Raw genomic sequence first — 227,578 nt, 5'->3', positions numbered from 1 at the left:
CGGCGATGGCCGAGAAGTGCCGGTAGAGGCCCTCCTGCGGGGGCTTGTTGTAGTACGGCGTGACGGCGAGCAGGCCGTGTGCGCCGTCGCGCTCGGCGGCGCGGGCCAGCTCGAGCGTGTGGTGGGTGTCGTTGGTTCCGATGCCGGCGACGACGTGGGCGCGGTCTCCGACCGCCTCCAGTACGGCCCGTACGAGCTGCGATTTCTCCGCGTCGGTGGTGGTGGGGGACTCGCCAGTGGTGCCGTTGACCACCAGGCCGTCGTTGCCGGCGTCCACGAGGTGGCTGGCGAGTCGCTGGGCACCGTCGAGGTCGAGTGCGCCGTCCGCCGTGAAGGGCGTGACCATGGCGGTGAGGACCCGCCCGAAGGGGGTCTGCGGAGTGGAGATCGGAGCCATGGGTAACACGCTACTCGCTGCTCAGCGCCGGGGGCCCCCTCGGGGGACGCGATAAGAGGAGCCCGGCACTGCCTGCTCGGGGGTTCAAGCAGTGCCGGGTCCGTTTGATCAGCCTAGATGAACTTCGTGAAACGTCGCAATACGGACACTTCGCACGTGAATTTCGTACTTGTGTGCGTTACCGCGTGACGTACGAGGTCACGCGCGTGCCCCCGGCCGACCTCCGAACCCATCTCCAGGTCGTCCCGCAGGATGAGATTAGGCCGCTTTGATGAAAAAACGGCACCAAATCCTCGTTCCACTCGTCTCTACCGGTGACACACACGTTCAGCACCAGCCCGAGGAGAGTGACCCTGATGTTCCTCCCCCATGCTTCGCAGGGAGGCACCCCCCGAGAGGCCGTACCGTTCGCGTTCGTCGCGGAGTCCGACCGCTTCCGCAGTAACGTCACTCCCCCGCCCCGCGAGCGTCCCACCGCGTCCCAGATCCTCGGCCGTGCGCTGCTGGGACTCACCGTCGTCGCCGGCCTCGTCGGCTCCCTCGTGCTCGGCATGCCCTCCCTGGAGCCAGGGGACGCGAGTGGTCACCGGCATCAGTCCGAGGCATCCGACGGACGCTGAGGTAGCCTCACCGGGCACAGTCACCGAACGTGCTTGTGAGTGAGGACCTGCCGTGCCCCTGCCCTTCCTGACGGCCGACCGCGACTTCGACGCAGACGACGACATCTCCGACGTCGCCCTGCCGTTCGCCGACCACGACCAGTGGCGTCGTCCGTACCGGCCCGGCCCGTGGCGGGTGGGGATCGCCGCGCTCGCCCTGCTGCTGGCTTCGTTCGTGCTGCTCGCGGCGGTCGTCATCGCCGCCGCCGGCGCGTCCGGCGGAGCCCTGTTCACCTTCGGTCTCGCGCTGCTGATCATCGGCACCGCGCTGCGCGTGCTGCGCATGGGCGTCTGGGTGAGCCGGGCCGGGCTGCGGCAGGTGCGGTTCTTCGTGACGAGGACCGTCCCGTGGCCGCAGACGAGCGCCGTGCGCACCGTCCAGCAGCCGGTGCGCTGGCTGGGACTCCCCCGTACGGTCCAGGGCCAGGCCCTCGTCCTCGTACGGCAGAACGGTGAGCAGGCTCCGCTGCTCACCGATCACAACGCCGACTTCCTCTCCCGCGTCGAGGCCTTCGACCGCGCAGCGGACACGATCGAGGCCTGGAACGCGGAGTACGCCGGAGCGCGCTGAGGCGTGTCTTTCGGGTCGCGCCGGGACGCCGGCAGGATCCGGAAGACACGCCACAGGCCCATCCGTCGGACCGGGGCCGGACAGGCCCCGCTCGTCAGCCCGCCGAATGCAGGGCGATCGCGCGCTGCATCGCCTTGCGTGCGCGCGGGGTGTCGCGGGCGTCGTGGTAGGCCACCGCGAGCCGGAACCAGCAGCGCCAGTCGTCCGGCGAGTCCTCCGTCTCGGCCTTGCGCCGGGCGAAGACCTCGTCGGCCGAGTCGCGGTCGATACGGCCGCCCTGCGTGCGCTTCAGGTCGTCGACGGGCAGCCCGCCCTCGGCCTCCAGCTCCGCGGCCAGGCGGTTCGCCAGACGCGCGAAGCGGGTGTTCTTCCACAGGAACCAGCCGCCGACCAGCGGCAGCAGGAACGCCACCGCGCCCATGCCCATCGCCGCCGGCTCGCCGGTCAGCAGGAGCAGCACGCCTTCCATCCCCACCACCCCGAAGACGAGCACGAGGACGGTGGCGAGGAAGACGTACGTGATCTTTCCACCCATGACCGTCAGCCCAGGTCCAGGAAGTGTTCCAGGCCGAAGGTGAGGCCCGGGGTGGTCACGACGCGGCGGGCGCCGAGCAGGATGCCCGGCATGAAGCTGGAGTGGTGCAGGGAGTCGTGGCGCACGGTGAGGGTCTCGCCCTCGCCGCCGAGCAGCACCTCCTGGTGGGCGAGCAGGCCCGCCAGACGCACCGCGTGGACCCGGACCCCGTCGATGTCGGCGCCGCGCGCCCCGTCCACCCCGGTCGTCGTGGCGTCCGGCTGGGCGCCGAGGCCGGCCTCGGCCCGGGCCTTGGCGATCAGCTGGGCCGTACGGGTGGCGGTGCCGGAAGGGGCGTCCACCTTGTGCGGATGGTGCAGCTCGACGACCTCGACCGACTCGAAGTACGGGGCCGCGATCTGCGCGAACTTCATGGTGAGGACCGCGCCGATGGAGAAGTTCGGGGCGATCAGGACGCCGGTCTCCGGGGACTGCGCGAGCCAGCCGTTCAGCTGCGCGAGGCGCTCCTCGGTCCAGCCGGTGGTCCCGACGACCGCGTGGATGCCGTGGCGCACGCAGAAGTCGAGGTTGCCCATGACCGAGGCGGGGGTGGTCAGCTCGACGGCGACCTGGGCGTCCGCTTCGACGAGCGTCTCCAGCTTGTCGCCGCGACCGAGGGTCGCGACCAGTTCCATGTCCTCGGCGGCCTCGACGGCCTTGACCGCCTCGGAGCCGATCCGGCCCTGGGCTCCGAGGACCGCCACGCGCAGCTTGCTCATTGCACTTCCTTACTCGTACTCGAGGGACTCGGGGATCACGACACGGCTTCGTGGAGGCGAGCCGCCTGCTTTTCCTTCAGCGGGCCTATCACCGAGAGCGAGGGCCGCTGCGCCAGGACGTCGCGTGCCACGTCCCGCACGTCGTCGGGCGTGACGGCGGCGATCCTGGCCAGCATGTCGTCGACCGACATCTGGGCACCCCAGCACAGCTCGCTCTTGCCGATGCGGTTCATCAGCGCGCCGGTGTCCTCCAGGCCGAGGACGGTCGAGCCGGAGAGCTGACCGATGGCGCGGGCGATCTCGTCGTCGGTGAGTCCGTCGGCGGCGACCTTGTCGAGCTCGTCCCGGCAGATCCCCAGCACGTCGTGGACCTGGCTGGGCCGGCAGCCCGCGTACACGCCGAAGAGACCGCAGTCGGCGAAGCCCGAGGTGTACGAGTACACGCTGTAGGCCAGGCCGCGCTTCTCCCGGACCTCCTGGAAGAGGCGGGAGGACATGCCACCGCCGAGGGCGGTGTTCAGCACGCCGAGCGCCCAGCGGCGCTCGTCGGTGCGGGCCAGGCCCGGCATGCCGAGGACGACGTGGGCCTGCTCGGTCCTGCGGCCGAGCAGCTCGACCCGGCCCGCCGTGCGGATGGTGCGCCTGCCGTCGCGCGGGGCGACCGGGCGGGCGTCCGTACGGGTGAGGGCGCCGGCCTTCTCGAAGGCGCGGCGGACCTGCCGTACCACCGTGGCGTGGTCGACGTTGCCGGCGGCGGCGACGACCAGGTGGGTGGGGTCGTAGTGCTTCTTGTAGAAGCGGGCGACCTGGTCACGGGTGAGCGCGTTGATCGTGTCGACGGTGCCGAGGACCGGGCGGCCCAGCGGGGTGTCGCCGAACATGGTCTGCGCGAACAGGTCGTGCACGACGTCGCCGGGGTCGTCCTCGGTCATCGCGATCTCCTCGAGGATGACGCCGCGCTCGGCGTCCACGTCGGAGTCGAGGATGAGCGAGCCCGTGAGCATGTCGCAGACGACGTCGATCGCCAGCGGCAGGTCGGTGTCGAGGACCCGGGCGTAGTAGCAGGTGTACTCCTTCGCCGTGAAGGCGTTCATCTCGCCGCCGACCGCGTCGATCGCGGCGGAGATGTCGAGGGCGGACCGCTTGTGGGTGCCCTTGAAGAGGAGGTGCTCCAGGTAGTGGGTGGCGCCGTTGAGCGCCGGGGTCTCGTCACGGGAGCCGACGTGCGCCCAGATGCCGAAGGTGGCTGAGCGCACCGAGGGCAGGGTCTCGGTGACGATGCGGAGGCCGCCGGGGAGGGTGGTGCGGCGGACGGTGCCGATGCCGTCCCTGCCCGGAAGAAGCGTTTGGGTACGGGCGACGGCCCGCCCCTCGGAAGAGGGGCGGGCCGTCGTCGCGGAACTGCGGGACGTCACTGGTCGGTGTCGTCCTTCGCCTCGTCCTCGCCCTCGATCACGGGGATGAGGGAGAGCTTGCCGCGCTGGTCGATCTCGGCGATCTCGACCTGGACCTTGGAGCCGATCGCGAGCACGTCCTCGACGTTCTCCACGCGCTTGCCACCGGCGAGCTTGCGGATCTGCGAGATGTGCAGCAGGCCGTCCTTGCCCGGGAGCAGGGAGACGAAGGCACCGAAGGTGGTCGTCTTGACGACCGTACCCAGGTAGCGCTCGCCGACCTCCGGCATGGTCGGGTTGGCGATGCCGTTGATCGTGGCGCGGGCGGCCTCGGCGGCCGGGCCGTCGGCGGCACCGATGTAGATGGTGCCGTCGTCCTCGATCGTGATCTCGGCGCCGGTGTCCTCCTGGATCTGGTTGATCATCTTGCCCTTGGGGCCGATGACCTCGCCGATCTTGTCCACGGGGATCTTCACGGTGATGATCCGCGGGGCGTTGGGGGACATCTCGTCCGGGGTGTCGATCGCTTCCATCATCACGTCGAGGATGTGGAGGCGGGCGTCACGGGCCTGCTTGAGGGCCGCGGCCAGGACGGAGGCTGGGATGCCGTCCAGCTTGGTGTCGAGCTGGAGGGCGGTGACGAACTCCTTCGTACCGGCGACCTTGAAGTCCATGTCGCCGAAGGCGTCCTCCGCACCGAGGATGTCGGTGAGGGCGACGTAGTGCGTCTCGCCGTTGATCTCCTGGGAGATCAGGCCCATGGCGATACCGGCGACGGGGGCCTTGAGGGGCACACCGGCGTTCAGCAGCGACATGGTGGAGGCGCAGACCGAGCCCATGGACGTCGAGCCGTTGGAGCCGAGGGCCTCGGACACCTGACGGATCGCGTACGGGAACTCCTCGCGGGTCGGCAGGACCGGCACGATCGCGCGCTCGGCGAGCGCGCCGTGGCCGATCTCGCGGCGCTTCGGCGAACCGACGCGGCCGGTCTCACCGACGGAGTACGGCGGGAAGTTGTAGTTGTGCATGTAGCGCTTGCGGGTCACCGGGGAGAGGGTGTCCAGCTGCTGCTCCATGCGGAGCATGTTGAGGGTGGTGATGCCCAGGATCTGGGTCTCGCCACGCTCGAAGAGGGCGGAGCCGTGCACGCGCGGGATGGCCTCGACCTCGGCGGCGAGCGTACGGATGTCCGTGACGCCGCGGCCGTCGATGCGGACCTTGTCCTTGATGACGCGCTCGCGGACCAGGGCCTTGGTCAGGCTGCGGTAGGCGGCGGAGATCTCCTTCTCGCGGCCCTCGAAGGCCGGGAGGAGCTTCTCGGCGGCCAGCTCCTTGACGCGGTCCAGCTCGGCCTCGCGGTCCTGCTTGCCCGCGATGGTCAGCGCCTGGGAGAGCTCGCCCTTGACGGCGGCCGCGAGGGCCTCGTACACGTCGTCCTGGTAGTCCAGGAAGACCGGGAACTCGCCCTCGGGCTTGGCGGCCTTGGCGGCCAGGTCGGCCTGGGCCTTGCAGAGGACCTTGATGAACGGCTTCGCGGCGTCGAGGCCCGCGGCGACGATCTCCTCGGTCGGCGCCTCGGCACCGTCCTTGACGAGGGCGATGGTCTTCTCGGTGGCCTCGGCCTCGACCATCATGATCGCGACGTCGCCGTCCTCCAGGACGCGGCCCGCGACGACCATGTCGAAGACGGCGTCCTCGAGCTCGGTGTGCGTCGGGAACGCGACCCACTGGCCCTTGATCAGGGCGACGCGGACGCCGCCGATCGGGCCGGAGAAGGGCAGGCCGGCCAGCTGGGTGGACGCGGACGCGGCGTTGATCGCGACGACGTCGTACAGGTGGTCGGGGTTGAGCGCCATGATCGTGGCGACGACCTGGATCTCGTTGCGCAGGCCCTTCTTGAAGGACGGGCGCAGCGGGCGGTCGATCAGGCGGCAGGTGAGGATCGCGTCCTCGGAGGGCCGGCCCTCACGGCGGAAGAAGGAGCCGGGGATCTTGCCGGCCGCGTACATCCGCTCCTCGACGTCGACCGTCAGGGGGAAGAAGTCCAGCTGGTCCTTGGGCTTCTTCGAGGCGGTGGTCGCCGAGAGGACCATGGTGTCGTCGTCGAGGTAGGCGACGGCGGAGCCGGCGGCCTGCTTGGCGAGGCGGCCGGTCTCGAAGCGGATGGTGCGGGTGCCGAAGGAGCCGTTGTCGATGACGGCCTCGGCGTAGTGGGTCTCGTTCTCCACTAGCGGTTTCTCCTACGTTTCGTCTTTGCGCCCAGGGGCCCGTGTGGCCCGGGGCGGTGCGGGAGAAGCGGTGTCGTGGCGGGCCGGTCTTCGATCGAAGCTCCCGGGAACGATGAGGGTCCGGGGGCCACTACCGAGGACCGGCGGCGTGCCGGCTGCTTCTCGCGCGCTGATGTGGCGTTGTGTGACCAGACTAAGTGCCGGTGGGCACATCGCGCACGTACAGCAAAGGGAGCGGCCCCCTGAAAGTGGGAACCGCTCCCTTCACAGCGTCTTACTTGGCGCCGCCGGCCGCACCGCGGCGGATGCCGAGGCGGTCGACCAGCGTACGGAAGCGCTGGATGTCCTTCTTGGCCAGGTACTGCAGCAGACGGCGGCGCTGACCGACCAGGATGAGCAGACCACGACGGGAGTGGTGGTCGTGCTTGTGGGTCTTGAGGTGCTCGGTCAGGTCCGAGATGCGGCGGGACAGCATCGCGACCTGGACCTCGGGGGAGCCGGTGTCGCCCTCCTTGGTGCCGAAGTCGGCCATGATCTGCTTCTTGACGGCGGCGTCGAGAGCCACGCGGATCTCCTCTTGGTTCGTGCGCCCACGAGTGCCCCTGGTCTTGGTCTCAGGGGAAACTTCCATGACTCGCGAGCGAAGGTCCGATGAGCGCTGCTTCCCGACGTTCACGGGATGCCCGTGGTTTTCCGGAAGCGCGTACACAAACGGCCGTCACACAGCGTACCAGGTGACCTCAGGGACTCCGACGTCACCCTCGGGCCGCCCGGGGCTCAGCCGGTGAGCGAGCGGGCCCGCATGAACACGTCGAGGACGGCGAGGCACAGCGGGACCAGGGAGAGCAGCACGAAGCCCTCGGTGAGGTCGAGCAGCCGGCCCCAGAAGGGCGAGAGGCCCTTCCTCGGGATGATCAGGCCGATCGCGGTGACCAGGGCGGCGCCGGCGGCGACGGCCGCGGTCAGCCAGATCGTACGGATGTCGAGGCCGCCGCGGTCCCCGTACATCAGGAGGTCCTTGACCAGGTCGACCGGCGGGTTCAGGGAGAGGCCGAGGACCAGCAGGGCGATGGCGGCGAGACCGGCCACCAGGACGGAGGCGACCTGCGAGGTGTAGCGGAAGAGCCGGGCGCGCAGCAGCATCGCGAGGCCCGCGGCGAGGGCGAGCAGCTGGCCCCAGGTGTTCCCGGCGAATCCGAGGACCGCGCTGGAGCCGACGACGACCGCGGCGCAGCCGGCCACCAGGCCGAGGAGCATCTCGTGGCCGCGGCGGGCCTGGAGCGCGATGCGCTCGCCGTCGACGGGCTGCGCCTCCTGGGCCGGCTGGTGCGGGTCGGCGAGGAACTCGTCGTCGGCGGCGCTGCGCGGGGAGGCGTAGCCGATGGGCAGCCGGGCGAAGCGGGCGGAGAGCCCGGGCAGGAACGCGACCAGGCCGATGGCGACGGGCACGCACACGGCGGCGGTCTGGGTGGCCGAGGCCTCGGTGAGGATCGCGACGAAGGTGGCGAGGGTGCCGACGGTGGCCAGGAAGGTCGCGGCCACGAACGGTGCGTCGCCGCTCGGGGTGAGGGCGACCAGCGTGACGGAGGCGACCAGGACGGTGACGCAGCCAAGCAGGAACTGGAGCCTGCCCGGTCCCTGGCCGGCGTCGGGCGCGAGGATGCCGGAGCCGGCGATCAGCAGCAGCGGCAGCGCGCCCAGACCGAGCGCGACGGCGGTGGCGCGGTCGCCGTAGACCCGGGCACGGACGCCCGCGAACGCGGTCAGCAGCACGCCGGCCCCGCCGGCGATGACGCCGGGCAGGCTGTGCATGTCGTGGCGGACCGGGTCGGCGAACCACAGCACGAAGCCCATGAGCACGAGCAGCAGGACGCCGCCGACGAGTCCGGCGCCGCGCAGCAGTTCGTCGCTCCACAGGTGCCGGTCACGGGTGACGGCGGAGGCGACGGCGTCGGAGACGTCGTCGTAGACGGCGGGCGGCAGGGACTGCGCGAAGGGGCGCAGCGAGAGCACCTCGCCGTCGAGGACCTGCTGGGCGGCGAGGGTGCGGGCGCCGTCGAGGACGGTGCCGTCCCGGCGGACCAGGTGGTAGCCGGTGGGGGCGCCGGCCGGCTGGGTCTGCCCGGTGAGCCGGAGGATCTCCGGGTAGACGTCGGCGACGGCGATGTCCTCGGGGAGTGCGACGTCGATGCGGCTGTCCGGCGCCACGACGGTGACGCGGCAGAAGCCGGTCGCTGCGGTCGTACTCACGTGTCTGGACCCCCTGATTCGCGGTTGCGCACGGTGCGGCGACACCCTACCGGGGACCGGCTCGGGTGGCTGCAAGTAGGATCCTGCACTCACGGGGGAGTCCGCATGGAACACAGCCGACGGGGGCGCCGGTGCGGAAGTTCCTCCACGAGCCCGCCCGTAACGAGGGATTGATGCGCCGGTGAGCCAGATCGTCGTCAAACGCCCGCCGAGGTCCCTTCCTCCGGAAGTACCCGGTGAGGAACTGGTCCTGGAGTCTCCGCCGGAACTGCCGCGGGGACAGCAGGAGTCGGCGCTGATGCAGCTCCTGCCGATGCTCGGCATGGGCTCGTCCGTCGTGTTCTTCTTCATGACGCCGTCCCCGATCATGCGGATCATGGGCACGCTGATGCTGGCGTCGACGGTCGGCATGGCGATCGCCCAGTTCGTCAGATTCCGCAAGGGGTCGCAGGGGCAAATGGCCGATGTCCGGCGTGACTACCTCAAATACCTCGCGCAGACCCGGCGTACGGTCCGGCGCACCGCGCGCAAGCAGCGGGACGCTCAGCTGTATCTGCACCCTGCGCCCGAGCAGTTGTGGTCGGTGGTCGCGGAGGGCTCGCGGCTCTGGGAGCGCCGGGTCGGCGACCACGACTTCGCGCAGGCCCGAGTCGGGCTCGGCGCCCAGCAGTTGGCGACGCCGCTCGTGGCGCCCGACACGGCGCCGGTGGACGAGCTGGAGCCACTGTGCGCGGGCGCCATGCAGCAGTTCCTCGCGGTGCACGGCACCCTGGACGGGCTGCCGATGGCGGTCTCGCTGCGGGCCTTCTACCACGTGACGGTCTCCGGCGACCCGGAGGCGGCACAGTCCGCGGCACGCGGCCTGGTGGCGCAGCTGGTGACCCTGCACTCCCCCGACGACCTGATGCTGGCCGTGGTGGCGGCGCGGGGCGCGCAGGAGCGCTGGGACTGGACGAAGTGGCTGCCGCACACCCAGGTGCCGGGCACGGTCGACGGGGCGGGCACGAAGCGCCTGTTCGGCGACGACCTGGGCGAGCTGGAGCAGCTGATCCGCTCGAAGCTGGACGGCCGGCCCCGGTTCAGCCGGGACAACCAGCCGGTCCTGGACCAGCCGCACGTCGTGGTGGTCCTGGACGGCGGGATGGTGCCGCCGGACTCGCTGTTCGCGGCGGCCGAGGGCCTGCAGGGCGTGACCATCGTCGAGGTGGTCTCCGGTGAGCTCGACGAGCCGCGCGGCGGTCTCTCCGTGGTCGTACGGCCGGGGCGGCTGCGCCTGGAGTCGGGCGGCGGGTTCGCGTACGAGGGCGTGCCGGACGTCATGTCGCTGCCGGCCGCGGAGGCGCTGGCCCGGCAGCTGGCACCGCTGCGGATGGGCGGCGGGGACGACGACGAGCCGCTGCTCGCCAACCTGGACTTCACCGACCTGCTGAACCTGGGTGACGCGGCCTCGGTGGACGTGGCGCGCACCTGGCGGCCGCGCTCGGTCGCGGAACGCCTCCGGGTCCCGATCGGCGTCGGCGAGGACGGCCAGCCGGTCATGCTCGACCTCAAGGAGGCCGCGCAGGAGGGCATGGGCCCGCACGGCCTGTGCGTGGGCGCGACCGGTTCCGGAAAGTCGGAGCTGCTGCGCACGCTGGTGCTCGGCCTCGCGGTGACGCACTCCTCGGAGACGCTGAACTTCGTCCTCGCGGACTTCAAGGGCGGCGCGACCTTCGCGGGCATGTCGCAGATGCCGCACGTGGCGGCCGTCATCACCAACCTCTCCGACGACCTGACACTGGTCGACCGCATGGGCGACGCGATCCGCGGCGAGCTCCAGCGGCGCCAGGAGCTGCTGCGTTCGGCGGGCAACTACGCCAACATCCACGACTACGAGAAGGCGCGGGCGGCCGGTGCGCCGCTGGAGCCGCTGGCCTCGCTGGTCCTGGTCATCGACGAGTTCAGCGAGCTGCTCACCGCCAAGCCCGACTTCATCGACATGTTCATCCAGATCGGCCGCATCGGCCGTTCGCTGGGCGTGCACCTGCTCCTGGCCTCGCAGCGCCTGGAGGAGGGCAAGCTGCGCGGCCTGGACACGTACCTGTCGTACCGGATCGGTCTGCGGACCTTCTCGGCGGCCGAGTCGCGCACCGCGATCGGTGTGCCGGACGCCTACCACCTGCCGTCGGTGCCGGGTTCGGGCTACCTGAAGTTCGGCACGGACGAGATGACCCGTTTCAAGGCGGCGTACGTCTCCGGCACGTACCGTACGGGCGGCCCGCGGCTGGAGGCGGGGAGCATGCCGATCGAGCGGCGGCCCGCGCTGTTCACGGCGTCGCCCGTGCCCGTGGTGTACGCGGCGCCGGACCCGGCGTATCTGACGGCGCAGCGGAACGAGGACGACGACGCGCTCGCGGACACCGTCCTCGACGTGATCGTGCGGCGCCTGGAGGGCCAGGGCGTGCCGGCGCATCAGGTGTGGCTGCCGCCGCTGGACCAGGCGCCCTCGCTCGACCAGCTGCTGCCCGGGCTCGCGCAGACCGCGGACCGGGGTCTCACGGCGACCGAGTACACCCGCCCGGGCGGGCTCACGGTGCCGCTGGGTCTCATCGACAAGCCGTTCGAGCAGCGGCGTGAGGTGCTGTACCGGGACTTCTCCGGCGCGGCGGGCCACATGATGGTGGTCGGCGGTCCGCAGTCCGGCAAGTCGACCCTGATGCGGACGCTGATCTCGTCGTTCGCGCTCACCCACACCCCGGCCGAGGTGCAGTTCTACTGCCTGGACTTCGGTGGCGGCGGCATGTCGTCGCTGGCCGAGCTGCCGCACGTCGGCGGGGTGGCCTCGCGTCTGGACCCGGAGCGGGTGCGGCGCACGGTGGCCGAGGTGCTCGGTGTGCTCAACCGGCGGGAGGAGTTCTTCCGCGCCCACAACATCGACTCGATGGCGACCTACCGGCGCAAGCGGGCGGCGGGCGAGCTGCCGAACGAGCCGTGGGGCGACGTGTTCCTGGTCATCGACGGCTGGGGCGGTTTCCGCAACGAGTACGAGGGCATGGAGGCGCCGGTCGCCGACCTCGCGGCGCGCGGTCTCGGCTACGGCATCCACGTCGTGATCACCGCGGCCCGCTACATGGAGGTCCGGGCGGCGCTCAAGGACCAGATGCTGGGCCGGCTCGAGCTGCGGCTCGGTGACGTCATGGACTCCGAGTTCGACCGCAAGGTGGCGGCGAACGTGCCCACCGGTGTGCCCGGCCGCGGCCAGGTGCCGGAGAAGCTGCACTTCATGGGCGCGCTGCCGCGGATCGACGGGTCGAGCTCGTCGGACGACCTCGCGGCGGGCACGACGGCGTTCGTGGAGGCCGTGCGGAACGCCTGGCAGGGCCGTCCGGGGGCGCCCGCGGTGCGACTGCTGCCGCACAAGCTGCCGGCGGAACAGCTGCCGAAGGGCTTCGAGTTCCCGCAGCACGGCATCGCGATCGGCATCGACGAGACGCGCCTGGAGCCGGTGTTCGTCAACTTCGAGACCGACCCGTTCTTCCTGATCTTCGGCGAGAGCGAGTCCGGCAAGACGAACCTGCTGCGGCTCATCGCCAAGCAGATCGGCGAGCGCTACTCCCCCGACGAGGCGAAGCTGGTCGTCGGCGACTACCGGCGGGCGCTGCTCGGCAGCCTGCCCGAGGAGCACCTGCTGGAGTACGCGCCGATGGCGAGCTCCATGCAGATGCACATGGAGGCGCTGTCGGGAGTCTTCGCGCGGCGCCAGCCGCCGCAGGACGTGACGCCGCAGCAGCTGCGGGACCGCAGCTGGTGGTCGGGGCCGCAGGTCTTCATCATCGTCGACGACTACGACCTGGTGGCGACGAGCGCCGGCAACCCGCTCGCGCCGCTCGCGGAGTACCTGCCCTTCGCCCGTGACACGGGCGTGCGGTTCATCATCGCGCGCAACAGCGCGGGCGCCTCGCGCTCCATGTACGAGTCGTTCATGCAGCGCATCAAGGAACTGGGCGCGCAGGGCGTGGTGCTCTCCGGCGACCCCTCGGAGGGCGACCTGCTCGGCAACGCCCGTCCCCGGCCGATGCCGGCGGGCCGCGGCCTGTTCGTGTCGCGGCGGGGACAGGCTTCGCTGGTGCAGACGGGGCGGATGCCGGAAAGGTGAGGCCTGTGCCACCCAGGGCCGGCTGCGGATTCGTGCTCCGAAGCCGGCCCTGGGCGTTGTCGTTGGACGTGAGCACTTCAGAAATGCAAACATCGCCGTAACCCAGCCCGAGGCCAGCCAGGGGGAAACCATGTCGTTCGACGACGAGTGGGCACAGCAGAAGAGTTCTGTCATGGAACGTCAGGTGACGAGCATGCAGCTCAACCAGCTGCCTGCGGACCAGGGCGGGGGCGGCGGCCAGCCCGACCTGGCGACCTCGCCCGCCAAGAAGAAGGCAGCCGCGAACACCATCGAGACCCAGATCCAGCCGGACCTGAAGTCGGCCGCTGACGCGGCGGACGAGGGCACCAACGGCGCGGTGACGGAGCTGAAGGGCTGGGACACCTCAGCCGGCCTGAAGAAGGCCCACGAGCACTGGGACAGCCAGGTGAAGCGGCTGAACGCACGCCTCGAGTCGGAGAAGAGCGCGCTGCGGAACACCGGCACGCTGTTCCAGAACAACGACCTGACGACGGGGTACAGCTTCGCCCCGACGCAGTCCAAGGTCTCGGGAATCTAGGGGGAATCGCGATGCCGACGTACCAGGAGATCATGCAGACCGACCTGGGCAAGCTGAGCACCGCCGCCGACGGCTGGAAGAGCATGGCGGAGAAGCTCAAGAAGGTCGAGGACCTCTACGAGAAGGAGGTCGAGAGCGTCGCCACCAAGAACCCCCTCTGGACCGGCCAGGCCCAGCAGTTCAGCGCGCAGAACTTCGGGATCACCCGCAACGAGCTCGACGCGGCCCAGAAGGAAGCACTGGCCATGGAGTCACTGCTGCGGGACGCGCACGGCACCTTCACCGAGCTCAAGGGCCGGGTGAAGACCGCGGTCGACGAGGCGACAGCGGCCGGCATGAAGGTCAACGAGTCCGGCAACGCGAGCTACGACTTCAGCAAGGTCAGCCAGCAGGAGGCGTACACGATTCGCCACGACCCGGACCTGCGGGAAGTGGAGATGTCGTACACGCGCAAGATCAACGACGCGGTGAAGGCGGTCACGGAGTACGACGCGGACGTCAAGGTCGCCCTGCTCAACGCCTCCGGCGCCGACGGCACGGCGATGTTCGGCTTCAACTCCAAGCCGGTCGGCGACGTCGAGGCGGTCGAGGCGCTGGCGCTCTCGGACAAGGTCCGAGACGGCAAGGCCTCGAAGGAGGAGCTGGCGCACTACCGCGACATCCTGGCGAAGAACTCGGGCGACAAGCACTTCAGCGAGGCGTACCTGCACGCCCTCGGGCCGAAGGACGCACTGAAGATCGCCGACACGATGAACCTGGCGGCGAACGAGCGGGGCATACCCGCCGACCAGAAGAAGCTCTACGAGTCGATCCAGACGGGCCTGGCGGACACGATCGCCTCCGGCACGAAGGACCCGAACGGCTACGCGTACCGGCCGTTCGTGGACGGGCTGAAGGAACTGGGCGACGACAACCTCACGGGCAACCTGAGGCCGTCGCACGGGTACCAGCACCTGGTCACGCTGATGTCGCAGGGGAACGCCGATTACGGCAAGGAGTTCCTCAACGAGATCGGCACCGACATGATCCGGGTCGAGAAGGACAAGGAGAACATCTGGGCGCACGCCTTCGACGGTCAGCGTCCCAACCTGATGCACGACCCCCTGGACGGCCTGCTCAAGATCATGAGCAAGGACCCGTCCGACGCGGAGTACTTCCTCGACCCCAAGGCGCCGGGCAACGAGAACGAGCACCTGAAGTACCTGCTCACGGACCGGAAATGGGTCGATCCCTGGATGTCGTCGGCTTACGGGCCCCCGATGGACATGGACAACCCGAACAAGGCCTCGGGCCTGGGGGCCGCGATCCAGGCGGCGGCGACGGGGCACGCCCCCGGCGAGAAGCTCGGCGAGGTCGGAGCGCACACCGAGGGCCAGGCGCGGGTCATGCACCACTCCGTCCAGTACCTCGACTCCGCGCTGGACGAGGGCAAGTTCCCGGAGGACCTGACGAACCTCCAGAAGCCGATGGCGCATGCCCTCGCGGACTACGTCAACGACACCCATGTGATCCTCAACGGCGAGGACTCCGAGTACGGCCTCAGCAAGGGCAAGGAGACCAGCTTCGGAACCGGCGACAACGCACACATGGCCGTGTCGCAGGGAAGCCTCGTACGCGTCATGCGAGGAGTGGCCGAGGACGGGGACTCCTTCGCCCTCATCTACGAGGCGGAGCGCGCGTACTCCGCCAAGCAGCTCGCCGAAGCTCCCGACTTCTCGGGTGACGCGACCCACGGTCAGAGTGCCGACTGGGACCACCGGGCGAAGCACGTCGGAGGTGCGCTGGGCGCCCTCAACGGGATCGGCGCCGATGTCTACATCGACAAGAGGGACGACAAGATCGAGTGGGCTGAGAGGACCGCGGAGTACTCGGCGAACGGCGTCAACAGCGTCGTCGGCGAGATTCCGTTCGCGGGCTCGGCCGCCGGTGCCATCGTCGACACCGCCAAGTACGAGTGGGTCGAGGACATCAAGAAGGCGGCCGAGGAGCAGGCCAAGAAGGATTCGAGCGACAACTACTCGGCCGGCAAGGACGGCACGACCGACCTCCTGAACGCCTGGGGGAAGAAGGAAGGAATCTACGACAATGGCCCGCACAAATCGGCAAGGGACGCTGCGGCAGGCGGCTACGAGGACGGACGCAGCGCCGCGGCGGCGCACTTGGGGAACTAGTCGCCCTTCCTCCGTGCGCCTGGCGGTGGCGGTGGCGGTGGGGGTCATGCTGGCCGCGACCGCGTGTTCCTCCGGGGACTCCGGCTCCCAGGTCGAGGGCATGTGCGGTCAGCCCGCCGACTCCGCGGCCGGCAAGTCGCTGCGCGAGGTGCTCGGGACGGACGACTTCCGTACCGATGTCCTCAAGTCGGACGACAGCTTCGTGAAGGAGTTCACGAAGGACCTGAAGGAGTGGACGGGCCACGCCGGGAACTCGACGTCGCCCTCCTTCCTTTGCAGGTACAAGCCCGAGGACGGCAAGGGACACGCACTGCTCGGCTTCGCGTGGTCTCCCGCGGGGACGCCGTCGGAGCAGCGGGCCCAGGGCGAGACGTTCTACGACGTGAACGCGGCCACGGGGTCGGTCTCCGACGGCGGCGCGTCGCTGTACGTGAAGTGCGATCTGGGTGGTGAGCTGAGCGGTCAGGCAGGCAGGGCCGTGCTCCGCGCCGACGTCAACCTCCCGGTCAAGGGCGAGAAGCCGGACGAGGCGGCGAAGACACAACAGCTGTCCTTCCTCTACCTGATGACCCGCGAGGTGACGGAAGGCCTCGGCTGCCGGAACAAGCCGTTGGCGAAGGACCCCGTCGTGAAGCCCCGCACTGAAAGCGCCCCCTGATGATCCGCGTGAAGCACACCGTCCTGGGCACCGCGAGCGCCGTCCTCCTCACCACGCTGGTGGGCTGCGGGAGCTCCGGCACGGAGCCCGGAGCCCTGAGTGTGGACAGGCTGGTCTCGCTCTCGGACGAGTTCGCGAAGGACGGCGCAGGCACGTGCCCCCTGCCGTACGACGTCGCCGAGGCGGCAGAGGAGGCCGGGCTCGGCGAGGGCATCGAGCCGGGCGCGGCGGGTGCGGAGGCGAGCGAGCCCCACGCGACCGCCGAGGGCGGCAAGACGACGGATCCGCAGTCGGCATGGGCAGGCAAGGCCGGTGCGTGGATCACGTGCTCGTACCACGTGGGCGGGGAGGATCTCGACGTCCACACCGTCGGTACGGAGGCGGGTAACGCCGTCAACGTCCTGCTGCCCACCACGCAGAAGGCCGCCGGCATGAGCGTCGACGAGACGAAGGCCTACTGGGAGAAGACCGACAAGGCCAAGCCCGGAGTGCCGGTGCCGAGCAAGGGCGGGAACGTCGTCACCGTCCGGCTCGACTCCGGCGGCAAGGGCGACGTCGCCCTGCTGCTGACGGTCGGCGAGGACGACAAGAGCAAGCTCGAGCCGGAGCAGGTCCTGGAGCTCGCCAGGACGTTCGCCTCGCAGGCCGAGTGAACCGGCGGTGCGGATTCCGGGGTCCGGCTGACAGCCGGACCCCGCCGCACCCATGATTGACCTGCAACGACGCGTTCCACCGCCGTATGAAGGAGCAGAGCCGGATGGGCACTCAGCAGGAGAAGGACGAGCTGTACGCGCTCGACATCAGCGGCGTCGAGTGGCAGGGCGCTCCCGGGACGAGCCCCGACGAGGAGCGCGTGGAGATCGCCCACCTGCCGGGCGGAGCGATCGCGATGCGTTCCTCGCTCGACCACGACACCGTGCTGCGGTACACGAAGGCCGAGTGGGACGCCTTCGTCCTCGGGGCGAAGGACGGGGAGTTCGACCTGCGGTAGCGCTGGGACGTGAGAAGGGGCCCGCACCTCTGGGAGGTGCGGGCCCCTTCTCGTGGACCGGTGGACCCGGTGGGCCGAGCGGACCGGGCGGACCGGGTGGGCCGGTGGACCGGGGGCGGGGTGGACCCGTGGACCGGGTGGTCCGGGTGGTCCGGGTGGTCCGGGTGGTCCGGGTGGTCCGGGTCGGTCAGTACGCCTCGGTGAAGAGACGCGAGGCCTTGACGTCGGTGGAGCGGTAGCTGTCCTTGCCCTGCTCGACGATCTTGGCGGTCTGCTCGAGGCGGTTCTTCATGTCCTCGGCGCGCTTCTTGTACTTGCCCTGCAGGATCTCGTACTCACGGTGAGCGTCACCGTCCCACGTGTCGGTGACGACCCGCAGCGCGGCGTCCATCTCCGCGATGTCCTTGATGATGTTCTGCGAGACCGTACGGATACGGTTCGCCATCTCCTGGACGGACTCGTACCGAACCTTGGTCCCGGCGTTGTCGACAGACATGCTGATCCCCCTTTACGTCAGATGTTGTTGAGCGAGGAGTTGTTGACGGCGGCGAACGTGGCCCGCACCTCGTCGTCGTTCGCGTTGCTGAGGTTCTTCGTCTCGCCGACGGCGTTGAGAAGAACGTTCAGCAGGCGACGGATGGTGTCGTGGTCCTCGTTGAGGAGCGTCTGAGCCTGCTTGAAGCCCACCGCACCGACACCGGTCCAGCCGGCGCTGCAGGTCTCCAGGATGTTGGCGAGCTCACGCGCCTGCTTGGAGACCGCGTCGCCGGTCTCCACGATCTTGTTCTTCGCCTTGACGATCGGATCGTCTGCGAGTCCGAACCCGCCAGCGGGAGTGCTCATGTGATGCTCCTCTTGTTGTCGATGCAGTGGTTCATGCGTCTGTCGACGCTCTCCTGCGTACTCCCGCCGCTACGACGAGGCCGATGACGGCGACGACGGCGACGGCACTCGCGGCGATGGCCCAGAGCGGAAGACCGCCCTCGTCGGACGCTGCGGCCTGGTCCTTGTCCTTGGCCTGGCCGCTGCCGCTTGCCCCCGTGTTCTCAGGAGAGGGGGAGGTCTGGGGTGTTGTCGGTGACGTGCTCGTGCTCGCCTGCTGCGCAGCGAGCAGCGGGTTGACGTTGGGGTCGCCCGGGTTGCCCTTGCCTTCCAGGAGGACCTGGGCGGGACGCACGGTTCCGTAGCCGATGTACTTGGAGGGGACGGGGCCGTCGTGGCCGGCCGTCTCCATCATGACCCGGAGGACCTGGTTCCCGGTCCAGTCGGGATGGGCGGACCAGATGAGGGCGGCGGTGCCGGAGGCGATGGCGGTGGCCTGGCTGGTGCCGTCCCCGGCGCAATACTTGGTCTTGTCCCGCAGACAGCGCCCCGGAATCTCGACTCCAGGAGCCGCGAGATCGACGAAGGCGCCGTAGTCGGAGAACTTGGCGACCTTGCCGTTCACGTCCACTGCGCCGACAGCGACGACACCAGGAACGGCCGCAGGGTAGGAGTTGCGCCGCTCGCTCCCGTCATTGCCTGTGGCAGCGAAGACCAACGCGCCTTTCTGCACGGCGTAGTCGATGGTGCTCTGCCACTCACGGGCTTCCGTCTCGTCCGCCACACCACCGTACGAGATGTTGATCACCCGAGCGCCGTTGTCCACTGCGTAGCGGATGCCTTGGTGGAAGGTCTTCCATCCGGAGCCGACAGCGGCACCCGTTTTGACCGGGAGGATCACTGCGTCAGGAGCGATACCTCTCACCCCACCGCCAGCCCCGGTCCCCGCGATCGCAAGGGCCATGTTCGTGCCGTGGCGGTTGGTGTCCTTGTCGTCCACACGGCCCGGGCCCCCCGTGTCGAAGTTACGTCCGGGCAGCACCTTTCCGCGCAGTTCCGGCAGCGTCGAATCGACACCAGTGTCGAGCACCGCGACGGTGACGCCCTTCCCCGTGGCCACCTTCCACATCTGGTCGGCCTTCATCGCGTCCAGGTACCACTGGCGCGACCGAATGTCGTCCGCCGACGCTGCCGGCGCCGTGAAGGTCCACGTGGCGACGACGGTCGACATGGCGCCGAGCAGGGCTGCTGCGCGGCGCCCGGCGACCCGGGTGAGGGGGGACATCAGGAAACTGCTCCTAGTCGATGACGGGCGGGACGATCTGGCGCTGGCCCGAGGTCCACGTCTCCTCGTCCTCGGACAGGTAGTCGGGGCGGTTGCGCGGCTGGCGACGCTCCTCCCCCTCCGGCTGTGTCGAAGCGGGCGGACGCACCAGGCCGGTACCACCGGGCGTGAAGGCCGAGCGTCCACTCACACCGGACGTCGTGGGCGCACCGATGGTTCCGCCGGGCTGGGTCGCCAGACGGCGGCCGGAGCCGCCCTGGCTGCCCGTGGGGCCACCGTGCATGCCGCCGCTCGGGCCGTGCATGCCCGCGGCACCACGTCCGTACTGCGACGCGTTCCGCTCCTCGCCGATGACGGTGCTCATGGGCATGCGGCCCATCTGCTGGCCCGTGACGGAACGACCGGGCACCTGCTTGCCACCCGTGATGCCCACGGGGCCCAGAGTGCTCGGGCCCGGCAGTCCGGTGCGCGTCGCGGGACTCGGCAGGCCCGTGACGGACTGACGCGGCTGCTGGAGACCGTTCTGCTGACCCAGCGGCGGCGCCATGGGCGGCAGCGAGACGGGCGGCAGCGGCTGGTTGGTCGCCGGCGGAAGCGTGGTGGTGAGCGGAGGCTGCGTGGGCGGCCGGTTCGTGGTCTCCGGGGGCGGCGTCAGCTTCACGGAGTCGAGGTTGGTGTCGACCTCGCTGTCCGGACGTGTCGGCGTGGTCGGCGTGACCGACGGCGGGGTCACCGGGTCGTGGGGCTGCCGCTCGGTGCCGCTCGGCGGCGACACTTCAGCCCGCTGAATCGTCGTGTGACTGGTCTGAGCGGTGCCCGTACCGGAACCGGTGCCGGAGTACGTCCCGGAACCAGTACCGCTGCCCGAGCCGTACTCTCGTTCAGTTTGGGTGAGATCGCCGTCGATCGGCTTGAACTCCGGCTGCCGCTCCGATGCGAGACGCGCACTCGTCGTGTCGTAGTACGACGAGAGGCGCTCCATCTGCTGGATGGCTTCCTGGAGCTTCGGGCCGGTCTCCGACTCGATGCGGGCCTTCTCCTTCTCCGGGTCCGCGAAGCACATGCCCGCCGGCTTCGGCACGGCTGACTTCGCCTCGCTCAGCGCGTTTCCCGCACGCTTCATCTCCTCGGACACGACCTTCGTGAAGTCACCGAGAACAAGCGTCTCGCGGACCATGCCGGCACCCCACTGGCGGAAGGCTTCCGCACCCTCGCCCTCCCACTGAACGCGGGAGATGTAGTGCCGCAGATCCGTGGCGATGTCGAGAATCTTCGGCACCGCCGCCGCGAGCGCCGTCCCCGCGCCGGAGACCTCCTCGGGCTTGGCCGACGCGATCATCGCGTACAGAGCGTCCAGGGACTTCCCCTCGAACTCTCCAGACATCGTGTTGCCCTCCCCCTTTTAGCTGAACCCGCCGGAATCGGTGGTGTTGGTCGTCGGCTTGGCCGCCTGCTTCGGCGCGGCCGGGTCCTCGACGCCCCCACCGGTGTGCTTGTCGTAGTCGTCCTTCGTGGTCTTCTGAATCGCCCGGAAGCGGTCCAGTTCCTCCTGGTCGACACCGTCATAACCCTTGTGAGCGATCTGCGCGCGAATCCCCATCGCCTCGATCGTCTCGCCGAAGATCTTCGTCAGCTCCTCGAGCCGCGTGCGCACCTTCTCGTACGCCCCGTGCAGCTCGCTCGCCGCGCTGAAGCCCGTGCCGTACGACGCGGCCGTGACCTTCTGCTCGCCGATCTTCGTGTGCTCGGCCGGCGAGCCCTTCAGCTCGTCGACCAGCTTCTGCATACGCGACTGGAAGGTCAGGAGCGTCACATCGCCGACTTCGAGCCCCTGCTTACCGCCGTCCCCGTTCGGCCCTGCCACTTCAGTTCCCCCTCGTCACATGCACGAACTCGCCCACTCTAACTACTCGGTACGACAGTTCCAACTGCAAAGCTACCTAGGTATTCCTACTCATCTGACGCTTCAGCGGGCGGTCGCGCGCCGTCGCCGTCCGTCCCTGATCACCACAGCCGTCCCCGCGACCACCGCGACCAGCACCCCCGCGATGCCCAGCGCGTACGTGGCGAGGCGTTCGGAGCGCTCCTGCGGGGTCTCCGACATGGCCATGTGGGCCGGTTCGGGGGCCGGGGGCCTTGGTGGGCCCGGGTCCGGGGTGGGGCCCGTCAGGGGTGGTTCGGGGCCGTCCGCCAGGGCTCGGACCGGGTCGACGACGCCCCAACCCACGTGGTCGTCGCGACCGTTGACCGAGCGGACGGCGGTCTGCTCGATCCTCGTCACGATCTGTGCGGCGGTCCACTTCGGGTACTTGGCGCGCAGCAGCGTCGCCACGCCCGCGACGTACGGGGCGGAGAAGCTGGTTCCGTTGTCGACGCACTGGCCGCCGCCCGGCACCGTGGACACCATGTCGACGCCGGGTGCGGCGACGCCGACGAAGGTGCCGGACTGGGAGAAGGCGGCGCGTTCGTTGTTGCGGTCGGACGAGGCGACGGCGAGGACGCCCGGGAAGGCGGCCGGGTAGGTGTTCTTCAGCTTGCCGTCGATGCCGTCGTTGCCGGCGGAGGCCACGACCACGACGTTCGCGGCGAGCGCCCGGGCCACCGCCTTGCCCAGCGACGACTCGGGGCCGAGCGGCTGGGTGGTGTCCTGGGAGATGTTGATGACCTTGGCGCCCTTGGCCACGGCGTGGTCGATGGCCTGGGCCATCGTGTCGGACTTGCCGCTGTTCTTCTCGTCGTTCTGCCGGATCGGGATGATGGTCGCCTCGGGTGCGAGGCCGACGAAACCGGTTCCCTTGCGGGGGCGGGCGGCGATGATGCCCGCGACCTTGGTGCCGTGGCCGACCTCGTCGACGGTGCCGTCGGTCTTGCCGCGCTGGTCGTTGCCCGCGACCGGGTTCTGCTTGTCGGGCTTCAGGTAGTCCTTGCCGGCCTTCGCGTCGACGGCGGGCTTCAGCTGCGGGTTGACGTCGTCGACCCCGGTGTCGATGACGGCGACGCGGACGCCCTTGCCCTTGGTGTCCTGCCACAGTTCGTCGAGCAGCACCCGCTGGAGCGACCAGGGGATGCCCTCGATCTGCTTCTTCATCGGGAAGGTGCACTCGCCGCTGCCGTCCAGCCCGACCGGTTCGGTGGCGGCCGCGCCGGCCGGCGGGGCCGCCATCAGCACGGCCGTCAGGGTCGTGCTCGCCAGCAGGGCCCCTGCGCGGGTACGAGACGTCGTCACCGGTGCGTCCCTCCTCACGAACCCTGCGGCTGGCGCGCGCTGTTGGTGTCCAGGCGCGGGCCCTTCGACAGGAACTCGGACCACTCCATCGGGACGGGCACGGGGGTGACCTTCTCGTAGCCGAGCCGCTTCTGCGCGTCGGACGGCTCCGGCCGCCCGTCCGTGGTCCGCTGCTGGTTCCCGGTGCCGATCTCGGAACGGCCGGAGTCGCTGTCGCCGTTGGCCTGGACGGCGTAGCGCAGTCCGGTGTCGGTCACGAGGAAGAGCGAGCCGGCGGGCGAGGACTGCTTGCCCTGGATCTGGGTGTAGAGCAGTCCGGTGCCGGGCGTGACGTACGTGCTGGTGCCGCCGGCCGTGATGTCGGCGGGGTACGCGGGGCCGGCCCAGGTGGAGAGGGTGGTCCGCCCCTTGGCGTCGACCTTCTCCAGGACGGAGCAGACGGTGTCGCGCGAGCCGTCGCCACCGACGGAGTTGACCTGCTCGGACTGGTGCTCTGGCCAGCGCAGTTCGGCGCCGAACACCTGGCTGTCGGGAGTGAGCGAGGCCTGGTCCACGGGAGTGGCCTTGCCGGTCATGTCCAGGATGTCGGCCTTCGGCGACTGGATGAGGAGCCAGGCGGTGAACGCAGAGACCGGCTGCACCTTGCCTTCCAGTACGACGTAGTGCTGGGGGCCGGAGCCGGTCTGGGTGAGGAGCACCATGCCGACCTTGTCCTGGGCGGGCGTGAGGCCGCCGCGGACGTGGGCGTCGGCGCCGACCGCGCCGGGGATCTCCGGGTAGTCGACGGGGGTGCCGGTCTTCAGGGTGGCCAGCCAGTCGTCGGTGACCTGCTGCGGCGCGCGGTTGACGCCGAACAGCGCGGTGACGAGGCCCTGGGACTTCTCGTTGACGCGGTACTTGGTGCCGGTGTGGTCGATCAGGTACTGGGCGCTGTCCTTCTGGCCCTTCACGTACAGGACCTGACCGGCCTTCAGCTTGTTGCCGTTGTCGGTGCGGCCGAGGTCACGCTTGGCGAAGAGGAAGGTGGCCTTCTGCACGCTGCCGCCGTTGCCGCCGCCGGGCTGTTCGCACACGGCCCAGCGCTTGGCGGTGCCCGCGTCCGCTTCGCCGGGGAGGCGGTCGGGGGCGTACGGGATGCCGAGGATCGGGCCGCGCGGGGGCTTGCCCTCGTCCAGCGTCTTGTCGTCGACCTGGATGACCTGGAAGTCGTCCGGGTTGAGCAGCAGCCGGGCGGAAGCGAGGTTGAGCACGGGGTGGAGCAGGGTCTTCTTGTCCTTGCCCTTGCCGGTGGTGAGGACCACGTAGCGGGTGGTCGACTGCTTGCCGACGATCACCTTCTTGCCGGGCTCGTCCCAGCCCTTGGGCGCGGTCGGCTTGAACATGCCCCAGGCGCCGAAGCCGGCGATGACGAGGGCGCCGACGATGACCCCGGGAAGGACCGCGCGCAGCGCCTTGGGCGCTCCCTCCTCCGTGCCCGAGGGTGTGGGTTGGAGGAATGCCGCGACCGTGCGCTTCTTCGCAAAGGTGTACGCGTTGAGCTCGTCCCGCCGTGATGCCATGAGTCCCCATTTTCGTCAGGCGCAGTCTTCGCGCGGGTGTCCGGGGAGCATGGCGCCCGGGCCCCGGCTGTCGGACCGGCCCCCTACTATGCCTGCTGTCCGTCGGTGCGTGTGGGGCGGGTAGGGTGATCCGGCCGCCAAAGGCCTGGCGGGCCAGGGTGATCGGGACGAATTGAGGGGGATTCTCCATCATGGCTTCCGCGACGCGGACGCGGTCCGCTGCGGCCGGGTCTACTGCCGCGCCCCCCACCACTCCCGCTCCGGGTCCCGATTCGCCGGTTTCGTCGTCGGTGTCACCGAGGCTTCAGGCGCGCCCGGGACACTTCGGTGCGTTCCGATTGCAACAGCTCGTACTGGTCGAGGTGGCGGCCGCGGTGCTCGTCGTGGCCGCGGTCGTCGACAAGCTGATGCTGGTGCCCGCCGGTGTGGTCGCGGCGCTGCTGGTGCTGCTCGCCGTGGTGCGGCGGCACCGGCGGTCGCTGCCCGAGTGGCTCTCCACCTTCTTCGCGCTGCGCGCGAGGACCCGCAGGGCCGCCTCCTTCACCGTGCCCGAGGGCACCGAGCCGGGCCTCGCCCCGGTCGTGGAGTGCGATCCGGCGCTGCGGACGTACGCGTACAGCGACCGCGACCGGCGCCCGATCGGGATGATCGGCGACGGGACCTTCCTCACCGCCGTCGTACGGGTCGAGTCCGAGACCTCGGCGCTGCGCCCCGACCGCGGGGCGCACCCGCTGCCGGTGGGGCTCGTCCGGGACGTGCTCTCGGTGGACGGCATCCGGCTCGAGTCCGCGCAGGTCGTCCAGCACACCCAGCCGGCGCCCGCGCCGCATCTGCCGGCGCAGTCGATGGCGGCGCGCAACTACGGGCCGCTGCAGGCCCAGACGGGTTCGCCCGCGGTCCGCATCACCTGGATCGCGCTCAAGCTCGACCCGGAGCTGTGCCCCGAGGCGGTCGAGGCGCGCGGCGGCGGCATGCAGGGCGCGCAGAAGTGCCTGGTGCGGGCGGCGGACCAGCTGGCGAGCCGGCTCGCCGGCGCGGGATTCAAGGCCACGGTGCTCACCGAGCAGGAACTGACCTCGGCGATCGCCACGTCCACGTGCGCCAGCCCGATGGCGATAGCGCAGGCGGGCCGCGGCCAGGCGCAGGGCCGGCGCACCCAGGAGACGGCGCGCACCTGGCGGGTCGACGACCGGCGTCACACGACGTACTGGGTGGGGCGCTGGCCGCAGCTGGGCAGCGGGGGCGGCGCGGGGGCGTCGATGCCGCAGCTGGTGGCACTGCTGACCTCGCTGCCGGCGCTCGCGACGACCTTCAGCCTGACGCTGAGCGGCGGTGACCGTCAGGAGGTGACGGTCACCGGACATGTACGGATCACCGGGCGCAGCGACGAGGAGCTGGTGGCGGCCCGGCACGAACTGGAGCGCGTGGCGCGTGGCGTGAAGACGGGTCTGGTGCGGCTCGACCGCGAACAGGTGCCCGGCATGCTGGCGACGCTGCCGCTGGGGGGTGCGCGCTGATGACGACTCCGACGGGTCCGGTGAACCCGGCGAACAGGCAGATGAACCAGGCCGGCCAGATGCACCCGGCGAGCCGTATGGCCCCGCAGAATCCTGCACAGCAGGGGGCGGCCGGGGCTCCCCCGGCCGCGGGCGGTCAGGCGGCCGGCGGGCCGGTGCCGGGCGGCGTGTCCGGCGGGGTCGTCGGCGGCGCGGTTCCCGGTGGCGGGAGGGCGGGGGCACGGCGGGCCCGTACGGGCGGCGGCCGTACCGCGGGGCGCACGGGCGGCCGCGGCGCCAAGCCCCGGTTCGGCTTCGGGCTCATCGGCCCGCGCCGCGACCGCCACGCGGCACCCATGGACCAACTCGGCGCGCTGGCACTGCCGATGGGCGACGACGGCGTGGTCATCGGCGTGGACGCCGAGAGCCGGCCCGCGGTGCTCGGCATCAACCGGCCGGCCCCGTACGACATCACGCTCATCGGCGGACTGTGGACCGCGCAGGTGCTCGCGCTGCGCGCGGCGGCGACCGGCGCCCGTATCGCCGTCGAGACCGGCCGCGCGCAGGCCTGGACGGCGCTCGCCCAGGCGGCGGGCGGCGGGCAGCCCTGCATCACGCTGCACGACGTGGGCCGGGTGCCGCCGCAGGGCGCGTCCGCGGGCAGCCCGGTGGTCGTCGTCCGCGACTGCGGCATGCGGCCGCCGCGCGGCCGGGTCGTGTCCGGCCCCTGGCAGTCGGTCGTCACGCTGCTCCCCTATCTGAGCCCGGTGGCCCCGCGGCTCCTGGAGAAGTCCTCGCTCGTCGGGGTGCAGCGGGTGTCCCCCGACGAGGCCGCGCAGATCGGACGCATCATGGGCCTGCAGCGCGCCGAGTGGGAGGCGCTGTCGACGCTGGCCGACGGGGTGACGCTCTGGTGCACGCCGGGCGACCGGCAGTTCGTGATGACGCAGGCCACGGACGCCGAGACCGGATTGTTGGGCGCCGCCCGCCGGATGGACTGAGCCGGACCGGCAGCACGACATCTTCACCGAACCTGTCCACTTTTGTGCAGGTTTGGAAAACCGGGGGTTTCACTCTCCGGTACCCGTGGGTCACTTGGGGGACCCGGCCGGTCCGTACGGCGGGCGGCGGCGGGCCGTCGGCCCTGCCCGAGGGGCACGGTTGGCGTTTAGGGTGGGATGTGCCCGCCCACGACGGCACAAGGGTGCGCGACCACACCAGGAGGCAAAGTGAACCGCGATCGGGACGAGATCAACGGGGGTTGGAACCCGCCCGTCGACGATCAGTCCGACGCAGATCCCGCCGAGATGACGGGTGAGTTCACCATCGACTACACCCCGCCGGCCTGGTACACGCAGAACGCGTCGGCCGGTACGGGTGCCGGGGCGCCCACCCCTCCGCCGCCGACCGGCGCGCCCGTCGCGGTCCCCGGGGTCCCGGCGGGCGGCGGCTTCGAGCCGAACTGGGGCGCCACGCCGCCTCCGGCCGCTCCCGTCCCGCCTGCTCCCGTCCCGCCTGCTCCGGTTCCGTCCGCTCCGGTCCCGTCCGCTCCGGTCCCGTCCGCTCCGGTCCCGTCCGCTCCGGTTTCTCCGGCCGCGGTCGCTCCGGCTGCCCCTGCCCCGGTCGCGCCGGCTCCCGCCGCGCCCGCTCCGGTCGCTCCCGCCGCCCCAGTTCCACCGTCCGCGGCCGCTGCCGACGCGTCCGCATCCATCCCCTCGCCGTTCGGCGGCGGGGACCTGGAGAGCGGCGCGACTATGCGCTTCTCCCCCGCCGCGCTGAAGCGCGAGATGGCGGAGCTGGCCGAGCAGCAGACCGGCGGGGACGACCCCCGGGCGGCGGCCGCGACGCCCGCGGCCGGGACCGCGCCTGAGCCCGCGCCGCCGGGCACGGCCGGTGACCCGGCCGTTTCCTCCGTCACCGCGTCCGACGAGACGGCGGCGGAGGTGACCGATGAATCGGCCCTCGCGCAGCCCGCGTCCGGCGCGACCGAGGCACCCTCCGCGACCGCTGCGTCCGCCGCGTACGAGGACGACGCGGACGCCGCCGGCGGAACGGTCTCTTCCGACGGCGGGTCCGAGGCCGCCGAGGCGTCCGCGTCGGGCACGGACGGCACGCCGGCGGCCGTCGAGCACCCCGCCCCAGCCGACGCCGCCGACGCCACCGATGTCCCCGACGCCACCGGCTCGGGCCCGGCGGACGGCAGCGCGGACGCCGGCACGGAAGCCACCGCCGCCGAAGCGGCGCCCGAAGCCGACGTCGCCGCACCGACCGCCGCGGCGCCCGCCGTCGAGCCGCAGGACGCCGTACCGGCCGCACCGCTGCCGCCCGTGGCGCCGCCCGTCGCCCCGCCCCTGCCGGCCCAGGGCGCCGGACTGCCGCCGCTGCCGCCGTCGTTCCAGCCCGCGACGCCCGCGGCCGCGCCGCAGTGGCCCGCGCAGGAGGCCCAGGGCGAGCAGCCGGTGGCCCCGGCCGCGCCGCTGCCCGCCGCCGCGCCCTGGCCCGCTCCTCCGGTTCCGGGTGCCCCCGGTCCCGTACCGCCGCAGGGTGGTTACGGCTTCCCGCACCCGGGACAGCCCGCGCAGCCCCAGCCGCCCGCCCCGCAGCCCCAGGGCGGCTACGGCTTCCCCCACCCCGGACAGCCCCAGCCCGGCCAGCCGCCGGTCCCGCCGCAGCCCCAGGCCGGGTACGGCTTCCCGCAGCAGGAACAGCCCGGCCCGCCCGCCCAGCCCCAGCCCCAGCCCCAGCCCCAGGGCGGCTACGGCTTCCCCCACCCCGGACAGCCCCAGCCCGGCCAGCCCCAGCCCGGCCAGCCGCCGGTCCCGCCGCAGCCCCAGGGCGGCTACGGCTTCCCCCACCCTGGGCAGCCCGGCCAGCCCGCGCACCTCGCCCAGCCCCAGCCGTCCGCGCCCGCCGGGCCCGGGCCCGCCGTGGACCCGCGGACCGGGGCCGCCTGGCCCTCCGCCGTGACGCACGACCAGCGGGAGCGGTCCGTGCCGGGCGCACCGCTCGGGTACACGGCGGCCGTCGAGCTGTCCTCGGACCGGCTGCTGCGCAACAACAAGCAGAAGGCCAAGTCCTCCCGCAATCCCGGTGCCTCGGCCCGCTTCAAGCTGGGCGGCAAGAAGGAGGAGGCGGAGCGGCAGCGGAAGCTGGAGCTGATCCGTACGCCGGTCCTCTCCTGCTACCGGATCGCGGTCATCTCGCTCAAGGGCGGCGTCGGCAAGACCACGACCACCACCGCGCTGGGCGCGACCCTGGCGACCGAGCGGCAGGACAAGATCCTGGCGATCGACGCCAACCCGGACGCCGGCACGCTCGGCCGCCGGGTGCGGCGCGAGACCGGCGCGACCATCCGCGACCTGGTGCAGGCGATCCCGTACCTCAACTCGTACATGGACATCCGCCGCTTCACCTCGCAGGCGCCGTCGGGTCTGGAGATCCTCGCCAACGACGTGGACCCGGCCGTCTCGACGACCTTCAACGACGAGGACTACCGGCGGGCGATCGACGTCCTGGGCAAGCAGTACCCGATCATCCTGACCGACTCCGGAACCGGTCTGCTCTACAGCGCGATGCGCGGGGTGCTCGACCTGGCCGATCAGCTGATCATCATCTCCACGCCGTCCGTGGACGGCGCCTCCAGCGCCTCCACGACGCTCGACTGGCTGTCGGCGCACGGGTACGCGGAGCTGGTGCAGCGCTCGATCACCGTGATCTCCGGGGTCCGCGAGACCGGCAAGATGATCAAGGTCGAGGACATCGTCCAGCACTTCCAGACCCGCTGCCGCGGCGTGGTCGTGGTGCCCTTCGACGAGCACCTGGCGGCGGGCGCCGAGGTCGACCTCGACATGATGCGGCCGAAGACCCGCGAGGCGTACTTCCACCTGTCGGCGATGGTGGCCGAGGACTTCGTCCGCGCGCAGCAGGCGCAGGGTCTGTGGACCGGTGACGGGCAGGGCGGCATGCCGCCGCACTTGGCCCCGCCGATGCCCGGTGGGCCCGGCCAGCCCGGTGCGCCCGGCCAGCCCGTGCCGGGGCAGCCGATGCCCGGTCAGCCGTACCCGCCGCAGCAGCCCGCACCGGGTCAGCCGTACGGCGGTCCGCCCGCGCCCGGTCAGCCTTACCCGCAGCAGCCCTACCCGCAGCAGCCGGCGCCGGGGCAGCCGGGTCAGCCGTACGGAGCACAGCCCGCACCCGGACAGATGTACGGGGCGCAGCCCGGTCAGCCCCCGATGCCGCAGGGGTGGCAGCAGCCTCCGGCGCAGCCGCTTCCGCCGCACGCCGATCCGCAGGCGCAGGGCCAGGGCCAGGTTCCGCCGCCCAACTGGCAGCAGCAGCCGCAGCAGCAGCCTCCGCAGGCGCCGCCAGCCCCTCAGCAGTAGGGCGTCACAGGAGTAGACCAATGAGGCCCCGTACCGGTGTTCCGGTACGGGGCCTTTCCGCATTCCCGCAGCCCACACGGTGTTTGAGACATCGTTGACGACGGCAGACCACCGCTGATACACCTTCGCTTCATCCATCGTCAGCCCAAGATCCACGGCACTTCCCACGACGCACGCATCCCGACGCGAGGTCACGTCCCATGGTCATGGTCACGAAGGTTCCACCCCGTCCGGCACCCGCCCGCAGAGCCCTGCGCCTGCTTCTCGCCACCGGTGTCACCGTCGCCTCGCTCCTGGCCGTCCCGGGCACCGCCCAGGCGGAGGACGAGAAGTCCGGCGGTACCACGCTCACCGTCGCCGTCTCGCAGAGCGTCGACTCGCTCTCGCCGTTCCTGGCGCAGAAGCTCGTCTCGACCAGCATCCACCGGCTGGCGTACGAGTACCTGACGAACTACGACGTGAAGGACGCCCGCCCGATCCCGGGCCTGGCGACCGAGTGGAAGTCCTCGCCGGACAAGCTCACCTGGACCTACACGATCCGCAAGGACTCGCTCTGGTCCGACGGGCGGCAGGCCACCGCGGAGGACGCGGCCTGGACCTTCAACAAGATGATGACCGACCCGAACGCGGCCACCGCCAACGGCAGCTTCACCGCCAACTTCAAGAAGGTCACCGCACCCGACCCGCAGACCCTGGTCATAGAGCTGAAGCAGCCGCAGGCGACGATGACGGCGCTCGACGTGCCGATCGTGCCCAGGCACGTGTGGGAGAAGGTCACCGACTTCTCCAAGTTCAACAACGACCAGCAGTTCCCGATCGTCGGCAACGGGCCGTTCGTCATCACGGACTTCAAGGTCGACCAGTACATCAAGCTCAAGCCGAACAAGAAGTTCTGGCGCGGTGCGCCGAAGTTCGACGAGCTGGTCTTCAAGTACTACAAGGACGGTGACGCGGCCGTCGCCGCGCTCCAGAAGGGCGAGGTGTCCTTCGTACCGAACCTGACGCCCGCCCAGGCCGCCGCGCTGAAGACGCAGAAGAACATCAAGGTCAACGACGCTCCCGGGCGGCGCTTCTACGCCCTCGCCACCAACCCGGGGGCCCGCGCCAAGGACGGCAGGACCTTCGGCAACGGGAACAAGGCGCTGCTCGATCCCGAGGTGCGCAAGGCGCTGTTCCTCGCCGTGGACCGCTCGACCCTCGTCGACAAGGTCTTCCAGAACCACGCCGTGGAGGGCGAGGGCTACATCCCGCCGCGCTTCGGCTCGTACTTCTGGAAGCCGGCCGCCGACCAGAAGCGCGCGTACGACCCGGCCAGGGCCGAGCAGATCCTGGACGCCGCGGGGTACCGGAAGAACGCCGAGGGCAGGCGGCTGGGCAAGGACGGCAGGCCGCTCGACCTGCGCATCCTGTGTCACGCCACCGACCCGAACGACAAGGCCTCCGCCAAGTACCTCCAGGAGTGGTGGGGCAAGCTCGGCATCGGGCTCAAGGTCGAGTGCCTGGACAGCGTGTCCGACCCGTGGGTGAAGGGCGACTACGACCTCGCCTTCGACGGCTGGTCGGTCAACCCGGACCCGGACTACGTGCTGTCCATCCACACCTGCGGCACCCTGCCCGCGACGCCCAAGGACACCGGCGCCACCGACAACTTCATCTGCGACCGGCAGTTCGACTCGCTGTACGCCCGGCAGGCCGTCGAGTACGACGCCGCCAAGCGGGCCGGCCTGGTCAAGCAGATGCAGTCGCGGCTCTACGACACCGGGTACATGAACGTCATCGCGTACCCGAACGCCCTGGAGGCCTACCGCACCGACCAGATCGCCTCCATCACCACCATGCCCGAGGCCGCCGGCAACCTGTGGGGCCAGGACGGTTACTGGAGCTGGTGGTCTGCCGTACCCGCCGCCGGGTCCTCCGGCGAGCAGTCGGGTGGCTCCTCGACCGGCGTGGTCGTCGGGATCGGCGCGGCCGTCGTGGTCGTCGTAGGCATCGGGGTCTTCTTCGGACTGCGCCGCCGCTCCACCGCCGACGACCGCGAGTAGCCCGTGACCAGCGCAAGCACTCCCGCCCCGGTGGCGCAGACCGGCACCGGAACCGACTCCGGCACGGTCCGCGCCACCGAGGGCGGCGCACGATCCGGCACCGCCGCCGCGTACCTCCGGCACGCGGCGGGGAAGGTCGCCGGTGCCGCGGTGTCCCTCCTCGCCGTCCTGGTCACCAGCTTCTTCCTGTTCCGGATCATCCCGGGCGACCCGGTGAAGACGATGACCCACGGCATGCCCACCACGGCCGAGCAACTGGCGACGCTCCGCAAGCAGTTCGGCCTCGACCTGCCGATGTGGCAGCAGTTCACCGACTACTGCGCCAAGGCGCTCACCGGGGACCTCGGCACCTCGTACCAGTTCCGCGCCCCGGTCGGCGAGCTCATCGCACAGAAGCTGCCGGCGACGCTGCTGCTCACCGGCACGGCCGTGGTGCTCTACTCGGCGCTCGGCCTGTGGCTCGGCACCCGCTCCGCGTGGCGGCACGGCAGCCTCGGCGACAGGCTGAACACCGGTGTGGCGCTGACCCTGTGGTCGGTGCCCTCGTTCTGGCTGGGCCTGCTGCTGATCATCGTGTTCTCGGTGGGCATCGGGCCGGTCCCGGGGCTCTTCCCGACCGGCGGCATGGAGTCCGGCACCGGCGAGACCGGCTTCGGTCACGTGCTCGACGTGGCCCACCACATGGTGCTGCCGGTGCTCACCCTGGTCGCGGTGGGATACGCCCAGACGCTGCTCGTCATGCGGTCCTCGCTGCTCGACGAGATGGGCGGCGACTATCTGACCACCGCCCGGGCGAAGGGGCTGCGCGACGACGTCGTACGGCGGCGCCACGCCGTGCCGAACGCCCTGCTGCCGACGGTGACGATGATCTTCATCAACCTCGGCCATGTCGCCGCGGGTTCGATCCTGGTGGAGACCGTGTTCTCCTGGCCCGGGCTCGGCGGCCTGTTCTACCAGGCGCTCAGCGTGCCCGATCTGCCGCTGGTGCAGGGCCTGTTCGTGGTCTTCGCGGGCGCGATGATCGTGATGAACCTGATCGCCGACCTGCTCTATCCGCTGCTCGACCCCCGGGTGGGCCGATGACCTCACAGACGACCGCCGCCTCGCTGGCCCGGCAGCGCAGGCGCGCCTCGCTCGCCCGCTTCTGGCAGCGGTACCGCACCCACCGGGCCGGGCTCTGGGGCCTTGCCGGACTCGCCCTGATCGGTCTCGTCGCGCTCACGGCGCCGCTGACCGTCGGCGCCGACGTGCAGTCGGTGACGAACGCGCCCGGCACCGCCCTCGAGCCACCGAGCGCCGAGTTCCCGCTGGGCACCGACCAGTTCGGGCGCTCGCTGCTCGGCCTGCTGATCTGGGGCGCGCGGATCTCGCTCCTCGTAGGGCTGCTGGCGGCGACGCTGTCGGTCGCCATCGGCACGCTCGTCGGGATCGTCGCGGGCCACTACGGCGGCTGGTTCTCCACCGTCGTCATGCGGATCACGGACTGGTTCCTGGTCATGCCGGCGCTCGTCCTCGCCATCGTGCTCGCGACCGTCATGTCCCGGTCCGTGTGGACGGTGATCCTGGCGATCGGAATCACCAGCTGGCCGACGACGGCCCGGCTGGTACGGGCCCAGACGATCGCGGTCGAGTCCCGCCCGTACATCGAGCGGGCCACCGCCCTCGGCGGCGGGCACGGGCACGTCATGACCCGGCACGTGCTGCCGAACGTGATGCCGCTGGTGCTCGCGCAGACCACGCTCGGCATCTCGACGGCCATCCTCACCGAGGCGACCCTGGCCTTCCTGGGTCTCGGCGACCCCACCGTGGTGTCGTGGGGCGGGATGCTCCAGGACGCGCGCGAGGCGGGCGCGGTGTCGTCCGGGCACTGGTGGTACCTGGCGCCGCCGGGCATCGCCATCGCGCTCGTCGCGCTCGCGTTCACGCTGTGCGGACGGGCCATCGAGTCCGTACTCAACCCGAAGCTGGGAGTGGGTCGTTGAGCACGCAGACACAGCCGCTGCTCGAGGTGCGGAACCTGAGCGTGACGTACGGGTCGGGGGCGGCCGCCGTCCCCGCCGTACGGGGCGTGGACCTCACCCTGCCCGCCGGGCAGAAGCTCGGCGTCGCCGGCGAGTCCGGGTGCGGCAAGTCGACGATGGCGCTGGCGCTGCTACGGCTGCTGCCCGCGTCGGCCCGGATGAGCGGGGAGATCCTCCTCGACGGCGAGGACGTCCTCGCCATGAAGTGGGGGCGGCTGCGGGCCGTGCGCTGGGCGGGGGCGTCGATCGTCTTCCAGGGCGCGATGCACTCGCTGAACGCGGTGCGGCGGATCGGCGACCAGATCGCCGAGCCGCTGCTCGTGCACGGGCGGGCCGCTCCGGCGGCCGCACGCCGCCGGGTCGGGGAGCTCCTGGAACACGTGGGCCTGCCGGCCGCCCGCGCGGCCGCGTATCCGCACGAACTGTCCGGCGGGCAGCGGCAGCGCGTGATGATCGCCATGGCACTCGCCTGCGATCCGCGGCTGATCGTCGCCGACGAGCCGACGACGGCGCTCGACGTGATGATCCAGGCGCAGATCCTGCGGCTGATCGAGCGGCTCGTCGCCGAGCAGGACATCGGACTGCTCATGATCAGCCACGATCTGGCGGTGCTCGCCGACACCTGCGACCGGCTCGCCGTGATGTACGCGGGCCGGGTGGTCGAGGAGGGCCCGGCGAAGGCGGTGTACGAGGCGGCGGCGCACCCCTACGGCAAGGCGCTGTCCTCGGCGTTCCCGCGGATCGGCGACGCGGCGTCCCGGCGGGCGCCGCGCGGTCTGCCGGGCGACCCACCGGACCCGGCGGACCTGCCGGGCGGCTGCACCTTCCATCCGCGCTGCCCGGTGGCGGTGGACGGGTGCGCCGAGCAGGACCAGGAACTGCGGGACGCGGGCGCGGGGCGCCGGGCGGCCTGCGTACACGTGGGGAGCACGTCATGAGCCAGGATCCGGCGGTGCCACTGCTGTCGGCACGGGGGCTGCGGGTGGTCTTCCCGGGGCGGCGGGGCGCGCCCGCCGCCCGGGCGGTGGACGGCGTGGACCTGGACGTCGGCGCGGGCGAGATCGTGGCCCTGGTGGGCGAGTCCGGCTGCGGCAAGACCACGCTGGCGCGCTCGCTGCTCGGCCTGGTCCGCCCGGCCGAGGGCGCCGTGCGGTTCGCCGGCGCGCCGCTGTCGTACACGGGCAAGGCGCTCAAGGCGTACCGGAAGCGGGCCCAGCTGGTGCTGCAGGATCCGAGCGGCTCGCTGAACCCGAGGCACACGGTGTACGACGCGGTGGCCGAGGGGCTGCGCATCCACCGGTACGCCGGGGACGAACGGGCGGCGGTCGCCGAGGCGCTGTCCCGGGCCGGGCTGCGGCCGCCGGAGCGGTTCTTCCTGCGCTATCCGCACGAACTGTCCGGCGGGCAGCGGCAGCGGGTGGTCATCGCGGGCGCGCTGGTCCTGGAGCCGGAGCTGATCGTCGCCGACGAACCGGTGGCGTCGCTGGACGCCTCGGTACGCGGCGAGATCCTGGCACTGCTGCTGCGGCTCCGCGACGAACTGGGACTGTCCGCGCTGGTGGTGACGCACGACCTGGGGCTCGCGTGGAACATCGCGGACCGGGTGGCGGTCATGTACCTGGGGCGGATCGTGGAGACCGGACCGGTGGAGACCGTACTGACGGCCCCTCAGCACCCGTACACGAGAGCCCTGTTGTCGGTGCTGCCGGAGTCCGGTGGCGAGCCGGTGGTGCTGACCGGCGAGCCCCCGGACCCGGCGCGCATCCCGTCGGGCTGCCGCTTCCACGTCCGCTGCCAGGCCCTGGCGTCGGGCGCGGCGGCGGACGTGGCCGACCACTGCCGCACGAGGGACCTGCCGGTCCTCGCCGGCGACACGGCCGCGGCCGCGGCCTGCCACCTCGTGACGGGCAGGGTCGCGGCCCGCGACTGAGGGGTGGGGTGCGGGTGGAGGTGGGGTGCGGGTGGAGGTGGGGACGAGGGCGGCGGTTGGGGCGGGGGTGGGTCAGGCGAAGCTCCGGTTTCCGCGGCTTGCCTGCCCACGGGCCACCGCAGGCCGCCCTACTCCGCCGGCTTCGCCGCGGGCTTCGCGGACCCTGCATGCTCCGCCGGCTTCCCGGCGGGCTCCGCGGGTCCGGCCTGCTCCACCGGCTTCCCGGCGGGCTTCACGGACCCTGCGTGCTCCGCCGGCTTCCCGGCGGGCTTCTCGGGCGCAGCCGCCTCGGCCGGCTTGGCCGGCTTCGCCGCCGTGGCCGGGGCGGACGGGTTCTGCGGCTTGCCCGAGGGCTTCTGGGTGACCGAGCCCTTCGGGAGGACCTCGCACGAGCTGATGGAGGTCCGCGTCGAGACCGACTTCACCGTGCAGGTGTCCTTGCCGACTCCCGCGTCCACCGTGCCCCAGTGCTCGCCGACGATCAGGAGGGCGCCGTCGTGGCCCTGGATCGTGTCGTCGCCGGGGCCGGCCTGGATCAGGCCGCCGGACTCCGGGCCCAGCGCGGCGGCCTCGATCTTGTCGTTCTCGCTGCCGCCGAGGACGCGGCCGGAGAAGTCGATGATCCCGGTCCTGATGGTGTCCTTGCCGTCGTTGCCGGTGACGATGCCGCCGCCGCGGTTGAACTGGCCGGGCGCGCCGAAGACGGAGCCGGTGGTGATCGTGTCGTCGCCGTCGTCGCCGTGGACGACGGCGCCGCGCTCCGCGCCCTCGCCGTGGACGGTGGCGACCTTGATGATGTCGTTGCCGCGGTTGCCCCGGACCATGCTGAAGGTGGTCTGCGGCACCAGGTGCTTGGCGCGGATGACGTCGTTGCCCTCGCCGCCCAGGATGGCGGAGTCGATGACCAGGCCGCGTACCTCGATCATGTCGTTGCCGGCGCCGCCCGAGACGGTGACGCCGTCGAGATCGCTGTCGCAGAAGATGTGGTCGTCTCCCGCCGTGCCGTTGACCTGGTTCCCCGGCGGCGCGGCCACGTCGTTGACCCAGCACTGGTGCATGGGTACCCGGGCGGAGGCGTGGGCGGGCACGCCGGTGAGCGAGGCGGCGGCGACGAGGACGGCCAGGGCCGCGGGACCGCGCAGGGATCTGCGGGACGACGGTGGCGTGACGGACATGCGGAGCTCCTCTGCGGTGCTACAGGGGGGTGGATGAGACCGGATCGGATCGGGCGAGGCCGGACCGGGCCGGGTCAGGTGGGTGAAGTGAGGTGAGGTGGGAGTCAGGCGGCGGCGGTACGGGCCGGTGCGGGACGCCGGGACGAATAGCCGACGATCCGGCGGGCGTTGAGGTCGGGCTCGTGCGCGGGCTGGCCGTTGGTCCACCGTCCGAGGCACATCTCGGCGGTGATGCCGGGGCCGAAGCCGGCGAGGATGCCGCGCGCGCCCTCCTTCAGACCGCCCTCCTCGAAGAGCCTGCGCACCGCGTCGAGGACGACGGCGCTGGCGATGTTGCCGTACTGGGTGAGCGTCGACCGGCTGAACCGGAACTCCTCCGGCGGCACTTCGAGGAAGTGGCTGAGGTCGTCGAGGATGCGGGGGCCGCCCGCGTGGATGATGTAGAAGTCCAGGTCGCCGGCGTCCCAGCCGTGTTCGCCCGCGAGTTCGCGCAGGGCGGGTGCGAGCGGCTCCATGGTGCCGGGCACCCGCTTGTCGAGGAGGAAGTGGAAGCCGGTGGCGCGCACGCTGTAGGCGATCCAGTCCTCGGTGTCGGGTACGAGGTAGGAGTTGTTGCGCTCCAGGGCGATGCCGGTGCCGCCGCGGCCGCGGACCACGGCGGAGGCGACCGCGTCGCCGAACAGGCCGTTGGACAGCAGCGATCCGACGCCGAGGTCGGTGGGCTGGTAGCACAGCGAGCAGAACTCGCAGGCGACGATGAGGACGTTGGCGTCCGGGTAGGCGGTGCAGAAGTCGTGCGCCCGGTTCACCGCGGCTCCGCCGGCGGCGCAGCCGAGCTGCGCGATCGGCAGCTGACGGGTGTGGCTGGGGAAGCCCATGCTGTTGATCAGCCAGGCGGTGAGCGAGGGCATCATGAAGCCCGTGCACGACACGTAGACGATCATGTCGATGTCGGTGGGCCGCAGCCCGGCGTTGTGCAGCGCCTCCTTGACCACCGCGGGTACGCGGGCCTTCGCCTCGGCCTCGTACAGTGCGTTGCGCTCCTCGAATCCGGGATGCTTCAGGGTCTCCTCGATCGGCTGCACGATGTGCCGACGGGTCACCCCGGTGTTCCCGATCAGCCTGAGGGCGAGGGCCAGTTGGGGGTGGTCGGCATGGCGTGCGCGGGCGAGGTCGAGGGTCTCCTCCATCGTGATCACGTACTCGGGTACGGCCACCGCGGGCTTGCACAGAGTCACCACGACACGCGCTCCTTCGTCTCGTTCGCCGTGAACTGGGCCCACACTCACCCCGTCGTCCTGACCTCGCAACCGCGCGAGCGACGGCCCGACCGCGGAGCGTCACCGCACGTGAGGAGGGCGCGTGCTCCGTCCGGGGGGCTGTCGGCGCTCGGCGTGTCGTGGCCACGGGCGGCCGGGAACACGGTTCTCATGACCTCCGAACCGACGGCCGCGCCGCGGCCTGCCGTCCGCAACTGGGCGGTCGAGGATCTCCCCGCCCTCGACTTCGACCCGCTGCTGCTCGAACTGCTCCACGAGGAGCCCGTCGCCCGGATCCGGCTGCCGTTCGGCGCGGACCACGAGGCGTGGCTGGTCACCCGGTACGACGACGTGCGTACGGTGACCTCCGATCCGCGCTTCAGCCGGACGGCTCTCCTCGACCGGCAGGTGACCGGGATGACCGGCCACATGGTGTCCTCCAAGGCGGCCCTGAACTACGCCGATCCGCCGTACCACACCCAGCTGCGCAAGGCGGTGACGAAAGCTTTCACCGGGCAGTCCACCAAACGGCTGCGCCCGCTCGCCCAGGCGACCACCGACCGGCTCCTCGACGCCATGGAGAGGTCCGGCCGCCCGGCCGACCTGATGAAGCACCTGCACGGGCCGCTGCCGATGGCGGTCGTCTGCGACCTCCTCGGCATCCCCGACGAGGACCGCGCGGAGCTGGCCTCCTGGCCCGATCTCATCCTGTCGTCGGGCCCCGGCCCGGAGAGCAGCCGGGCGGCGAAGGCCCAGATCCACGGCTACATCAGCCGCCTCCTGGAGCGGCGGCTCGCCGAGCCCTCCGACGACCTGGGCGGGGTGCTCGCCGAGTCCCTGGCCGACGGCCGCGTCGACCGCGACGAGGCCGTGTCGCTCGCGATGGCCATCCTGATCAGCGGCGCGCACGCGGTCCGGAACAACAGCGCCAACATGGTCTACCTGCTGCTCACCCGGCCGGACCTGACGGACCGGCTGCGCACCGAGCCCGAGCTGCTCCCGCAGGCCGTGGACGAGCTGCTGCGCTGGATCCCGCACCGCAACGGCGTGGGGCTGCCGCGGATCGCGCTGGAGGACGTCGAGGTCGGCGGGGCGGTGATCCGGGCCGGTGAGGCGGTGTACGCGTCGTATCTGGCCGCCAACCGGGACCCGGCGGTGTTCACGGACCCGCACACCGTCGACTTCGACCGTACGGGCGTCGGACACGTGTCCTTCGGGCACGGACCGCACCACTGCATGGGCGCGATGCTGACCCGGATGGAGTCCGAGGTGATCCTCTCGACCTTGCTCGCCCGCTACCCGGAGCTGCGCCTCGCGGTACGGCCCGAGGAGGTTCCGTTCCAGTCCAGGGGACTGATCCGGGGCCCGAAGGAGCTCCTCGTCACCTGGTGAGGGCCGGGACGGGCGCGGCGTTCGCTCGCGCCCGTCGGACCCGGATCCGGGCCGGTGCGCCGCCCGGCACCGCTCAGGCGTGGCCGTGCTCGCGGTCGTACGTGGCCGTGAGCTCGCGGCACTGCTTGACGTCCTCGGCCATCGCCACGAGCAGGTCGTCGAGCGTGTCGAACCTGAGCATGCCGCGCACGTAGGCGAGGAAGTCGACGGTCACGTGGAGGCCGTACAGGTCCAGGCCCTCGCGGTCGATCGCGTACGCCTCCACCGTCCGCTCCGTGCCGTCGAACTGCGGGTTGGTGCCCACCGAGATCGCGGCGGGCATCCGCTCGCCCGCGGCCGTCAGCCAGCCCGCGTACACGCCGTCGGCGGGGATCGCGGTGTGCGGCAGGGTCTCGACGTTGGCCGTCGGGAAACCCAGCTCGCGGCCGCGCTGGGCGCCGCGCACGACGACGCCCTCGACGCGGTGCGGCCGGCCCAGGATCTCGGCGGCGCCCGCCATGTCGCCCTCGGCGACGAGCCGGCGGGTGAGCGTGGAGGAGAAGGGCTCGCCACCGCCGGCGGCGCCGCGCACCCGGAGGTCGATGACCTCGACCTCGTAGTCGTAGGTGGCGCCCAGCTCGGCCAGGAACGCGACGTTCCCGGCGGCCTTGTGGCCGAAGCGGAAGTTGGGTCCCTCGATCACGCACCTGGCGTGCAGCTTGTCGACCAGGACCTTCACGATGAAGTCGGCCGGGGACAGCTGCGAGAACTCCGCCGTGAAGGGGAGGATCAGGACGGCGTCCACGCCGAGTTCCGCCATCAGCTCCGCGCGGCGGTGGTGCGGGGCGAGCAGCGGCGGGTGGCTGCCGGGGCGGACGACCTCGGAGGGGTGCGGGTCGAAGGTGACGACGACCGAGGGGACGCCCAGCTCGCGGGCGCGCTCCACGGCGCGGCCGATGATCAGCTGGTGCCCGCGGTGCACCCCGTCGTAGGAGCCGATGGTGACGACGCTGCGTCCCCAGTCCTGGGGGATGTCCTCCAAGCCACGCCAGCGCTGCACTGTGACCGCTCCTCGTCCGCCTGTACCCATGTCCGCGTGTACGCCTGTTGGCGCAGGTCTAAGACTGCCATGAGCATGCGGCTGCGTCGGCATCGGCATGGTGTGCGCCTCGTCTCGGAGTTCGCGGCGGAGGAAGCGGGAGGCTCCGGTTCCGGGTGCGGCGAGCACGGGACCGAGGGCGGCGCGCTGGGCGGGCAGGGCGAGCAGGCGGACGACGAGGGGGTGGAGGACGCAGCGGACCTCGGGCCCCTTCTCCAGACGCGCGTCGACGAACGCGGCGACGAGGGGCGCGCCCTCGGGGCGCTGCTCGGCGTACTCGGCGACGAGGGCGGCGGCGCGGCGGGCGAGGCGGGGTGGGTCGACGTCGGCGAGGACGGTGAGCACGGGCGCGGCCTCGGCGCCGTGGAGCCGGGTGCGGAGCGCGTCGAGGACGGCGTCGGGGTGGGTGGGCAGTGCGGCGGCCAGGGCGTCGGCCGGTACGCCCGGTTCGGCGAGCGCCCGCGGCAGGAAGCGGTCGCGGGTGCCGGGGTCCCGCAGCAGTATCCCGAGGGCGATGCCGTGCAGCGGCTGGTCGGCGGGGCGGGCGAGCAGCGCGAGCGCCGCGTAGCGCAGGGTGCTGCGGTCGGCCGGGTCGGTGACGTGCGGGGCGACGAGCCGTCCGTACGCCGCTGCCGCCGCGCGCCGCTCCGGGCGCCCGTCGTCGTGTGCCCAGCGGTCCACGGCCCGGCACAGCGCCGCGGGCTCGTCCTCGGCGAGCGCCGCGAGCAGGCCTTCGGCGAGCGGGTGCGCGGTGGCGACCAGGGCCTCGCACAGGTCGTCCACGGCGAGTGCGCGATGGGTGTGCAGGAGCGCCTGCGCGGCCCTGCCGACGGTGGCCCCGGGCGCCCCGGCGAGGATCCGCTCGTCCCCGAACCACCGGCACAGCAGCGGCTGCACGCCGCGCGGGTCCGCCACGAGTCGCGCGGCGGCCAGGTCCAGGAACCGCCCCTCGGGCGCGGGTTCCGCCGCGACCAGCCGCCGCAGCAACTCGAGCCGCTCGCCCTCCGGCACGCGCACCCCGGCCCAGAACTCCGCCCCGAAGCCGGGCAACGCCCCGCGTTCCGCGACCCGGTCGGCCAGCCTGCGCAGCACTCCCGTGTAGGGCCGCAGGTCCTCGAGCCCGCCGAACACGCCGGCGAGCAGCCGCGAGGCCCACCAGACCCCCTCGCCGGCCTCGGCGGCGACCTCGGCGGCCGTCTCCGCCGGTCCCGTCGCCCCGCCCGCCAGGGCCGCCAGCGCGTCCACCAGCGCGAACAGGCGCGGGACCAGGGCGTCCGGGCCGTGGGCGTGGTGGAGGTGGTGGAGGGACTGGAGCACGGGGCCGATGCGGTGGCGGGGGACGGGGAGGGTGCTCGGGTGGTGGATCAGGGTGTCCAGGGCACCGTCGATGTCGAGGTGGGTGCCCTGGAGCCAGTCGGCGAGCTCCTCGTGGGCGAACCGGTAGCCGCCGCCCGCCGGGACCAGCAGCGTCTCGGTGAGGACCGCGGAGGCCCAGCCGGTGCGCCAGGGGAACAGCTCCTCGAAGGACTCCCGGTCCAGTTCGCCCTGGCCGGGGCCGAGGCAGCGGCGGGCGGCCTCGTGGACCTGGCCGCTGACCCGGGCGGCGAGCCGGCGGACCGCGGTGCCCCGCAGGACGGGGCGGCCTGCCGCGGCGATCCGGACGGCGACGCGCAGGCACATCAGGTCCAGGTGGGCCTGGAAGATCTCGTAGCGGCCGGGCCGGCCGGTCAGTTCGCCCCGGGCCGCCGTCCGGAGCTCGCCCAGCAGCCGGAGCGCCAGGGGATGCAGGGCGTCGGCCTCGGCGACGGCGTCGTCCGGGACTCCGTGACGGCGCCGGGCCTGCGCCGCCTCCGCCTCGGTGAGGTCGCCCAGGAGCGTGACGGCGGGCTCCGTCGCGTACAGGCCGGCCGCCTGCTCCCAGTGTTCGGGGCGGCACGCCACGACCATCCGCGCGCCGTGGGCGGTCAGCCACTCCTCGGTGGCGGCGGTCCAGGGCGCGAGGCGGTGGGCGAGGAGCGGCGGCATCTCCTCCGGGGCGTCGAGGAGGATCAGGAGCGGGCCGTGCGCGGCTGCCTGCTCGGGGGTGACGGCGGCGGGGTCGCCGGGCGTGCCGGACGCGGCGGCGACCCGGCCGGCCCGGCGCAGGGCCCGGCCGACGGCGGCGGCGACGCAGCGGTCGTCGGCGCGCAGGTCGGCGCCGCGCAGCCAGACGGTGGGCGCGGGCGCCGGGCCGCCGGCGCGCGCGGCGGCGATGCCGGCCAGGGCGGTGGTGCGGCCGGTGCCGGGCGTGCCGACGACGGCGCGGACGGGTGCGGCGCCGTCGTCGAGGACGCGCGGCTCGGGCAGGTCGTCGAGCGTGCCGGTGGTGGTGGCGGTGAGTTCCAGGACCCCGGCCGGGTTGAGGTCGCGGCCGTAGCAGGGCACGGTGGCGGCGTTGCGGCGGAGCAGTGCGGCGAGCGGTCCGAGCGGAGGGATCGGCAGGGCGTGGCCCGCGGCGCGCCGGTCGCCGTGGGCGGCGGTGCCGAGGACGGCGAGGACGGCTCCGGTGGCGGGGTCGAGGACGGGCCCGCCGGCGGCCGTCCCGCCGTCGTGGAGGGCTTCGGCGCCCTCGGTGCCGATGGCGAGTTCGAGGGCGGTTCCCGCGGTGGTGCCGAGGACGCGGGCCTCGCGCCAGCCGTGCGCGGAGATCCGCACGTACGTGCCGGGCTCGATGTCCTGCCGGTGGGCGAGGGGCAGCGGGCGGGCGGCGAGTCCGCCGGTACGGACGAGGGCGAGCCCGCTCTCGGGCAGCGGGGTGATGTCGGCGGCCGTGGCGCGGCGGGCCGGGCCGCCGGGGACGCTCACCAGCAGGCCGTCGTGTCCGGCGACGACCTCGTGGCCGGTGAGCAGGGTGCCCTGGTGGTCGGCGAGGAATCCCGTGCCGAGAGGACGGCCGCGCGGGTCCTCGATCCGCACCAGTGTCGCCAGGTCCCCGCTCCCCATGGTCCGACGGTAGGTCGGCGGTGATCAGCGGGAGAAGCGCGTGAGCCGAACGCGCCCCCTCGCACTCCCCCGTTCGCTTCGAGCGCTTCTCCGTAGGGGTGAAGTCGCGGACATGACGGTGGGGCGGGCACGCGCACGTGCCCGCCCCACCGTGAGTGAGCGGCTCAGCCGAAGACGGCCAGGCTCTTCGCCTTGCCCCGCTGGTCCTCGACCAGCGCGAGCAGCCGCCCGTCCGGTCCGAAGACCGCGACCGGGCCCGCCGGGTACGCCGGCATCTCGAGCCGGACGCCGTTCAGCAGCAGCCGGGCCCGTCGCTCGTCGACGTCCCAGCGCGGGAACGCCGCCGCGGCGGCCTCGGCGACCGGCATGACCGTCAGGTTCTCCTGGAGCTGGTCCAGGGTCCGCGCGCCGTCCAGCTTGTACGGTCCGACCCGGGTGCGGCGCAGCGCGGTCAGATGGCCGCCCACGCCGAGACCGGCGCCGAGGTCACGGGCGAGCGCCCGGATGTAGGTGCCGGAGGAGCAGACCACGGAGACGACCAGGTCCACGACCGGCGTGCCGTCCTCCGCGGTGTCCTCGCGCACGTCGTACACGCGGAAGGAGGAGACGGTGACCGGACGGGCCGGGATCTCGAACTCCTCGCCGCCGCGCACCCGCGCGTAGGACCGCTTGCCGTCGATCTTGATCGCGGAGACCTTCGACGGCACCTGCATGATGTCGCCGGTGAGCTCGGCCACGCCCGCGTCGATCTGCTCGCGGGTGACCTTCGACGCGTCGACCGACGCCGTGATCTCGCCCTCGGCGTCGTCGGTGATCGTGGTCTGCCCCAGGCGGATGGTGCCCAGGTACTCCTTCTCGGTCAGCGCGAGGTGACCGAGCAGCTTGGTGGCCCGCTCCACGCCGAGGACGAGGACGCCCGTGGCCATGGGGTCGAGCGTGCCGGCGTGGCCGACCCGGCGGGTCTTGGCGATCCCGCGCATCTTGGCCACGACGTCGTGCGAAGTGAAGCCCGACGGCTTGTCGACGATGACAAGCCCGTCGGGCGTCTTCTGGTACTGCTGGCTCATTCGGCGGCTTCGTCCGTTTCGTCGGAGCCCGGCTTCTTGTAGGGGTCGGCCTCACCGGCGAAGGCGGCGCCCGAGGACGCCTCGCGTACCTTGGCGTCCGAGGCGCGCGCCCGGTCGAGCAGGTCCTCGATGTTCCGGGCGGTCTCCGGGAGGGCGTCCGCCACGAACGTGAGCGTCGGGGTGAACTTGGTGCCCGCGGCCCGGCCGACGGCCGAGCGCAGGATGCCCTTGGCGCTCTCCAGGCCGGCGGCGGCGCTGGCCCGCTCCTCCTCGTCGCCGTAGACCGTGTAGAAGACCGTGGCCTCCCGCAGGTCGCCGGTGACGCGGGTGTCCGTGATGGTCACGTGCGTGCCCAGGCGCGGGTCCTTGATGCCGCGCTGCAGCTTCTCGGCGACCACCTCCCGGATGAGGTCCGCCAGTTTCTTCGCCCGCGCGTTGTCGGCCACTGGTCCTTCTCCTTCTTTGCCTTGCTCATTCAGTCTTCATCAGTGTGGAGCCTGCGTCGCACGGACAGCAGTTCCACTTCGGGCCGGGCCGCGACCAGCCGCTCGCAGCGGTCGAGCACGTCCGACACGAACCCCGCGTCCCCGGACACCAGAGCGACCCCGATACGGGCCCTGCGGTGGAGGTCCTGGTCGCCCACCTCGGCCGCGCTCACGGAGAACTTGCGCTGGAGCTCGGCGACGATGGGCCGGACGACGGAGCGTTTCTCCTTCAACGAATGAACGTCGCCGAGGAGCAGATCGAAGGACAGAGTCCCCACGTACATGCGGTGCCGGATGTCCCGCCGGTTCGGGTTCGACGGCCTGCCGGGCCCACGCCCGGCAGGAACATCAAAACCGTACACGCAACGGCCGGGGCCGATCGACGGAAATACTTCCCGCCGACCGGCCCCGGACGCGATCCCGTGCGTTACGCGCGCGGCTTCTCGCGCATCTCGTACGTCGCGATGACGTCGTCGATCTTGATGTCGTTGAAGTTTCCGAGGTTGATACCACCCTCGAAGCCCTCGCGGATCTCGGTGACGTCGTCCTTGAAGCGACGCAGACCCTCGATGTTGAGGTTCTCCGCCACGACCTTGCCGTCGCGGATGAGGCGCGCCTTGGTGTTGCGCTTGACCTCGCCGGAGCGGATGAGGACACCGGCGATGTTGCCCAGCTTGGACGAGCGGAAGACCTCGCGGATCTCCGCCGTACCGAGCTCGACCTCTTCGTACTCGGGCTTGAGGAGGCCCTTGAGCGCCGCCTCGATCTCCTCGATCGCCTGGTAGATGACCGAGTAGTACCGGACGTCGACGCCCTCGCGCTCCGCCATCTGCGCGGCACGGCCGGCCGCACGGACGTTGTAGCCGATGACGATGGCGTCGGAGCCCATGGCCAGGTCGATGTCCGACTCGGTGACCGCACCCACACCGCGGTGCAGGATGCGGATGTCGACCTCTTCGCCGACGTCGAGCTGGAGCAGCGAGGACTCCAGGGCCTCGACCGCACCGGACGCGTCGCCCTTGATGATGAGGTTGAGTTCCTGGACCTGACCGGCCTTGAGCACCTTGTCGAGGTCCTCGAGGGACACCCGGCGGACGCGCTTGGCGAAGGCGGCGTTGCGCTCACGCGCGGCGCGCTTCTCGGCGATCTGGCGGGCGGTGCGGTCCTCGTCGACGACGAGGAAGTTGTCGCCGGCACCCGGGACGTTGGTGAGACCCAGGACCAGGACCGGAGTCGACGGGGTCGCCTCCTCGACGTTGTTGCCCTTGTCGTCGAGCATCGCGCGGACACGGCCGTACGCGTCGCCGACGACCATCGTGTCGCCGATGCGCAGCGTGCCTCGCTGGACGAGGACGGTCGAGACCGCACCACGGCCGCGGTCGAGGTGGGACTCGATCGCGATGCCCTGCGCGTCCTGGTCCGGGTTGGCCCGGAGGTCCAGGGCGGCGTCGGCGGTCAGGACGACGGCCTCGAGCAGCTTGTCGATGTTCAGGCCCTGCTTGGCGGAGATGTCGACGAACATCGTGTCGCCGCCGTACTCCTCGGCCACGAGGCCGAACTCGGTCAGCTGACCGCGCACCTTGACCGGGTCCGCACCCTCGACGTCGATCTTGTTGACCGCGACCACGATCGGCACGTCGGCCGCCTTGGCGTGGTTCAGCGCCTCGATCGTCTGGGGCATCACACCGTCGTTGGCCGCCACCACGAGGATCGCGATGTCGGTCGACTTCGCACCACGGGCACGCATGGCGGTGAACGCCTCGTGACCCGGGGTGTCGATGAAGGTGATCTTGCGGTCCTCGTCGTTGACCTGGGTCGCGACCTGGTAGGCACCGATGTGCTGGGTGATGCCACCGGCCTCGCCCGCGACCACGTTGGTCTTGCGGATCGCGTCGAGGAGCCGGGTCTTACCGTGGTCGACGTGACCCATGACGGTCACGACCGGCGGACGGGAGACCAGGGCCTCTTCGCCGCCCTCGTTCTCGCCGAACTCGAGGTCGAAGGACTCCAGCAGCTCACGGTCCTCCTCCTCGGGGGAGACGATCTGAACCGTGTAGTTCATCTCGTCGCCGAGGAGCTGCAGCGTCTCGTCGGAGACGGACTGCGTGGCCGTGACCATCTCGCCGAGGTTCATCATGACCGCGACGAGCGACGCCGGGTTGGCGCCGATCTTCTCCGCGAAGTCGGTGAGGGACGCACCGCGCGACAGGCGAATGGTCTCGCCGCCACCGCGAGGCAGCATCACACCGCCCACGGACGGGGCCTGCATGGCCTCGTACTCCTGGCGCCTCTGACGCTTCGACTTGCGGCCACGACGCGCGGGACCACCGGGACGACCGAAGGCGCCCTGCGTGCCACCACGGCCACCCGGGCCGCCGGGACGGCCGCCGAAGCCGCCGGGACGACCGCCGAAGCCGCCGCCGCCACCACCGGGACCACCGGGACGACCGCCGCCGCCACCCGGACCGCCGGGACGACCGGCGAAGCCGCCGCCGCCACCGCCGGGACCGGCCGGACGACCGGCGAAGCCGGGACGACCACCGCCGCCGCCGGGACCGCCCGGACGACCGCCGGGGCCACCCGGGCCACGGCCGCCGGGGCCCGGACGCGGGCCGGCAGCGGGACGCTGCGGCATCATGCCCGGGTTCGGACGGTTACCGCCGGGCGCGCCGCCGGGGCGCGGAGCCTGCGGACGGGGCATGCCACCGGGGGTCGGACGCGGAGCGCCGCCCTGGGGGCGCGGAGCGCCGGGAACGCCGCCGGGACCCTGCGGGCGCGGAGCGCCGCCGGGACCGCCCTGGCCGCCGGGACGCGGAGCGCCACCCTGCGGACGGGGCGCCTGGGGGCGCGCCATGCCGGTGGAGCCACCGGAGGTGAAGGGGTTGTTGCCCGGACGCGGGCCGGCCGGGCGACCGCCCGGACGCGGGGCCTGCTGACCCGGACGGGGAGCCTGCTGACCCGGACGCGGCGCCTGCTGGCCCGGACGGGCAGAGGTCGGACGCGGGCCGGGGGCCGCGCCACCGGGACGCGGACCGGCGGCCGGGGCCGACGGAGGCGCGGTGAACTCCGGCGCGGCCGGAGCCGGGGCGGCGGGAGCCGGCTTGGGCGCGGGCTTCGGACCCGGACGGGGGCCCGACGCGGCCGGAGCCGGAGAGGGGGTGCTGCTCGCGGGCGCGGCCGGAGTGACCGGGGCCGCAGGCGCGGCGGGGGCCGGCTTGGGGGCCGGGGCGCCGGGCTTGGGGGCAGCGGGACGGGCCGCAGCGGCCGGAGAGGGCGCCGCGGGCTTGGGGGAGGGCGCCGCCTTGCGGGGCGCGCCAGGCTTCGCAGCGGTCTTGCCGGCGCCACCGCCGGGACCCTGCAACGCATCAGTCAACTTGCGCACGACCGGCGCCTCGATCGTCGAGGACGCCGAACGGACGAATTCACCGAGTTCTTGGAGCTTGGCCATGACGACCTTGCTCTCCACGCCGAACTCCTTGGCGAGTTCGTATACCCGGACCTTAGCCACTTCGCTCCTTTTAGGTCCGGTTACCGCCGGACCGTCGCTACTTCATGGGCGTACTCATCGCGTACTCATCGAGTGCTCATCGCAATCTCGACCTACTTCCAACTCGCGAGGTACCTGACCGCACGGGGTGTTCCGTGCCGTACATCTTTTGTGCCGTACATCTCTACGATGCGGTCTGCTCGACATCCGCGCGCAGCGCCGTGGTGTCGAGCGGCCCCTGGACCCGAAAGGCCCGCGGGAAAGCCCGACGGCGCACCGCCAGGTCGAGACAGACCAAGGCGGGGTGCAGGTACGCACCCCGGCCGGGCAGCGTACCGCGATGATCGGGAACGCACTCGTCCTTATTCATCACGATCCGCAGCAGATCGCTCTTGGCCGCTCGCTCCCGGCATCCCACACAGGTTCGCTCAGGGCACACGCGGGCATGCGTCCGGCCAGACACGTTAAGTCTACCTCCCCGTACCGACCTCACCCGTTCGGGGCAAAAATCGAACAGTCGTTGGCCAAAAAGGATCAGTGCCGGTACGGGACCAGGCGCCCCCGCTAGCGGGCGGCGCCCTCACCCTGCTGCTCGGTGTCCGGACGGATGTCGATCCGCCAGCCGGTGAGCCGCGCGGCCAGGCGGGCGTTCTGGCCCTCCTTGCCGATGGCCAGCGACAGCTGGTAATCGGGCACCGTCACCCGGGCGGAACGGGCCGCCAGGTCCACGATCTCGACCTTGGACACCCGCGCGGGAGAGAGCGCGTTGGCCACCAGCTCGGCCGGGTCGTCCGACCAGTCGACGATGTCGATCTTCTCGCCGAGCAGCTCCGCCATCACGTTGCGCACCCGGCCGCCCATGGGGCCGATGCAGGCGCCCTTGGCGTTCAGACCCGAACGGGTGGAACGGACGGCGATCTTGGTGCGGTGGCCGGCCTCACGGGCGATGGCGGCGATCTCGACGGAACCGTCGGCGATCTCCGGCACCTCCAGGGCGAACAGCTTCTTCACCAGATTGGGGTGGGTGCGCGAAAGGGTGACGGACGGACCGCGCACACCCTTCGCCACCCGGACGACGTACGTGCGCAGCCGGAGACCGTGCGTGTAGTCCTCGCCCGGCACCTGCTCCTGCTTCGGGAGGATGGCCTCGAGACGGTCGTCCAGCCGGACGAGGACGTTCTGCGGGTCCTTGCCCTGCTGCACCTGGCCGGCCACGATGTCGCCCTCGCGGCGCGCGTACTCGCCGAAGGTGACGTCGTTCTCGGCGTCGCGCAGCCGCTGCTGGATGACCTGGCGGGCGGTGCTCGCCGCGATCCGGCCGAAGTCCGACGGCGTGTCGTCGAAGTCCTTGGGCTCCTGGCCCTCCTCCAGCTCGGAGGGGTCTTCCTTCGCCCACACCGTCACGTGACCGGTCTGCCGGTTCAGCTCCACGCGCGCGTGGCGGCGGGCGTCGGGGGTGCGGTGGTAGGCGATGAGGAGGGCCGACTCGATCGCCTCGACCAGCATCTCGAAGGAGATTTCCTTCTCCTGTGCCAAGCCCTTCAGGAGCTTCACGTCGATGTCCACGGCTACGCCTCCTCTTCCTTCTTGTCCTTGCGGTTGAACTCGATCTCGACACGCGCCTTGGCGATCTCGGAGAACTCGATCCGGCGGGCGGTCGCCTTGCGGCCCTTCACGCCCGGAACCTCGGTGTCCAGACCGTCCTCGTCCACCGCGAGGACACGGGTGACGACCTCGCCGCCGCCGGCCTCGGGGGTCAGCTGGAGCTTGACCAGACGGCCGGTGGCACGCAGGTAGTGACGGTGCTGGGTGAGCGGACGGTCGGCGCCCGGGGAGCTGACTTCGAGGACGTACTCGCCCTCGCCCATCGCGTCCGTCTCGTCGAGCTTCTCGGAGATGACGCGGCTCAGCTCGGCGCAGAGGTCCAGCTCGACGCCCTGGTCCGAGTCGACGACGACCCTCAGCAGTCCGCGACGGCCGGCCCGGGACACCTCGATCTCCTCGAGGTCGAGGTCCTTCGCGTGAACGAGCGGCTCCAGAAGACCGCGCAGCCGTTCGTTCTGGGTGGTGCTCATCCGGGTGACTCCTCGGCCGCGTGTGCTGTTGTGGGTTCGTCGCGTGTCAGATCAAAGGGTATCCGGTCCCGGAGGGTGTTGCCGTCCACCGGGCCGGGGGTCGCGGGTACGCTCGCCTGCGGCGATCTTGAGGATCTTCGAACACGCGAGGGAGGAGGAGGCGTGACGACGGTGGGCAGACGCGCGCTCCTGACGGCGGGCGCGGCCGGTGCGGCAGGGGCGGCGGTGACGCTCTCGGGCTGCACGTCCGACGGGGAACGGGGCGGCCCGAGGAAGCCGAGCGCCGCCGAGCGGGCGGCGGCCGCCGAGGCCGCGCTGCGCGCCCGGTCGGCGAGCACCAGTCGCGCCCTGCTGCTGCGGTACGACGCGGTCATCGAGGGCCACCCGGCCCTCGCGGCCCGGCTGGCGCCGCTGCGGGCGTCGGTGGCGGCCCAGGTGAAGGCGCTGGGCGAAGGCGGCACGGCGCCCGCCCCCGGCCCGACCGCGTCCGCCTCGCCCTCCACCCCGTCGTCCGCTCCCCCGCCCTCCCGGTCCCCCGCCCCCGTCCGGGTGCCCGCGGATCCCGCCGCGGCGCTCCGGGACCTCGCCACCGCCGTACGGGCCACCGCCGACACCCACACGGCCGCGCTGCTGACCGCGCCCCCCGAGTACGCCCGGCTGCTCGCCTCCGTCGCCGCCTCCGGCGCGGCGCACGCCTACCTGCTGACCGAAGGGGGCCGCGGATGAGCGCGCTCGACGCGGCCCAGGCCGCACTCGCCGCCGAGCACGCCGCCGTGTACGGCTACGGGGTCGTCGGCGCCCGCGTCGACGGGTCCCGGCGCGCCGACGCCACCGCCGCCTACGAGGCCCACCGCGCCCGCCGGGACGCGCTGCGCCGCACCGTGCGGGACCTGGGCGGCGACCCCGTGGCCGCGGCCGGCGGCTACGAGCTGCCGTTCGCCGTACCGGACCCGGCCGCCGCCGTACGGCTCGCGGCCGTCCTGGAGGACCGGGTCGCCGGCGTCTACTCCGACCTCGTCCGCGCCACCGACGGCCCGCTGCGCCGCGACGCGGCGGCGGCACTGCGCGAGGCGGCGGTGCGCGCGGTGCGCTGGCGCGGCAGCGACGTAACCTTTCCTGGGCTCGCGGAGCGGGCCTAGGGCCTGTCCGGGGGGTGTGCCCCTGGGGCTTGCCCCTGAGCCGGGCCTCGGGCCGTCGAAGGAACGAAGGAATCAACGCACGCATGGGTTTCGAACCGCCGCAGCGACTGGTGCGGGCTCTCGGCGAGACGTACGGGGAAGCTGCCGCGGCCGAATGGCTCGGGGAGCTCCCGGAGCTCGCCCGGGACACGCTGGACGACGCCGGGCTCGTCGCCGAACGGGTGATGGCACCCGGCGGGCGCAGCAGCCTCGTCGTCCTCGTGCCCGAGGCGGTCGTGAAGATCGCGCCCGGCTTCGCCCGCCCGGACCTGGAGCGGGACGCGCTCGCGCACTGGAACGGCTGGGGCGCGGCGCGGCTGCTCGGCGAGACCGGGAACGGCGGTCTCGTCCTGGAGCGGCTGCACCCCGAGGTGTCCCTGCGCTCCCTGCCGGAGGCGAAGGCCCTCCTGGAGGCCGCCGGGACGGTACGGAAGCTGTGGGTGGAGCCGCCCGCCGGGCACGGCTTCGAGTCGGTCGCCGGGCGCACCGGCCGGCAGGCGGAGGCCATGGGGCCGTACCGGACCGACACCGAGGCCGGCGAGCTCGTCGCCGCCGCGCTCGCCGCGCGCGAGGAGCTCGTGGCCGGGGCCTCCGAGACGCTGCTGCTCCACGGCCAGTTCCGGCAGGGCAAGGTCCTGGCCGGCGACCGTGCGCCGTGGCTCGCGGTCGGCCCCGAGCCGCTGGTCGGCGAGCGCGCCTACGACCTGGCCAGACTGGTCCGGGACCGGGTGGAGGACCTGGTGGCCGCGTCGGCCGGGGCTTCGGCGGCACGCCGCCGGGTGAACAAGCTCGCCGACGCCCTGGAGATCGACCGGGAGCGGCTGCGCGGCTGGACCCTGTTCCGCGCCGTCGAGTCCGCGATCCGGTCGCTCACGGCGGGCCGGCCGGCGGACGCGGAGCTGCTGCTCGAGTTCGCGGGCTGGTTGTAGGGGAATACCCTTGCTGTAACCCTTCCCCGAGGGGGCCGTGATGATCCAGGAGCTGTTGATGGCCGCCGTCGGAGCGGCCGTGGTGGTCGCCGCGTACGCCGGTGCGGCGGCCCGGGTGGTCAAGCAGTACGAGCGCGGGGTCGTGTTCCGCTTCGGCAGGCTGCGCGGTGAGGTGCGCCAGCCCGGATTCAACATGATCGTTCCGTTCGTGGACCGCCTGCACAAGGTGAACATGCAGATCGTCACGATGCCCGTGCCCGCCCAGGAGGGCATCACCCGGGACAACGTGACGGTGCGGGTGGACGCGGTCGTCTACTTCAAGGTCGTGGACGCGGCGGAGGCCCTGGTGCGGGTGGAGGACTACAAGTTCGCCGTCTCGCAGATGGCGCAGACCTCGCTGCGGTCGATCATCGGCAAGAGCGACCTGGACGACCTGCTGTCCAACCGGGAGAAGCTCAACCAGGGCCTGGAACTGATGCTGGACTCGCCGGCGATCGGCTGGGGCGTCCAGATCGACCGGGTCGAGATCAAGGACGTCTCGCTGCCGGAGACCATGAAGCGGTCGATGGCCCGGCAGGCGGAGGCGGACCGGGAGCGGCGGGCGCGGCTGATCAACGCCGACGCGGAGCTGCAGGCGTCGAAGAAGCTGGCGGAGGCGGCCCACCAGATGGCGGAGGCGCCGTCCGCGCTGCAGCTGCGGCTGCTCCAGACGGTCATGGCCGTCGCCGCCGAGAAGAACTCGACGCTGGTGCTGCCGATCCCGGTGGAGCTGCTCCGCTTCCTCGAACGCGGCGCCGCCTCCCCGGCCGGCGAACACCACCACGCCCCCCTGCCGCCTCCGGTGCCTCCGACGCCGGCGCCGCCGTCGGAGGCGTACCTGGCGGGGCGGGCGGACGCGGTGGACGCGATCGAGGACCTGACGGGCGCGTCGGTGGACCCGGCACCGAGGGAGGAGACCTCCTGAGGGGCCGGGACGGCCGCGGGAACGCCGAAGGGGCGCGACCTCACGGGTCGCGCCCCTTCGGGTCGGGTCAGGCCGAGAGGCGGGCGATGGCCTCGTCCACCGGGAGCTCCTCGCGCTCGCCCGTGCGGCGGTCCTTCAGTTCCACCACGCCCTCCGCCGCGCGGCGGCCGGCGACCAGGATCTTCGGGACGCCGATGAGCTCCGCGTCGGTGAACTTGACGCCCGGGGAGACGCCGGCGCGGTCGTCGACCAGGACGCGCAGGCCCGCGGCGGCGAGCTTGTCGGAGACCTCGAGGGCCAGCTCGGTCTGGAGGGCCTTGCCGGCGGCGACGACGTGGACGTCGGCCGGGGCGACCTCGGCGGGCCAGCACAGGCCCTTGTCGTCGGCGGTCTGCTCGGCGAGGGCCGCCACCGCGCGCGAGACGCCGATGCCGTAGGAGCCCATGGTCACGCGGACCGGCTTGCCGTTCTGGCCGAGGACGTCGAGCTTGAGGGCGTCGGCGTACTTGCGGCCCAGCTGGAAGATGTGGCCGATCTCGATGGCGCGGTCCAGCTTCAGGCCGGTGCCGCACTTCGGGCAGGGGTCGCCGTCCTGGACGACCACGACGTCCACGTACGCGTCGACCTCGAAGTCACGGCCCGCGACGACGTTCTTCGCGTGCGTGCCCTCCTTGTTGGCGCCGGTGATCCAGGCGGTGCCGGGCGCCACCCGCGGGTCGGCGAGGTACTGCACCTTGTCCAGGCCCTGCGGGCCGACGTAGCCGCGGACCAGGTCGGGACGGGCGGCGAAGTCCGTCTCCGTGACCAGCTCGACGGTGGCCGGGGCGAAGTGCGCCTCGACCTTGTCCATGTCGACCTCGCGGTCGCCGGGCACGCCGACGGCGACGACCTCGCCGTCCACCTTCACGAGGAGGTTCTTGAGGGTGGCGGAGGCCGGCACGCCGAGGGAGGCGGCGAGGGTCTCGATGGTGGGCGTGTCGGGGGTGGGGATCTCCTCGGCCGCGGGGACGGCGGAGCCGTCGACCGGCTTCACCTCCTGGTAGACGGCCTCGGTGTTCGCCGCGAAGTCGCAGTTCGGGCAGTCGGCGAAGGTGTCCTCGCCGGCCTCGGCCGGGGCGAGGAACTCCTCGGACTTGGAGCCGCCCATGGCGCCGGCGGTGGCCGCGCAGATGCGGTAGTCGAGGCCGAGGCGCTCGAAGACGCGCTGGTAGGCCTGGCGGTGCAGGGCGTAGGACTTCGCCAGGCCCTCGTCCTCCAGGTCGAAGGAGTAGGAGTCCTTCATCAGGAACTCGCGGCCGCGCAGGATGCCGGCCCGCGGGCGGGCCTCGTCGCGGAACTTCGTCTGGATCTGGTACAGGGTGACCGGCAGGTCCTTGTAGGACGAGCACTGGTCCTTCACCAGGAGGGTGAAGATCTCCTCGTGCGTCGGGCCGAGGAGGTAGTCGCCGCCCTTGCGGTCCTGGAGGCGGAACAGCTCGGCGCCGTACTCGTCCCAGCGGCCGGTGGCCTCGTAGGGCTCGCGGGGCAGCAGCGCCGGGAGGGACACCTCCTGGGCGCCGATGGCGTCCATCTCCTCGCGCACGATGCGCTCGACGTTGGAGAGGACCTTCTTGCCGAGGGGCAGCCAGCTCCAGATGCCCGCGGCCGTGCGGCGGACGTAGCCGGCGCGGACGAGGAGCTTGTGGCTGAGGACCTCGGCGTCCGCCGGGTCGTCGCGCAGCGTCTTCGCCATCAACTGGGACATGCGCTGGACCGGTGCGTTGGCCATGGTTCTCGTACTCCTGCCGGGTAATGCCGGGTGATCGGTGATGGCTAGGAGGTTAGCCGGGTCGCCCCTGGTCGGTGAAATCAGTTCCCGCGCCTGAGCGGCAGCGGGGCTCCCATCACCGCGTACGGGCGGGGCGCGCTGGGGAAGAGCACCCGCCGGGCGAGGTCGGTGTAGCCGAGGGAGCGGTACAGGCCGCGGGCGGGGCTCTCGGTGTCGATGGCGGAGAGGATGGAGCGGGGCAGCTCGGACCGGTCGGTGATGGTGGTGATCAGGTCGCGGCCCACTCCCCTGCCCTGGAAGGCGGGGTGGACGTGCAGCTCGGTGATGACGAAGGAGTCGTCGAGCCACTCGACGTTGCCCTCGGCGCGCAGGTACGGCTCCACCACCGTGGACCACCAGTGGGAGCGGTCGTTGGGCATGCCGTAGACGAAGCCGACGAGCCGTCCGTCGGGTGTGGTGGCACCGTACGCGCACGCGCCGGGGTTCAGGAGGTGGCGCAGCACGATGTGGCGGCGTACGGCCACCTCGGCCGCGTCGAGGCCGAAGGCGACGGCCTGGACGGCGAGGGCCTCGTCGACCCGTGCGGCGAGATTGACCGGCGCGACCACGACCTCGGTGTCATCCATGCGCCGCACCCTACAAGCCGGTCAGAACAGCACGCTCATGAAGGCGCCGACCTCTTCGAAGCCGACGCGGCGGTACGCGGCGCGGGCGGGGGCGTTGTAGTCGTTGACGTAGAGGCTGACCACGGGTGCGACGTCGGCGAGCGCGTAGCGCAGGACGGCGGCCATGCCGGTCTCGGAGAGGCCCTTGCCGCGGTGCTCGGGGGCGACCCAGACGCCCTGGATCTGGCAGGCCTGGCGGGTGGCGGCGCCGATCTCGGCCTTGAAGAGGACCTTGCCGTCCTCGATGCGGGCGAAGGCGCGGCCGGAGCCGACGAGTTCGGCGACCCGGGCCTGGTAGAGCAGCCCGCCGTCGCCGGAGAGCGGGGAGATGCCGACCTCCTCGGTGAACATGGCCACGCACGCGGGCATGATCACGTCCATCTCGTCCTTGCGGACCCGGCGGACCAGCGGGTCGGCCTCGACGGTGGCGGAGGGCTGGTCGGCGGTCATCAGCGGCTGGTGGGCGCGGACGTCGCGGGCGGGGCCCCAGCTGGGTTCGAGGAGCCGCCACAGGTGGGCGGTGGGTTCGGCGGGGCCGACGATGGAGGAGCAGCGGCGACCGGCCCGGCGGGCCCGGTCGGCGAAGGCGCGGACGGCCTCCGGGGTGGCGCAGATGGGCACGAGGTTGGCGCCGGAGTAGCACAGGGAGGTGAGGTGTCCGTCGCTGTACCAGCCCCACATCTCGCCGCCGAGGCGCCAGGGGTCGAGTCCGGCGAGCTGGACGCGGGCGGTGACGAAGGCGTTCTCGACGGGAGCGCTGTCCAGGACGGCGAGCGCTGCGCCGAGGTCGGCGGGTTCGAGGACCCGCGTCGATGATTGCGTCAACACGTGGGGCCTCACCGTACGGTTCTACTGGTCTTGGCACCATACCCTCGTTCTCGCTGATGAGGGGGTACGAACTTCTCGCCGTTCCGGAGGTACGGAAAAGCCCCTCCCGAGGGAGGGGCTTTCCGGGGACCGGTGCGGGTCAGCCGGCGACCGAGACGGTCGGCTCGCCGCTGGTGACGCCGTCCTTCTCCATCTGCTCGGCGATCTTCATGGCCTCGTCGATGAGCGTCTCGACGATCTTGGACTCGGGGACGGTCTTGATGACCTCGCCCTTGACGAAGATCTGGCCCTTGCCGTTGCCGGAGGCGACGCCGAGGTCGGCCTCGCGGGCCTCGCCGGGGCCGTTGACGACGCAGCCCATGACGGCGACGCGGAGCGGGACCTCCATGCCCTCCAGGCCGGCGGTCACCTCCTCGGCGAGCTTGTAGACGTCGACCTGGGCGCGGCCGCAGGACGGGCAGGAGACGATCTCCAGGCGGCGCTGGCGCAGGTTGAGCGACTCCAGGATCTGGATGCCGACCTTGATCTCCTCCGCCGGCGGGGCCGACAGGGACACGCGGATGGTGTCGCCGATGCCCTCGGAGAGCAGGGCGCCGAAGGCGACGGCGGACTTGATGGTGCCCTGGAAGGCGGGGCCGGCCTCGGTGACGCCCAGGTGCAGCGGGTAGTCGCACTGGGCGGCGAGCTGGCGGTAGGCGTTGACCATCACGACCGGGTCGTTGTGCTTGACCGAGATCTTGATGTCCTGGAAGCCGTGCTCCTCGAAGAGGGACGCCTCCCACAGGGCGGACTCGACGAGCGCCTCGGGCGTGGCCTTGCCGTACTTGGCGAGGAGGCGGGCGTCCAGCGAACCGGCGTTGACGCCGATGCGGATCGGGGTGCCGGCCGCGGAGGCCGCCTTGGCGATCTCCTTGACCTTGTCGTCGAACTGCTTGATGTTGCCCGGGTTGACGCGGACCGCGGCGCAGCCCGCGTCGATGGCGGCGAAGACGTACTTCGGCTGGAAGTGGATGTCGGCGATGACCGGGATCTGCGACTTCTTCGCGATGGTCGCGAGGGCGTCGGCGTCGTCCTGGGTCGGACAGGCGACGCGCACGATCTGGCAGCCGGACGCGGTGAGCTCGGCGATCTGCTGCAGCGTGGCGCCGATGTCGGAGGTGCGGGTGGTGGTCATCGACTGCACCGACACGGGGGCGTCGCCGCCGACGGCCACCGATCCGACCTGGATCTGGCGGCTCTTGCGCCGCTCAGCGAGCTTGGTCGGAACGGACGGGATACCGAGAGAGATCGCGGTCATCAGCTGTACAACCCCAAGGTGTGGTTCATCGGGCTCAGGTCTTCGAGATTACCGCCCCGGGGGCGGGCGGCCGGACACCGCAGGGGTGTCCGGCCGGGTGCGCACTAGGTCAGCTTCACCGGGTTGACGATGTCGGCGACCAGGACGAGCAGGGTGAAGCAGACGAACACGCCCGCCACCACGTACGCGGCCGGCATGAGCTTGGCCACGTCGAACGGGCCCGGGTCGGGCCGCCTGAAGATCCGCGCGGTGTGCCGGCGGACCGACTCCCACAGGGCGCCGGCGATGTGGCCGCCGTCGAGCGGGAGCAGCGGGAGCATGTTGAACAGGAACAGCGACACGTTGAACATGACCAGCAGGTTCATGAACCAGACGAGGATGGTCTGCGGCGGCGCGTCCAGGGTCATCAGCTCGCCGCTGAGGCGGGCGGCGCCGACCACGCCGACGGGCGAGTCCTTCGCGCGCTCGCCGTCGCCGAAGGCGGCGTCCCACAGGGCGGGGATCTTGCCCGGCAGGGCGATGACGGACTCGACACCGGCCTGGAGCTGGTCGGACATGCGGTCGACGGACTCGCCGAAGGTCAGCGGCAGGACCTCGGTCTTGGAGGCGAAGCCCAGGTAGCCGGCGGGCACGGTCTGCAGCGGCTGGACGACCCGGCCGTCGGCGTCCTTCTTGTAGACCTCGTTCTTGATGAGGGTCGGGTGCAGGTCCATGCGCCGGCCGTCGCGCTCGACGGTGACGGTGGCGGGGCCGATGGTGTCGCGGATGTGGTCGGAGAGCGTGTTCCAGTCCGAGACCGGGGTGCCGTTGAAGGCGACGATCCTGTCGCCCTGCTTCAGGCCCGCGGCGTAGGCGGGCGAGACCGGGTCGCCGGCCTGGCACTGCTCGCGCTTGGTGTCCTGGGCGATGACGCACTTCTGGACGCCGGCGACCTTGGTGGTCTGGGTCTCGAAGCCGATGGCCATGGCGCTGCCGAAGAACAGCACGACGGCGAGCACCAGGTTCATGAAGGGCCCGGCGAACATGACGATGACGCGCTTCCACGGCTTGCGCGTGTAGAAGAGCCGGGACTCGTCGCCGGGCTGCAGCTCCTCGAAGGAGGCCTCGCGGGCGTCCTCGATCATGGAGCGCCACGGGGAGGTGGAGCGGGCCTCGATCCGGCCGTCCTTGCCGGGCGGGAACATGCCGATCATGCGGATGTAGCCGCCGGCCGGGATGGCCTTGATGCCGTACTCCGTCTCGCCCTTCTTCCGCGACCAGATGGTGGGGCCGAAGCCGACCATGTACTGCGGCACGCGGATGCCGAACAGCTTGGCCGTGGAGAGGTGCCCCAGCTCGTGCCACGCGATGGAGACGAGGAGTCCCAGCGCGAACAGCACGATGCCGAGAACGGTCAGGAGTGTGGTCATGCGCGCGCCTCCGCGATTGCCTTCGCCGCGAGTTCCCGGGCCCGGGCCCGGGCCCAGGTCTCCGCTTCCAGGACGTCCGACACCGTGAGCGAGGTTCCCCTGCCCGGGTCCCCGTGCTCGGTGACGACCGCTGTGACCGTATCCATGATTCCGTTGAACGGCAGCCTTCCGGCGAGGAAGGCGTCCACGCACTCCTCGTTGGCGGCGTTGAAGACGGCGGGCGCGGTGCCGCCGAGCTCGCCGACGTGGCGGGCCAGGTTCACCGAGGGGAAGGCCTCGTTGTCGAGCGGGAAGAACTCCCAGGTGGAGGCCGTGGACCAGTCGAAGGCGGGGGCCGCGTCGGGGACCCGCTCGGGCCAGCCGATGCCGATGGCGATCGGGCCGCGCATGTCGGGCGGGGTGGCCTGGGCGAGCGTGGAGCCGTCCGTGAACTCGACCATGGAGTGGACGTAGGACTGGGGGTGGACGACGACCTCGATGCGGTCGAACGGGATGTCGTAGAGCAGGTGCGCCTCGATGACCTCCAGGCCCTTGTTGACCAGGGTGGCGCTGTTCACCGTGATGACCGGGCCCATCGCCCAGGTCGGGTGGGCGAGGGCGTCCTCGCGGGTGACGCCTTCCAGCTCCTGGCGGGTCCGGCCGCGGAAGGGGCCGCCGGAGGCGGTGACCACCAGCTTGCGGACGTCGGCGCGGGTGCCGGCGGCGAGCGCCTGGAAGAGGGCGGCGTGCTCGGAGTCGACCGGGATGATCTGGCCCGGCTTCGCCAGCGCCTTCACGAGCGGGCCGCCGACGATCAGCGACTCCTTGTTGGCGAGCGCGAGCGTCCGGCCGGCCTCCAGGGCGGCCAGGGTGGGCGCGAGGCCGATGGAGCCGGTGATGCCGTTGAGGACGGTGTGGCAGGGCGAGGCGGCGAGCTGGGTGGCGGCGTCGGGGCCGGCCAGGATCTCGGGCAGCGGCTCGGAGCCGTAGAGCGCCGTCAGGGCGGTACGGAGCTCCTCGGCGGCCTCCTCGCGGGCGACGGCGACCGTGCCGACCCGCAGCCGGTGCGCCTGCTCGGCGAGCAGCCCGATCCGGCCGCCGGAGGCGGCGAGGGCGGTGACCCGGAACCGGTCGGGGTTGCGCAGGACCAGGTCGATGGCCTGGGTGCCGATGGACCCGGTGGAGCCGAGGACGACGATGTCCCGGCGGCCTTCGGACACGTCGAAGGCGATGTGCGGGTCGGCGAGAGGAGAGGGGCGGTCGCTCATGCCCCCCATTCTTGCCGCAAAGACCGTGCGCTCCTCACAGCCCCCGTGCGAAGGCTGCGAAAACGGTGTGGAAGTCCGGGAAGGTCTTCCGGACGCAGCCGGGGTCGTCGAAGGTGACGCCGGGCGTGCGCAGTGCGGTGACCGCGAAGGACATCACGATCCGGTGGTCGCCGTGGGTGGCGATCTCGACGGGTCCGGCCGGGGTTCCGGGCCGGATCTCGATCCAGTCGGGGCCGGTGGCGACGTCGATCCCGAGTCGGCGCAGGTTCTCGGCGCAGGCGTCGAGCCGGTCGCACTCCTTGACCCGGGTGTTGGCGACGTCCTCGATGCGTACGGGCCCGTCGGCGAAGGGCGCGAGCGCGGCGAGGGTGGGCATGGTGTCGGAGATGTCGCGCATGTTGACCGTGAGGCCGTGGAGGCTGCCGGTGGAGCGGACGGTCGTTCCGCCGTCACCGGTCTCGACCTCGGCGCCCATGCGGCGCAGCACGTCGACGAAGCCGAGGTCGCCCTGGAGGGCGCCGGTGCCGAGGCCGGGCACGGTGACGGCGCCGCCCGGGACGAGCGCGGCGGCGGCGAAGAAGTAGCTGGAGGTGGAGGCGTCGGGCTCGATCGCGTAGGTGGTCGCCCGGTAGCCGGTCGGGGCGACGGTGTACGTACGGCCTTCCGGACCGTCTTCGCGGGCGATCCGGGCGCCGAAGGCCCGCATCATCGCGAGGGTGATCTCGACGTACGGCTCCGAGACCAGGTCGGTGACGGTGATCGCGAGGCCCTCGGCGGTGAGCGGCCCGAGCATGAGCAGCGCGGTGAGGTACTGCGAGGACTGGCCGGCGTCGAGGCGGATCGCGCCGCCCTTGATGCCGTGGCCGTGGACCGTGAGCGGGTGGTGGCCCTCGCGCTCGCCGTGCGCCAGGTCGACGCCGAGTTCGCGCAGGGCGGTGGTGAGCGGCCCGAGCGGGCGGCGGCGCATCTGGGCGGAGGCGTCGAAACGGAAGGTGCCGTGCCCGGCGGCGGCGAGTGCGGGCAGGAAGCGCGCGGTGGTGGCCCCGTCCCGGCAGTACACGTCGGCCTCGCCGACCCCGGGCCCGGCGGGCCGCCCCTCGATGTGCCACGCGCCGGGCTCCTGCCGTACGGCGTAACCGAGGGCCTTCAGCCCTTCGGCGAAGCCCTCGGTGTCGTCGGACCGCAGCGGCCGGAGCAGCGTGGTGGTGCCTTCGGCGGCGGCGGCGAGGAAGAGCGCGCGGGCGGTGACGGACTTGGAGCCGGGGATGTCGATGACGGTCACGCCGCCATCCTGCCGCGCGGCGCACGGCGCCGGGGCACGCGTCCGGAGGGTGGACGGGATGGAGGGCCAGGCGCCCCGGCCCGGCCTGGCGGGTGCGGGGCCGCCCTTCGCCCGGCACCCGGTGCCGGCACCCTTCGTCCAGGTCCGGCGTCAGGCGCCGTCGCCGGTACGGTGAGGTGCCGGTACCGGTCAGGTGCAGGTGCCGGTCAGGTGCAGGTCAGGCGCCGGTGCCCGTCAGGTGCAGGTGCCCGTCAGGTGATCTTCCGGTGGACGTTCTCCTTCGTCGACGCCCCGGGGGTGGTGTCCGCGATCCAGGGGCCGTCGTCGCTCGGGTCGAGGATGCCCTCCTCCAGCCAGGTGTACCTGCCCGCCAGGACGCCGTCGACGACCTTGCGGTCCAGGTCGTCGGTGTTGGACCAGAGACGGCCGAAGAGCTCCGCGACACGGAGCCGGGCCTGGCGGCAGAAGGCGTCCGCGAGCTGGTGGGCCTCGCGGCCGTGGGCGCCGGTGGTGCGCAGCAGTTCGGCCCGTACGCAGACCGCGCTCATGGCGAAGAGTTCGGCGCCGATGTCGACGATCCGGCCGAGGAAGGCCTGCTTGAGCTCCATCCTCCCCTGCCAGCGCGACATGGCGTAGAAGGTGGAACGGGCGAGCTTGCGGGAGGTGCGCTCGACGTACCTCAGGTGGGTGGCGAGGTCGCCGAACTCCGCGTACGCGCCCGGGAGCTGCCCCTGGCCGGTGACGAGCTGCGGCAGCCAGCGGGCGTAGAAGCCGCCGGCCCGGGCACCCGCCTTCGCCTTGTCGGCGAGCGGCTTGTCGGGGTCGATGATGTCGCCGGCGACGGCGAGGTGGGCGTCGACGGCCTCACGGGCGATCAGCAGGTGCATGATCTCCGTGGAGCCCTCGAAGATCCGGTTGATGCGGAGGTCGCGAAGGACCTGTTCGGCGGGGACGGCCCGTTCGCCGCGCGCGGCGAGGGAGTCGGCGGTCTCGTAGCCGCGGCCGCCGCGGATCTGGACGAGTTCGTCGGCGATCTTCCAGGCCATCTCGGAGCCGTACAGCTTGGCGAGGGCGGCCTCGATGCGGATGTCGTTGCGGTCCTCGTCGGCCATCTGGGAGGCGAGGTCGACGACGGCCTCCAGGGCGAAGGCGGTGGCGGCGATGAAGGAGATCTTGGTGCCGACGGCCTCGTGCCGGGCGACGGGCTTGCCCCACTGCTCGCGTTCGGCGGCCCACTCGCGGGCGATCTTCAGACACCACTTGCCGGCGCCCGCGCAGGCGGCGGGCAGCGAGAGCCGGCCGGTGTTGAGGGTGGTCAGCGCGATCTTGAGGCCGGAGCCCTCGGGGCCGATGCGGTTCGCGGCCGGCACCCGCACCTGGTGGAAGCGGGTGACGCCGTTCTCCAGGCCGCGCAGGCCCATGAAGGCGTTGCGGTGCTCGACGGTGATGCCGGGCGAGTCGCCCTCGACGACGAAGGCGGTGATGCCGCCCCTGTGGCCCTCGGAGGCGGGGACGCGGGCCATGACGACGAGGAGGTCGGCCACGACGCCGTTCGTGGTCCACAGCTTCACGCCGTCCAGGACGTACGTGTCGTCGCCGTCGGGCACGGCCGTGGTGGCGAGCCGGGCCGGGTCGGAGCCGACGTCGGGTTCGGTGAGCAGGAAGGCGGAGATGTCGCTGCGGGCGAGCCGGGGCAGGAAGGCGTCCTTCTGCTCCTGGGTGCCGAAGATCTTCAGCGGCTGCGGTACGCCGATGGACTGATGGGCGGACAGCAGCGCGCCGAGCGCGGGGCTGGCCGAGCCCACCAGCGCGAGGGCCCGGTTGTAGTACAGCTGGGTGAGGCCGAGACCGCCGTACTTCGGGTCGATCTTCATGCCGAGCGCGCCGAGTTCCCTGAGGCCGCGGACGGTCTCGTCGGGGATGCGGGCCTCGCGCTCGATGCGGGCGCCGTCGACCTCGGTCTCGCAGAACGCCCGCAGCTTGGCGAGGAAGGCCTCGCCGCGCCGTACGTCCTCGTCGGCGGGCATCGGATGCGGATGGATGAGGTCCAGGCGGAAGCGGCCGAGGAAGAGTTCCTTGGCGAAGCTCGGCTTGTGCCAGTCCTGCTGGCGGGCCGCCTCGGCGACCTGCCTGGCCTCGCGTTCGGTGACCTTGGGCGGCCGCTGGGTGGGTGCGGACATGAGGAGCTCACCTCGCCGCTCGTCGGGAGCCTGGTTGGCTTGGCGTTACGTGGTGCTACTCGTCCGTCGTACCCGATATCGACGGCTTCGGAAAGACGAAGGGCGGTCCGAGCCCCCGCACAGTGGGCTCGGACCGCCGGTCTCTTCGTCCGTACGGGTGTACGGGCTAGAGCGCCAGGCCCGTCAGGACCAGGACGCGCTCGTAGGTGTAGTCGTCCATCGCGTACCTGACGCCCTCGCGGCCGACGCCGGAGCGCTTGGCGCCGCCGTACGGCATCTGGTCGGCGCGGTACGAGGGGACGTCGCCGACGATCACGCCGCCGACCTCGAGGGCGCGGTGGGCGCGGAAGGCGGCCTGGAGGTCGTGGGTGAAGACACCGGCCTGGAGGCCGAAGTCGGAGTCGTTGACCGCGGCGAACGCCTCGGCCTCGCCGTCGGCCTTGGCGACGGTCAGGACCGGGCCGAAGACCTCGGCGCGGGCCAGGGTGACGTCGGCCGGGAGCTCGGTGAGGACGGTCGGGGCGTAGGTGGCGCCCTCGCGCTTGCCGCCGGCGAGCAGCTTGGCACCGGCCGCGACGGCCTCGTCCACCCAGGCCTCGACGCGCTTGGCGGCGTTCTCGTCGACGAGCGGGCCGACGTCGGTGGCGTCGTCCGCCAGGTCGCCGGTGACCTGGGCCTCGACCGCGGCGACGATCTTCGGCAGCAGGCGGTCGTAGACGGAGGCGTCGGCGATCACGCGCTGCACGGAGATGCAGGACTGGCCGCCCTGGTAGTTGGAGAAGGTCGCGATGCGGCTCGCGGCCCAGTCCAGGTCGGCCTCGGAGGACCAGTCCGGGAGGACGACGGCGGCGGCGTTGCCGCCGAGCTCCAGGGTGCAGTGCTTGTGCGGCACGGACTCCTGGATGGCGTAGCCGACCTTGTCGGAGCCGGTGAAGGAGATGACCGGGAGGCGCTCGTCCTGGACCAGGGCGGGCATGCGGTCGTTCGGCACGGTCAGGATCGACCAGGAGCCGGCCGGCAGGTCCGTCTCGGCCAGCAGCTCGCCCAGGATGAGGGAGGAGATCGGGGTGGCCGGGGCCGGCTTGAGGATGATGGGGGCGCCGACGGCGATGGCCGGGGCGACCTTGTGGGCGCTGAGGTTCAGCGGGAAGTTGAACGGCGCGATGCCGAGCACGACGCCCTTGGGGATGCGGCGGGTCAGCGCGAGCCGGCCGGCGCCGCCGGCCTCGGTGTCGAGGCGCTGGGCCTCGCCGGCGTTCCAGCGACGGGCCTCCTCGGCGGCGAACCGGAAGACGGAGACGGCACGGCCGACCTCGCCGCGGGCCCACTTGATGGGCTTGCCGTTCTCCGCGGAGATGACCTGGGCGATCTCCTCGGTGCGCTCGGCGAGACGCTTCGACACGTGGTCGAGGGCGGCGGCGCGGACGTGCGCGGGGGTCGCGGCGAACTCGTCGACGACGGCGTGCGCGGCGGCGACGGCCTCCTCGACCTGGGCCTCGGTGGGCACGCTGACCTTGCCGACCAGACGTCCGTCGAAGGAGTTCGTGACGTCGAAGGTGGCCTCGCCGGTGGCCTCGCGGCCGGCGAGCCAGAAGGCGTGGGTGGTCGTCATTGCGTACCGGCCCTTTCCGTATCGGTGCATCGCTGGAGGGTGCGAGGGGGGTGCTCTCGCGCTCTTGTGACACGTTAGGGCGAAGCGGGCGGACGGGCGCTTGTCCGGTGTGGAGTGGTGGGTGGGGGCGACTGTCCGCTTTGGCGGAAGCGGACAGGGGGCGCGCCCGCCGTCACCAGGTGCGGTACGCGGAGAAGGGGCGCCGGGCGTCTTCGCCCCAGCGGGCGGCGATGTACAGGTCCTCGTAGCGGAAGAGGCCGGTGAGCTCGTCGTTGCCGTCGTCCGTGTCGTGGTCGAAGGTGCGCTCGTCGACCGTCTCGCCCGAGGCCGAGTCGTAGACGTACAGCTCGTCCAGGCCCTTCCTGGAGTGGGTGAAGACCGCCACGCGGCCGTTTCCGGCGTACATCCCGGTGATCTCCCGCCAGCCCCAGGTCTCCGTGCTCCACACCTCCTTCCCGGTCGCCAGGTCGAAGGCGGAGACGCTGCTGGACCCGGCGAAGAGCTTCCCGTCGGCGACGGCCGGCGGACGGCCGCCGAAGGCGTCGATCTGTCCCTGACGGCGGCCGTCGGGACCGAAGGCGAGGTAGGCGTGCAGGCCGTGCCCCACCGGCTCCTGGACCTGCAGCACGATCGGTTCGGCGGACAGGAAGGACATGAAGGCGTTCGCGGCGACGGGACGCCGGGCGCCCAGCGGAACGGTCCACCGCGCCTTTCCGTCGGCCGGGTCGAAGGCGGCCAGCTTCGCCTCGGTCGCGCACTGGAGGGCGGCGAGCACCTGCTCCGACGCGACGGCGACACGGCGCGGGAGGCAGCCCTTCGGCACGGCGGCCTTCCAGCGCGGGGCGCCGGTCCGCAGGTCGAAGGCTCGCAGTGCCCGGTCACCGGGGAGCACGCGCGGCGCGCCCGCCGCCGGTTCCCGGCCGGGTTCCCCGCCCCAGCGCTCGTCCTCGTCGCGGAGCACGGCGAGGCCTGCCCCGGTGGCGACGACGTCGGACTCGTCCTTCGGGTCACCGGTGTCCGGCCGGCGGTCGGTGCGCCACAGCTCGCGGCCGTCCTTCAGGTCGATCGCGGCGACGGTGGCGCAGCCCTTGTCACCCTCCATGAGGCCGATCAGCGCCACGGAGTCGGCCACGGCGCTACTGGTGGCGCAGATCTCGGCCCGGCCGGGCACGGCGTACTCCCAGCGGCGCTTACCCGTACCGGCGTCGAAGGCGGTGACGGCGTCGAAGCGGCTGCGGACGACGGTGTCCCCGACGAGCCAGGCCGCGTTGCCGTACTCGGCGGCGGTCTTGTCTTCCGGGGTCTCCCAGACGCGCTCCATCGCGTCCCCCGGCAGGTTGCCGGTGTCGGAGGCGACGCACGAGGCGATGCCTCCGACGAGGGCGAGCGGGACACCGAGCAGGACCAGCACGGCGAGCGCCCACCGCCACGGCCCCGGTCGTGTGCTGTCGGTTGCGCGATCTGCCATCCGGATCCCCACCCCTGGCTCGAATCGAAGGAAGTTCGAAGCCCCGTCAGCGTAGGGGACGTGTGATCACCCGCGCCGCTCGGTCGACACGATCAGACAGACGCCGGCGACGACGATCGCGCCGCCGAGCATGATCGACCAGGTCAGGGCCTCGTTCAGGATCAGCGCGCCGAGGGCCACGGCGACGACGGGGTTGACGTACGCGTAGGTGGACACGAGCGAGATCGGCGCGGTCTGGATGAGCCAGGCGTACGCGGTGAAGGCGACGAGCGAGCCGAAGACGATCAGGTACGCGAGGGCGGCCCAGGAGCGGCCGGAGACCGCCGACAGGTCGAGACCGTGCTGCTCGCCGCGGAGGAGCCCGACGCCGAGGCCCGCTAGGCCGCCCGCGAGCATCTCGTACGCGCTGGCGGTGAAGGGGCTCGCGGGCATCGGGATCCGCCCCGCGGAGAACGAGCCGAGTGCCCACAGGAGCGCGCCGACGACGACCAGCACGACTCCGCCGATCGCGATCTCGCCGCTGAGCCCGGGAAGGGTGAGCACGCCGAGCCCCGTCAGGCCGAGCAGCACACCGGCGATCCCGCCGACGCTCGGCCGGTCGCCGAAGGCGGCCTTGAGCAGCACGACCCAGGCGGGCACGACGGCGACGAGCAGCGCGGCGAGACCGGACGGGATCGAGGTCTCGGCCAGCACGACGAGGCCGTTGCCCCCGACGAGCAGCAGCAGACCGACCACGGCCGCCGAGGCCAGCTGACGCGGACTCACCTTCAGCGCGGCCGGCCCCTGCCGCCACGCGATGACGGCCAGGAGGATCAGTCCGGCCGTCACGAACCGGGCGCCTGCCGACAGGAACGGCGGCATGGTCTCGACGACGACCCTGATGCCGAGGTACGTGGACCCCCAGACGACGTACACGATCGCGAGCGCCACCCAGACGGCGACGGGGATCCGGCGGACGGCGAGGGAGGCGGACGGCGGAGGCGAGGAGGGCGGGAGCGGGGACTGCTGGGCCTCGGATGCGGCCGGTTCGCCGGCAGGACGTGTCATGCACAGGAGATTACGGAGCGACGGCGTCCAGGACCAGGAATCCTGCCCGTGATCGGGCAGGATCGCGGCGGAACGGTGATTCGGCGAGCCCCGGCCCTCCGACGCTCCGGGCCCCGTCCGGGGGGGACTCGGACCGTCCGGCCTCCGCGTCCACCGGCGCCGTCGGTCACGGCGGGCGGTCACGCCGCGGGCACCCCGCCGCGTTCAGCCGGCCGGCTTCGCCGGTGTGCCCGGGGTCGGTTCGCCCGTGGTCTTCAGGGCCAGCCACAGCTCCATCCGCACGTCCGGGTCGTCGAGCGAGCGGCCCAGGATCTCCTCCACCCGGCGCATCCGGTAGCGGAGCGTGTGGCGGTGGACGCCCAGGTCGGCGGCGGCCGCGTCCCACTGCCCGTGGCGGGACAGCCAGGCGCGCAGTGAGGCGACCAGGTCGCCGCGGCCGGTCGCGTCGTGTTCGTACAGGGCCCGCAGCAGGCCGTCGGCGAAGGCGCGGACCGCGTCGTCGGCGAGGAGGGGCAGGACGGAGCCGGCCGCCAGTTCCTCGTGCTCGACCAGGGCGCGGCCGCGCCGCCGGGCCACCGAGAGCGCCTGTTCGGCCTGCTTGTAGGCGGCGGCCGCGGCGATCGGGCCGGTCGGGGCCGAGAGCCCGACGACGAGGCCGGCCTCCTCCGCCTCCCGCGTCGCGTACGCCTCGCACGCGGTGACCACCGCTCCCCCGTCGCCGGCCAGGACCACGAGCCGTTCCCCGCCCTCCGGGCCTTCCGGCACGGTCAGGACCGACTCGCCCGCACGGGCGGCCGCGGCCTCCAGCGTCTCGGCGAGCACCGCGAGCGGCGGCTCGCCCTCCTTCGGTTCGGCCGACGCGACCGGTTCGGCGATGAGCAGCCGGAACGGCGCGTCGAGCAGCCCGCCGTACAGGTCGCCCGCCACCCCCCGCGCGTGGTCCGGCTGACCGGCGAGCAGCATCCGCAGCACCGCCGCGCCGAGCCGCTGTTCGGCGGCCTGGAGCGAGCGGGACCGTTCCGTGGTGAGGGTGAGCAGGGCGATCGCCGAGTGCACGGCATAGCGCTCGGCCGTGCCCAGGGGTGCTCCCGTGCCGACCGCGAGCGCTCCGCGCACGCGTCGCCCGGTGCCGAGGGACTGCAGCTCGACCCGGTCGTCCGTGCCCCCGACGACGGCGCTCGCTGGCGCGGGCCGCTCCCGGAGCCGTTCCACGTCGGCCGTGAGCCGGGCGGCCCGGCGCGTCGCCCACTCGGGCGCGACTGCGAGGACGGTGCCGGAGGTGTCGTACAGCGCGGCCCAGCCGTCGACGTGCGCGGCGAGCCGGGCGACGACGGCGTCGGGGCCCTCGGCGAGCGCGGCCCTGGTCAGCTCGCGCTGCGCCTCGAAACCGGCGGTCACGGCCCGGTACTGGTCGGCGGCGATGGCCGCGGACACGGCCTTGCTGATGGCGAGGAACGGTGTCCGCCGCGGCACTTCGAGCAGCGGCAGGTGCTCCTCGCCGGCCGCTTCGAGCAGCGCGGCCGGGATGTCCTCGTAGTTGACGCCGACGGCGAAGCCGAGCCCGACGACACCGGCGCCGAGCAGCCGTCGCACATAGCGCCGCATCGCCTCGGGGTCCTCGGCGTCGAGCGTGAGGCCGGTGGTGAGCAGCAGTTCGCCGCCCTCCATGTAGGGGACGGGATCGGTGAGCTCGCTGACGTGGGCCCAGCGCACGGGGGTGTCGAGGCGGTCCTCACCGGCACGGACGGTGAGCTTGAGCGCCGAGTGCTGGACGAGCGAGGCGAGGGTGGGCGGCATTGGGGACCGTCGGACCTTTGAGGTTCTGGTGCTGGGGAGGGGAGCTGCGCGCGGGGGCGGGGTCGCGTGGGGCGGGGAGGCGGGCGGCCCGTGGGGGCGGGCGTGCCCCTGATTCTGCCAGCCCGCACCGGGCCCCGCCCTCGCCCGTACGCCGTCGATTCCTGCGGCCCGGCCCTCGCCCGTGCGCCATCGTTCCCTCCGGCCGGGCCCTCGCCCGTGCACCGCCGTTCCCTGCGGCCGGGCCCTCCCCCGTGCGCCATCGTTCCCTGCGGCCCCGCCCTCGCCCGTACACCGCGTCTCCCTGCGGCCCGCCCATCGCCCCTACGCCGTCCTTTCCCCCGGCGTCGGCCCCGCCCGCCCCGCTCAGCCGCGCAGGTCGACCAGGAGCGGCGGGGTGTGCTCGCCGCCGACGTGGGTGAGGGACAGGACGGCGTGGCCGGGCGGCACGGCGTGGGCGAGGTCGGAGGCGGACCAGCGCTCGCGCTCGACCTCGCGCACCGTCACCGCCTCCGTCGTCACGGCCTTGCCGGTCATCAGCTTGCGGAGGGCGTGGAAGGCCCGGGTCATCGGCTGGTCGGCGAAGACGGTGTGGTGGGCGACCTCGGTGGTCTCCACCCGTTCGGTGCCCCACGCCTCGGCGAAGGCCCGGCCGTCCCAGTTGGGGATGCCCGCGAACGCCATCCGGCAGCCGACGACCGCGAGCAGCGGCCCGTGCAGCGCGGCCGGCACCTCCGCGAGGGTGCGCAGGGCGAGGACGACGCCGGCGTTCTGCGGACGCAGCCGCTGCAGGGCCCGCACCGTGCCGGAGGTGAGCGCGCCCGCCGCGTCGTCGAGCACCAGGCAGGCGAAGTGGCCGCGCGCCGAACGGTCCCGGTCCCGTACGACGGACTGGAACTGGGCGAGCAGCAGCCGGTTGAGGAGCCGGGCGGCCTCCTCGTGGGCGCCGTCGGGAAGGCCGATCCGCACCCGTACGGGGTGCTGGGCCACGGCCCGGAGCGAGAACGGGCGGCTGTCCGCGCCGCCGCCGAAGAACTCCGCGAACACCGGCCGGTCGAGCGCCGCAAGCCGGTCGGCGAGGACGGGGCCGAGGTCGGTCGCGGTGCCGACCTGGCGGATCCGGGACTCCAGCTCGCGCCGCATCGCCTGGGCGGCGGCGTCCCCGGGCAGCAGGTCGAGCAGGGTCCGCAGGGTCTCGGGGCGGGCCTCGAGGAGTTCGCGGAGCACCGGGACGGTGGGGAAGCGGTCGTACGCGGCCCGGTAGGGGCCGATGAGCTGGGCGAGGACGGTCGCGGCGCGGCGGGTCTCCACGCCCTCCATGTCGCCGACGAGTCCTTCGGCGAGGAAGGCGGCGGCCTCGTCGGGGTCGGTGGCCCCGGCGTAGAGGTCGAGGTCGTACGGCGAGGACGGGTCGCCGAGCCGGATCACGACGTCGTACGCCCCGTCGGGGCCGAGCGGGGCGCCGGCCGCGGCGACGGCGACGACGGAGCAGCCGCCCGCGAGGGCCTGCAGGGTGAGCGACTCGACGACCGGGGCGACGAGCGAGCGGGTCTTGCCGGAGCCGGAGGGGCCGACGGCGAGCAGCGAGGTGCCGAGGAGTCCGGGGTCGAGGGCGAGACCGGCCTGGTGGTAGGGGCGGGGAGTGCGTTCGCCGGCCGGGTAGCGCCCGACCCGGACCTGGCCGAGGAGCAGGTCGTGCGCGGCGGCGCGGCCGGGCAGATCACGGTCGCCGGACGGGTGGCCGCCCACGGCCGGCCCGTCGCGGAGCAGCTTGCCGACGAGGGCGGAGCGGCGTACGGCGTCGTGCCCGGTGTCCTGCCAGGCGCGCCGGACCCGGGCGCAGTCGACGTCGTTCATCCGGCCGTCGGCGACGGCGGCGGCGAGCAGGTCCGCGGCCTGCCGCTCGCCGGCCTCGCGCAGCTCGGGCCACTGGGAGCGGGGGACGGCGGGCCCGGTGGGCGCGGTGGGCGCGGCCTGGGCGGCGGCGGCCGCGGCGGTACGGGCGCGCCGGGCACGGACGAGGCCCTTCCAGTCGCCGAGCCGGGCGAACGGCCAGAGGACGAGGAGGGTGATCAGCGTGTAGAGGGTGTAGACGACGAACGGCGAGGTGAAGACGTCGAATCCGCCGGTGAGCAGGGCGACGAGCGCCAGCACCGGCGACACGACGGGCAGCGGGTCCCAGTCGAGGCCGAAGGCCTCGGGCCAGACGAGGACGAGGGTGCCGAGGGCCATGGCGCCCGCGAGGGCGGCGCGGGCGCCGGGGCGGAACCGGCCCACGTAGTGCCGGACGATCGTGCGCCAGGAGCCGAGGAAGCCGATGGCGGCGACGAGGACGAGGAGGAACACGCCGTCGTACATCGCGCGGGCCGCCTGGCCGTGCCAGTCCACGGGAGCGGTGGTGGCCGGGTACCACCATTCCCTGGGCGTGAGCAGCCACAGGAACTCGGGCTTGTACGGGAAGACCTCGGAGCGCCAGGCGGACCAGGCGAGGAGTCCGATCGCCACCGGGATCAGCATCCCGGCGATGGTGACGGGCGCGAGCCGTTCGGGTCCGTCGGGGCCGGGCGGCACGTGCCGGAACCGCCAGATCCCCGGCCCCGCCTCCGGCCGTGGCGCGTCCAGCCACTCGGCGACCGGGCTCGTGGCGCCGGGCGCCCGGACCGGGCGCGGCGGCGCGCCGGGTGGCGCGGGCGCTCCGGCGGGCGCCGGTGCGTGCTCCGGCGCCGTCACCCCGCCCGGGCTCACGGACGGCGCTGCGGACGGGACCGGCGGTGCGGACGGCACGGGCGGCACGGACACCGCGGGCGGCACAGGTGACGCGGCCGGACGCGGTGCCCCAGGGGGCGCGGCTCCGTCCGGCGGCACGGGCGGGGCGGCCGGGGCGCTCGCGGCCGTCGGGGCTTCACCCGGCGGTGTCGCCGGCCGGGGCACCTCGGCTCCCCGGGTGCCGCTCGACTCGTACGTACCGTCGGTCTCCATGAACCCCTGCCCCCTGACCAGCCAGGTCGCCGCAACTGTGCCACCGTCAATCTAGTGGCCCGGGGCCGCCCCGGAGGGGATTCGCCCACCCGTACGGCCCATCGCCGCCCGGGAGGAGCACGGGCACCGGCCGGGCGCGGCCACGGGGCGGGCCGAGGGCCACGGGGCCGTCGCCATGTCCATCGCGGACAACGACACACCCCACAACACTCCCGATCGGCGCATGCCCGACCCCCTCCCCCGCGCCTAGCCTGCGGAGGAAACCCGCAAGTGCGTCCAGAACACCCCCAGGAGCCCCGCATGAACGCTGTCCCGCAGGAGCGGCGCGTCGTCACCGCCATCCCCGGCCCGAAGTCGCAGGAGCTTCAGGCCCGCCGTCTCGACGCGGTCGCCGGTGGCGTGGGCTCCACGCTGCCGGTGTTCACCAAGCGGGCCGGCGGCGGCATCATCGAGGACGTCGACGGCAACCTGCTGATCGACTTCGGTTCCGGCATCGCCGTGACCTCCGTGGGCGCCTCCGCCGAGGCCGTCGTGCGCCGCGCCTCCGCGCAGCTCCAGGACTTCACCCACACCTGTTTCATGGTGACGCCGTACGAGGGTTACGTGGAGGTCTGCGAGGCGCTGGCCGAGCTGACCCCGGGCGACCACGCCAAGAAGTCGGCGCTGTTCAACTCGGGCGCCGAGGCGGTCGAGAACGCGGTCAAGATCGCCCGTTCGTACACCAAGCGCCAGGCCGTCGTCGTCTTCGACCACGGCTACCACGGCCGTACCAACCTCACCATGGGCATGACGGCGAAGAACATGCCGTACAAGCAGGGCTTCGGCCCGTTCGCGCCCGAGGTCTACCGCGTGCCGGTCGCCTACGGCTACCGCTGGCCCACGGGTGCCGAGAACTGCGGTCCCGAGGCCGCCGCCCAGGCGATCGACAACATCACCAAGCAGATCGGTGCCGAGAACGTCGCCGCGATCGTCATCGAGCCGGTGCTCGGCGAGGGCGGCTTCATCGAGCCGGCCAAGGGCTTCCTGCCGGCGATCGTGAAGTTCGCCAACGACAACGGCATCGTCTTCGTCGCGGACGAGATCCAGGCCGGCTTCTGCCGTACCGGCCAGTGGTTCGCCTGCGAGGACGAGGGCATCGTCCCGGACCTCATCACCACCGCCAAGGGCATCGCGGGCGGTCTGCCGCTCGCGGCCGTGACCGGCCGCGCCGAGATCATGGACTCCGTGCACGGTGGCGGCCTCGGCGGCACCTACGGCGGCAACCCGGTCGCGTGCGCCGGTGCCCTGGGCGCCATCGAGACCATGAAGGAGCTCGACCTCAACGGCAAGGCCAAGCGCATCGAGGAGGTCATGAAGGGCCGCCTCACCGCGATGCAGGAGAAGTTCCCGGTCATCGGTGACATCCGCGGCCGCGGCGCCATGATCGCGATCGAGCTGGTGAAGGACCCGGCGACCAAGGAGCCGTTCGCCGAGGCCGCCGCCGCGCTCGCCAAGTACTGCCACAACGAGGGCGTCCTGGTCCTCACCTGTGGCACCTACGGCAACGTGCTGCGCTTCCTGCCGCCGCTGGTCATCGGCGAGGACCTGCTGAACGAGGGCCTGGACGTCATCGAGGCGGCGCTCGCCCAGATCTGACGGCCGAGCGGCGACTTCTGACACCCTGTGTGAAGAAGCTGTGGGGGGCCGATGGCGGGATGGAGTTCCGGCTGTCGGTCCCCTCTTTCGTGCCGTACGGTTTCTGCAGATGAGAGAAACACCCAGGGCGGAGCCTCCCCAGCCCCGCCCGCACCGTGCCTTCGCGCACACCACTGGAGCCCTGGGCTCCGGAACTCCTCACCGATCGGATGGCCGCCCGCCCCACACCCCCCGGGGCGCGCGGCAGCCCGGTCCAGGCGACCGCCCCGGAACCACCCCCCCTGTTCCGGGGCGGTCGGCTGTCTTCTGGGCGATCGTCGCCTTCTCCGTCGTCACCTGGCAGGTCCTCGTCCACGGCCCGCTGGCCGGGCTCGACGAACGCCTCTCCCGCGCCCTGGTGGACACCGTCCCGCGCGGCCTGAGCGAGGCCGCCTCGGACCTGGGCGACATGGCCGTCGCCCTCCCGGTCCTCGGCTGCGCCATGGCGTACGCCGCGTGGCGCGGCCGGCGCGCCGCGGCCCTCTGCGCGGGCCTGGCGATGGCCCTCGTCCCGCTCCTGGTCGTCCCGCTGAAGATCTGGACCGCCCGCCCGGGCCCGCTGGAGCCCTGGGCCGCCGGCTACTTCCCCTCGGGCCACACGGCGACGGCGATGGTGGCGTACTTCGGCGCGGCCTCCCTGCTGTCGCGCCGCCTGCTGCCCGTCGCCGCCGTCCTCACGGCGGTGACGGCCACCGGGCTGGTCCTGCGCGGCTTCCACTGGCCGTTGGACGTGCTGGCCTCCGTCGCGCTGTGCCTGCCCCTGCTGCGCTGGCCGCTCTTCGCGGCGCGGTACGGTCGCGCTGCCCGCACCCGAACGGACGAACCGGAGCACCCATGACGATCCACCGGCCCGGACTGCCGGCCGACCTGCCCGACCCCGAACTCCTGTGGGCGCGCTGGGCCCTGAACGCGGTGGTCCAGGCGACGACCGAGAAGGAGGGGGAGGGGATCCACCGGACCGGCATCTGGATCGACGACGAGGGACTCCACCTCGACGACTGCGGCTGTACCTGGTGGACGTTCTCCCGGATGGACGAGGGCCGTTACGTGCTGTACGGCGAGGACGAGTCGAGCGGCTGCAAGTGGTACGAGCCGCCGGTCGACATGCTGGCCGGCGGCCCCGACTGGCTGCCCTACGAGGAACTGCGCGACCGGCTCGAGGGCAACGAGCTGGGCTGCGTGTACTGGTACGAGAACGGCGCCTGGGGCCGGGCCCCGTACCCCGGGGACCTGGACGACGACGGACTCGACTGCGGGATGAGCCGGTTCGTGGAGCGGGACGAGGCGCTGGGCCTGCTGGCGGACCTCGTGGCGTACGACCGGCCCGCGGCGGAGATCCTGATGACGGCCGCGGAGGCGCGGCGGCTGACGCCTGAGCTGCTGGCGGCGCACGTCGTCGCGGAGGACCGCGGCGACCCGGACCTTCCGGCGATGGTCCGGGCGCTGCGGCGGACGGGGCTGGAGCAGGAGCCGGCGGCGGGTCAGCTCCAGGCGTAGGCGTCGAAGTTCCGGCTGAACTCCCCGTTGCCGAAGCGGTCCCAGTTGATCGACCAGGTCATCAGGCCGCGCAGGCCGGGCCAGGTGCCGTGGGTCTGGTAGGAACCGCAGTCGGTCTTCCTCGTCAGGCAGTTCAGTGCCTTGTTCACCTCGGCCGGGGCGGTGTGTCCGTTGCCGGCCTGGGGGGAGGCGGGGAGGCCGATGGCGACCTGCTCGGGGCGGAGGGCCGGGAAGACGCGGTCGGTGTTGCCGGCGACCGGGAAGCCGGTGAGCAGCATGTCGGTCATCGCGATGTGGAAGTCCGCGCCGCCCATGGAGTGGTACTGGTTGTCCAGGCCCATGACGGGGCCCGAGTTGTAGTCCTGGACGTGCAGCAGGGTGAGGTCGTCGCGCAGGGCGTGGATGACCGGGAGGTAGGCGCCGGCGCGCGGGTCCTGGCCGCCCCAGGGTCCGGAGCCGTAGTACTGGTAGCCGAGCTGGACGAAGAAGGTCTCCGGGGCCATGGTGAGGACGAACGCGGCGCCGTACTTCGCCTTGAGGGTCCTGACCGCCTGGATCAGGTTGACGATGACCGGGCTGGTCGGGTTGCGGAAGTCGGTGTCGCCGGTCTGCAGCGAGAGCGAGTGGCCCTCGAAGTCGATGTCGAGGCCGTCGAGGCCGTACTCGTCGATGATCTTCGAGACGGACGAGACGAAGGTGTCGCGGGCGGCCGTGGTGGAGAGCTGGACCTGGCCGTTCTGCCCGCCGATGGAGATGAGGACCTTCTTGCCGGCGGCCTGCTTGGCCTTGATGGCGGCCTTGAAGTCGGCCGGGGACTCGACGTTCGGGCATTCCGTCGCCGGGCACAGGCGGAAGCGGATGTCGCCGGAGGTGACCGAGGTCGGCTCGCCGAAGGCGAGGTTGATGACGTCCCAGGAGTCGGGCACGTCGGCCATGCGGGTGTAACCGGAGCCGTTGGCGAAGCTGGCGTGGAGGTAGCCCACGAGGGCGTGGGCGGGCAGGCCGCCGCCCGGGGTGCCGCCGCCTCCCGAGGTGGTCGTGACGGACACGGAGGCGGACTTCGCCGACTCGCCCGCGCTGTTGGCGGCGGAGACCTGGAAGCCGTACGAGGTGCCGGGCGCGAGGCCGGTGGCGGTGTACGAGGTGCCGGTGACGGTGGCGATGAGGACGCCGTCCCGGTAGAGCCGGTACGAGGTGGCGCCGGGGACGGCGGGCCAGGTGAGCGTCACGGCCGTGGAGGTCGGGGAGCCGGCCGTGAGACCGGTGGGCGTCCCGGGCGGCTGCACGGGGTCGCCGCCGGGGCCGAGCAGGGACAGGTCGTCGGCGTGGTACGCGCCGGTGCCGTACCAGCCGTGGGTGTAGAGGGTGACCGAGGTGGTGGAGGCGCCGGTGGTGAAGGTGGTGGCGAGCTTCTGCCAGTCGGGGGCCGACTGGGTCCAGGTGGAGACGTCGGTGGTACCGATGCCGGAGGCGCCGAGGTGAACGTAGGAGCCGCGGACCCAGCCGCTCAGCGTGTAGGTGGAGTTCGGCTTGACGGTGACGGTCTGCGAGCACCTGGCGTTGTCGCTGCCCGCCGGTGTCGCCTGCAGGGCCTTCGTCCCGCCGTGCACGGGCGACGCGACGACGGCGCCGCTGCCGGCCGTGCAGCTCCAGCCGTCGAGGCCGGACTCGAAACCGCCGTTGCGGGCGAGCTCGGCGTCGGCGGCCTGGGCCGTTGGAGTGAGCGCCGCGATCCCGCCGGCCGCGAGCACGCCTGCCAGCAGGAGGTTCAGGGGTCTGGTGCGGTCCACAACTGCCTCCGGGGGTGGGGGAATCGAGGTGGAGCGCGCCACAGCATGGTCCAGACCAATCAAGTGGTCAAGACCTCTGTACGGGCGTCGCACGCGTCAGCGGGCCCCCGTCCCCCCTTCGTCGCGGGCGAGTTGACCCGCCGCCTCGTGCATGGCGAGCTCGAGCACCGAGGCGTCCGTGAGCGTGCCCGCCGCGTCCGGCGCCACCAGCCACCGCGTCCCGCCGGTCGCCCGGCCCGGGTACGGCACCACGATCCAGGTCCCCGCACCCGCACTGCGCACCCCGGTGCCCAGCCAGCGGGCCGCGGTGCCCGGCGGGACGAAGAAGCCCATCCGGGCGTCGCCGAAGTCGGCGAGGACCGGGCCCGGCCGGTCCACCAGTCGCGTCAGCACGTCGAGCGTCGGATAGCCGAGCCCGGCCGGCAGGATCAGCACGTCCCAGCGCCGGCCGGCCGGCAGCAGCGCGACCCCGTGCGGGCTGCGCTCCCACTCCCAGCGGCAGGCGTCGGGATCCGGCGCGACCGAGGCCAGCCACTCCACGACGGCCCTGGCCTCCGCGGCCCCCGCACCCGTCCCCGTACCAGTCATGACGAAGCCCTCTCTCTCCTCGCGGACCCGCGGGTCGCGGAATCCACAGGGAGAGAGAGGGCCGCCCCGCGACTATGACGCGGGTTCCCTACCCATCGGTTGTGATCTGGATCACGTCCGGCGTGCTCAGCTGTCGAAGCCGAGGCCCAGCCGGTCCATCGTCTTCAGCCACAGGTTCCGCCGGCCGCCGTTCTCGTCGGCGCGGGCCAGCGACCACTTGGTGATCCCGATGCCCGCCCACGCGATCGGCTCCGGCGGGAACGGCAGCGGCTTGGAGCGCACCATCCGGAGCTCGGTCCGCTCGGTCCGCTCCCCCGCCAGCAGGTCCAGCATCACGTCGGCGCCGAACCGGGTCGCGCCCACGCCGAGGCCCGTGTAGCCCTGCGCGTACGCCACCTTGCCCTGGTGCGCCGTGCCGAAGAAGGCCGAGAAGCGCGAGCAGGTGTCGATCGCCCCGCCCCAGGCGTGGCTGAAGCGCAGGCCCTCCAGCTGCGGGAAGCAGGTGAAGAAGTGCTGGGCCAGCTTCAGGTACGTCTCCGGGCGGTGGTCCATCTCGGCGGCCACCCTGCCGCCGAAGCGGTAGATCGCGTCGTAACCGCCCCAGAGGATGCGGTTGTCCGCGGTGATCCGGAAGTAGTGGAACTGGTTGGCGGAGTCGCCGAGGCCCTGACGGTTCTTCCAGCCCACCGACGCCAGCTGCTCCGGGCTCAGCGGCTCCGTCATCAGCGCGTAGTCGTACACCGGGACGGTGTAGTGCCGCAGCCGCTTGACCAGCGACGGGAAGACGTTGGTGCCGAGCGCCACCCGGCGGGCCGCGACCCGGCCGTACGGGGTGCGCACGGCCATGCCGCCGCCGGCCGGCACCAGGTCGAGCGCCGGGGTGTTCTCGAAGATCCGCACGCCCAGGTCGAGGCAGGCCCGCTTCAGGCCCCAGGCCAGCTTGGCCGGGTGCAGCATGGCGACCCCGCGGCGGTCCCACAGGCCGCCCTGGAAGGTCGGCGAGTCGACCTCGGCGCGCACCGCGTCGCGGTCCAGGAGTTCGAGGCCCTCGGCCATGCCGAGCCGCCCGGCCTCCTCGTACCACTCGTGCAGCTCGTCGACCTGGTAGGCCTCGGTGGCCACGTCGATCTCGCCGGTGCGCTCGAAGTCGCAGTCGAGGGAGTAGCGGGCGACGGCCTCCTCGATGGCGTCGAGGTTCCGCTCGCCCATCCGCTCCAGCTTCGGCAGCTCGCCCGGCCAGCGGGCGAGGCCGTTGCCGAAGCCGTGGGTGAGGCTGGCGGCGCAGAAGCCGCCGTTGCGGCCCGAGGCGGCCCAGCCCACCTCGCGGCCTTCGACCAGTACGACATCCTGGGAGGGGTCGCGCTCCTTGGCGAGGAGCGCGGTCCACAGTCCGCTGTAGCCGCCGCCCACCACGAGCAGGTCGCACCGCTCGGGGCCGGTGAGGGCGGGCAGGGCTCCGGGCTTGCCGGGGTCTTCCAGCCAGAAGGGGACGGGCTGGGCGTCGGAGAGAGATTGTGCAGCGAGACGCATGGCGACTGGGGCCATGGTTTCCAACTCCTTCGGTGCCTGACCGGCTCGGCTGCCGGTCAGGCGCTGATGTCAGGCTGTTGCTGTTTTCTTGCGCCGGTTCGTGATGATCTGCCCGGCCACGACCACCAGTACCGCGATGACGAACATCGCCGTGCCGATGACGTTGATCTGGACGGGGGTTCCGCGCTGCGCCGAGCCCCAGACGAACATGGGGAAGGTCACGGTGGAGCCCGCGTTGAAGTTGGTGATGATGAAGTCGTCGAACGAGAGCGCGAAGGCGAGCAGCGCGCCGGCCGCGATGCCGGGTGCGGCGATCGGCAGCGTCACCCTGAGGAAGGTCTGCACGGGACCCGCGTACAGGTCGCGTGCCGCCTCCTCCAGGCGCGGGTCCATGGACATCACGCGCGCCTTGACCGCCGTCACGACGAACGACAGACAGAACATGATGTGGGCGATGAGGACCGTCCAGAAGCCCAGCTCGGCCCCCATGTTGAGGAACAGGGTGAGCAGCGAGGCGGCCATCACGACCTCGGGCATCGCCATCGGCAGGAAGATCAGCGAGTTGATCGCGCCGCGCGCCCGGAAGCGGTAGCGGACCAGCGCGAACGCGATCATCGTGCCGAGGACGACCGCGCCGACCGTGGCCCACGCGGCGAGCTGGAGCGAGAGCGTGAGCGACTCGCACAGGTCGGCGACGCCGCAGGGGTCCTTCCAGGCGTCCAGGGAGAACTGCTGCCACGCGTAGTTGAAGCGCCCGTTCGGCTTGTTGAACGAGAACGCCATGACGACGACGTTCGGCAGGATCAGGTACGCGAGCGTGAGCAGGCCCGCGATGACGACGAGATTCTTCCGCAGCCACTGCATCAGACCAGGTCCTCCGTTCCCGCACGGCGGATGTAGACGGTGACCATGAGCAGCACGATCGCCATGAGGATGAACGACAGGGCGGCGGCCGTCGGATAGTCCAGGACGCGCAGGAACTGCGACTGGATGACGTTGCCGACCATCTTGGTGTCGGTGGAGCCGAGCAGTTCGGCGTTGACGTAGTCACCGCTCGCCGGGATGAAGGTGAGCAGCGTGCCGGAGACGACGCCCGGCATGGACAGCGGGAAGGTCACCTTGCGGAAGGTGGTGGCCGGGGAGGCGTAGAGGTCCTGCGCGGCCTCGTGCAGCCGGCCGTCGATGCGCTCCAGGGAGGTGTAGAGCGGAAGGATCATGAAGGGCAGGAAGTTGTACGTGAGACCGGCGACGACGGCCATCGGGGTGGCGAGCACCCGGTTGCCCTCGGTCCAGCCGAGCCAGCTGGTCACGTCGAGCACGTGCAGCGTGTTCAGCGCGTCGACCACCAGGCTGTCGTCCGCGAGGATCGTCTTCCACGCCAGCGTCCGGATCAGGAAGCTGGTGAAGAAGGGCGCGATGACGAGGACCAGGAGCAGGTTGCGCCAGCGCCCGGCCTTGAAGGCGATGAGGTACGCCAGCGGGTAGCCGAGCAGCAGGCAGAGCAGCGTCGCGGTGCCCGCGTAGAGCAGCGAGCGGACGAACTGCGGCCAGTACTCCTGGAAGGCCTCCCAGTAGGTCTGGAAGTGCCAGGTGACCTCGAAGCCCTTCTCCAGGGAGCCGGTCTGCACCGAGGTGGAGGCCTGGTAGACCATCGGCAGCGCGAAGAAGACGAGCAGCCAGACGATGCCGGGCAGCAGGAGCCAGTACGGCACGAGCCGCCGGCGGGTGGAGGGCTTGCGGAGGACCGGTTCCTCTATGGGCGGGGTCTCCTTGACCAGGGTGGCGCTCATGCGCGGCCTCCTTCGTTCGCTTCTCCGCCCGCGAGGCCCGGAGGTGCGGGAATCGTCGTCGGCTGCGGGCCGGTGGCCTCGCGTGCGTCGCTCACAGCGAGTCCTCCACCGTCTCCACGCCGGCGTCGATGTCCTGGGCGGCGTCGAGGCCGAAGGTGTGGGCCGGGTTCCAGTGCAGGACGACCTCGGCGCCGGGCACCAGACGGCTGTCGCGCTCGATGTTCTGCTCGTACACCTGGAGCTCGGCGCCGGCCGGGGAGTTCACCACGTACTGGGTGGAGACGCCGATGAACGAGGAGTCGGCGATCCGCCCGGTCACCCGGTTGCGGCCGTCCGCGATCTCGCCGGCGTCGTCGGCGTGCGTCAGCGAGATCTTCTCGGGCCGTACGCCGACGAGCACGTTGCCGCCCACGCGCACGGCGGAGGTACAGCGCTCGCCGGGCACGCGGAGCTTGCCGCCGCCGGCGGTGACGAGGACGTCGCCGCCGGTCTCGACGACCTCCGCCTCGATCAGGTTCGAGGTGCCGAGGAAGTTCGCGACGAAGGTGGTCTGCGGGTTCTCGTAGAGGTCGGCGGGCGCGCCCAGCTGCTCGACCCGGCCGCCGTTCATCACCGCGACCTGGTCGGCCATGGTCATGGCCTCCTCCTGGTCGTGGGTGACGTGCACGAAGGTGATGCCCACCTCGGTCTGGATGCGCTTGAGCTCCAGCTGCATCTGGCGGCGCAGCTTGAGGTCGAGGGCGCCGAGCGGCTCGTCGAGCAGCAGCACCTGCGGGTGGTTGATGAGCGCGCGGGCCACGGCGACGCGCTGCTGCTGGCCGCCGGAGAGCTGGTGCGGCTTCTTGTGGGCGTGCTCGCCGAGCTGCACGAGCTCGATCATCTCGTCCACCTGCGACTTCACCGACTTGATGCCGCGCCGGCGCAGACCGAAGGCGATGTTCTCGAAGATGTCCATGTGCGGGAAGAGCGCGTAGGACTGGAAGACCGTGTTCACCGGCCGCTTGTACGGCGGGAGGTCGGTGACGTCGCGGTCGCCGAGGAAGACGGTGCCCGTCGTCGGGTCCTCCAGGCCGGCGATCATCCGCAGCGTGGTCGTCTTGCCGCAGCCGGAGGCGCCGAGCAGGGCGAAGAACGAGCCCTGCGGGATCGTCAGGTCGAGCGGGTGCACGGCGGTGAAGGAGCCGTAGGACTTGCTGATGCCGGAGAGACGGACGTCGCCGCCGCCCGTGTTCTTGCCAGTGTGAGCAGTCTTGTCAGTCATGGATGGGATCCCGGTATTCGTGAAGGAACGGACGACGGCCTCAGGCACCGATGAGCTTGGCGAACTTCTCCTCGTACGCCGTCTCCTCCGCGCTGCTGAGCGAGCGGAAGGCGCGCGACTTCGCCGCCATCGCCTTGTCCGGGAGGATCAGTGTGTTGTTCGCGAGCTCCGGGTCGATCTTGGCGAGCTCGTCCTTCACCCCGTCGACCGGGCAGACGTAGTTGATGTACGCCGCGAGCTGCGCGGCCACCGGGAGCTCGTAGTAGTAGTCGATGAGCTTCTCGGCGTTGGTCTTGTGCCGGGAGTTCGCCGGGACGAGCAGGTTGTCGCTGGACGTGATGTAGCCGGCGGACGGGATGGCGAACTTGATGTCCGGGTTGTCGGCCTGGAGCTGGATCACGTCACCGGCCCACGCCAGACAGGCCGCCAGGTCGCCCTTGTCCAGGTCGGACGTGTAGTCGTTGCCGGTGAAGCGGCGGATCTGCTTCTTGTCGACGCCCTTCTGCAGCCGCCCGATCGCGGCGTCGAAGTCGGCGTCGGTGAACGTGCCCGGGTCCTTGCCCATGTCGAGGAGCGTCATGCCGACCGAGTCCCGCATCTCGGTCAGGAAGCCGACCCGGCCCTTGAGCGCGGGGTCGTCGAGCAGCTGCGTGACGGAGTCGACCTTCTTGCCGCCGGTCGCCTTGGAGTTGTAGGCGATGACGGTGGAGATGCCGGTCCACGGGTACGAGTAGGCCCGGCCCGGGTCCCAGTCGGGCCGGCGGAACTGCGCGGACAGGTTGGCGTACGCGTTCGGCAGGTGCGCCGGGTCCAGCTTCTGCGCCCATCCCAGCCGGATGATGCGGGCGGCGAGCCAGTCGGTCACGCAGATCAGGTCACGGCCGGTGTCCTGGCCGGCCGCGAGCTGCGGCTTGATCTTGCCGAAGAACTCGACGTTGTCGTTGATGTCCTCGGTGTACTTGACCTTGATGCCGGTCCGTTTGGCGAAGGCCTCCAGGGTCGGCCGGGACTTCTCGTCCTCGCTGACGTCCATGTACTCGGTCCAGTTGGAGAAGCTGAGCACCTTCTCCTTGGCCGAGAAGTCCGTGGACGCCGGGCCTTCGCCCTCCCGCTTGGCCGGCGGGATGCCGCAGGCGCTCAGCCCCGCGAGGCCGCCGACGGTGAGCGCGCCGACGCCTCCGGCGCGCAGCACCGAACGGCGGCTGAGGGCGCCCCGGCCACTCGTCAGGCTGCGCCGCATCGCCGCTATCTGAGCGGCGGACAGGCTGTCCGGCTGGTACTGCTCCATGCGCTGTGCCCTTTCGGGATGGGTTCGCCGCTGGTCGGACGGCTGATCTGCTATCGGTCCCCGAAGATCGTGCGGTGCCAGTCCTTGGCCGGCACCGCCGTGTTGTCGTACATCACGTGCTTCACCTGCGTGTACTCCTCGAAGGAGTACACGGACATGTCCTTTCCGAAGCCGGAGGCCTTGTAGCCCCCGTGCGGCATCTCGCTGATGATCGGGATGTGGTCGTTGACCCACACGCATCCGGCCTTGATCTCGCGCGTGGCCCGGTTCGCCCGGTAGACGTCACGGCTCCAGGCGGAGGCGGCGAGCCCGTACGGGGTGTCGTTGGCGAGCCGGATGCCCTCGTCGTCACCGTCGAAGGGCAGGGCCACGAGGACCGGTCCGAAGATCTCCGACTGCACGACCTCGCTGTCCTGCGCGGCCCCGGTGATCAGGGTGGGACGGTAGTATGCGCCGTCCTTCAGCTCGCCACCAGGGGCTTCGCCTCCGGTGACGACGGTCGCGTAGCCACGGGCCCGCTCGACGAAGCCGGCGACCCGGTCCCGCTGGGCGTGGCTGACGAGCGGCCCGAGGTCGGTCGAGGGGTCGAACGGGTCCCCGAGCCGTACCGTCTCCATCAGCTCCGCGACCCGGGTGACGAAGGCGTCGAACAGCGGACGCTGCACGTAGGCCCGGGTGGCGGCGGTGCAGTCCTGCCCGCTGTTGATGAGCGAGGCGGCGACGGCGCCGTGGGCGGCGGCCTCCAGGTCGGCGTCGTCGAAGACGACGAACGGGGCCTTGCCGCCCAGCTCCAGGTGGAGCCGCTTGACGGTGGCCGTGGCGATCTCGGCGACCCGCCTGCCGACGCCGGTGGAGCCGGTGAAGGAGGTCATGGCCACGTCGGGGTGGCCGACGAGGTGTTCGCCGGCGGTCCGCCCGGCGCCGGTCACCACGTTGACGACGCCGTCGGGGATCCCGGCCTCGGTCGCCGCCTGCGCGAACATCAGCGAGGTCAGCGGCGTCAGCTCGGCCGGCTTCAGGACGATCGTGTTGCCCGCCGCCACGGCCGGAAGGATCTTCCAGGCGGCCATCTGCAGCGGATAGTTCCAGGGGGCGATCGAACCGACGACGCCCACGGCCTCGCGCCGTACGTAGGAGGTGTGGTCACCGGAGTACTCGCCCGCGGACTGCCCCTGGAGGTGGCGGGCGGCCCCGGCGAAGAAGGCCGTGTTGTCCACGGTCCCCGGCACGTCGAACTCACGGGTCAGCTTGATCGGCTTGCCGCACTGCAGCGACTCGACCTGGGCGAACTCCTCCGCGCGCTCGGCCAGCACGCCGGCGAGACGGTGCAGGGCGTCCGAACGCTCGCCGGGAGTGGCGCCCGACCAGCCGGGAAACGCCTCCTTGGCGGCGGCGACGGCCTCGTCCACGTCGGCGGTGGACGCCAGCCGGTAGGTGTGGACGCTCTTCCCGGTCGCCGGATCGATGACGCTGTGCTCGTCCTCCGAGGTCCCGGGGCGGAGCCGCCCTCCGATGTACTGCGCGCCGTCCGCGAAGCGATCCGACACCTGGAAGCGGTTGCCCATGACGCTCTCCGTTGTTCCAGCTCGAGTTGAGTGCCGATCCTGACAGAGGGAGACAGGTCCAACAAGTGATTCCGTTGTTGCCTTTTGGTTACGCGACGGAATCGGTCGACCAAGTGTCGAGCACGGCCGGAAATTGCCGTACGGACTGTCCGTGGCAACTGAAACAGTGGCATGCATGAGTGATCTGGAGAGATTGAAACAGCAGGTCAGGCGAGGCGATCGGGTGAAATGGCTGCACTTCTGGGGCCACCGCCCGCACCCCTCCGGCCGGCTCTCGGCGAGCTGTCTGAGCCAGTGGTGGCCGTCACCCTTCGAAGTGGAGGGCGTGCGCTACGCGACCGCCGAGCACTGGATGATGGCGGAGAAGGCACGGCTCTTCGGTGACGCCGAGGCCGAGCGGGCGGCGCTCACGGCGACCTCCCCCGCGGCGGCGAAGAACGCCGGCCGCCTGGTCCGCGGCTTCGACGAGGCGACCTGGCAGCAGAAGCGGTTCGAGATCGTCGTCGCCGGCAGCGTGCACAAGTTCGCGTCCGACGAAGCCCTCAGGGGCTTCCTCCTCGGCACGGGCAACCGCGTGCTCGTGGAGGCCAGCCCGGTGGACCGGGTCTGGGGCATCGGCCTGGCGGCCGACGACCCGAGGGCGGGCGACCCCGACCGCTGGCGGGGGCTGAACCTGCTGGGCTTCGCGCTGATGGAGGCGCGGGAGCGGTTGTCCCGGTGAGCACCGGACGAACGGGAGCGGGGGCCGCACAGGAGCGGCCCCCACGCACCCGTTCCCGCGCGTCCTAGCGACGCGCGTCGACGACCAGGCTGGTCTCCCAGGGGTCGTTGCTGTCGTTCCGGCGATCCTGGTCCGTCGCGATGGCCCAGATCATGAAGCTCAGGAAGGCGGCGCCCACCAGGATGCCGACCGAGCCGAGCACGATGCCCGCGATCGCCATGCCCCGGTTGGTCGCCTCACCGCGGTTGGCCTTCTTCAGGCCGATGATGCCGAAGATCAGCGCGAGGATGCCCAGGATCGCGCCGAGTCCGTAGAAGCAGAAGCCCGCCACCGCGATGATGCCCAGCACCATCGCGGCGATCCCGAGTCCGTTCGACGGCTGCTGTCCCCACCCCGGCTGCGGGTATCCCGCGCCGTACGTGGGGTACGGAGCCGGCGGCGCCGCCGGGTAGCCGTACCCGGGCGTCGGGTTCGCCGACACGGGAGGCGCGGTCGGGTACCCGAACGTCCCTCCGGTCGTCCCCGGCGCCGCCGGCGGCGGCGGGAGCTCGGCGCCCGGCATGGCCGCCATGGTCGGCTGGTCGTGCACCGGCGGCGTGGCCGCGCCGGGCCCGCCGCCCGCCCCCTTGCTCAGTTCGACGCCGTCCTGATTCGGCGGAGCCCACGGGTCCGCGGGCTGGTCGTTGTTGTCGGACATGGGCCTCCCCCATCGTGGTCACGCCATGCTACGACCTACGCCATCAGGGGGATGTCTCCGGCCTACGATGACCCGATGACCGACCTTCACTCCTTCATCGCGGGGCTGCCGAAGGCGGAGCTGCACGTGCACCACGTCGGCTCCGCCTCGCCCCGCATCGTCGCCGAGCTGGCCGCCCGGCACCCCGACTCCAAGGTGCCGACGGACCCGGACGCCCTCGCCGACTACTTCACGTTCACGGACTTCGCCCACTTCATCGAGGTCTACCTCTCCGTCGTGGACCTGGTCCGTACCCCGGAGGACGTGCGGCTCCTCACGTACGAGGTGGCCCGGGACATGGCCCGTCAGAACATCCGCTACGCGGAGCTGACCATCACCCCGTACAGCTCGACGCGCCGCGGCATCGACGAGCGCGCGTTCATGGCGGCGATCGAGGACGCCCGCAAGGCGGCCGAGGCCGAGCTCGGCGTCGTGCTGCGCTGGTGCTTCGACATCCCGGGCGAGGCCGGTCTGGAGGCGGCGGAGGAGACCGCGCGCCTCGCGGTCGAGCTGCGCCCGGAGGGCCTGGTCTCGTTCGGCCTCGGCGGCCCGGAGATCGGGGTGCCGCGCCCGCAGTTCAAGCCGTACTTCGACCGCGCCCGGGCGGCCGGGCTGCGCTCGGTGCCGCACGCCGGCGAGACCACGGGCCCGGAGACGGTCTGGGACGCCCTGAACGAGCTGGGTGCGGAGCGCATCGGCCACGGCACCAGCTCGGTGCAGGACCCGGTGCTGCTCGAGCACCTGGCGGAGCACCGCATCGCGCTGGAGGTGTGTCCTACCTCGAACATCGCGACGCGCGCGGTGGAGCGCATGGAGGACCACCCGATCAGGCAGATGGTGGACGCGGGTGTGCTGGTGACGATCAACAGCGACGACCCGCCGATGTTCGGCACGGACCTGAACAACGAGTACGCGGTGGCCGCCCGTCTCCTCGACCTGGACGAGCGCGGTCTGGCGGCGCTCGCGAAGAACGCGGTGGAGGCCTCCTTCCTGGACGAGGCGGGCAAGGCGCGCCTGGTGGAGGAGATCGACACGTACACGGAGCAGTGGCTGTCGGCGTGACCGTCGGGAGAATGGGGTCATGGACCCCGTCATTGTCGTAGGCCACCGCGGCGACCCCTATCGCGTCCGCGAGAACACCGTCCCTTCGATCGTCTCGGCGTTGGAGCGGGGCGCGGACGCGGTGGAGGTCGACGTGCGCCTGACCGAGGACGGCGTGCCCGTCCTGCTGCACGACGACTCCCTGAAGCGGCTGTGGGGCTTCGACCGGCCGCTCGGCACGATGACGCTGGAGGAGCTGCGCGAGGTCACGGAGGACGGGGTCCCGACCCTCCGGGAGGCGCTGATCGCCGCCGGGCCGCACCGCCTGATGCTGGACCTGCCGGGCGGCGACGAGAGTTCCGTCCGCACGATCGTGGGCACGGTCCGCGAGTGCGGGGCGGGCGAGCGGGTCTTCTACTGCGCGGGCGGCACGGCGATGCTGCACGTGCGGGCGGCCGACCCGGCCGCGGAGATCGCGCTGACCTGGAACACCCTGGCGCCGCCGCGCCGCGTGCTGCTCGACGCGGTGCGGCCCAAGTGGCTCAACTACCGCTTCGGGCTGGCGAGTCGGCAGCTGGTGGAGCGGGTGCACCGGGCGGGTCTGCTGGTGTCGGTGTGGACTCCGGACACGGCGTGGAGCATGCGTAAGCTGATCGGAAACGGGGTCGATTCGATCACGACCAATCGGGTCGACACACTGGCCGCCGTTCTGCGAAAGGGCCGTGAATGAACGACAGGATCCGCACCGACATCGCGCACAACGCCCGCGTATGGAACTACTGGCTGGGCGGCAAGGACAACTACCCGGTGGACCGGGCCGTCGGCGACCAGGTGACGTCGTTCCACCCGAGCATCGGCGCGGTGGCGCGCGCGGACCGCGCGTTCCTGGGGCGGGTGGTGACGCATCTGGCCGCGGAGGCCGGGGTGCGCCAGTTCCTGGACATCGGTACGGGCCTGCCGACGGCCGACAACACCCACGAGGTGGCCCAGCGGGTGGCCCCCGAGTCCCGGATCGTCTACGTCGACAACGACCCGATCGTCCTGACGCACGCCCGCGCCCTGCTCACCAGCTCGCCCGAGGGCGTCACGGAGTACGTGGACGCGGACGCCCACGACCCGGAGAGGATCATCCGGGCGGCAGCGGGAACGCTGGACTTCACCCGGCCGGTCGCGGTGTTGATGCTGGGCATCCTCAACTTCGTCATCGACGGCGACAAGGCCCGCTCGATCGTCCGCACCGTCATGGACGCCGTGCCCTCCGGGTCCTACCTCGCCCTGACCCACCCGACCTACGACGCCGACCTGGGCGGCGAGGCGAACGTGGCGGCGATGGAGTTCTGGAACGCCAACGCCACGCCGCCGATCACGGCGCGCGGCCGCGCCGAGTTCGCCTCCTTCCTCGACGGGCTCGTCCTCCTGGAGCCGGGCATCGTGTCGTGCGCGCGCTGGCGCGCACCAGAGGCGGCCGAGGTCGCGCAGTTCGGCGCGGTGGGCCGCAAGCCGTAATGCGCACAGGGGGGATCCAGCGGCTGCGCGACTGGGGAGCGGCCAATCCGTGGGCCGTGGACATCGGCCTCGCGCTGCTCGTCCAGGCGGCGATGACGATGCCGTTCGTGGTGCCGCGCGGGCCCGAACTGGAGCCGGCGACCTGGCCGGCGTACGGCCTGACGACACTGACCGTGGTCCCGCTGGTGTGGCGGCGCCGCGCGCCGATGGCGGTGCTGCTCGCCATCGTGGCGGCGAGTGCGCTGTACCGGCTCGCACTGGAGGGGCCGGGCCAGCCGCTGCCCTACACGGGCCTGGTGAGCGTGTACACGATCGCCGTGCTCTCGCCGCCGTGGAAGCGGCTGGTGGCGGGGGCGCTGCTGCTGGTCGCCGTACCGGTGTCCGTGTGGCTCAACACGCGGTCCGCGCGCGAACTGACCTTCTCGCTCTTCGTGTTCGGGGCCGCGTACGCCTTCGGGCGGCTGACGGACGCCCGGCAGCGGGCGCACCGGGTGGAGGCGGAGCAGGCGGCGGCCCGCGAACGGGCCCGGATCGCACGGGAGATGCACGACATCCTGTCGCACGCGGTGAGCCTCATGGTGGTCCAGGCGGAGGCGGGTCCGCTGGCGGTACGGGCGGCGCCCGAGCGGGCGGAGGCCGCGTTCGAGGCGATCTCCGCGACGGGCCGCGACGCGATGGTGCAACTGCGCCGGATGCTGGGCGTGTTGCGGGACGGCGAGCCGACCACCGCGCCGCGTGCCCCGCAGCCCGGGCTCGGCGAGCTGCCGGAGCTGCTCGCGCGGGTGCGGGGCGGCGGTCTCGACGTGCGGTACGCGACGGACGGCACCGAGCGCCCGCTGCCGGAGGCGACGGCCGCGACCGTGTTCCGGATCGTGCAGGAGGCACTGACGAACGTGGTCCGGCACGCGGAGGCCCGGGCGGTGTGGGTGCGCCTCGGGTACGGGCCGGACGAACTGGAGGTCCGGGTGACGGACGACGGGCGCGGGCCGCGGCCCGGCGGCTCCGGCGGCCACGGTCTGACCGGGGTGCGCGAGCGGGTGGCGGCGCACGGCGGCACGGCGGCGGCCGGGCCGGGCCCGGGCGGCCGGGGTTTCGAACTGCGGGCGGTGCTCCCTGTGGAGGCGGGATGACGATCCGGGTGGTGGTCGCGGACGACCAGGAGCTGGTGCGCAGCGGTTTCGCGCTGATCCTGGACGTCCAGGAGGACATCGAGGTGGTCGCGGAGGCGGGTGACGGCGCCGCGGCGCTGGAGGCGGTGCGCCGGCACGCGCCGGACGTGACGCTGCTCGACATCCGGATGCCGCGGATGGACGGCATCGAGGCCTGCCGGGCGATCAGCGCCGCGTCGGCCTGCCGGACGGTGATGCTGACGACCTTCGACGCCGACGAGTACGTGTACGAGGCGCTGCACGCGGGCGCCAGCGGCTTCCTCCTGAAGGACGTGCGCCGGGACGACCTGGTGCACGCGGTGCGGGTGGTGGCGGCGGGCGAGGCACTGCTCGCGCCGTCGGTGGCGCGACGCCTCGTGGAGCAGTACACCTCCGGCGGTCCGCGCCGGACCGATCCGCGGCTCGACGTGCTGACCGCCCGCGAGCGGGAGACGCTGCTGCTGCTCGCGCGGGGCCTGTCGAACGCGGAGATAGCGGCGGAGCTGGTGGTGAGCGACCACACGGTGAAGACGCACGTGGGGAACGTGCTGGCCAAGCTGGGCCTGCGCGACCGGATCCAGGCGGTCATCTGCGCGTACGAGACGGGTCTCGTGACGGCGGGCGCTCCCCCGGCGGGGGGAGACCTGGGCGGCGGCTCCTCCCCCGCGTGGGCGAGGCGCTGGGGCCGCGAAGACCGCCGTCACGGGTGATCCGTGAATCGTCGCAGGTCAGCAGGATGTGAGTCATCGAGAACGACGGCTCACACCCACGGAGACGAACGATGAGGAACACCACGCGCACCCTGCTGGCCGCCGCCCTGGTCCTGGGCGTCGCGGGCCCGGCGGCCCTCCCGGCGAGCGCCGCGACCGCGCAGCACACGACCACGCCGTCTGCGACCGCCGCGACCGCCGACGCCGGGAGTCCCGCCCTGGAGGCGGCGATCGCCGGCCTTCCGTCGAAGGACGCGACGGCGGCCCTCGTCCGGGTCGGCGGCACGGAGGGCTCCTGGCGGGGCAGCTCCGGCGTGCACGACCTGAGGACCGGCCGCCCGGCCGATCCGGGCGCCCGGTTCCGGGCGGGTTCGGTGACCAAGGTGTTCACGGCGGCGGTCGCGCTGCAGCTGGCGAGCGAGGGCCGTCTCGACCTGGACCGCCCGGCCCGCTCGTACCTGCCGGAGCTGATCCCGGCCGCGTACGGCGGGGTCACCGTCCGGCAGCTGCTCGACCACACGCACGGCATCCCGGCGGCCGGCCTGCCGGGCGAGACGGTCGAGGAGTGGTACGAGCGCCGCTTCGAGGTGCACGACCCGCGCGACCTGGTGCGCTCGGCGACGGCGCGGCCGCGCGAGTTCGCGCCCGGCGAGAAGCAGCACTACCTGAACATCGGCTACACGATCGCCGGGCTGATCGTCGAGCGGGTGACGGGCGACTCGTACGAGCACCAGGTGGCCGCCCGCGTGCTGCGCCCGCTCGGACTGCGCGACACGTACTTTCCCGGCGCCAGCCCCCGGATCGAGGGCCGGCACAACCACGGCTACCAGTGGATGCGGCTCGACGACGGCACGACGGGCCTGCGCGATGTCACCGTCTGGGGCACGACGGACGGCTGGGCGGCGGGGAACCTGATCTCCACCACCGCCGACCTGGAGCGTTTCACCCGGGCCCTGTTCGCGGGCGAGGTGGTGCGCGGACCGCTCCTGGAGGAGATGTTCACGCTGCCGAAGGTCCCGGACCTCACCACCGGCGCCCCGGCCGCGTTCTCCGTGGGCCTGTCCATGAAGAAGCTGGGCGGGCGCGAGGTGTGGGGCAAGACGGGCGGCCGCTGGGGCTACAACGCCGCCATCGCCTCGACCCGCCACGGCGAGCGGACCCTCGTCTACAGCGTCAACTCCACCGACGCCAAGGGCAAGGACACGAGCAGGGTGGCGCTGAACCTCATGCTGGCGACGTACGGCCTGCCGTCGGAGTGAGCGCCGGCGCGGCCTCCAGCGCTTCGAGGCGCTTGATCAGCCGTCGCACGGCGAGCAGCGGCAGGATCCCGAAGACGCCGAACGACATGTCGATCACCGACCACGCGAAGGGGATGTCCCGGATCGGTCCGCAGATCAGGGCGAGCGGGATGATGCCGACGCAGGCGATCATGCCGAACTCGACGACCCAGACGTTGCGAACCGGGTCCCGGTACACGCCGTAGAAGGCGACGGCGATGACGAGGTGGGCGAAGGCCAGCCAGTCGTTGCCGTAGAGGAGGTAGGGGGCGTCGGCGTCGGCGCCCTCGAGGCCCGTACGGACCCGGTCGATCCACTCGGCGAGGCCGGGGAGGAGCTCCGCCACCGGGGCCGCCCAGGAGTCCAACGCGGAGTCGAGCAGGCGGAGTTCGGTGACCAGCGGGAAAGCGGTGACCCCGCTGAGCACCAGACAGACGATGAAGACGACCAGCCAGACGCGGATGCGCTTGAGGAGGGCTCTGGGCCCGTTCGTGTCGCTCATGAGGACAGCGTACGCCCCTCATGAACACGTTCAAAAACGGGTGGGTGCCGACTCGGGACGTCAGCGGAGGAGGCGGCGCGCCACCGTGTGGGCGACGGCCGTGGCCGCGCCCGCGAGCGCGAGACCGGTGACCACGTCCCGTCCGCGCGTCGGCCGCAGCACCCCGGCCCGGCGCAGCCGTCCGCGCGCCCAGAGGGTGAACGGGATGACGAGCAGCGGCGAGGTGACCGAGCCGGGCGTCACCCCCCGTACGGCGGCGGCCTGCGCGAGATGGACGAGGCCGTGCAGCCCGAAGCCGTTCAACGCGCCCTGGTAGAAGGCGGACCGGCCGCCCGAGCGCCGTCCGGCGACGGCGGCCGACGCGACGATCGCCGCCATCACGCCCACGGCGGCCCGGAATTCACGCTCGTCGACGGAGCCCAGCGCCCGCCACACCGCCTCCGGCGCGTCCGGGAAGCGTTCCCGGAGCGCCGGCAGGTTCTCCCGTATCCAGCGCGGCCCGTACGCCACCTCCTCGGCGTCGTGCAGCGCCCAGGCGGCGAACAGTCCATAGGTGACAAGCGAGTTGATCCCGGAATCCGACATGAGGACGGCCTATCACGCTTCTTCGATCGCCCGTGCGACCGCCGCGCCGTCCGTCGCGACGACGACCGGCCAGCCGCTGCTCTCCCCGAGTCCGGGCGTGACCTGCGCACCCGCCTCCTCCCGGTGGACGACGAAGGGACCGCCGGGCACGACCAGGACGGCCTCCAGGCGCCGCAGCAGCGCGGCGATCAGGTCCATGATCCCGGCGCCGCCGAAGCGGTGGAACGTGACGCCGTCGGCGCCGATCCGGACGTCCGCCTCGCCGCCGTCGGCCGTCTCCACGCACAGCTCCTGCCCGTCGGCGCCACGGGCCACCACGTACGGGTCGAGCACCTCACGCACGACGGCCGGGTCGAGCGGCGCCGGCGCGCCGTGCTCGAACCGCATCACGAAGACCTCGAAGCTCATGACCTGGGCAACTCACGGCCCGACGAGGGAGTTCCCGCAGGCCGCGGGGTCCCCGTGCAGGCGGGTCACCTGGGAACGACGGCCACGGCGTTGCTCAACGGCCGTTCGCGATGGGTGGTCCCCCACATGTCCATCGGACGGTTGTAGAGCGTGTCGTTGATGATCAGGGTGGTGTCGCCGCCGCTGCCGAGGCCCACCGCGTCCTGGGCCCCGAGCCACTTCATCACCTCGGCCGCCTCCGGCCAGGTCGCGCCCACGCTGACGCCCTCGTAGCGGCCGTCGATCGTCACCAGGATCAGCTCGCCCGAGCCGGCGACGCCGGCCACCGTGCGCGGATGCCGCTGCAGCAGCGTGTTGTTGGGCTTCCCGTCGAACTGGGTCATGCCGTTGGCCGCGGTGTTGATCCACACCTCTCCGCCGCGTACGAGGGCGGGTCCGCCGCCCGCCACCGCGGAGAGGGCCGGCGTGACCACCGAACGCCCCGCGGCGTCGTGGATCGTGGCGCCGGGCTTGAACGGGGCACCGACCACGGCGTGCTCCCGCAGCCAGACCGCGTCCTTGCCGATGCCCTGCAGGACGCGCCCGCCCGGCGGGATCGGGCCGCCGGCCGGCTCGCGGACGGACTGCACCACCCAGTTCCCGTTCATCACGACGTCGATGCTGTCCACCCCGCTCCCGTGGCTCGGTGTCGCGGGGCCCCATTCGGGACGGAAGATCACGGTCTCGTCCGCGTCCGCGCACCGCACGTTGCGCCACGGCAGCGTCGTCTCGACCACCAGGTTGCCCACCATGCGGGTGTCGCCTCCGACGCCGCCGCAGCCGAGGACGGTTCCCGGCACACGGTTGATGCCGTCGACCGTCTGCTTGTCCTCGTTCGGTGCGGTGACGGCGAGCGTCGTGTTGATCTCGGCGACCCTGGCCCGGCCGCCCACCCCGTCGAGGAGCAACGCGGTACGGCCGTTGTTCGCCGCGCCGAGGATGACGTTCTCCTGGACGTAGAGCCCCTGGGGTATCCCCTCGTACGCACCGCCGCCGAGGTTGAACTCCGAGCCGTTCACGGCGACCAGCGCGCCGGCGGCCTTCGCCATCGCCCGCACCGTCTCCGCGCCGGCGACGTCCTGACCGTGCACGGCCTTCAGGGCGACGTCGGCGGTCGGCTGGACACGGACGACCCGGACCTCCCACGGGCCGGTCGACGGGCGGCCGTCCTCCGCCGTGTACAGGACCCTGCCGCCGAAACCGGCATCGGCGAGGCGCACCTTGAGGGCGTCGGCCCCCGCGCGGTCGCCCGGGGCGAACCGGCCGGACCGAACGCCGTATCCCACTCTGCCCGAGGCGGTGTCGGCGGCTGCCGGGACGTCGAACGTGTCGATGTGCGCCTCGAAGCCCTTGGCCACCAGCGCGTCCGCCCGCGCCCTGGCCGCCGCCCAGTCGCTGATCGTCTCGGCTCCGTTGGTGCCGGGCACCCAGACGGTCCACTCGTCGGTGGAGTGCCCCTGGGTGAACTTCTGGTAGGTCACCCCGGGCGCCAGCGTCTGCGGCGCGCTCGCCTGCGTGATCAGCTCCGCGGGCCCGAGCGGCATGTGGTCCGCCGAATCCGCCCCCGCAGCGGATCCGTGCAGGGGTACGGCCAGCGTGAAGGCGATGCCCAGGGCCGTCAACGCGGCTCTGGACGTGATCGATGATCTTCCCATGCGGCGCACCCTATCCGGGCGGAAGGAGCGGCCGGCCGCACGGGACGCCGGACGGCGCAGGCACAGCGGAACGGGCGGCCGGGAAGACCCGACCGCCCGTCAGTACGCCTTCCGGCCGATCAGCCCAGGGAGGTCATCACGTGCTTGATGCGCGTGTAGTCCTCGAAGCCGTAGGCCGACAGGTCCTTGCCGTAGCCGGACTTCTTGTAACCGCCGTGCGGCATCTCGGCGACGAGCGGAATGTGGGTGTTGATCCACACGCAGCCGAAGTCGAGGGCCTTGGACATGCGCATGGCGCGCGCGTGGTCCTTCGTCCAGACGGAGGAGGCCAGGGCGTACTCGACGCCGTTGGCGTACTCGACGGCCTGGGCCTCGTCCGAGAAGGACTGGACGGTGATGACCGGGCCGAAGACCTCGTTCTGGACGATCTCGTCGTCCTGCTTGAGGCCGGAGACGACGGTCGGGGCGTAGAAGTAGCCCTTGTCGCCGACCCGGTGGCCGCCGGCCTCGACCTTGGCGTGCGCCGGGAGGCGGTCGATGAAGCCGGTGACCTGCTGCAGCTGGTTGGCGTTGTTCAGTGGGCCGTAGAGCACGTCCTCGTCGTCCGGCTGACCCGTCTTGGTCTCGGACGCGGCCTTCGCCAGCGCGGCCACGAACTCGTCGTGGATGGACTCGTGCACGAGCACGCGGGTGGCGGCGGTGCAGTCCTGGCCGGCGTTGAAGTAGCCGGCGACGGCGATGTCCTCGACGGCCTTGGCGATGTCGGTGTCCTCGAAGACCACGACCGGGGCCTTGCCGCCCAGCTCCAGGTGGACGCGCTTGACGTCCTTGGAAGCCGACTCGGCGACCTGCATGCCGGCACGGACCGAGCCGGTGATGGAGGCCATCGCCGGGGTGGAGTGCTCGACCATGGCCCGGCCGGTCTCGCGGTCGCCGCAGATGACGTTGAAGACACCCTTGGGGACGATGGAGCCGATGATCTCGGCCATCAGGACGGTCGACGCCGGGGTGGTGTCCGAGGGCTTGAGGACGACCGTGTTGCCCGCGGCGAGGGCCGGGGCGAACTTCCACACGGCCATCATCATCGGGTAGTTCCACGGCGCGACCTGGGCACACACGCCCACCGGCTCGCGGCGGATGATCGAGGTCATGCCCTCCATGTACTCGCCGGCGGACTTGCCCTCGAGCATCCGGGCGGCACCCGCGAAGAAGCGGATCTGGTCCACCATCGGCGGGATCTCCTCGCTCGCGGTGAGGGCGACCGGCTTGCCGGTGTTCTCGACCTCGGCGGCGATCAGGTCCTCGGCGCGCTCCTCGAAGGCGTCCGCGATCTTCAGGAGGACCTTCTGGCGCTCCGACGGCGTGGCGTCGCGCCAGGCGGGGAAGGCGGCCGCGGCGGCCTCCATGGCGGCGTCGACGTCGGCCTGGCCGGAGAGCGGGGAGGTGGCGTACACCTCACCGGTGGCCGGGTTGATCACGTCGATCGTGCGGCCGTCGGCCGCGTCCCGAAACTCCCCGTTGATGTAGTTGCGCAGCCGGCGCAGCTCGGTGGTCACTTGCCACCCCTCCTGTCACGTTCTGTCTCCGCACTCCGTCGTGCGGTGTCCCGATGGGCGAGACACCTCAGCCTAGTCGGTCGACCGACGCTTTCAACAGGCCCGACCCCCCGCAACTTCGGATTCAGTGAGATCAACAGCCGAGAACAACGAATTTCATCACTCTGGGCTTGCCAGACGGACGAGGTTCGGTGCACAGTGAAGTCGTGGCCAGTCAAAGCACGCATCCAAGAACCGGAACCGGTTCGTCCCCGACGATCGATGCCGTCTCCCTGGCGATCATCGAACAGCTCCAGCAGGACGGACGCCGCCCCTACGCCGCCATCGGCAAGGCCGTCGGCCTCTCCGAGGCCGCCGTACGGCAGCGCGTCCAGAAGCTGCTCGACCAGGGCGTCATGCAGATCGTCGCCGTCACCGACCCGCTCACCGTGGGCTTCCGGCGCCAGGCGATGGTCGGCATCAACGTCGAGGGTGACCTGGATCCGGTCGCGGACGCGCTGACCGCCATGGCCGAGTGCGAGTACGTGGTGATGACCGCGGGCTCCTTCGACCTCATGGTGGAGATCGTCTGCGAGGACGACGACCACCTCCTGGACGTGATCAACAAGCGCATCCGCACCCTCCCCGGGGTGCGCTCCACCGAGAGCTTCGTCTACCTGAAGCTCAAGAAGCAGACCTATATGTGGGGAACCCGATAGCCGTGAGCAACTCCCGCGATCTCTCAAAGTCCGCCTACGACCACCTGTGGATGCACTTCACCCGCATGTCGTCGTACGAGAACAACCCCGTCCCCACCATCGTCCGCGGTGAGGGCACGTACATCTGGGACGACAAGGGACGGAAGTACCTCGACGGCCTCGCCGGCCTGTTCGTGGTGCAGGCCGGTCACGGCCGCACCGAGCTCGCCGAGACCGCCGCCCGGCAGGCCAAGGAGCTCGCCTTCTTCCCGGTGTGGTCGTACGCCCACCCGAAGGCCGTCGAGCTGGCCGAGCGCCTCGCCAACGAGGCTCCCGGCGACCTCAACAAGGTCTTCTTCACCACCGGTGGCGGCGAGGCCGTCGAGACCGCGTGGAAGCTCGCCAAGCAGTACTTCAAGCTGGTCGGCAAGCCCACCAAGTACAAGGTCATCTCGCGCGCGGTCGCCTACCACGGCACCCCGCAGGGCGCCCTGTCCATCACCGGCCTGCCCGGCCTGAAGGCCCCCTTCGAGCCGCTGGTGCCCGGTGCGCACAAGGTGCCGAACACCAACATCTACCGCGCGCCGCTGTTCGGCGACGACCCGGAGGCCTTCGGCCGCTGGGCCGCCGACCAGATCGAGCAGCAGATCCTCTTCGAGGGCCCCGACACCGTCGCCGCCGTCTTCCTGGAGCCGGTGCAGAACGCCGGCGGCTGCTTCCCGCCGCCGCCCGGGTACTTCCAGCGGGTCCGCGAGATCTGTGACAAGTACGACGTGCTGCTCGTCTCCGACGAGGTCATCTGCGCCTTCGGCCGCCTCGGCACCACCTTCGCCTGCGACAAGTTCGGCTACGTGCCGGACATGATCACCTGCGCGAAGGGCATGACCTCGGGCTACTCCCCGATCGGCGCCTGCATCGTCTCCGACCGCATCGCCGAGCCGTTCTACAAGGGCGACAACACCTTCCTGCACGGCTACACCTTCGGCGGCCACCCGGTCTCCGCGGCCGTCGGCCTCGCCAACCTCGACATCTTCGAGAAGGAGAAGCTCAACCAGCACGTGCTGGACAACGAGGGCAACTTCCTCTCCACGCTGCAGAAGCTGCACGACCTGCCGATCGTCGGCGACGTCCGCGGCAACGGCTTCTTCTACGGCATCGAGCTCGTCAAGGACAAGGCCACCAAGGAGTCCTTCAACGACGAGGAGACCGAGCGCGTGCTCTACGGCTTCCTGTCGAAGGCCCTCTTCGACAACGGCCTGTACTGCCGCGCCGACGACCGTGGCGACCCGGTCATCCAGCTGGCTCCGCCGCTGATCTCGGACCAGTCCACGTTCGACGAGATCGAGCAGATCCTCCGCGCCACCCTCACCGAGGCGTGGACGAAGCTCTGATCCCGTAGGACCTCACGCCGCCCTCACGGCGTGACCCCGGCCCGGGCGTGCCGCCATCCGAGTGGATGGCGGCGGCCCGGGCCGCGTGCTGTCCGTACAACCCGATCTGAATCCTTACGGTGACCGGTGACCCACCGGCCCGGCTCCTCGTTCCCCCGTCCAGGGGAACGAACACGGTTCAGCTTCGACAGAGGTGTACGCGATGGCCCCACCGGACAACGACGTGCTCTGGGCACGTTCCCTCCGCTGCTCCCTCGGCGGCTCGGACGTGCTGACCGGCGTCTCCGTCGGCGTGCGCGAAGGCGAGATCCTCGCCCTCGTCGGCCCCCGCGGCAGCGGCAAGACCACCCTGATGCGCTGCCTGTCCGGGCAGACCGTCGCCCAGGAGGGCGAGGTCTGGTTCAACAGCGCCCCCGTCCACACCATGAACACCGCCCAGCGCGAGCGGCTGCGCAGAGACCGCTTCGGCTGGATCGACCCCGAACCCGGGCTCGTCCCCGAACTCAACGGCTGGGAGAACACCGCGCTGCCCCTCCTGCTGCGCGGGGTGTCCCACCGCGCCGCCAGGACCGCCGCCGTCGAGTGGCTCGAGCGCCTCGACATCGGCACCGCCGCCCGCAAGCGCCCGGCAGCGCTCACCCACTCGCAGTGCCAGCGCATCGCCATCGCCCGCGCCCTCGTCACCACGCCCTCCGTGCTCTTCGCCGACGAGCCCACCGCGACGCTCCACCGCGCCGACGGCGCGCAGGTGCTGCGCACCCTGACCGCCGCGGCCCGCTCGCACCGCATCACCGTGCTGCTCGCGACCCACGACCCCGAGGTCGCCGCGCTCGCCGACCGCACGGTGGCTCTGCTCGACGGACGCCGCGTCGGCTCCGTAACGCCGGCCGACGGGGCGGAGGGCGTCACCGCGTGCTCGCTCTCCGTCTAGTCCGCGGCACCCACCCCGTCGTCCAGCTGCGCCGGCTCCTCGTCGCCGCGGCCGCCGCCGGGGTGGGCTTCCTGCTGCTGTGCGCCCTCGGCTACGCCGTCGGCCACCCCCGGAACTCCTCCGACGCCGTGCTGCGCCTGCTGTGGTGCGCGCTGCCGCTCGCCGCGACGGTGCAGTTCGCGGTGGCGGTGGCCCGCACCGACCCCAGCACCAGGCCGCGGCCCGGCCTGTCCGCCATCGGCCTCGGCCCGGGGCGGCTCACGGCCATCGCCGCGGCCTCCACGGCCGTCGCCTGCACCCTCGGCTCCTCCGTCGCCCTGCTCTTCTACCTCCACCTGCGGGGCGACATCACCGGCCTGCCCTTCGACGGCGCCGCGGCGGAGCTGCTCGCCGCCGACCAGCCGATCCCGCTCGCCGCGGCGCTCACCCTCCTCGCGATCGTGCCCGTCACCGCCGCCACGGCCGCCGGCCTGTCCCTGCGCCCGCGCAAGCCCGCCACCACCGAGCCCTCGCCCACCGCCGGACTCCCCTGGGGCGTGGCGCTGCTCGCCGTGGGGCTCGCCGTCGAGACGTACGCGGCCCGCGGCGACGGCAGCGGCGTCCTCGCGGGCTGGATCCTCACCGCCGTCGGCCTCGCGATGATGGGGCCCGGGCTCACCCACTGGTGCGGCCGGCTGCTCCAGACCGTCCGTCCCGGCGCGGTCCGGCTCCTCGCCGGCCGCGTCCTGATGGACGAGTCCCGCCGGATCGGCCGGCCGCTCGGCGTGGTCTGCGCCGTCGGCTCCGGGGCGGTCGCCGGGTACGCCGTCAACGGCGGCTCCCTCGGCCCGCTGACCTGGCTGGGCACCACCCTCGTCGTCGCCTGCACCACCGCGACCCTGCTCTCGGCGGCCCTGGAGTCCAAGCAGTCCCGCACCCACACCACCGAGGCCCTGCGCCGCCTCGGCGCGCCTCCGACGGTGCTGCGCACCACGGCCCTCCTGCGGGCGGGCGTGCTGCTCGCCGTGTTCGTCCCGCTCACCTGGGCGGTGGGCGCGCTGGCGGCCATCCCCCTCCGCGGCTGAGGCGGCCCACGGCCGGACGGCGGCCCCCTGCCCGGGCGGCCCCTGCCCCACCGGTGCCCCACCGCCGAACCGGTGCCGGCGGCCTATCGTGGGCGCATGACCGGGCGCATGACGCACGACCGCGAGATCCACTCGGCCGCCGAGTTCGACGCGGCGCTCGCCGCGCGGGGCTCGCTGCGCGGCTGCCGGATCCAGTCCGTGGACCTCACCGACCGCACGTTCGCGCTGCTCGCCACGTCCACCGCCGACGCCGTGTTCCTGGGCTGCGCGATGCAGCCGGAGGCCGCGGCGAAGGTCAGGGCGGACGGCGCGCTGGTGTTCCCGCCGGTGCCGGACCTGCCCTTCGACCCGTACCGGGCCCACCTGTACTCCCCCGACGAACTGTTCGAGGGCATCGCGGACCGCCCGTACGAGGAGACGCCGGACGCCCGCTCGTACGCCTGGTTCCGGCGGACGAGGGGCGACGGCGACATCTTCTCCTCGATGCTCCGCTCGCTCCACGACGACGCGATCTCGGACGCGCTGGACGAGTACCTGTCCGGTGCGCGGGTGGTCGGCGTGATGGGCGGCCACGCGATGGGCCGGGGCGGCGCGGCGTACGCGGGTGCGGCCCGGCTCGGCAGGTCGCTGAGCCGGGCGGGTCTCACGGTCACGACCGGCGGCGGCCCCGGCGCGATGGAGGCGGCGAACCTCGGCGCGTACACCGCCCCGCTGCCCGACGAGGCCCTCGACGAGGCCCTGGAGCTCCTCGCGAAGGCCCCGTCCTTCACCCCCTCGGTCACCGACTGGGCCCGTGCCGCCTTCGAGGTACGGGCCCGGTGGCCGCGCGGCGGCGACTCGGCCGGCATCCCGACCTGGTTCTACGGCCACGAGCCGCCCAACGCCTTCGCGTCCCGGATCGGCAAGTACTTCGCCAACGCGACCCGCGAGGACGGCCTGCTGTCCCGCTCGACCGCGGGCGTGGTGTTCCTGCCCGGCGCGGCCGGCACCGTGCAGGAGATCTTCGACGACGCGACCCCGAACTACTATGCGCCGCCCGGCGCGGCGACGCCCATGGTCCTGGTCGACCGCGCCCACTGGACCGAACGCCTCCCCGCCTGGCCCCTGCTCCGGACCCTCGCGGAGGGCCGCCCGATGGCGGCCCGGATCGCCCTGGTCGACTCGGTGGACGAGGTGCCCGGGGCGCTGGCACGACTGGCGGCGTGATCCTCCCCCGCGCGGCGGAGACGGGGCCGACCGCGGGATGACGCCACGGCCGCCGCCGTCCGGCCTGGCCCTCGGCCGGGCGGTCCTCGCCTGCCGGCGGGCCACCCGGAGGACCTGCACGCACCGCTGACGGCCGGACCGGCCCTCGCCACGGGCGGGCGGATCCCCGGGGTCTAAGACACCTGGGGCGTGTCGAGTACGACGATGTCCTCCGCGCGGAACTCCACGTCCACGTCCGTGCCCGCGTCCGGCGCGTCCCGCAGGGCGAACTCGGCCTCCAGGGGCGGGCCTTCGGCGGGGCGGAGGGTCACGGCGACGTGGTCGCCGCGGAAGGTGCGGGAGGCGACGTGACAGGTGAGGCCCTCGCCGGGGGCGGTGAGGCGGACGCCGGCCGGGCGGACGAGGAGGAGCCGCTCGCCCTGCGGGGAGCCGTCGGGTACGGGCACCTTGCCCCAGACGGTGTCGGCGGCCGTGCCGGTGACCGTGGCCGGGACGATGTTGTCGAAGCCCAGGAAGCGGGCGACGAACGCGGAGGCCGGGGACCGCCACACGTCGAGGGGCGTGCCGGACTGGGCGATCCGCCCGTCGTCCATGACCACGACCCGGTCGGCGAGCGCGAAGGCCTCGCCCTGGTCGTGCGTGACGGCGAGCACGGTGGTTCCCAACTGCCGGAAGAGCCGCCGGAGTTCGACGACGAGCCGTTCCCGCAGGCCGCGGTCGAGCTGGCCGAGCGGCTCGTCGAGCATGAGGAGGCGGGGGCGGGGCGCCAGGGCCCGCGCGAGGGCGACCCGCTGCTGTTCGCCGCCGGAGAGCGCGGACACGGCCCGCCGCCCGGCGCCGGGCAGGCCCACGAGGTCGAGCAACTCCTCGACGCGGGCGGCCCGTTCGTCCCTGCCGACGCCGTGCATGCGCAGCCCGAAGGCGACGTTCCCGGCGACGTCCCGCTGCGGGAAGAGCTGGTGGTCCTGGAACATCAGACCGACCCCGCGACGGTGCACGGGCACACCGCTCTGGTCGACGCCGCCGAGCAGCACCTGTCCCCCGTCGAGCGCCTGCAGCCCCGCGACCGCCCGCAGCAGCGTCGACTTGCCGCTGCCGCTGGGCCCGAGCACGCACACGATCTCGTGGTCGGCGACCTCCAGGTCCACCGCGTCGAGGACGGCGCGGGCCCCGAAGCGTACGGTCGCGCCGGTCAGCGTCAGCATCAGAACTCCCCCGAGGTCCGGTCGGTGCGCAGCCGTTCCAGGAGCAGCAGGGACACCGCGCACACCACCATGAGAATCGTCGAAAGGGCCATGGCCTGGCCGTAGTTGAGGTCGCCCGGCCGGCCGAGGAGCCGGGCGACGGCGACCGGCAGGGTCGGGTTGTCGGGGCGGGCGATGAACACCGTCGCGCCGAACTCGCCGAGGGAGACGGCGAAGGCGAAGCCGGCGGCGATGAGCAGGGCGCGCCGCACCAGCGGCAGGTCGACCTCGCGCCAGGCCCGCCACGGCGAGGCGCCCAGCACGGCGGCGGCCTCGCGGAGGCGTTCGTCGACCGCGCGGAGCACGGGCAGCATGGTGCGGACCACGAACGGCACACCGACCAGGGCCTGGGCGAGCGGGACGAGGATCCAGCTGGCCCGCAGGTCGAGCGGCGGCTCGTCGAGGGTGATGAGGAAGCCGAAGCCGACGGTGACGGCGGACACCCCGAGCGGCAGCATCAGCAGCGCGTCGAAGCCGCGGACCAGGCGCCCCGCACGCCGGGTGAGGGCCGCCGCGGCGAGGCCGCCGATGACGACGGCGATGGCGGTCGCGGCGAGCGCGTACTGCAGCGAGTTGACGATGGTGTCGGTCATCGGCACGAGGAAGGTGCCGTCGTCGCCGACGTGCTGCAGCGCCCGGTAGTAGTCGAGGCCGTAGCCGGCCGGGGTGGCGAAGGAGCGCTCGACGAGCACGCCGAGCGGGGCGAGGATCAGCAGCGCGATCGACACCAGGACGGCGCCGAGGAGCGCCCACTGGGCGGCGCCGCGCGGCCGGCGGGCGGTGCGCTCGGCCGGGACCAGCCTCAGGGCGGTCTCCCGGCGCCGTACGGTCCGGGCGTGCACGGCGAGGATCACGCCGACGGCGACGAACTGCACCATCGTGAGGACGGCGGCCGTGGACAGCTGGAGCCGGTCGGCGGTCTGCCGGTAGATCTCGGTCTCCAGCGTGGAGTACGCGGGACCGCCGAGGATCTGCACGATGCCGAAGGAACTCGCGGTGAACAGGAACACCATGAGCGCCGCGGCGGCGACCGAGGGCGCGAGTGCGGGCAGCGTCACCGTCCGCCAGGCGCGCCAGCGGGAGGCGCCGAGCACCCGGGCGGCCTCCTCCTGGCGCGGGTCGAGCTGCGACCACAGGCCGCCGACGGTGCGGACGACGACCGCGTAGTTGAAGAAGACATGGGCGAGGAGGATCGCCCACACGGTGGTGTCGAGCCGCAGGCCCCACCAGTCGTCGAGGAGACCCCGGCGGCCGACCAGCGCGAGGAACGCGGTGCCGACCATGACGGTGGGCAGCACGAACGGCACGGTGACCACGGCCCGCAGGAGCCGCTTGCCGGGGAAGTCGAACCGCGCGAAGACGTACGCGCCGGGCAGCGCGACCAGCAGCGTGAGGGCCGTGGAGGCGAGCGCCTGCCACAGCGTGAACCACAGGACGTCCAGGATCTCCGGCCGGGTCAGCGTCTCGCCGAACCGGCCCAGCTCCCAGTGGCCGTCCGGCCTGAGCCCGCGCTCGACGATCGAGACCACGGGCCAGGCGAAGAACACGGCGAAGAAGACGACGGGCAGGGCCATCAGGCCCAGCCGCGCCGCGCTTCCCCGCCGGTCCGGGACGACTACTTCAGGACGAGCGAGGTCCACTGCTGGATCCACTGGTCACGGTTGTCGGCGATCTTCTTCGGCTCCATCGCGTACGGCTGCTCGACCACCACGCCGTGCTTGGTGAACAGCTCCGGGAGCGTCGCGTCGTTCGTGACGGGGTTGACGAACATCTGGAGCGGCATGTCGTCCTGGAACTTCTTGGAGATCAGGAAGTCGATCAGCTTCTTGCCGCCCTCGGGGTTCTTCGCCCCGTTCAGCAGACCCGCGAACTCGGTCTGCCGGAAGCAGGTGCCCGTGGACACACCGGTCGGCGCCACCTTGGGCTGCGGCTCGGCGTACAGCACCTCCACCGGCGGGGAGGAGGCGTAGGAGACGACGAGCGGGCGGTCGCCCTTGGCCTTCTTGCCGCCGGCGGAGCCGGAGAACTCCTGGTTGTAGGCCAGCTCCCAGCTGTCGACGGTCTTCACGCCGTTGGCCTTGAGCTTCTTCCAGTAGTCCTGCCACCCGGTGTCGCCGTACTTCGCGGCGGTGCCGAGGAGGAAGCCGAGGCCCGGGGAGGACCGCTCGGGGTTCTCGACGACGAGGAGGTCCTTGTACTCCGGCTTCGCCAGGTCGTCGAAGGTCTGCGGCGGGGCCAGCTTCTTGCCGGCGAAGTACTGCTTGTCGTAGTTGACGCAGATGTCGCCGGAGTCGATCGGCGTGACCCGGTGCTGCTCCTTGTCGAGCTGCAGCGCGGCCGGGATCCGGTCCAGGCCCTTCGCCTCGTACGGGACGAAGATGCCGTTGTCGAGGGCGCGGGACAGCAGCGTGTTGTCCACGCCGAAGAACACGTCGCCCTGCGGGGAGCCCTTGGTCAGGATCTCCTTGTTGACCGCCTCGCCGGCGTCGCCGCTCTTGAGCACCTTGACCGTGAGACCGGTCTGCTTGGTGAACTCGGCGAGCACCTCCTTGGAGGCGTTGAACGAGTCGTGGCTGACGAGGGTGACGGTCTTCGGCGCGGGCCCGTCCGTCTTCCCGGCCGCGTCCCTGACGTCCTCGGTGCCGCAGGCGGCGAGGGTGCCGATGCCGAGCGCCGCGGCGAGCGCGGCGGCGGCCGCCTTCTTGGTGTTCACGTGAATGTCCTCCTGGGTGTGACCAGAAGGAGACGCGGCCCTGCCCGCGCCGGGGAAACCGGGCGCGGGCAGGGCGCAACAGCTCGAGTTACGACCGAACTTCCTACCCAGAATGACCTGGGCGAGGTTCAGAGGGTCTGCGGTCGTGTGCCTGTCTCACCAAGCAGGTCACCGCACTCTCAGCGCTGTGGCGCTCCCCTGTCGGAATATGCAGATGTGTTCGAGCTCAGAGTACAAGGTCAGCGTTCGGCGGCGGCCAGCTGTCCACAGGCACCGTCGATCTCCTGCCCGCGGGTGTCACGGACGGTGACGGGAACGCCGTGGGAGGCGATGGCCTCGATGAACGCCTTCTCGTCCTCGGGGCGGGACGCGGTCCACTTGGAGCCGGGCGTCGGGTTCAGCGGGATCAGGTTGACGTGCACCCGCTTGCCCTTGAGCAGCCGGCCCAGCAGGTCACCGCGCCAGGCCTGGTCGTTGATGTCGCGGATCAGCGCGTACTCGATGGAGATCCGGCGCCCGGACTTCTCCGCGTACTCCCAGGCCGCGTCGAGGACCTCGCGGACCTTCCAGCGGGTGTTCACGGGCACGAGGGTGTCGCGCAGCTCGTCGTCCGGCGCGTGCAGCGACACCGCGAGCCGGCACTTGAAGCCCTCGTCCGCGAACCGCAGCATCGCCGGCACCAGGCCGACCGTGGAGACCGTGATCCCGCGCTGCGACAGGCCGAGCCCGTCGGGCTCGGGGTCGGTCAGCCGCCGGATGGCGCCGACGACCCGCTTGTAGTTCGCGAGCGGCTCGCCCATCCCCATGAAGACGATGTTGCTCAGCCGCGCCGGACCACCGGGCACCTCGCCGTCGCGCAGCGCGCGCATGCCGTCGACGATCTGGTGCACGATCTCGGCGGTCGACAGGTTCCGGTCGAGCCCGGCCTGGCCGGTCGCACAGAACGGACAGTTCATGCCGCAGCCGGCCTGCGAGGAGATGCACATGGTCACCCGGTCCGGGTAGCGCATGAGCACCGACTCCACGAGCGTGCCGTCGTGCAGCCGCCACAGCGTCTTACGGGTGGTGTCGTCGTCGCACGAGACGTGCCGCACGACCGACATCAGATCGGGCAGCAGCTCCCCCGCGAGCTTCTCGCGCGCCGCGGCGGGGATGTCGGTCCACTCCGCCGGGTCGTGCGCGTACCGCGCGAAGTAGTGCGTGGACAGCTGCTTGGCGCGAAACGGCTTCTCGCCGATCGCGGCGACCGCCTCCTTGCGCTCTGCGGGCGTGAGGTCGGCGAGGTGCCGCGGGGGCTGCTTGGCTCCGCGCGGGGCGACGAAAGTGAGTTCTCCGGGCTTGGGCATGGTCCTACCAGTGTCGCAGACCGCGACCGATGGCCTGGGGCCGTCCGGCCGCCGAGCGGTGACTGACGGTGGCCGTTGGTGACCACTGGCGGCCCCCAGACGGCCCAGAGACGGCCCAGAGTCGGGGCCCGCCAGGCCCCACTCCCCCGCTACGGGCGGACGTAGACCACGGTGGCATCGTCATGGAGCTTGCTGCGCGGCCAACGGGTCAGCCTGTTGTCAGTGAGCTCCGCGTCACGAACCTGGTCGATCAGCGACTCGGGCCCTTGATCCTCAAGGATGCCAAGGCACGCTGACCAGTCGGCGAGGGCGAAGGGGGTGACGAGGCGGGCGGCTCCGTCAGTCATGAGCGCTGCCCGAGCCACATCGCGAGAGGGGTAGGAGCCGTACAGCGCCGCATCGGCGGCGTGCGGCTCCGAGGCCGCCACCCAGTAGCCGCCGGGGCGATTCCGGCAGGTGCGTTCCGCCCGCACGAGCAGCGCGTGCAGGCGCCGACGCTCGGCGGAGCCGGGGGGCGCGCTCTTCATGGCGGTCCGCTCGCTTCGGGCCACCGCCGAGAGACGTGTGTCCGAGATCGCTTCCACCGCCCCTCCGCGCTCCAGGACGAGCGTGCAGTCACCCAGGACAAGCCACTGCAGGGTGTCGCCATGTTGCCGGAGCACGGCGAGCGTCGCCGACGGAGACAGCGGATCATCGACGGCGCACGTATCGCGGTGCGCGTGCGTCGTGTGCTCAATCGCAGAGGCGAGGGCGGACCGAAGCGACCCGCCCCCGCCAGCCGCGGAGCACAGTGCCGTACCCAGCGTCTCGGCGAACCATGAGACGCCATGGAGGCACGGCGCCCGCAGCGCGTCGGGCATGCCCGCGCCGTCCACGACGACGGCCACGCGGTCACTCCAGGCCGCGAAGTCCTCGTTGGTCCGCCCTGGGCACGCGCTGCTGAACGCCGAGACATCCACGTCAGGCGGCCTCATGACGCAGTACACCACTCGCCGATCGACTCGCCGTCACCGACTTGTCGCCCGGGGCGTAGTCGCAGGCCACGACCATGGAGAAGGGCTCGGTGCCCGCTTCCTCGTAGAGGGACGCAAGGTTCTCGGTCAGGAAGTGCGCCACACCGAGCGACCCGACCGCGTGGACTCCCGCGATCAGGATGAACGTCCCCTGCCCGTCCGGGCGCGGGAGCCTGCCGAGGTAGGCCACGTCCGCCGGCGCCGGGTCCTGTGGGTCGTCGCTCGGCGACGTGTAGACCTTGCCGCTCTCCCGCTCCGTGAGAGCCCACCGCCCGTTGGACTGGGTCTCGAACGAGAGCCGCGGGTCCCGGGCGAGTGCGGCGGCGACCTCCGGAGAGGTCTTCGGCCCACACACCACCACAAGGTCGTCACAGTTGAGGTCGAGCTCTCCCGTCACCGGGATGTACCCGAGCTCCCCTTCGAGCTGGAGACTCTGAGCGAGCGCGAGCAACCGCTGTCCGGTCGAGCTGTCTTCCACGGCCACGTACTCCCGCTCCCCGGGTCGGAGAGGCACCACGACCTGTACAAGCTGGGTGCCCAGGAACGCCCTCTCCGGCGGCGGGCCGGCGTCACGAAGCTGAGCGACGCGAGCACGGCTCACGCCCATGAGCTTGGCCACGTCGGCCATCGAATGACCGTTTTTCCGCAGCCACGCGATGCTCTCCTTCCGCATCCGCGACGTCTCGACGACGGCGGCTTGCAGCTCCGTCATCAGGTCAACAGCAGCCTTGACGCGCAGGGCGTGATCCTGCATCGCCGAGACCCGTCGGACTTCCTCGATCAATGTCTCTCGCCTCGCGTATCGGCTCAGGGGGGTACTTCCTCGACCCCATGTTAAGGGGGGCTTGACACTAGCCGCCAGTCCCGTCCAAGCTATGTGGCAACCCCCCCTTAACAGGAGAGGTTCGCGAATGGCTTGGGTGTTAACCCTCCCTTGCCATTCGCATCGACGCCCGGAGGGCTCCGCATAGGCGGGTCGGCTCGATGGAAGCGCCAGTCACGGTTGAGAACTGAACAGAGGGCACACACAGGCATCTGCGACAAGCCGCAGGCCCTGCCGCGCGAGCAGCAAGCACCTTCTCCCAAGCCGCCCTTGCAGGGCGGACAAGCGATTCATGCGTGCGGTGAGACAAGGGCAGAGATCGCGAGCCCCATACGTCACCCAGGTCCGCAGCCGTTGGCTGCGGTCGGTTGCCTCCTCCGCCCGTCCGGCCCCTTTCGTGGGTGCCGTACGGGCGGGGCCGAGGGGAGCCGGATGGTTCCAACGGCAAGAGGTCCCGGAGGTGCAACTCCGGGACCTCGTTCGGGCCGTTCCTGTATGAGAGGAACACACCCAATGAAGTCCATCGCTGCACTTCAGACGGCCGTTACGGCCGTGGCGTACGACGGTGAGCCGTCGGACGCGGAGCTGGACGCGATCGAGCAGGAGATGCCGCTGATCCTTGCGGAGGTCGACCTGCTCGACGCGCAGATCATGACCCTTGACCGTCCGGCCACGGTGCTGAACGAGCGGCGCATCCGCCGGGCACGCAACCGGGTCATGGCCGAGCGCCGGAACCTCACGAACCGCGCCGGCCTGGTGCAGGCGGGCGGTGCCGCGTGAACCGCCTGACCTTCTGGAGCCTGCTCGCCCTGTGCGTTGCCGTGGAGGTCCTGGGGCTGGTTATCGGCCGCCGGGACATCCACTACGCCGGGATCATCGCCGGTCTCGGCGTGATCGCCGTCGCCCGGCTGCTCTACCTGGCCCGCAACAGCGAGGAGGGCGACCGGTGAGCGAGCGGATCGAATCCATCGACGCGGTCATGGACCTGGTCGCCGCGATCGTGGAGGTGCTGGACGTGCCCCTGCCGTCCAACGCCCTGACCGACGAGCGGGCGCACCATCGGCTGCTCGAACACCGCACGGCGGACCTGCGCGCCGTCCTCGGTGCGGTCCTCGCTCACCCGGGTCCGCTCGACGACACGGCGGACATCATCCGCCGCCGGCTGGCCGACTGGCCCGTCACCTACACCCCGTTCGACTTCGAGGAGCGGGAGGGGCAGGGATGAACGTCGCCGGAAAGCCGCTCAGCGGGATTCAGAAGATCGTGCTGGGTCTGGCGTTCGTGCCGATGCTCGCCACCGGCGGCGCCGGCGCCTACGGCACCTACACCAACATCAAGGCCGCGTACGGCTCGGGCACCGCCGTCGGTGCGGTCGCGGCCGGTGAGGGAGCCACGGCCGTTCTGGCGGTCGTGCTGCTCGGCCTGACGCTGCTGGGGCAGTCCGCCCCGGTGGTGATCCGGGTGGGGCTGTGGGCGCTTCCGGCCGCCGCGTCCGCCATGTCGGCCATGGCCGCCAAGACACCGGGTGAGATGGTCATCTACGCCCTCACCCCGCTGGGCATGACCGCGTCCGCCGAGGGTGCGGCGTTCCTCGCGCGGCGGATCGTGGTCTACCGCGACGGCCGGGACGCCGAAGCAGAGCGCAGGGCCGCCGAGGTCGTCCAGGCTCTGGCCTATCACCGGGCGCGGGCCGCGAACCATCCCGATGAGAAGGTCCGGCGGAAGTCGGACCTCACGTCGTGGAAGCTCGCCAAGCGGGTCGGTTCCGGTGACCTTGCCCTGGGAGAGCGGCTGCTCGACGTCCAGCGCACCCAGCTCACCGACGGCGCGAACGCCGCCCTCGCCGCCATGTACGCCATCGCGCCCGCCCCGACCGCACCGGCGTCTAAGGCCGGATCGGTCGACGAGCCGGGGCCGGTGACGGTCGAGCTGGAGGTAAATCGGTCCACCCGACCGATCCACCCCGCGAATGCGGATGAATCGACCCAGACCAGCATGGAACGGTCTACCTCTGAACAGGCCGTTCCGGCCCTGGAGTCCGGCCCGGCCGACCGTGGGCAGGACGACCTGTTCGAGCCTGAAGAGTCCACCCCGCCCAACCCGGAGGACGGCGAGGAGGCTGCCCGGCGCCGGGTGCTCCAGACGCTGGGGCTCGATCAGCCGCCCCGTAAGACGGTGACCCGCCGGGTTCCGGAGGCAGCCAAGTCGACTCAGCCGCGCCGCTCGAAGGGCGAGTTGCTGGCTGAGGCCCGGCAGTTCACCGAGTCGTGGCCTATCGAGCACCTGACAGCCGACCGGATCCGCAAGGAACTGCGCACCTCACCGGCGAGCGGCCGGTGGCTGCGCGACACCCTCAAGGCTGAGAGGGCGGCGTGAGCGGCATCCCGGTCTACCCCTGGCGCCTCGCCCCCGAGGGGCTGGCGACGTTCCGGCAGCTCCGGGCACGCGGTCTGCGCCCGGGCGGTCAGGACGTCGTCGCCCAGCTCGAACGGCCCTGCCGTAGCCGTGGCCCGCTGGTCGCGTACCTGTACCGCATCGACCTGGCCAAGCCGGTCCGCCCGATGACCCCGGCGAAGCGGGCCGCTCTGGAACGGGCGAACGCCGCCCGCCGGGTGTGCCCGGAGTGCGGCCGGGACGCGGGCTACCGGATCCCGCCCTCGCTCGGCATGTGTACCCCGTGCGCCTACCCCGAGCACGGCCTGAGCGCTGTGTGCGGCTAGCTCAGCAGCACACTCAGGACGCACCCGAAGAACTGGCGGACGCGGTACTTCAACCGGTGCCAGTTGCCGCAGAAGCGTCTCGGTGTCCACCACCGGCGCTGTTCGAGTAGCCGCCCGCAGGCCTTGCACGGCAGCGGGTCCACCTCGATCTCTATAACCCCCATGCCGCGACTGTAGCGGCCACCTACCAGGGAGAACCCATGGAATCCCTGCCCGAGCCGGTCCGGGTTGTACAGCTCCCGGACGGCACCTACACCTACGCCGACCAGCTTCCCGCGACGTTCCAGCCGACACAGGTGGTCCATCAGCACATCCACCAGGCCCCGCCCGACCGCACGGTCCAGCGGATCGCGCTCGGCTCCGGCATCGGCGCGGGCGCGGTCGCCGCCGGGGTCTACTTCGGCCCGCTGCTGGTCGGAGCGCTGACCGCGATCGCCGCGAGCCTGGCCCTGCTCGCGTTCCTCGCCGCCGTCCTGTCATGGGGCGTGGTCACCGTCGTCCGCAGCGTCGGCGGCAAGGAAGGGCAGGCCGCCGCGAAGACCCTCAGCCGTGTCCGCCGGAAGGGGAAATGACGTGTTCACCGCCGGAGACAAGGTGCTGATCGTGGCGTGCGAGGACGACCCGAGGGCCGTGGGCCGCACGGGGCGGATCGTCGACGAAGTTCCCCCAGGGCCGCTCACCGGCGGCCGGTGGACCGTCGCCGGAATCAGCCTGCTCATCGGCCCCGTTCTGTGCCACGGCCACGAGATCCGCCAGGTCGACTGACGCCTGCCTGTCCGCCCCCGCCTCACGGCCGGGGGCGGGCGGGGAGTCGGGACAGCCCCGGCCCCGGAAGGGACCTGTCGTGGCCAGCAAGAAGAACGAGCAGCCGGACCCGAACTACCCCAAGCTCACCGTCGGCGAGCACGCCCGTGTCGCGTGGAACGTCGCCCGCATGGCCAAGCGCTGCCTGGCCGGCGAGAACGCCGACCGCTCCGACCTGGAGCGCAACGTCGACCGCATCCTCGACCGCGCGAACAAGCGCGAGCAGAAGAACGCCAAGTAGCGGTGCCCCGGGGCGGCCGACAGCCGCCAAGCATCACCGGCCGCCCCGGGCCCTGCCCTCCACTCTTTCGAGCAGCAGCAGGAGACCAGCATGACTGAGAACGTCGTCCCTCTGTTCAAGCCCGTCCCCGAACAGGCCGTGGAGCCGACCGTCCCGCTCACGGTCGTGCCGGAGCCGGATCCGGCCCGGCCGGTGCGGGTGTGGAGGCGCACCGGCCGCGCGGTCGCCAGGGCGGCCCGCCACGAGCGCACGAAGACCGCCGGCCGCGTGGCCGTCCGGCACACCTCCTACGTCCTGGGCGGGACCCGGATTGTGGTCCGCCGCGCGTGGGACGGCCGTACCGGCGCCCGCTACGAACGCCTGCTGCGTGCGGCGGAAGCCGCGGGGAACTATCAGGCGGCCGGGGAGTGGGAGGAGCGGCTGCACCGCTTCCGCTCGGAGCGGCACAAGCGCCGCATGGACCTGATCACCGCCCCCGAACGGATCGTGAAGGGCGCAGCGTTCGGCGTCGGCGGGAGCATAGGAGCGCTGATCCTGATCGGTATCGCCCTGGCCATCGCCAACGGCGAGATCGCCGACGTGGTCACCCCGCTCATGGCCGTCATCAAGCTCATCAGCCTGCTCGTCGTCATCGTCCAGGTCGTGTGGGGCCCGGCGATGGTGATCGGGCCGTGGCTCGCCCTGGCGGGCGTGTGGGCGGTCGGCCGCAAGCGCGGCGCCGCCCCGCAGTGGGCCCTGCCGACCGGCAAGGGCGGTGACGATGCCGGGGCACCGATCACCCCGTCCATCGTGGTCACCGCGCTCCGCGACCTGGGTGTGGCTCCGCTCGCGCGGGCCATCAAGGAAATGGGCGACGCCGGCGCGGCGATGCTCGGCCCGATCCGGATCGCCGGATGCGGCGTCGAGGTCGACGTCACGCTCCCGTCCGGGGTCTCCACCCTGGAGGTGCAAAACCGGCGCCGCAAACTCGCCGAGAACCTCTCCCGCCACGAGCACGAAGTGTTCATCACCATCCCCACCGCCGCCCGCACCGTGCGGCTGTGTGGATCGCGGACTCCGGCGCACTGGACGAGCCGATCGGCCCGTCCCCGCTGGTCACCGACGAGACCCTGACCGCCAACTACAAGACCGGAAAAGCCCCGTGGGGCCAGGACCTGCGCGGCGACGCCGCCAGGCTCAGCCTGTTCCAGCGGATGCTGCTGATCACCGGTCTGTCGAACCAGGGCAAGACCGCCGCCCTGCGCGCGCTCGCCCTGTGGCTCGCGCTCGACAAGACCGTGGAGTTCCGCATCGCCGACCTCAAGGGCGTGGGCGACTGGGGCATGTTCGACGGCCTGGCCACCGTCCTCATCCAGGGCCCGACCGATGACCACGTCATCGACGCCACCGAGATGGTCGAAGGCCTGGTGGAGGAGATGGAGCGCCGCATCCAAGCCCCGCCCGGCACCACGTTCGACCCGCTGATCGGCATCGTGGATGAGGCACAGGTCGCGTTCATGTGCCCGGCCGTCGACGACAACAAGCGCCCCTACGGCGGGTCGAAGGCCACGTCCCGGTACTTCATGGCCGCACGGAAGATTCACAACCAGGGCAGGGCTGTGGACGTGCTGCTGTGGGAGGGCACGCAGGACCCGACCGACCAGAACCTGCCCAAGCTCGTCCGCGAGGGCGCCCACACCCGCATCTCCCTCGCGCTGGGCACCGAGTCGCAGGCCCGCATGGCCCTCGGGGACAAGGCCGTCGACGGCGGCGCCGCCCCGCACCTGCTCCGCCAGGGCCTCGACAAGGGCACCGTCGTCGTCGCCTCCGACGGCATCCAGATTCCCGCCGGCCAGGCGTCCATCACCGTGCGGACCCACTACATCGACACCGACACCGCCGCCGCCATCGCGGAGCGGGCGAAGGCCATGCGCGAGGGCGTCACCACCCTGACCGCCGTCGAGCAGCCGGCCACCGTTATCGACCCGCTCGCCGACATCGCCAACGTGCTCGGCGACAAGCCCCGGATGCTCACGCAGGAAGTCCTTCAGCGGCTCGCCCAGAAGAACCCGGGCGAGTACCGCGAGTGGACGTTCGCCGACCTGCGCCAGGTCCTCGAAGCGGCCGACGCGGCGCCCCGCAAGTCCGACGGCCGCATGGTCGTCGACAGCCTTCGCGTCGCCAACGCGCTCGCACAGCGTGACACCGAGGACTCCGACAACGCCGACTGGTGACAGGGAGGCGTCAGGGAGGCAGGGAGAACTCCCTAACCGCCTCCCTGAACCACCTCCCTGACACTGACCAGCACAGACACCCCTCCAGGGAGGCAGGGAAGCACCCCAGCTCAGCGCCCCGAAACCCCCTCCACAGGGCAGATCGGCGGGCCCCTGCTTCCCTCCCTGCCTCAGGCAACCGACTACTCAACGCAGCCGAGGCGCCGTCGCGGCGCCGAAGCATCTCCAACTCTGAGGAGCCTCCATGCCCGGCAAGCCCTCGAACACCAGCCCCGTCCAGCGCCCCGGCAACGGCCCCGGCCGCTGGAACGACGAGAGCGGCAGCCGCCCCAGCACCAAGACCACCCCCGTAGCCCACCGCCCCCGCCCATCCGCCTCCTGACACCCGAAAGGGCAGCCCCCGCCTCGCCAAAGTCTGGGGCCGCCCTCGTTCCAGCACCGATCAGAGAACTGGAGACACCCAGCATGACCCATCCCCTACTGATCCGGCGAGACAGCGCGCTCAACCTCGCTGCATGCGGCCTGCCCGTCCTGCCGCTGAGCGCCGACAAGCGCCCGTTCGGTAACTGCCCCGACTGCCGGGACAACCGCTGCGGCGGGCGGCCGAACATGAAGACTCCCGGGCCGTGCCTGTGCCCCCGTCCGTGCCACGGATGGGCAGCCGCCACCACCGACCTCAACGTGCTGTCCTCCGCCCCCTGGACGGCCGCATGGCGCCGCGCCGGGGCCGTCGCCTACCACCCGGGCGCCGCCGGGGTGACCGTGGTCGACCTGGACGACGCCGACGCGATCGCGTGGGCCCGCGCCACCCTGCCCCAGACGCGCACTGTGGCCACGACGCGGGGCGAGCACTGGATCTACCAGGGGGCGATGCAGTCCGCCAACGGCGTGCGGACAGGCGTGGACATCAAGTCGTCCATGTCCTACGCCCGCTGGCTCGGCCCCGGCACCGGCACCCTCGCTCCCCTTCCCGCGGCTGTCCGGGCCCTGGTCGACAAGAAGCCGTCCACGGTCAGGCCGATCACCGTCACGGTGCCCGCGCCAGCCGGTGGCGGGCAGTGCCCGCACCGCTCGCCCGTCTTCCTGGAGCGGGGCATCGCCATGGCCGAGCAGCGCATCACCGACGCGGACAGTGCGATCCACAGCACCGTCTACCGGACGTTCCTCGCGGTGCTGTCCGCCCACGGCCGGTGCGGCTGCCTGACCGACGCGCACGTCGCCCGCCTGTTCTCCGCCGCGCAGGCCAAGGGAGAGTCGCCGCGGCACTGCGTGGACGCGTGGGCCAACGCCCGCACGGCTTTGGGGATGTGACCGTGGCCGAGGACGAGAAGAACCCGGCCCGCGAGGTCATCACCGACTACGCGCAGAGCCACTTCCGGTACTTCCGCACCATCGACGGCACCGTCTACGCCCAGCGCAACGGCCACCCCGTCGCGCGGCCGATCCGCTCGCAGGGAACGACCGGCAGCCACCGCCAGGAACTCATGGTCGGCCTGTTCCGCGACGGGTTCGGCGTCTTCAACGGAACCGCCTTGAAGGAGGCACTCGACTTGATCGAAGCACTCGCGCTGACCGAGGACGTCCAGCCCGTCCACATCCGCGTCGCCCCCGGCTTCGACGGAGCAACCTGGCTCGACCTCGGCCGCGACGACGGTAAGTCCGTTCGCATCCACCCCACCGGCTGGGACATCCGCATCCCCGACCCGCGCGAGGTGTGCTGGCGCCGGACCCAGCTCACCGGGGAGCTCCCGCTGCCGGTCAAGGACACCGACGGCAAGGGCATCGACCTGCTGATGCGGCTGTGCAACTTCAGCGACGCTCGCGCCGAGAGCCTGGCCCTCGCGTGGCTGGTCGGCTGCCTCGGCCCCGACGTCCCCGTCCCCGCACCGTTCCTCACCGGCCCGCAGGGCGCGGGCAAGTCGACCGCCGGCAAGATGCTCGTGCGGATCATCGAGGGCATGAGCGGCGACCTGCGCCGGGCCCCGAAGGACGAGGAGAACCTGATCACCGCCGTCGCCGCCGGATGGGTCACCGGCCTGGACAACCTCTCCCACCTCGGCCCGGACCTCTCCGACCTGATGTGCTGCATCGTCACCGGCGCCGAGAACATCAAGCGCGCCCTGTTCACCGACGGCGACGTCGTCCGCGCCCGCTACCGCCGGCCGATGCTGCTCACCGGCATCGACGTCGGCGTCATCCGCCCCGACCTCGCCGAACGCCTCCTCCCGCTCCGCCTGGAACGCCCCCGGGTGCGGCGGACCGAGGCGGAGCTGTGGACGGAGTTCGCCCGCGACCTGCCCGTGATCCTCGGGTCCGTGCTCGACCTGGCCGTCGAGGTCCGCGCCACCCAGGCCGACATTCCCACCGACCTGCGCATGGCCGACTTCGCCCACCTGTGCGCGCAGCTCGACACCGCCCGCAACTTCGGGGCCCTGGACGCCTACCGGGCCAGCCTGGACGACCTCAACGACGACGTCATCGAGGGCGACCTCCTCGCCCAGACCGTCCTCAAGCGCGCCGCCGAGATCGAGCCCGGCACCGAGGTCCGGATGACCTCGGCCGAGTGGCTGCACGGCCTCACCCAGCTCTACACCGGCGAGGGAGAGTTCCGCCCCCTGCCCAAGGGCTGGCCCACCACCGGCAAGGTCCTCTCCGACCGCCTCAAGCGCCTCCAGCCCGTCCTGGCCGCCCGCGGCGTCCTGGTCGACTGGGGCCGCACCCGCACCGCCCGCTACATCGAGATGACCCGCCTTAAGCCCCGGCAGGATGAACAGCAGGAACTGCTTTAGGGGTCGCCCCCTTAACCCGAGTGTCTGCGCCGGTGATTTTTGGCCCCACCAGAACGGTTTCGCTTGGCCCCACTTTTGGGCCGTTCAGGTGACGGCCCTGAGCAGTGTCGAGAAGGAAGGGATTGGTTTCCTACGGCCAGTACCAGCGTTCCGTCACCCGTTGTTGAGCTCAAGGGGGTGCGGGAGCGGCTCCCACTCCGGCAGCCAGTCGGTGGCCGTCCCGCCGGTCAACGCGAGGTGGAACCAGTCGCTGAAGCCGAGGTCGGTGTCGTGCCAGTCCGCCCAGCCGCGGCGAAACGCCGAGACCGTCCAGGTCCCACCCTCACGGGGAACGAGGAACAGCTGGTCGCCTTCAATCGTGTTCCCCCAGACCAGCGCCCCGCCCGGGGTCGGCAGGACCACGTGGGGAACCGTCCGGGATGCTTCCAGCTGCCGGCCCATCCCGTCGGCGTACCTGCGCAACGTCCTGGCCCCGCAGAAATAGATGTAGTCCGAGACGACCGCGTCGCCGTACGCGCCGGCGATCGCGATGAAGTCCTCAGGCAAGGTGACCGACCAAGACAAAGCGATCTCCCTGATCAGATGCCCCTCGTCATGCCGAACGGGAGCCCCGAGCAGGGGGATGAAATCGCCGACAGCCTTCACCAAGTCTCCTACCACTCACAGCGCTGACCGCCTGGTGGGGCCAACTTAAACCGTTACTCGGTGGGGCCACTTGCAGCCGTCACCCCGGGGCCAAGAAACACCGTCCAAGACACCCGAGCTACGCCAGGCGGAATCCACCGAGCTGGTAATCAAGGTCAGCCTTGAACTCCAGCCTAGGGACTGCGGCCCGCATGGCCGCGTAGCTCTCCGGCCCGATCGGATACACGGCGGCGGCAAGGAGCTCATCCTCCCCACGCTCCGGAAAGAGCGTGTTGAGCCTCAGGATCTCGTCCCGCGTGAGGCTGATGATCTGGGCCGCGACCTCATCACCGTCCCACCCGATGAGTTCCCAGCCCAACTCGTCAACGTCTTGGTCAATCATGCTGCCCACAGTACGAGCAGGCCCGGGTGACACCTACCGCAATATCTACTGGGAACCTGGCCGTCCACGGAAGTGCCGCGGCCCACCTCTGGCCCCTGTACGGCTCACTGGACAGGCAAGAGGAGCACCCCGGGCCCGCGCGCGGGTGCTCCTCTTGCTCTTCGGCGGCTGGCCGCCGCCCAAAGGGCGTGCCGCTCCGCGGCTCCACATTCACGCCCGAAGGCGCGCACCACAACAGACACAGGCCCCTCTTTTTCCTAAGTAGGAAGACCCTGCGTCACCTGCGTCACTACGGCCCCGAAAACTGGTCCTGACCTGCATCAACAAGGGTGACGCAGAACCCGAATCTCTGCGTCACCCTTCGTCACCTGCGTCACCCCGTGACAGACAGCACCATCACCGGTGACACGGACCGCCACCCCCTGCGTCACCGAAAACCACAGGTCAGCGGCCCAAATGACGCTGATGACGCCGTGACGCAGAAATCCCCACCTCGGACAGATGCCACCCGCACTCCGCCCCGTGGCACTCGCGGCTGGCAGCACACACCAACCGTCGCTCGAACCTTCGGAGGGCACCGAGTGAAGCCCAGCTCCGACCCACAAGCCGTTCTCCGAGGCGGCCTCCCTGACCGGTACCTCACCCCCGAGGACATCGCCGCGATGTTCTCCGTGCCGATTGAGACCGTCTACCACTGGCGCAAGCAGCGCACCGGCCCGCCCGGATTCCGCGTCGGCCGGCACGTCCGCTACGACCCCACCGCCGTCCGCAACTGGGTCACCCAGCAGAGCGACCTCGACGCGGCCGCCTGACCCCCGCTCCTCAGCCCCAAGCCCGTGGCGCTCCTCCGAGTGCCGCGGGCTTCCCCGTGCACGGAAGGACCACTGCCCCACATGGCTGGCCACGTCCAAGACCGCTGGTACAAGACTGAGACCGGCGCCGACGGCAAGTCTCGCCGCGTCAAGACCGATCGCTACGGCAAGGGCAGCCGCTACCGCGCCCGCTACATCGGCCCCGACGGCACCGAGCAGTCCAAGAGCTTCCCCGACAAGCAGAAGCGCCTCGCCGAGAAATGGCTCTCCAACATTGAGACCGACATGGCCCGGGGCACATACGTCGACCCGCGTGCCGCCCGAATCACCTTTCGGAGCTACGCCGCCAAGTGGCTCAAGGGCCAGACCTCGGAGCTGTCGAGTCAGATCGAGATCGAGCGGCGGCTCAGGCTGCACGCCTTCCCGCTGATCGGCTCCCGGCCCCTGGACTCGTTCCGGCCGCAGCACATCCGGGAGCTCTTGGGCGCCCTGGAGTCCAGCTCGATCAGCAACTCCTACGCCAGGAACATCTACAGCGACGTGCGGTCGGTGCTCTCGGCCGCCGTGGACGACGGGCTGTTGCCCCGGAACCCATGCGCGGTGAAGTCCGTACGGCCGCCGGCGGGCGAGCCGCGGCGAGTCGTTCCGTGGAGTGCCGAGCAGGTGCGGGCCGTCCGCGCCGCCCTCCCCGCCCGGTACCGCGCGATGGCAGACGTGGGCGCGGGTTGCGGCCTCCGTCAGGGTGAGATCGTCGGGCTTGCCGAGGATGCCGTGGACTTTGAGGTCGGGGTGCTGCGCGTGGTCCGCCAGGTGAAGCTCATCCGGGGCAAGGCAGTCTTCGCGCCGCCGAAGTGCGACAAGGAGCGTGACGTGCCGCTGCCTACGTACGTCGCTGACTCCCTCCGTGAGCACATGGACGCGTGCAAGCCGGTCGAGGTCACGCTGCCCTGGCGGAAGCCCGATGGCCCTCTGGTAACCGCGCGGCTCCTGTTCACCAACCAGGCCAACGGGGTTGTCTGGCGGAGCAACTTCAACATCCAGGAGTGGAAGCCCGCCATCGCAGCGGCCGGTCTGATCCCCGTCCCGGAGAAGGGCAAGCCGTACGCGGCGGCGCGCGAGCACGGGATGCACGCCCTGCGGCACTTCTACGCGTCGCTCCTCCTGGACGCGGGCGAGAACATCAAGGCCGTCAGCCAGTACCTTGGCCACGCCGACCCGGCGCTGACCCTGCGGGTGTACGCGCACCTCATGCCGTCGAGCCAGGAGCGGACCAGGAAGGCCGTCGACGGGCTGTTTCTGCCGGCGCCTCGCGCCTCTGACGGCCCAGAGACGGCCCAGTGAGCTGAAACGGCCCCCTGCTCTGCACCGAATGGGCAGGTCAGGGGGCCTTTTCGCACCCTCGCCCACAGAGTTCTCCGGGCTTGGGCATGGTCCTACCAGTGTCGCAGACCGCGGCCGGTGTCCCGGAGCCGAACGCGGTCCGCCGTCACGGCCGCGCCGAGCCGGGCTGTGTCCTGGGGATCCGCGACGTGAAGAACAGCGCCACGACGGAGGCGCAGGCGAGGATCGCGAGGGCGGCGCGCAGGCCGTCGAGGCGGGCGGCCGCGTTCGCGTCGAGGGCGGCGTCGGTGACCGCCGGGGAGACGCCCGCCTCGTCCAGGGCGTCGGTGAGCTGGGCGTCCGACAGGAAGGGGATGCCGCTCTGGAGCTCCACGGAGGCCTGGCTCTTGACCTCGGCGGGGACGGCCGGGTTCTGGTCGATGTTGGTCAGGAACGACGAGGTGAGCACCGCGATCATGATCGACCCGGCGAGCGCCGTGCCGATGGAGGCGCCGAGGTTGGTGACGGAGTTCTGCAGGCCACCGACCTGGGCGCTCTCCTCGTCGGGGACGGCGGAGACGGTGACCGATCCCAGCTGGGACGCCAGCGCGCCCATGCCGAGCCCGATGAGCAGCAGCGGCAGGGTGACGACCTCCGCCCCGGCGTCCGCGTCCAGGGCGGCCATCAGGACGATCGCCCCCGCGAGCAGCGCGAACACACCGAGCCGCACCACCCGGCGCGGGGAGACCTCGGGGAAGAAGCGCGGGATCAGCAGCGCCGCCGCGAGCAGGGTCACCGACAGCGGCAGGATGTGGGCGCCGGTCGACAGCGCCGACAGACCGAGGGCGACCGAGAGGTAGAGCGGGACGAGGAAGAAGACGCCCATCTGCACGAGGTACTGGAAGAAGAACATCGTCAGACCGCCGGTCAGCTGCCGGTTCTTCAGCATCCGCGGGTCCACCAGCGGGTCCCCGCCGCCGCGGGCGAGCCGGGCCTCCCAGCGCAGGAAGAACCAGATCAGCAGCAGACCGGCCAGCACCAGCCACACCGTCGGGGAGACGCCGAGCCAGGAGGGCGCGTCGGGCTTGGGCCGCACCCAGCCCCACTCACCGGCCCGCAGGACGCCGTAGACGAAGGCCCCGAGACCGGCCGCGGACAGGAAGGCGCCCACCACGTCGAGGCGCGGCGGCTCCGTGATCGGGGCGTCGGCGATGCGCCGCGCGAAGACGAGGATGACGAGCACCAGCAGCACCTCGCCCGCGAAGACCCACCGCCAGGAGAAGTACGTCGTGGCGAGACCGCCGATCAGCGGTCCGAGCGCGATGGCGACCGCCCCGGCCGCCGCCACCACGCCGTACGCGGTCGGACGCCGTTCCGTCGGGAAGTTCCCCGCCACCAGGGCCACGATCGCGGGCATGATGAGCGCCGCGCCGACCCCCTCCAGGAACGACCAGCCGATCAGCAGGACCGTCAGGTTCGGGGCGAGCGCCGTCGTGAGCGAGCCGCAGCCGTACACGACGCAGCCGATCATGAACGCGCGCTTGCGGCCGATCAGAGCCCCCACGGTGCCCCCGGGGATCATCAGCATCGCCATCACCAGCGTGTACGCCGTAATGGCGCCCTGGATGCCGGTCACCGTGGTGCCCACGTCCTCGGCGACCGTCGCGATGGACACGTTCATGACGGAGCTGTCGAGCGCCATCAGGAACTGCCCCGCCGCCAGGGTCAGCAGAACGGTGGTGGCCCCCGTCGACCTCCGGGCCTGGTGTGCCTTCGCTGTCATGCTCCGATGCTTGCCCCGGCGGACGCGCCGCGCCGACGGCCCGCCGCCGACGTCCCCCACCTGGCGGACGCCGAAGGGCCCGCCGCCCCCACGGGGACGACGGACCCTTCGCACACGACCTGCCCGGACGGACCCGTCAGCCGCTGCCGACGAAGACCACCATCAGCAGCCACACCACCGGCGCCGTCGGCAGCAGCGAGTCCAGCCGGTCCATGATGCCGCCGTGACCCGGCAGCAGCGTGCCCATGTCCTTGATGCCGAGGTCACGCTTGATCATCGACTCGCCCAGATCACCCAGCGTCGCGCTCGCCGCGACCGCCAGACCGAGCAGCAGACCCTGCCACCACGTGCCGTCGTCGATCATGAACTGCATGCACAGCGCACCCGCCGCCATCGCGAACGCGACCGCCCCGAGCAGACCCTCCCGGGTCTTCCCCGGACTGATCCGCGGCGCCAGCTTGTGCTTGCCGAACCGCCAGCCGACCGCATAAGCGCCCGTGTCGCTGACCACCGTCAGCAGCAGGAACGTCAGCACCCGCTGCGGACCGTCGTCCGCGGTCAGCAGCAGCGCCACGAACGTCGCCAGGAACGGCACGTAGAACGCGGCGAACACACCCGCCGTGACGTCCTTCAGATAGCCCTCGGGCGGCTCCGTCATCCGCCACACGAGGACGGCCAGCGCCGTGAGCGCCATCGCCACCCACGCGCCCTCCGCGCCCCGCACGTACCCGGCGACGACCATCGCCGCGCCGCCGACCGCGAGCGGGACCAGCGGCGCCTTGATGCCCTTGCGCTCCTGGAGACGGGAGGTCAGCTCCCACAGGCCGACCACCACGGCGACCGCTATCACCCCGACGAACGCCGGCTTCCAGATGAACAGCGACGCGATGATGACCGCGCCGAGCCCCACGCCGACCCCTATCGCCGCACCCAGGTCACGGCCCGCGCTCTTCTTCTGCCGCGGCTGCTGCCGGGGCGAAGGAGCGTGCGGCGGCTGGGAGGGGCTGGACATGGGCTCCTGCGGGGGCTCGTGCGGCGGGTGCTCGTGCGGCGTCTCGTCACGGAACAGGGGACCGCTCGGCAGAGCGGCCCCCCGGTCGTGATCGTCCTGGTTGTCGCCGGCGGGAACGTCGGACACGATGGGCATGGGCCGAGTCTGCGCCGCCAGCCGCCCGTCGTAGGCGGGACCCGCCGGGGCAGGCCCCTGGTCGGGTCCCCCGAAGCCGGATCCGGCCGGGGCCCCCCAGGATGAGTCGTTCATCAGACCTCGAGGAGCTCGGCTTCCTTGTGCTTGAGCAGCTCGTCCACCTGCGCCACGTACTTCGCGGTGGTGTCGTCCAGCTCCTTCTCCGCGCGGCGGCCCTCGTCCTCACCGACCTCGCCGTCCTTGACGAACTTGTCGATGGTCTCCTTGGCCTTGCGGCGCACCGAGCGGATCGAGATCTTGGAGTCCTCGGCCTTGCCCTTGGCGACCTTGATGTACTCCTTGCGGCGCTCCTCGGTCAGCTCCGGGAAGACCACACGGATGATGTTGCCGTCGTTGCTCGGGTTGACGCCCAGGTCCGAGTCGCGGATGGCCTGCTCGATGTTGCGCAGCGCGCTCTTGTCGAACGGGGTCACCACGGCCATGCGCGGCTCCGGAACGGAGAACGACGCCAGCTGGTTGATGGGGGTGATGGCACCGTAGTAGTCCGCCACGATCTTGTTGAACATCGCCGGGTGCGCACGGCCCGTGCGGATCGCGGCGAAGTCCTCCTTGGCGACCACGACGGCCTTCTCCATCTTCTCCTCGGCCTCGAGGAGGGTCTCTTCGATCACCACTTGCTCCTGCGTGTCGTCGCGTTGTGTCCTGCACGGTGTACGACCGGCAGGGCTCTGTCCATCCCCCTCGCGGGGACCGTCCCCCTCACGGGGTGCGGCCCCGACGCGGGGCGGTTCCCGGTTCGGGTCAGGCCCGGGTGCCCTGGTCGCTCACGAGCGTGCCGATCTTCTCACCCTTCACCGCGCGAGCGATATTGCCCTCGGCGAGCAGCTCGAAGACGAGGATCGGAAGGGTGTTGTCCCGGCACAGGGTGATCGCGGTGGCGTCGGCGACCTTCAGGTTGCGGGAGAGCACCTCGCCGTACTCCAGCGCATCGAACTTGACCGCGTCCGGGTTGGCCTTCGGGTCGGAGTCGTACACGCCGTCGACACCGTTCTTGCCCATGAGGAGGGCCTCGGCGTCGATCTCCAGGGCACGCTGGGCGGCGGTCGTGTCCGTGGAGAAGTACGGCATGCCCATACCGGCGCCGAAGATGACCACGCGGCCCTTCTCCAGGTGGCGCACGGCCCGCAGCGGGATGTACGGCTCGGCGACCTGGCCCATGGTGATGGCGGTCTGGACGCGCGAGTCGATGCCCTCCTTCTCCAGGAAGTCCTGGAGGGCGAGGCAGTTCATCACCGTGCCGAGCATGCCCATGTAGTCGGAGCGGGCCCGGTCCATGCCGCGCTGCTGGAGCTCGGCGCCACGGAAGAAGTTGCCGCCGCCGATCACGATCGCGATCTGGGCGCCGTCGCGGACGACGGCCGCGATCTCGCGCGCGATGGCGTGCACGACATCCGGGTCGACTCCGAGACCGGTGCCTCCGGAGAAAGCCTCACCGGACAGCTTCAGCATGAAGCGGCCGGCCTTTTTGCCGTTGTTGTCGTCGCCCTGTGCGGCGCCCTGATTCATGGGGATCTCCTCGTGCACATACGAAGAAGGCCATTGCCTGGGGTCCTTGCGGTGTCCCGTACGGCAATGGCCTCCTCGTCAGATCTGCGGCCGTCCCGCGCGGACGCGAGCGGCTGCTTCAGACCCTACCGGGGTCCGGTGTCCGTTGCGTACGGACTCAGATGCCGACCTTGATGCGGGTGAAGCGCTTCAGGGTCACGCCGGCCTCGTCCAGGATCTGCTGGACGGACTTCTTGTTGTCCAGCGCGTACGGCTGGCCGAGCAGCGTGGCGTCCTTGAAGAAGCCGTTGACGCGACCCTCGACGATCTTGGCGATCGCGGCCTCGGGCTTGCCCTCGGCGCGGGTGGTCTCCTCGGCGACGCGACGCTCGGTCTCGACGACCTCGGCCGGGACGTCCTCGCGGGTGAGGTACTTCGGCGCGAAGGCGGCGATGTGCTGGGCGACACCCTTGGCGACGTCGGCGTCGGCCTTGTCGAACTCGACGAGGACACCGATCTGCGGCGGGAGGTCCGGCATCGTGCGGTGCATGTACGCGAAGACGAAACCGTCGGCGTACTGCGCGAAGCGGTCCAGGACGATCTTCTCGCCGAGGTTGGCGTTGGCCTCGTCGACGTACGCCTGCACGGTCTTGCCGGCCTCGATCTCGGAGGCGAGCAGCGCGGCGATGTCGGCCGGGGAGGTGGCGGCGACGTGGGCGGCGAGCGCGTTGGCGACGGCGAGGAACTTGTCACCCTTGGCGACGAAGTCCGTCTCGCACTTCAGCTCGACCAGGACACCGGAGGTGTTGTCGTCGGCGATGAGGGAGACCACGGCGCCGTTCTCGGCAGAGCGGCCCTCGCGCTTGGCGACGCCCTTCTGGCCCTTGATGCGGAGCGCCTCGACGGCCTTGTCGACGTTGCCGTCGGCCTCGTCCAGGGCCTTCTTGCAGTCCATCATGCCGGCGCCGGTGAGCTCGCGGAGCTTCTTGACGTCAGCGGCGGTGTAGTTCGCCATGAGTCTGTTTCTCTCTCGAAGTCTGAAAGATCGGGCGGGTCCACGGGTGGACGGCGGGGGCTTCGTGGGCCCCCGCCGTCGTCACCCGAAGGTCCTGAGGGACCGGAAGGGTCAGGCCTGCTCGGCGTCGGCGGCCGGAGCCTCGGCAGCCGGGGCCTCGGCAGCGGGGGCCTCAGCGGCCGGAGCCTCGGCGGCCGGAGCCTCGTCGGCCTTCTTCTCACCCTCGAGCAGGTCGCGCTCCCACTCGGCGAGCGGCTCGCCGGCGGCCTTCTCGCCCGGCTTCTGGTCGCCGGTCGCGGCGCCGGAGCGGGCGATGAGGCCCTCGGCGACGGCGTCGGCGATCACGCGGGTGAGCAGGGTGACGGAGCGGATCGCGTCGTCGTTGCCCGGGATCTTGTAGTCGACCTCGTCGGGGTCGCAGTTGGTGTCGAGGATCGCGACGACCGGGATGTGGAGCTTGCGCGCCTCACCGACGGCGATGTGCTCCTTCTTGGTGTCGACGATCCAGACGGCGCTCGGCACCTTCTGCATCTCGCGGATACCACCGAGGGTCTTCTCCAGCTTGGCCTTCTCGCGGGAGAGGACCAGGAGCTCCTTCTTGGTGAGGCCGGAGGCGGCCACGTCCTCGAAGTCGATCTGCTCGAGCTCCTTGAGGCGCTGCAGACGCTTGTAGACGGTCGAGAAGTTGGTGAGCATGCCGCCCAGCCAGCGCTGGTTGACGTACGGCATGCCGACACGGGTCGCCTGCTCGGCGATGGCCTCCTGGGCCTGCTTCTTCGTACCGACGAACATGATGGAGCCGCCGTGCGCGACGGTCTCCTTGACGAACTCGTAGGCGCGGTCGATGTACGACAGCGACTGGAGCAGGTCGATGATGTAGATGCCGTTGCGCTCGGTGAAGATGAAGCGCTTCATCTTCGGGTTCCAGCGACGGGTCTGGTGACCGAAGTGGACGCCGCTCTCCAGCAGCTCCCGCATCGTGACGACGGCCATGGCCGTATCTCCTTGGGTTGATCGGTTGTGTCCTGACGCCCCGACGCGCCGTGCCACGAAGGACCGATCGGCGCTGCCACCGTCGAGGAGACCAGTGGCGGGGCGTGCGAAGTCGACCCGGTGACCCGGGTCGCCATGGAAAGTGTACGGGACCCCGGAGGCACCGGGTGACGGCACTGTCCACAACCCGGCGGTTGTCCACAGATTCCGGCGATACCGGTCACGACCCCCGCCGCCCGGGCAGCCTGCAGCCATGAACCTTCACCTCGCACCCGCCACCACACTGCTGCTCACCCTGGTCACCGCGATCTGGCCGGTGGGACCGCCCCGCCCCGAGGTCCTGCGCGGCTGGAAGCCACCCCCCGGCCCGTACGCCGCGGGCCACCGCGGCATCGACCTCGCCGCCCCACCGGGCACCCCGGTCCGCGCCCCCGCCGCCGGCACGATCACCTTCGCGGGCCCGGTCGCGGGCCACGGCGTCCTCACCCTCACCCTGCCGGACACGGGCACGCCGCCCCTGCGCACCACGTACGGCCCGGTGGACCCCCTGGTGCGCCCGGGCGCGACCGTCCGCGCGGGCGAGGTCATCGGCCACGTGGCGGACGGGGACGGCCACTGCCCGCGCAGCTGCCTCCACTGGGGCCTGCTGCGCGGCGGCACCTACCTGAACCCGCTCACCCTGATCGGAGCCGGGACGCCGAGACTCCTCCCGGTCTGGGGGCAGCCACCCGTGTAGACGGAAGAGGGAGGGAGGTGGGGAGGGGTGGGCGCGGGGAGGGGTGGGGGGCGGGGGGGGAGGGGGAGGGCCCCCAAGCCGAAGGTTCTCGCGAGGCGGGGTCAGGCGCCGCGGATTCCGCCCAGGGCCATCGACACGGCCGCTTCCGTGATGGTTGCCGGGTCCTCGGCCGCGCCGAGTTCGATGCGGCGGACGGCAGCGTCGACGACGCCCTGGAGGAGCATGGCTTCCAGGCGGGGCTGGGGGCGGCCCAGGTCGGTGAGGGCTTCGACGATCATGGTGACCAGGCCGCCGTGGGCGGCGCGGATCTTCTCGCGGGCGCCGTCGTCGAGCTCGCTCGCGGAGATCGCGACCACCGCGCGGTGGCGCCGGTCCCCCACCAGCTCAAGCTGGCTGCGGACGTACGCCTCAACCTTGCCCTCGGCGGTGTCGGCGGCGGCCATGGCCGTCTCGACCTCGGCGGCCCAGACGGGGAAGTCGACGGCGCAGAGTTCTTCGACCACTGCGGCCCGGGAGCGGAAGTACTCGTAGACCGAGGAGCGGGCGAGGCCCGTGCGCTCGGCGAGGGCGGGGAAGGTCAGCGCCTCCGTGCCGCCTTCGGACAGCAGGGAGCGCGCGGCGTCGAGCAGGGCGCCGCGCTGCATGGTCCGGTGCTCGGCCACGGAGGCCGCTCGAATCCTGGGCACGGATCCACTGTACGGCGAGAGGGCCTCGCTCGGTCAGCGGCCCACGTCGGCCAGTTTGGCGCGCAGCTGAAGGACGGACTTGGTGTGGATCTGGCTGACCCGGCTCTCGGTGACGCCGAGAACGTGGCCGATCTCGGCCAGGGTGAGGCCTTCGTAGTAGTACAGCGTGACGACGGTCTTCTCGCGTTCGGGGAGGGTGTTGATGGCGCGGGCGAGGAGCCGGCGCAGCTCGCGGTCCTCGGCGACCTCGACGGGGTTGTCGGCGGCGGTGTCCTCGAGGGTGTCCATGAGGGAGAGCCGGTCGCCGCCTTCGCCGCCGACGTGGAGGAGCTCTTCGAGGGCGACCACGTTGGCGAGGGACAACTGGCTGAAGACGGAGTGGAGTTCCTCCAGGGTGACGCCCATTTCGTCGGCGACCTCGGCTTCGCTGGGGGTGCGTCGCAGCTGGGCTTCGAGGGTGGCGTAGGCGCGTTCGACGTTGCGGGCCTTCTGGCGGACGGAGCGGGGGATCCAGTCGAGGGCGCGGAGTTCGTCGATCATGGCGCCGCGGATGCGGGTGATGGCGTAGGTCTCGAACTTGATGGCCCGCTCGACGTCGAACTTCTCGATGGCGTCGATGAGTCCGAAGACTCCGGAGGAGACGAAGTCGGCCTGCTCCACGTTGGAGGGCAGGCCGACACTGACGCGTCCGGCGACGTACTTCACGAGGGGTGAGTAGTGCAGGATCAGCTGTTCCCGTAGCCGCTCGTCGCCGGTGTCCTTGTACGAGCGCCAGAGTTCGTCGAGCGAGGTCGGGGCGGGCGGTCGCACGGTGCCCCGGGCTGCTGGGGGCACCGCAGCGCGGTCAGACCCGGAGGTGTGCTGGGGCATGCGTCGCCTTGAGCCGTTCTGCTGTCGGGTGCGAAGGGGTCGTTCCGGTCGTCGGGTGCGGGATCCTCGTGAGCGTAGCGTGAGTGGGCTGTCGCGGTGCGCGAACGTCCGGGGTTCGCGCCGGTCCGGGTGGCTGGCGTCGCCCGCATCTTCGAACGGGGGCCGTGGCGCGGGTCGGCCCCTCGGGTGCGGCCGAGAGAACTCGATTGCTCATTGGATTCACCTTTTCACCCGAATGCTCGGGGTCAAGTACCGCCATGCCGGGCGTTCGAGGGTTCTGTGCGGGTGTTCGTCAACCGCCAGTCGTTCTGTTGTCGCTCGACGAACCCGAGGGAGTGGAGTTCGTACAGCTTGGCGAGGGTGTGGTCGGGGCCGGTGCCGGCGCGTGCGGCGATGTCGTCGAGGGCTGCGGGGTGGTGGCCGGGGAGGGCTTCGAGGATGTGGGCGGTGTCGGGGTCGAGGAGGTCGCGGGGCAGGACGGGGCCGCGGCGGGGTGGGGCGAACTGTCCGATGTCGCCGACGAGTTCGATGATTTCGGCGGCGTCGGTGACGAGGGTGGCCTCGCCGCGGAGGAGTTCGTGGACGCCGGCGGAGAGGCCGCTGGTGACGGGTCCGGGGACGCCCATGGTGTGGCGGCCGAGGGTGGCGGCGGCGCGGGCGGTGACGAGGGAGCCGCTGCGGTATTCGGCTTCGACGACGACGGTGCCGCGGGTGAGGGCGGCGATGACGCGGTTGCGGAGGACGAAGCGGCTGCGGGTGGGGTGGCTGCCGGGTGGGAGTTCGCCGATGACGAGGCCTTGTTCGGCGATGCGGCGGATGAGTGCGGCGTGGCCGCGGGGGTAGGGCATGTCGACGCCGCAGGCGAGTACGGCGACGGTGGCGCCGTCGGAGCCGAGGGCGCCGCGGTGGGCGGCGCCGTCGATGCCGAAGGCGGCTCCGGAGACGACGACCCAGCCGCGTTCGGCGAGGTCGGCGGCGAGGGTGGCGGCGGTGTGGGCGCCGTAGGGGGTGCAGGCGCGGGCGCCGACGACGGCGACGGAGCGGAGGGCCCAGCTGCGGAGGTCGGCGGGGCCGCGGATCCAGAGGCCGATGGGTCGGGTGTCGTGGAGGTCGTCGAGCTGGCTGGGCCACTCGGTGTCGCCGGGGATGAGGAAGCGTCCGCCGCAGCGGGTGATGCGGTCGAGGTCGTGCTCGGGTGCGGCGGTCCGGGCCCGGCGTCGCCAGCTCTCGATCCTTTTGGTGCTGGTGCCGGGGAAGGCGGTGTTGTCGGGTGGGGCGCCGCTGGTGCCGGTGGCCGGTGCCTCGTCACGGGCTGCCGTGCTGTCCTTGGTCGCGGGGAGCAGCGTCTCGGTGTCGGCGCCGGTCGGGACCGGTTCGCTGTGGCCGTCTGTCAGGAGCTGGAGGAAGTGTGTCGGGCCGTGGCGGCGTAAGGCGCGTCCTGCGTGTTCGTCGCCGGGTTCGATGATGTGGGTGAGGGCGGCGCGGGCGAGGCGTTCCTCGTCGGACGGGGTGGTCATGACCACTCTCCTGTGGCTCCGGCGGGGGCGGGGACGCCTCGGGCGATGCCCGTGCGCAGTTCGAGGGCGAGGGCGAGGTCTTCGGCGTCGGGCCGGTCGTGGCCGGCGAGGTCGGCGACGGTCCAGGCGACGCGGAGGACGCGGTCGAGGCCGCGGGCGGTGAGCAGGCCGCGTTCGATGTCGCGTTCGGCGGCGGCGAGGGCGCCGGGTGCGGCGGTGAAGCGGGTGCGGAGTTCGTGGCCGGGGACTTCGCTGTTGACCGTCCAGGGCGTGTCGTCGAGGCGGGCGGCGGTGCGGGCTCGGGCTTCGCGGACGCGGTCGGCGACGGTGGTGCTGGGTTCGCCTCGGCTGCTTTGGCCGAGGAGGTCGCTGCGGGTGACGGGTTCGACCTCGATGCGGAGGTCGACGCGGTCGAGGAGGGGTCCGGAGAGCCGGGCTTGGTAGCGGCGGATGACGGAGGCGGGGCATTCGCAGCCGGCGCCGTGGAGGGTGTGGCGTCCGCAGGGGCAGGGGTTGGCGGCGAGGGCGAGGAGGAAGCGGGCGGGGAGGCGGACGACTCCGGCGGCTCGGGCGACGACGACGTGGCCGGATTCGAGGGGCTGGCGGAGTGCGTCGAGGGATTTCGTCGAGAATTCCGGTGCTTCGTCGAGGAAGAGGACGCCTCTGTGGGCGAGGGAGACGGCGCCGGGGCGGGGCAGTCCGTTGCCGCCGCCGATGAGGGACTGCATGGTCGCGGAGTGGTGGGGTGCGCAGTAGGGCGGGCGGTGGACGAGGGGTTCGCCGGGCGGGAGGATGCCGGCGACGGAGTGGACGGCGGTCACTTCGAGGGATTCCTGGCGGGTGAGGGCCGGGAGGATGCCGGGGAGCCGTTCGGCGAGCATGGTCTTTCCGGCGCCTGGTGGTCCGGTGAGGAGTAGGTGGTGGCCGCCTGCGGCGGCGATTTCCAGGGCGCGGCGCGCGGTGTGCTGGCCGGCGACGTCGGCGAGGTCGGGTCCGTCGGCGGGGCCGGCGGCGAGTCCGGTGCCGATTCCGGCGCCGGGGACGAGGAGTCCGGCGAGCATGGGGTCGGGTCTGCCGTCGTCGTGGGGTTCTTCGTCGGGTACGGGTTCGTCGGCGAGGATCGCGATGAGTTGGCGCAGGGTGCGGACGCCGAGGACGGAGACGCCGGGGACGAGGGCGGCTTCGCCCGCGGTCTGTTCGGGGACGACGACCTGTCGGTATCCGGCGTCGGCTGCGGCGAGGACGGCGGGCAGGACGCCGCGGACGGGCCGGACGCGGCCGTCGAGGCCGAGTTCGCCGATGAGGACGAGGTCGGCGATGGTGCGGGGGTCGATGCGTTCGGCGGCGCCGAGGACCGCGGCGGCGACGGCGAGGTCGAAGCCGGAGCCGCCTTTGGGTACGGATGCAGGGCTGAGGCCGACGGTGAGTTTCTTCTGGGGCCATTCGGCGCCGGCGTTGACGATGGCGGCGCGGACGCGGTCGCGGCTCTCGCTGAGGCTTTTGTCGGGGAGTCCGACGAGGGTGAAGGCGGCGACTCCGGCTTCGAGGTCGGCCTGGACTTCGACGACGACGCCTTCGACGCCGACGAGGGCGACGGAGCAGGTGCGGGCGAATCCCATTCAGGCCACCCCTTGGGCGTGGGTGATGACGGGTGCGCCGCGGCGGGGCAGGACGACGCCGATGAGGTCGATGCGGACGGCGCCGCCGGCGGGTGGTCCGCCGTGGGTGTCGAGCCAGTGGGCGGCGAGGTGCCGCAGCCGCTGGGCCTTGCGAGGCGTGACGGCTTCCATGGGGTGCTGGAAGGTCCCGTCGCGGCGGGTCTTGACCTCGCAGAAGACGAGGGTGTCGCCGTCGCGGGCGACGATGTCGATCTCGCCGGCCCGCCCGCAGCGCCAGTTCCTGGCGAGGATGTGCAGGCCGGTCGCGGCGAGCGTGCGGGCGGCGACGTCTTCGCCGTACCGCCCGAGTGCTCCGGTTGCGTTCATTCGGTACCACCTCCGGCACCGACTGTGACGCACCGCTACTCCGCGTGTGCGGGGCTGTGGACAGTGGGCCGGTTGTGGACAACCGGGCCACTCCTACGGGCGGTTTCTGCTGCTGTGCGGTTTCGGGCCGCGCGGGTGGGTATCAGCTGCCGGGAAGCTCGAGGTCGCTCTTGTTGAGCTCCTCGATGTTCACGTCCTTGAAGGTGAGAACACGGACCTGCTTGACGAACCGGGCCGGCCGGTACATGTCCCAGACCCAGGCGTCGGCCATGGAGACCTCGAAGAACACCTCGCCCTGGACCGAGTGCACCTGCATCTCGTAGTCGTTGGTGAGGTAGAACCGCCGCTCGGTCTCGATCACGTATTTGAACAGCCCGACGACGTCGCGGTACTCCCGGTAGAGCTTCAGCTCCATCTCGGTCTCGTACTTCTCGAGGTCCTCGGCGCTCATGGCATGTTCCCCTTCAGCCGTGCGTCCCCCTATTGTGCGCCAGTCGCCCGTGCCCCTAAACGATTTCCGGGGCGAGGTCGAGCGGCTTGCTCGGGGGTCCTTCGTCGAGCAGCGCGTCCAGCAGCTCGGCGAGTCTGTTGGGGTACACCGTCTCACGGGCCGCCGACAGTTCGGCGGAGGTCCACCATCTCAGGCCCGCGACGCTCCGGGCCTCCAGCTCGGTGAGCCCGCCGGGGGCGGTGGCGGTCTGCGTGGTGCGGGCCAGGTAGTACCACTCCTCCTGGTCCCAGCGGCGGCCGGCGAAGGGGAACGAGCAGTAGCGCCGCCACAGCACGGGGCCGAGTTCCACGTCGGTGATGCCGGTCTCCTCGGCGAGTTCGCGCAGTGCGGCCTGCTCGTGGGTCTCGTCGCCCTCGATGCCGCCTCCGGGCGTGAACCACCAGGTCTGGGCGGGGTCGTCGGGCTCGTATCCGTGGAGGAGGAGGATGCGGTCGTCGGGGTCGAGCAGGACGACCCGCGCCACCCGCCGCCGCTCGACCGCCTCCGCGGCCTCTGCTGCGTCAACCGCCTCGACCGCCTCGACCACGGGCTCGCCGCGCCCCTCGCCCGCCGCCGCCAGCCCGTCGCCCGTTGCCGTCACGTCGTCGGTCCCGGCCGCCACGCCCTCGTCCCCCGCCGCCGGCCCCTCGCCCGCCGCCGTCAGCCCGTCGCCCGTTTCCGTCACGTCGCCGGTCCCGGCCGCCACGCCCTCGTCCCCCGCCGTCATGCGTTCACCCTGTCCTCGGACTTCCCCGCGGACGCCGCCGCGGGCTTCCTGGAGCCGGCGCCCAGGCGCCTGGCCAGCGGGCCGTACGCGGCTCCGGCAAGGATCAGTACACACCCGGCGACGATCGCGGAGAAGAGCGGCACGACCGGGCCGGGCCGGGAGATGCCGCCGGGCAGGTCGGCGAAGCCGGCGGGCCTTTCAAGGACGCCCTCGGCGGGCCAGGCGACGGCGTCGACGCGCCCGACGACGGCCGAGCGCGGCACCGAGCCGTGGCCGGCCTCCTGGAGGTGGGCGCGGGAGTCCATCGAGGTGTGCCGTTCGTCGCCGAGCAGGAAGAGGCTTCCGTCGGGCACGGTCGCGGAGAACTTCTGCCCGGACGCGGCCTTCCCGGCCTGCAGATACGGTTCGTCGACCGGCTTGCCGTTGATGGTGAGGCGACCGTCGGCGCCGCAGCAGGCGACGGTGTCGCCGCCGACGCCCACGACCCGCTTGACCATGGTCACGTTGCCCCAGAGCGGGTCCTGGAAGACGACGACGTCGCCGCGCTTCACGTCCGCGCCGTCGACGCGCTCGGCGAGGACCTTGGAGCCGACGTCGAGCGTCGGGGTCATGGAGTCGCTGGGCACCGAGAAGGGCTGGTAGAGGACGGCCCCGACGACGAAGCCACCGAGGAAGAGCACGAAGCCGACGGCCACGGCCAGCCCCGACAGGACACTGCCGAGGCGGCCGTGGCCGTCCTTCGTACGCGGTTCGACGCTCATGGGCACCTCGGGCTCGGGAGATCCGCCGGCCGTCCGCACGACGGTCCGGGACGGCACCCTACCCGCGGGTCGCTACTGAGCGGTATGGGCGGACGCGGCTCCCACGGGGGCGGAGAGCTTCCTGCGCCGCCACAGCACCAGCGGGAGCGCCCCGGCGAAGCCGAGCGCGCCCGGTGCGACGGCCAGCGCCTGGCTGAGGCCGGGCTGGTCGAAGGTCTCCGGGACGGGCAGGGTGGCCCAACGGGTCACCGGCCAGGCGACGACCACGGCCCGGCCCACGACCTCGTCGTTGGAGACGGTGCCGCCGCCCGCGAGCTCCATGTGGAAGCGGGAGTCGAGCGAGTTCTGCCGGTTGTCGCCCATGACCCAGATACGGCCCTCGGGGACCTTGACCGGGCCGAAGGCCGGATCGCAGGGCACCGAGCCCGGGTGGAGGTAGGCGCTCTCGTCCAGCTCCTTGCCGTTGACGACGACCTTGCCGCCCTCCTTGCAGGAGACCGTGTCGCCGCCGATCGCGATGACCCGCTTGATCAGGTCCTTCTCCTCGGCGGACGGCATGAGGCCGATCCAGCTCAGAACCGTCTGCAGCGCGTTGGGCTCGGGCGTGTTGCCGTCCTCGAGCCAGCCGCCCGGGTCGTGGAAGACGACGACCTCGCCGCGCTCCGGCTCCGAGCCGAACCACGGGGTGAGCTTGTCGACGAGGACCCGGTCGCCCCGCTGGAGCGTGTTCATCATCGAGTCCGAGGGGATCGAGAACGCCTGCACCAGGAAGGTCTTGATCAGCAGCGCGAGCACGAGCGCGATGCCGATGAGCAGGGGCAGTTCCTTCCAGAAGGAACGCGGCTTCTTCTGGGCGCGGCCGCCGCGGCCCGACGGGCCCTCGTCCCCGCCGCTGCCGTCGCCGCTGCCGTCGCCGTCACCGTCCTGGAAGCCGCCGTCACCGTCCGGGCCGCCCGCAGGGGCCCCCGTCGGACCGCCCGCGGGGCCCCCGGCCGGACCGCCCGCCGGGCCGGAACCCGGCATCGCGCCCTGGTCCGCACGCTGCTCGGAGCCCTGACCCGGGTGGTCGCCCGGGCGCTGGGCGGAGCGTGGGTCGGGGTCCGGGTGGCCCGTGGCGTCATCCGTCATGGCCGCCGCCGACGGGACGGGCCGCTCGGGCCGCTCGGGCCGCTTCTCGGGCTCGCCGTGTCCGGATCGTGCGCCGACGGCCAAATCCCCCACATCCACTCCTCAGTCCGTGCAATCGCCCGCCCCGGAACAGGGACAGGCCCACCACTCCCATAACGAGCAGAAGTTCCGCAGGGGTCGGGAGCCGGGGCAATCCGTTCAGATCATGCCGGTAAACACTATGCGACACGCCTGGTGGACCGGCCGCGTCCGCCCCGCCGCGGCTCGCCGCCGGTTCCGGTACGGACGCGAAGGTCGCACGCTCCTCGAGGCCGCGCCAGTGGCCGACCGGCCAGGCGATGACGACGGCCCGGCCGACGATCCGGTCCTCCGCGACCGTGCCGTGCTCCGGCTCGTCGAGGTGGAAGCGCGAGTCGGCGGAGTCGGAGCGGTGGTCGCCCAGCACGAAGACCCTCCCCTGCGGGACCTTCACCTCGAACGGGATCTTCGAGGGCTCGTTCCCCGGGTGCAGATACGGTTCCTCCAACGCTACGCCGTTGACGGTGATCCGCCCGTCGGCTCCGCAGCACTTCACGGTGTCCCCGCCGACCGCGACGACCCGTTTGATCAGGTCCCGTTCGTCGGCCGAGGGCAGCAGTCCGATGAAGGTCAGCGCCTGCTTGAGCTGCTTGAGGCCGACCGGGTCGTCGGTCGGCGGTGCGGCCTCCTGCTGGAGCCAGTTGCCGGGGTCCTCGAACACCACGACGTCTCCGCGCCGCGGCTTCGAGCCGAACCAGGGGGTCAGCTTGTCGACGAGTACCCGGTCGTCGATCCGGATCGTCTGCTCCATCGAGCCGGACGGGATCACGAAGGCCTGCACCAGGAAGGTCTTCAGTACGAGGGCGATGAGTACGGCGACGGTGACGAGGAGCGGGATCTCCGTGATGGCGGAGCGCCGGCGCCGCCGCTTGACCTTACGGGCGAGCCTGCGCCGCTCGGCCCGCCCCGGAGGCGTACGGCCCGCGCCGTCCGGTTCGGCGCCGGCCCCGCGGCGGCCGGCGGGGGCCTTGCCCCGCCTACCCATGACCGCGGCCGCGCCCCGCCGCGTGGCCGCCTCCGGTCCACTGCGGTACGGAGGCGAAGGCGTCGGTCTCCGGCACGGTGGACCAGCGGGCGAAGGGCCAGCCGATCCAGTCGGCGCGGCCGACGACCTCCTCGACGGGGACGACGCCGCCGCCGGGCTGGCCGAGGTGGTCGCGGGAGTCGCTGGACTGGCTGCGGTGGTCGCCCATCACCCACAGGGTGCCGTCCGGTACGACGATGTCGAAGGGCACGCTGGACGGCTGGTCGCCCAGCATCACGTACTGCTCGCGCACGGGGACGCCGTTGACGGTGATCCGGCCGTCCTTGTCGCAGCAGACCACGCGGTCGCCGCCGGTGCCGATCACCCGCTTCACGAAGTCGGTCTCGTCGGGCTCGGCGAGGCCGAGGGCCGCGGCCGCGTCGTGCAGGAGGCCGGTGACCGGGTTGCCCGAGGGCTCCTCCTGGACGAAGGAGCCGGTGCCGTCGAAGACGACGACGTCACCACGGCGCGGCTCATTGCCGAAACGGTACGCCAGCTTGTTGACCAGGATCCGGTCGCCGATCTGGAGGGTGGGCTCCATCGAACTGCTCGGGACCAGGAAGGGCTGGAGCACGAAGTGGCTGAACAGCAGCAGGAAGACCACGCAGGCGAGGCCGATCACGCCCGTGCGGCGCCAGGTCAGGAACGCGGGCGGCTCGCCCGCCTCTTCTTCCGGAGCCCCGGAACCTCCGCCCGACGGAGCACCGGAGACCCCGCTTTCCGGCCTCTCGGAGACCCCGCCCTCCGGGCCCTCGGACCCGCCGCTCTCCGGACCCTTGGAGACCCCGTCCTCCGGGCCCCCGCACGCGCCGCTTTCCGGACCCTCGGAGGCCCGGCCCTTCCGAGCCCCGGAGAGCCCCGTCCGCGAAGCCCCGGAGGCCGCATTCGTCCCGGAAACGCGCGCGGAGCGCGACCGCTCCTCCTCGCCGGAGGAGCGGTCGCGCTCCGTGTGCTGTGCTTCGGTGTCCATCGGGGGCGAGCCTATCCCGCCGCCCTGTGGGCCGATGCTCAGTTGTCGCGCTTCTCCTTGATCTTGGCGGCCTTGCCGCGCAGCTCACGGAGGTAGTAGAGCTTGGCGCGACGGACGTCACCGCGGGAGACGAGCTCGATCTTCTCGAAGATCGGGCTGTTCACCGGGAAGGTGCGCTCGACGCCGACGGAGAAGGAGACCTTGCGGACCGTGAAGGTCTCGGAGACGCCCGAGCCCTGACGGCGGATGACGACACCCTTGAACTGCTGGATGCGGGAGCGGTTGCCCTCGATGACGCGAACGTGGACGTTCACGGTGTCACCCGGACGGAAGGACGGGACGTCGGAACGCAGCGAAGCGGCGTTCACCTGGTCGAGCAGGGAGGCCATGGAGGTCTCTTTCCTCGCTGATGCCACAGGTCATCAGCGGTACGTACGAATGGTTGGTGATCGCCGTCCGTGCCTGGCGGGCGTCGTTCCCCCTGTGGCAGGGGCGCGCGCCGGACGCACGGCAGCGGCCTATTCTTCCACGGTCTCCGGCCTGCGCCAAAATCGGCCGCCGGGCTCGGGGGCCCAGCCCAGCATGGAGAGGATCTCCCGGTCCTTCTTGTCGAAGGCTGCGGGGTCGCAGCGCTCGATCAGGTCCGGGCGGTTGGCGGCGGTGCGCCGGAAGGCCTCGTCACGGCGCCAGCGGGCGATCTTGCCGTGGTGCCCGCTGAGCAGGACGTCCGGGATGCCGCGGCCGCGCCACTCCGGGGGCTTGGTGTAGACGGGGCCTTCCAGGAGGTTGGCCATGGCGCCCGGGGCGAAGGAGTCGTCGCGGTGCGACTCGGCGTTGCCGAGGACACCGGGCAGCAGCCGGGCCACGGCCTCGGTGATCACCAGGACGGCGGCCTCGCCGCCGGCCAGGACGTAGTCGCCGATGGACACCTCGTAGACCGGCATCCGGGTGGCGTACTCGTCCATCACGCGACGGTCGATGCCCTCGTACCGCGCGGGCGTGAAGATCAGCCAGGGCCGCTCGGAGAGCTCGACGGCGAGCTCCTGGGTGAAGGGGCGCCCGCTGGGGGTGGGGACGACGAGGACCGGCTCGTGCGCGCCGGCCTCGAAGCCGTCCGCGAGGGCCTGGTCGAGGGCGTCGCCCCAGGGCTCGGTCTTCATGACCATGCCGGGGCCGCCGCCGTACGGGGTGTCGTCGACCGTGTTGTGCCGGTCGTAGGTCCAGTCGCGCAGGTGGTGGACGTGCACGTCGAGCACGCCGCGGGCGCGGGCCTTGCCGACGAGGGAGACGTTCAGCGGCTCGAGGTACTCGGGGAAGATCGTGACGACGTCGAGGCGCATCAGGAGGCGTCCTTGCCGGCGTCGTTCTTCGTCTCGGCGGAGTCCTGCTCGGCCGCATCGGTCTGCTCGGCGTCCCGGCCCCGCTCGGCGGCCTCGGCCTGCTCGACGTCGTCGCCCCGCTCGGCGCGCTCGCCCCGCTCGGCGGCCGCGGTCCGGTCGGCGTCCTCGGCCTCCGCCTCGCGCGCGGACGCGACGACGGCCTCGCTGTCGTCGATCAGGCCGGGCGGCGGGGCGATGACGGCTCGCTGGTTCTCCAGGTCGATCTCGGTGACGATCTCCGAGACGAAGGGGATCATCAGCTCGGTGCCGTCGGGCCGTTCCACGATGAACAGGTCCTGGGACGGCAGGTGGGAGATCTCGGAGATCACGCCGACCTCGGTGCCGTCGGCGAGGACCACGTCGAGGTCCACGAGCTGGTGGTCGTAGTACTCGTCCTCCTCCTCGGGCAGCTCGTCGGGGTCGACGTCGGCGATGAGGAGGATGTTGCGCAGGGCCTCGGCCGCGGTGCGGTCCTTGACGCCCTCGAAGCGCAGCAGCAGCCGGCCGCTGTGCACCCGGCCGGTCTCGATGGTCAGCGGCCCGGCGGAGGCCGGGTCGGTGTGCAGGACGGCGCCGGGTCCGAGCCGCAGCTCGGGCTCGTCGGTCCGCACCTCGACGGTGACCTCGCCCTTGATGCCGTGGGCGCGGCCGATCCGCGCGACTACCAACTGCACTGGTGATCTCTCCTGTCGTACGACAACGGGCCGGGGCGGGCCGTCGGCCCTCCCCGGCCCGTGCCGGTGTCAAACTTCAGCGGACCTGGTCCACGTCGACGAGGTCGACCCGGATGCCACGGCCGCCGATGGCGCCCACGACGGTACGCAGCGCACGCGCGGTGCGGCCGTTGCGGCCGATCACCTTGCCGAGGTCGTCGGGGTGGACCCGGACCTCGAGGACGCGCCCACGGCGCAGGTTGCGCGAGGCGACCTGCACGTCGTCGGGGTTCTCGACGATGCCCTTCACGAGGTGCTCGAGAGCCTCCTCGAGCATGATCAGGCCTCGGTCGACTCGGTGGACTCGGCCTCAGCCTCGTCCGCCTTGGCCTTCTTGGCCTTCGGGGTGATGGCCTCACCCTTGGCGTCGTCGCCCTCGAGAGTCTTGGCGAACTCGTCGAAGGAGGCGCGCTTGGCTTCCTTGGTCGCCGGGGCGAGCAGCGGCTTCTCCGGGGCCGGGAGGCCCTTGTGCTTCTGCCAGTCGCCGGTGAGCTTCAGGATGGCGAGAACCGGCTCGGTCGGCTGGGCGCCGACGGACAGCCAGTACTGCGCACGCTCGGAGTCGACCTCGATGCGCGACGGGTTGTACGTCGGGTGGTAGAGGCCGATCTCCTCGATCGCACGACCGTCCCGGCGGGTGCGGGAGTCGGCGACGACGATGCGGTAGTGCGGCTGGCGGATCTTGCCGAGGCGCTTGAGCTTGATCTTGACTGCCACTGGAGTGGTGTCTCCTGGTCTTGACGTGGTTGGGCACTTGAGATGCCACGTGGGGTTGCGGTACTCGGGTGCCCGATGGACGCGTCAGCCGGAGGAGAGAGGGGTCCTGTGCGACTGTCGAGTACAGCTAGCCATTGTGCCACACGCCGTGGGGTCGGCCGTCCGTGGTCCACCGTCCCCGGGTCCCCCGGCCCGGGTCGGCCGAACCGGGTCAGCTCGCGGCGCCCACCGTCTCCGGGATCCGGAACGGCTTTCCGCAGCCGCCGCAGACGATCGGCGCCTGGGCGAGCACGGACGGCACCACGCGTACGTTGCGCCCGCAGTCGCAGACGGCCTTGACGCGGACGCCGCCGCCCGAGGAGCCGTGGCGGGCGGCGGGTCCGCGGAAGGAGCGCTTGGTGTCGGCGGCGGTCGCGACGGTGTGGGCCTTGAGCGCGCGCTGGAGGCGCTCGATGGTGGGCCGGTAGCGCCGCCTGGCCTCCGGGTTCAAGGTGACCAGGGAGAAGCCGCTGCTGGCGTGCGGTTCCTCGGGATGGTCCAGGCCCAGCTCCTCGGCGATCGCGAGGAATCTGCGGTTGTGGTAGCGGCCGGCCCGTGAGGTGTCGCGGACACCTCGGGCGGCGGCGATGCCGTGGACTGCCTCGTGGAGCAGTCGTTCGAAGGAGAGCTCGGCGCCGCAGGCGGACGAGGACTCTCCGATCAGGGACTCGGGCGCGGCAAGGTCGGGCAGCTCGGGGTGGTGCCGCTGAATGTCGGCCCACGCCTGTGCCAGCTCTGCGGCGAGAACAGGTGGTGTCGTGCTCACGTCGGGTACAACGAGCCGGATCCCCTCCGGGTTCCATTCCGGGGCAACTCAAATATTTTGCACGTACCCGTCAGTCGGTACGGATGTGGGGGGAGCGCGCGTACGGCGCATACGCCCCGGCGCGCGGGCAGGTCACGCGCACCGGAGCAGTGTGGGAGGGACAGTACCGGGCGTCTGCCCGATCTCGGGCATCGCCCCCTCCCCCGGCGGGAGTTCGTGGCCGGATCCCGCGCCCGGGGCCCGGGGCCGAAGCCCGTCCGGCCCCAGCACTGGACGGCGGCGCGCCGACGCAGTTCCCTGGCTACGGGGGGTTGTCGTCCGAGTACGGATCCGAGTGACGGATTGGGGCGCTTTCCATGACACCTACGCTCGTCCCGCACCACCCCGCGCGTGACTGGGCAGAGATCCAGGAGCGGATGCTCGTCCCGCTCTACGAGGCGGTGTACGGCCGGCTCGGCGTGGGCGCCGGCTCGCGCGTGCTCGGCCTCGGCTGCGGTTCCGGCCTTGCCCTGCTGATGGCGGCCGGGCGCGGGGCGCGGGTGGCCGGCACCGACCCGGACCACGCGCGCGTGGCGCTGGCGAGGGAGCGGCTGCCCGGGGTTCCGCTCACGGTGTCCGGGCTGCCGGAGGGCGGCCCGTACGACGTGATCACGGCCTTCCACGGCACGGCCGGTGCGGCCGGGGGCCTGGCGGCGGCCACTCCGATGGCGGAACGGGGCGCGGCCGTCGTGCTCGCGGGCTGGGGTCCCGCCGAGCGGTGCGCGACGACGTCGGTGCTGCGGGTCGCGGCGCGGCTGGCGGACCGGCGCCCGGCGGAGCGGGACGCCCTCGAGGAGACGGCCGCGGCGGCGGGTCTGCGGCCGGACGGCTCGGGGCGGGTGGCGTGCCCGTTCGGCTACGCGGACCGGGACAGTGCGGTGCGCGGGCTGCTGTCGACGGGCGAGTTCGACGCGGCCGTACGGGCGACGGATCCGGACCAGGTGGAGAAGGAGCTCCTGGAGGCGCTGGAGCCGTACGTCCGGGCTGACGGGACGGTGTGGATGGCGAACGTCTTCCGGTACGTGGTCGCCCGGGTGGTCTGAGACGGCCGTCAGGACCTGTCCGGCCCTGATCCGCCGGACACCCCCTGGCTAGGCCTCCTTGCCCAGGCGCGGGATGCCCGCCGCCCGGTAGGCCTCGGCCTCCTCCAGGGTCTCGGCGGCCAGCAGGGCCTCGGCGAGGGCGTCGAGCTTGTCGCGGTGTTCGCGGAGCTGGCGCAGGGCGCTCTCGTAGCACTCGTCGACGATGCGGCGCATCTCCTCGTCCACGGTGTCGAGGGTGGCGGGCGCGGCGGAGAGTCCGTAGGCCTGCTGGGCGTCGCCGGGGATGGCGGTGAGGCGGCCGACGCGTTCGCTCATGCCCCAGCGTCCGGCCATGCCGCGCGCGATGTTGGTGACCTGTTCCAGGTCGCTCTCGGCGCCGGTGGTGATGACGCCGAAGACGACCTGTTCGGCGGCCATGCCGCCGAGCGCGCCGATGATCCGGCCGCGCAGGTAGTCCTCGGTGTAGGCGTACTTGTCGGACTCGGGCGTGGAGAGGGTGACGCCGAGGGCGCGGCCGCGGGGGACGATGGTGATCTTGCGGACGGGGTCGGCGCCGGGCTGGAGCATGCCGAGGAGGGCGTGGCCGCTCTCGTGGTAGGCGGTGCGGCGGCGCTCCTCCAGGGGCATGACGAGGGGGCGTTCGGCGCCGAGCTGGACCTTTTCCAGGGCGTCGGAGAGGTCGGACTGGGTGACGGCCTGCTGCTGGCGTTTCACGGCGAGCAGGGCGGCCTCGTTGGCGAGGTTGGCGAGTTCGGCGCCGGTCATGCCGGGGGTGGTCTTGGCGACGTGTTCGAGGTCGACGTCCTGGGCGAGGGGGATCTGCCGGGTGTGGATCCTGAGGATGGCCTCGCGGCCGCCGCGGTCGGGCGGGTTGACGTGGACGATCCGGTCGAAGCGGCCGGGGCGGGTGAGGGCCGGGTCGAGGACGTCGGCGCGGTTGGTGGCGGCGAGGACGATGACGCCTTCGGAGCCGGTGAAGCCGTCCATCTCGGTGAGGATCTGGTTGAGCGTCTGCTCGCGCTCGTCGTGGCCGCCCATGCCGGCGCCGGCGCCGCGGGCCCGGCCGATGGTGTCGATCTCGTCGATGAAGATGATCGCGGGTGCGACCTTGCGGGCCTCGTTGAACAGTTCGCGGACCCGGGAGGCGCCGACGCCGACGATCATCTCGATGAACTCGGAGGCGGAGGCGGAGAAGAAGGGCACGCCCGCCTCGCCGGCGACGGCCCGGGCGAGGAGGGTCTTGCCGGTTCCGGGCGGTCCGGCGAGCAGTACGCCGCGGGGCATCTTGGCGCCCATGTCGCGGTAGGCGTCGGGGTTCTTCAGGAAGTCGACGACGTCGTTGAGCTCGCCCTCGACCTCGTCGATGCCGGCGACGTCCTCGAAGGTGGTGCGTCTGCCGCCTTCGAGTTCGACGGGCTTGGGCGGGGCCTTGCGGCCGAGCATGCCGCCGGCGCCGCCCATGCCGGCGCTCATGCGGCGGGCGATGAACACCCACAGGAGGACGAGCAGCAGCATCGGGGCGAGCGAGATGAGCAGGTTGGCGAGGAAGCTGCGTTCCTGGACGACCGGTTCGGCGGTGACGGTGACGTTGTTCTTGGTGAGCTGGGCCCACAGGTCGTCGTCGGCGAAGGCGGGCCGCTGGGTGATGAACTTGGTGTAGTCGCCGTCGCCGCTGGGGACGGGCTGCTTGTTCTTCAGCTGGCCCTGGATGGCGTCGCCCTTGGAGTAGATCTTGGTGACGTTGCCGGCGGCGACCTGCTTGTCGAACTCGGTGTACGAGATCGTCGGGCCCTCCTTCTCGTTGAAGAAGGACAGCACGAGGTTGGCGATCAGGTAGACGACGAGCGCGGTGAGGATGAGTCCGCCCCAGCCGCCGGGCATCTTCTTCTTGGCCGGCGGGGGCGGCGGGGCCCCTTCCGAGCGCCAGGGCTGGTCGGTCCGGTCGCGCGGGGGTACGGGGTTGGCCACGGGCTCTCCTCGGGGCGTCAGTGGCCCCAGTATCGAAGACCTGGTCAATCCCGGCATTACGGGTGGGCTGACGGTACGAAAAAGGGCCCGGGACGGTTTCGCACCGCTCCGGGCCCCTTCGTACGGCGTCCCGGGGAGCCGTCAGCCCATGAACTTCTTGAACTCGTCCGGCAGCTCGAAGTCGCCCGGGCCCTGGCCCGCCGCCGGCAGACCGAAGGCGCCGCCGGCCTGCGCCTGCTCGCGCTTCGCCTGGGCGGCCTGCTCCTCGGCCTTCCGCTTCATCGGGTTGCCGCTCTTGCGCTTGCCCTTGGCCTGCTTGACCTGCTTCTTCTGCCGGCCGGGGCCGCCGCCCATGCCCGGGATCCCCGGCATGCCCGGCATGCCGCCGCCCTGGGCCATGCGCGACATCATCTTGCGGGCCTCGAAGAAGCGCTCCACCAGGCCCTTGACGGCGCTGACCTCGACGCCGGAACCCTTGGCGATGCGGGCGCGGCGCGAGCCGTTGATGATCGTCGGGTCCTGGCGCTCGGCCGGGGTCATCGACTTGATGATGGCGCCGACGCGGTCGACCTCGCGCTCGTCGATGTTGGCGATCTGCTCCTTCATCTGGCCCATGCCGGGCAGCATGCCGAGGAGCTTGGAGATGGAGCCCATCTTGCGGACCTGCTCCATCTGCGCCAGGAAGTCGTCGAGCGTGAACTCCTGGCCCTTCTTGGACGCCAGCTTGGAGGCCATCTTGGCGGCCTCTTCCTGGCTGAAGGTCTGCTCGGCCTTCTCGATGAGCGAGAGCACGTCGCCCATGCCGAGGATGCGGGACGCCATGCGGTCCGGGTGGAACGCGTCGAAGTCGTCCAGCTTCTCGCCGTTGGAGGCGAACATGATCTGCTTGCCGGTGACGTGCGCGATGGAGAGCGCGGCACCACCACGGGCGTCGCCGTCGAGCTTGGAGAGCACCACGCCGTCGAAGCCGACGCCGTCGCGGAAGGCCTCGGCCGTGTTGACCGCGTCCTGACCGATCATGGCGTCGACGACGAAGAGGATCTCGTCCGGCGACACCGCGTCGCGGATGTCGGCGGCCTGCTGCATCAGCTCCTGGTCGATGCCGAGGCGGCCGGCGGTGTCGACGATGACGACGTCGAACAGCTTGGTGCGCGCGTACTCGATCGAGTCCTTCGCGACCTGGACCGGGTCGCCGACGCCGTTGCCCGGCTGCGGGCCGTAGAAGGCCACGCCCGCGCGGTCGGCGACGACGGAGAGCTGGTTGACGGCGTTGGGGCGCTGGAGGTCGCAGGCGACGAGCAGCGGGGAGTGCCCCTGGCCCTTGAGCCAGAGACCGAGCTTTCCGGCGAGGGTGGTCTTACCGGCACCCTGGAGACCGGCGAGCATGATCACGGTCGGCGAGGTCTTGGCGAACCGCAGACGGCGGGTCTCGCCGCCGAGGATGCCGATGAGCTCCTCGTTGACGATCTTGATGACCTGCTGCGAGGGGTTCAGCGCCTTGGAGACCTCGGCGCCGAGCGCCCGCTCCTTGACGCGGGAGATGAACGCGCGCACGACCGGGAGGGCGACATCGGCCTCGAGGAGGGCGATACGGATTTCCCGGGCCGCGGTGTCGATGTCCTGCTCGGAGAGGCGGCCTTTACCCCGGAGGGACTTGAAAGTCGCGCTGAGGCGGTCGGAAAGCGTATCGAACACGGTGGTCGCGATTCCTCGGGTCGGGGTGGGCAGTCACCCAAGGGTATCCGGCCCGGGGAGACAGGTGCCCTGGACGGTACGGGACGGGGCACCTGCCCGGTCCGTCCGGCGGATCAGGACCGGACGGGCCGCGGCGTCCGGAGCGTCGGCCTCCCGGGGCCCGTCCGCCGGACCGGCCCGGTCAGCGCAGGGCATCCGCGGTGCCGTGCGGGCGGCGCGGACCCGGCCCTCATCCGCCGGACCGGCCCCGGGTCAGCGCAAGGCATCGGCGTGCCGCGCGGGCGGCGCGGACCCGGCCCTCATCCGCCGGACCGGCCCCAGGGTCAGCGCAGGGCGTCCTCCAGTGCCTTCGCCAGCCCGGCCGCCTCCTCCGGTGCGAGCAGGGAGCCGTCGGGGCGGGTCACGTACAGGGTGTCGACGGCGTTCGCGCCGAGGGTCGAGACGTGGGCGCTGCGCAGCCGGACCTCGGCGCCCTCCAGGGCGCGGCCGATGCGGTGCAGCAGGCCCGGCGCGTCCTGGGCGCGGACCTCCAGGACGGTGGCGAGGCGGGAGCCGGCCTCGGCGACGGTGACCCGGGGCGGCGGGGCGGTGACGCCGCGGCGCCTGGGGTAGGCGGCGTCGCGTTCGGCGAGCCGGGCGGGCACGTCGAGGGAGCCGTCGAGGGCGCGGACCAGGTCGGCGCGGAGCCGGTGGGCCTCGGGCAGCGAGCCGTACTCGGCGGCGACCCGCCAGTCGAGGATCAGGACGGGGCCCTCGCCGAGCTCCCGGGGCAGGGCGACGGCGCGCAGCTCGGCGGTGCGGACGGTGAGGCGGTGCAGGGCGAGGACGCCGGCGACGGCGGGCAGCACCCCGGGGCGTTCGGGCAGCGCGACGAGCAGTTCCACGCCGACCGGTTCGGGTTCCTCGGTCGCCTCGACGGGTTCGGTGCGGAGGGCGAGGACGGGTTCGCCGGTGCGCAGGGCCTCGATGCCGAGCCGTTCCTGTTGGGCGCTGGGTGCGGCGGCCTCGGGGTCGGGGAGTTCGTCGCCCGAGAGGACGCCGGCGACGCGTTTGACGAGGTCCGCGACGAGCGAGGCGCGCCAGGAGGACCAGGCGGCGGGGCCGGTGGCGAGCGCGTCGGCCTCGGTGAGGGCGTGCAGGAGTTCCAGGGCGCCGAGGGTGCCGACGGCCTCGGCGACGGTCCGCACGGTGGCGGGGTCGTCGAGGTCGCGCCGGGTGGCGGTCTCGACGAGGAGCAGGTGGTGGCGGACGACGGTGGCGATGACGGCGGTGTCGGCGCGGTCGAAGCCGATGCGGGTGGCGACGTCGCGGGCGATGGTCTCGCCGGCGACGGAGTGGTCGCCGGGCCAGCCCTTGCCGATGTCGTGCAGGAGTGCGGCGACGAGCAGCAGGTCGGGCCGGTGGACGCGGCGGGTGAGGGAGGCGGCGCGGACCGCGGTCTCGACGAGGTGCCGGTCGACGGTCCAGGTGTGGACGGGGTTGCGCTGGGGACGGCAGCGGACGCGTTCCCAGTCGGGGAGGAGCCGGGTGACGAGGCCTTCGGCCTCCAGGGCCTCCCAGACGGGGACGGTGGGCTCGCCGGCGCCGAGCAGGGTGACGAGTTCCTCGCGGGCCTCGGCGGGCCAGGGCACGGGCAGCGGCTTGGCGGAGGCGGCGAGGCGGCGTACGGCGTGCAGGGAGAGCGGGAGGCCGGCCTGGGCGGCGGCGGCCGCGGCGCGCAGCGGCAGCACGGAGTCGCGTTCGGGGCGGGCGCTGAGGGCGAGGACGACCTCGCCGTCCATCTCGACGACGCCCTCGGCGAGCGGGGTGCGGGCGACGGCCGCCTTGGCGCCGCCGGAACGGCCGAGGAGCGCGCGGAGCTTCGGCCGGGCGGTGCGGGCCTTGATGACGCGGTTGACCTCGCGCCAGGTGACGTCGGAGGCGTACGAGACGGTGCGGGCGGCCTCGTACACCTCGCGGAGCAGGGTGTCGGCGTCGAGCAGGCCGAGCTCGGCGGCGACGGCGTCCTGTTCCTGGAGGGCGAGCCGGTCGGTGGCGCGCCCGGTGGCGAGGTGGAGGGCGTCGCGGGCGTCGAGGAGGCGGCGGCGGGCGTCGTCGAGTCCTTCGCGCGGGGCGTCGGCGAGCCAGGAGGCGGCGACGGCGCGCAGTGCCTGGGCGTCGCGCAGGCCGCCGCGGGCCTCCTTGAGGTCGGGTTCGAGGAGGTACTGGAGCTCGCCGGAGCGTTCGGCGCGCTCGCGGCACAGTGCGTCGAGCTCGGGGAGCCGGCGGGTGGCCTGGTTGCGCCAGTCGGCGAGGACGGCGGTGCGCAGGGCGGCGACGAGGCCGAGGTCGCCGGCGACGGGCCGGGCGTCGAGGAGGCCGAGCTGCACCTTGAGGTCCTCGGCGGCCGTGCGGCGGGCTTCGGCGGTGGTGCGTACGGAGTGGTCGAGGGCGAGGCCGAGGTCCCACACGGGGTACCAGAGGCGGTCGGCGAGGGCGGCGACGGTCCCGGCGTCGGCGCTGCCGTCGTGGAGCAGGAGCAGGTCGAGGTCGCTGCGCGGGGAGAGTTCGCCGCGGCCGTAGCCGCCGACGGCGACGAGGGCGACGCCGCGTGGCGGCCCGGCGGCCTCGAACAGTCCGGCGAGCCAGTCGTCGGTGAGCCGGGCCAGGGCGGTACGGCGCGGCGGCCCGGACCGCGTCTTCTCGGTGAGAAGGCGCAGCCGGGCCGCCGCGTAACCGCTGGGTCCCGAATCTTCGGTTTCCTTGTGTGTGTCGAGGCTCGTCACCAGCGGCTCCTGTCCGTTTCCGGGAGTTACAGCGCGTCGGGTCCGCGTTCGCCGGTGCGGACCCGTACGGCGGTCTCGACCGGGACGCTCCACACCTTTCCGTCACCGATCTTGCCGGTACGGGCGGCCTTCACGACGACATCGATGAGCTGTTCGGCGTCGTCGTCCTCGACGAGGACCTCGATGCGGATCTTGGGCACCAGGTCGACGGTGTACTCGGCGCCCCGGTAGACCTCGGTGTGGCCGCGCTGGCGGCCGTATCCGCTGGCCTCGGTGACGGTGAGCCCGTGGACGCCGAAGGCCTGCAGGGCCTCCTTGATCTCGTCGAGCCGGTGCGGCTTCACGACCGCGGTGATGAGCTTCATGCGTCCACCTTCGTGTTCTGCGTCGGGGCGGGGGCGGCGGCGGTGCGCGGGGCGATGCCGCCGCCGGCGCCGCTGAAGTCGTACGCGGTCTCGGCGTGCTCGACCTGGTCGATGCCGGAGACCTCGTCGTCCTCGCTGACCCGCATCCCCATCGTCTTGTCGATGAGCAGCGCGAGGATCGCGGAGGCGACCAGAGAGTAGGCGAGGACGGAGAAGACGCCGATCGCCTGCTTGCCGAGCTGCTCGAGGCCGCCGCCGTAGAAGAGGCCCTTGGCGGTGGACTGGACGCCGCCGGTGGCGAAGAAGCCGACGAGGAGGGAGCCGACGACTCCGCCGACGAGGTGGACGCCGACGACGTCGAGGGAGTCGTCGTAGCCGAGCTTGTACTTCAGGCCGACGGCCATGGCGCAGAGCAGACCGGCGACGGCACCGATGGCGATCGCGCCGAGCGGGGAGCAGGAGCCGCCGGAGGGCGTGATGGCGACGAGGCCGGCGACCGCGCCGGAGGCGGCGCCGAGGGTGGTGAAGGAGCCGTGGCGCAGCTTCTCGTAGATGAGCCAGGCGAGCATGGCGGCGGCGGTGGCGACCTGGGTGTTGACGAACATGACCGCGCCGACGCCGTCGTCGTTGCCGAGCCACGAGCCGGCGTTGAAGCCGAACCAGCCGAACCAGAGGAGACCGGCGCCGAGCATGACCAGCGGGAGGCTGTGCGGGCGCATCGGGTCCTTCTTGAAGCCGACGCGCTTGCCGATGACGAGGATCACGCCGAGGGCCGCGGCACCGGCGTTGATGTGGACGGCGGTGCCGCCGGCGAAGTCGATGACGCCCATCTCGAAGAGCCAGCCGCCGGTGCCCCAGACCCAGTGGGCGACGGGGAAGTAGACGATCGTGACCCAGAGGGTGATGAACAGGGCCCAGGCGGTGAACTTCACACGGTCGGCGAGGGCGCCGCTGATGAGGGCCGGGGTGATGATGGCGAACATCAGCTGGAAGACGGCGAAGACGTACACCGGGATGGTGTAGCCGGGCCACAGTTCGGTGATGCCGATGCCGCTGAGGCCGACGTATTCCGAGGACCAGCCGAAGAGCGAGGCCGAGTCGGTGCCGAAGGCGATGCTGAAGCCGTAGAGCACCCACAGGATCGTGACGATCCCGAGGCTGATGAAGCTCATCATCAGCATGTTGAGGGTGGACTTGACGCGGACCATGCCTCCGTAGAAGAAGGCGAGGGCCGGGGTCATCAGCATGACCAGGGCGGAGCAGATGAGCATGAACCCGGTGTTCGCGGCGGACAGCGTGGGCGTGTCTGCCGCCAGGGTCGTGATGGCTGCTGCCATCGGCGTCTCCTCGTCGTCGGTACGGCCTGTGCGGGGCGGGGCCGGAGAGCGGCTTCGGCCATGAGGGGTGGCCGGTTATGCGCCAGAGATTCGCGCAGGCCGGTTTCCGCCGATGCCGCTCGATGTTTCGCCGCAGTGACGAAGGTGCGGGGCGTGTTACGCCGTCGTGAACGCCAGGGTCACGGGGAGGTAACGGGCGTAGCATCCGTCGCCCCCTGGGGCGGGACGCGAACCGGCCGCGCCGGTCCGTCCGTGTGTCCTTGCGGCGGGGGAGCCGAGTCGGGCTTACGGGACGGCCGGCGCGGCCGGAGTCTGCGGGGGCGGTGCGGCGGTACGGGGGCTGCCCGGGGTGCTCAGACGGCCTCGGCGGTCTCGGGGAGCAGCGCGGTGAGCCGGTCGGTGAGGTGGACGACCTCGGCGATGTCGCCGTAGTCGCGGGCGGCGGTGTCGACGGTCTTGCGGAGCCGGGTGTTGACCCGTTCGGAGCGGACCTTGCGGGCGATGCCGAGTGCCTTCTCGGCGAGGACGACGGACTGCTCGGGCTCGCGCTTGAGGAGGTGGACTGTGGCCATGCCGATGAGGTTGAGGGCGTACGAGCGCTGGTGCTCGGGGTCCTTCTCGAAGAGCTCGACGGCCCGCTCCATGACGGGCTCGGCGAGCGAGGCGTAGGTGGGCGAGCGGCCGGCGACATAGGCGAGGTCGCGGTAGGAGTGCGAGTTCTCGCCGTTGAGCTCGGCCTCGGAGAAGAAGCGGATCCAGTCGGGCTCGGGCTCGCCGTCGAGACCGACGTCGGCGAAGGTGTCCTCGGCCATCCGCACGGCCCGCTTGCACTTGGAGGGCTGGCCCATGTTGGCGTAGGCGCGGGCCTCCATCGCATACAGCATGGCCTGGGTGCGCGGGGTGGCGCAGTCCCGACTGCCGTACTGGGCGAGGTGGATGAGTTCGAGGGCGTCGTCGGGCCGGCCGAGGTGGATCATCTGGCGGCTCATCGAGGAGAGGATGTACGAGCCGAGGGGCTTGTCGCCGGCCTCCTTGGCGGCGTGCAGGGCGAGCACGAAGTACTTCTGGGCGGTGGGCTGGAGGCCCACGTCGTAACTCATCCAGCCGGCCAGTTCGGCGAGTTCGGCGGCGCACTTGAAGAGGCGTTGGGCGATGGCGCCGGGCTGCGGCTCCTGGAGCAGGTCGGTGACCTCGTGGAGCTGGCCGACGACCGCCTTGCGGCGCAGTCCGCCGCCGCACTGGGCGTCCCACTGGCGGAACATGGCGGTGGTGGACTCGAGCAGGTCGAGCTCGACCGGCGAGAGCCGGTGCGGGCGCCGGTCGTCGGCGGCGGCCGCGGGCCGCTCGGGCTCGGCGACCGGGGTGGGCACCAGCCAGCGCTGCATGGGCTCGATGAGGGCGGGCCCGGCCGCGAGCTGGAGCGAGGAGCCGAGGAAGCCGCGGCGGGCGAGCATCAGGTCGCTGCGGGAGAACTCGCTGAGCAGGGCGACGGTCTGGGGCCCGGCCCAGGGCAGGTCGACCCCGGACACGGAGGGCGACTGGTGGGCGGTGCGCAGTCCGAGGTCCTCGACGGCGACGACGGAGCCGAAGCGCTCGGAGAACAGCTCGGAGAGGATCCGCGGGATGGGCTCGCGGGGCTGCTCGCCGTCGAGCCAGCGGCGCACGCGGGAGGTGTCCGTGGAGATGTGGTGGGCGCCCATCTGGCGCGCCCTGCGGTTCACCTGGCGCGCCAGCTCGCCCTTCGACCAGCCGCTGCGCACGAACCACGAGCTCAGCTGCTCGTTCGGGCGCTTGCCGGCAGTCGAACCGTCTGCGCCGTTGCCGCCCACTGGAACGCCCCCATCCACCTGATGTCGTCTGCGCGAACCCTTGCCAGAATGCCGTGTTCCGCGGCGCCCGTCCGGCGTTTTCGCTCCTTCGAACGGAAAAACGGGTTGCCTCCGGCATACCCGCGCGTGCGCTTCGCCCCGGGGTTCGTGTACCGAAGGTAATCCTACGATCACCCGTCCGGGCATGGCGTTTCAAGAAACGCCACCATTCGCCACCCCTTCGAATGAACTCACCACGGGCGGAACGCGATTCACTTGACAGGCGAAGGATCGGGGTCGACGAACCGGGGCGCGAGGAGGCGCGTGTCGCGGTACGCACCACCGGCCACACCACCGCACGCCCTGGGCGCCGGTGACCGTGGCAGATCGTGACGGTGGCTCTCCGGTCCGTAACCACCGGCGCGTCCGACCCGTTGGAGGGGGCATGGGCTTCACGATCGGCGGCATTCGTGAGAAGCGGTCCGGCTCACGTCGCCGCGTACGCACCACGGAGTGCACAGCGGTGGCCGAGTACACCGGACTGTGGGGCTGGGACGTGGTCCCCGGAGCGCGGGCGGCGGCCGGCCGGTGTTCCTGCGGCGATCCCTCCTGTACGGCCCCGGGCGCGCATCCCCTCTCCTTCGCCGAGCCGGTCCCGGCCGGCGCGGGACTCGACGTCGCGACGAAGGCGTGGTCGGAGTACCCGGGGGCGACGATCCTGCTGCCGGTCGGCCGGTCCTTCGACGTGATCGAGGTCGCCGAGGCCGCGGGCCGCCGGGCCCTCGTCCGCCTGGAGCGGATGGGGCTGCCGCTCGGGCCGGTGTGCGCGACGCCGACGGGCCGGGCGCGGTTCTTCGTCGCCCCGGGCGCCGCGGCCGAGCTGCCGCAGCTGCTCTACCGGATGGGCTGGGACGACGCCGATCTGGACCTGCACTGCCTGGGCCCGGGAACCCATGTCACCGCCCCGCCGTCGGACCTGGGCGGTCTCGGCCCGGTCCGCTGGCTGCGCCCGCCGACCCTGGACACGGCGGGGGCGCCGCCGCAGGCACGGCTGCTGCTGGGCACGCTCGCGTACATCTGCCACCGCACGCACTTCTGACCGGGGCGCGCGGCGCATACGGGAAGGGCCCCTGCCGTTGAGCTGCGGCAGGGGCCCTTTCTCGTACGCGCTGCGCGTCCGGGACTCAGTCCCCGATGAGGGCGTCGACGAACGCGCCCGGCTCGAAGGGGGCCAGGTCGTCCGGGCCCTCGCCCAGGCCGACCAGCTTGACCGGGACGCCGAGCTCGCGCTGGACGGCGACGACGATGCCGCCCTTGGCGGTGCCGTCGAGCTTGGTCAGGACGATGCCGGTGATGTCGACCACCTCGGCGAATACCCGGGCCTGGATCAGACCGTTCTGGCCGGTGGTGGCGTCGAGGACGAGGAGGATCTCGTCGAGCGGGCCGTGCTTCTCGACGACGCGCTTGACCTTGCCGAGCTCGTCCATGAGGCCCGTCTTGGTGTGCAGCCGGCCGGCGGTGTCGATGAGGACGACGTCGGCCTTCTCGGCGATGCCCTCCTTGACCGCGTCGAACGCGATCGACGCCGGGTCGCCGCCCTCCGGGCCGCGCACGGTGCGCGCGCCGACCCGCTCGCCCCAGGTCTGCAACTGTTCGGCGGCGGCGGCGCGGAAGGTGTCGGCGGCGCCGAGGACGACGGACTTGCCGTCGGCGACCAGGACGCGGGCGAGCTTGCCGGTGGTGGTGGTCTTGCCGGTGCCGTTGACGCCGACGACCATGACGACGCCCGGGACGTCCTCGGGGCTCTCCGTCCTCACGGTGCGGTCGAAGTCGCCGAGCAGGGCGACGAGCTCCTCGCGGAGCAGCCCGCGCAGCTCCTCGGGCGTGCGGGTGCCGAGCACCTTCACACGCTCGCGCAGCCGCTCGACCAGCTCCTGGGTGGGCGCGACGCCGACGTCGGCGGTGAGGAGGGTCTCCTCGATCTCCTCCCAGGTGTCCTCGTCCAGGTGCTCGCGGGACAGCAGCGAGAGCAGTCCCTTGCCGAGCGAGTTCTGGGAGCGGGCGAGCCGGGCGCGGAGCCGTACGAGACGGCCGGCGGTCGGCTCGGGTACCTCGATCTCGGGAGCCACGAGCTCCTCGGCGGCCGGCTCCTCGACCACGACCGGGGCCTCGGTGGCCTCGGCGGTGGGGAGCTCGACCTCCTCGACGGTGCGGCGTGGTTCTTCCCGCGGTGTCTCCGCCTCGTCGCCGACATGCGGCTCGGCGGGCGGAGCGGTGATGGTCGGCGTGGTGGACGGCGGCTCGGCCGGCGGCAGCTGCTTCTTCTTGCGACCGCTGACCACGAGCCCGCCGGTCACGACGACCGCGACGGCCAGAGCGATGACTACAGCAAGGATGAGTTCCATAACGGGTACCAGTATCGGCCACGAAGGCGCCGGGGGCGGAGCACGCCGTGAAGGGGTCGGGCGCGCGGCACGTAAAGTGTGTGCTTCCCCCACATCTGTACGACGGAGTACCCCTATGTCCCACGCGTCCGAGTCCGAAGGCGCGAAGAGCGGCGGCACCATGGAGAGCCGCGGCCTCGAACCCGTGCCCGACGCCGAGCGGACCGGCCGGGTCCGGGAGCTGTTCCCCACCTGGGTCGCGGCCAACATCAGTGTGCTGCTGCTCACCATGGGCGCCGGTCTGATCGTGTTCAACGGCCTGAACTTCTGGCAGGTCCTCTTCGTCGCGGCGGCCGCGCCGGTCCTGTCGTACGGCATCGTCGGCCTGATCTCGATCGCCGGGAAGCGCGGCGGCGCGCCGGGCATGGCGCTGTCGCGGGCCGTCTTCGGTCAGCGCGGAAACCTTTTTCCTGGGTCGCTGATCTGGGTGGCGCGCTGGGGCTGGGAGACGATCAACGCCGTCACCGGCGCCTACGCGGTGCTCACGGTGCTGGACCTGCTCTTCGGCGTGAAGTCGAACACCTTCCTCATCGTGGTGACGCTGCTGGCCTTCGTGTCCTGCACCTTCCTGGTGTCCGGGCTCGGGATCAACGCGCTGCGGGTGTGCAGCAAGTGGTCGACGTACCTCTTCGGCGCCTTCTCCGTGCTCGTCCTGGTCCACCTGGTGGCGAACACGGACTGGTCGGCGGTCTTCGCGAAGCCGGCCGGGTCGACGGCGATGCTGGTCGCGGGCGTGGGCACGATCGCCGCGGGCGGCATCAGCTGGGTGCCCTCGGGGCCGGACTTCACGCGCTACCTGCCGCGCACGGCCTCCTCGAAGGGCGTGGTCGGCTCCACGGTCGGCGGCGCGGGGATCGTGGTGCTGCCGATGGTGCTGATGGGCGCGGTGATGGCGGTGGCGACGCCGGACCTGGCCTCGGCGCAGGACCCGGTGTCCTTCATCGGCGAGCTGCTTCCGGCCTGGATCTCGGTGCCGTACCTGCTGATCGCGCTGATCGGGATGCTGCTGATCAACTCGATGTCGATGTACTCGGCGGGCTTCACGGCGCAGACGCTCGGCATCAGGGTGTCGCGGGCGGCGGCGGTGAGCGTGAACGCGGTGATCAGCCTGGTCTTCGGCTTCCTGCTGATGGTGGTGGCGAGCAGCTTCATCGGCTCGTTCATCTCCTTCCTGACGCTGCTCGCGGTGGCGTTCTCGGCGTGGATCGGCGTCTTCGGCGTCGACATGCTGAGCCGCCGGACGTACGACGCGCAGGCGTTGATGGACACCACGCGGACCAGCGCGTACTGGTACCGGGGCGGTTTCGCCTGGCAGGCGATGACGGCGTGGGGCGTGGCCCTGGTGGTGGGCCTGCTGTTCACCAGGGTCGACTGGTTCGCCGGCCCGCTGGCGAACTCGTGGATCGGGGAGAACGGTCTGGGCTGGGCGGCGACGATCGTGGTCGCCGGCCTGCTGTACGCGGTGCTGCCGCGGGAGCGGGCTGCGGAGCCCGCTGGGGAAGGGGCGCGGCCCGCCGAGGAGACCGAGCCGGTCCCGGTCTGATCCTCGCCGCACGTACCGCACCCGTTCCCATCTGACATGGCGTCAGATAACGTCCCCCTCCACGACGCATCCGTGGAGGGGGACTTCCCATGCCGTTCACCGTCGTCCGCTTCAACCTCGTCGACCCGCACGCCGATCCGGTCTCCCTCTCGGCCCGCTACCGGGCGGCCCTGGAGATGGCGGCGCACGCGGACGCGCACGGCGTGGACACCGTCCAGACCGAGGAGCACCACGGCGCCGCCGACAACTGGCTCCCCTCCCCCTTCGCCTTCGCGGGCGCCGTCTTCGGCGCGACGAAGAGGATCGCGGTGACCGTCTCGGCGATCATCGGGCCGCTGCACGACCCGCTGCGGCTCGCGGAGGAGATCGCCGTCCTGGACCTGCTGAGCGGAGGCCGGCTGGTGACGGTGGCCGGGATCGGCTACCGGCCGGAGGAGTACGAGCAGCGCGGCGTCGACTGGGGCCGCCGCGGCAGGCTCCAGGACCTGCTCCTGGAGACCCTGCTGGCCGCCTGGTCCGGCGAGCCGTTCACGTACCGGGGCCGTACGGTACGGGTCACCCCGCGGCCCTTCACGCAGCCCCATCCGCCGCTGCTCGTCGGCGGCTCGTCGAAGGCGGCGGCGCGGCGGGCGGCCCGGCTCGGGCTCCCGCTGTTCCCGAGCGCGCACCTGCCGGAGCTGGAGACGTACTACCGCGAGCAGTGCGCCGCGTTCGGCACGGAGGGCTGGACGATGATGCCGGCGCGCGAGACGCCGCTGCTGCACGTCTCGGAGGATCCGGACCGGACCTGGGCGGAGCACGGGGAGCACTTCCTGCACGAGGCCCGGACCTACGCCTCCTGGCAGTCGAAGGACATCCGCTCGGCGGTGCGTTCGGCGGCGGCGACGGTGCCGGAGCTGCGCGCGGAGGGCGTGTACCGGGTGGTGACCCCGGAGGAGTGCGTGGCGCTCGGCGGGGAGCTCGACAGTCTGGTGCTGCATCCGCTGTGCGGCGGGATGCCGGTCGAGGAGGGCCGGCGCAGCGTGCGGCTGTTCTGCGAGAACGTACTGCCCCGGCTCAAGGCGTAGGCCTCGGGCCGGGGCAGTTCCGTGGGTGAGGAGAGGGCAGCGGGGTTTAGCCCATCTCCTCCAACGCCTTGCCCTTGGTCTCCTTCACGTACCTGAGCACGAAGGGGATGGAGAGCACGGCGAAGACCGTGTAGATGACGTACGTGCCGGAGAGGTTCCAGTCCGCGAGGGACGGGAAGCTCGCGGTGATGGCCCAGTTGGCGATCCACTGCGCGGAGGCGGCGACGCCGAGGGCGGCGGCGCGGATGCGGTTGGGGAACATCTCGCCGAGGAAGACCCAGACGACCACGCCCCAGGAGAGGGCGAAGAAGAGCACGAAGACATGGGCGGCGACGAGCGCCACGACGCCCTGCGTGGTGGGCAGCTTGCCGTCGACGAGGTCGGCGGAGAAGGCCCAGGCCTCGAACGCGAGGGCGATCGCCATGCCGACGGAGCCGACGAGGGCGAGCGGCTTGCGGCCGACCCGGTCGACCAGGACCATCGCGATCACCGTGCCGACGATGTTGATGATCGACGTGGTGAACGAGTAGAAGAACGAGCTCGACGGGTCGACGCCGACGGACTGCCAGAGCGTCGCGGAGTAGTAGAAGGCGACGTTGATGCCGACGAGCTGCTGGAAGACGGAGAGTCCGATGCCGACCCAGACGATGGGCAGCAGCTTCGACTTGGTGCCGGCGACCAGCAGGTCCTTGAAGGTGGACTTGTGCTCGCTGCGCATGGCCCGGTCGATCTCGGCGACGCGGCGGTCCAGGTCGACGCCGTGGCCCTCGACCTCGGCGAGGACCTCCTTGGCCCGGTCGATGCGGCCGACGGAGATGAGGAAGCGCGGGGACTCGGGGATCGCGAACGAGAGCAGACCGTAGAGGACGGCGGGAAGGACCATCACGCCGAGCATCCACTGCCAGGCCTCGATGCCGCCGATCTCGCCGCGCTGGTCGCCGTCGGCGAGGTTGAGGATGCCCCAGTTGACCAGCTGGGAGATGGCGATGCCGATGACGATGGCGGCCTGCTGGAAGGAGCCGAGGCGGCCGCGGTACGCGGCGGGGGCGACCTCGGCGATGTAGGCGGGGCCGATCACGGAGGCCATGCCGATGGCGAAGCCGCCGACGATCCGCCAGAAGGCCAGGTCCCAGAGGGCGAAGGGCAGCGCGGAACCGACGGCGCTGACGGCGAAGAGCCCGGCGGAGATCTGCATGCAGCGGATGCGGCCGATGCGGTCGGCGATCCGGCCGGCGGTGGCGGCGCCGATGGCGCAGCCGATGAGGGCGATGGCGATGACCTGCGCGAGGGCCGCGGAGCCGATGTCGTAGCGGTCGCGGATGGCCTCGACGGCGCCGTTGATGACGGAGCTGTCGTAACCGAAGAGGAAGCCGCCCATCGCGGCCGAGGCCGTGATGAAGATGACGTGTCCGATGTGGTCCGGATGGGCCGCTCGGCCTTCGGACGAAGGCGGTGTGGGCGCCTGCGCGGTGCTGGTCACGGGGGACTCCTCGGGGCTCCGGCAGCGTCGCCGGTGCGGTGGGGGGCGAGCCCTTCCAGTGGGGCACAACTTCACGCCGCGCACCACTTGAAGGTAAAAGCAACGTTGCAGAGACTATGCCTTCAGGTTTCGAAGTCAATACCTGATGTCGTATGACTTGAAACGCACTACGGGATGCCTTGTGTTCACAAGTTGAATTGATCTTGGGATGGGACGAACGGGCCGCACCGGCTCGTCGGACAAGGAGGGCCGGTGGAGGCGACGGCCGGTGGACGGGCGCGTCGGGCGGGGACGGCCGGTGGACGGGATCCGGTCAGCGCAGCCGCTGGCTTATGACCTTCGAGACGCCGTCGCCCTGCATCGACACGCCGTACAGCGCGTCGGCGACCTCCATCGTCCGCTTCTGGTGCGTGATGACGATCAGCTGCGAGGACTCCTGGAGCTCCTGCATGATCCGGATCAGCCGCTGGAGGTTGGTGTCGTCCAGTGCCGCCTCGACCTCGTCCATCACGTAGAACGGGCTGGGCCGCGCCTTGAAGATGGAGACCAGCAGCGCCACGGCCGTCAGCGAGCGCTCCCCGCCGGACAGCAGCGAGAGCCGCTTGACCTTCTTGCCCGGCGGACGGGCCTCGACGTCGACGCCGGTGGTGAGCATGTTCTCCGGGTCGGTGAGGACCAGCCGCCCCTCGCCGCCCGGGAAGAGCCGCGAGAACACTCCCTCGAACTCACGGGCCGTGTCCCGGTACGCCTCGGTGAAGACCTGCTCGACCCGCAGGTCCACCTCCTTCACGACCTGAAGGAGGTCCGCCCTGGTCTTCTTCAGGTCCTCCAGCTGCTCGGAAAGGAACTGGTGCCGCTCCTCGAGCGCGGCGAACTCCTCCAGTGCGAGCGGGTTCACCTTGCCGAGCTGCTGGTACGCCCGTTCGGCTGCCTTGAGCCGCTTCTCCTGCTCCGAACGGACGAAGGGCCGCGGCTGGTTGCGCGGGTGCCCGGGGTCCTCGGGCAGCTCCTCGCCCTCGGCGGGCGGAGACGGCGGTACGGGCTGGTGGGGGCCGTACTCCTCGACGAGCGCGGCCGGCTCCACGCCCAGCTCCTCCAGCGAGCGGGCCTCCAGCTGCTCGATCCGCAACCGCTTCTCGGCGCCCAGGACCTCGCCCCGGTGCACCGAGTCGGTGAGCTTGTCCAGCTCCGCCTTGAGGTCGCGGCCCCGGCCGCGGGCGGCCGCGACGTCCTGCTCGCGGGCGCGCTTCGCCGCGTCGGCGAGCGCCCGTTCCCGATCGGCGCGGGTCAGCGAGACCTCGACGTGGGCGAGCAGCTGGCGGGCGCCCGACGCGACCGCCGCGGCCACCGCCGCCTCGTGGCGCAGCCGCGCGCGGCGCTGCTCGGCGCGCGCCCGCGCCTCGCGCTCGGCACGGGCCGCCCGGTCCAGGGAGTCGGCCCGGCCGGCGAGGCCCTTGACCCGCTCCTCGTGGGTACGGACCTGGAGGCGGGCCTCCATCTCGGTCTGGCGCGCGTTGGAACCGTCGATCGCGAGACGGTCCCGCACGGACGTGTCGGGCTCGTCCGCCCCGCCTTCCCCGGAGGAGGCGTTCTCCTCCGCCACGAGCAGCCGCTCGGTCAGCTCCTCCGCCTCGGCCAGCGCCTTCTCCAGGGCCTCCGCGGCGCGCGCGGCCGCGGCGGCGGTGCGCTCGGCCTCCCCCGCCGCTCCCCTGGCCTGCCCGGCGAGCCGCCCGAGCCGCTGCGCCACGGCCGACTTCTCCCGGTCCGCGGCACGCCGCCGCTCGCCCAGCTCCTCCACGAGACCGGCCGCGGCACGCCGCCGCTCGACGGCGGCCTCCTTCGCCTCCTCCAGCTCCCGGCACCGCACGTCGAGCCCGGCGAGCTCGGCCGCCGCCTCGTCCACGGACGCCTGCACCTCCAGCAGACTCGGCGCCCCGGCGGACCCGCCCTGCGCGACATGCGCCCCCAGCAGGTCGCCCTCGGCAGTGACCGCGACGAGCCCCGGGTGCGCGCGCACCACGTCCACGGCCTGGTCGAGCCCGTCGACGACCACGACGTCCTGGAGCAACCGGCCCACCGCGCCCATGAGTTCGGCCGGTCCGGTGACCAGCCGGGCCGCCGGGACGGCGCCGTCGGCGGCGGGCTGCCCGGCCGGCTCTCCGGCCCCCGCGATCAGCAGCGACGCGCGGCCCGCGTCCTGCTTGCGGAGCAGGCGCAGGGCCTCGGCCGCCGTGGCCGGGTCCGTGACGGCGAGGGCGTCGGCGGCGGCGCCCAGGGCGGCGGCCACGGGAACCTCGTAGCCGGGAGTGACGGTCAGCAGTTCCGCCGCCGGGCCGAGGAGGCCGGTGAGGCCGGCGGCGAGCAGGGCGCCCGTGCCGTCCTTGCGGCGCAGACCGAGGGCGAGCGCGTCGTGGCGGGCGCGGGTCGCGGCCCGGGCGCGGTCGGTGTCGGCGGCGGCCTCGCGGGCCGTGGTGAGCGCGGTCTCGGCGTCGGCGAGTTCGCGGCGGGCGGTCTCGTGGCGCTCGGCCAGCTCGGTGTCGTCCGCGTCGAGGCCGTCGACCTCGGCCTTGAGCTGCTCGTACTCCTCCTGCGCGGCCACCGCGCGCTCGTGGGCCTCGTCGCGCGCGGCGGCGAGCCGGTCGATCTCGGCCTGGGCGGAGGCGGCGCGCGAGCGGGCCGCGTTGACCTGGCCGTGCAGCCGGGCCAGGCCCTCGCGGCGGTCGGCGATGGCGCGGGCGGCGTCCTTGAGGCGGCGCTCCTCGACGGCGAGGGCGCGTTCGAGCTCGGCGCGGTGGGCGACGGTGTCCTCGAGGGCGCGCTCGGCGGCTTCGAGCGCGGCCTCCAGTTCGGCCTCCTGCTCGCGGATCCGGGCGGCCTCGCGCTCCATGTCCTCCGGCTCGCGGCCCCGCCGCTCCTCCGGCGGCTGCGCCGTGGCGCTCTTCACGCGCGCGTCGGCGAGCGAGACCGTGCCGCGGACCCGCTCGGCGAGCTGCGACAGCTCGTACCAGGTCTGCTGGGCCCGCTGGAGCCGGGGCGCGAGCCGGCGCACCTGGTCCTCGAGGTCGGCCTCCTTGGCGAGCGCCGCCTTCAGTTCCGCCTCGGCGGCCTCCTTGCGGGCGAGCAGCGCCGCCTCGTCGGCGACCTCCGCCTTCAGTGCCTCCTGGAGGCGTACGAGGTCGTCGGAGAGCAGCCGGAGGCGAGCGTCGCGCAGGTCCGCCTGGATGACGGCGGCGCGCCGGGCGACGGCGGCCTGCCGGCCGAGCGGTTTGAGCTGGCGGCGCAGCTCGTCGGTGAGGTCCTGGACGCGCGCCAGGTTGGCCTGCATCGCGTCGAGCTTCCGCAGCGCCTTCTCCTTGCGCTTGCGGTGCTTGAGGACGCCCGCGGCCTCCTCGATGAAGGCGCGGCGGCCCATGGGATCGGCGTGCAGGACGGAGTCGAGCTGGCCCTGGCCGACGATGACGTGCATCTCGCGGCCGATGCCGGAGTCGGAGAGCAGGTCCTGGATGTCGAGCAGCCGGCAGGTGTCGCCGTTGATCTGGTACTCGCTGCTGCCGCCGCGGAACATGATCCGCGTGATGGTGACTTCGGCGTAGTCGATGGGCAGCGCGCCGTCGGAGTTGTCGATGGTCAGCGAGACCTCGGCGCGGCCGAGCGGGGGCCGCCCGGTCGTGCCGGCGAAGATGACGTCCTCCATCTTGCCGCCGCGCAGCGACTTGGCCCCCTGCTCCCCCATGACCCAGGACAGCGCGTCCACGACGTTGGACTTGCCCGAGCCGTTGGGCCCGACGACGCAGGTGATTCCCGGTTCGAACCGCAGCGTGGTGGCGGAGGCGAACGACTTGAAACCGCGGAGCGTCAGGGCCTTGAGGTGCACGCCTGCGGACTCTACCCGGGGTCTCGGGTTTCACCCATGAAGGTGCAGGGCACACCCTCAGCCAAGGGGGATGGGACATGGGGGCAGGGGGCTGCGCGAGAAAAAAGAGGTGCGCAAGAAAGAAGGGACGCCGGAGCGTCCCTTGCATATCCAGCTGTGCTGGCGAGAGTGTTTCTCACCTGGCCCCTCGGGGCTGAGACCTCAGGTGAGCGCAGGCTCCGCCTTGGTGACGTCGAGATCGATGCTGTCCAGCAGCGACTCTCCCGTGTGCTGAGCGGCGGCAGCGGTGAGCGCGTCGTTCTCGGACTGGATCCGGACAAGCTCGGATTCCAGGTCCTGGACGCGCTGCTGAAGCCGTCGCATCTCGGCGAGGAGTCGCGGGTCGGAGCCGCCGACGTAACCGAGAAGCGCCTTTGCCATGATGGATGGTCCTCCACACTGAGTGACCGACCGAAGCGGTGTGGGTCGTGAGGGATTCGCACCCGCGGTGCTCGACCGTGCTCTTTGTCGTGCCCGTTCTCACGGTCGAACAGCTAAGGTGCGCGGGGCTTCCAGAGTCTCACCAAAAAGTTTGACGGTCAACACGATCACGCCCTGCATCGAGGGGTCACCGGGGGGCCTGCGGCCGCGGGAAGGGCGGCGGCGCCTCGCAACTCGGTGCCCGAGGGGCGTGGAGATCATCCTTACTCGCGCAGCCTGGCACGGCAAGCGCTTCTTGGCAACCACCAGGCCGTTTTCGCTTCCGCGACCGTTCACCGCACCCCCGTCCGAGACCGTTCGAAGCCGTCGGACCGGGGTGCGCGAGGGGTCTCGGGGGCGGAGCGTCAGCGGATGGCGAAGGTCTCGTAGCCACCGCGCGGGGTGGCCCAGATCTCAGTGACTCCGTCCACGCGCCCGGGCGTGTCGTCGGAGCGCAGCCAGTCGAGCAGACGGTGGCAATTCTCACTCGGCCCCTCGGCCACGACCTGGACCCGGCCGTCGTCGAGGTTCAGGGCGAAGCCGACGAGCCCTCCGATCTCCAGCGCGTTTGCCCTGGTGAACCAGCGGAAGCCCACTCCCTGTACCCGGCCGCGCACCCAGGCGGTCATCCGTACGTCGTCAGTCATGCCTGCACGCTAACGGGCGGATTACGGAAGGAGCACGTCAGCCCGGCGTGTCATGGCGTACAGTCCGTGCGGAACGGGGCTCACCCGATCGGCGGAGCCGGTTCGACGGCTTCTCCGGAGGCCCCGCGAAAGCAAAGATCAGCAAACACCGCAGTTCAAGGGTCCGGTTCAGAGGTTCAGAGGTCAGGAGGCGAGCGGATGGGACGGCATCGCGGCGAACGGCGCGGAGCGCCCGTACGCACCGGGCTGCTCGGCATCTCCGCGGCGGTCGCGGTCGGTGCGATCGGTGTCGCCTCCGGCCTGCTGCCCGGCGGCGAGACGTTCTCGGTCGGCAACACCGGCAAGGAAGCCCCGCGGGTGGAAGCGGAGCGGCAGGCCCCCAGCCTGACCACCCAGGGCGGCTCCTCGGTGTCCCCGGCGGGCCGGGCGGCGGACCCGGACAGCGGTACGGGCAAGGCCAGGGCGAACGGCAAGGCCGCCTCGCCCTCGGCACCCCCGTCGCCGAAGCCCGCCCCGGCCAAGACCGTGACCCCGAGCCCGAAGCCCTCGAAGCCCAAGGCCAGGGTCACTCCCGCGCCCACGCCCTCGAAGACGGCCCGGCCGACCCAGGCCCCGGCCACCGTCGTCCCGCCCTCCCCGTCCACCATCGTCCGCAGCGTCTCCGAACGGGAGCAGGCCGCGGAGGCCGAGGTGGTGCGCCTCGTGAACCTGGAGCGCGCCAAGGTCGGCTGCGTCGCGGTCCGCTCGGACGCCGAGCTCGCGGCCCTGGCCGGCGCCTTCAGCGCGGACATGGCGGCACGGAACTTCTTCGACCACACCGACCCCGACGGCGACTCGCCCTGGACCCGCGCCCAGCGGGCGGGCGTCATGAACCTCGGCGGCGAGAACATCGCCCGCGGCCAGGTCGACGCCGCCGCGGTGATGAAGTCCTGGATGGCCAGCGACGGCCACCGCGCCAACATCCTGAACTGCGACTACAAGACGCTGGGCGTGGGCGTCCACTTCGCGGACGGCGGTCCGTGGTGGACCCAGGACTTCGGCTTCTGAGCCCCGCGCCGGCACCGCCCGCGCGAAAGGGCCCCGTCACCTTCCCGGTGACGGGGCCCTTTCGCGTCGCACGGGCCGGCCGGATCAGGCCGCGGCCCTCCCGAGCGCGAAGGTGCGGGCCGTGCCGGCGACCCGGCGGCCGAGGTGCTCGGCGGTGGCGATGTCGGCCTTGTGGACGCCCTCGGGGCCCAGGTCGTTGTGGGTCTGGGCGGCGGCGCCGGAGAAGAAGCCGAGGCGGTTGATGTCGTTCTCGGAAGCCTCGCTGGTGTTCCAGCCGGGCTTCAGACCGAGGTTGACCCAGGTCATGCCGTGCTGGCCGGCGAGGGTCTGGAAGAACTGCAGGGTGTGCAGCTTGTCGCCGCTCTTCGAGGCGGAGTTCGTGAAGCCGGCGGCCAGCTTGTCCTGCCAGGCGTCGGTGAACCAGCGCTTGGAGGAAGCCTCGGCGAACTGGTGGAAGGCGCCGGACGCGGTGCCCATGTAGGTGGGCGAGCCGAAGACGATCGCGTCGGAGCCGTCGAGGAGCTCCCACTGGGCGTCGGTGATCTCGTCGACCTTGATCAGGTGGACGGTCGCGCCGGCCTCGGCGGCACCGTCACGGACCGCCTCGGCGAGGACGGCGGTGTGGCCGAAGCCGGAGTGGTAGGCGATGGAGACGACGGGCGTGGTCATGGAAGGACTCCTCGGCGGAAGGGGGCGAAGACGGCAGGGGAACGCCAAGAAGTAGAGCACTAACTTTTGGAAAGCGCAATAGATTGGTTAGCGCTTCCTGGCACACAGCGCTGCGCGCGCGTATGGTAGGGACATGACTGACGACCTCGCCTACGACGTGTTCGCGAAGTCCTGCCCTTCGCGGGGCACGCTGGAGCACGTGACCGGCCGCTGGGGCATCCTGATCCTGGGGGCGCTCCACGAAGGCACGTTCCGCTTCAACGAGCTGCGGCGCAGGGTCGACGGCGTGAGCGAGAAGATGCTGTCCCAGACGCTGCACGCGCTCGAACGCGACGGCCTCGTCCACCGCGACGCCCAGCCCACCAATCCCCCGCGCGTCGACTACCGGCTCACGCCGCTCGGCCGCGAGGTCGCCGAGCAGCTGCTCGGCCTGATCCACCTGGTCGAAGGCCGGATGGACCAGGTGCTCGCCGCCCGCGAGAGCTACGACAACGGTTGGCCGGCGACCGTCACGCCGTAACGCCGATCACGCCGTACCGCCTGTCGAGCCGTACCCTCTGGCAGGTCCCACCACCGATGCGGCCGTACCGCCTGGCATACAGGACCGCCTGTCATGCCCGGTGCCGATCACCTCGCGGCGCGTGAGACCGTCACGCGTACGAGCCTGAGGCCACGCCCGCGCGCGTCAGACCGTGACGCGGGGCGGGCGCTGGCAGCGCGGGCAGAAGTAGCTGGAGCGGTTCATCCACGGGCGCCTGCGCATCGGCGTGCCGCACCGCCGGCAGGCCTCGCCCTCCCGCCCGTACGCGTCCAGCGACCGGTCGAAGTAGCCCGACTCCCCGTTCACGTTCACGTACAGGCTGTCGAAACTCGTGCCGCCGGCCGCCAGCGCCGCGTTCATCACGTCCCGGACGTGGCCGAGCAGCTCGGCCGCGCGCGGCCGGGTCAGCGTCGCCGTCGGCCGCTCGTAGTGCAGCTTCGACCGCCACAGCGCCTCGTCCGCGTAGATGTTGCCGACCCCGCTGATGAGCGACTGGTCGAGCAGCGCCCGCTTGACCGTGGTGCGCCGCAGCCGCAGCGCGGTGGCGAAGGCCGCGTCGTCGAAGGCGGGATCCAGCGGGTCGCGCGCGATGTGCGCGATGACGTCCGGGAGCCCGTCGGCGCTGTCCGGGGCGGTGTCGTGCAGCGAAAGACCGCCGAAGGTCCGCTGGTCGACGAAGCGCAGCTCGGTCCCGGCCGAGCCCGCGGCCCCCGCCGCGTCGTCGAAGCGGATCCGGATCCGCAGGTGCTTCTCGTCCGCCGCGTCCTCGGGCTGCACCAGCAGCTGGCCGCTCATCCCGAGGTGGCCGAGCACGGACGCCTCGCCGTCTTCGAGCGGCAGCCACAGGTACTTGCCGCGCCGCCGGGCGATCCCGAAGCGCCGGCCCTTCAGCCGTGCCGCGAAGTCCGCCGCACCCTCCGGATGGCGCCGGACGGCCCGCGGGTGCAGGACCTCCACCTCGGCCACGGTCCGGCCCGCGACCCACCGCTCAAGACCGCGTCGTACGACCTCGACCTCGGGCAACTCGGGCACGGGACTCCTCCGGACGGCTCTCTTCGGCTGATGCCCGCAGCCTACAACCGCCCGCACACGTCGGTGCCCCCGTCCCCTGGGCAGGGGACGGGGGCACCGTCGGAACGAAGGAGGAAGCGAAAGGTCAGGCCGGGGCCTGGTCCTCGGAGGCGTTCTCGGCCGCGGCCTTCGCCGCAGCCACCGCACGCTCGTCCGCGGCGGCGCGGATCTCGCGCCACGCGGACTCCGCCGCCTGCTGCTCCGCCTCCTTCTTGCTGCGGCCGGTGCCGGTGCCGTACGAGACACCACCGACGCGGGCAGCAGCAGTGAAGGTCTTCTCGTGGTCCGGCCCCTCCTCGCTGACGAGGTACTCCGGAACGCCGAGCCCCTCGGCCGCGGTCAGCTCCTGGAGGCTGGTCTTCCAGTCCAGGCCGGCGCCGAGGTTCGAGGACTTCTCGATCAGCGGGTCGAAGAGCCGGTGCACCAGCTCGGACGCCGCGTCGAGGCCCTGGTCGAGATAGACCGCGCCGATCACCGCTTCGAGGGTGTCGGCGAGGATGGACGCCTTGTCCCGGCCGCCCGTACCTTCCTCGCCCCGGCCGAGCCGGATGAACGAGCCAAGGTCGAGGCCGCGGCCCACGTCCGCCAGTGCACGCGAGTTGACCACCGCGGCCCGCAGCTTGGCCAGCTGGCCTTCGGGCAGGTCGGGGTGGGTGCGGTACAGCGTGTCCGTGACCACCAGGCCGAGCACCGAGTCCCCGAGGAACTCCAGCCGCTCGTTGGTGGGCAGACCGCCGTTCTCGTACGCGTACGAACGGTGGGTGAGCGCACGCACCAGAAGGGCGGACTCGAGCTGATACCCGAGCCGCCCTTCCAGAAGCGTGTGGGACGAGGCCGAATTGACGTGGTCAGACATCGTGCCTCTCACCGGCCCCTCAGACGGAGAGGACCTGGCGCTTGTTGTAGGTGCCGCAGCTCGGGCACGCGATGTGCTGCTGCTTCGGCTCCTGGCAACGCTCACACGAAACCAGGGGGGTGACCGCAGCCTTCCACTGCGACCGGCGGTGGCGCGTGTTGCTGCGCGACATCTTCCGCTTCGGAACAGCCACGGCTACTTCTCCTGCTTCTCGTCGACACCGGATGCGGCATCGCTCATGTTGTCCTTCTCGTCGGCTCCCAGTGAACCGGCGAGTCCCTGCAATGCCGCCCAACGCATGTCGACGGCGTCATGGTGGTGGTCCGGGTTGTCGTTCAGGTTGATTCCGCACTCGGAACACAGACCTTCACAGTCCTCCCGGCACACCGGCTGCATGGGCAGTGCGAGCACCACCGCATCGCGCAGCACGGGCTCGAGGTCGAACATGCCGTCCTCGAGGGGAATCATGTCCTCGTCGTCCTCGGCTTCGTCGTCCGCGGCCGCCTTGCTGCGGCCCCGGTCGTCGGAGTCGGGGTACGAGAACATCTCCTGGAAGTCCGCGTCGAGCTCCAGCTCGACGGGCTCCAGACACCTTACGCACTCCCCCTCGGCCGATGCACGGGCGGTGCCTGTGACAAGCACCCCTTCCATGACCGACTCGAGACGGAGCTCGATCTCCACCGGGGCACCCTCGGGCACCGCGATGACCCCCGCGATCCCCAGGTCCCTGGGGGCGTCGACCGTGCGGGAGAGCCGCTGCATGGCACCAGGACGCCGCCCCAGCTCGTGCGTGTCGAACACGAGGGGGTTGCGATGGTCGAGGCGCGTGCTCAGGGTTCTTCCTGCTTTCGGATCGTTCAGAACGTGAGGGGCCGCCTTGCGAGGGCAGCACTGATCGCGGACATACGCGCGACCGAACAGCCAGAATACTGGACGCTTCGCTCAGGGCCCAATCCGGGTCAGCGACCCTGCTCGTAGCGGCGCAGCTGCTCCAGGTCGATCATGCTCGTGTCGAAGAAGCTGGTCTCGTCCAGGGCGGCGGTCTGCGGCTGCTGCTGGACGTGGGGCTGCACCTGCGGCTGCTCGTAGCCGTACTGCTGCTGGTAGGCGTAGGGGTCGGCCTGAGGCGCGGCGTACGGGTCCGCCTGCGGCGCGGCGTAGACCGCTCCGGTGGAGCCGGCGCCGGAGTACGGGTCCTGGACGGGCTGCTGGTAGCCGTACGGGTCCTGGACGGGCTGCTGGTACCCGTACGGGTCGGGCTGGGCCTGCTGGGCCGGGATCGGTACGGACCGGGGCTCGGCGGCCGGCTCCGGGTCGGCCAGCTCCGCGAGGCCCGCCAGGTAGTCGGCGTCGCTGGTGTGCAGCGGGTTGCCCGCCGCGTCCTGGGCGGCCATGTGCTCGCCGAGGGCGTCGCTGGCGATCCGGCCGTGCAGCTTCTGCCGGCCCCGGCCGACCGCTTCCAGGGTCTTGCTGAGGACGGCCTCGAAGGCTCCCAGCTTGGCGTCCACGTAGGTGTCGGCCCGCTGGATCAGGGTCTGCGGGTCCGCGCTGTACTCGGGGGCGTCCTCGTCGGCGTAGCCGTCCGCGTCCACGCCCGGGCCCCGGCCGAGGAGCTTCTCGCGGCCGCGGTCGACGGAGGCGATGGTCTTGTTGAGGACGACCTCGAAGTTGGCGAGCTTGGAGTCGACGTAGTCGTCGGCCTCGGCCCGGATCTCCTCGGCCTCCCGGCGGGCCTCGCCCAGGATCCGCTCGGCCTCGTCCTGCGACTGGCGGGCCACCTGGGTGTCGGAGATCAGCGAACCGCGCTCGGCGTGGGCGGCCTCGATGATCCGCTCGGCCTCCATCCGGGCCTGCTCGACCATCTGCTCGCGCCCGCCGAGCAGCTCCTGCGCCTGGGCGAGGGAGCCGGGCAGGGCCTCGCGGACCTCTTCGAGCAGCGCGAGCAGCTCGGCCCGGTTGACCACGCAGGACGCCGACATGGGCATGGAGCGGGCGCTCCGGACCGTCGCGACGATCTCGTCGAGCTTCTTCTGCACGTCCACCGGTGCTCGCCACTCTCTACAGCTGGATGGAGACGGACGGGACGACTGTAAGGCCAGTCGGCCCCTGTCCGGGACCAGGTGACGGAGCGTCAGCGGCGGTGGCCGGCGGTCACCGCCCCGAGCGCTTCTCGGCGAGCCGCTCGGTGAGCCGGGAGAGCACCGCGGCCGGCACCAGGTGGGAGACGTCGCCGCCCCAGGCCGCGACCTCCTTGACCAGGGAGGACGACAGGAAGCTGTACGTCGGGTTGGTGGGCACGAACAGCGTCTCCACGCCCGAGAGGCCGTTGTTCATCTGGGCCATCTGCAGCTCGTAGTCGAAGTCGCTGACGGCCCGGAGCCCCTTGACGATGGCGGGGATGTCGCGCTGCTTGCAGAAGTCCACGAGCAGGCCGTGGAAGGACTCGACCTCGACGTTGCCGAAGTCGGCGGTGACCTCGCGGATCAGCTCGATCCGCTCGTCGACCGTGAACAGGCCCTGCTTCGACTGGTTGATCATCACCGCGACGTGCACGACGTCGTACAGCTTGGAGGCGCGGGCGATGATGTCGAGGTGTCCATTGGTGATCGGGTCGAACGACCCGGGACAGACGGCGCGGCGCAACTTGGTTCCCTCGCTCTCCGGTCCGGTCATCGTGCGTCTTCGCACGTAGAGGCGGCGCGACCGTACCAAAACGTGCCTTCGCCGTAACGACGGGCCCGCAGGGCTGCGAAGCCGTCCGGCCAGCCGAACTCGCCGCCGCGGGTGCTGCGCTCCACGGTGACGAGGGCATCCTCGGCGATCCAGCCCCCCGAGCGCATTGTGAGGAGGATCTCCCGAAGATCGTCGTCGGGGACGGCGTACGGCGGATCGAGGAAGACCAGGTCGTACGGCTCGGCCGGCGCCGGGCCCGTCACGATCTGCTCCGCTTTGCCGGTACGGAACTCGGCGCCGGGCAGTCCGAGCGAGCGGATGTTCTCGCGCACGGTGCGGGCGGCGCGCTGGTCGGCCTCGACCAGCAGGGCGTGGGAGGCGCCGCGGGACAGCGCCTCCAGGCCGACGGCTCCGGAGCCCGCGTACAGGTCGGCGACGCGGGCGCCGGCGAGGCCGTGGAAGGACTCCCAGGTCGAGAAGAGGCCTTCCCTCGCCCGGTCTGAGGTGGGCCGGGTACCGGTGCCCGGGGGCACGGCGAGTCGGCGTCCGCCGGCGGTGCCGGCGATCACGCGGGTCATCTGGGGTCCTCGTCATCCATAAGCCGTTGCGTAAGCAATAGCTTAGGGCGGCCGGGGCGGGAGGGAGACGGCCGTGCGGCGGTCAGCCCTTCTCCAGGTACTCCTCCCGGTCCTTGTCCAGGAGCGCGTCGAGCGCGGTGCGCAGCGCGGGGTGGGCGGTGAGGCCGGGGTCGGCGAGGACGATCGCGGTGGCCTCCTCGCGGGCGGCGGCGATGACCTCCTCGTCCTCGATGACGGTGAGCACCCGCAGCGAGGAGCGGACGCCGGACTGTGCCTGGCCGAGGACGTCGCCCTCACGGCGCTGTTCGAGGTCGATCCGGGAGAGCTCGAAGCCGTCGAGGGTGGCGGCGACGGCGTTCAGCCGCTGCCGCGCGGGGCTGGCCTCGGGCATCTCGGAGACGAGCAGGCAGAGACCGGCGGCGGAGCCACGGCCGACGCGGCCGCGCAGCTGGTGGAGCTGGGAGACGCCGAAGCGGTCGGCATCCATGATCACCATGGCGGTGGCGTTGGGCACGTTCACGCCGACCTCGATGACGGTGGTGGCGACCAGCACGTCGGCCTCGCCGGCGGCGAAGCGGCGCATGACGTCGTCCTTGTCGTCGGGGTGCATACGGCCGTGCAGCACCTCGACCCGGAGCCCGGCGAGCGGACCGGCCCGCAGCTGCTCGGCGACCTCGAGGACGGCGAGCGGCGGCCGCTTCTCGGCCTCGTCCTCGGGACTCGCCTTCTTCCCGGTCTTCCGGTCCTCCTCGTCGCCGATGCGCGGGCACACCACGTACGCCTGGTGCCCGGCCTCGACCTCCTCGCGCACCCGCTCCCAGGCACGGGCGAGGAAGTGCGGCTTGTCGGCGGCGGGCACGACGTGGCTGGCGATCGGGGAACGGCCGGCGGGCAGCTGGTCGAGGACGGAGGTCTCCAGGTCGCCGAAGACGGTCATCGCGACCGTACGGGGAATGGGCGTGGCCGTCATGACGAGCAGGTGCGGCGTCCGCTTTTCCCTCTGGGAGTGCCCCTTCCCCCGAAGCGCGTCACGCTGCTCCACGCCGAAGCGGTGCTGCTCGTCGACGACGACCAGGCCGAGGTCGTGGAACTGCACCTTGTCCTCGATCAGCGCGTGCGTCCCGATGACGATCCCGGCGTCGCCGCTGACCAGGTCGAGCAGCGCCTGCCGTCGCGCGGCGACGCCCATGGAACCGGTGAGCAGCACGACCTTGGTGGCGTGCTCGGCCCCGCCGAGCATGCCGCCCTCGGCGAGGTCGCCCATCATCTCGGTCACCGACCGGTGGTGCTGCTGCGCGAGCACCTCGGTGGGCGCGAGCATCGCGGCCTGCCCGCCGGCGTCGACGACGGCGAGCATGGCGCGCAGCGCCACCAGTGTCTTGCCCGATCCGACCTCGCCCTGGAGGAGGCGGTGCATGGGGTGGTCGGTGGCGAGGTCGTCGAAGATCTCCTTCGAGACCTTCTGCTGGCCGTCGGTGAGGGTGAAAGGGAGCCGCGCGTCGAAGGCGGTGAGCAGGCCGTCGGGGGCGGGGCGGCGGGCGACGGCGGGGAGCTGGGTGTCGGCGTGGCGTCGGCGGGCGAGGGCGACCTGGAGGACGAAGGCCTCGTCCCACTTGAGGCGGTCGCGGGCGTCGGCGATGTCGGCCTTGGTGTGGGGCCGGTGGATGCGGGTGAGCGCGTCGGGCAGCCCGGTGAGGCCGCGGCCCTCGCGCAGGGCGGGCGGCAGCGGGTCGACGAGGCCCTCCCAGCCGGTGGCGGCCATGGAGTCGAGGGCGATGCCGACGGACTGCTCGATGGTCCAGGACTCCAGCTGCTTGCAGGCCGGGTAGATGGGCAGCAGCTCGCTCGCGAAGGCCTTGACGGTCTCGGTGCTGTCGTCGGCGTCGAGGAGCTTGTACTCGGGGTGGGCGAGCTGGAGGCGGCGGTTGAAGACGCCGACCTTGCCGGCGAACATGGCGCGCCGGCCGGGCAGCAGTTCCTTCTGGTGGAAGTGGACGGTGCGGCCGAAGAACACCAGCTGCATCCGGCCGCTGCCGTCGGTGATGGTGACCTCCAGGCGCTGGCCCTTGCCGCGCCCGCCCTTGTTGAAGGTGTGCACGCGCGCGTCGGCGACCTGGGCGACGACGGTGACGTGCTCGTCCAGCGGCAGGTCGGCCAGCGCGGTCAGCTCGCCGCGCTCGGCGTACCGCCGGGGGTAGTGGTGGAGCAGGTCGCCGACCGTGTGCAGGTCCATGTGCTCGGCCATCACCTTGGCGGTGGCGGCGCCGAGCAGCTTCTTGAGTGGTTCGTCGAGCGCAGGCACGCGATCCATTGCACACCACGTGACTGACACCCGTCGCGCAGCCGCGGCGGAAATCCTCGGGGCCGCCCGGGGCTACTCCACGCCGATCAGCAGCGGCGGTGCGCCCTCGCCCGCGTGGTAGACGGTGGTGTCGACGGCCAAGTACGTGGTGCGGACGTGCTGTTCGAGGGTCCGCGCCAGGTCCTCCGGGGTGTCGTCGGCGACGACGAGGGTGACCAGCTCGCCGCCCGCGGAGAGCATGCGGTCGAGGACCGTGAGGGCGGTGGTGGTGAGGTCCTGGCCGATGACGGCGACGTCGCCCTCGATGAGGCCGAGGACGTCGCCGGCCTGGCAGACGCCGGCCGAGGTGAAGGACTGGCGTTCGGCGACGGCGAGTTCGGCGTAGCGGGTGGCGCCGGCGGCGGCCGTCATGGCGACGACGTCCTCGTCGAAGCGGCGGTCGGGTTCGTGGACGGCGAGGGCGGCGATGCCCTGGACGGCGGCGCGGGTGGGGATGAGGGCGACCCGGATGCCCTCGGCCCTGACCTGTGCGGCGGCCGCGGCGGCGATCTGCCGCAGCTCGGTGTCGTTGGGCAGCAGGACGACCTCGCGGGCGTGGGCCCGGCGGATCGCCTCGGCGAGGTCGAGGCCGGTCGGCGTCCCGCCGGGGCGGGCGACCAGGGTGGTCGCGCCGGCCTCGGCGCACAGCCCGGCGAGGCCGTCGCCGGGCAGGACGGCGACGACCGCGCGCCCGGCGGGTTCCGGGCGGGACTCGAAGTGGGTGACGCGGATGCGGTACGGGCGTCCCGCCTCGACGCCGGCCTCGACCGCCGCTCCGGCGTCGTCGACGTGGACGTGGACGTTCCACAGCCCGTCGCCGCCCACGACGACGAGGGAGTCCCCCAGTTCGTCGAGGCGTCGCTTGAGGGTGTCCACGGCGGCGTCCTCGGCCTCCAGGAGGTAGATGACCTCGTACGAGGGTCCTCCGTCGGGCCGGCAGTCGCCGAGGACGACCGGCGCGTGCGCGGGTTCGGTGCGAGGCGCCGGCGCCTCGCCGGTCAGGGCCTCGACGAGCGCGCCGAGCACCGCCACCAGACCGCGTCCTCCGGCGTCCACGACGCCCGCGCGACGCAGTACGTCCAGTTGGCCGGGGGTCGCCTCCAGGGCCGTCCTTGCCCCCTCGTAGGCGCTCCTGGCGACCGTCACGAGCTCGCCGCCGGCCGCGCAGGCGCCGGCCGCCGCGTCGGCGACGGTGAGGAGGGTGCCCTCGACGGGGTGGGCGACGGCCCGGCGGGCCGCTTCCGCGGCGCTCGCGAGTGCGCGGGCGAGCTGGTCGCCGTCTCCGCCCTCGGCGAGGACCGCGGACATGCCGCGGAGGAGCTGGGAGAGGATGGTGCCGGAGTTGCCGCGGGCGCCGATCAGCGCGCCGTGCGCCATCGCCCGTATGACCTCCGCCACGTCCGGGGCCTCCGGGGCTCCCTCGGCGAAGGCCTCGTCGGCGGCCCGGGCGGCCGACTCGACGGTCAGGTACAGGTTGGTTCCGGTGTCGCCGTCCGCGACGGGATAGACGTTGATGGCGTCGATCTCCGCGCGCTCCCTGCCGAGCGCCGCCAGCGCCCCTGCGCACCAGGATCGGACCGTTTCGGCGTCGAGGGTCTGCGGGGCTCGCGGCAACGGGTGGTCCTCCTGTGCGACGCGGTGGGTTCACCGCAGGGTAGACCCGCGTCCGCCCGGGGCCCGGGGCGGGGGCCGGGCGGACCATGGTAGTTTCGTTCCACGGAAGCAGTCGTTGTATGCTGCTTCGGTTGCCCGGCACAGTCGGGCCATTCCCCCGGCAAGCCACTTCAGATCCCTGATCCGATTCCGGTGCGCCGGATTTCACTGTAAATCTGAAGTCTTTGGAGTGACCCGTGGCTGCCAACTGCGACGTCTGCGGCAAGGGGCCGGGCTTCGGCAACAACATTTCGCACTCGCACCGCCGTACGTCTCGTCGCTGGAACCCGAACATCCAGCGTGTGCGTGCCGTGGTCGGTCGGACGCCGAAGCGGCTCAACGTCTGCACCTCGTGCATCAAGGCCGGCAAGGTCTCGCGCTAATTGGTGCTCCCCCCGCGGAAGCGGGGATAGCCCCGCCGACGTTTCGTCGTAGCGCAGCCCCTGCGGTTGCCTTGAAAGGCCGGTTCACCTCGGTGAACCGGCCTTTTGCCATGCCCTGGCGCGGTTGCCGCGTCCTCCGGGCAGTCGCCGTGCCTCAGCGCAGGCGCCAGGCGTGGTCCACGGGGCCGATGCCTCCGCCCAGCGAGAAGCCGGCGGCGATCGCGCCCGTCACGTACTCCTTCGCCTGCCGTACGGCCTCCGGCACCGTCAGTCCCTTCGCGAGCCCCGACGCCACCGCCGAGGCGAGCGTGCAGCCCGTCCCGTGGGTGTGCCGGTTGTCGTGGCGCGGGGCGCGCAGCCACAGCTCCTCGGAGCCGTCCGTCAGCAGGTCCACGGCCTCCTCGCCGGAGGGCAGGTGCCCGCCCTTGACCAGCGCCCAGCGCGGCCCGTACGACAGGATCGCGCCGGCCGCCCGCCGCATCCCGGCCTCGTCCTCGACAACGACGCCCGTGAGCTGCGCCACTTCGTCCAGGTTCGGGGTGGCGACGGTCGCGACCGGCAGCAGCTTCGTGCGTACGGCGTCCAGCGCGGAGGCCGCGAGCAGCGGGTCCCCGTGCTTGGAGACGCCCACCGGGTCGACCACGACGGGCGCCGCGGTCCCGGCGAGCAGTCCGGCGACCGTCTCCACGAGCACGGCGGAGGCCAGCATGCCCGTCTTGACCGCCTGGACGCCGATGTCGTCGACGACGGCCCGGTACTGGGCCCGTACGGCCTCCTCGGGCAGCTCCCAGGCGCCCCGGACGCCCAGCGAGTTCTGGGCGGTCACGGCCGTGATCACGCTCATGCCGTGGACGCCGAGCGCGAGCATGGTCTTGAGGTCGGCCTGGATGCCGGCGCCGCCGCCGGAGTCGGATCCGGCGACGGTGAGGACCAGGGGCGGCCGGGAGGTCATTCGGTGGCCCCGAAGTGGTCCCAGCCGCCCTTGCTGTGCCAGGGCGCGCCGTCGACGGTCACCTGGGGCAGCGCGGAGGGGTTGAGGACCTCGCCGATGACCTTCCAGCGGGCGGGGAGCTTCACGTCGGGCGGGAAGGTGGCGACGATCGCGTGGTCCTCTCCCCCGGTGAGCACCCACTGGAGCGGGTCGACGCCGACGGCCTGGCCGATGTCGTTCATCTGGCTGGGGATGTCGATGAGGCCGGAGCGCAGGTCGATGCGGACCTTGCTGGCCTCGGCGATGTGGCCGAGGTCGGCGATCAGGCCGTCGCTGACGTCGCACATGGCGGTGGCGCCGAGGCCGGCCGCCGCGGGACCCGCGTGGTACGGCGGTTCGGGGCGGCGGTGGGCCTCGACGAAGGCGCGCGGGGAGCGGAAGCCTCGGGAGAGCACCGCGTAGCCGGCGGCGGACCAGCCGAGCCAGCCGGTGTAGGCGACGACGTCGCCGGGCTGGGCGCCGCCGCGGGTGACCGGGTCGTGGTTGCGCAGGTCGCCGAGGGCGGTGATGGAGACGGTGATCGTGTCGCCGCGGACCACGTCGCCGCCGACCACCGCGGCGCCGGCGACCTGACATTCGTCGCGCAGTCCGTCCATGAGTTCGGTGGGCCAGGTGACGGGCAGCTCGGCGGGCACGACCAGGCCGAGCAGGAGCGCGGTGGGCACCGCGCCCATGGCGGCGATGTCGGCGAGGTTCTGGGCGGCGGCCTTGCGGCCGACGTCGTAGGCCGTCGACCAGTCGCGGCGGAAGTGACGTCCTTCGAGCAGGATGTCCGTGCTGGCCACCACCCGCCGGTCGGGGGCGGAGACCACCGCGGCGTCGTCGCCGGGCCCGATCCGCACCGCGGGCGTGGAGGTGAGCCGGGAGGTGAGCTCCCTGATGAGCCCGAACTCGCCGAGCTCTCCGACTGTGCCCTTCACCGCGATTCACCTCGTGTCGTCGTGCCGGCCGCCGCGCCGCTCCGCCGCTCCTCGCCGTGCGGGTCGCGGGCCGTCACCGTGCCGGATACCGTCAAGTAGACCGTCAACTTCTCATGTGTGTACGCCACCCCGCGTGCGCCTCCGAGCTCGGAGGTCTCCCCGCGGCCCGCGGCGACGCGGTACCGTGGCGTCTCTTTCTCCCACAAGATCCTCGTGGCCGCCCTGGAGGTTCCGTGGTACAGGCGTACATCCTTATTCAGACCGAGGTGGGCAAGGCGTCGACCGTCGCCGAGACCATCGCAAAGATCACGGGGGTGATCCAGGCGGAGGACGTGACCGGTCCGTACGACGTCATCGTTCGAGCGGAGGCCGAAACCGTGGACGCGCTGGGCCGCATGGTGGTCGCCAAGGTCCAGCAAGTGGAAGGCATCACGCGCACCCTCACCTGCCCGGTCGTGCATATCTAGCCCCCGTCTACCCTTGGCCGGTGACGTCTTCCCACCGGCCCCTCGGCCTGACCGCTTCCGCCGCCGCGGCCGTGCTGCTGCTGGCCGCCACCGGCTGTTCCGCTTCGGACGCGGAGACGTCGGTGCCGGTTCCCAGCCCTCCGGCGGCCGAGGCCGCCCTCTGCCGTGCCCTCGCGAAGGAGCTGCCCGGCACCGTGGCGGGTCTGGAGCGGGCCGGCACCGAGCCGGAGTCCGAACTGACCGCCGCGTGGGGGGATGCGGCGATCGTACTGCGCTGCGGCGTGCCCCGGCCCGAAAAGATGACCGATCCGCAGGCGCAGGGCGTCGACGTCGACGGTGTCGGCTGGCTGGTCGAGCAGCGCGAGGGCGACGGACCCCGCTTCACCACCACGTACCGCAGGACGTACGTGGAGGTGTCGCTGGGCGAGCGGTACGCGCACGACATGGGCCCGCTCGTGGATCTCGCCGCCCCCGTGAAGAAGGCCGTCCCCCCGAGCCTGTGACCCGGGGGGCGTGTGCTCAGCGCAGGCCCGTGGAGCGGTTCAGCGCGGCCTGGATGAGCCGGTCGACGAGCTCCGGGTAGCTGACGCCGCTCTCCTGCCACATCCGCGGGTACATGGAGATGGGCGTGAAGCCGGGCATGGTGTTGATCTCGTTGATGACGAAGTCGCCGTCCTCGGTGAGGAAGAAGTCGGCGCGCACCAGGCCCTCGCAGGAGACGGCCTCGTAGGCGGCGACGGCGAGCCGCTGGACCTCGGCGGTGGCGTCGTCGCCGATCGGCGCGGGCACCAGGCCGGAGGCCGAGTCGATGTACTTCGCCTCGAAGTCGTAGAAGTCGTGGTCGGTGACCGGCGGGATCTCGGCGGGCACGCTGGCGCGCGGGCCGTCCTCGAACTCCAGGACGCCGCACTCGATCTCGCGGCCGCGCAGCAGCGCCTCGACGATGATCTTCGGGTCGTAGCGGCGGGCCTCCTCGATCGCCTCGTCGAGGCCGGAGAGGCCGTCGACCTTGGTGATGCCGACGGAGGAGCCGCCACGGGCCGGCTTCACGAAGAGCGGCCAGCCGTGGTCGGCGGCGAACTCCACGATCTTCTTGCGGGCGGCGGCCGGGTTCTGCTCCCACTCCCGCGGCCGGATGACCTCGTACGGGCCGACCGGCAGGCCGAAGGAGACGAAGACCCGCTTCATGTACTCCTTGTCCTGGCCGACGGCGGAGGCGAGGACGCCCGCGCCGACGTACGGGATGCCGGAGAGCTCCAGGAGGCCCTGGAGGGTGCCGTCCTCGCCGTACGGGCCGTGGAGCATCGGGAAGACGACGTCGACCTCGCCGAGGGCCTGCGGCAGGGAGCCGGGCTCGTTGAGGACGACCTCGCGGCTGGCCGGGTCGACGGGCAGGACCACGCCGCCGGTCTCCGACTCGGCGAGCTCGGCGACGTCCGGCAGGGCGCGCTCGGTGATGGCCATCCGCTCGGGGGCGTCGGCGGTCAGCGCCCAGCGCCCCTCCCGGGTGATGCCGATGGGCAGCACGTCGTACTTGTCCCGGTCGATGGCGCGCAGGACGGCACCGGCGGTGACGACGGAGATGGCGTGCTCGGAGCTGCGTCCGCCGAAGACGACGGCCACGCGCGGCTTGCGGGGGCTCTGGGTGTTCTCGCTCATATCGCGTTGAGCGTACCTTGCGGCGTCCGAACTCCTGAGCGCCCCGCTTCCGCTTCGCGCGTCCGGCTCAGCGGTGCCTCACCGGCGTTCCGCCTTGGCGCTGCGCGACATCAGCTCCTTGAGCGCGACGACCGGCGGCTTGCCCTCGTGGACGATCGAGACGACGGTCTCGGTGATGGGCATGTCGACGCCGTGGCGGCGGCCCAGATCGAGCACGGACTCGCAGGACTTGACGCCCTCGGCGGTCTGCTTGGTGGCCGCGATGGTTTCCTGGAGGGTCATCCCGCGGCCCAGGTTGGTGCCGAAGGTGTGGTTCCGGGAGAGCGGCGAGGAGCAGGTGGCGACCAGGTCGCCGAGGCCCGCGAGGCCGGAGAAGGTGAGCGGGTCGGCGCCCATGGCGAGGCCGAGCCGGGTGGTCTCGGCGAGGCCGCGGGTGATGAGCGTGGCCTTGGAGTTGTCGCCGAGCCCCATGCCGTCGGCGATGCCGACGGCGAGCCCGATGACGTTCTTGACCGCGCCGCCGAGTTCGCAGCCGACGACGTCGGTGTTGGTGTACGGGCGGAAGTACGGGGTCATGCAGGCGGTCTGGAGCCGCTGGGCGACCGTCTCGTCGGCGCAGGCGACGACGGCGGCGGCGGGCTGCCGGGCGGCGATCTCCTTGGCCAGGTTGGGGCCGGTGAGCACGGCGACGCGCTCGGCCGGTACGTCGGCGACCTCCTGGATGACCTCGCTCATCCGCTTGGCGGTGCCGAGTTCGATGCCCTTCATCAGGGAGACGAGGACGGTGCCGGGCGCCAGCTTCGGTGCCCATTCGGCGAGGTTGGCGCGCAGGGTCTGGGAGGGCACGACGAGGACGGTGAAGTCGGCGTCGCGGGCGGCCTCGGCCGGGTCCGCGGTGGCCGTGATGCCCTTGGGGAGTTCGACGCCCGGGAGGTAGTCGGGGTTGGTGCCGGTGCTGTTGATGGCCTCGGCGAGTTCGGCGCGACGGCCCCAGAGGCTCACCTCGCAGCCCGCGTCGGCGAGCACCATGGCGAAGGCGGTGCCCCAGGATCCGTTGCCGAAGACGGCTGCCTTGGTCACTTCTTGCCTTCCTCCGCGGCCTTGCGGCGCTGCTGCAGCCGGGCCTTCCTGTGGTCGTACGGCTCTGCGGGAGCCTGCTCGCCGCGGACCTCCTCCAGGATCCGGGTGATGGCCGCCATGATCTCCTCGGTGGCCTCGCGCAGCACGTCGGGCGTGGGCTCGACGTCGTAGAAGCGGGAGAGGTCGACCGGCGGACCGGCCTGCACGACCAGCGTCTTGCGCGGCAGCAGCCGGAGCTTGTTCTCCTTGGCGTACGGCGGCATCGCGAGGTTGGCGCCCCACTGGGCGACCGGGATGACCGGGACCTTGGTGAGCAGGGCGACGCGGGCGGCGCCCGTCTTGCCGGCCATGGGCCACATCTCGGGGTCGCGGGTGAGGGTGCCCTCGGGGTAGAAGGCGACGCACTCGCCGCGCTCGATGGCGTCGACGGCGGCCCGGAAGGCGTCCAGGGCGTTGGTGGTCTCGCGGTAGACCGGGATCTGGCCGGTGTTGCGCAGCATCATGCCGACGAACGAGCCCTTGAAGAGCCCGGCCTTGGCGAGGAAGCGGGGCACGCGCCCGGTGTTGTACTGGTAGTGCGCGTAGGACAGCGGGTCCAGGTACGAGTTGTGGTTCACCGCGGTGATGAAGCCGCCCTCGGCCGGGATGTGCTCCGTTCCGCGCCAGTCCCGCTTGAACAGCACCACCAGTGGGGGTTTGGCGATGACCGCCGCCAGGCGGTACCAGAAGCCGATTCTGCGGCGGGACACTCGTGCACCTTTCTCCGGACTGCGCAAGGGGTCAAGTGTCGCCCCATGCTCCTGGCCTGTCGAGGACACCGTACGCCCCGGGGCTCCGGCGCTTCGCGTGGGCGGGACAGAATGGGCCGCGATGAAGACAATCGCCGCCGGCGACGCCGGTGCAGACGCTGCCGACGGCTGGTCGCTGGTGGTGCCCCTGAAGCCACTGGCGCGGGCCAAGAGCAGGCTGGGCGCCGCGGTGGGCGCCGGGCTGCGGCCCCGGCTCGCGCTGGCCTTCGCCGAGGACACCGTGGCGGCGGCGCTGACCTGCCCGGCGGTACGGGATGTGGCGGTCGTCACGGACGATCCGGCGGCGGGGGCCGCGCTCGCCGCCCTGGGCGCGCGGATCGTGCCCGACGTACCGGGCACGGGGCTCAACGGGGCGCTGGCCCACGGGGCCCGCGCGGTACGGGCGGTACGGCCCGGGGCGCGGGTGGCGGCCCTGAACGCGGACCTTCCGGCGCTGCGCCCCGTCGAGCTGGCCCGGGTCCTGGCGATGGCGGGGCAATTCCGGCGGGCTTTTCTCGCGGATGCCGCCGAAATAGGTACGACATTCCTCTCGGCGGGTGCCGGGGTGGAATTGGAACCGGCTTTCGGAGGGGCTTCCCGCCGTCGGCATTTGTCCTCGGGCGCGGTGGAAATCCGGCTGGCGGGGGTGGATTCCGTGCGCCGGGACGTGGACACCGGGGAGGATCTGGCGGCCGCGGTGGCGCTCGGCGTGGGGCCGCGGACGGCTGCCCGCTGGGTGCGCGCGGCCGGATAGGCTGCGGCCATGCAGGCGACCGCGTACACGTACGACTCCGAGACCCGCAGCGGCAGTGTGCTGCTCGACGACGGAACCCCGGTGGAGTTCGGGGCCGAGGCCTTCGAGGCGGGCGGGCTGCGGCTGCTGCGTCCGGGTCAGCGGGTGCGGATCGAGACGGAGGGCGAGGGCACGGCCCTGCGGATCACGCTCGTGACGCTGCAGACCTTCTAGCAGCGCTTTCGACTCCTTCCGGCAGCGCCGTCGGGCCTTCCGGAAGCGCTCGCTGGGCTTCCGGCGGCGCCCTCGGACTCATCGGCGGAACGCGCCGCGGGCCGGGCTCCCCCAGGGGGGAGCCCGGCCCGGCGTGTGAGCACCTGCCGTCCTACTTCTTTGCGGCGGTCTTCTTCGCGGTGGTCTTGCGCGCCGTCGTCTTCTTGGCGGGCGCCTTCTTCGCGGTGGCCTTCTTCGCCGGCGCGGTCTTCTTGGCGGCGGTCTTCTTGGCCGCGGCCGTGGTCTTCTTCGCCGGGGCCGCCTTCTTCGCGGCCGCGGTGGTCTTCTTGGCCGTGGTGGCCTTCTTGGTGGCCGTGGTGGCCTTCTTCGCGGTCGCGGTGGTCTTCTTCACGGCGGCCGTGGTCTTCTTCGCCGGGGTCGCCTTCTTCGCGGCGGCCTTCTTGGCGGTGGTGGCCTTCTTGGCGGCCGCCTTCTTCACGGTGGCGGAGGCCCCACCGGTGAGGCTGCCCTTGGGGGCCTTCTTGACGGACACCTCGCCGCCCTTGGGGAGCTTCTTCGAGCCGCTGACCAGGTCCTTGAAGCCCTGACCCGCACGGAAGCGCGGAACCGAGGTCTTCTTGACCCGGACCCGCTCACCCGTCTGCGGGTTACGGGCGTAGCGGGCCGGACGGTCGACCTTCTCGAACGAGCCGAAGCCGGTGACCGAGACCCGGTCCCCGCCGACCACGGCGCGCACGATGGCGTCGAGCACGTGGTCGACGGCGTCGGCCGCCTGCTGGCGACCGCCCATCTTGTCGGCAATCGCTTCTACGAGCTGCGCCTTGTTCACGTCTTCCCCTTCGGAGACATTGCCGGAACGAAAGTGTTCAAGCTTTTTCGCACGTTAGGCATGTATATACCGCAAATCAAACACGAAACGGGCTAATCACCCTAGTGCCGCAACGCGGAAGTCCCGTTGCGGAGTTCCTGGTGTCAGTCGTCTTCAGGGAATCGGCCCTCGTCGAGGTCCTTCATCAACCGGTCCAGACGCGTTGCCGCGTCCGTGAGATCGTGCTTCGCCGCGGCCGTGACGACCAGCAGCTTCCGGGACAGCGCCATCCTTACGCCCTCCGGGACTTGCAGTTCGCGCACCCTTCTGTGCGCTTCCTTCAATCGGGCGGCGACTGCCTCGTAGAGCTCGAGTTGGCTGTCGCGTTCCATGCACCGATTGTGCCATCTAGGGCGAGTTGTCGCCCGACGGGGTCTCAACAAGCGACTGCGCCCCCCACCGGACGGTGGGGGGCGCAGTACTGGAAAAGCGCTGCTCAGACGGCAATTGTACGGGGCTTGAAGGCGGGCCGGGCCGCCTCGTAGGCCGCGATGTCCGCTTCGTTCTGAAGGGTGAGGCTGATGTCGTCCAGACCGTTCAGGAGCCGCCAGCGGGCGTTCTCGTCGAGCTCGAAGTCGGCGTCGATCCCGGGCGCGAGGACCTTGCGGGCCTCCAGGTCGACGGTGACCTCGACGGTCGGGTCGGCCTCGGTCAGCTCCCACAGCGCGTCGACGGTCTCCTGCGGCAGGACGACGGTCAGCAGGCCGTTCTTCAGCGAGTTGCCGCGGAAGATGTCGGCGAAGCGGGAGGAGATCACGGTCTTGAAGCCGTAGTTCTGCAGCGCCCAGACGGCGTGCTCACGGGAGGAGCCGGTGCCGAAGTCCGGACCCGCCACCAGGACGGTGGCGCCCTGCCGCTCGGGGCGGTTGAGGACGAACTGCTCGTCCTTGCGCCAGGCCTCGAACAGGCCGTCCTCGAAGCCGTCGCGGGTGACCTTCTTCAGCCAGTGCGCCGGGATGATCTGGTCGGTGTCGACGTTGCTGCGGCGCAGCGGGACGGCCCGGCCGGTGTGCGTGGTGAAAGCTTCCATGGTTCCTCAGACCCCCGCGGTGGTGGCGACGTCGGACAGATCGGCCGGGGAGGCCAGGTGGCCCAGGACGGCGGTGGCGGCGGCGACCTGGGGAGAGACCAGGTGGGTGCGGCCGCCCTTGCCCTGCCGGCCCTCGAAGTTGCGGTTGGAGGTGGACGCGGAACGCTCACCGGGGGCCAGTTGGTCGGGGTTCATGCCCAGGCACATCGAGCAGCCCGCGTGCCGCCATTCGGCGCCGGCCTCCTTGAAGACCTTGTCCAGGCCCTCCTCGACGGCCTGCAGGGCGACCCGGACCGAGCCGGGGACGACCAGCATGCGGACGCCGTCGGCGACCTTGCGGCCCTCCAGCAGGGAGGCCGCGTTGCGCAGGTCCTCGATGCGGCCGTTGGTGCAGGAGCCTACGAAGACGGTGTCGACCTTGATGTCGCGCAGCGGCTGTCCGGCGGTCAACCCCATGTACTCCAGGGCCTTTTCGGCGGCCAGGCGCTCCGAAGCGTCTTCGTACGAAGCCGGGTCGGGGACGTTCGCCGAAAGCGGCGCGCCCTGGCCGGGGTTGGTGCCCCAGGTGACGAACGGGGCCAGCTCGGCGGCCTCGATGACGACCTCGGCGTCGAAGACCGCGTCCTCGTCCGACTTCAGCGTCTTCCAGTACGCGACGGCGGCGTCCCAGTCCTCGCCCTCGGGGGCGTGGGCACGGCCCTTGAGGTAGGCGAAGGTGGTCTCGTCCGGGGCGATCATGCCCGCGCGGGCACCGGCCTCGATCGACATGTTGCAGATGGTCATCCGGGCCTCCATCGAGAGCTTCTCGATGGCGGAGCCGCGGTACTCCAGGACGTAGCCCTGGCCGCCGCCGGTGCCGATCTTCGCGATGATCGCCAGGATCAGGTCCTTGGCGGTGACGTCCTCGGGCAGCTCGCCGTTCACCGTGATGGCCATGGTCTTCGGACGGGCCATGGGCAGCGTCTGGGTGGCCAGGACGTGCTCGACCTGGCTGGTGCCGATGCCGAACGCCAGACCGCCGAAGGCGCCGTGCGTGGAGGTGTGCGAGTCGCCGCAGACCACGGTCATGCCCGGCTGGGTCAGTCCCAGCTGCGGTCCCACGACGTGGACGACGCCCTGCTCGACGTCGCCCAGCGGGTGCAGGCGGACGCCGAACTCGGCGCAGTTCTTCCGCAGGGTCTCCAACTGGGCGCGGGAGACCGGGTCGGCGATCGGCTTGTCGATGTCGAGGGTCGGGGTGTTGTGGTCCTCGGTGGCGATGGTGAGGTCGAGGCGCCGCACCTGCCGGCCGTTCTGCCGGAGGCCGTCGAAGGCCTGGGGGCTGGTCACCTCGTGCAGCAGGTGCAGATCGATGAAGAGGAGGTCGGGCTCGCCCTCGGCGCGCCGGACGACGTGGTCGTCCCAGACCTTCTCCGCGAGTGTCCTACCCATCGCTTTCCCTCCGGCCGGCGGCTGCGCCGACACCACTAGAGACCCGTTTCGCGAGCCGTTGTGCGGCCGCCTCACCAGAGTCACAGGTTCCGAGAAAAATTGAACTTGCGTTTCACAGAGTGAGACGCGAATATCGTTGCATGGACAACTCTAGCGGCGTAGGCGTTCTCGACAAGGCAGCCCTTGTCCTGAGCGCCCTGGAGTCCGGTCCGGCCACCCTCGCAGGACTGGTCGCGGCGACGGGACTCGCACGACCCACGGCCCACCGACTGGCCGTGGCCTTGGAACACCACCGGATGGTGGCCCGCGACATGCAGGGCCGGTTCATCCTCGGACCGCGGCTGGCGGAGCTCGCCGCCGCGGCCGGCGAGGACCGCCTGCTCGCGACCGCCGGGCCGGTGCTGACGCATCTGCGCGACGTGACCGGCGAGAGCGCCCAGCTCTACCGGCGCCAGGGCGACATGCGCATCTGCGTGGCGGCCGCCGAGCGGCTGTCCGGACTTCGGGACACCGTCCCGGTCGGCTCCACGCTGACCATGAAGGCCGGCTCGTCCGCGCAGATCCTCATGGCCTGGGAGGAGCCCGAGCGGCTGCACCGCGGCCTGCAGGGCGCCCGCTTCACGGCGACCGCCCTGTCGGGCGTGCGGCGCCGCGGGTGGGCCCAGTCGATCGGCGAGCGGGAGCCGGGCGTCGCGTCCGTCTCCGCGCCCGTACGCGGCCCCTCGAACCGCGTGGTGGCCGCCGTGTCGGTCTCGGGCCCGATCGAGCGCCTGACCCGCCACCCGGGCCGTATGCACGCCCAGGCGGTCATCGACGCGGCCGCGCGCCTGACCGAGGCCCTCCGCCGCAACGGCTGATCCTTCTCTTCTCTCTTCTTGTTTCGGATTCCCCCGGCCCACCGCTCCAACGCCGCAGCGGTGGGCCGGAGTTGTGTCCGCGATCACGTCCACGATCATGGTCGGCCGGAAACAGCGAAGAAGCCCTCCCCCGAAGGGAAGGGCTTCTTCGTCTGGTACCCCCGACCGGATTCGAACCGGCGCTACCGCCTTGAGAGGGCGGCGTGCTAGGCCGCTACACAACGGGGGCAAGATCTACGAGACCCACGCGACCGCAGTCGCATGATGTCACTACGCTGGCCTACCTGGACTCGAACCAAGACTAACTGAACCAGAATCAGTCGTGCTGCCAATTACACCATAGGCCACTGGTGGTTTAGACCAGTTGGTACCCCCGACCGGATTCGAACCGGCGCTACCGCCTTGAGAGGGCGGCGTGCTAGGCCGCTACACAACGGGGGCCCTAGCGATCCTGCATCGGGTTCACCGGGAGCTACCCAAGTGATCCCGCGGGAAGGATCTGTACCCCCGACCGGATTCGAACCGGCGCTACCGCCTTGAGAGGGCGGCGTGCTAGGCCGCTACACAACGGGGGCTTTGTGGATGCCATCCACGGTTTGCAGATGAGCTCTGCGAGCTGGCCTACCTGGACTCGAACCAAGACTAACTGAACCAGAATCAGTCGTGCTGCCAATTACACCATAGGCCACCGGGGCGCGATCCCTCCGAGGAGAGGATCTTGCTCTGGCTTGCGCTTTCGGGTTTTTCCGGCCTTTCGGCCCGTTCCCCTCGGCGCAGGAAGAACATTACCCGAAGGTGGACGGTGCTCCAAAACGCGTATCCCCGCGCAGCACTCCGGGCAGCTGGTGGAGGTCGGTGATGCGGGTCAGCTCGGGCCTGCCGCCGCTGTCGGCGCGGTCCAGCCAGACCCCGAGGAGGCCCGCCTCCACCGCGCCGCGCGCGTCGATGTCCGGCTGGTCGCCGACGTACGCGACCTGTTCCGGCGCCAGCCCCAGGGCCGTGCACGCCGCGTGGAAGGCCTCGGCGGCGGGCTTGGCCACGCCGAGCTCGGCGGCGCACACCACGGCCTCGAAGCGGTCCCGTACGCCCAGGGTGCGCAGCTTGTGGTCCTGGTTGTGGATGCTGGAGTTGGACAGCACACCGTGACGGTAGTCACGGGCCAGCAGGTCGAGAACGGGCACGGTGTCGGGGAACAGCTCCCAGGCGGCCTCGTAATGGGCCACGTACCGGTCGAACCAGGCGTCGGCCTCGACGGCGGTGAGCCCGGGCCGCCCGAGGAAGTCGCGTACGCGGTCGCGCCGCTGGTCCCGGAAGTCCCCGCCCTCGGCCTCGTACCGGCGCCAGTGCAGCTCCGTGAGTTCCTTCCAGCGCCGCAGGGCCTCCTCGACGGTGCCGTACGCGCCCAGGTGCCCCTCGGCGGCGAGATGCGCCCGCATCCCGGCCCGGTCGGCGCTCGCGTAGTCGAAGATCGTGTCGTCGATGTCCCAGAGCACGGCGCGGATGGTCATGCAACCGACGGTACCGCCCGGCGCCCCTGCCGGTCAGGGCTTCCCGATGTCCACGGCCCAGACCCCGGTGCCGCCGTAGGCCCCGGGCACGGCGGTGAGGACCTGGCCGTCGGGGACCCCCGAGGCGGCCGCGTAAACGGCGTGCGTGGCGCCAGTCGACGCCGGCGGCGACCGCCTGCTCGACGGCGGCCGTGGCGGCGACATCGAGGGGCAGGAACTCGAGCCCGGGAAGCGCACCGGCGTGCGCGACGATCCCCGGCAGTTCCAGGCTCGCCGCCAACAGGCAGAGCGCCGGTACGTGAGCCCTCTGGGCCGGGTCGTCCACCTCGACCACGACGATCGAGGACAGCAGCCGGTGGCCGCGGCCGAGCGCCACCATGGCCGTGTGATCGAGGATGATCACCTGCGGCTCCCCACCTGCCGTGCGGCGATGGCCTGACGCCAGGCCTGCCCCTCGCGCAGCACGTCGTCGTCGAGCTCGGCCCCGAGCTGCTCGCGGACGTACGCGATCGCCTTCGCCGTCCGCTCGGCCTCGGTGGGGACGGCGGCGACCATGCGCTCGACGTAGGCCCGGGTGCTCAGACCACGCTCCTCGGCCAGCGTGCCCAGGCGGTCCCGTTCGCCGGGGGCCTTCGGCGATACGCCTCGGGGGCGGCACCCGGAGCGAGTCCGGGTGCCGCCCCCGAGGGCGACCGCGAAGGGGTCAGCCCGCGAGCTTCGCCAGGGCGGCGTCGATGCGGGCCAGGGTCTTCTCCTCGCCCAGGATCTGGAGCGACTCGAAGAGCGGCAGGCCGACCGTGCGGCCGGTGACGGCGACGCGGACCGGGGCCTGGGCCTTGCCGAGCTTGAGGCCGTGGGCCTCGCCGGCGGCGAGGACGGCGTTCTTCAGGGACTCGGGGTCGTTCCAGTCGGCTGCCACGAGCTTCTCGCGGGCGGTGGTCAGCAGCGCGGCCGGCTCGCCCTTCATCGCCTTGTCCCAGGACGGCTGGTCGAAGACCGGCTCGTCGAGGAACAGGAAGTCGACGTTGGCCGTGATGTCCGACAGGACGGTCAGCCGGGTCTGGGCGTAGGGCGCGATGGCCTCCCAGGCCGCCTGGTCGAAGTCCTCCGGGGCCCAGTTGGCGTGCGGTGCCCGGAGCCACGGCTCGCAGGCCGCGGCGAAGTCCTTCACGTCCAGCATGCGGATGTGGTCCGCGTTGATGGACTCGGCCTTCTTGAGGTCGAAGCGGGCCGGGTTGGCGTTGACGTCCGCGATGTCGAACTTCTCGACCATCTCGGGGATGGTGAAGAGGTCCTGGTCGGCGGAGAAGGACCAGCCGAGGAGGGAGAGGTAGTTGAGCAGGCCCTCCGGCAGGAAGCCGCGCTCCCGGTAGAGGTTGAGGGAGGCCTGCGGGTCGCGCTTGGAGAGCTTCTTGTTGCCCTCGCCCATGACGTACGGCAGGTGGCCGAAGGCGGGGATCTCCTTGGCGACGCCCAGCTCGATCAGCGCCTTGTAGAGCGCGATCTGGCGCGGGGTGGAGGAGAGCAGGTCCTCGCCGCGCAGGACGTGGGTGATCTCCATCAGGGCGTCGTCGACCGGGTTGACCAGGGTGTACAGCGGGGCGCCGTTGGCGCGCACGATGCCGTAGTCCGGGACGTTCTCCGGGGTGAAGGTGAGCTCGCCGCGGACGAGGTCGGTGAAGGTGATCGTCTCGTCCGGCATCCGGAAGCGGACGATGGCCTCGCGGCCCTCGGCCTTGTAGGTCTCGACCTGCTCGGCGGTGAGCTCGCGGCAGTGGCCGTCGTAGCCGGAGGGCCGGCCCGCGGCGCGGGCGGCCTCGCGGCGGTCGTCCAGCTCGGTCTGGGTGCAGTAGCAGTGGTACGCGTAGCCACCGGCCAGCAGCTTGTCGGCGACGTCCTTGTAGATGTCCATCCGCTGCGACTGCCGGTACGGCTCGTGCGGGCCGCCGGCCTCGGGGCCCTCGTCCCAGTCGAGGCCGAGCCAGCGCAGCGAGTCGAGCAGCTGGTTGTAGGACTCCTCGGAGTCGCGGGCCGCGTCGGTGTCCTCGATGCGGAAGACCATGGTGCCCTGGTTGTGCCGGGCGAAGGCCCAGTTGAAGAGGGCGGTGCGGACCAGGCCCACGTGGGGGTTGCCGGTCGGGGACGGACAGAAACGGACGCGGATCGCGTTAGCCACGCTTGATCACCCTGTTGGTGAGAGTGCCGATGCCTTCGATGGTGACGGCGACCTCGTCGCCGACGTTGAGGGGGCCGACCCCGGCGGGGGTGCCGGTGAGGATGACGTCGCCCGGGAGCAGCGTCATGGCCTCGGAGATGTGGACGACCAGGTCCTCGATGGAGCGGATCATGTCGCTCGTACGGCCGAGCTGTCGCTGTTCGCCGTTGACCGTCGCCTGGATGGTCAGGTCGCTCGCGTCGGCGATGCTCAGGCCGGTCTCGATCCAGGGGCCCAGCGGGCAGGAGGTGTCGAAGCCCTTGGCGCGGGCCCACTGGGCCTCGCGCTTCTGGACGTCGCGGGCGGTGACGTCGTTGGCGCAGGTGTAGCCGAGGACGACGTCCTTCACGCGCTCGCGGGGCACCTCGCGGCACATGCGGCCGATGACCACGGCCAGTTCGGCCTCGTGGTGCAGTTCCTCGGAGAAGGAGGGGTACTCGATGGCGTCACCGGGGCCGATGACCGAGGTGGTGGGCTTGAAGAAGGCCACCGGGACCTCGGGCACCTCGTTGCCGAGTTCGCCGGCGTGCTCCGCGTAGTTGCGGCCGATGGCCACGACCTTGTTGGGGAGCACGGGCGGCAGGAGCCGGACCTTGCTCATCGGGACCTTGGTGCCGCTGAGCTCGAAGTCGGTGTACGGGATGCCCTTGATGATGTCGAGGACCAGGCCGCCGGACTCGACGGTCCCCTCGCCCTCGACCGCGCCGAAGGCGACGTTGCCGTCGATGGAGAATCTGGCGATGCGCACGAGTGCTGTCGCCCCTCACTTGCTACTGGCTGGAGTCTGACGCTCCAGGCTAACGCGCGGGGGCGGGCGTTCCGGGCGCTTATCGCGCGGGCTGGTACGGCTCCGGGGCGGTCATCAGGATCGTGCGGCGCGGGTTGGCCGTGACGCCCGGGAGCTCGGCTGCGTACTCGGGCCGGGCGCCGCGGCCGAGCTGCGCCGCGTCCTCGAGGTGGGCGAGGGTGGAGCGGCGGGGGTTGGCCGTGGTGCGGAGTACGAACGTCTTCATCGCGGTGTCGGACCCTTGTCTGGGAGCGGTTGGGCTGCAACACCCATTCTGTAAAGCGTCAGGCTAAACATGCAATTCCCTTCGAATGCATGGCGGATTCAACGAACTACGTGTGAGTTTGCTCACCACTAGCGGAACATACCGGGCATTACGCACCGCCATCCGGGGTAACCGAAACGGACATTCCTCCACTGAACGCGCCATTCCGCTCCTGATCATGGCGACTGGGACACCCGCCCCCTTCCATCGCTTCGCGGTGATACGCCCGATTCCTCCGTGATCATCTTCTACGTGGGGTGACGTACTGTTCACAGGTTGTCATGCCGCTCGGGGCGTACCTCGCGGCCCTTGTTGGAGATCCGCCACTGTGCTGGAATTCCACGCACCGCCGCGGGCTTGAGGCCGGCGCGCAGGGGGCGCAACGCAGCGCCGGCCGAGTGGCGGGAAAGGGGGATCTGCGCCGGTCACCGACGACCACCACTGGGGCGCACCTGCGCCCCTAGACGCCGACACCGTCCTCTCCGTTCACCCGGAAGGACGCCTGGTCCAGAGGTTGCGACGCTAGTGCAGGGACGTTTCAAGAGGGATGGCACGGGCTCCTCCCAGGCCCGCAAGGGCCGAGGGGATGCTTCGGCGGAGCAGGAGCCGCGTGCCGGGACCCAGCACGGTTCCCCGGCCTCGCAGCCCCAGAACCCCAAGAAGGGCGAAGGCGGTGACGGCGCCGCCCGCGGCACCGCCGCGGACGCCGCGGCCGAACACGCCCCGCTCCCCAAGCTCCAGTCCGAGAACTCCGTCGGGCCCCGAATAGCCCTGCGCAACTGGCGCATCTCCACCCGCCTCGTGGCGCTGCTGACCCTCCCCGTGGTCGCCGCGACCAGCCTCGGCGGCATCCGCATCAGCGAGTCCTTGCAGGACATGGAACAGCTGGATCACATGCAGCTGCTCACCAAGCTGACCAAGGAGGCCACCAACTTCGCGGAGGCGCTGCAGACCGAGCGCGACCTCTCCGCCGGTCCGCTCGCCAACAAGAAGTCGGTCAGCGACTACCAGGTCTCCAACCCGCGCAAGGCGACCGACCGCGCGTACAAGGCCTTCCTCGAGGCGACCAACGACATCCCGGCGACCGAGGACGACGAGTCGCTGCGCAGCATCCGGCAGAACGTCAGCCAGATCGCCTCGCAGGTCAGCCAGCTCGGTTCGATCCGCACCACCGCGTACGAGGAGGGCGTCGCCCACTCCGTGACGGTCGAGGCGTACAGCCGCCTCATCCGCTCGCTGCTCAGCCTGTCCCAGGACATGGCGCAGGCGACCAGCAACCCGGAGATGATCAAGCGGACCCGCGCGCTCGCCGCGTTCTCGTCCGCCAAGGAGTACGCCTCCATCCAGCAGGCGATCATCGCCTCCGCGCTGCCCCCGAACGACAGCAAGGCCGCCAAGATCGAGCAGGGCGACCGCCTCTACGGCGACGCCGCCCTCACCAGTGAGGCCGTCGAGCTCAAGTCCTTCAAGTCGATCTACGAGTCGACCGGCGGCGACGCCGAGGAGCTCACCGCCTCGCTGACCAACGGCAACCCCTCCATCGAGGCCGCCGACAACTACGCCCAGCGGATGCTGAAGTCGGACCGGGGCCTGCCCGACGTCAAGCGCGGTCACCTCAACTTCACCGACGAGTACGGCACCAAGATCCGGGCCATGAACACCATCGAGGCCACGCTGCTGGGCGAGATGGAGACCAAGGCCCGTGAGCTGCGCCAGGAGTCGCAGCGCGACGCCATCATCAACGGTGCCCTGATCCTCCTCGTCCTCGGCGTCTCGCTGGTCGGTGCCTTCGTCGTGGCCCGGTCCATGATCCGGTCGCTGCGCCGGCTCCAGGACACCGCCACCAAGGTCGCCCAGGAACGCCTGCCCGAGCTGGTCAAGCAGCTCTCCGAGTCCGACCCGCAGGACGTCGACACCTCCGTCGAGTCCGTCGGTGTGCACTCCCGCGACGAGATCGGCCAGGTGGCCGCGGCCTTCGACGACGTGCACCGCGAGGCGGTCCGCCTCGCCGCCGAGCAGGCCCTCCTCCGGGGCAACGTCAACGCGATGTTCACCAACCTCTCGCGCCGTTCCCAGGGCCTCATCCAGCGTCAGCTCTCGCTCATCTCCGAGCTGGAGTCCCGCGAGGCCGACCCGGACCAGCTGTCCTCGCTCTTCAAGCTCGACCACCTCGCGACGCGCATGCGCCGTAACGGCGAGAACCTCCTCGTCCTCGCCGGTGAGGAGCCGGGCCGTCGCTGGACCCGCCCGGTCCCGCTGGTCGACGTCCTGCGTGCCGCCGCCTCCGAGGTGGAGCAGTACGAGCGCATCGAACTGGCCGCGGTCCCGGCGACCGAGGTCGCCGGCCGCGTCGTCAACGACCTCGTGCACCTGCTCGCCGAGCTCCTGGAGAACGCCACCTCGTTCTCCTCGCCCCAGACCAAGGTCCGCGTCACCGGTCACGCCCTGCCCGACGGCCGTGTGCTCGTCGAGATCCACGACACCGGCATCGGCCTCTCCCCCGAGGACCTCGCCGCGATCAACGAGCGGCTCGCCTCGCCGCCCACCGTGGACGTCTCGGTCTCCCGCCGCATGGGTCTGTTCGTGGTCGGCCGCCTGTCCCTGCGACACGGCATCCGGATCCAGCTGCGTCCGTCCGACTCGGGCGGCACCACCGCGCTCGTCATGCTCCCGGTCGACGTCGCCCACGGCGGCAAGAAGCCCGCGCCGAAGCCCGGTGCGGGCGGCCAGGGCGCCGTGCCGCAGGGCCAGGGCGCCCCGGGCGGCCGGCTCACCGGCGGTCCCGGCGCGGCCGGCGGCCCCGGTGCTCCCGGCGGACGTCCGGGCGGTGCCCCGTCCGCGTCCGGCGGGCGGCTCGGTGCCGGCGCGAGCCGTACGGCGCTGCCGGGCCGTGACGGCGGCCAGCAGGGCCAGAACGGCCCGAGCGGGCAGAACTTCTTCCAGGAGCGCGGCTCCCAGGCTCCCGCCCCGGCGCAGGCGCAGGGTCCGCAGACCGAGCAGATGCCGCCCGTGCCGCAGGACCAGCAGCAGCGTCCCGGTGCCGGCGCGCCCGGCGGTTTCGTGGGCGGCGCGCAGAGCGCCATCCCGTCCCGTACGGACGTGTGGGGCGGCGGCCAGAACAACCAGGCCGCGCGCGGCCCGCAGGGCCCGCAGGCCCCTCAGCCGCAGGCCCCGCAGGAGCCCCGCCCGGTCCAGAACGGCTACCCGCGTGCCGAGCTGCCCGGCGGCAACCCGCAGCAGCAGCCCGCCCGGCCGCAGGCCACGAGCTGGGGCAACGACCCGGCGCAGCCGGTCCGCAGGCCGCAGCAGGACATGACGCCGCTCGACGCGCCGCGCGGTCACGAGGAGCCCCAGCAGGCCCCGCACCAGGCTCCGCAGCCGATGGCCCCGCAGGGCTACCAGGGCGGCGTCCAGGACCCGGCGTCCACGGCGCAGTTCCCGCGTCCGGACTTCGGTGCACCGCAGCAGGCGCCGCAGCAGGCCCCGCAGCAGCAGTTCGGCCACCAGCCGTTCGTACCGCAGGCCCAGGCGCCCCGGCAGGCCCCGCAGGCTCCGGCTCCCGCCCCGCGCCAGCGCACCGGCAACGAGCCGCAGCAGTCGCAGCAGCCTCGCCAGCCGCAGCTCCAGCAGCCGCGTCAGCCCGAGGCCCTGCCGCCGGCGTCACACGCCGGTGACGGCCGTACGCCGCTGTACGACACCCTGGAGACCAACTGGTTCCGCCAGGAGCAGGAGCAGAACGGCCAGGGTCAGGGCCAGTACGCCGGCCAGTACCCGGGTCAGCAGCAGCCGGCCCAGGGCCACGGGCCCGCTTCCGCCGCGCCGCAGCAGCCGGCGCAGCGGCAGGCTCCGGACCACGGTGTGCCGGACGTCGAGCGGACGATGCAGACCCCCGTGGTCGCGCAGCGGCCCGGCACGGCGGCCGAGCGTCCCGAGGCGGGCCGGCCCAACGGCCAGGCCTCCTGGCGGACCTCACCCAACGACGAGCTGGTGCGCCAGGCCGAGCGGGTGCGCAAGCCCGCCGCCGGCGGTGTCACCACCTCCGGGCTCCCGCGGCGCGTGCCGCGGGCCAACCTCGTGCCCGGGACCGCCCAGGAGCAGGCCCAGGCGGCCGGCCCCCAGGTGTCCCGTGCACCCGACGACGTCCGCGGCCGGCTCACCAATCTGCGCCGCGGTATCCAGCAGGGCCGTCAGGCGGGCAACTCCACCACGGGTTCCTTCAATCTCGGTCCGACCCACCAGCAGGAGCGTTAGTTGAGCGCGATGAGCCAGGCGGCGCAGAATCTGAACTGGTTGATCACCAACTTCGTGGACAACACCCCCGGGGTGTCCCACACGGTGGTGGTCTCCGCCGACGGACTGCTCCTTGCCATGTCCGAAGGGTTCCCCCGCGACCGCGCCGACCAGCTTGCGGCGGTCGCGTCCGGACTCACCTCGCTGACCGCGGGGGCGTCCCGGATCTTCGAGGGCGGCCCCGTGGCCCAGACCGTGGTGGAGATGGAGCGCGGCTTCCTCTTCATCATGTCGATCTCGGACGGTTCCTCGATGGCCGTGCTCGCGCACCCCGAGTGCGACATCGGCCTCGTGGGCTACGAGATGGCGCTGCTCGTCGACCGTGCGGGCAGCGTCCTCACCCCGGATCTGCGGGCCGAGCTGCAGGGCAGCCTGCTCCGCTAGCCGGTCCGGTTCCGTCCGGAGCCGTCCGGCCCTCCCTCCCCGATTTCCGTCCCTCGTATCCGTACCCGCCAACGACACGCCCGGGGCGGTGCGCCCCTCCGCACCGCCCCGGACCCGTTCACCGTCCGGCCGCCCCATCCGGCCCCCCACCGGCCCCATCAGACGGCAGAAGGTTCTGCTGTCACGCCCGGAGGATTCATGACCCCGCCCCCCGCCTCTCACGATCCGTACGGCGCGTCGATAGACGACGGCTACGGAGCTGAGGGCGACCAGCCGCTGGTACGTCCGTACGCGATGACCGGCGGCCGGACCAGGCCGCGTTACCAGCTCGCCATAGAGGCGCTGGTCAGCACGACTGCCGACCCGGCGCACCTGGCCACGCTGCTTCCGGAGCACCAGCGCATCTGCCACCTCTGCCGTGAGGTGAAGTCGGTGGCCGAGGTGTCGGCGCTCCTGTCGATGCCGCTCGGTGTGGCCCGCATCCTCGTGGCCGACCTGGCCGAGGCCGGCATGGTGGCCATCCACCAGCCGGGCAACGGAGAGGCCGGCGGCACGCCGGACGTGACACTGCTCGAAAGGGTGCTCAGTGGACTTCGCAAGCTCTAGCGGTTCCGCTTCTCAGAGCCGCTCGACCACCAGCGCGAAGATCGTGGTGGCGGGTGGCTTCGGCGTGGGCAAGACCACGTTCGTCGGCGCCGTCTCCGAGATCAACCCGCTGCGAACCGAGGCCGTGATGACCTCCGCTTCCGCGGGCATCGACGACCTGACGCACACCGGTGGGAAGACGACGACGACTGTCGCCATGGACTTCGGCCGCATCACGCTGGACCAGGACCTGATCCTGTACCTGTTCGGTACGCCCGGTCAGGACCGCTTCTGGTTCATGTGGGACGACCTGGTCCGCGGCGCCATCGGTGCCGTCGTGCTCGTGGACACCCGTCGGCTCGCCGACTGTTTCCCGGCCGTGGACTACTTCGAGAACTCGGGCCTCCCCTTCGTGATCGCCCTGAACGGTTTCGACGGGCACCAGCCGTACACCCCGGACGAGGTGCGCGAGGCGCTCCAGATCGGGCCGGACACCCCGATCCTCACGACCGACGCGCGGCACCGCGCGGACGCGAAGAGCGCGCTCATCACCCTCGTCGAGCACGCCCTCATGGCGCGGCTGAAGTAGTACACCTCAAGTAGAAGTCGATATACGTCAGTTGTCGTAGAGATTTTGGGGGCGGTCTGTGTCGTTCGACACGACCGCCCTCAACGGTTCCACCGGTTCATAACGTTTCGACAGAGAATTGGGACCCCTCGGACACCCGACGCATCCACTCGGTGCCGCTGCGCTCACATGAGCCCCGTCTTTTGACGGGGCTCGCTCTTTATGCCCGTTTTATCTCTCCCGTGGGGCGCAGAAACCGGCTGCTTCGCACTGTTTGGAGGGGACCCCCTTCACGTGCTGGAATTCATGAACTCCCGAGTAGTACGGCCCTGAACGAAAAACCCGGCACAACGTAGGTGCCGGCGCCGAGAGGTTGTTGGTCGAGTGAGGCGAAGCAAGGAAAGCTCCGCGGAGCAGCAGACGCGGGGCAACTTCACGCCGCCGTCCCGCGGGCCGATGTCGCCCGTGGACGAGCCCGTGGCGCCGCCGGCCCCGAGCCGCAAGGGCAGCACCAGCAAGCTGTCCCCGCGCAACTGGCGTGTGCCCACCAGGCTGAACGCGATCCTCCTCATACCCGTGCTCGTCGGCCTCGTCATGGGCGGCTTCCAGGTCAAGGGAGCCATCGACACCTGGCAGGAGGCGCAGGACGCCGAGAAGACGGCGCTCATCGTGCGCGCCGCCTCGGACTACGGCCAGGCGCTGCTCAACGAGCGTGACCTCACCGCCGCACCGCTGCTCAAGGCCAAGACCTCCGAGGACCGCGAGAGCGACGAGGTCACCCGGATCTACGCCGCCACCGACGCCGCCAAGGTCAAGTTCGACGAGGCCGTCAAGAACATGCCGGGCGGCCAGGGCCTCGAGCGCCGCCTCCGGCTCTTCCGGGACGCCGAGCCGCGCCTCCAGGAGCTGCGCAAGGTCGCCTACACCCGCTCGCTCGACCCGGTGAACACCCAGCTCGGCTACACCGAGTGCCAGCACTACCTGATGGAGTTCTCCAACGAGCTCGGTCTCGGCACCGGCAACATCACCAGTTACGGCCGCACCGTCTACGCGATCCAGCTGGCGAAGGCCGCCGAGTCCCTCCAGCGCTCCATCGGCACCCAGCTCCTCGTCCGGCCCAGCCAGAAGGACGAGGTCTTCGCCCAGCAGTCGGTCGCCTTCAACTCGTACAACTACCTGGAGCAGATCGCCCTCGGCGAGTACCAGTCCGGTGGCACCGAGGCCGACGTCGAGCGGCTCAAGCAGGTCATGGCCGGCAAGGCCACCGAAGGCGCCAAGAAGATGGCGGCGCTCGGCATCGAGCTTCCCAAGGGCAGCGGCAAGGACGCCTCCGTCTACGCCGGCGTGGCCCAGGCCATCGGCTCCGCCAAGGACGCCGACGCCATCGCGGACCTGAAGAAGCAGGGCATCACCGCCGACACCTGGATGGCCGTCGCCACCGCCAAGTTCGACGGCTACTCCGAGGTCGAGAAGGAGCTCGTCGACAAGGCCACGGCCGAGGCCGCCGACATCTCCGGGGACGCCCAGACCGACGCCTACGTCACCGGTGGCATCACCGTCATCGCCCTGCTCGCCGCCTTCATCCTGGCCGGTCTCATGGCCCGCCAGATGAGCCGTTCGATGCGCGAGCTGCGCACCGCGGCCTTCGGCATCGCCGAGCAGCGCCTGCCGATGCTGGTCGACCAGCTCTCCCGGACCGAGCCCGGCCGGGTCGACACCCGCGTGCAGCCCATCCCGATCGACTCCACGGACGAGATCGGCGAGGTCGCCCGCGCCTTCGACCAGGTGCACCGCGAGGCCGTCCGGCTCGCCGCCGAGCAGGCCCTGCTCCGCGGCAACATCAACGCGATCTTCACCAACCTGTCGCAGCGCAACCAGTCGCTCATCGAGGGCCAGCTGACCCTCATCACCGACCTGGAGAACAACGAGGCCGACCCGGACCAGCTGGAGAACCTCTTCCGCCTGGACCACCTGGCCACCCGTATGCGCCGCAACGGCGAGAACCTCCTGGTCCTCGCCGGCCAGGAGCCCGGCCGCCGCTGGGACCAGCCGGTCCCGCTGGTCGACGTCATGCGCGCCGCCGCCTCCGAGGTGGAGCAGTACGAGCGCATCGACATCGAGGGCGTCCCGGAGGCCGACATCCACGGCCAGGCCGTGACCGACCTCGTGCACCTGCTCGCCGAGCTCCTGGAGAACGCCACCACGTTCTCCTCCCCGCAGACCAAGGTCCGCGTCACCGCGACCCGTCTCCCCGACGGCCGCGTCATGGTCGAGATCCACGACAAGGGCATCGGCCTCACCGCCGAGGACTTCGCGGACATCAACCACAAGCTGGCCAACCCGCCGACCGTGGACGCCGCCGTCTCGCAGCGCATGGGCCTGTTCGTGGTCGGCCGGCTGGCCGACCGGCACGGCGTCCGCGTCCAGCTGCGCCCCTCGGGCGAGCAGGCCGGCACCACGTCGCTGGTCATGCTGCCGGACGCGATCACGCACGGTGGTGGTGGCGAGGCGCCGCTGCAGGACGACTTCACCGTCTCCCAGATGATCCCGCAGCAGTCGCTCTCCGCCTTCGAGCCGCAGGCGCAGCCGATGCGCACCGCCGCCGAACTCGGCTTCGACGACTCGCGCTACGAGCAGCAGGGCGACGACCGCCAGCTCGACCCGGTGAACCGCTCCCTGATGCGCGAGGAGCGCCGGGCGGCCCTGGAGGCCCAGGTGCACGGCCCGGAGCACGCGCCGTACCAGGACCCCGCCGGCGAGCCCACCGCGCCCGCGCAGCAGACGTACGTACCGCAGGGGAACGAGCAGGGCTACGCACCGGAGTACCCCGGCGAGTACGCGCAGGAGTACCAGCAGGACTACGCGCAGGACTACGCGCAGCAGGGTCCGCAGGACCCGCAGCAGGGTCAGGGCCAGGACGCCTTCGGTTACGCCGAGCAGGGCTACGACGGCTACCAGCAGCCCGCCGAGCCCTACCGGGACCAGGCGTATGCGGAAGCTTCGTACGACGGCGGCGTGAACGGCCACCAGGGATATGAGAACAGCTACGACCCCCAGCCCCACCAGGCTGAGTGGCAGCAGCAGGCCGGCTACGGCGAGGGCTTCGCGCAGACGTTCGGAACGGAACCGGAATCTGCTCCGGCCGCTCCCGAACAGGACCGCGACCGCGTAGGCTTCGACCGTCCGGGTGCCACGCCGGGTACCACCCCGGACGCCGGCCACGCGCTGACCGACGCCGGTCTGCCCCGCCGCGGCAGCGTCGCCCCGCAGGCGCCGCAGACCCCGCAGGCGGCGCAGCCCGCGCCGCCGGCCCAGACCGCTGGTCCGGCCGGCACGGAAGCCGACGGTTCCGGGGAATGGCGCTCCGCCAACGACGAGCGCTGGACCCGGGCCGAGAAGCTCCGCGACCCGAAGGCGGGCGGGGTCACCCCCTCCGGCCTTCCGCGACGGGTCCCCAAGGCCAACCTGGTCGAGGGCACCGCGGAGCAGACCCCGCAGGGCGGCCCCCAGGTCTCCCGCGCACCGGAGGACGTCCGGGGCAGGCTGAGCAACCTGCGCCGCGGCGTCCAGCAGGGACGCAGCGTGGGAACGGACACGAACGGATCGGGCCTCGGCCCGGGCAACACCTACAACCAGGAGCGTTAGTGTGAGCGCGATGAGCCAGGCGGCGCAGAATCTGAACTGGTTGATCACCAACTTCGTGGACAACACCCCCGGGGTGTCCCACACGGTGGTGGTCTCCGCCGACGGCCTCCTGCTGGCGATGTCCGAGGGATTCCCCCGGGACCGCGCCGACCAGCTTGCGGCGGTCGCGTCCGGGCTGACCTCGCTGACCGCGGGCGCGTCCCGGATCTTCGAGGGCGGCGCGGTCAACCAGACGGTCGTGGAGATGGAGCGCGGCTTCCTCTTCATCATGTCGATCTCGGACGGCTCCTCGCTGGCCGTGCTCGCCCACCCGGAGTCCGACATCGGTCTCGTGGGCTACGAGATGGCACTGCTCGTCGACCGTGCGGGAAGCGTCCTGACGCCCGACCTGCGGGCGGAACTTCAGGGAAGTCTTCTCAACTAACAGACAGACAGTGCGTTTCTCGTCACCGCACCGTAGGGTGCGGTGGCGCGGTTCCAAGGGACGTGGGGCCGCGAGGCAGTCGGAGGAGGAGACGTGGGTACACCCCCGGGCGCAAGCCCCTACAACGGTTTTGACGCGCACCAGGCGCCGCTCGGCGACGCCGCGCAGAACCGGTACAACTTTCCCTCCACGCCGAGCAGACCGGGCACGGCACAGCCCTACCAGCAGCCGCAGTCCCAGCCCGCCCCCGTCGGCGCGCCCGCCGCGCCGGCCGCCCGCAGGGGCGGTCAGGGCGGTCACGGCGGCTCGGGCGGGAACAACCCGCTGGTGCGCCCGTACGCGATGACCGGCGGCCGGACCCGGCCGCGCTACCAGCTCGCCATCGAGGCGCTGGTCAGCACGACGGCCGATCCGGCCCGGCTGCAGGGCCAGTTGCCCGAGCACCAGCGGATCTGCCGGCTGTGCTTCGAGATCAAGTCGGTCGCGGAGATCTCGGCCCTCCTCTCCATCCCCCTCGGCGTTGCCCGGATTCTCGTCGCCGACCTGGCCGAGGCCGGACTCGTCGCCATCCACCAGCCCGGCGGCGACGAGGCCGCCGGCGGTCAGCCAGACGTGACACTGCTCGAAAGGGTGCTCAGTGGACTTCGCAAGCTCTAGCGGCGGTGCGGCCCGTTCAACCACCAGCGCGAAGATCGTGGTGGCGGGTGGCTTCGGCGTGGGCAAGACCACGTTCGTCGGCGCGGTCTCGGAGATCAACCCGCTGCGAACCGAGGCCGTGATGACGTCCGCTTCCGCGGGCATCGACGACCTCACCCACACGGGCGACAAGACGACGACGACTGTCGCCATGGACTTCGGCCGCATCACCCTGGACCAGGACCTGATCCTGTACCTGTTCGGTACGCCCGGTCAGGACCGCTTCTGGTTCATGTGGGACGACCTGGTCCGCGGCGCCATCGGCGCCGTCGTGCTCGTGGACACCCGACGCCTCGCCGACTGCTTCCCCGCGGTCGACTACTTCGAGAACTCGGGCCTCCCGTTCGTCATCGCCCTCAACGGCTTCGACGGGCACCAGCCGTACACCCCCGACGAGGTCCGCGAGGCCCTCCAGATCGGCCCCGACACCCCGATCATCACCACCGACGCCCGCCACCGCGCGGACGCGAAGAGCGCGCTCATCACCCTCGTCGAGCACGCCCTCATGGCCCGCCTGCGGTAGTCGTCCCGCCACCGCACGCCCGAAGGCCGCGTCCCCCACAAGGGGGACGCGGCCTTCGTCGTGAAACCGGCCCCGCCGGCTCCGGCGTCCCAGTACGTTGTACGGGGACCTCGGGGGGAGACATGGGTTCGCTGGACGGTACGCACCGGATCGGGCGCTTCACGGTCGAACGCACGCTGGGCAACGGCGGGATGGGCAAGGTCTACCTGTGCCGCACGCCCGGCGGACTGCGGCTCGCCGTCAAGGTGATCAGCACGGAGCTCGCCCACTCGCACACCGGGCGGGTGCGCTTCCACCGCGAGGTCCAGGCGCTGCGCGACGTACGCAGCCCGTACACGCTCCCGCTGTACGACGCCCAGACGGCCACACCGCCCTTCTGGCTCGCCTCCCGCTACGTGGAGGGCCCCACCCTGGACGAACACGTCCGCAAGAGAGGCCCGTTGGGCGAGCGGCGGGTGGCCGAGCTCGGCGCGATGCTCGCCGAGGCGCTGGCGGGCGTGCACGCCCACGGTCTCATCCACCGGGACCTGAAGCCCAGCAACATCATCCTGGAGGACGACGAGCCCAGGATCATCGACTTCGGCATCGTCCGCTCGGACAGCGCCACCAAGGGCCTGACGGACCCCCAGTCCCCGCCCGGCACCCACGGCTTCGTCCCGGCGGAGAGCCTGCGCGGCGGCGAACCGACGCCCGCCGTCGACGTGTTCGCGCTCGGGGTGGTCCTGGCGTTCGCCGCGACCGGGTTACTGCCCTTCGGGCACGGTCTGCCCGCCACGCTGCGGATCTACCAGGGCGTGCCGCCGCGGCTCACCGGCGTGCCGCCGGCGCTCGCCTCGATCGTCCGGGCCTGCCTGTCCCCCGCGCCGGCCGAACGGCCGCTGCCCGAGCGGCTGGTGGCGGAGCTCGGCGCCCTCCTGAAGCCCTCGCCCGGCACCGGCCGGCCGCCCGCCCGGCCGCCCCGGCAGCCCACCGTCCCCGTGGCCGATCCCCCGCACCACTGCCATGTGCCCGAGCCGCCGGCCGCCGGCGAGGGCTGCGCCCTGCGCCCGGTCGCCGCCCGGCTGCTCGCGTCGGGGCTCACCCGTCCGCTGATCCGGAAGGCGGTTCTGCAGCATGCCCGATGAGCCCGTGGTCGAACTCCACGACGGCTGGGAGTCGTTGATGTGGGAGTGGGCGCGCCGGCGCGGCGAACCCGTCCACACCGAGGACGGCGCGCTGTACCTGGAGACCAAGGCCGGCGGCCCGTCCGGGCCCCGGCTCACCGTGGACGTCAGCCGGGCCGCCGGTTCGCTCGTGGTCGCCGTGACCGACGGGACGCTGGTCCCGGCGGACCGGCTCGCCCCGACCGCGGCGGCCGCGACCGCGTGGAACGCCCGCGAGGTGACCCCGACGGCGGTGCTGGGGGACGCCCGGAGCGACGAGCCGCTGCTGTCCGCGGTCCTCACCCTGCCGCTGGTCTGCCATCTGACCGCCACCGGCTTCGCCACGACCCTCGACTCGCTGCTCGACCGCTCGGTGCGGCTCCTGCGGGAGTGCCACGACCTCGGATTCGTGCTGCGGAGCATCGATGACCTCGCCGGGCCGGAGTGACCCCGTGGACTCGCCGGCCTGGATCCTGGCCTTCACGGTGGTGCCCATGGTGACCCTGCTCGTCGCGCTGTGGGCGAGCACGGGCTCGTGGTTCCCCGGCTCGCGGGGGTACGAGGAGCCCGGGGAGCGGCGGGAGAAGCCCGCGGAACGCGACCCCGGGGAACGCCGCCGGGAGGAGCGGCACCGCGAGGAACAGCGCCGGGAAGAGCGGCGCCGGTCGAGGCGCCAGGTGGAGGAGCTCAGGTCCGAACGGCGCCGGTCCGGGGAACGCCGGACGGAAGAGCGGCGGACGGAAGAGCGCCGGGCGGAAGAACGGACGGCCGAGCAGCTCCGTGCCGAGGGACGCCGGGCGGGACCACCTCGTACGGGCCGGCCGGAGGCGGGCCGGCCGGAGTCTGCCGGGCCGCAGGCGCACGGGCGCGGGTCGTCCGGGGCCGGGACGGACGGACCGGAGTCGTACGGGCCGGAGCCGCACGGGTCGGTCGGGTCCGAGGCGCACGGGCCGGAGGCGGCCGAGGCCGGGCCCGAGGCACGTCGGGTTCCCCGGCCGCGGGCCCGGCCCGGTCGCGCGCCCCGGCTCCAGGACGACGTCCTGTGGGCCGTGTCCACCGGGCGCTCCCTGCTCGGCAGCGCGATCGACGCGGCCTCCGCCCTGCTGCCGTTCAGGTCCGCGCCGGACTCGGGCCCGGAGAGCGGCGGGACCGGCCGGACTCCCTCGGAACCGGCCGCGTCCGCCCCGGAGCCGGAGCGGCAACAGCCGCCCGAACTGCCACGCGGCTGGCACCTCCGCGGAGAGGAGCCCGCACCGCACCGCCGTGCCCGGCCGGAGCCGGCGCCCGGCCCCAGGGCCCTTCCGCAGGCCGCCCGGCCTCCGGCGCGGCCCCAGCCCCCGGCCCGGCCGCGACCCCAGGCACCGCCCGAGCCCGAGCCCGCGGGGCCCGAGCTCCCGACCGCCCCGGACGGCGTCCCGGCCACCGGACCGGCGACCGACCCGGCGGCGGAGCGGACGGCGGCCACGCCCGCGCGGGAGTCCGACACGCTCGCCCTGGGCACCGGTTACCGCGCCGTCGTCACCGCCGTGACCTGGCTGCGGCCCGAGGGGTACGTCGAGTGGGACGGCGGCCTGTACCGGGCCCGCTGGCGGGGCCCCGCCGATGCCTATCCCCGCCCCGGTGACCCGGTGAAGGTCACCGTGACACCGGACACCGACCCGCCGCTGCTCATCGCCGGTCCGCTCCACTGACCACGCCCGCACGCCCGCACCCACGCTCCAGCTCCCGGAACCACCGCCACCTTCGCTTCCACCTTCCACGTCCCCATCCTTCGCTCGACGGAGTAGCCGTGTACCCGACCGCAAGTCCTGACGAAGCCCCGCTCCCCGTGCCGTACATGGGCTTCGAGTTCGACAGCGCCCAGCGGCTGCCGCTGCTGCTCTGCCTGGACACCTCCTCCTCCCTCACCCAGAGCAAGGCGATCGACGCGCTTAACGTGGCCCTGGCCTCGTGGGCGGAGAGCCTCGCCGAGGACACCGCGCTCAGCGCCGCCGTCGACGTCGCGCTCATCACCTTCGGCGGCGTCGACGGCATCACCGTGTGGCAGGGCGCCACGCCGCTCGGCGCGGTGGCCCCGCGCTGGCCGCACAGTCCGTTCGTCCCGGCGCACGAGTTCCGGCCGCCGGAGCTGCGCGCCCACGGGGTGACGCTCATGGACCGGGCCCTGCGGCTCGCCATGGAGGTCGTCGCCGACTACAAGGCGGGGCTCCGCGAGGAGGGCCTCACCTACTACCGCCCGCAGATCTGCGTGGTCACCGACGGCGCGCCGAGCGACGAGCAGGGCCGGTTCTCGCACGCGTACCGCGACCTGCTGCCGGAGCTGCGCAAGGCCGAGGAGGAGCGCCGCTTCCGGCTCTTCGCGGTCGGCGTCGGCGAGCGGCACGCCGGGGCCGTCGAGGTGCTCAAGGAGCTGGCGCCGCACTACCACGCCTGGCTGGACGGCTTCCCGTTCGCCGAGCTCCTCACCGCGATGTCGCACAGCGCCCGGGCCACCCAGGGCGGCGCCGACGAGGCCGAGTTCCAGGCGATCTTCGACCGGCTCAAGCGCCGGCGCGGCGGCGGACAGGTCCCCGCATGAGGCCGCGGGGCCGGCCGGCCCGCCGCTGGCGGGTGCACGGGATCAGCGCGGTCGGCTACCGGCACCTGCGGGACAGCAAGCCCTGCCAGGACGCGTGGCTGCACCGGGAGACCCCGGGCGGTCTGGTCCTCGCGGTGGCGGACGGCGCGGGCAGCGCGGAGCTCTCGGGCGAGGGCGCGCGGGAGGCGGTGCGGCTCGCGGTCGACGCCTTCGCGCCGGTCGCCTCGCCCTGGCGGCACGGCGACGACCCGCGGGAGCGCCGGGAGTTGATGACCGAGGCATTCCGCGAGGTCCGGGCCGAGTTCCTGAACTGGTGCGCGGGGCCTCCGGGTCCCTATGCCACGACCCTGACGGTGGTGGTGGCCGCCGAGGGCTGGCTCGGCCAGGTGTCGGTCGGCGACGGTCTGGTGCTCGTACGGGCGGAGAGCCCCGCCGCCCCTGCCGCCGGCGCCCCCGACGGCGGCGCGGGGGAGGGGACGGGTTCCGGGGCTACCCCGGTCCCGGCGCAGGCCTCGGCTTCGTACCACCTGTTGCCGCAGACCCACTCCGGCAGCGAGTACGCCAACGAGACGGTCTTCCTCGGCTCGCCGACGGCGCTCGGCCAGCTGCGGGTGGACTGTGTCCGCGACGACCGGATCGACGGGGTGCTGCTGTCCACGGACGGACTCACCCACGCCCTGCTGCGCCGCTCCCCCGGCGGGCACCCGCTGCCGCACGACGCGTTCATCGGCCATCTCTTCGACCGGCTCGGACGGGCCGACTACGACCACGACGAGGAGGACCACCGACTCAAGGACTTCCTCGCCTCCGACCAGATCTCCCGAGTGACCGGGGACGACAAGACTCTCCTGTGGGCGATACGACATGACGACCACTGACGACACCCCTGACGGCACGTCCGTCGGCGGCGACGGCCCCGTCGCGGACCACGCCGATCTGACGCTCGGCGACGGCACCCGGATCAGCCGGAGGGGCCGGCCCCTCGGCACCGGCGGCCAGGGCAGCGTGTGGGCCTTCGCGGAACGGGCCGACCTGGCGGGCAAGATCTACAACCGGCCGCCCGACGAGGCCCAGTTGCGCCGGCTCGCCGCGATGCTGCGGGCCGATCCGCTGGCCGGCGAGCGGCTCGCCCACGGGCAGCCGCCCATGCTGGTGTGGCCGGTCCAGCTGATCGAGGCGGGCGGGCGGGCGGTCGGCTACGGCATGCCGTTCCTGGACCCGGCGGAGCACGTGCAGCTGAGCGGACTGCTCCAGAAGCGCGAGCGGCTGCGGCGGTACGAGGGCCGGGCGCACTGGCGGTTCCTGCTGGGCGTGGCCTCGAACCTCGCGTACATGACGGCGCAGCTCCACCAGCGGAGCTTCGTGGTGGGCGACCTGTCCAGCGCGAACGCGGTGGCCGACCGGCGGGGTTACGTCACCCTGCTGGACTGCGACTCCTTCGCCTTCACCGATCCGCTGACCGGCGAGTACTTCGGCAGCGACGTGTTCACCGACGACTGCGCGGGGCCCGAGCGGCACCGGGGCGAGCCGCCCACCCGGCACTCGGACGACTTCGCGCTCGCGGTGCTCGTCTACCAGCTGCTGACCGCGGGGAACCACCCGTACGACGGCGCTCCGCTGCAGGGCCCCGGCGAGTCCACCCGCAAGGACAACATCGTCGCCGGGAGCTCGTTCCTGGTCTTTCCGGACCGGGTGCGGGTGCCGGGCCGGCAGCTGCCGCCCGGGATGCTGCCGCCCGACGTGGTGCGGCTCGCCCGGCAGGCCTTCGGACCGGGCTGGCGCGAACCCGCCCGCCGGCCCTCGTCGGCCGAGTGGCTGCAGGCGCTCGACGACGCGAAGGAGTCGGTCGTCGAGTGCCGTGCGGTGCCCGAGCACCACTACGGCGGGCACCTCACGTCCTGCCCGTGGTGCGCGCACGCGGCCAACGGTCACCACGACCCGTTCGTCCCGGGCCCGGCCGGGGCCGGGAGGGGCGGCCGGGGAGTCGGCTCCTCGCGCACCGCGTCGCCGACGTCGTCGTCCCGGTCGGCCTCGTCGTCTTCGCCTTCGTCGGCTTCGGCGTCCGCGCCGCAGCGGTCGGCTTCGGCGTCCGCCGCACCTCCTCCCCCGCCGCCGTCGTCGAAGCCGTCGTCGAAGCCGTCGGCCAAGGCGTCCGCCAAGCCGACCGCGAAGCCCTCCGCCAGGCCGACGGCGAAGACGACGGCCAAGACGAACGCGGCGAAAACGAACGCGGCGAAGACGGCGAAGACGGCCAGGACAGCCTCCGCAAACGCCTCCAAGGCGGCTGCCGCCGCGGAGAAGCCCCCGCCCCTCACCAAGGCCGACATCGCCTTGGGCGTGGCCTTCCTCGTGGTCGCGCTCGGTGCCGTGGTCGGCGTGGTCTGGGGCGTCATCGCGCTGGTCCGGGTGCTGATCTCCTGACCCGCGACGCGGCGGAGGGCCGGAACCCTGGGGCACCTCCCAGGCCGAAGGCTCTGGGGGCGGGTTCCGGCCCTCCGTCGAACGGTGCCGTGGTGGCGTCGGCGCGTGGCGTCAGCGCCAGCTGTGCGGCGCGCGGAAGCCGTTCTCGCGCTCGAGGCGGCGCCAGCCGGCCGTGGAGCGGCCGCCGTGGGCGGGCTCGCTGGGCTGGGCGGCGGCACGGGCGAGGAGGACCGCGGTGATGGCGGCGAGCTCCTCGGGGTCGGCGTGGCCCTTCTCGACGCGGAGAAGGTTGGCTGTGGCAGGCGTGGTCACTTCGGTGGGCTCCTCTTACTGAGGCGGGTTGCCGTGCTTGCGGGACGGCAGGTCGGCGTGCTTGGTGCGGAGCATCGCGAGGGACTTGATCAGCACCTCGCGGGTCTCGGCGGGGTCGATGACGTCGTCGACCAGGCCGCGCTCCGCGGCGTAGTACGGGTGCATGAGCTCGGCCTTGTACTCCTTGACCATGCGCGCGCGCATGGCCTCGGGGTCCTCGGCCTCCGCGATCTGCTTGCGGAAGATGACGTTGGCGGCGCCCTCGGCTCCCATCACCGCGATTTCGTTGGTGGGCCAGGCGTAGGTCAGGTCGGCGCCGATGGACTGGGAGTCCATGACGATGTAGGCGCCGCCGTACGCCTTGCGCAGGATCAGCGAGATCCGGGGCACGGTCGCGTTGCAGTACGCGTACAGCAGCTTCGCGCCGTGGCGGATGATTCCACCGTGCTCCTGGTCGACGCCCGGCAGGAAGCCGGGTACGTCCAGAAGGGTGATGATCGGGATGTTGAAGGCATCGCACATCTGGACGAAGCGCGCGGCCTTCTCGGAGGCCTCGATGTCGAGCACGCCGGCCAGCGACTGCGGCTGGTTGGCGACGATGCCGACGACCTGGCCGTCCAGGCGGGCGAGGGCGCAGATGATGTTGCGGGCCCAGCGCTCGTGGATCTCCAGGTAGTCGCCCTCGTCGACGAGCTCCTCGATGACCTTGTGCATGTCGTACGGGCGGTTGCCGTCGGCGGGCACGAGGTCGAGCAGCACGTCCGAGCGGCGGTCGGCCGGGTCCTCGGAGGAGACGGTCGGCGGGTTCTCGCGGTTGTTCTGCGGGAGCATCGACAGGAGGTAGCGCACCTCGGCGATGCAGGTCTCCTCGTCGTCGTACGCGAAGTGCGCGACGCCGGAGGTCTCGGCGTGGACGTCGGCGCCACCGAGGCCGTTCTGGGTGATCTCCTCGCCGGTGACCGCCTTGACGACGTCCGGGCCGGTGATGAACATCTGCGAGGTCTCGCGGACCATGAAGACGAAGTCGGTCAGCGCGGGGCTGTAGGCCGCGCCGCCGGCGCACGGGCCGAGCATCACCGAGATCTGCGGGATGACGCCGGAGGCCCTGGTGTTGCGCTGGAAGATGCCGCCGTAGCCGGCGAGGGCGGAGACGCCCTCCTGGATGCGGGCGCCGGCGCCGTCGTTCAGGGAGACCAGCGGGGCACCGGCCGCGATGGCCATGTCCATGATCTTGTGGATCTTGGTGGCGTGGGCCTCGCCCAGGGCGCCGCCGAAGATCCGGAAGTCGTGCGCGTAGACGAAGACCGTGCGGCCCTCGACCGTGCCCCAGCCGGTGATGACACCGTCGGTGTACGGCTTCTTGGCCTCCAGGCCGAAGCCCTGCGCGCGGTGCCGGCGCAGCTGCTCGACCTCGCTGAAGGAACCAGGGTCGAGCAGCAGCTCGATGCGCTCGCGAGCGGTCAGCTTGCCCTTGGCGTGCTGGGCCTCGGTCGCTCGGTCACTCGGGCCTCGCCGAGCCTGCTCGCGCAGCTCGTGCAGCTCGGCCACACGGCCACGGGCGTCAGCGGGCTCGCTCGGGATCTGGTCCACAACGGTCATGTACCGACCCTACGAACTCACACAAGAAAACCCCGCCGTCGACTCCGTACAGTCTCGCGTGTCGAATCCTGGTGGGGCATGACAGAACCATCTGCCCCATCAGCTCGAGTCGACAGCCGGACACCCCGGCTGATTGTAGGTTTTCTACACGAGCACGTCGCAACGATGGGTGGCACCCGCGGTACCGGGGGTGATCCGCAGCCGCAGTCCTGCCGGTCCGGCGGCGAGCACCTCCACGGTGTCGTCCCCGCTGATCACTCCCCGCACGGGCCGGTTCCAGACCAGTTCGAAGGGCTGCCCGGAGCGGGGCGGCTCGCTGGTCCGCAGGGTCGCCGTGGCACCGGTGCGGCGCAGCAGCACGCTCGCGGGCGCGGAGACGGTGAGGCGTTCCACCGTACCGGCCCGCCAGAAGTTGGCGGCGGTCAGTCCGAGGGACGGGACGGCGACGGCCTGTCGGTCGGCGCCGTTGGCGAGGATCCGCAGCCAGCCGGGGTCGGCGGCGCGGGCGGCCAGGGTGCGCGGGGCGGCGCCCGGCATGAGGAGGTAGGCGTACGAGGCGCCCGCCGGGTCGGCGCCGTGGTCGAGCCAGAGCGTCTGGTACCGGCGGGTGCGGGTCTCGGTGGAGCTGGTGGTGTTGATGTCGCTCCATGCTCCGGTGCGGTCCTCGCGCAGGGTGCGCAGGTTGCCGGGTGTGCCGCCGGGGAAGACCCAGCCGCCGTGCCCGGCCAGATGGGCCCAGCCGGGGCCCGTTGTCAGGGCGGCGGTGCCGTCCTCGCCGAGGCAGCGGTTGTCGACGACGGTCTCGACGGGCACGCCGTCGGCAGCGGTGATCCCGGCGCCCAGGCAGATGACGGTGTCGGCCGCGCAGAACCAGGACTTGCGGGCCTCCAGGGTGGAGCCGAGGCCCTTGAGGTGCTGGCCGACGGCGGCGAACTCGCCGTCGGTGGCGCCGCCGACCCACCGCACGGCGGGCTTGGGCGCACCCCATTCGCCGCCGGCCCGGTCGGCGAGGCGCTTGGTGGAGGCGGTGGTGCCGGGCAGCCGGTAAGGGTCGACGGTGGGCCAGAACCAGTCGGTGTACTGGCCGCCCTGGCCGTCCGTCCACCAGGAGAGCATCCCGGCGCCGGTGTGCCAGCCACGCGGGTTCTCGCCGTTGCCGCACTCGTAGTACGAGATCCGCTCGGAGGCCATGGAGATGTTGGCGGCCCAGCCGGGGCGGCGGTGCACGGCCCGGTCCATCGAGGCGAAGAGGCGGTGGCCGGTGGGTTCGGGCGCGGCGGGTCCGGGGCCGTCGGCGATGGCGTGGAGGCGGGCGAGGTCGGCGACGCCGAACTGGCGGGCGGCGAGGACCGGGCTGACGGTGTCGCGCTCGATCCAGCCCTTCACGCGCGCGTGCCAGCGGTCCCGTTCGGCGGGGCTCGCGCCGCCCGCGAGCAGCGCGATGGCGGCGATCAGGCCCTGGCCGTGGAAGTGGTCGGAGCGCATGATCCGCCGCTCGTCGTTCTTGAGGTATCCGCGGCTGATCGCCCGGCCGTTGACGCTGTCCATCATCAGGCCGTCGTAGATGAGCGGCGCGTAGGCGTGTTCGACGCTGTCGAGGATGATCTGCCGGTTCGGGTCGGTGACGGCCCAGCTGGAGCCCGCGAGCAGGGAGAAGAGCCGGCCGAGTCCGTCGAGCATGACCTGGCCGTAGGTGCCGGAGTAGGCGACCCAGGTGTGCTGGACGAAGGAGCCGTCGGCGTAGAGCCCGTCGCCCTTGGTGACGTACGGGAAGACGGGCGAGAGCCCGTCACGGGCGAGGGCGATCTTGGCGGGGTTCGCGCCGAGGACCCCGCGCAGGGCGACCGAGCGGCACAGGTCGACGCGGTTGGCGCCGGTCGAGGTGCCGGTGTAGGAGCCGAGCGCCGAGTCCGGGACGAAGTGGTCGACGGCGGCGCAGGCGGCGGCGATCCGGTCGGGGCCGAGCAGCGGGTGGAGGGCGGCGACGACGTCCATGAGGATCCGCGGCGAACCGATCTGCCATTCCCACCAGTTGCCGTAGCGGACGGTGCCGGCGTGGTAGATCCGCTCGGAGAGGTGGTCGAGGCCCCGCAGGACGTCGGCGAGGAGGGCGGGGTCGCCGGTGGAGCCGGTGCCGTCCTGGACGTACGCCTGGGTCATGGTCCACAGCCGGCCGTAGCTCTGGGTGATGCCGGACGGCGGGTCGAAGGGGACGCCGGGCCAGAGGGAGTTCGCGGCGGGGGCCATGGCGGCCCGGAAGCCGCGGGCGAGGGCGCCGGTCTCGGCGAGCCGGGTGGCGTAGGGCTCGGCCCCGGCGTCGTAGCCGGAGCCGAGCTGGATGGCGAGCCAGCGTCGTCGCAGGGTCTCGAACTCGTCATCGGCCGCGTGGGCCCGCGGGGCGAGGGACACGGCGAGGGCGGCGGCCGAGCCGGCGCTCAGGAAGGTGCGGCGGGACCAGCCGCCTGCGAGGGGGACGGGCACGGGGAGCCTCCCGGGGAGTGGTGTAGACCGGTTGGCGCCCGGTGTAGCACCCGTCGTCCGACGCAATCAATGAGCACGACAAGCGCTTTCTACGTTTGGCCGCCGCAGTGGAAGCGGGCGTTGCCCCAGTCCGCGTGGTCGTTGCCGTTCCCGTCGCCGCCGTCGCCGACGACGAGCTCGACGTACGAGGCGCCGGTGACGTCGGCGCTGAGCGACCAGGCGCTGTCGGCGGCCTTCAGGACCGGTGACGCCGCCTTCTCCGTACCGTCGGCGACCACGCCGAACCGGACGCTGCCCCGGGTGGTCTGGACGTCGTCCACGCCGACCTCCGCGGTGAAGGAGGTGCAGCGGCCGCCCAGGTAGTAGCGGACCTTCGCCGGCGCGTGGGTGCCCAGGCCCTTGGCGTAGGTCACTCCCCCGATCCGCAGCGGGCCGCCGTCCCCGGTGCCCGTCTCTCCGTTGGAGCCGTCCTTCTCCACCGGGCCCCAGCCGTTGGAGGCCGAGGTCCAGTCGAGGTCGCTCGCCCAGGCGTCGGCGGTGGGCGGCGGTGGCAGGGTGCGGACGGTGGTGGCCGCGGTCAGCTCGCGGGGCTCGCCGCCGACGGCGTACGTGACGGCGGCGCCCAGCTCGTACGGGCGGTAGGCGGCGTCCACGGGCGGGGTGACCCGCCAGGTGGCGGTGGCGCTGCCGCCCGCGGCGACCGCGTCGAGGTAGACGGGCCCGGCCGGCTCGGCGGTCCAGCCCTCGGGCAGTGCGAGCGCGGCCCGCGCCCCGGTGACCTGGCCCGCCTCGTCGTTGCCGAAGGTGGCGGTCACGGTGTTGGCCCGGCCGGGCTCCAGGGTCTCCGGCGCGGTCACGGCGAGGGTGCCGCAGGCCGCGCGCTCGGTGGCCGGCCCGAGGTCGGTGACGGTGAAGCGGTCGAGCACGAAGTCGGCGCCGTCCGGGGCGTCGGCGCGCTTGCGCAGCCCGGTCCAGGTGTCGCCGCAGCCCGCGGTGACCGTCTCGGTGAACCGGCCGGTGGTCCGCTGCTGTCCGACCGGCGTGCGGCGGGTCTCGACGGGAGCGCCGTTCCCGTGGGTGCGGTCGTAACCGGTGACCCACTCGTAGGCGCCGGCGTGGCTGGACTGGTAGGCGAAGTCGACGCGGTAGCGGTGGCCGTCCTTCATGGGGACGGTCCAGGGCGCGGTGCGGTAGACCAGGCCGCTGTTCTCGTCGTGGGACTTGAGGGACTCGGCGCCGTCGAGGACGTCGTCGACCGCCTTCCCGTTCCAGCCGGCCTGGGTGTAGGGGGCGTGGAGCTGGGCGATGTGGGTGCGCGGGTCGGTGGTGCCGCCCGCGTCGCCCTTGAGGAAGGGGCCCCAGCCCTGGTCGACGGCTTCGAAGTCCTCGTACACCAGCGCTCCGGCCCGGGCCGCCGGGTCGTTGGCGACGATCCGGACGTCGTCGGTCCGGACGGTGGCGGAGGAGCCCGCGGCGGCCTGGATCGTCAGCGGGGTGCTGCCGCCGGCCGGAGCGGTGAAGGTGACCTTGGCGCGCTGGAAGTGCGTGCCGTTCCAGTCGGACGCGGCGACCCGGTCCTGGAGGGATGAGCGTTCGACGGTGACGGAACGGCCGCCGACGGAGAGGGTGGTGGGGCGGCTGCGGCCGGGCTCGACCTCGATCAGCGCGGAGGCGGTGTAGCGCGCGCCGGGCTTCAGTCCGGTGATCCGCTGCGAGACGGCGGCGGTGGCGGGGCCGGAGAGCTTCGCGCTGTTGCGGCCCTGGCCGTCGGTGTCGCGGGTGACGGCGCCGCTCCTGGTCCAGGAGTTCAGGCCGGCGTCGTTGAAGCCGGGGTCCTTGACCGGGGTGCCCTGGCCCCAGTGCGGGTTCGGCGGCTCGGGCGCCCGGTCCGGGTAGAGGACGTAGGGCTGTCCGGCGACGGCGTCGAGGGTGATCCGGCCGCCGGCGGGCCGCACGGTCCCGGTCTTCGCACGGCCGTTGTCGGTGAGCTTGTAGACGGTGTACGAGCCGGTGCCGGGGACGGCCCAACTCGTCCTCCCGCCGGTCTTGTTGTAGTGGTAGAGCTTGCGGCCGCCGTTCCCGCCGGCCCAGGGCAGCAGGTAGGCGTCGCCGTCGAGGACCTTGCGGCCATTCTCGTAGAAGGTGCGGCGGCCGTTCTCGAGCGTGCCGCGGACACCGCCGGTGAAGGTGATGTCGTCGCCGTCCCAGCGGGTGATCTTCTGCTGCTGGAGGTACTTGGCGGGCAGGTTGCGCTGCCAGATGTTGGCGGTGAAGGCGGTGTGGTCGGTCTCCCCGGTCCAGCCCTCGAAGTCGACGAGGGCGGTCTGGCCGAGGACCGGGTGGTTGTTCCAGACGTCCTTCTCGTCGTTGCGGATGAAGCGGATGATCTGCGAGTTGAGGCCCTTGTTGGTGGCGCCGCCGTAGTCGAGGTCGTTGGCCCAGTGCGACCAGAGGGAGGCGCGCTCGAACTTCTCGGACCACTCGGTGGCGACGTTCCAGCCCTGTGCCCGGACGGCCTGCATCGTCTTGTCGGCGATCCAGCCGTGGGTGTAGTAGACGTCGATGTAGAGCATCGACAGGTTGGGGTCGGTCTCGTCGCGCAGCTGCCGGAAGCGGCGGGCGAGGTCGCCGCTGTTCACGTCGCGCCGCTGGTCGATGTAGTAGCTCTGGTTCAGCCAGTTCCAGCCGGGCCTGTTCTTGTCGACCAGGGTCTCGCTGAAGTTCCTCGCCTCGGGGTACGACTCGGTGGCGTTGACGTGGACGCCGAAGCCGGCGCCCCACTTCCTGCCTTCGCGCAGCAGCGTGTTGAGGTCGGCGAGACCCCCGGCGCGCTTGTTGTAGTTGCCGCCGTAGTCGGGGTGGGCGGAGTCGTGGCCCTCGGAGCCGTATCCCTTGAGCAGCGCGAACTGGCCGAGTCCGTCGGTGGCGAGGGAGATCCGCTTGACGTCGTCGAGGGTGCGCAGGAAGGGGTGGGTGGCGTGGGAGGCGAAGTTGAACGGGATGTGGGCGACCACCCGGTCCGGTGTCTGCTCGCTGCCGGGCGCCCCGACCCCGATGGAGCGGAAGGCGACGGCGCCGTCCTGCCAGTCGACGGTGCCGTCGGCGTTGGCGTCGGGGGTGACGACGACCTTGGCCCAGGGCAGGTCGTCGCCGCTCTCGGGAGCGGGCGCGCCGGCGCCCCGGTAGGTCCACTGGCCGGACCAGACGCCGACGCGGGTCCCGTCGCCGCCCTTGCGGGCCTGGTGCCAGAAGCGGGCGCCGTCGCGGGCGCTGGGCCCGGACGGCTTGTCGTAGGAGGAGTTCGACTCGACGGCGGCGGCGAGCTGCCCGGTGTTGACGATCGCGTAGCTGGCGCCGACGGCGGCGGCGTCGGCCGGGGTGGCGTCGGTGACCTCGGCGAAGACGTCGGCGGTCCGGGTGGCGTCGGGGTCGAGCCGGGTGAAGGCGGTGGCGGCGCCGGGGTCGGTGGAGCCGACGGAGACCAGGTCGTGGCCGGGGATGTCGATGGTGCCGACGCGGAAGCCCTCGGTGTCACGGACGGCGGTGACCCGGAAGGTGGCGGCCCGGCCGCTGACGCTCAGGCGCGCGTCGATCTCGACCCCGGGCAGGTCGGGGAAGACGAGGGTGTACGCGGCGGAGTCGGCGGTCACGACGGGCGCGGCCGCGGCCCGGACGGCGTGGCCGGTGCCGTTGAGGACGACCTGGGTGACGGGGGCGGTGGAGCCGAGGAGCCGGGCGCCGGTGGCGCGGTCGGTGTACGACAGGACGCGGGGGAAGTCCTCGGCGACGGCGACGGACAGCCGGTCGGAGCCGATCAGGAGCCCGTCGGAGCCGATGACGGCCTCGGCGGCCGCTCGCGCGGCGTCGGGGGTGCCGGCGCGGGCCGGGCCGGCCAGGGCGAGCACGGCGGAGGTGGCGGCGGCCAGCGCACAGGCCGTGCGCAGCCGCCGCTGCGCGGAGGGAGGGAATGGGTGCGACATGCGCACTAGTTGGCCCGCGTGACGGATCACCGTCAACGAGATCGCGCCCCGCGGGGCCCTCCAGTCCAACAACCTCCTGCGGTTAGTCCAAGTCGCTCAGCAGCCGCCGCAGTTGTAGTAGGTGACGTCCCAGTGGTTGCCCTCGTCGGCGTAGATGTTGCCCGAGCCGGACTTCCACTGCGGGGCGCCGTCGCCGCGCAGACCGATGTAGGTGAAGGTGTTCTTGATGTAGTTCCCGACGCACGTGTACTTGCTGTAGTCGAGCTTGTAGCCGTTCCAGTGCGAGTAGGTGCCGCTCGCGTGGCCGGTCTCGGTGCCGCCGGTGATGTTGAGGGCGCAGCCGCTGGCCCGCTTGAGGGTCTGGGCGCCCTGCGCGGTGGCGAGGTTGAGCTGCTCGAAGGACGTACAGGTGGAGTTGTAGCGGTCCGAGCAGCCGCCGGACGAGGACCAGGTGATGCCGACCTCGCGGAACATCGAGGTGGCGGTGGCGTGGCTGATCTTGGTGACGGCGTGGGCGTCGGTGGCGGTGGAGAGGACGCCGAAGCCGGGCGCGAAGAGTGCGCCGAGGACGAGGGCGAGGGCCGTGAGGACGGAGCGGAGCTTCACTGGTGCCTCCTGCGGATGACCGTGGCGGTTGGGGACGGCTGTGCAGGTGGTGCTCGTCGCGCAGGGAGATGGTGCCGCAGTTCTACGCGCGTCCGCCAGAGGGCGTCGGAGACCGCCGGGCGCCGTCCGGGTGAACCTTTTCCGCAGATGTTGAAAGTTGAACGGAATAGGTCTATGGTCGATGTCGTTGAAGGTTCAACGAAAGCACGACCAGCGCCCCCCGCGCACCGTCCCCAAGGAGCACGTCATGGGTCTCTTCGGCCGCAAGAACACCACCGAGTCCGCCGCCACCGCTGTCGCCACCCTCCCCGTGGACCCGGCCCTGGCCGCCCTGACCGGCGACTACACGATCGACCCGGCGCACAGCAGCATCGGCTTCACCGTCCGTCACGCGATGGTCACCAACGTCCGCGGCACCTTCGCCGAGCACGAGGGCACGCTGCAGCTGAACGGCTCGGACCCGGCCTCCTCCAGCGCCTCCATCGACGTCCGGATCGCCTCGATCGACACCGGCATCGGCGACCGTGACAACCACCTGCGCAGCGGCGACTTCTTCGACGCCGACGCCTTCCCGCTGATGACCTTCCGCTCCACGGAGGCCGCGCACCTCGGCGGCGACAAGTACCGCGTCAAGGGCGACCTGACGATCAAGGACGTCACCAAGCCGCTCGCCATCGACCTGGAGTTCAACGGCACCGCGACCGACGTCTACGGCAACGAGCGGGTCGGCTTCGAGGGCTCCGCCGAGATCCAGCGCTCCGACTGGGGCCTGACCTGGAACGCGGCCCTGGAGACCGGCGGCGTCATGGTCAGCGACAAGGTCAAGCTGAACTTCGACATCTCCGCCATCAAGAACGCCGCCTGAGCCGACCGGCCCTTTGCGGCACCACTCCGGACCCGGCAGCCCCCAGGGCTGCCGGGCGGTGGTGTTTCCTCAGGCGTTCGCCCGGTCGGCGGCCGCCGTCACCGCGCGTATCAGACGGTCGTTCTCCGGGGCGCCGGGACCGCCGGCGAAGGCGAAGCGGCGGCGGGTGTAGCTGTAGGCGAGGGACCGGGCCGGGTCGGCGAAGGACTGGGAGCCGGGGGCGCCGCTGTGGCCGACGGCGGTGGGGCCGAGCTCGGGGTGGCGGGTGGCGAGCGGGACGAAGCCGAGGCCGAAGGCGTTCCGCTCGCCGGTCACCAGGTCCGTACCGGAGGAGTGCACGCGGGAGACCTCGGCGAGGACCTCGGGCTTCAGGAGCGGCGGCCGGCCGTCGAGCTCGCCCGCGACCGCCGCGTACATCCGGGCCAGGCCGCGCGCGCTGCCGACGCCGCCGCCGGAGAGCGGGGCCGCCGCGTGCACGGCGCGGGAGTTGCCGTACGCGACGGCGTCGAAGGGCGGCTCGGCGTGCAGGCCGAAGGCGACGGCCAGGAGGCTGTCGCGGGCGACCGGGTTCGCCGCCTGGAGGGCCTGCTGGGCAGGCGTGGGCAGCATGGGGAGAGCGGGGCGGAAGCGGGACTCGAGCTCCTCGGGCAGGCCGAGGTGGTAGTCGAGCCCGTACGGCGCCCTGATCCGCTCCGCGTAGTGCTCCTGGACCGTACGGCCGGTGGCCCGCAGCACCACCTCGCCGACCAGCGCGCCGAAGGTCAGGGCGTGGTAGCCGTGGCCCGTGTCCGGCTCCCAGTACGGGCGGTGGGCGGCGACCCGCGCGGCGACCACGCGGTCGTCGGCGAGCTCGTCGGGCGTGAAGCCGTCGGCGGTGCCGATCGCCCCGGAGCGGTGGGCGAGCAGCCGGCGCAGCGTGACCCCGCCCTTGCCCTCGGCCGCGAACGCGGGCCACCAGGAGGCCACTTCGCGATCGAGGTCGAGCGCGCCGTCCTGAACCAGGAGCGCCGTGACCAGCGCGGTGGCGCCCTTGGCGGAGGAGTAGAGCGCGAGCAGCGAGTCGCCGTCGACCCCGTCGCCGCCCCACAGGTCGGCCACGAGCCGGCCCCGGTGGTAGACCGCGAGCTGGGCGCCGCCGTCGCGCGCCTCGTGCGCGGCGACCCCGGCGAACTCCTCCCGTACGGACTCGAACCCGGGCGCCACCATGCCGTGGACCTCGCTCATCGCGCACTCCCCCTCGTCGTCGCGCGAAGCCTTCGAAGGGCGTAACGATCAAGGGTCCGCCGGGATTCCCGCCGTTGTCAGTGGTGGTCGCTAGCGTCGGCGGCATGGAATTCCGTATCGACAGCGGGGTGTTGACCGAGGCCGTGGCCTGGGCGGCCCGCGTGCTGCCCGCCCGTTCCCCCGTGCCCGTGCTCGGCGGCCTGCTCCTGGAGGCGGCGGACGGCCGGCTCGCCGTGTCCGGCCTGGACTACGAGGCCTCGGCGCGGACCGAGGTGGACGCCGACGTCCTGCGGGACGGCAGGGCGCTGGTCCTCGGGCGGCGGCTGCTCGACATCTGCAAGGTGCTGCCGCACGGGCCGGTGGTCTGCGCGACCGACGGGGCCCGGCTCGCGGTGACCGGCGGTGAGGCCCGGTTCGGGCTCTCGCTGCTGCCTCTGGACGACTACCCGGACCGGCCCGCACTGCCGGCCCCGCGCGGCGAGGTCGCCGCCGACGCCTTCGCGGCGGCGGTCGGGCACGTGGCGGTGGCCGCCGGCCGGGACGACGCGCTGCCGGTCCTCACCGGGATACGGCTCGGCCTGGACGGCACGACGATGACGCTGGCCGCGACCGACCGCTACCGGTACGCGGTGCGGACCATGGAGTGGAGACCCGACGCCGGGGCGGACGGGGCCGGGGAGCCCCTCGACGTGGTGGTGCCGGCCCGCCGGCTCACCGAGATCGCGCGCTCGCTGGCCGGCTCGGCCACGCTGCGGCTGGCCCTGGACGGCGGCCTGCTCGGCTTCGAGACCGAGGACATGCGCACCACCACCCGGCTCCTCGACGGCCGCCTGCCCCGGCACGACAAGCTGTTCGCGCTCGGGGAGCACGCGGTGGCGGTGACCGGGCGGGTCCCGCTGGTCGAGGCGGTGAAGCGGGTCGCGGTGGTCGCCGAGGGCGACAGCCCGGTCCAGCTCGCCTTCGACGGCACGACCGTCCACCTCCAGGCGGGCTACGAGGACGACGTCGCCTCCCAGCGGCTGCCCGCCGCCCTGACCGGCGCCGCGTCGATGACGGTCGCCTTCAACCCGGCGTACCTCCTCGACGCCCTCGCCTCCTTCGACGCCCCGCGACTCGCCCTGCACCTCCTCGGTCCGGGCCAGCGCGCCCTGATCACGGACGCGACGGAAGACGCCGAGAGCACCCACCGCCACCTGCTGATGTCGGTGAAGCCCCTGGTGTAGGGCGTGAGGGCGGAGAGCCCCGCGGCCGGACGGGCCCTGGGCGCCCCTGGGGGGGTGCCCCTAGAACCCGCCGCCGCCGTCGAAGCCCCCGCCGCCGTCGAAGCCTCCTCCGCCGCCGAAGTCGCCCGAACCGAAGTCGCCGCTGTTGAAGTCGGCTCCGGAGAAGTCGCCGCCCTGGAAGTCCTGGAAGTCGCCGCCCCCGTACTCGCCCGCGTAGGCCGGGGTGGAGAGCATCGAGCCGAGCATGGTGCCGACCAGGAGGCCGGGGAGCATGCCGCCGCCGAAGTAGCCGCCGGCCCAGGGGCCGTAGGCCGGGCCCGCCTCCCAGTAGGGGCGGCGCCCGTCGACCGTGTCGACGGTACGGGCCTGCGGGTCGAGGCCGTCGTCGAGGCGGGCCGCGTCGGCGGCGCAGACCGGGACCTGGCGGGCCGAGCCGCCCGCCGGGGACCAGGTCCGGTCCTCGGAGGCCGGACCGTGTCGCGGGTCGAAGAAGCACGGCGGTCGCCGCTCGGGCAGCGCCCGGCCCTCGCGGCGGGCGCCGAGGACGGCGAGCGAGAAGCGGCCGTCCTCCAGGGCCTGGGTGACCCCGCGCACCTCGTGCGGACGGGAGACCGAGCCCATGAGGGACTTGGCCCTGTCGTAGGAGTCCAGGGCCCGCTCGTAGTCGCCGCGCATGGCGTCGTCGGCGCCCGCCTCGGCCGGGTGGAAGTCGAGCCGTTCCAGCTCCTCGCCGAAGGCGGTGATGTCCTCGTCCACGACGACCCGCAGCTTGTCGAGGGCGGCGCGCTCCTCGGCCTCCCTGCGGAGCCTCTTCTGCCGGACGATCGCGTAGGCCCCGGCGCCGCCTGCGACGGCGACCGCGCCGAGGGTGACCAGTCCGGCCACCGGCACGCCGGAGTCCTCGCCGGCGGTGCCCCAGGAGGCCGGGGCGGAGCCGCGCATGGTGGGCAACGCCTGGTCGACGAAGTTGTTCAGCTCGGTCTCGGCGTCCACGCCGGGCTGGCGCACGGCCGTCACGAGGTTGTCCACGGCGTCGCGGGACATCACCGAGGAGTCCGCGGCGGCGTCGAACCCGTCACCGAGCCGTACGGCGTAGAGGCCGGTCACGCCGGTCTCGGTGCGCAGGTTGCGCAGCAGGTTCTCCGGCGGGAACTGCTCGTTCGCGGGCAGCACGGCCACGAAGAGCGGCTTGTCGGCGTCCTTGATCTTCTGGGCTATGGCGTCCGCGTCGGCCCTCGACAGCTGGCCGGCCGCGCCGGGGTCGACGTAGACCGGGCCCTGTTTCAGGGCCGCGGCCGCGTCGGATACGCCCGTGGCCCTGGCCCCCGCGGACGGGGCCAGGACCAGGAGCAGCAGCAGCGCAAGGCCCGCGAAGGCCGACACGAGGGGGAAGGGCCTGGTCCTCATGTCTTGACGCTACCCCGAATGGACCAAAACCAGACATTCCGGGCGGCGGTCGCCCCTTACTCGGCCGGGTCGATGCCCGCCCGCAGCAGTCCGTACGTGAAGGCGTCCTCCAGGGCCTGCCAGGAGGCCGCGATGACGTTCTCGCCGACGCCGACGGTCGCCCACTCGCCGTTGCCGTCGCTGGTGGTGACCAGGACCCGGGTCGTGGACTCGGTGCCGTGGCGGCCTTCGAGGATGCGGACCTTGTAGTCGATCAGCTCGAACTTGGCGAGCTGCGGGTAGATCCGCTCCAGCGCGACCCGCATCGCCCGGTCGAGGGCGTTGACGGGGCCGTTGCCCTCGGCGGTGGCGACGATCCGCTCGCCCTTGGCCCACAGCTTCACGGTGGCCTCGTTGGCGTGGGTGCCGTCCGGACGGTCCTCGACGATCGCGCGCCAGGACTCCGTACGGAAGTAGCGGCGCGGCCGGCCCTCCGCCTCCTCGCGGAGCAGCAGCTCGAAGGAGGCGTCGGCGGCCTCGTACGTGTAGCCCTTGAGCTCGCGCTCCTTGACCCGCTCGACGACCCGGGCGACCAGCGCGCGGTCGCCGCCCAGGTCGACGCCCAGCTCCTTGCCCTTGAGCTCGATGGAGGCGCGGCCCGCCATGTCGGAGACCAGCATCCGCATGGTGTTGCCGACCAGCTCGGGGTCGATGTGCTGGTAGAGGTCGGGGTCCACCTTGATGGCCGAGGCGTGCAGGCCCGCCTTGTGCGCGAAGGCGGAGACACCGACGTACGGCTGGTGGGTGGACGGCGTGAGGTTGACGACCTCGGCGATGGCGTGGGAGATCCGGGTCATCTCGGCGAGCGCGCCGTCGGGCAGCACCCGCTTGCCGTACTTGAGCTCCAGGGCCGCGACGACCGGGAAGAGGTTGGCGTTGCCGACCCGCTCGCCGTAACCGTTGGCGGTGCACTGGACGTGGGTGGCGCCGGCGTCCACGGCGGCCAGGGTGTTGGCGACGGCGCAGCCGGTGTCGTCCTGGGCGTGGATGCCGAGGCGGGCCCCGGTGTCGGCGAGGACCGTGGAGACGACGGCCTGGACCTGGGCGGGGAGCATGCCGCCGTTGGTGTCGCAGAGGATGACGACGTCGGCGCCGGCCTCGTGCGCGGTGCGCACCACGGCCTTCGCGTAGGCGGGGTTCTCCTTGTAGCCGTCGAAGAAGTGCTCGCAGTCGACGAAGACGCGGCGGCCCTGGGAGCGCAGGTGGGCGACGGTGTCGCGGACCATCTCCAGGTTCTCGTCGAGGGTGGTGCGCAGCGCGAGCTCGACGTGCCGGTCGTGCGACTTGGCGACGAGGGTGATCACCGGGGCGCCGGAGTCGAGCAGCGCCTTGACCTGCGGGTCCTCGGCGGCGTTGCCACCGGCCCGGCGGGTGGCGCCGAAGGCGACGAGCTGCGCGTTCTTGAACGCGATCTCCTGACGGGCGCGGGCGAAGAACTCGGTGTCGCGCGGGTTGGCGCCGGGCCAGCCGCCCTCGATGAAGCCGACGCCGAAGTCGTCGAGGTGCCGTGCGATGGTCAGCTTGTCCGCGACCGTCAGGTTGATGCCCTCGCGCTGCGCGCCGTCGCGCAGCGTGGTGTCGAAGACATGGAAGCTGTCGTCGACGCGCCCGGCGCCGACGCGCCCGCTCTCGCCGTTCTCCGTGGTCATGACTGTGTTGGCTCCTGTCGGATGTGGCTCCGGAAGGTCTGGATCCACTTGCCCCCATTCTCACGCGCTGTCCGCTTCCGGCGGTGGTGGGGCCGGAAAACGAAAAAACCCCTCGCGGGTGCGAGAGGTCTGCGCGCGGGTCTGGGGCACGGTGGCCGCCGCCGCGGGGGTTGGGCTCCCACGGTCAGCGGTCACTGCGGACCGGCGCGCTGCTGCCGATAATCATGGCGGTAGCAAGCACGTCGGCAGTCTGCCACACCCGCGCGCGGCGGTGGACGCGGATCTCACGATGCGGAATCGACGGCTGCTTCCCTCGACCGTACGGGCGCGGAGGCCGTACCGGCCTCGCTTCCGGCGGTGCGGCCCACCCGGCCGAGGTCGATGTCCCGGGTCTCGCGCATGGTGACGTAGACGACCAGCGACACGGCGGCGCAGCCGGCGACGTACCAGTAGTAGCCGGACTCGACGCCCGCGTCCTTGAACCACAGCGCCACGTACTCCGCCGTGCCGCCGAACAGGGCGTTGGCGATCGCGTACGGCAGGGCCACGCCGAGCGCGCGGATGCCGGTCGGGAAGAGCTCGGCCTTCACGCAGGCGTTGATCGAGGTGTAGCCGGTGACGACGACCAGGGCGAGGAGGGAGAGGCCGAGCGCCGGCCAGAACGAGCCCGCGTGCTGGAGCATCGTCATGATCGGCACGGTGAGGAGGCTGGAGCCGACCGCGAAGGTGATGAGCAGCGGACGGCGGCCGATCCGGTCGGAGAGCCGGCCGG

The 227,578-nt window shown here is 71.9% G+C and carries 206 protein-coding genes, 5 tRNA genes, 2 pseudogenes and 1 riboswitch (2 of these 214 only partly in view); of the genes and pseudogenes, 80 read left to right on the top strand and 133 right to left on the bottom strand.

The window, feature by feature from the left end:
* On the bottom strand, positions 1-397 hold the start of the coding sequence (dapA, locus tag ACFY8W_RS23170) for a 4-hydroxy-tetrahydrodipicolinate synthase (protein ID WP_391108225.1). It extends 503 nt beyond the left edge of the window; only the first 397 of its 900 coding nucleotides appear in the window; the start codon lies at positions 395-397; its stop codon lies off the left edge, out of view.
* Between the two features lie 356 nt (positions 398-753).
* Here dapA and ACFY8W_RS23165 point away from each other — a divergent pair, with 356 nt between their 5' ends.
* Together ACFY8W_RS23165 and ACFY8W_RS23160 are read left to right on the top strand one after the other, a co-directional pair.
* Positions 754-1,017, top strand: a complete 264-nt coding sequence (locus tag ACFY8W_RS23165; RefSeq protein WP_391108224.1) for a hypothetical protein — start codon at positions 754-756, stop codon at positions 1,015-1,017.
* Positions 1,018-1,069: 52 nt separating this feature from the next.
* Entirely contained in the window at positions 1,070-1,627 is a 558-nt protein-coding gene (locus ACFY8W_RS23160) for a hypothetical protein (protein WP_391108221.1), read from the top strand.
* Positions 1,628-1,721: 94 nt separating this feature from the next.
* On the opposite strand, the gene ACFY8W_RS23155 is transcribed toward ACFY8W_RS23160, so the two are convergent.
* The 6 genes from ACFY8W_RS23155 to eccD form a co-directional block, all read right to left on the bottom strand.
* Positions 1,722-2,162 (bottom strand): hypothetical protein, encoded by a 441-nt coding sequence (locus tag ACFY8W_RS23155; protein ID WP_391108218.1) that lies wholly within the window; start codon positions 2,160-2,162, stop codon positions 1,722-1,724.
* Positions 2,163-2,167: 5 nt separating this feature from the next.
* Positions 2,168-2,920, bottom strand: coding sequence for a 4-hydroxy-tetrahydrodipicolinate reductase (dapB, locus tag ACFY8W_RS23150; protein WP_365348723.1), 753 nt, complete (start codon positions 2,918-2,920; stop codon positions 2,168-2,170).
* Positions 2,921-2,955: 35 nt separating this feature from the next.
* Positions 2,956-4,335, bottom strand: a complete 1,380-nt coding sequence (locus tag ACFY8W_RS23145; protein ID WP_391108215.1) for an insulinase family protein — start codon at positions 4,333-4,335, stop codon at positions 2,956-2,958.
* Entirely contained in the window at positions 4,332-6,542 is a 2,211-nt protein-coding gene (locus tag ACFY8W_RS23140; protein ID WP_391108212.1) for a polyribonucleotide nucleotidyltransferase, read from the bottom strand. The genes ACFY8W_RS23145 and ACFY8W_RS23140 overlap by 4 nt, the downstream gene beginning before the upstream one ends.
* 274 nt (positions 6,543-6,816) lie before the next feature.
* A complete protein-coding gene (gene rpsO / locus ACFY8W_RS23135) occupies positions 6,817-7,107 on the bottom strand; it encodes a 30S ribosomal protein S15 (RefSeq protein ID WP_030753991.1) in 291 nt (96 codons plus the stop codon).
* Positions 7,108-7,319: 212 nt separating this feature from the next.
* Positions 7,320-8,792, bottom strand: coding sequence for a type VII secretion integral membrane protein EccD (gene eccD / locus ACFY8W_RS23130; RefSeq protein WP_391108210.1), 1,473 nt, complete (start codon positions 8,790-8,792; stop codon positions 7,320-7,322).
* 181 nt (positions 8,793-8,973) lie between these two features.
* Between eccD and eccCa the strand changes: the two genes are divergently transcribed.
* The 6 genes from eccCa to ACFY8W_RS23100 all read left to right on the top strand — a co-directional run bounded on the left by eccCa (position 8,974) and on the right by ACFY8W_RS23100 (position 17,306).
* Positions 8,974-12,927 carry a type VII secretion protein EccCa gene (eccCa, locus tag ACFY8W_RS23125; RefSeq protein ID WP_391108207.1) on the top strand — a complete coding sequence of 1,318 codons (3,954 nt, stop codon included), beginning with the start codon at positions 8,974-8,976 and terminating at the stop codon, positions 12,925-12,927.
* Positions 12,928-13,057: 130 nt separating this feature from the next.
* A complete protein-coding gene (locus tag ACFY8W_RS23120) occupies positions 13,058-13,486 on the top strand; it encodes a hypothetical protein (RefSeq protein ID WP_391108204.1) in 429 nt (142 codons plus the stop codon).
* Between the two features lie 11 nt (positions 13,487-13,497).
* Entirely contained in the window at positions 13,498-15,657 is a 2,160-nt protein-coding gene (locus tag ACFY8W_RS23115; protein WP_391108203.1) for a hypothetical protein, read from the top strand.
* Between the two features lie 46 nt (positions 15,658-15,703).
* Positions 15,704-16,315: a hypothetical protein gene (locus ACFY8W_RS23110; RefSeq protein ID WP_391108200.1), complete on the top strand. Its 612-nt coding sequence runs from the start codon at positions 15,704-15,706 to the stop codon at positions 16,313-16,315.
* The gene (locus ACFY8W_RS23105) at positions 16,315-16,968 is read left to right on the top strand and encodes a hypothetical protein (protein ID WP_391108197.1); all 654 of its coding nucleotides are present in this window, start codon (positions 16,315-16,317) and stop codon (positions 16,966-16,968) included. The genes ACFY8W_RS23110 and ACFY8W_RS23105 overlap by 1 nt, the downstream gene beginning before the upstream one ends.
* Positions 16,969-17,072: 104 nt before the next feature.
* Positions 17,073-17,306 (top strand): DUF397 domain-containing protein, encoded by a 234-nt coding sequence (locus ACFY8W_RS23100; RefSeq protein WP_125661844.1) that lies wholly within the window; start codon positions 17,073-17,075, stop codon positions 17,304-17,306.
* 187 nt (positions 17,307-17,493) lie between these two features.
* Here the strand turns inward: ACFY8W_RS23100 and ACFY8W_RS23095 are convergent, their stop codons facing one another.
* The 7 genes from ACFY8W_RS23095 to eccB form a co-directional block, all read right to left on the bottom strand.
* Entirely contained in the window at positions 17,494-17,802 is a 309-nt protein-coding gene (locus ACFY8W_RS23095; RefSeq protein ID WP_391108195.1) for a WXG100 family type VII secretion target, read from the bottom strand.
* Between the two features lie 17 nt (positions 17,803-17,819).
* Positions 17,820-18,149 carry a hypothetical protein gene (locus ACFY8W_RS23090; RefSeq protein ID WP_391108192.1) on the bottom strand — a complete coding sequence of 110 codons (330 nt, stop codon included), beginning with the start codon at positions 18,147-18,149 and terminating at the stop codon, positions 17,820-17,822.
* Positions 18,150-18,180: 31 nt separating this feature from the next.
* Complete coding sequence (locus tag ACFY8W_RS23085) at positions 18,181-19,413, bottom strand: S8 family serine peptidase (RefSeq protein ID WP_391108189.1); 1,233 nt, start codon at positions 19,411-19,413, stop codon at positions 18,181-18,183.
* Positions 19,414-19,426: 13 nt separating this feature from the next.
* A complete protein-coding gene (locus ACFY8W_RS23080) occupies positions 19,427-20,797 on the bottom strand; it encodes a WXG100 family type VII secretion target (RefSeq protein ID WP_391108186.1) in 1,371 nt (456 codons plus the stop codon).
* A gap of 18 nt (positions 20,798-20,815) precedes the next feature.
* Positions 20,816-21,277 (bottom strand): hypothetical protein, encoded by a 462-nt coding sequence (locus ACFY8W_RS23075; protein WP_391108183.1) that lies wholly within the window; start codon positions 21,275-21,277, stop codon positions 20,816-20,818.
* 102 nt (positions 21,278-21,379) lie between these two features.
* A complete protein-coding gene (gene mycP, locus ACFY8W_RS23070) occupies positions 21,380-22,576 on the bottom strand; it encodes a type VII secretion-associated serine protease mycosin (protein WP_391108310.1) in 1,197 nt (398 codons plus the stop codon).
* 77 nt (positions 22,577-22,653) lie between these two features.
* Positions 22,654-24,198: a type VII secretion protein EccB gene (gene eccB / locus ACFY8W_RS23065; RefSeq protein ID WP_391108180.1), complete on the bottom strand. Its 1,545-nt coding sequence runs from the start codon at positions 24,196-24,198 to the stop codon at positions 22,654-22,656.
* Positions 24,199-24,389: 191 nt separating this feature from the next.
* Between eccB and eccE the strand changes: the two genes are divergently transcribed.
* From eccE to ACFY8W_RS23025, 8 genes are all read left to right on the top strand, one after another.
* Complete coding sequence (gene eccE, locus ACFY8W_RS23060; protein ID WP_391108177.1) at positions 24,390-25,715, top strand: type VII secretion protein EccE; 1,326 nt, start codon at positions 24,390-24,392, stop codon at positions 25,713-25,715.
* Between the two features lie 335 nt (positions 25,716-26,050).
* Positions 26,051-26,695 carry a hypothetical protein gene (locus tag ACFY8W_RS23055; RefSeq protein ID WP_391108308.1) on the top strand — a complete coding sequence of 215 codons (645 nt, stop codon included), beginning with the start codon at positions 26,051-26,053 and terminating at the stop codon, positions 26,693-26,695.
* A gap of 228 nt (positions 26,696-26,923) precedes the next feature.
* Positions 26,924-30,076, top strand: a complete 3,153-nt coding sequence (locus tag ACFY8W_RS23050; RefSeq protein ID WP_391108175.1) for an SCO5717 family growth-regulating ATPase — start codon at positions 26,924-26,926, stop codon at positions 30,074-30,076.
* A 206-nt stretch (positions 30,077-30,282) separates the two neighbouring features.
* Complete coding sequence (locus tag ACFY8W_RS23045) at positions 30,283-32,118, top strand: ABC transporter substrate-binding protein (protein WP_391108306.1); 1,836 nt, start codon at positions 30,283-30,285, stop codon at positions 32,116-32,118.
* A 3-nt stretch (positions 32,119-32,121) separates the two neighbouring features.
* Positions 32,122-33,201, top strand: a complete 1,080-nt coding sequence (locus tag ACFY8W_RS23040; RefSeq protein WP_391108172.1) for an ABC transporter permease subunit — start codon at positions 32,122-32,124, stop codon at positions 33,199-33,201.
* Complete coding sequence (locus tag ACFY8W_RS23035) at positions 33,198-34,100, top strand: ABC transporter permease subunit (RefSeq protein WP_391108169.1); 903 nt, start codon at positions 33,198-33,200, stop codon at positions 34,098-34,100. Before ACFY8W_RS23040 ends, ACFY8W_RS23035 begins: the two co-directional genes overlap by 4 nt.
* Positions 34,097-35,077, top strand: coding sequence for an oligopeptide/dipeptide ABC transporter ATP-binding protein (locus ACFY8W_RS23030; RefSeq protein WP_391108166.1), 981 nt, complete (start codon positions 34,097-34,099; stop codon positions 35,075-35,077). The genes ACFY8W_RS23035 and ACFY8W_RS23030 overlap by 4 nt, the downstream gene beginning before the upstream one ends.
* On the top strand, positions 35,074-36,069 hold the full coding sequence (locus ACFY8W_RS23025; RefSeq protein ID WP_391108164.1) for an oligopeptide/dipeptide ABC transporter ATP-binding protein: 996 nt from the start codon (positions 35,074-35,076) through the stop codon (positions 36,067-36,069). Before ACFY8W_RS23030 ends, ACFY8W_RS23025 begins: the two co-directional genes overlap by 4 nt.
* A 128-nt stretch (positions 36,070-36,197) precedes the next feature.
* Here ACFY8W_RS23025 and ACFY8W_RS23020 read toward each other — a convergent pair whose 3' ends face one another.
* Positions 36,198-37,244 carry a hypothetical protein gene (locus tag ACFY8W_RS23020; RefSeq protein ID WP_391108161.1) on the bottom strand — a complete coding sequence of 349 codons (1,047 nt, stop codon included), beginning with the start codon at positions 37,242-37,244 and terminating at the stop codon, positions 36,198-36,200.
* Positions 37,245-37,348: 104 nt separating this feature from the next.
* Entirely contained in the window at positions 37,349-38,527 is a 1,179-nt protein-coding gene (locus ACFY8W_RS23015; RefSeq protein WP_391108303.1) for a 3-oxoacyl-[acyl-carrier-protein] synthase III C-terminal domain-containing protein, read from the bottom strand.
* Between the two features lie 147 nt (positions 38,528-38,674).
* On the opposite strand from ACFY8W_RS23015, the gene ACFY8W_RS23010 reads away from it, so the two are divergent.
* Positions 38,675-39,895, top strand: coding sequence for a cytochrome P450 (locus ACFY8W_RS23010; RefSeq protein WP_391108158.1), 1,221 nt, complete (start codon positions 38,675-38,677; stop codon positions 39,893-39,895).
* A gap of 73 nt (positions 39,896-39,968) precedes the next feature.
* On the opposite strand, the gene ACFY8W_RS23005 is transcribed toward ACFY8W_RS23010, so the two are convergent.
* The 9 genes and pseudogenes from ACFY8W_RS23005 to rimP all read right to left on the bottom strand — a co-directional run bounded on the left by ACFY8W_RS23005 (position 39,969) and on the right by rimP (position 51,069).
* Entirely contained in the window at positions 39,969-40,934 is a 966-nt protein-coding gene (locus ACFY8W_RS23005; RefSeq protein WP_391108300.1) for a bifunctional riboflavin kinase/FAD synthetase, read from the bottom strand.
* A gap of 2,577 nt (positions 40,935-43,511) precedes the next feature.
* A pseudogene (locus tag ACFY8W_RS23000) lies at positions 43,512-43,955 on the bottom strand (trypsin-like peptidase domain-containing protein); the annotation flags it as partial.
* Between the two features lie 164 nt (positions 43,956-44,119).
* A complete protein-coding gene (gene truB / locus ACFY8W_RS22995) occupies positions 44,120-45,022 on the bottom strand; it encodes a tRNA pseudouridine(55) synthase TruB (RefSeq protein ID WP_391108156.1) in 903 nt (300 codons plus the stop codon).
* Complete coding sequence (gene rbfA / locus ACFY8W_RS22990; RefSeq protein WP_391108153.1) at positions 45,019-45,468, bottom strand: 30S ribosome-binding factor RbfA; 450 nt, start codon at positions 45,466-45,468, stop codon at positions 45,019-45,021. Before rbfA ends, truB begins: the two co-directional genes overlap by 4 nt.
* A gap of 29 nt (positions 45,469-45,497) precedes the next feature.
* Entirely contained in the window at positions 45,498-45,791 is a 294-nt protein-coding gene (locus ACFY8W_RS22985; RefSeq protein WP_365348776.1) for a DUF503 domain-containing protein, read from the bottom strand.
* A gap of 143 nt (positions 45,792-45,934) precedes the next feature.
* Positions 45,935-49,015, bottom strand: coding sequence for a translation initiation factor IF-2 (gene infB, locus ACFY8W_RS22980; protein ID WP_391108150.1), 3,081 nt, complete (start codon positions 49,013-49,015; stop codon positions 45,935-45,937).
* A 163-nt stretch (positions 49,016-49,178) separates the two neighbouring features.
* Complete coding sequence (locus tag ACFY8W_RS22975) at positions 49,179-49,457, bottom strand: DUF448 domain-containing protein (protein WP_391108147.1); 279 nt, start codon at positions 49,455-49,457, stop codon at positions 49,179-49,181.
* Between the two features lie 101 nt (positions 49,458-49,558).
* Positions 49,559-50,560: a transcription termination factor NusA gene (gene nusA / locus ACFY8W_RS22970; protein ID WP_391108144.1), complete on the bottom strand. Its 1,002-nt coding sequence runs from the start codon at positions 50,558-50,560 to the stop codon at positions 49,559-49,561.
* A gap of 2 nt (positions 50,561-50,562) precedes the next feature.
* A complete protein-coding gene (gene rimP / locus ACFY8W_RS22965; protein WP_391108141.1) occupies positions 50,563-51,069 on the bottom strand; it encodes a ribosome maturation factor RimP in 507 nt (168 codons plus the stop codon).
* 162 nt (positions 51,070-51,231) lie between these two features.
* Here rimP and ACFY8W_RS22960 point away from each other — a divergent pair, with 162 nt between their 5' ends.
* The 4 genes from ACFY8W_RS22960 (at position 51,232) to ACFY8W_RS22945 (ending at position 54,140) form a co-directional block, all read left to right on the top strand.
* Positions 51,232-51,795 (top strand): hypothetical protein, encoded by a 564-nt coding sequence (locus ACFY8W_RS22960; RefSeq protein ID WP_391108138.1) that lies wholly within the window; start codon positions 51,232-51,234, stop codon positions 51,793-51,795.
* Positions 51,792-52,208: a DUF4439 domain-containing protein gene (locus tag ACFY8W_RS22955; protein ID WP_391108135.1), complete on the top strand. Its 417-nt coding sequence runs from the start codon at positions 51,792-51,794 to the stop codon at positions 52,206-52,208. The genes ACFY8W_RS22960 and ACFY8W_RS22955 overlap by 4 nt, the downstream gene beginning before the upstream one ends.
* Positions 52,209-52,291: 83 nt before the next feature.
* Positions 52,292-53,176: an aminoglycoside phosphotransferase family protein gene (locus ACFY8W_RS22950; protein WP_391108133.1), complete on the top strand. Its 885-nt coding sequence runs from the start codon at positions 52,292-52,294 to the stop codon at positions 53,174-53,176.
* A 40-nt stretch (positions 53,177-53,216) separates the two neighbouring features.
* On the top strand, positions 53,217-54,140 hold the full coding sequence (locus ACFY8W_RS22945; protein ID WP_391108130.1) for an SPFH domain-containing protein: 924 nt from the start codon (positions 53,217-53,219) through the stop codon (positions 54,138-54,140).
* A gap of 67 nt (positions 54,141-54,207) precedes the next feature.
* Here ACFY8W_RS22945 and ACFY8W_RS22940 read toward each other — a convergent pair whose 3' ends face one another.
* From ACFY8W_RS22940 to ACFY8W_RS22880, 13 genes are all read right to left on the bottom strand, one after another.
* Positions 54,208-55,908 (bottom strand): proline--tRNA ligase, encoded by a 1,701-nt coding sequence (locus ACFY8W_RS22940; protein WP_391108127.1) that lies wholly within the window; start codon positions 55,906-55,908, stop codon positions 54,208-54,210.
* An 80-nt stretch (positions 55,909-55,988) separates the two neighbouring features.
* Complete coding sequence (locus ACFY8W_RS22935; protein WP_391108124.1) at positions 55,989-56,534, bottom strand: GNAT family N-acetyltransferase; 546 nt, start codon at positions 56,532-56,534, stop codon at positions 55,989-55,991.
* Between the two features lie 21 nt (positions 56,535-56,555).
* On the bottom strand, positions 56,556-57,401 hold the full coding sequence (locus ACFY8W_RS22930; RefSeq protein WP_391108121.1) for a GNAT family N-acetyltransferase: 846 nt from the start codon (positions 57,399-57,401) through the stop codon (positions 56,556-56,558).
* A gap of 139 nt (positions 57,402-57,540) precedes the next feature.
* On the bottom strand, positions 57,541-58,698 hold the full coding sequence (gene ispG, locus ACFY8W_RS22925; protein ID WP_391108118.1) for a flavodoxin-dependent (E)-4-hydroxy-3-methylbut-2-enyl-diphosphate synthase: 1,158 nt from the start codon (positions 58,696-58,698) through the stop codon (positions 57,541-57,543).
* 104 nt (positions 58,699-58,802) lie between these two features.
* The gene (locus tag ACFY8W_RS22920; RefSeq protein WP_391108115.1) at positions 58,803-60,107 is read right to left on the bottom strand and encodes a site-2 protease family protein; all 1,305 of its coding nucleotides are present in this window, start codon (positions 60,105-60,107) and stop codon (positions 58,803-58,805) included.
* Positions 60,104-61,354: a 1-deoxy-D-xylulose-5-phosphate reductoisomerase gene (dxr, locus tag ACFY8W_RS22915; protein WP_391108112.1), complete on the bottom strand. Its 1,251-nt coding sequence runs from the start codon at positions 61,352-61,354 to the stop codon at positions 60,104-60,106. The genes ACFY8W_RS22920 and dxr overlap by 4 nt, the downstream gene beginning before the upstream one ends.
* 34 nt (positions 61,355-61,388) lie before the next feature.
* Entirely contained in the window at positions 61,389-62,636 is a 1,248-nt protein-coding gene (gene aroA, locus ACFY8W_RS22910; protein ID WP_391108109.1) for a 3-phosphoshikimate 1-carboxyvinyltransferase, read from the bottom strand.
* A 251-nt stretch (positions 62,637-62,887) separates the two neighbouring features.
* Positions 62,888-64,816 carry an acyl-CoA dehydrogenase family protein gene (locus ACFY8W_RS22905; RefSeq protein ID WP_391108106.1) on the bottom strand — a complete coding sequence of 643 codons (1,929 nt, stop codon included), beginning with the start codon at positions 64,814-64,816 and terminating at the stop codon, positions 62,888-62,890.
* Between the two features lie 166 nt (positions 64,817-64,982).
* Complete coding sequence (locus ACFY8W_RS22900; protein ID WP_391108104.1) at positions 64,983-66,428, bottom strand: aldehyde dehydrogenase family protein; 1,446 nt, start codon at positions 66,426-66,428, stop codon at positions 64,983-64,985.
* A 172-nt stretch (positions 66,429-66,600) separates the two neighbouring features.
* Complete coding sequence (locus ACFY8W_RS22895) at positions 66,601-67,896, bottom strand: PQQ-binding-like beta-propeller repeat protein (RefSeq protein WP_391108101.1); 1,296 nt, start codon at positions 67,894-67,896, stop codon at positions 66,601-66,603.
* A gap of 66 nt (positions 67,897-67,962) precedes the next feature.
* Positions 67,963-68,943, bottom strand: coding sequence for an EamA family transporter (locus ACFY8W_RS22890; RefSeq protein ID WP_391108099.1), 981 nt, complete (start codon positions 68,941-68,943; stop codon positions 67,963-67,965).
* Positions 68,944-69,147: 204 nt separating this feature from the next.
* Entirely contained in the window at positions 69,148-70,740 is a 1,593-nt protein-coding gene (locus ACFY8W_RS22885) for a PucR family transcriptional regulator ligand-binding domain-containing protein (protein ID WP_391108096.1), read from the bottom strand.
* A 363-nt stretch (positions 70,741-71,103) separates the two neighbouring features.
* The gene (locus ACFY8W_RS22880) at positions 71,104-73,716 is read right to left on the bottom strand and encodes an ATP/GTP-binding protein (RefSeq protein ID WP_391108093.1); all 2,613 of its coding nucleotides are present in this window, start codon (positions 73,714-73,716) and stop codon (positions 71,104-71,106) included.
* A 300-nt stretch (positions 73,717-74,016) separates the two neighbouring features.
* On the opposite strand from ACFY8W_RS22880, the gene gabT reads away from it, so the two are divergent.
* The 3 genes from gabT (at position 74,017) to ACFY8W_RS22865 (ending at position 76,887) form a co-directional block, all read left to right on the top strand.
* Complete coding sequence (gene gabT, locus ACFY8W_RS22875; protein ID WP_391108090.1) at positions 74,017-75,351, top strand: 4-aminobutyrate--2-oxoglutarate transaminase; 1,335 nt, start codon at positions 74,017-74,019, stop codon at positions 75,349-75,351.
* A 109-nt stretch (positions 75,352-75,460) separates the two neighbouring features.
* A complete protein-coding gene (locus ACFY8W_RS22870) occupies positions 75,461-76,228 on the top strand; it encodes a phosphatase PAP2 family protein (RefSeq protein WP_391108087.1) in 768 nt (255 codons plus the stop codon).
* Entirely contained in the window at positions 76,225-76,887 is a 663-nt protein-coding gene (locus ACFY8W_RS22865; RefSeq protein ID WP_391108084.1) for a hypothetical protein, read from the top strand. Before ACFY8W_RS22870 ends, ACFY8W_RS22865 begins: the two co-directional genes overlap by 4 nt.
* Here ACFY8W_RS22865 and ACFY8W_RS22860 read toward each other — a convergent pair.
* From ACFY8W_RS22860 to ACFY8W_RS22825, 8 genes are all read right to left on the bottom strand, one after another.
* Positions 76,872-78,677: a carbohydrate binding domain-containing protein gene (locus ACFY8W_RS22860; RefSeq protein WP_391108082.1), complete on the bottom strand. Its 1,806-nt coding sequence runs from the start codon at positions 78,675-78,677 to the stop codon at positions 76,872-76,874. The two genes, ACFY8W_RS22865 and ACFY8W_RS22860, sit on opposite strands and share 16 nt — an antisense overlap.
* Before the next feature lie 96 nt (positions 78,678-78,773).
* Entirely contained in the window at positions 78,774-79,265 is a 492-nt protein-coding gene (locus ACFY8W_RS22855) for a hypothetical protein (protein WP_391108079.1), read from the bottom strand.
* 126 nt (positions 79,266-79,391) lie between these two features.
* Positions 79,392-80,810: an FAD-dependent oxidoreductase gene (locus tag ACFY8W_RS22850; RefSeq protein ID WP_391108076.1), complete on the bottom strand. Its 1,419-nt coding sequence runs from the start codon at positions 80,808-80,810 to the stop codon at positions 79,392-79,394.
* 54 nt (positions 80,811-80,864) lie between these two features.
* On the bottom strand, positions 80,865-81,659 hold the full coding sequence (locus ACFY8W_RS22845; RefSeq protein ID WP_384421717.1) for an ABC transporter permease: 795 nt from the start codon (positions 81,657-81,659) through the stop codon (positions 80,865-80,867).
* Positions 81,659-82,585, bottom strand: coding sequence for an ABC transporter permease subunit (locus ACFY8W_RS22840; RefSeq protein ID WP_391108074.1), 927 nt, complete (start codon positions 82,583-82,585; stop codon positions 81,659-81,661). The genes ACFY8W_RS22845 and ACFY8W_RS22840 overlap by 1 nt, the downstream gene beginning before the upstream one ends.
* A gap of 91 nt (positions 82,586-82,676) precedes the next feature.
* Positions 82,677-83,846: a polyamine ABC transporter ATP-binding protein gene (locus tag ACFY8W_RS22835; RefSeq protein ID WP_391108072.1), complete on the bottom strand. Its 1,170-nt coding sequence runs from the start codon at positions 83,844-83,846 to the stop codon at positions 82,677-82,679.
* 40 nt (positions 83,847-83,886) lie between these two features.
* On the bottom strand, positions 83,887-85,134 hold the full coding sequence (locus ACFY8W_RS22830; RefSeq protein ID WP_391108070.1) for an extracellular solute-binding protein: 1,248 nt from the start codon (positions 85,132-85,134) through the stop codon (positions 83,887-83,889).
* A 50-nt stretch (positions 85,135-85,184) separates the two neighbouring features.
* A complete protein-coding gene (locus ACFY8W_RS22825; RefSeq protein WP_391108068.1) occupies positions 85,185-86,699 on the bottom strand; it encodes an aminobutyraldehyde dehydrogenase in 1,515 nt (504 codons plus the stop codon).
* A 175-nt stretch (positions 86,700-86,874) separates the two neighbouring features.
* On the opposite strand from ACFY8W_RS22825, the gene ACFY8W_RS22820 reads away from it, so the two are divergent.
* Entirely contained in the window at positions 86,875-87,420 is a 546-nt protein-coding gene (locus ACFY8W_RS22820; protein WP_391108067.1) for an NADAR domain-containing protein, read from the top strand.
* A gap of 64 nt (positions 87,421-87,484) precedes the next feature.
* On the opposite strand, the gene ACFY8W_RS22815 is transcribed toward ACFY8W_RS22820, so the two are convergent.
* Positions 87,485-88,117, bottom strand: a complete 633-nt coding sequence (locus ACFY8W_RS22815) for a DUF4190 domain-containing protein (RefSeq protein ID WP_391108065.1) — start codon at positions 88,115-88,117, stop codon at positions 87,485-87,487.
* A 75-nt stretch (positions 88,118-88,192) separates the two neighbouring features.
* Between ACFY8W_RS22815 and ACFY8W_RS22810 the strand changes: the two genes are divergently transcribed.
* The 6 genes from ACFY8W_RS22810 (at position 88,193) to ACFY8W_RS22785 (ending at position 93,820) form a co-directional block, all read left to right on the top strand.
* Positions 88,193-89,218 (top strand): adenosine deaminase, encoded by a 1,026-nt coding sequence (locus ACFY8W_RS22810; RefSeq protein ID WP_391108063.1) that lies wholly within the window; start codon positions 88,193-88,195, stop codon positions 89,216-89,218.
* A gap of 19 nt (positions 89,219-89,237) precedes the next feature.
* A complete protein-coding gene (locus ACFY8W_RS22805) occupies positions 89,238-89,927 on the top strand; it encodes a glycerophosphodiester phosphodiesterase family protein (RefSeq protein ID WP_391108060.1) in 690 nt (229 codons plus the stop codon).
* Positions 89,924-90,703, top strand: coding sequence for an SAM-dependent methyltransferase (locus tag ACFY8W_RS22800; protein ID WP_391108057.1), 780 nt, complete (start codon positions 89,924-89,926; stop codon positions 90,701-90,703). Before ACFY8W_RS22805 ends, ACFY8W_RS22800 begins: the two co-directional genes overlap by 4 nt.
* Positions 90,703-91,833, top strand: a complete 1,131-nt coding sequence (locus tag ACFY8W_RS22795; RefSeq protein ID WP_391108054.1) for a histidine kinase — start codon at positions 90,703-90,705, stop codon at positions 91,831-91,833. The genes ACFY8W_RS22800 and ACFY8W_RS22795 overlap by 1 nt, the downstream gene beginning before the upstream one ends.
* Complete coding sequence (locus ACFY8W_RS22790; protein ID WP_391108051.1) at positions 91,830-92,561, top strand: response regulator; 732 nt, start codon at positions 91,830-91,832, stop codon at positions 92,559-92,561. The genes ACFY8W_RS22795 and ACFY8W_RS22790 overlap by 4 nt, the downstream gene beginning before the upstream one ends.
* A gap of 71 nt (positions 92,562-92,632) precedes the next feature.
* Positions 92,633-93,820 carry a serine hydrolase gene (locus ACFY8W_RS22785; RefSeq protein WP_391108048.1) on the top strand — a complete coding sequence of 396 codons (1,188 nt, stop codon included), beginning with the start codon at positions 92,633-92,635 and terminating at the stop codon, positions 93,818-93,820.
* Here ACFY8W_RS22785 and ACFY8W_RS22780 read toward each other — a convergent pair.
* From ACFY8W_RS22780 to ACFY8W_RS22760, 5 genes are all read right to left on the bottom strand, one after another.
* Positions 93,786-94,340, bottom strand: coding sequence for a hypothetical protein (locus ACFY8W_RS22780; RefSeq protein ID WP_391108045.1), 555 nt, complete (start codon positions 94,338-94,340; stop codon positions 93,786-93,788). The two genes, ACFY8W_RS22785 and ACFY8W_RS22780, sit on opposite strands and share 35 nt — an antisense overlap.
* A gap of 60 nt (positions 94,341-94,400) precedes the next feature.
* Positions 94,401-94,925 carry an HXXEE domain-containing protein gene (locus tag ACFY8W_RS22775; RefSeq protein ID WP_391108042.1) on the bottom strand — a complete coding sequence of 175 codons (525 nt, stop codon included), beginning with the start codon at positions 94,923-94,925 and terminating at the stop codon, positions 94,401-94,403.
* A 12-nt stretch (positions 94,926-94,937) separates the two neighbouring features.
* A complete protein-coding gene (locus ACFY8W_RS22770; protein ID WP_391108039.1) occupies positions 94,938-95,333 on the bottom strand; it encodes a hypothetical protein in 396 nt (131 codons plus the stop codon).
* A 65-nt stretch (positions 95,334-95,398) separates the two neighbouring features.
* Positions 95,399-97,027 carry a phosphodiester glycosidase family protein gene (locus tag ACFY8W_RS22765; RefSeq protein WP_391108037.1) on the bottom strand — a complete coding sequence of 543 codons (1,629 nt, stop codon included), beginning with the start codon at positions 97,025-97,027 and terminating at the stop codon, positions 95,399-95,401.
* A 119-nt stretch (positions 97,028-97,146) separates the two neighbouring features.
* Positions 97,147-98,583 carry an aminobutyraldehyde dehydrogenase gene (locus tag ACFY8W_RS22760; RefSeq protein ID WP_391108034.1) on the bottom strand — a complete coding sequence of 479 codons (1,437 nt, stop codon included), beginning with the start codon at positions 98,581-98,583 and terminating at the stop codon, positions 97,147-97,149.
* Positions 98,584-98,789: 206 nt separating this feature from the next.
* Between ACFY8W_RS22760 and ACFY8W_RS22755 the strand changes: the two genes are divergently transcribed.
* The 5 genes from ACFY8W_RS22755 to ACFY8W_RS22735 all read left to right on the top strand — a co-directional run bounded on the left by ACFY8W_RS22755 (position 98,790) and on the right by ACFY8W_RS22735 (position 103,852).
* Entirely contained in the window at positions 98,790-99,281 is a 492-nt protein-coding gene (locus ACFY8W_RS22755) for an Lrp/AsnC family transcriptional regulator (protein ID WP_384421865.1), read from the top strand.
* The gene (locus ACFY8W_RS22750) at positions 99,266-100,651 is read left to right on the top strand and encodes an aspartate aminotransferase family protein (RefSeq protein ID WP_391108031.1); all 1,386 of its coding nucleotides are present in this window, start codon (positions 99,266-99,268) and stop codon (positions 100,649-100,651) included. The genes ACFY8W_RS22755 and ACFY8W_RS22750 overlap by 16 nt, the downstream gene beginning before the upstream one ends.
* A gap of 202 nt (positions 100,652-100,853) precedes the next feature.
* Positions 100,854-101,582: an ATP-binding cassette domain-containing protein gene (locus tag ACFY8W_RS22745; RefSeq protein WP_391108028.1), complete on the top strand. Its 729-nt coding sequence runs from the start codon at positions 100,854-100,856 to the stop codon at positions 101,580-101,582.
* Positions 101,564-102,646: a hypothetical protein gene (locus tag ACFY8W_RS22740; protein WP_391108026.1), complete on the top strand. Its 1,083-nt coding sequence runs from the start codon at positions 101,564-101,566 to the stop codon at positions 102,644-102,646. The genes ACFY8W_RS22745 and ACFY8W_RS22740 overlap by 19 nt, the downstream gene beginning before the upstream one ends.
* A gap of 96 nt (positions 102,647-102,742) precedes the next feature.
* Positions 102,743-103,852 carry an LOG family protein gene (locus ACFY8W_RS22735; protein WP_391108023.1) on the top strand — a complete coding sequence of 370 codons (1,110 nt, stop codon included), beginning with the start codon at positions 102,743-102,745 and terminating at the stop codon, positions 103,850-103,852.
* 173 nt (positions 103,853-104,025) lie between these two features.
* Here the strand turns inward: ACFY8W_RS22735 and ACFY8W_RS22730 are convergent, their stop codons facing one another.
* The 6 genes from ACFY8W_RS22730 to ACFY8W_RS22705 form a co-directional block, all read right to left on the bottom strand.
* Complete coding sequence (locus tag ACFY8W_RS22730) at positions 104,026-105,057, bottom strand: ATP-binding cassette domain-containing protein (RefSeq protein ID WP_391108020.1); 1,032 nt, start codon at positions 105,055-105,057, stop codon at positions 104,026-104,028.
* Positions 105,057-106,670, bottom strand: a complete 1,614-nt coding sequence (locus ACFY8W_RS22725; protein WP_391108298.1) for an ABC transporter permease subunit — start codon at positions 106,668-106,670, stop codon at positions 105,057-105,059. Before ACFY8W_RS22725 ends, ACFY8W_RS22730 begins: the two co-directional genes overlap by 1 nt.
* A gap of 41 nt (positions 106,671-106,711) precedes the next feature.
* A complete protein-coding gene (locus tag ACFY8W_RS22720) occupies positions 106,712-107,809 on the bottom strand; it encodes a thiamine ABC transporter substrate-binding protein (RefSeq protein WP_391108017.1) in 1,098 nt (365 codons plus the stop codon).
* Between the two features lie 82 nt (positions 107,810-107,891).
* Positions 107,892-108,019, bottom strand: a riboswitch (TPP riboswitch).
* A 29-nt stretch (positions 108,020-108,048) separates the two neighbouring features.
* Positions 108,049-109,155 (bottom strand): 23S rRNA (adenine(2503)-C(2))-methyltransferase RlmN, encoded by a 1,107-nt coding sequence (gene rlmN, locus ACFY8W_RS22715; protein ID WP_391108014.1) that lies wholly within the window; start codon positions 109,153-109,155, stop codon positions 108,049-108,051.
* A 149-nt stretch (positions 109,156-109,304) separates the two neighbouring features.
* Complete coding sequence (locus ACFY8W_RS22710) at positions 109,305-110,129, bottom strand: protein phosphatase 2C domain-containing protein (protein ID WP_391108011.1); 825 nt, start codon at positions 110,127-110,129, stop codon at positions 109,305-109,307.
* Positions 110,116-110,952, bottom strand: a complete 837-nt coding sequence (locus ACFY8W_RS22705; protein WP_391108008.1) for a sigma-70 family RNA polymerase sigma factor — start codon at positions 110,950-110,952, stop codon at positions 110,116-110,118. The genes ACFY8W_RS22710 and ACFY8W_RS22705 overlap by 14 nt, the downstream gene beginning before the upstream one ends.
* Before the next feature lie 552 nt (positions 110,953-111,504).
* On the opposite strand from ACFY8W_RS22705, the gene ACFY8W_RS22700 reads away from it, so the two are divergent.
* From ACFY8W_RS22700 to ACFY8W_RS22680, 5 genes are read left to right on the top strand one after another with little or no spacing between them, the layout of a single operon-like run.
* Complete coding sequence (locus tag ACFY8W_RS22700; RefSeq protein ID WP_391108005.1) at positions 111,505-111,771, top strand: DUF6284 family protein; 267 nt, start codon at positions 111,505-111,507, stop codon at positions 111,769-111,771.
* Positions 111,768-111,941, top strand: a complete 174-nt coding sequence (locus tag ACFY8W_RS22695) for a hypothetical protein (protein WP_391108002.1) — start codon at positions 111,768-111,770, stop codon at positions 111,939-111,941. The genes ACFY8W_RS22700 and ACFY8W_RS22695 overlap by 4 nt, the downstream gene beginning before the upstream one ends.
* On the top strand, positions 111,938-112,216 hold the full coding sequence (locus ACFY8W_RS22690) for a hypothetical protein (RefSeq protein WP_391107999.1): 279 nt from the start codon (positions 111,938-111,940) through the stop codon (positions 112,214-112,216). Before ACFY8W_RS22695 ends, ACFY8W_RS22690 begins: the two co-directional genes overlap by 4 nt.
* On the top strand, positions 112,213-113,367 hold the full coding sequence (locus tag ACFY8W_RS22685) for a conjugal transfer protein (RefSeq protein WP_391107996.1): 1,155 nt from the start codon (positions 112,213-112,215) through the stop codon (positions 113,365-113,367). Before ACFY8W_RS22690 ends, ACFY8W_RS22685 begins: the two co-directional genes overlap by 4 nt.
* Positions 113,364-113,711 carry an RRQRL motif-containing zinc-binding protein gene (locus ACFY8W_RS22680; RefSeq protein WP_391107993.1) on the top strand — a complete coding sequence of 116 codons (348 nt, stop codon included), beginning with the start codon at positions 113,364-113,366 and terminating at the stop codon, positions 113,709-113,711. The genes ACFY8W_RS22685 and ACFY8W_RS22680 overlap by 4 nt, the downstream gene beginning before the upstream one ends.
* On the opposite strand, the gene ACFY8W_RS22675 is transcribed toward ACFY8W_RS22680, so the two are convergent.
* Positions 113,708-113,875, bottom strand: a complete 168-nt coding sequence (locus ACFY8W_RS22675) for a hypothetical protein (RefSeq protein WP_391107990.1) — start codon at positions 113,873-113,875, stop codon at positions 113,708-113,710. The genes ACFY8W_RS22680 and ACFY8W_RS22675 overlap by 4 nt on opposite strands.
* A gap of 36 nt (positions 113,876-113,911) precedes the next feature.
* Between ACFY8W_RS22675 and ACFY8W_RS22670 the strand changes: the two genes are divergently transcribed.
* The 7 genes and pseudogenes from ACFY8W_RS22670 (at position 113,912) to ACFY8W_RS22640 (ending at position 119,758) form a co-directional block, all read left to right on the top strand.
* Positions 113,912-114,283 (top strand): DUF6251 family protein, encoded by a 372-nt coding sequence (locus ACFY8W_RS22670; protein ID WP_391107987.1) that lies wholly within the window; start codon positions 113,912-113,914, stop codon positions 114,281-114,283.
* A gap of 1 nt (position 114,284) precedes the next feature.
* Positions 114,285-114,476, top strand: coding sequence for a hypothetical protein (locus tag ACFY8W_RS22665; protein WP_391107984.1), 192 nt, complete (start codon positions 114,285-114,287; stop codon positions 114,474-114,476).
* Positions 114,477-114,555: 79 nt separating this feature from the next.
* A complete protein-coding gene (locus tag ACFY8W_RS22660; protein WP_391107981.1) occupies positions 114,556-114,756 on the top strand; it encodes a DUF6257 family protein in 201 nt (66 codons plus the stop codon).
* Between the two features lie 90 nt (positions 114,757-114,846).
* A pseudogene (locus ACFY8W_RS22655) lies at positions 114,847-116,969 on the top strand (ATP-binding protein).
* Positions 116,970-117,213: 244 nt separating this feature from the next.
* The gene (locus ACFY8W_RS22650) at positions 117,214-117,351 is read left to right on the top strand and encodes a hypothetical protein (protein ID WP_391107978.1); all 138 of its coding nucleotides are present in this window, start codon (positions 117,214-117,216) and stop codon (positions 117,349-117,351) included.
* An 83-nt stretch (positions 117,352-117,434) separates the two neighbouring features.
* Positions 117,435-118,280 carry a bifunctional DNA primase/polymerase gene (locus tag ACFY8W_RS22645; RefSeq protein ID WP_391107975.1) on the top strand — a complete coding sequence of 282 codons (846 nt, stop codon included), beginning with the start codon at positions 117,435-117,437 and terminating at the stop codon, positions 118,278-118,280.
* A 2-nt stretch (positions 118,281-118,282) separates the two neighbouring features.
* Complete coding sequence (locus ACFY8W_RS22640) at positions 118,283-119,758, top strand: ATP-binding protein (protein ID WP_391107972.1); 1,476 nt, start codon at positions 118,283-118,285, stop codon at positions 119,756-119,758.
* 153 nt (positions 119,759-119,911) lie between these two features.
* Here the strand turns inward: ACFY8W_RS22640 and ACFY8W_RS22635 are convergent, their stop codons facing one another.
* Both ACFY8W_RS22635 and ACFY8W_RS22630 read right to left on the bottom strand, forming a co-directional pair.
* Entirely contained in the window at positions 119,912-120,403 is a 492-nt protein-coding gene (locus ACFY8W_RS22635) for a hypothetical protein (protein WP_391107969.1), read from the bottom strand.
* A 118-nt stretch (positions 120,404-120,521) separates the two neighbouring features.
* Entirely contained in the window at positions 120,522-120,785 is a 264-nt protein-coding gene (locus ACFY8W_RS22630) for a hypothetical protein (RefSeq protein ID WP_391107966.1), read from the bottom strand.
* Positions 120,786-121,366: 581 nt separating this feature from the next.
* On the opposite strand from ACFY8W_RS22630, the gene ACFY8W_RS22625 reads away from it, so the two are divergent.
* Both ACFY8W_RS22625 and ACFY8W_RS22620 read left to right on the top strand, forming a co-directional pair.
* On the top strand, positions 121,367-121,597 hold the full coding sequence (locus ACFY8W_RS22625) for a helix-turn-helix domain-containing protein (protein ID WP_391107963.1): 231 nt from the start codon (positions 121,367-121,369) through the stop codon (positions 121,595-121,597).
* Between the two features lie 81 nt (positions 121,598-121,678).
* Positions 121,679-122,938 carry a tyrosine-type recombinase/integrase gene (locus tag ACFY8W_RS22620; RefSeq protein ID WP_391107961.1) on the top strand — a complete coding sequence of 420 codons (1,260 nt, stop codon included), beginning with the start codon at positions 121,679-121,681 and terminating at the stop codon, positions 122,936-122,938.
* 145 nt (positions 122,939-123,083) lie between these two features.
* Here the strand turns inward: ACFY8W_RS22620 and ACFY8W_RS22615 are convergent, their stop codons facing one another.
* The 6 genes from ACFY8W_RS22615 to rpsB all read right to left on the bottom strand — a co-directional run bounded on the left by ACFY8W_RS22615 (position 123,084) and on the right by rpsB (position 129,400).
* On the bottom strand, positions 123,084-124,700 hold the full coding sequence (locus ACFY8W_RS22615; protein WP_391107958.1) for an MFS transporter: 1,617 nt from the start codon (positions 124,698-124,700) through the stop codon (positions 123,084-123,086).
* A 136-nt stretch (positions 124,701-124,836) separates the two neighbouring features.
* On the bottom strand, positions 124,837-125,961 hold the full coding sequence (locus tag ACFY8W_RS22610; protein WP_391107955.1) for a phosphatidate cytidylyltransferase: 1,125 nt from the start codon (positions 125,959-125,961) through the stop codon (positions 124,837-124,839).
* A complete protein-coding gene (gene frr / locus ACFY8W_RS22605) occupies positions 125,961-126,518 on the bottom strand; it encodes a ribosome recycling factor (protein WP_391107952.1) in 558 nt (185 codons plus the stop codon). The genes ACFY8W_RS22610 and frr overlap by 1 nt, the downstream gene beginning before the upstream one ends.
* A gap of 130 nt (positions 126,519-126,648) precedes the next feature.
* On the bottom strand, positions 126,649-127,413 hold the full coding sequence (gene pyrH / locus ACFY8W_RS22600) for a UMP kinase (RefSeq protein ID WP_391107949.1): 765 nt from the start codon (positions 127,411-127,413) through the stop codon (positions 126,649-126,651).
* Between the two features lie 157 nt (positions 127,414-127,570).
* Entirely contained in the window at positions 127,571-128,407 is an 837-nt protein-coding gene (gene tsf, locus ACFY8W_RS22595) for a translation elongation factor Ts (protein ID WP_391107946.1), read from the bottom strand.
* 111 nt (positions 128,408-128,518) lie between these two features.
* Positions 128,519-129,400, bottom strand: coding sequence for a 30S ribosomal protein S2 (gene rpsB / locus ACFY8W_RS22590; protein WP_391107943.1), 882 nt, complete (start codon positions 129,398-129,400; stop codon positions 128,519-128,521).
* A gap of 253 nt (positions 129,401-129,653) precedes the next feature.
* Between rpsB and ACFY8W_RS22585 the strand changes: the two genes are divergently transcribed.
* Positions 129,654-130,136, top strand: coding sequence for a peptidoglycan DD-metalloendopeptidase family protein (locus ACFY8W_RS22585; RefSeq protein WP_391107940.1), 483 nt, complete (start codon positions 129,654-129,656; stop codon positions 130,134-130,136).
* Positions 130,137-130,237: 101 nt separating this feature from the next.
* Here ACFY8W_RS22585 and ACFY8W_RS22580 read toward each other — a convergent pair whose 3' ends face one another.
* The 17 genes from ACFY8W_RS22580 to ACFY8W_RS22500 form a co-directional block, all read right to left on the bottom strand.
* Positions 130,238-130,798 (bottom strand): TetR family transcriptional regulator, encoded by a 561-nt coding sequence (locus ACFY8W_RS22580; protein ID WP_391108295.1) that lies wholly within the window; start codon positions 130,796-130,798, stop codon positions 130,238-130,240.
* Positions 130,799-130,855: 57 nt separating this feature from the next.
* Entirely contained in the window at positions 130,856-131,692 is an 837-nt protein-coding gene (gene whiG / locus ACFY8W_RS22575) for an RNA polymerase sigma factor WhiG (protein ID WP_389654256.1), read from the bottom strand.
* Positions 131,693-131,937: 245 nt separating this feature from the next.
* The gene (gene dprA / locus ACFY8W_RS22570) at positions 131,938-133,209 is read right to left on the bottom strand and encodes a DNA-processing protein DprA (RefSeq protein ID WP_391107937.1); all 1,272 of its coding nucleotides are present in this window, start codon (positions 133,207-133,209) and stop codon (positions 131,938-131,940) included.
* Entirely contained in the window at positions 133,206-134,828 is a 1,623-nt protein-coding gene (locus ACFY8W_RS22565; RefSeq protein WP_391107934.1) for an ATP-binding protein, read from the bottom strand. The genes dprA and ACFY8W_RS22565 overlap by 4 nt, the downstream gene beginning before the upstream one ends.
* Positions 134,829-135,194: a YraN family protein gene (locus ACFY8W_RS22560; protein WP_391107931.1), complete on the bottom strand. Its 366-nt coding sequence runs from the start codon at positions 135,192-135,194 to the stop codon at positions 134,829-134,831.
* Positions 135,195-135,336: 142 nt separating this feature from the next.
* On the bottom strand, positions 135,337-135,645 hold the full coding sequence (locus tag ACFY8W_RS22555; RefSeq protein ID WP_005311352.1) for a DUF2469 domain-containing protein: 309 nt from the start codon (positions 135,643-135,645) through the stop codon (positions 135,337-135,339).
* Positions 135,646-135,700: 55 nt separating this feature from the next.
* Positions 135,701-136,231, bottom strand: a complete 531-nt coding sequence (locus ACFY8W_RS22550) for an NUDIX domain-containing protein (RefSeq protein WP_391108293.1) — start codon at positions 136,229-136,231, stop codon at positions 135,701-135,703.
* A 176-nt stretch (positions 136,232-136,407) separates the two neighbouring features.
* Entirely contained in the window at positions 136,408-137,172 is a 765-nt protein-coding gene (gene lepB, locus ACFY8W_RS22545) for a signal peptidase I (protein WP_391107928.1), read from the bottom strand.
* Between the two features lie 72 nt (positions 137,173-137,244).
* Positions 137,245-138,384 carry a signal peptidase I gene (gene lepB, locus ACFY8W_RS22540; protein WP_391108290.1) on the bottom strand — a complete coding sequence of 380 codons (1,140 nt, stop codon included), beginning with the start codon at positions 138,382-138,384 and terminating at the stop codon, positions 137,245-137,247.
* Positions 138,290-139,363 carry a signal peptidase I gene (gene lepB, locus ACFY8W_RS22535; RefSeq protein ID WP_391107926.1) on the bottom strand — a complete coding sequence of 358 codons (1,074 nt, stop codon included), beginning with the start codon at positions 139,361-139,363 and terminating at the stop codon, positions 138,290-138,292. The genes lepB (ACFY8W_RS22540) and lepB (ACFY8W_RS22535) overlap by 95 nt, the downstream gene beginning before the upstream one ends.
* Positions 139,356-140,372, bottom strand: coding sequence for a signal peptidase I (lepB, locus tag ACFY8W_RS22530; RefSeq protein ID WP_391107923.1), 1,017 nt, complete (start codon positions 140,370-140,372; stop codon positions 139,356-139,358). The genes lepB (ACFY8W_RS22535) and lepB (ACFY8W_RS22530) overlap by 8 nt, the downstream gene beginning before the upstream one ends.
* Positions 140,373-140,410: 38 nt before the next feature.
* Entirely contained in the window at positions 140,411-140,761 is a 351-nt protein-coding gene (gene rplS / locus ACFY8W_RS22525; RefSeq protein WP_391107920.1) for a 50S ribosomal protein L19, read from the bottom strand.
* A gap of 129 nt (positions 140,762-140,890) precedes the next feature.
* The gene (trmD, locus tag ACFY8W_RS22520; protein ID WP_391107917.1) at positions 140,891-141,712 is read right to left on the bottom strand and encodes a tRNA (guanosine(37)-N1)-methyltransferase TrmD; all 822 of its coding nucleotides are present in this window, start codon (positions 141,710-141,712) and stop codon (positions 140,891-140,893) included.
* Positions 141,712-142,425: a ribosome maturation factor RimM gene (rimM, locus tag ACFY8W_RS22515; protein ID WP_391107914.1), complete on the bottom strand. Its 714-nt coding sequence runs from the start codon at positions 142,423-142,425 to the stop codon at positions 141,712-141,714. The genes trmD and rimM overlap by 1 nt, the downstream gene beginning before the upstream one ends.
* A gap of 76 nt (positions 142,426-142,501) precedes the next feature.
* On the bottom strand, positions 142,502-142,741 hold the full coding sequence (locus tag ACFY8W_RS22510) for an RNA-binding protein (RefSeq protein ID WP_056566048.1): 240 nt from the start codon (positions 142,739-142,741) through the stop codon (positions 142,502-142,504).
* A 2-nt stretch (positions 142,742-142,743) separates the two neighbouring features.
* Complete coding sequence (gene rpsP / locus ACFY8W_RS22505; protein WP_391107911.1) at positions 142,744-143,181, bottom strand: 30S ribosomal protein S16; 438 nt, start codon at positions 143,179-143,181, stop codon at positions 142,744-142,746.
* A 211-nt stretch (positions 143,182-143,392) separates the two neighbouring features.
* Positions 143,393-143,986: a hypothetical protein gene (locus ACFY8W_RS22500; RefSeq protein ID WP_384421813.1), complete on the bottom strand. Its 594-nt coding sequence runs from the start codon at positions 143,984-143,986 to the stop codon at positions 143,393-143,395.
* Between the two features lie 356 nt (positions 143,987-144,342).
* On the opposite strand from ACFY8W_RS22500, the gene ACFY8W_RS22495 reads away from it, so the two are divergent.
* Complete coding sequence (locus ACFY8W_RS22495) at positions 144,343-145,068, top strand: methyltransferase domain-containing protein (protein ID WP_391107908.1); 726 nt, start codon at positions 144,343-144,345, stop codon at positions 145,066-145,068.
* Between the two features lie 48 nt (positions 145,069-145,116).
* Here ACFY8W_RS22495 and ftsH read toward each other — a convergent pair whose 3' ends face one another.
* The 6 genes from ftsH to ACFY8W_RS22465 all read right to left on the bottom strand — a co-directional run bounded on the left by ftsH (position 145,117) and on the right by ACFY8W_RS22465 (position 155,027).
* Positions 145,117-147,036, bottom strand: a complete 1,920-nt coding sequence (ftsH, locus tag ACFY8W_RS22490; RefSeq protein ID WP_391107906.1) for an ATP-dependent zinc metalloprotease FtsH — start codon at positions 147,034-147,036, stop codon at positions 145,117-145,119.
* 141 nt (positions 147,037-147,177) lie between these two features.
* Positions 147,178-148,731, bottom strand: a complete 1,554-nt coding sequence (gene ffh, locus ACFY8W_RS22485; RefSeq protein WP_391107903.1) for a signal recognition particle protein — start codon at positions 148,729-148,731, stop codon at positions 147,178-147,180.
* A 323-nt stretch (positions 148,732-149,054) separates the two neighbouring features.
* Positions 149,055-151,496, bottom strand: a complete 2,442-nt coding sequence (locus ACFY8W_RS22480; protein WP_391107900.1) for a [protein-PII] uridylyltransferase — start codon at positions 151,494-151,496, stop codon at positions 149,055-149,057.
* A 26-nt stretch (positions 151,497-151,522) separates the two neighbouring features.
* A complete protein-coding gene (locus ACFY8W_RS22475) occupies positions 151,523-151,861 on the bottom strand; it encodes a P-II family nitrogen regulator (RefSeq protein ID WP_004924863.1) in 339 nt (112 codons plus the stop codon).
* On the bottom strand, positions 151,858-153,198 hold the full coding sequence (locus ACFY8W_RS22470; RefSeq protein WP_391107897.1) for an ammonium transporter: 1,341 nt from the start codon (positions 153,196-153,198) through the stop codon (positions 151,858-151,860). Before ACFY8W_RS22470 ends, ACFY8W_RS22475 begins: the two co-directional genes overlap by 4 nt.
* Positions 153,199-153,551: 353 nt before the next feature.
* Positions 153,552-155,027, bottom strand: coding sequence for a hypothetical protein (locus ACFY8W_RS22465; protein ID WP_391107896.1), 1,476 nt, complete (start codon positions 155,025-155,027; stop codon positions 153,552-153,554).
* Positions 155,028-155,451: 424 nt separating this feature from the next.
* Here ACFY8W_RS22465 and ACFY8W_RS22460 point away from each other — a divergent pair, with 424 nt between their 5' ends.
* Positions 155,452-156,105, top strand: a complete 654-nt coding sequence (locus tag ACFY8W_RS22460) for a bifunctional DNA primase/polymerase (protein ID WP_391107894.1) — start codon at positions 155,452-155,454, stop codon at positions 156,103-156,105.
* Positions 156,106-156,190: 85 nt separating this feature from the next.
* Here ACFY8W_RS22460 and ftsY read toward each other — a convergent pair whose 3' ends face one another.
* Positions 156,191-157,411, bottom strand: coding sequence for a signal recognition particle-docking protein FtsY (gene ftsY, locus ACFY8W_RS22455; protein WP_391107892.1), 1,221 nt, complete (start codon positions 157,409-157,411; stop codon positions 156,191-156,193).
* A 115-nt stretch (positions 157,412-157,526) separates the two neighbouring features.
* On the opposite strand from ftsY, the gene ACFY8W_RS22450 reads away from it, so the two are divergent.
* Positions 157,527-158,993: a cytosine permease gene (locus ACFY8W_RS22450; protein WP_391107889.1), complete on the top strand. Its 1,467-nt coding sequence runs from the start codon at positions 157,527-157,529 to the stop codon at positions 158,991-158,993.
* A gap of 89 nt (positions 158,994-159,082) precedes the next feature.
* Positions 159,083-160,060, top strand: coding sequence for an LLM class flavin-dependent oxidoreductase (locus ACFY8W_RS22445; RefSeq protein WP_391107886.1), 978 nt, complete (start codon positions 159,083-159,085; stop codon positions 160,058-160,060).
* A gap of 46 nt (positions 160,061-160,106) precedes the next feature.
* On the opposite strand, the gene ACFY8W_RS22440 is transcribed toward ACFY8W_RS22445, so the two are convergent.
* From ACFY8W_RS22440 to ACFY8W_RS22425, 4 genes are all read right to left on the bottom strand, one after another.
* Complete coding sequence (locus tag ACFY8W_RS22440) at positions 160,107-161,540, bottom strand: sugar porter family MFS transporter (protein ID WP_391107884.1); 1,434 nt, start codon at positions 161,538-161,540, stop codon at positions 160,107-160,109.
* Positions 161,541-161,853: 313 nt separating this feature from the next.
* Complete coding sequence (smc, locus tag ACFY8W_RS22435; protein WP_391107881.1) at positions 161,854-165,414, bottom strand: chromosome segregation protein SMC; 3,561 nt, start codon at positions 165,412-165,414, stop codon at positions 161,854-161,856.
* A gap of 201 nt (positions 165,415-165,615) precedes the next feature.
* Positions 165,616-165,834 (bottom strand): hypothetical protein, encoded by a 219-nt coding sequence (locus ACFY8W_RS22430; protein WP_365348954.1) that lies wholly within the window; start codon positions 165,832-165,834, stop codon positions 165,616-165,618.
* Positions 165,835-166,238: 404 nt separating this feature from the next.
* Positions 166,239-166,520 carry an acylphosphatase gene (locus ACFY8W_RS22425; RefSeq protein ID WP_391107878.1) on the bottom strand — a complete coding sequence of 94 codons (282 nt, stop codon included), beginning with the start codon at positions 166,518-166,520 and terminating at the stop codon, positions 166,239-166,241.
* Between the two features lie 198 nt (positions 166,521-166,718).
* Between ACFY8W_RS22425 and ACFY8W_RS22420 the strand changes: the two genes are divergently transcribed.
* Positions 166,719-167,567 carry a CAP domain-containing protein gene (locus ACFY8W_RS22420; protein WP_391107876.1) on the top strand — a complete coding sequence of 283 codons (849 nt, stop codon included), beginning with the start codon at positions 166,719-166,721 and terminating at the stop codon, positions 167,565-167,567.
* Positions 167,568-167,651: 84 nt separating this feature from the next.
* Here the strand turns inward: ACFY8W_RS22420 and ACFY8W_RS22415 are convergent, their stop codons facing one another.
* Positions 167,652-168,236, bottom strand: a complete 585-nt coding sequence (locus ACFY8W_RS22415) for an NAD(P)H-dependent oxidoreductase (protein ID WP_391107873.1) — start codon at positions 168,234-168,236, stop codon at positions 167,652-167,654.
* 133 nt (positions 168,237-168,369) lie between these two features.
* Between ACFY8W_RS22415 and ACFY8W_RS22410 the strand changes: the two genes are divergently transcribed.
* Positions 168,370-168,756, top strand: a complete 387-nt coding sequence (locus ACFY8W_RS22410) for a winged helix-turn-helix transcriptional regulator (RefSeq protein WP_391107871.1) — start codon at positions 168,370-168,372, stop codon at positions 168,754-168,756.
* A gap of 165 nt (positions 168,757-168,921) precedes the next feature.
* On the opposite strand, the gene mutM is transcribed toward ACFY8W_RS22410, so the two are convergent.
* From mutM to ACFY8W_RS22365, 9 genes are all read right to left on the bottom strand, one after another.
* Entirely contained in the window at positions 168,922-169,809 is an 888-nt protein-coding gene (gene mutM, locus ACFY8W_RS22405) for a bifunctional DNA-formamidopyrimidine glycosylase/DNA-(apurinic or apyrimidinic site) lyase (RefSeq protein WP_391107868.1), read from the bottom strand.
* 124 nt (positions 169,810-169,933) lie between these two features.
* Entirely contained in the window at positions 169,934-170,704 is a 771-nt protein-coding gene (gene rnc / locus ACFY8W_RS22400) for a ribonuclease III (RefSeq protein ID WP_391107865.1), read from the bottom strand.
* A 19-nt stretch (positions 170,705-170,723) separates the two neighbouring features.
* Positions 170,724-170,897: a 50S ribosomal protein L32 gene (gene rpmF / locus ACFY8W_RS22395; RefSeq protein WP_030195083.1), complete on the bottom strand. Its 174-nt coding sequence runs from the start codon at positions 170,895-170,897 to the stop codon at positions 170,724-170,726.
* A gap of 2 nt (positions 170,898-170,899) precedes the next feature.
* Positions 170,900-171,505, bottom strand: a complete 606-nt coding sequence (locus ACFY8W_RS22390) for a YceD family protein (RefSeq protein WP_391107862.1) — start codon at positions 171,503-171,505, stop codon at positions 170,900-170,902.
* Positions 171,506-171,663: 158 nt separating this feature from the next.
* A complete protein-coding gene (locus ACFY8W_RS22385) occupies positions 171,664-172,746 on the bottom strand; it encodes a cell division initiation protein (protein WP_391107859.1) in 1,083 nt (360 codons plus the stop codon).
* A gap of 109 nt (positions 172,747-172,855) precedes the next feature.
* Complete coding sequence (gene coaD / locus ACFY8W_RS22380; protein WP_391108288.1) at positions 172,856-173,347, bottom strand: pantetheine-phosphate adenylyltransferase; 492 nt, start codon at positions 173,345-173,347, stop codon at positions 172,856-172,858.
* 26 nt (positions 173,348-173,373) lie between these two features.
* Entirely contained in the window at positions 173,374-173,955 is a 582-nt protein-coding gene (rsmD, locus tag ACFY8W_RS22375; RefSeq protein ID WP_391107856.1) for a 16S rRNA (guanine(966)-N(2))-methyltransferase RsmD, read from the bottom strand.
* 82 nt (positions 173,956-174,037) lie between these two features.
* On the bottom strand, positions 174,038-176,266 hold the full coding sequence (recG, locus tag ACFY8W_RS22370; RefSeq protein WP_391107854.1) for an ATP-dependent DNA helicase RecG: 2,229 nt from the start codon (positions 176,264-176,266) through the stop codon (positions 174,038-174,040).
* 63 nt (positions 176,267-176,329) lie between these two features.
* A complete protein-coding gene (locus tag ACFY8W_RS22365) occupies positions 176,330-177,910 on the bottom strand; it encodes a DAK2 domain-containing protein (RefSeq protein WP_391107851.1) in 1,581 nt (526 codons plus the stop codon).
* Positions 177,911-178,146: 236 nt separating this feature from the next.
* Here ACFY8W_RS22365 and rpmB point away from each other — a divergent pair, with 236 nt between their 5' ends.
* Positions 178,147-178,332 carry a 50S ribosomal protein L28 gene (gene rpmB / locus ACFY8W_RS22360; protein WP_003957616.1) on the top strand — a complete coding sequence of 62 codons (186 nt, stop codon included), beginning with the start codon at positions 178,147-178,149 and terminating at the stop codon, positions 178,330-178,332.
* Between the two features lie 154 nt (positions 178,333-178,486).
* On the opposite strand, the gene thiD is transcribed toward rpmB, so the two are convergent.
* Both thiD and ACFY8W_RS22350 read right to left on the bottom strand, forming a co-directional pair.
* Positions 178,487-179,284, bottom strand: coding sequence for a bifunctional hydroxymethylpyrimidine kinase/phosphomethylpyrimidine kinase (thiD, locus tag ACFY8W_RS22355; RefSeq protein ID WP_391107848.1), 798 nt, complete (start codon positions 179,282-179,284; stop codon positions 178,487-178,489).
* Positions 179,281-180,243, bottom strand: coding sequence for a thiamine-phosphate kinase (locus tag ACFY8W_RS22350; protein WP_391107846.1), 963 nt, complete (start codon positions 180,241-180,243; stop codon positions 179,281-179,283). The genes thiD and ACFY8W_RS22350 overlap by 4 nt, the downstream gene beginning before the upstream one ends.
* Positions 180,244-180,476: 233 nt before the next feature.
* Here ACFY8W_RS22350 and ACFY8W_RS22345 point away from each other — a divergent pair, with 233 nt between their 5' ends.
* Both ACFY8W_RS22345 and ACFY8W_RS22340 read left to right on the top strand, forming a co-directional pair.
* Positions 180,477-180,710 carry an Lrp/AsnC ligand binding domain-containing protein gene (locus ACFY8W_RS22345; protein ID WP_391107843.1) on the top strand — a complete coding sequence of 78 codons (234 nt, stop codon included), beginning with the start codon at positions 180,477-180,479 and terminating at the stop codon, positions 180,708-180,710.
* Positions 180,711-180,730: 20 nt separating this feature from the next.
* Positions 180,731-181,213, top strand: a complete 483-nt coding sequence (locus tag ACFY8W_RS22340) for a DUF3515 family protein (protein ID WP_391107840.1) — start codon at positions 180,731-180,733, stop codon at positions 181,211-181,213.
* Positions 181,214-181,229: 16 nt separating this feature from the next.
* On the opposite strand, the gene ACFY8W_RS22335 is transcribed toward ACFY8W_RS22340, so the two are convergent.
* The 3 genes from ACFY8W_RS22335 to ACFY8W_RS22325 form a co-directional block, all read right to left on the bottom strand.
* On the bottom strand, positions 181,230-182,369 hold the full coding sequence (locus ACFY8W_RS22335) for a D-alanine--D-alanine ligase (protein ID WP_391107837.1): 1,140 nt from the start codon (positions 182,367-182,369) through the stop codon (positions 181,230-181,232).
* 78 nt (positions 182,370-182,447) lie between these two features.
* Positions 182,448-183,449: an NAD(P)H-dependent glycerol-3-phosphate dehydrogenase gene (locus ACFY8W_RS22330; protein WP_391107834.1), complete on the bottom strand. Its 1,002-nt coding sequence runs from the start codon at positions 183,447-183,449 to the stop codon at positions 182,448-182,450.
* On the bottom strand, positions 183,446-184,198 hold the full coding sequence (locus ACFY8W_RS22325; protein ID WP_391107831.1) for a 1-acyl-sn-glycerol-3-phosphate acyltransferase: 753 nt from the start codon (positions 184,196-184,198) through the stop codon (positions 183,446-183,448). Before ACFY8W_RS22325 ends, ACFY8W_RS22330 begins: the two co-directional genes overlap by 4 nt.
* Positions 184,199-184,319: 121 nt before the next feature.
* Here ACFY8W_RS22325 and cofC point away from each other — a divergent pair, with 121 nt between their 5' ends.
* Together cofC and ACFY8W_RS22315 are read left to right on the top strand one after the other, a co-directional pair.
* Positions 184,320-184,991, top strand: a complete 672-nt coding sequence (gene cofC / locus ACFY8W_RS22320; RefSeq protein ID WP_391107828.1) for a 2-phospho-L-lactate guanylyltransferase — start codon at positions 184,320-184,322, stop codon at positions 184,989-184,991.
* 9 nt (positions 184,992-185,000) lie between these two features.
* Positions 185,001-185,204 (top strand): hypothetical protein, encoded by a 204-nt coding sequence (locus tag ACFY8W_RS22315; protein WP_391107826.1) that lies wholly within the window; start codon positions 185,001-185,003, stop codon positions 185,202-185,204.
* 151 nt (positions 185,205-185,355) lie between these two features.
* Here the strand turns inward: ACFY8W_RS22315 and ACFY8W_RS22310 are convergent, their stop codons facing one another.
* From ACFY8W_RS22310 to leuC, 4 genes are all read right to left on the bottom strand, one after another.
* Positions 185,356-186,033 (bottom strand): HU family DNA-binding protein, encoded by a 678-nt coding sequence (locus ACFY8W_RS22310; RefSeq protein WP_391107823.1) that lies wholly within the window; start codon positions 186,031-186,033, stop codon positions 185,356-185,358.
* Positions 186,034-186,176: 143 nt separating this feature from the next.
* A complete protein-coding gene (locus tag ACFY8W_RS22305; protein WP_128977465.1) occupies positions 186,177-186,404 on the bottom strand; it encodes a hypothetical protein in 228 nt (75 codons plus the stop codon).
* Between the two features lie 104 nt (positions 186,405-186,508).
* The gene (leuD, locus tag ACFY8W_RS22300; protein WP_391107821.1) at positions 186,509-187,102 is read right to left on the bottom strand and encodes a 3-isopropylmalate dehydratase small subunit; all 594 of its coding nucleotides are present in this window, start codon (positions 187,100-187,102) and stop codon (positions 186,509-186,511) included.
* Between the two features lie 6 nt (positions 187,103-187,108).
* Positions 187,109-188,533, bottom strand: a complete 1,425-nt coding sequence (gene leuC, locus ACFY8W_RS22295) for a 3-isopropylmalate dehydratase large subunit (protein ID WP_391107819.1) — start codon at positions 188,531-188,533, stop codon at positions 187,109-187,111.
* A 140-nt stretch (positions 188,534-188,673) separates the two neighbouring features.
* Here leuC and ndgR point away from each other — a divergent pair, with 140 nt between their 5' ends.
* On the top strand, positions 188,674-189,390 hold the full coding sequence (ndgR, locus tag ACFY8W_RS22290; RefSeq protein WP_128977462.1) for an IclR family transcriptional regulator NdgR: 717 nt from the start codon (positions 188,674-188,676) through the stop codon (positions 189,388-189,390).
* Between the two features lie 153 nt (positions 189,391-189,543).
* On the opposite strand, the gene ACFY8W_RS22285 is transcribed toward ndgR, so the two are convergent.
* The 6 genes from ACFY8W_RS22285 to ACFY8W_RS22260 all read right to left on the bottom strand — a co-directional run bounded on the left by ACFY8W_RS22285 (position 189,544) and on the right by ACFY8W_RS22260 (position 190,898).
* Positions 189,544-189,619: transfer RNA gene (locus tag ACFY8W_RS22285), tRNA-Glu, on the bottom strand.
* Between the two features lie 46 nt (positions 189,620-189,665).
* A tRNA-Gln gene (locus ACFY8W_RS22280) sits at positions 189,666-189,737 on the bottom strand.
* Positions 189,738-189,755: 18 nt separating this feature from the next.
* A tRNA-Glu gene (locus tag ACFY8W_RS22275) sits at positions 189,756-189,831 on the bottom strand.
* A 61-nt stretch (positions 189,832-189,892) separates the two neighbouring features.
* Positions 189,893-189,965 (bottom strand) — tRNA-Glu (locus ACFY8W_RS22270).
* 41 nt (positions 189,966-190,006) lie between these two features.
* Positions 190,007-190,078, bottom strand: a tRNA-Gln gene (locus ACFY8W_RS22265).
* 97 nt (positions 190,079-190,175) lie between these two features.
* A complete protein-coding gene (locus tag ACFY8W_RS22260) occupies positions 190,176-190,898 on the bottom strand; it encodes an HAD-IA family hydrolase (RefSeq protein ID WP_391107816.1) in 723 nt (240 codons plus the stop codon).
* Between the two features lie 145 nt (positions 190,899-191,043).
* Here ACFY8W_RS22260 and ACFY8W_RS22255 point away from each other — a divergent pair, with 145 nt between their 5' ends.
* The gene (locus ACFY8W_RS22255; protein ID WP_391107813.1) at positions 191,044-191,337 is read left to right on the top strand and encodes a hypothetical protein; all 294 of its coding nucleotides are present in this window, start codon (positions 191,044-191,046) and stop codon (positions 191,335-191,337) included.
* On the opposite strand, the gene ACFY8W_RS22250 is transcribed toward ACFY8W_RS22255, so the two are convergent.
* From ACFY8W_RS22250 to ACFY8W_RS22235, 4 genes are all read right to left on the bottom strand, one after another.
* Positions 191,298-191,453: a hypothetical protein gene (locus tag ACFY8W_RS22250; protein ID WP_391107810.1), complete on the bottom strand. Its 156-nt coding sequence runs from the start codon at positions 191,451-191,453 to the stop codon at positions 191,298-191,300. The two genes, ACFY8W_RS22255 and ACFY8W_RS22250, sit on opposite strands and share 40 nt — an antisense overlap.
* A gap of 148 nt (positions 191,454-191,601) precedes the next feature.
* Positions 191,602-193,074, bottom strand: coding sequence for a glutamate--tRNA ligase (gene gltX, locus ACFY8W_RS22245; RefSeq protein ID WP_391107808.1), 1,473 nt, complete (start codon positions 193,072-193,074; stop codon positions 191,602-191,604).
* Entirely contained in the window at positions 193,067-193,861 is a 795-nt protein-coding gene (locus tag ACFY8W_RS22240; RefSeq protein WP_391107805.1) for a fumarylacetoacetate hydrolase family protein, read from the bottom strand. The genes gltX and ACFY8W_RS22240 overlap by 8 nt, the downstream gene beginning before the upstream one ends.
* A gap of 79 nt (positions 193,862-193,940) precedes the next feature.
* Entirely contained in the window at positions 193,941-194,126 is a 186-nt protein-coding gene (locus ACFY8W_RS22235) for a hypothetical protein (protein ID WP_391107802.1), read from the bottom strand.
* A 564-nt stretch (positions 194,127-194,690) separates the two neighbouring features.
* Between ACFY8W_RS22235 and ACFY8W_RS22230 the strand changes: the two genes are divergently transcribed.
* The 14 genes from ACFY8W_RS22230 (at position 194,691) to ACFY8W_RS22165 (ending at position 211,421) form a co-directional block, all read left to right on the top strand.
* Positions 194,691-198,416, top strand: coding sequence for a nitrate- and nitrite sensing domain-containing protein (locus ACFY8W_RS22230; RefSeq protein ID WP_391107799.1), 3,726 nt, complete (start codon positions 194,691-194,693; stop codon positions 198,414-198,416).
* 9 nt (positions 198,417-198,425) lie between these two features.
* A complete protein-coding gene (locus ACFY8W_RS22225) occupies positions 198,426-198,839 on the top strand; it encodes a roadblock/LC7 domain-containing protein (protein WP_128978732.1) in 414 nt (137 codons plus the stop codon).
* A gap of 198 nt (positions 198,840-199,037) precedes the next feature.
* A complete protein-coding gene (locus ACFY8W_RS22220; RefSeq protein ID WP_128978535.1) occupies positions 199,038-199,445 on the top strand; it encodes a DUF742 domain-containing protein in 408 nt (135 codons plus the stop codon).
* The gene (locus tag ACFY8W_RS22215) at positions 199,426-200,013 is read left to right on the top strand and encodes an ATP/GTP-binding protein (protein ID WP_391107796.1); all 588 of its coding nucleotides are present in this window, start codon (positions 199,426-199,428) and stop codon (positions 200,011-200,013) included. The genes ACFY8W_RS22220 and ACFY8W_RS22215 overlap by 20 nt, the downstream gene beginning before the upstream one ends.
* A gap of 363 nt (positions 200,014-200,376) precedes the next feature.
* Positions 200,377-203,637 carry a nitrate- and nitrite sensing domain-containing protein gene (locus tag ACFY8W_RS22210; protein WP_391107794.1) on the top strand — a complete coding sequence of 1,087 codons (3,261 nt, stop codon included), beginning with the start codon at positions 200,377-200,379 and terminating at the stop codon, positions 203,635-203,637.
* Between the two features lie 10 nt (positions 203,638-203,647).
* Positions 203,648-204,061 carry a roadblock/LC7 domain-containing protein gene (locus ACFY8W_RS22205; protein ID WP_128978734.1) on the top strand — a complete coding sequence of 138 codons (414 nt, stop codon included), beginning with the start codon at positions 203,648-203,650 and terminating at the stop codon, positions 204,059-204,061.
* Positions 204,062-204,154: 93 nt separating this feature from the next.
* Entirely contained in the window at positions 204,155-204,718 is a 564-nt protein-coding gene (locus tag ACFY8W_RS22200) for a DUF742 domain-containing protein (RefSeq protein WP_391107791.1), read from the top strand.
* A complete protein-coding gene (locus ACFY8W_RS22195) occupies positions 204,699-205,280 on the top strand; it encodes an ATP/GTP-binding protein (protein WP_069978110.1) in 582 nt (193 codons plus the stop codon). The genes ACFY8W_RS22200 and ACFY8W_RS22195 overlap by 20 nt, the downstream gene beginning before the upstream one ends.
* Positions 205,281-205,402: 122 nt before the next feature.
* On the top strand, positions 205,403-206,404 hold the full coding sequence (locus ACFY8W_RS22190; protein WP_391107789.1) for a protein kinase: 1,002 nt from the start codon (positions 205,403-205,405) through the stop codon (positions 206,402-206,404).
* Positions 206,394-206,870, top strand: coding sequence for a hypothetical protein (locus tag ACFY8W_RS22185; RefSeq protein WP_391107786.1), 477 nt, complete (start codon positions 206,394-206,396; stop codon positions 206,868-206,870). The genes ACFY8W_RS22190 and ACFY8W_RS22185 overlap by 11 nt, the downstream gene beginning before the upstream one ends.
* 4 nt (positions 206,871-206,874) lie before the next feature.
* Positions 206,875-208,113 carry a hypothetical protein gene (locus ACFY8W_RS22180; RefSeq protein ID WP_391107783.1) on the top strand — a complete coding sequence of 413 codons (1,239 nt, stop codon included), beginning with the start codon at positions 206,875-206,877 and terminating at the stop codon, positions 208,111-208,113.
* 98 nt (positions 208,114-208,211) lie between these two features.
* On the top strand, positions 208,212-209,000 hold the full coding sequence (locus tag ACFY8W_RS22175) for a hypothetical protein (RefSeq protein WP_391107780.1): 789 nt from the start codon (positions 208,212-208,214) through the stop codon (positions 208,998-209,000).
* Positions 208,997-209,878 (top strand): protein phosphatase 2C domain-containing protein, encoded by an 882-nt coding sequence (locus ACFY8W_RS22170; protein WP_391107778.1) that lies wholly within the window; start codon positions 208,997-208,999, stop codon positions 209,876-209,878. Before ACFY8W_RS22175 ends, ACFY8W_RS22170 begins: the two co-directional genes overlap by 4 nt.
* Positions 209,865-211,421, top strand: coding sequence for a hypothetical protein (locus ACFY8W_RS22165; protein ID WP_391107775.1), 1,557 nt, complete (start codon positions 209,865-209,867; stop codon positions 211,419-211,421). The genes ACFY8W_RS22170 and ACFY8W_RS22165 overlap by 14 nt, the downstream gene beginning before the upstream one ends.
* 111 nt (positions 211,422-211,532) lie before the next feature.
* Here the strand turns inward: ACFY8W_RS22165 and ACFY8W_RS22160 are convergent, their stop codons facing one another.
* The 5 genes from ACFY8W_RS22160 to ACFY8W_RS22140 form a co-directional block, all read right to left on the bottom strand.
* Entirely contained in the window at positions 211,533-211,733 is a 201-nt protein-coding gene (locus ACFY8W_RS22160) for an acyl-CoA carboxylase epsilon subunit (RefSeq protein ID WP_391107772.1), read from the bottom strand.
* 15 nt (positions 211,734-211,748) lie between these two features.
* Positions 211,749-213,332 (bottom strand): carboxyl transferase domain-containing protein, encoded by a 1,584-nt coding sequence (locus tag ACFY8W_RS22155; RefSeq protein WP_391107769.1) that lies wholly within the window; start codon positions 213,330-213,332, stop codon positions 211,749-211,751.
* Between the two features lie 144 nt (positions 213,333-213,476).
* Entirely contained in the window at positions 213,477-215,813 is a 2,337-nt protein-coding gene (locus tag ACFY8W_RS22150; protein WP_391107766.1) for a polysaccharide lyase family 8 super-sandwich domain-containing protein, read from the bottom strand.
* A gap of 89 nt (positions 215,814-215,902) precedes the next feature.
* Entirely contained in the window at positions 215,903-219,793 is a 3,891-nt protein-coding gene (locus ACFY8W_RS22145) for an endo-alpha-N-acetylgalactosaminidase family protein (RefSeq protein ID WP_391107764.1), read from the bottom strand.
* A 96-nt stretch (positions 219,794-219,889) separates the two neighbouring features.
* Positions 219,890-220,399 carry a hypothetical protein gene (locus ACFY8W_RS22140; RefSeq protein WP_391107761.1) on the bottom strand — a complete coding sequence of 170 codons (510 nt, stop codon included), beginning with the start codon at positions 220,397-220,399 and terminating at the stop codon, positions 219,890-219,892.
* Positions 220,400-220,646: 247 nt separating this feature from the next.
* Between ACFY8W_RS22140 and ACFY8W_RS22135 the strand changes: the two genes are divergently transcribed.
* Positions 220,647-221,264, top strand: a complete 618-nt coding sequence (locus tag ACFY8W_RS22135; protein WP_391108284.1) for a YceI family protein — start codon at positions 220,647-220,649, stop codon at positions 221,262-221,264.
* Positions 221,265-221,333: 69 nt separating this feature from the next.
* On the opposite strand, the gene ACFY8W_RS22130 is transcribed toward ACFY8W_RS22135, so the two are convergent.
* Positions 221,334-222,488 (bottom strand): serine hydrolase, encoded by a 1,155-nt coding sequence (locus tag ACFY8W_RS22130; RefSeq protein WP_391107758.1) that lies wholly within the window; start codon positions 222,486-222,488, stop codon positions 221,334-221,336.
* A 104-nt stretch (positions 222,489-222,592) separates the two neighbouring features.
* Between ACFY8W_RS22130 and dnaN the strand changes: the two genes are divergently transcribed.
* Positions 222,593-223,711, top strand: a complete 1,119-nt coding sequence (gene dnaN / locus ACFY8W_RS22125) for a DNA polymerase III subunit beta (RefSeq protein ID WP_391107755.1) — start codon at positions 222,593-222,595, stop codon at positions 223,709-223,711.
* Between the two features lie 60 nt (positions 223,712-223,771).
* Here dnaN and ACFY8W_RS22120 read toward each other — a convergent pair whose 3' ends face one another.
* The 3 genes from ACFY8W_RS22120 to ACFY8W_RS22110 form a co-directional block, all read right to left on the bottom strand.
* Positions 223,772-225,118, bottom strand: a complete 1,347-nt coding sequence (locus ACFY8W_RS22120) for a hypothetical protein (RefSeq protein ID WP_391107752.1) — start codon at positions 225,116-225,118, stop codon at positions 223,772-223,774.
* Positions 225,119-225,174: 56 nt separating this feature from the next.
* On the bottom strand, positions 225,175-226,806 hold the full coding sequence (cimA, locus tag ACFY8W_RS22115) for a citramalate synthase (RefSeq protein WP_391107750.1): 1,632 nt from the start codon (positions 226,804-226,806) through the stop codon (positions 225,175-225,177).
* Between the two features lie 284 nt (positions 226,807-227,090).
* Positions 227,091-227,578: the final stretch of an MFS transporter gene (locus ACFY8W_RS22110; RefSeq protein ID WP_391107748.1), read on the bottom strand. 865 nt of this gene lie beyond the right edge of the window; the window shows 488 of its 1,353 coding nt (coding positions 866-1,353); its start codon lies beyond the right edge, outside the window — the gene reads right to left on this strand; its stop codon occupies positions 227,091-227,093.

It is taken from the genome of Streptomyces sp. NPDC012637 (genome assembly GCF_042954805.1).
Taxonomy (GTDB): Bacteria; Actinomycetota; Actinomycetes; order Streptomycetales; family Streptomycetaceae; genus Streptomyces.
Note: the sequence above shows the minus strand (reverse complement) of the source record. Positions and strands in the feature narration are given on the sequence as shown.

Coding starts and splice junctions, on each gene's coding strand:
- ACFY8W_RS23165 (WP_391108224.1), top strand. CDS start 754: ATGTTCCTCCCCCATGCTTCGCAGGGAGGCACCCCCCGAGAGGCCGTA.
- ACFY8W_RS23155 (WP_391108218.1), bottom strand. CDS start 2,162: ATGGGTGGAAAGATCACGTACGTCTTCCTCGCCACCGTCCTCGTGCTC.
- dapB (WP_365348723.1), bottom strand. CDS start 2,920: ATGAGCAAGCTGCGCGTGGCGGTCCTCGGAGCCCAGGGCCGGATCGGC.
- ACFY8W_RS23120 (WP_391108204.1), top strand. CDS start 13,058: ATGTCGTTCGACGACGAGTGGGCACAGCAGAAGAGTTCTGTCATGGAA.
- ACFY8W_RS23115 (WP_391108203.1), top strand. CDS start 13,498: ATGCCGACGTACCAGGAGATCATGCAGACCGACCTGGGCAAGCTGAGC.
- ACFY8W_RS23110 (WP_391108200.1), top strand. CDS start 15,704: ATGCTGGCCGCGACCGCGTGTTCCTCCGGGGACTCCGGCTCCCAGGTC.
- ACFY8W_RS23105 (WP_391108197.1), top strand. CDS start 16,315: ATGATCCGCGTGAAGCACACCGTCCTGGGCACCGCGAGCGCCGTCCTC.
- ACFY8W_RS23100 (WP_125661844.1), top strand. CDS start 17,073: ATGGGCACTCAGCAGGAGAAGGACGAGCTGTACGCGCTCGACATCAGC.
- ACFY8W_RS23095 (WP_391108195.1), bottom strand. CDS start 17,802: ATGTCTGTCGACAACGCCGGGACCAAGGTTCGGTACGAGTCCGTCCAG.
- ACFY8W_RS23090 (WP_391108192.1), bottom strand. CDS start 18,149: ATGAGCACTCCCGCTGGCGGGTTCGGACTCGCAGACGATCCGATCGTC.
- ACFY8W_RS23085 (WP_391108189.1), bottom strand. CDS start 19,413: ATGTCCCCCCTCACCCGGGTCGCCGGGCGCCGCGCAGCAGCCCTGCTC.
- ACFY8W_RS23080 (WP_391108186.1), bottom strand. CDS start 20,797: ATGTCTGGAGAGTTCGAGGGGAAGTCCCTGGACGCTCTGTACGCGATG.
- mycP (WP_391108310.1), bottom strand. CDS start 22,576: ATGGCGGCCCCGCCGGCCGGCGCGGCCGCCACCGAACCGGTCGGGCTG.
- eccB (WP_391108180.1), bottom strand. CDS start 24,198: ATGGCATCACGGCGGGACGAGCTCAACGCGTACACCTTTGCGAAGAAG.
- eccE (WP_391108177.1), top strand. CDS start 24,390: ATGGCTTCCGCGACGCGGACGCGGTCCGCTGCGGCCGGGTCTACTGCC.
- ACFY8W_RS23055 (WP_391108308.1), top strand. CDS start 26,051: ATGGACCAACTCGGCGCGCTGGCACTGCCGATGGGCGACGACGGCGTG.
- ACFY8W_RS23045 (WP_391108306.1), top strand. CDS start 30,283: ATGGTCACGAAGGTTCCACCCCGTCCGGCACCCGCCCGCAGAGCCCTG.
- ACFY8W_RS23035 (WP_391108169.1), top strand. CDS start 33,198: ATGACCTCACAGACGACCGCCGCCTCGCTGGCCCGGCAGCGCAGGCGC.
- ACFY8W_RS23025 (WP_391108164.1), top strand. CDS start 35,074: ATGAGCCAGGATCCGGCGGTGCCACTGCTGTCGGCACGGGGGCTGCGG.
- ACFY8W_RS23020 (WP_391108161.1), bottom strand. CDS start 37,244: ATGTCCGTCACGCCACCGTCGTCCCGCAGATCCCTGCGCGGTCCCGCG.
- ACFY8W_RS23010 (WP_391108158.1), top strand. CDS start 38,675: ATGACCTCCGAACCGACGGCCGCGCCGCGGCCTGCCGTCCGCAACTGG.
- truB (WP_391108156.1), bottom strand. CDS start 45,022: ATGAGCCAGCAGTACCAGAAGACGCCCGACGGGCTTGTCATCGTCGAC.
- ACFY8W_RS22985 (WP_365348776.1), bottom strand. CDS start 45,791: ATGTACGTGGGGACTCTGTCCTTCGATCTGCTCCTCGGCGACGTTCAT.
- rimP (WP_391108141.1), bottom strand. CDS start 51,069: ATGAGCACCACCCAGAACGAACGGCTGCGCGGTCTTCTGGAGCCGCTC.
- ACFY8W_RS22955 (WP_391108135.1), top strand. CDS start 51,792: ATGAGCGCGCTCGACGCGGCCCAGGCCGCACTCGCCGCCGAGCACGCC.
- ACFY8W_RS22950 (WP_391108133.1), top strand. CDS start 52,292: ATGGGTTTCGAACCGCCGCAGCGACTGGTGCGGGCTCTCGGCGAGACG.
- ACFY8W_RS22945 (WP_391108130.1), top strand. CDS start 53,217: ATGATCCAGGAGCTGTTGATGGCCGCCGTCGGAGCGGCCGTGGTGGTC.
- ACFY8W_RS22940 (WP_391108127.1), bottom strand. CDS start 55,908: ATGGCCAACGCACCGGTCCAGCGCATGTCCCAGTTGATGGCGAAGACG.
- ACFY8W_RS22935 (WP_391108124.1), bottom strand. CDS start 56,534: ATGGATGACACCGAGGTCGTGGTCGCGCCGGTCAATCTCGCCGCACGG.
- ispG (WP_391108118.1), bottom strand. CDS start 58,698: ATGACCGCGATCTCTCTCGGTATCCCGTCCGTTCCGACCAAGCTCGCT.
- ACFY8W_RS22920 (WP_391108115.1), bottom strand. CDS start 60,107: ATGACCACACTCCTGACCGTTCTCGGCATCGTGCTGTTCGCGCTGGGA.
- dxr (WP_391108112.1), bottom strand. CDS start 61,354: ATGAGCGACCGCCCCTCTCCTCTCGCCGACCCGCACATCGCCTTCGAC.
- ACFY8W_RS22905 (WP_391108106.1), bottom strand. CDS start 64,816: ATGTCCGCACCCACCCAGCGGCCGCCCAAGGTCACCGAACGCGAGGCC.
- ACFY8W_RS22900 (WP_391108104.1), bottom strand. CDS start 66,428: ATGACGACCACCCACGCCTTCTGGCTCGCCGGCCGCGAGGCCACCGGC.
- ACFY8W_RS22895 (WP_391108101.1), bottom strand. CDS start 67,896: ATGGCAGATCGCGCAACCGACAGCACACGACCGGGGCCGTGGCGGTGG.
- ACFY8W_RS22890 (WP_391108099.1), bottom strand. CDS start 68,943: ATGACACGTCCTGCCGGCGAACCGGCCGCATCCGAGGCCCAGCAGTCC.
- ACFY8W_RS22885 (WP_391108096.1), bottom strand. CDS start 70,740: ATGCCGCCCACCCTCGCCTCGCTCGTCCAGCACTCGGCGCTCAAGCTC.
- ACFY8W_RS22880 (WP_391108093.1), bottom strand. CDS start 73,716: ATGGAGACCGACGGTACGTACGAGTCGAGCGGCACCCGGGGAGCCGAG.
- gabT (WP_391108090.1), top strand. CDS start 74,017: ATGAACGCTGTCCCGCAGGAGCGGCGCGTCGTCACCGCCATCCCCGGC.
- ACFY8W_RS22870 (WP_391108087.1), top strand. CDS start 75,461: ATGAGAGAAACACCCAGGGCGGAGCCTCCCCAGCCCCGCCCGCACCGT.
- ACFY8W_RS22865 (WP_391108084.1), top strand. CDS start 76,225: ATGACGATCCACCGGCCCGGACTGCCGGCCGACCTGCCCGACCCCGAA.
- ACFY8W_RS22855 (WP_391108079.1), bottom strand. CDS start 79,265: ATGACTGGTACGGGGACGGGTGCGGGGGCCGCGGAGGCCAGGGCCGTC.
- ACFY8W_RS22850 (WP_391108076.1), bottom strand. CDS start 80,810: ATGGCCCCAGTCGCCATGCGTCTCGCTGCACAATCTCTCTCCGACGCC.
- ACFY8W_RS22845 (WP_384421717.1), bottom strand. CDS start 81,659: ATGCAGTGGCTGCGGAAGAATCTCGTCGTCATCGCGGGCCTGCTCACG.
- ACFY8W_RS22840 (WP_391108074.1), bottom strand. CDS start 82,585: ATGAGCGCCACCCTGGTCAAGGAGACCCCGCCCATAGAGGAACCGGTC.
- ACFY8W_RS22835 (WP_391108072.1), bottom strand. CDS start 83,846: ATGACTGACAAGACTGCTCACACTGGCAAGAACACGGGCGGCGGCGAC.
- ACFY8W_RS22830 (WP_391108070.1), bottom strand. CDS start 85,134: ATGGAGCAGTACCAGCCGGACAGCCTGTCCGCCGCTCAGATAGCGGCG.
- ACFY8W_RS22825 (WP_391108068.1), bottom strand. CDS start 86,699: ATGGGCAACCGCTTCCAGGTGTCGGATCGCTTCGCGGACGGCGCGCAG.
- ACFY8W_RS22820 (WP_391108067.1), top strand. CDS start 86,875: ATGAGTGATCTGGAGAGATTGAAACAGCAGGTCAGGCGAGGCGATCGG.
- ACFY8W_RS22815 (WP_391108065.1), bottom strand. CDS start 88,117: ATGTCCGACAACAACGACCAGCCCGCGGACCCGTGGGCTCCGCCGAAT.
- ACFY8W_RS22810 (WP_391108063.1), top strand. CDS start 88,193: ATGACCGACCTTCACTCCTTCATCGCGGGGCTGCCGAAGGCGGAGCTG.
- ACFY8W_RS22805 (WP_391108060.1), top strand. CDS start 89,238: ATGGACCCCGTCATTGTCGTAGGCCACCGCGGCGACCCCTATCGCGTC.
- ACFY8W_RS22800 (WP_391108057.1), top strand. CDS start 89,924: ATGAACGACAGGATCCGCACCGACATCGCGCACAACGCCCGCGTATGG.
- ACFY8W_RS22795 (WP_391108054.1), top strand. CDS start 90,703: ATGCGCACAGGGGGGATCCAGCGGCTGCGCGACTGGGGAGCGGCCAAT.
- ACFY8W_RS22790 (WP_391108051.1), top strand. CDS start 91,830: ATGACGATCCGGGTGGTGGTCGCGGACGACCAGGAGCTGGTGCGCAGC.
- ACFY8W_RS22785 (WP_391108048.1), top strand. CDS start 92,633: ATGAGGAACACCACGCGCACCCTGCTGGCCGCCGCCCTGGTCCTGGGC.
- ACFY8W_RS22780 (WP_391108045.1), bottom strand. CDS start 94,340: ATGAGCGACACGAACGGGCCCAGAGCCCTCCTCAAGCGCATCCGCGTC.
- ACFY8W_RS22775 (WP_391108042.1), bottom strand. CDS start 94,925: ATGTCGGATTCCGGGATCAACTCGCTTGTCACCTATGGACTGTTCGCC.
- ACFY8W_RS22770 (WP_391108039.1), bottom strand. CDS start 95,333: ATGAGCTTCGAGGTCTTCGTGATGCGGTTCGAGCACGGCGCGCCGGCG.
- ACFY8W_RS22765 (WP_391108037.1), bottom strand. CDS start 97,027: ATGGGAAGATCATCGATCACGTCCAGAGCCGCGTTGACGGCCCTGGGC.
- ACFY8W_RS22745 (WP_391108028.1), top strand. CDS start 100,854: ATGGCCCCACCGGACAACGACGTGCTCTGGGCACGTTCCCTCCGCTGC.
- ACFY8W_RS22735 (WP_391108023.1), top strand. CDS start 102,743: ATGACCGGGCGCATGACGCACGACCGCGAGATCCACTCGGCCGCCGAG.
- ACFY8W_RS22730 (WP_391108020.1), bottom strand. CDS start 105,057: ATGCTGACGCTGACCGGCGCGACCGTACGCTTCGGGGCCCGCGCCGTC.
- ACFY8W_RS22725 (WP_391108298.1), bottom strand. CDS start 106,670: ATGGCCCTGCCCGTCGTCTTCTTCGCCGTGTTCTTCGCCTGGCCCGTG.
- rlmN (WP_391108014.1), bottom strand. CDS start 109,155: ATGCCCAAGCCCGGAGAACTCACTTTCGTCGCCCCGCGCGGAGCCAAG.
- ACFY8W_RS22710 (WP_391108011.1), bottom strand. CDS start 110,129: ATGAGGCCGCCTGACGTGGATGTCTCGGCGTTCAGCAGCGCGTGCCCA.
- ACFY8W_RS22700 (WP_391108005.1), top strand. CDS start 111,505: ATGAAGTCCATCGCTGCACTTCAGACGGCCGTTACGGCCGTGGCGTAC.
- ACFY8W_RS22685 (WP_391107996.1), top strand. CDS start 112,213: ATGAACGTCGCCGGAAAGCCGCTCAGCGGGATTCAGAAGATCGTGCTG.
- ACFY8W_RS22675 (WP_391107990.1), bottom strand. CDS start 113,875: ATGGGGGTTATAGAGATCGAGGTGGACCCGCTGCCGTGCAAGGCCTGC.
- ACFY8W_RS22670 (WP_391107987.1), top strand. CDS start 113,912: ATGGAATCCCTGCCCGAGCCGGTCCGGGTTGTACAGCTCCCGGACGGC.
- ACFY8W_RS22650 (WP_391107978.1), top strand. CDS start 117,214: ATGCCCGGCAAGCCCTCGAACACCAGCCCCGTCCAGCGCCCCGGCAAC.
- ACFY8W_RS22645 (WP_391107975.1), top strand. CDS start 117,435: ATGACCCATCCCCTACTGATCCGGCGAGACAGCGCGCTCAACCTCGCT.
- ACFY8W_RS22630 (WP_391107966.1), bottom strand. CDS start 120,785: ATGATTGACCAAGACGTTGACGAGTTGGGCTGGGAACTCATCGGGTGG.
- ACFY8W_RS22620 (WP_391107961.1), top strand. CDS start 121,679: ATGGCTGGCCACGTCCAAGACCGCTGGTACAAGACTGAGACCGGCGCC.
- ACFY8W_RS22615 (WP_391107958.1), bottom strand. CDS start 124,700: ATGACAGCGAAGGCACACCAGGCCCGGAGGTCGACGGGGGCCACCACC.
- ACFY8W_RS22610 (WP_391107955.1), bottom strand. CDS start 125,961: ATGAACGACTCATCCTGGGGGGCCCCGGCCGGATCCGGCTTCGGGGGA.
- pyrH (WP_391107949.1), bottom strand. CDS start 127,413: ATGAATCAGGGCGCCGCACAGGGCGACGACAACAACGGCAAAAAGGCC.
- tsf (WP_391107946.1), bottom strand. CDS start 128,407: ATGGCGAACTACACCGCCGCTGACGTCAAGAAGCTCCGCGAGCTCACC.
- rpsB (WP_391107943.1), bottom strand. CDS start 129,400: ATGGCCGTCGTCACGATGCGGGAGCTGCTGGAGAGCGGCGTCCACTTC.
- ACFY8W_RS22585 (WP_391107940.1), top strand. CDS start 129,654: ATGAACCTTCACCTCGCACCCGCCACCACACTGCTGCTCACCCTGGTC.
- whiG (WP_389654256.1), bottom strand. CDS start 131,692: ATGCCCCAGCACACCTCCGGGTCTGACCGCGCTGCGGTGCCCCCAGCA.
- dprA (WP_391107937.1), bottom strand. CDS start 133,209: ATGACCACCCCGTCCGACGAGGAACGCCTCGCCCGCGCCGCCCTCACC.
- ACFY8W_RS22565 (WP_391107934.1), bottom strand. CDS start 134,828: ATGGGATTCGCCCGCACCTGCTCCGTCGCCCTCGTCGGCGTCGAAGGC.
- ACFY8W_RS22560 (WP_391107931.1), bottom strand. CDS start 135,194: ATGAACGCAACCGGAGCACTCGGGCGGTACGGCGAAGACGTCGCCGCC.
- ACFY8W_RS22555 (WP_005311352.1), bottom strand. CDS start 135,645: ATGAGCGCCGAGGACCTCGAGAAGTACGAGACCGAGATGGAGCTGAAG.
- lepB (WP_391107928.1), bottom strand. CDS start 137,172: ATGAGCGTCGAACCGCGTACGAAGGACGGCCACGGCCGCCTCGGCAGT.
- lepB (WP_391107926.1), bottom strand. CDS start 139,363: ATGGGTAGGCGGGGCAAGGCCCCCGCCGGCCGCCGCGGGGCCGGCGCC.
- lepB (WP_391107923.1), bottom strand. CDS start 140,372: ATGGACACCGAAGCACAGCACACGGAGCGCGACCGCTCCTCCGGCGAG.
- rplS (WP_391107920.1), bottom strand. CDS start 140,761: ATGGCCTCCCTGCTCGACCAGGTGAACGCCGCTTCGCTGCGTTCCGAC.
- trmD (WP_391107917.1), bottom strand. CDS start 141,712: ATGCGCCTCGACGTCGTCACGATCTTCCCCGAGTACCTCGAGCCGCTG.
- ACFY8W_RS22510 (WP_056566048.1), bottom strand. CDS start 142,741: ATGCTCGAGGAGGCTCTCGAGCACCTCGTGAAGGGCATCGTCGAGAAC.
- ACFY8W_RS22495 (WP_391107908.1), top strand. CDS start 144,343: ATGACACCTACGCTCGTCCCGCACCACCCCGCGCGTGACTGGGCAGAG.
- ACFY8W_RS22475 (WP_004924863.1), bottom strand. CDS start 151,861: ATGAAGCTCATCACCGCGGTCGTGAAGCCGCACCGGCTCGACGAGATC.
- ACFY8W_RS22470 (WP_391107897.1), bottom strand. CDS start 153,198: ATGGCAGCAGCCATCACGACCCTGGCGGCAGACACGCCCACGCTGTCC.
- ACFY8W_RS22460 (WP_391107894.1), top strand. CDS start 155,452: ATGGGCTTCACGATCGGCGGCATTCGTGAGAAGCGGTCCGGCTCACGT.
- ftsY (WP_391107892.1), bottom strand. CDS start 157,411: ATGGAACTCATCCTTGCTGTAGTCATCGCTCTGGCCGTCGCGGTCGTC.
- ACFY8W_RS22450 (WP_391107889.1), top strand. CDS start 157,527: ATGTCCCACGCGTCCGAGTCCGAAGGCGCGAAGAGCGGCGGCACCATG.
- ACFY8W_RS22445 (WP_391107886.1), top strand. CDS start 159,083: ATGCCGTTCACCGTCGTCCGCTTCAACCTCGTCGACCCGCACGCCGAT.
- ACFY8W_RS22430 (WP_365348954.1), bottom strand. CDS start 165,834: ATGGCAAAGGCGCTTCTCGGTTACGTCGGCGGCTCCGACCCGCGACTC.
- ACFY8W_RS22425 (WP_391107878.1), bottom strand. CDS start 166,520: ATGACTGACGACGTACGGATGACCGCCTGGGTGCGCGGCCGGGTACAG.
- ACFY8W_RS22420 (WP_391107876.1), top strand. CDS start 166,719: ATGGGACGGCATCGCGGCGAACGGCGCGGAGCGCCCGTACGCACCGGG.
- ACFY8W_RS22415 (WP_391107873.1), bottom strand. CDS start 168,236: ATGACCACGCCCGTCGTCTCCATCGCCTACCACTCCGGCTTCGGCCAC.
- ACFY8W_RS22410 (WP_391107871.1), top strand. CDS start 168,370: ATGACTGACGACCTCGCCTACGACGTGTTCGCGAAGTCCTGCCCTTCG.
- rnc (WP_391107865.1), bottom strand. CDS start 170,704: ATGTCTGACCACGTCAATTCGGCCTCGTCCCACACGCTTCTGGAAGGG.
- rsmD (WP_391107856.1), bottom strand. CDS start 173,955: ATGACCCGCGTGATCGCCGGCACCGCCGGCGGACGCCGACTCGCCGTG.
- recG (WP_391107854.1), bottom strand. CDS start 176,266: ATGGATCGCGTGCCTGCGCTCGACGAACCACTCAAGAAGCTGCTCGGC.
- thiD (WP_391107848.1), bottom strand. CDS start 179,284: ATGACCTCCCGGCCGCCCCTGGTCCTCACCGTCGCCGGATCCGACTCC.
- ACFY8W_RS22335 (WP_391107837.1), bottom strand. CDS start 182,369: ATGAGCGAGAACACCCAGAGCCCCCGCAAGCCGCGCGTGGCCGTCGTC.
- cofC (WP_391107828.1), top strand. CDS start 184,320: ATGAAGACAATCGCCGCCGGCGACGCCGGTGCAGACGCTGCCGACGGC.
- ACFY8W_RS22315 (WP_391107826.1), top strand. CDS start 185,001: ATGCAGGCGACCGCGTACACGTACGACTCCGAGACCCGCAGCGGCAGT.
- ACFY8W_RS22305 (WP_128977465.1), bottom strand. CDS start 186,404: ATGGAACGCGACAGCCAACTCGAGCTCTACGAGGCAGTCGCCGCCCGA.
- leuD (WP_391107821.1), bottom strand. CDS start 187,102: ATGGAAGCTTTCACCACGCACACCGGCCGGGCCGTCCCGCTGCGCCGC.
- leuC (WP_391107819.1), bottom strand. CDS start 188,533: ATGGGTAGGACACTCGCGGAGAAGGTCTGGGACGACCACGTCGTCCGG.
- ndgR (WP_128977462.1), top strand. CDS start 188,674: ATGGACAACTCTAGCGGCGTAGGCGTTCTCGACAAGGCAGCCCTTGTC.
- ACFY8W_RS22260 (WP_391107816.1), bottom strand. CDS start 190,898: ATGACCATCCGCGCCGTGCTCTGGGACATCGACGACACGATCTTCGAC.
- ACFY8W_RS22250 (WP_391107810.1), bottom strand. CDS start 191,453: ATGGTCGCCGCCGTCCCCACCGAGGCCGAGCGGACGGCGAAGGCGATC.
- ACFY8W_RS22235 (WP_391107802.1), bottom strand. CDS start 194,126: ATGAAGACGTTCGTACTCCGCACCACGGCCAACCCCCGCCGCTCCACC.
- ACFY8W_RS22225 (WP_128978732.1), top strand. CDS start 198,426: ATGAGCCAGGCGGCGCAGAATCTGAACTGGTTGATCACCAACTTCGTG.
- ACFY8W_RS22220 (WP_128978535.1), top strand. CDS start 199,038: ATGACCCCGCCCCCCGCCTCTCACGATCCGTACGGCGCGTCGATAGAC.
- ACFY8W_RS22205 (WP_128978734.1), top strand. CDS start 203,648: ATGAGCCAGGCGGCGCAGAATCTGAACTGGTTGATCACCAACTTCGTG.
- ACFY8W_RS22190 (WP_391107789.1), top strand. CDS start 205,403: ATGGGTTCGCTGGACGGTACGCACCGGATCGGGCGCTTCACGGTCGAA.
- ACFY8W_RS22185 (WP_391107786.1), top strand. CDS start 206,394: ATGCCCGATGAGCCCGTGGTCGAACTCCACGACGGCTGGGAGTCGTTG.
- ACFY8W_RS22170 (WP_391107778.1), top strand. CDS start 208,997: ATGAGGCCGCGGGGCCGGCCGGCCCGCCGCTGGCGGGTGCACGGGATC.
- ACFY8W_RS22165 (WP_391107775.1), top strand. CDS start 209,865: ATGACGACCACTGACGACACCCCTGACGGCACGTCCGTCGGCGGCGAC.
- ACFY8W_RS22155 (WP_391107769.1), bottom strand. CDS start 213,332: ATGACCGTTGTGGACCAGATCCCGAGCGAGCCCGCTGACGCCCGTGGC.
- ACFY8W_RS22145 (WP_391107764.1), bottom strand. CDS start 219,793: ATGTCGCACCCATTCCCTCCCTCCGCGCAGCGGCGGCTGCGCACGGCC.
- ACFY8W_RS22135 (WP_391108284.1), top strand. CDS start 220,647: ATGGGTCTCTTCGGCCGCAAGAACACCACCGAGTCCGCCGCCACCGCT.
- ACFY8W_RS22130 (WP_391107758.1), bottom strand. CDS start 222,488: ATGAGCGAGGTCCACGGCATGGTGGCGCCCGGGTTCGAGTCCGTACGG.
- dnaN (WP_391107755.1), top strand. CDS start 222,593: ATGGAATTCCGTATCGACAGCGGGGTGTTGACCGAGGCCGTGGCCTGG.
- ACFY8W_RS22120 (WP_391107752.1), bottom strand. CDS start 225,118: ATGAGGACCAGGCCCTTCCCCCTCGTGTCGGCCTTCGCGGGCCTTGCG.
- cimA (WP_391107750.1), bottom strand. CDS start 226,806: ATGACCACGGAGAACGGCGAGAGCGGGCGCGTCGGCGCCGGGCGCGTC.